Origin of the sequence: Streptococcus mitis (assembly GCF_000722765.2) — a bacterium.
GTDB lineage: Bacteria > Bacillota > Bacilli > Lactobacillales > Streptococcaceae > Streptococcus > Streptococcus mitis_AQ.
On sequence record NZ_CP028415.1, the window covers coordinates 1,513,104 to 1,743,789 of the forward strand.

At 40.1% G+C, this 230,686-nt stretch carries 193 protein-coding genes, 1 other RNA gene, 9 pseudogenes and 2 riboswitches (2 of these 205 only partly in view); of the genes and pseudogenes, 42 read left to right on the plus strand and 161 right to left on the minus strand.

Features of this window, described 5'->3' with window-relative positions; genetic code table 11:
- The 6 genes from SK637_RS07610 to SK637_RS07635 all read right to left on the minus strand — a co-directional run.
- Window positions 1-160, minus strand: partial view of a nicotinate-nucleotide adenylyltransferase gene (locus SK637_RS07610; protein WP_000963718.1) — the 5' portion only. The gene continues 470 nt to the left of window position 1, outside the view; 160 of the gene's 630 nt are visible here — the first part of the coding sequence; the start codon lies at window positions 158-160; the stop codon falls past the left edge of the window.
- A gap of 51 nt (window positions 161-211) precedes the next feature.
- Window positions 212-523, minus strand: coding sequence for a ribosome assembly RNA-binding protein YhbY (gene yhbY, locus SK637_RS07615; RefSeq protein WP_000060169.1), 312 nt, complete (start codon window positions 521-523; stop codon window positions 212-214).
- Window positions 524-737: 214 nt separating this feature from the next.
- On the minus strand, window positions 738-1,844 hold the full coding sequence (gene yqeH / locus SK637_RS07620; RefSeq protein ID WP_033689231.1) for a ribosome biogenesis GTPase YqeH: 1,107 nt from the start codon (window positions 1,842-1,844) through the stop codon (window positions 738-740).
- Between the two features lie 2 nt (window positions 1,845-1,846).
- Window positions 1,847-2,374: a YqeG family HAD IIIA-type phosphatase gene (locus SK637_RS07625; protein ID WP_033689233.1), complete on the minus strand. Its 528-nt coding sequence runs from the start codon at window positions 2,372-2,374 to the stop codon at window positions 1,847-1,849.
- Window positions 2,375-2,390: 16 nt separating this feature from the next.
- On the minus strand, window positions 2,391-3,296 hold the full coding sequence (locus SK637_RS07630; RefSeq protein ID WP_000242267.1) for a magnesium transporter CorA family protein: 906 nt from the start codon (window positions 3,294-3,296) through the stop codon (window positions 2,391-2,393).
- 57 nt (window positions 3,297-3,353) lie between these two features.
- Window positions 3,354-3,914, minus strand: a complete 561-nt coding sequence (locus SK637_RS07635; RefSeq protein WP_033689236.1) for a mechanosensitive ion channel family protein — start codon at window positions 3,912-3,914, stop codon at window positions 3,354-3,356.
- A 151-nt stretch (window positions 3,915-4,065) separates the two neighbouring features.
- Here SK637_RS07635 and sstT point away from each other — a divergent pair, with 151 nt between their 5' ends.
- Together sstT and SK637_RS07645 are read left to right on the plus strand one after the other, a co-directional pair.
- Entirely contained in the window at window positions 4,066-5,271 is a 1,206-nt protein-coding gene (gene sstT / locus SK637_RS07640) for a serine/threonine transporter SstT (protein WP_000733360.1), read from the plus strand.
- A gap of 66 nt (window positions 5,272-5,337) precedes the next feature.
- Window positions 5,338-6,291 carry an aromatic acid exporter family protein gene (locus SK637_RS07645; RefSeq protein WP_033689238.1) on the plus strand — a complete coding sequence of 318 codons (954 nt, stop codon included), beginning with the start codon at window positions 5,338-5,340 and terminating at the stop codon, window positions 6,289-6,291.
- 50 nt (window positions 6,292-6,341) lie between these two features.
- On the opposite strand, the gene asp5 is transcribed toward SK637_RS07645, so the two are convergent.
- From asp5 to SK637_RS10350, 19 genes and pseudogenes are all read right to left on the minus strand, one after another.
- Window positions 6,342-6,566: an accessory Sec system protein Asp5 gene (gene asp5 / locus SK637_RS07650; protein ID WP_033689239.1), complete on the minus strand. Its 225-nt coding sequence runs from the start codon at window positions 6,564-6,566 to the stop codon at window positions 6,342-6,344.
- Between the two features lie 4 nt (window positions 6,567-6,570).
- Entirely contained in the window at window positions 6,571-6,750 is a 180-nt protein-coding gene (asp4, locus tag SK637_RS07655) for an accessory Sec system protein Asp4 (protein WP_001278707.1), read from the minus strand.
- Between the two features lies 1 nt (window position 6,751).
- The gene (gtfB, locus tag SK637_RS07660; protein ID WP_033689241.1) at window positions 6,752-8,089 is read right to left on the minus strand and encodes an accessory Sec system glycosylation chaperone GtfB; all 1,338 of its coding nucleotides are present in this window, start codon (window positions 8,087-8,089) and stop codon (window positions 6,752-6,754) included.
- Window positions 8,082-9,593, minus strand: coding sequence for an accessory Sec system glycosyltransferase GtfA (gtfA, locus tag SK637_RS07665; protein WP_033689242.1), 1,512 nt, complete (start codon window positions 9,591-9,593; stop codon window positions 8,082-8,084). Before gtfA ends, gtfB begins: the two co-directional genes overlap by 8 nt.
- An 11-nt stretch (window positions 9,594-9,604) precedes the next feature.
- A complete protein-coding gene (gene secA2 / locus SK637_RS07670) occupies window positions 9,605-11,977 on the minus strand; it encodes an accessory Sec system translocase SecA2 (protein WP_033689243.1) in 2,373 nt (790 codons plus the stop codon).
- Window positions 11,970-12,410: an accessory Sec system protein Asp3 gene (gene asp3, locus SK637_RS07675; RefSeq protein WP_000587537.1), complete on the minus strand. Its 441-nt coding sequence runs from the start codon at window positions 12,408-12,410 to the stop codon at window positions 11,970-11,972. The genes secA2 and asp3 overlap by 8 nt, the downstream gene beginning before the upstream one ends.
- Window positions 12,407-13,942, minus strand: coding sequence for an accessory Sec system protein Asp2 (asp2, locus tag SK637_RS07680; protein WP_033689244.1), 1,536 nt, complete (start codon window positions 13,940-13,942; stop codon window positions 12,407-12,409). The genes asp3 and asp2 overlap by 4 nt, the downstream gene beginning before the upstream one ends.
- A complete protein-coding gene (gene asp1, locus SK637_RS07685) occupies window positions 13,926-15,506 on the minus strand; it encodes an accessory Sec system protein Asp1 (protein WP_033689246.1) in 1,581 nt (526 codons plus the stop codon). Before asp1 ends, asp2 begins: the two co-directional genes overlap by 17 nt.
- A 9-nt stretch (window positions 15,507-15,515) precedes the next feature.
- Complete coding sequence (gene secY2 / locus SK637_RS07690) at window positions 15,516-16,733, minus strand: accessory Sec system protein translocase subunit SecY2 (protein WP_033689248.1); 1,218 nt, start codon at window positions 16,731-16,733, stop codon at window positions 15,516-15,518.
- A gap of 56 nt (window positions 16,734-16,789) precedes the next feature.
- Window positions 16,790-17,692 carry a glycosyltransferase family 2 protein gene (locus SK637_RS07695; RefSeq protein ID WP_033689249.1) on the minus strand — a complete coding sequence of 301 codons (903 nt, stop codon included), beginning with the start codon at window positions 17,690-17,692 and terminating at the stop codon, window positions 16,790-16,792.
- Complete coding sequence (locus SK637_RS07700; RefSeq protein WP_033689251.1) at window positions 17,692-18,888, minus strand: glycosyltransferase family 8 protein; 1,197 nt, start codon at window positions 18,886-18,888, stop codon at window positions 17,692-17,694. The genes SK637_RS07695 and SK637_RS07700 overlap by 1 nt, the downstream gene beginning before the upstream one ends.
- An 8-nt stretch (window positions 18,889-18,896) precedes the next feature.
- Window positions 18,897-20,117, minus strand: coding sequence for a glycosyltransferase (locus tag SK637_RS07705; protein ID WP_033689253.1), 1,221 nt, complete (start codon window positions 20,115-20,117; stop codon window positions 18,897-18,899).
- Between the two features lie 96 nt (window positions 20,118-20,213).
- Window positions 20,214-21,086 carry a glycosyltransferase family 2 protein gene (locus SK637_RS07710; RefSeq protein ID WP_033689254.1) on the minus strand — a complete coding sequence of 291 codons (873 nt, stop codon included), beginning with the start codon at window positions 21,084-21,086 and terminating at the stop codon, window positions 20,214-20,216.
- Window positions 21,087-21,317: 231 nt separating this feature from the next.
- Window positions 21,318-23,762 carry an SP_1767 family glycosyltransferase gene (locus tag SK637_RS07715; RefSeq protein ID WP_033689256.1) on the minus strand — a complete coding sequence of 815 codons (2,445 nt, stop codon included), beginning with the start codon at window positions 23,760-23,762 and terminating at the stop codon, window positions 21,318-21,320.
- Window positions 23,763-23,771: 9 nt separating this feature from the next.
- Window positions 23,772-24,782: a sugar transferase gene (locus SK637_RS07720; protein WP_033689257.1), complete on the minus strand. Its 1,011-nt coding sequence runs from the start codon at window positions 24,780-24,782 to the stop codon at window positions 23,772-23,774.
- A 100-nt stretch (window positions 24,783-24,882) separates the two neighbouring features.
- The gene (locus SK637_RS07725; protein ID WP_033689259.1) at window positions 24,883-25,761 is read right to left on the minus strand and encodes an acyltransferase; all 879 of its coding nucleotides are present in this window, start codon (window positions 25,759-25,761) and stop codon (window positions 24,883-24,885) included.
- Window positions 25,758-27,841, minus strand: a pseudogene (locus tag SK637_RS07730) (glycosyltransferase). Before SK637_RS07730 ends, SK637_RS07725 begins: the two are co-directional and overlap by 4 nt.
- Before the next feature lie 149 nt (window positions 27,842-27,990).
- Entirely contained in the window at window positions 27,991-34,716 is a 6,726-nt protein-coding gene (locus SK637_RS07735; protein ID WP_414717224.1) for an LPXTG cell wall anchor domain-containing protein, read from the minus strand.
- A gap of 78 nt (window positions 34,717-34,794) precedes the next feature.
- Window positions 34,795-36,555 (minus strand): annotated as a pseudogene (locus SK637_RS10350) (MiiA motif-containing surface protein); the annotation flags it as partial.
- Here SK637_RS10350 and SK637_RS09790 point away from each other — a divergent pair.
- Both SK637_RS09790 and SK637_RS10295 read left to right on the plus strand, forming a co-directional pair.
- On the plus strand, window positions 36,554-36,892 hold the full coding sequence (locus SK637_RS09790; RefSeq protein WP_033689265.1) for a hypothetical protein: 339 nt from the start codon (window positions 36,554-36,556) through the stop codon (window positions 36,890-36,892). The pseudogene SK637_RS10350 and the gene SK637_RS09790 overlap by 2 nt on opposite strands.
- A gap of 195 nt (window positions 36,893-37,087) precedes the next feature.
- Window positions 37,088-37,357 carry a hypothetical protein gene (locus SK637_RS10295; RefSeq protein ID WP_033689267.1) on the plus strand — a complete coding sequence of 90 codons (270 nt, stop codon included), beginning with the start codon at window positions 37,088-37,090 and terminating at the stop codon, window positions 37,355-37,357.
- Window positions 37,358-37,419: 62 nt separating this feature from the next.
- Here SK637_RS10295 and SK637_RS10300 read toward each other — a convergent pair.
- Both SK637_RS10300 and SK637_RS07740 read right to left on the minus strand, forming a co-directional pair.
- Window positions 37,420-37,614: pseudogene (locus tag SK637_RS10300) on the minus strand (accessory Sec-dependent serine-rich glycoprotein adhesin); the annotation flags it as partial.
- A gap of 822 nt (window positions 37,615-38,436) precedes the next feature.
- Window positions 38,437-39,981 carry a peptide chain release factor 3 gene (locus SK637_RS07740; protein WP_033689269.1) on the minus strand — a complete coding sequence of 515 codons (1,545 nt, stop codon included), beginning with the start codon at window positions 39,979-39,981 and terminating at the stop codon, window positions 38,437-38,439.
- 223 nt (window positions 39,982-40,204) lie between these two features.
- Here SK637_RS07740 and SK637_RS07745 point away from each other — a divergent pair, with 223 nt between their 5' ends.
- From SK637_RS07745 to nusB, 10 genes and pseudogenes are all read left to right on the plus strand, one after another.
- Window positions 40,205-40,456: a DUF4160 domain-containing protein gene (locus SK637_RS07745; protein ID WP_033689270.1), complete on the plus strand. Its 252-nt coding sequence runs from the start codon at window positions 40,205-40,207 to the stop codon at window positions 40,454-40,456.
- Between the two features lie 110 nt (window positions 40,457-40,566).
- Entirely contained in the window at window positions 40,567-40,800 is a 234-nt protein-coding gene (locus SK637_RS07750) for a DUF4160 domain-containing protein (protein ID WP_033689272.1), read from the plus strand.
- 339 nt (window positions 40,801-41,139) lie between these two features.
- Entirely contained in the window at window positions 41,140-41,442 is a 303-nt protein-coding gene (gene gatC / locus SK637_RS07755) for an Asp-tRNA(Asn)/Glu-tRNA(Gln) amidotransferase subunit GatC (protein ID WP_033689273.1), read from the plus strand.
- On the plus strand, window positions 41,442-42,908 hold the full coding sequence (gene gatA / locus SK637_RS07760) for an Asp-tRNA(Asn)/Glu-tRNA(Gln) amidotransferase subunit GatA (RefSeq protein WP_033689274.1): 1,467 nt from the start codon (window positions 41,442-41,444) through the stop codon (window positions 42,906-42,908). Before gatC ends, gatA begins: the two co-directional genes overlap by 1 nt.
- Window positions 42,908-44,353, plus strand: a complete 1,446-nt coding sequence (gene gatB / locus SK637_RS07765; protein ID WP_033689276.1) for an Asp-tRNA(Asn)/Glu-tRNA(Gln) amidotransferase subunit GatB — start codon at window positions 42,908-42,910, stop codon at window positions 44,351-44,353. Before gatA ends, gatB begins: the two co-directional genes overlap by 1 nt.
- Window positions 44,354-44,396: 43 nt before the next feature.
- A complete protein-coding gene (locus SK637_RS07770) occupies window positions 44,397-44,792 on the plus strand; it encodes a hypothetical protein (RefSeq protein WP_033689277.1) in 396 nt (131 codons plus the stop codon).
- A gap of 108 nt (window positions 44,793-44,900) precedes the next feature.
- Window positions 44,901-45,167: pseudogene (locus tag SK637_RS07775) on the plus strand (glutamyl-tRNA amidotransferase); the annotation flags it as partial.
- A gap of 157 nt (window positions 45,168-45,324) precedes the next feature.
- Window positions 45,325-45,885, plus strand: coding sequence for an elongation factor P (efp, locus tag SK637_RS07780; protein ID WP_000568643.1), 561 nt, complete (start codon window positions 45,325-45,327; stop codon window positions 45,883-45,885).
- Window positions 45,886-45,906: 21 nt separating this feature from the next.
- A complete protein-coding gene (locus SK637_RS07785) occupies window positions 45,907-46,296 on the plus strand; it encodes an Asp23/Gls24 family envelope stress response protein (protein WP_000510575.1) in 390 nt (129 codons plus the stop codon).
- On the plus strand, window positions 46,289-46,714 hold the full coding sequence (gene nusB / locus SK637_RS07790; RefSeq protein ID WP_033689278.1) for a transcription antitermination factor NusB: 426 nt from the start codon (window positions 46,289-46,291) through the stop codon (window positions 46,712-46,714). Before SK637_RS07785 ends, nusB begins: the two co-directional genes overlap by 8 nt.
- A gap of 114 nt (window positions 46,715-46,828) precedes the next feature.
- On the opposite strand, the gene SK637_RS07795 is transcribed toward nusB, so the two are convergent.
- The 13 genes from SK637_RS07795 to SK637_RS07855 form a co-directional block, all read right to left on the minus strand.
- Window positions 46,829-47,596: an acetyl-CoA carboxylase carboxyl transferase subunit alpha gene (locus SK637_RS07795; protein ID WP_033689281.1), complete on the minus strand. Its 768-nt coding sequence runs from the start codon at window positions 47,594-47,596 to the stop codon at window positions 46,829-46,831.
- Window positions 47,593-48,459, minus strand: coding sequence for an acetyl-CoA carboxylase, carboxyltransferase subunit beta (gene accD / locus SK637_RS07800; RefSeq protein ID WP_033689282.1), 867 nt, complete (start codon window positions 48,457-48,459; stop codon window positions 47,593-47,595). The genes SK637_RS07795 and accD overlap by 4 nt, the downstream gene beginning before the upstream one ends.
- A 36-nt stretch (window positions 48,460-48,495) precedes the next feature.
- Window positions 48,496-49,863, minus strand: coding sequence for an acetyl-CoA carboxylase biotin carboxylase subunit (gene accC / locus SK637_RS07805; protein WP_033689284.1), 1,368 nt, complete (start codon window positions 49,861-49,863; stop codon window positions 48,496-48,498).
- An 11-nt stretch (window positions 49,864-49,874) separates the two neighbouring features.
- Entirely contained in the window at window positions 49,875-50,297 is a 423-nt protein-coding gene (gene fabZ, locus SK637_RS07810) for a 3-hydroxyacyl-ACP dehydratase FabZ (protein ID WP_033689286.1), read from the minus strand.
- Window positions 50,294-50,779, minus strand: coding sequence for an acetyl-CoA carboxylase biotin carboxyl carrier protein (gene accB, locus SK637_RS07815; RefSeq protein ID WP_033689287.1), 486 nt, complete (start codon window positions 50,777-50,779; stop codon window positions 50,294-50,296). The genes fabZ and accB overlap by 4 nt, the downstream gene beginning before the upstream one ends.
- Window positions 50,780-50,781: 2 nt before the next feature.
- The gene (gene fabF, locus SK637_RS07820) at window positions 50,782-52,017 is read right to left on the minus strand and encodes a beta-ketoacyl-ACP synthase II (RefSeq protein ID WP_000774070.1); all 1,236 of its coding nucleotides are present in this window, start codon (window positions 52,015-52,017) and stop codon (window positions 50,782-50,784) included.
- A 21-nt stretch (window positions 52,018-52,038) separates the two neighbouring features.
- The gene (gene fabG / locus SK637_RS07825) at window positions 52,039-52,770 is read right to left on the minus strand and encodes a 3-oxoacyl-[acyl-carrier-protein] reductase (RefSeq protein WP_033689290.1); all 732 of its coding nucleotides are present in this window, start codon (window positions 52,768-52,770) and stop codon (window positions 52,039-52,041) included.
- Between the two features lie 40 nt (window positions 52,771-52,810).
- On the minus strand, window positions 52,811-53,734 hold the full coding sequence (gene fabD, locus SK637_RS07830; protein ID WP_033689292.1) for an ACP S-malonyltransferase: 924 nt from the start codon (window positions 53,732-53,734) through the stop codon (window positions 52,811-52,813).
- Window positions 53,727-54,701 (minus strand): enoyl-[acyl-carrier-protein] reductase FabK, encoded by a 975-nt coding sequence (gene fabK / locus SK637_RS07835; protein WP_000857445.1) that lies wholly within the window; start codon window positions 54,699-54,701, stop codon window positions 53,727-53,729. The genes fabD and fabK overlap by 8 nt, the downstream gene beginning before the upstream one ends.
- Before the next feature lie 116 nt (window positions 54,702-54,817).
- Window positions 54,818-55,042 carry an acyl carrier protein gene (locus SK637_RS07840; RefSeq protein WP_000257838.1) on the minus strand — a complete coding sequence of 75 codons (225 nt, stop codon included), beginning with the start codon at window positions 55,040-55,042 and terminating at the stop codon, window positions 54,818-54,820.
- 58 nt (window positions 55,043-55,100) lie between these two features.
- Window positions 55,101-56,075: a beta-ketoacyl-ACP synthase III gene (locus tag SK637_RS07845; protein ID WP_033689294.1), complete on the minus strand. Its 975-nt coding sequence runs from the start codon at window positions 56,073-56,075 to the stop codon at window positions 55,101-55,103.
- The gene (gene fabT, locus SK637_RS07850; protein ID WP_000386352.1) at window positions 56,075-56,509 is read right to left on the minus strand and encodes a fatty acid biosynthesis transcriptional regulator FabT; all 435 of its coding nucleotides are present in this window, start codon (window positions 56,507-56,509) and stop codon (window positions 56,075-56,077) included. The genes SK637_RS07845 and fabT overlap by 1 nt, the downstream gene beginning before the upstream one ends.
- A gap of 93 nt (window positions 56,510-56,602) precedes the next feature.
- Window positions 56,603-57,388, minus strand: a complete 786-nt coding sequence (locus SK637_RS07855) for an enoyl-CoA hydratase (RefSeq protein WP_033689296.1) — start codon at window positions 57,386-57,388, stop codon at window positions 56,603-56,605.
- Between the two features lie 209 nt (window positions 57,389-57,597).
- Between SK637_RS07855 and SK637_RS07865 the strand changes: the two genes are divergently transcribed.
- The 4 genes from SK637_RS07865 (at window position 57,598) to SK637_RS07880 (ending at window position 62,248) form a co-directional block, all read left to right on the plus strand.
- Window positions 57,598-58,962, plus strand: coding sequence for an aspartate kinase (locus SK637_RS07865; protein ID WP_033689298.1), 1,365 nt, complete (start codon window positions 57,598-57,600; stop codon window positions 58,960-58,962).
- A 2-nt stretch (window positions 58,963-58,964) separates the two neighbouring features.
- Window positions 58,965-59,336, plus strand: a complete 372-nt coding sequence (locus SK637_RS07870) for a DUF956 family protein (RefSeq protein WP_033689300.1) — start codon at window positions 58,965-58,967, stop codon at window positions 59,334-59,336.
- Between the two features lie 213 nt (window positions 59,337-59,549).
- The gene (gene serS / locus SK637_RS07875; protein WP_033689301.1) at window positions 59,550-60,824 is read left to right on the plus strand and encodes a serine--tRNA ligase; all 1,275 of its coding nucleotides are present in this window, start codon (window positions 59,550-59,552) and stop codon (window positions 60,822-60,824) included.
- A gap of 75 nt (window positions 60,825-60,899) precedes the next feature.
- Window positions 60,900-62,248 (plus strand): IS3 family transposase gene (locus tag SK637_RS07880; RefSeq protein WP_135783529.1). Its coding sequence is split into 2 segments (ribosomal slippage): window positions 60,900-61,350 and window positions 61,350-62,248, totalling 1,350 coding nucleotides; the frame shifts between segments, so codons are not numbered across the junction.
- Window positions 62,249-62,286: 38 nt separating this feature from the next.
- Here the strand turns inward: SK637_RS07880 and SK637_RS07885 are convergent.
- The 12 genes from SK637_RS07885 to SK637_RS07940 form a co-directional block, all read right to left on the minus strand.
- Window positions 62,287-63,186 (minus strand): TDT family transporter, encoded by a 900-nt coding sequence (locus SK637_RS07885; RefSeq protein ID WP_033689302.1) that lies wholly within the window; start codon window positions 63,184-63,186, stop codon window positions 62,287-62,289.
- A gap of 108 nt (window positions 63,187-63,294) precedes the next feature.
- Window positions 63,295-63,843, minus strand: coding sequence for a carboxymuconolactone decarboxylase family protein (locus SK637_RS07890; RefSeq protein WP_000206768.1), 549 nt, complete (start codon window positions 63,841-63,843; stop codon window positions 63,295-63,297).
- A 131-nt stretch (window positions 63,844-63,974) separates the two neighbouring features.
- Window positions 63,975-65,297: an alanine/glycine:cation symporter family protein gene (locus tag SK637_RS07895; protein ID WP_033689303.1), complete on the minus strand. Its 1,323-nt coding sequence runs from the start codon at window positions 65,295-65,297 to the stop codon at window positions 63,975-63,977.
- 90 nt (window positions 65,298-65,387) lie between these two features.
- A riboswitch (glycine riboswitch) is annotated at window positions 65,388-65,476 on the minus strand.
- Between the two features lie 200 nt (window positions 65,477-65,676).
- Window positions 65,677-67,239 (minus strand): DUF6287 domain-containing protein, encoded by a 1,563-nt coding sequence (locus SK637_RS07900; RefSeq protein WP_033689304.1) that lies wholly within the window; start codon window positions 67,237-67,239, stop codon window positions 65,677-65,679.
- A gap of 140 nt (window positions 67,240-67,379) precedes the next feature.
- Window positions 67,380-68,378 (minus strand): PspC-like choline-binding domain-containing protein, encoded by a 999-nt coding sequence (locus SK637_RS07905; protein ID WP_033689305.1) that lies wholly within the window; start codon window positions 68,376-68,378, stop codon window positions 67,380-67,382.
- Between the two features lie 53 nt (window positions 68,379-68,431).
- The gene (locus SK637_RS07910; protein WP_033689306.1) at window positions 68,432-69,775 is read right to left on the minus strand and encodes a PspC-like choline-binding domain-containing protein; all 1,344 of its coding nucleotides are present in this window, start codon (window positions 69,773-69,775) and stop codon (window positions 68,432-68,434) included.
- A gap of 174 nt (window positions 69,776-69,949) precedes the next feature.
- Window positions 69,950-70,729 (minus strand): hypothetical protein, encoded by a 780-nt coding sequence (locus tag SK637_RS07915; protein WP_033689308.1) that lies wholly within the window; start codon window positions 70,727-70,729, stop codon window positions 69,950-69,952.
- A 268-nt stretch (window positions 70,730-70,997) separates the two neighbouring features.
- Window positions 70,998-71,819, minus strand: coding sequence for a nuclease-related domain-containing protein (locus tag SK637_RS07920; protein WP_080710556.1), 822 nt, complete (start codon window positions 71,817-71,819; stop codon window positions 70,998-71,000).
- 15 nt (window positions 71,820-71,834) lie between these two features.
- On the minus strand, window positions 71,835-72,293 hold the full coding sequence (locus SK637_RS07925; protein ID WP_001288306.1) for a nucleotide exchange factor GrpE: 459 nt from the start codon (window positions 72,291-72,293) through the stop codon (window positions 71,835-71,837).
- A gap of 7 nt (window positions 72,294-72,300) precedes the next feature.
- Window positions 72,301-73,668 (minus strand): tetratricopeptide repeat protein, encoded by a 1,368-nt coding sequence (locus SK637_RS07930; protein WP_033689311.1) that lies wholly within the window; start codon window positions 73,666-73,668, stop codon window positions 72,301-72,303.
- Between the two features lie 12 nt (window positions 73,669-73,680).
- Window positions 73,681-75,219 (minus strand): Hsp70 family protein, encoded by a 1,539-nt coding sequence (locus SK637_RS07935; protein WP_033689313.1) that lies wholly within the window; start codon window positions 75,217-75,219, stop codon window positions 73,681-73,683.
- A 9-nt stretch (window positions 75,220-75,228) separates the two neighbouring features.
- Complete coding sequence (locus SK637_RS07940) at window positions 75,229-75,756, minus strand: hypothetical protein (protein WP_033686457.1); 528 nt, start codon at window positions 75,754-75,756, stop codon at window positions 75,229-75,231.
- A gap of 209 nt (window positions 75,757-75,965) precedes the next feature.
- Here SK637_RS07940 and SK637_RS07945 point away from each other — a divergent pair, with 209 nt between their 5' ends.
- A complete protein-coding gene (locus tag SK637_RS07945) occupies window positions 75,966-76,895 on the plus strand; it encodes a helix-turn-helix domain-containing protein (protein WP_033689315.1) in 930 nt (309 codons plus the stop codon).
- 49 nt (window positions 76,896-76,944) lie between these two features.
- On the opposite strand, the gene SK637_RS07950 is transcribed toward SK637_RS07945, so the two are convergent.
- The 3 genes from SK637_RS07950 to zapA all read right to left on the minus strand — a co-directional run bounded on the left by SK637_RS07950 (window position 76,945) and on the right by zapA (window position 80,232).
- Entirely contained in the window at window positions 76,945-79,281 is a 2,337-nt protein-coding gene (locus SK637_RS07950; protein WP_033689317.1) for an endonuclease MutS2, read from the minus strand.
- Window positions 79,282-79,384: 103 nt separating this feature from the next.
- Window positions 79,385-79,933 carry a CvpA family protein gene (locus SK637_RS07955; RefSeq protein ID WP_033689318.1) on the minus strand — a complete coding sequence of 183 codons (549 nt, stop codon included), beginning with the start codon at window positions 79,931-79,933 and terminating at the stop codon, window positions 79,385-79,387.
- Window positions 79,930-80,232 carry a cell division protein ZapA gene (zapA, locus tag SK637_RS07960; RefSeq protein WP_033689320.1) on the minus strand — a complete coding sequence of 101 codons (303 nt, stop codon included), beginning with the start codon at window positions 80,230-80,232 and terminating at the stop codon, window positions 79,930-79,932. The genes SK637_RS07955 and zapA overlap by 4 nt, the downstream gene beginning before the upstream one ends.
- An 86-nt stretch (window positions 80,233-80,318) precedes the next feature.
- On the opposite strand from zapA, the gene rnhC reads away from it, so the two are divergent.
- From rnhC to recD2, 3 genes are all read left to right on the plus strand, one after another.
- Window positions 80,319-81,200, plus strand: a complete 882-nt coding sequence (gene rnhC, locus SK637_RS07965) for a ribonuclease HIII (protein ID WP_033689322.1) — start codon at window positions 80,319-80,321, stop codon at window positions 81,198-81,200.
- A 3-nt stretch (window positions 81,201-81,203) separates the two neighbouring features.
- Window positions 81,204-81,818, plus strand: a complete 615-nt coding sequence (gene lepB / locus SK637_RS07970; RefSeq protein WP_033689324.1) for a signal peptidase I — start codon at window positions 81,204-81,206, stop codon at window positions 81,816-81,818.
- A gap of 243 nt (window positions 81,819-82,061) precedes the next feature.
- Window positions 82,062-84,428 carry an SF1B family DNA helicase RecD2 gene (recD2, locus tag SK637_RS07975; protein WP_033689326.1) on the plus strand — a complete coding sequence of 789 codons (2,367 nt, stop codon included), beginning with the start codon at window positions 82,062-82,064 and terminating at the stop codon, window positions 84,426-84,428.
- Window positions 84,429-84,580: 152 nt separating this feature from the next.
- On the opposite strand, the gene tig is transcribed toward recD2, so the two are convergent.
- The 17 genes from tig to SK637_RS08065 all read right to left on the minus strand — a co-directional run bounded on the left by tig (window position 84,581) and on the right by SK637_RS08065 (window position 101,339).
- A complete protein-coding gene (gene tig, locus SK637_RS07980; protein WP_033689328.1) occupies window positions 84,581-85,864 on the minus strand; it encodes a trigger factor in 1,284 nt (427 codons plus the stop codon).
- 221 nt (window positions 85,865-86,085) lie between these two features.
- Window positions 86,086-87,279, minus strand: coding sequence for an N-acetylmuramoyl-L-alanine amidase family protein (locus tag SK637_RS07985; RefSeq protein WP_033689329.1), 1,194 nt, complete (start codon window positions 87,277-87,279; stop codon window positions 86,086-86,088).
- Between the two features lie 348 nt (window positions 87,280-87,627).
- Complete coding sequence (locus tag SK637_RS07990) at window positions 87,628-88,260, minus strand: response regulator transcription factor (RefSeq protein ID WP_033689331.1); 633 nt, start codon at window positions 88,258-88,260, stop codon at window positions 87,628-87,630.
- A 13-nt stretch (window positions 88,261-88,273) separates the two neighbouring features.
- A complete protein-coding gene (locus SK637_RS07995) occupies window positions 88,274-89,269 on the minus strand; it encodes an envelope stress sensor histidine kinase LiaS (RefSeq protein ID WP_033689333.1) in 996 nt (331 codons plus the stop codon).
- Complete coding sequence (gene liaF / locus SK637_RS08000; RefSeq protein ID WP_033689335.1) at window positions 89,266-89,964, minus strand: cell wall-active antibiotics response protein LiaF; 699 nt, start codon at window positions 89,962-89,964, stop codon at window positions 89,266-89,268. The genes SK637_RS07995 and liaF overlap by 4 nt, the downstream gene beginning before the upstream one ends.
- Window positions 89,965-90,040: 76 nt before the next feature.
- Window positions 90,041-91,051, minus strand: coding sequence for a type 2 isopentenyl-diphosphate Delta-isomerase (gene fni, locus SK637_RS08005; protein ID WP_033689336.1), 1,011 nt, complete (start codon window positions 91,049-91,051; stop codon window positions 90,041-90,043).
- Entirely contained in the window at window positions 91,035-92,042 is a 1,008-nt protein-coding gene (locus tag SK637_RS08010; RefSeq protein WP_033689338.1) for a phosphomevalonate kinase, read from the minus strand. Before SK637_RS08010 ends, fni begins: the two co-directional genes overlap by 17 nt.
- A complete protein-coding gene (gene mvaD / locus SK637_RS08015) occupies window positions 92,029-92,982 on the minus strand; it encodes a diphosphomevalonate decarboxylase (RefSeq protein ID WP_033689340.1) in 954 nt (317 codons plus the stop codon). Before mvaD ends, SK637_RS08010 begins: the two co-directional genes overlap by 14 nt.
- Window positions 92,964-93,842 (minus strand): mevalonate kinase, encoded by an 879-nt coding sequence (mvk, locus tag SK637_RS08020; protein ID WP_033689342.1) that lies wholly within the window; start codon window positions 93,840-93,842, stop codon window positions 92,964-92,966. Before mvk ends, mvaD begins: the two co-directional genes overlap by 19 nt.
- Before the next feature lie 275 nt (window positions 93,843-94,117).
- Window positions 94,118-95,059, minus strand: coding sequence for an N-acetylmuramoyl-L-alanine amidase family protein (locus SK637_RS08030; protein ID WP_033689344.1), 942 nt, complete (start codon window positions 95,057-95,059; stop codon window positions 94,118-94,120).
- A gap of 98 nt (window positions 95,060-95,157) precedes the next feature.
- Window positions 95,158-95,847: a response regulator transcription factor gene (locus SK637_RS08035; RefSeq protein ID WP_033689345.1), complete on the minus strand. Its 690-nt coding sequence runs from the start codon at window positions 95,845-95,847 to the stop codon at window positions 95,158-95,160.
- 11 nt (window positions 95,848-95,858) lie between these two features.
- Window positions 95,859-97,283: an NADP-dependent phosphogluconate dehydrogenase gene (gene gndA / locus SK637_RS08040; RefSeq protein ID WP_000158778.1), complete on the minus strand. Its 1,425-nt coding sequence runs from the start codon at window positions 97,281-97,283 to the stop codon at window positions 95,859-95,861.
- Window positions 97,284-97,358: 75 nt separating this feature from the next.
- Window positions 97,359-98,753, minus strand: coding sequence for a cell division site-positioning protein MapZ (mapZ, locus tag SK637_RS08045; protein ID WP_033689347.1), 1,395 nt, complete (start codon window positions 98,751-98,753; stop codon window positions 97,359-97,361).
- A 12-nt stretch (window positions 98,754-98,765) separates the two neighbouring features.
- Window positions 98,766-99,923 (minus strand): THUMP domain-containing class I SAM-dependent RNA methyltransferase, encoded by a 1,158-nt coding sequence (locus tag SK637_RS08050; protein ID WP_033689348.1) that lies wholly within the window; start codon window positions 99,921-99,923, stop codon window positions 98,766-98,768.
- A gap of 84 nt (window positions 99,924-100,007) precedes the next feature.
- Window positions 100,008-100,389: RNase P RNA component class B (rnpB, locus tag SK637_RS08055), an RNA gene on the minus strand.
- 20 nt (window positions 100,390-100,409) lie between these two features.
- Window positions 100,410-100,739 (minus strand): cell division regulator GpsB, encoded by a 330-nt coding sequence (gene gpsB, locus SK637_RS08060; protein WP_033689349.1) that lies wholly within the window; start codon window positions 100,737-100,739, stop codon window positions 100,410-100,412.
- A 72-nt stretch (window positions 100,740-100,811) separates the two neighbouring features.
- The gene (locus SK637_RS08065; RefSeq protein WP_033689350.1) at window positions 100,812-101,339 is read right to left on the minus strand and encodes an SLOG family protein; all 528 of its coding nucleotides are present in this window, start codon (window positions 101,337-101,339) and stop codon (window positions 100,812-100,814) included.
- A gap of 66 nt (window positions 101,340-101,405) precedes the next feature.
- On the opposite strand from SK637_RS08065, the gene recU reads away from it, so the two are divergent.
- The gene (gene recU / locus SK637_RS08070; RefSeq protein WP_033689351.1) at window positions 101,406-102,002 is read left to right on the plus strand and encodes a Holliday junction resolvase RecU; all 597 of its coding nucleotides are present in this window, start codon (window positions 101,406-101,408) and stop codon (window positions 102,000-102,002) included.
- Window positions 101,999-104,182, plus strand: a complete 2,184-nt coding sequence (gene pbp1a, locus SK637_RS08075) for a penicillin-binding protein PBP1A (protein WP_033689352.1) — start codon at window positions 101,999-102,001, stop codon at window positions 104,180-104,182. The genes recU and pbp1a overlap by 4 nt, the downstream gene beginning before the upstream one ends.
- 141 nt (window positions 104,183-104,323) lie before the next feature.
- Here the strand turns inward: pbp1a and SK637_RS08080 are convergent, their stop codons facing one another.
- From SK637_RS08080 to SK637_RS08160, 17 genes and pseudogenes are all read right to left on the minus strand, one after another.
- The gene (locus SK637_RS08080) at window positions 104,324-106,303 is read right to left on the minus strand and encodes a peptide ABC transporter substrate-binding protein (protein WP_033689353.1); all 1,980 of its coding nucleotides are present in this window, start codon (window positions 106,301-106,303) and stop codon (window positions 104,324-104,326) included.
- Window positions 106,304-106,504: 201 nt separating this feature from the next.
- Window positions 106,505-107,607 (minus strand): annotated as a pseudogene (gene glf / locus SK637_RS08085) (UDP-galactopyranose mutase).
- 1 nt (window position 107,608) lies between these two features.
- Window positions 107,609-109,033, minus strand: coding sequence for a flippase (locus SK637_RS08090; RefSeq protein WP_033689354.1), 1,425 nt, complete (start codon window positions 109,031-109,033; stop codon window positions 107,609-107,611).
- Between the two features lie 59 nt (window positions 109,034-109,092).
- A complete protein-coding gene (locus tag SK637_RS08095) occupies window positions 109,093-110,145 on the minus strand; it encodes an acyltransferase family protein (protein WP_033689355.1) in 1,053 nt (350 codons plus the stop codon).
- The gene (locus tag SK637_RS08100; RefSeq protein WP_080710558.1) at window positions 110,142-111,338 is read right to left on the minus strand and encodes an O-antigen ligase family protein; all 1,197 of its coding nucleotides are present in this window, start codon (window positions 111,336-111,338) and stop codon (window positions 110,142-110,144) included. Before SK637_RS08100 ends, SK637_RS08095 begins: the two co-directional genes overlap by 4 nt.
- Window positions 111,339-111,340: 2 nt before the next feature.
- The gene (locus SK637_RS08105; RefSeq protein WP_033689356.1) at window positions 111,341-112,306 is read right to left on the minus strand and encodes a glycosyltransferase family 2 protein; all 966 of its coding nucleotides are present in this window, start codon (window positions 112,304-112,306) and stop codon (window positions 111,341-111,343) included.
- Window positions 112,296-113,300, minus strand: coding sequence for a glycosyltransferase family 2 protein (locus SK637_RS08110; protein ID WP_033689357.1), 1,005 nt, complete (start codon window positions 113,298-113,300; stop codon window positions 112,296-112,298). Before SK637_RS08110 ends, SK637_RS08105 begins: the two co-directional genes overlap by 11 nt.
- 1 nt (window position 113,301) lies before the next feature.
- Entirely contained in the window at window positions 113,302-114,393 is a 1,092-nt protein-coding gene (locus SK637_RS08115; protein ID WP_033689358.1) for a glycosyltransferase family 4 protein, read from the minus strand.
- A complete protein-coding gene (locus SK637_RS08120) occupies window positions 114,394-115,188 on the minus strand; it encodes a LicD family protein (protein WP_033689359.1) in 795 nt (264 codons plus the stop codon). It abuts the gene before it with no gap.
- 14 nt (window positions 115,189-115,202) lie between these two features.
- Entirely contained in the window at window positions 115,203-116,174 is a 972-nt protein-coding gene (locus tag SK637_RS08125) for a glycosyltransferase family 8 protein (protein ID WP_237397627.1), read from the minus strand.
- Between the two features lie 72 nt (window positions 116,175-116,246).
- Window positions 116,247-117,596, minus strand: coding sequence for a sugar transferase (locus SK637_RS08130; RefSeq protein ID WP_033689361.1), 1,350 nt, complete (start codon window positions 117,594-117,596; stop codon window positions 116,247-116,249).
- Between the two features lie 23 nt (window positions 117,597-117,619).
- On the minus strand, window positions 117,620-118,324 hold the full coding sequence (locus SK637_RS08135) for a tyrosine-protein kinase (RefSeq protein ID WP_033689362.1): 705 nt from the start codon (window positions 118,322-118,324) through the stop codon (window positions 117,620-117,622).
- A 10-nt stretch (window positions 118,325-118,334) separates the two neighbouring features.
- Window positions 118,335-119,027 carry a CspC family polysaccharide chain length determinant protein gene (locus SK637_RS08140; protein ID WP_033689363.1) on the minus strand — a complete coding sequence of 231 codons (693 nt, stop codon included), beginning with the start codon at window positions 119,025-119,027 and terminating at the stop codon, window positions 118,335-118,337.
- Window positions 119,028-119,035: 8 nt separating this feature from the next.
- Window positions 119,036-119,767, minus strand: coding sequence for a capsular polysaccharide biosynthesis protein Cps4B (cps4B, locus tag SK637_RS08145; protein WP_033689364.1), 732 nt, complete (start codon window positions 119,765-119,767; stop codon window positions 119,036-119,038).
- A 6-nt stretch (window positions 119,768-119,773) separates the two neighbouring features.
- Window positions 119,774-121,219 carry an LCP family glycopolymer transferase CpsA gene (gene cpsA, locus SK637_RS08150; RefSeq protein ID WP_033689365.1) on the minus strand — a complete coding sequence of 482 codons (1,446 nt, stop codon included), beginning with the start codon at window positions 121,217-121,219 and terminating at the stop codon, window positions 119,774-119,776.
- Between the two features lie 191 nt (window positions 121,220-121,410).
- On the minus strand, window positions 121,411-123,369 hold the full coding sequence (locus tag SK637_RS08155) for a peptide ABC transporter substrate-binding protein (protein WP_033689366.1): 1,959 nt from the start codon (window positions 123,367-123,369) through the stop codon (window positions 121,411-121,413).
- A gap of 195 nt (window positions 123,370-123,564) precedes the next feature.
- Complete coding sequence (locus tag SK637_RS08160; RefSeq protein WP_033689367.1) at window positions 123,565-125,172, minus strand: glycoside hydrolase family 13 protein; 1,608 nt, start codon at window positions 125,170-125,172, stop codon at window positions 123,565-123,567.
- 152 nt (window positions 125,173-125,324) lie between these two features.
- On the opposite strand from SK637_RS08160, the gene SK637_RS08165 reads away from it, so the two are divergent.
- Entirely contained in the window at window positions 125,325-126,809 is a 1,485-nt protein-coding gene (locus SK637_RS08165; RefSeq protein ID WP_033689368.1) for a DUF1846 domain-containing protein, read from the plus strand.
- 94 nt (window positions 126,810-126,903) lie between these two features.
- Window positions 126,904-127,386: an S-ribosylhomocysteine lyase gene (locus tag SK637_RS08170; RefSeq protein WP_033689369.1), complete on the plus strand. Its 483-nt coding sequence runs from the start codon at window positions 126,904-126,906 to the stop codon at window positions 127,384-127,386.
- A gap of 167 nt (window positions 127,387-127,553) precedes the next feature.
- Here SK637_RS08170 and SK637_RS08180 read toward each other — a convergent pair whose 3' ends face one another.
- The 5 genes from SK637_RS08180 to rsmH form a co-directional block, all read right to left on the minus strand.
- On the minus strand, window positions 127,554-129,659 hold the full coding sequence (locus SK637_RS08180; RefSeq protein WP_033689370.1) for an ATP-dependent Clp protease ATP-binding subunit: 2,106 nt from the start codon (window positions 129,657-129,659) through the stop codon (window positions 127,554-127,556).
- 334 nt (window positions 129,660-129,993) lie between these two features.
- The gene (gene mraY / locus SK637_RS08185) at window positions 129,994-130,974 is read right to left on the minus strand and encodes a phospho-N-acetylmuramoyl-pentapeptide-transferase (protein WP_033689371.1); all 981 of its coding nucleotides are present in this window, start codon (window positions 130,972-130,974) and stop codon (window positions 129,994-129,996) included.
- A gap of 1 nt (window position 130,975) precedes the next feature.
- Complete coding sequence (gene pbp2x, locus SK637_RS08190; RefSeq protein WP_033689372.1) at window positions 130,976-133,228, minus strand: penicillin-binding protein PBP2X; 2,253 nt, start codon at window positions 133,226-133,228, stop codon at window positions 130,976-130,978.
- A gap of 3 nt (window positions 133,229-133,231) precedes the next feature.
- Window positions 133,232-133,549 carry a cell division protein FtsL gene (gene ftsL, locus SK637_RS08195; RefSeq protein WP_000227824.1) on the minus strand — a complete coding sequence of 106 codons (318 nt, stop codon included), beginning with the start codon at window positions 133,547-133,549 and terminating at the stop codon, window positions 133,232-133,234.
- A 9-nt stretch (window positions 133,550-133,558) separates the two neighbouring features.
- Window positions 133,559-134,509, minus strand: coding sequence for a 16S rRNA (cytosine(1402)-N(4))-methyltransferase RsmH (gene rsmH / locus SK637_RS08200; protein ID WP_000159429.1), 951 nt, complete (start codon window positions 134,507-134,509; stop codon window positions 133,559-133,561).
- 166 nt (window positions 134,510-134,675) lie between these two features.
- On the opposite strand from rsmH, the gene SK637_RS08205 reads away from it, so the two are divergent.
- Genes SK637_RS08205 through SK637_RS08230 form a run of 6 tightly spaced genes read left to right on the plus strand, consistent with a single transcriptional unit; the run spans window position 134,676 to window position 137,096 of the window.
- On the plus strand, window positions 134,676-134,870 hold the full coding sequence (locus SK637_RS08205) for a helix-turn-helix transcriptional regulator (RefSeq protein WP_001082469.1): 195 nt from the start codon (window positions 134,676-134,678) through the stop codon (window positions 134,868-134,870).
- Between the two features lie 15 nt (window positions 134,871-134,885).
- Complete coding sequence (locus tag SK637_RS08210) at window positions 134,886-135,428, plus strand: DUF3278 domain-containing protein (protein ID WP_000712365.1); 543 nt, start codon at window positions 134,886-134,888, stop codon at window positions 135,426-135,428.
- Between the two features lie 9 nt (window positions 135,429-135,437).
- Window positions 135,438-135,680: a hypothetical protein gene (locus SK637_RS08215; protein WP_000711741.1), complete on the plus strand. Its 243-nt coding sequence runs from the start codon at window positions 135,438-135,440 to the stop codon at window positions 135,678-135,680.
- 10 nt (window positions 135,681-135,690) lie between these two features.
- Window positions 135,691-136,032 (plus strand): hypothetical protein, encoded by a 342-nt coding sequence (locus SK637_RS10200; RefSeq protein ID WP_000838538.1) that lies wholly within the window; start codon window positions 135,691-135,693, stop codon window positions 136,030-136,032.
- A 12-nt stretch (window positions 136,033-136,044) separates the two neighbouring features.
- Window positions 136,045-136,623: a DUF3278 domain-containing protein gene (locus SK637_RS08225; RefSeq protein ID WP_033689373.1), complete on the plus strand. Its 579-nt coding sequence runs from the start codon at window positions 136,045-136,047 to the stop codon at window positions 136,621-136,623.
- On the plus strand, window positions 136,620-137,096 hold the full coding sequence (locus SK637_RS08230; protein ID WP_033689374.1) for a glutathione peroxidase: 477 nt from the start codon (window positions 136,620-136,622) through the stop codon (window positions 137,094-137,096). The genes SK637_RS08225 and SK637_RS08230 overlap by 4 nt, the downstream gene beginning before the upstream one ends.
- A 142-nt stretch (window positions 137,097-137,238) precedes the next feature.
- On the opposite strand, the gene SK637_RS08235 is transcribed toward SK637_RS08230, so the two are convergent.
- The 5 genes from SK637_RS08235 to SK637_RS08255 all read right to left on the minus strand — a co-directional run bounded on the left by SK637_RS08235 (window position 137,239) and on the right by SK637_RS08255 (window position 141,829).
- The gene (locus SK637_RS08235) at window positions 137,239-137,532 is read right to left on the minus strand and encodes a DUF5960 family protein (RefSeq protein WP_033689375.1); all 294 of its coding nucleotides are present in this window, start codon (window positions 137,530-137,532) and stop codon (window positions 137,239-137,241) included.
- On the minus strand, window positions 137,525-137,887 hold the full coding sequence (locus tag SK637_RS08240; RefSeq protein ID WP_033689376.1) for a hypothetical protein: 363 nt from the start codon (window positions 137,885-137,887) through the stop codon (window positions 137,525-137,527). Before SK637_RS08240 ends, SK637_RS08235 begins: the two co-directional genes overlap by 8 nt.
- Window positions 137,884-139,299 carry a Y-family DNA polymerase gene (locus SK637_RS08245; RefSeq protein WP_033689377.1) on the minus strand — a complete coding sequence of 472 codons (1,416 nt, stop codon included), beginning with the start codon at window positions 139,297-139,299 and terminating at the stop codon, window positions 137,884-137,886. The genes SK637_RS08240 and SK637_RS08245 overlap by 4 nt, the downstream gene beginning before the upstream one ends.
- 3 nt (window positions 139,300-139,302) lie before the next feature.
- Window positions 139,303-139,989: an XRE family transcriptional regulator gene (locus SK637_RS08250; protein WP_000284674.1), complete on the minus strand. Its 687-nt coding sequence runs from the start codon at window positions 139,987-139,989 to the stop codon at window positions 139,303-139,305.
- A gap of 367 nt (window positions 139,990-140,356) precedes the next feature.
- Complete coding sequence (locus tag SK637_RS08255) at window positions 140,357-141,829, minus strand: peptide MFS transporter (protein WP_033689378.1); 1,473 nt, start codon at window positions 141,827-141,829, stop codon at window positions 140,357-140,359.
- 639 nt (window positions 141,830-142,468) lie between these two features.
- On the opposite strand from SK637_RS08255, the gene SK637_RS08260 reads away from it, so the two are divergent.
- Window positions 142,469-143,677 (plus strand): ATP-binding protein, encoded by a 1,209-nt coding sequence (locus tag SK637_RS08260; RefSeq protein WP_033689379.1) that lies wholly within the window; start codon window positions 142,469-142,471, stop codon window positions 143,675-143,677.
- 348 nt (window positions 143,678-144,025) lie between these two features.
- Here the strand turns inward: SK637_RS08260 and SK637_RS08265 are convergent, their stop codons facing one another.
- Window positions 144,026-145,468 carry a HEPN domain-containing protein gene (locus SK637_RS08265; RefSeq protein ID WP_033689380.1) on the minus strand — a complete coding sequence of 481 codons (1,443 nt, stop codon included), beginning with the start codon at window positions 145,466-145,468 and terminating at the stop codon, window positions 144,026-144,028.
- An 82-nt stretch (window positions 145,469-145,550) separates the two neighbouring features.
- Complete coding sequence (locus SK637_RS08270; protein WP_033689381.1) at window positions 145,551-146,666, minus strand: hypothetical protein; 1,116 nt, start codon at window positions 146,664-146,666, stop codon at window positions 145,551-145,553.
- Window positions 146,667-146,910: 244 nt separating this feature from the next.
- On the opposite strand from SK637_RS08270, the pseudogene SK637_RS08275 reads away from it, so the two are divergent.
- Window positions 146,911-147,207 (plus strand): annotated as a pseudogene (locus SK637_RS08275) (tyrosine-type recombinase/integrase); the annotation flags it as partial.
- A 95-nt stretch (window positions 147,208-147,302) separates the two neighbouring features.
- Here SK637_RS08275 and rpsI read toward each other — a convergent pair.
- The 16 genes and pseudogenes from rpsI to SK637_RS08355 all read right to left on the minus strand — a co-directional run bounded on the left by rpsI (window position 147,303) and on the right by SK637_RS08355 (window position 162,243).
- Window positions 147,303-147,695, minus strand: a complete 393-nt coding sequence (gene rpsI, locus SK637_RS08280; RefSeq protein ID WP_000075964.1) for a 30S ribosomal protein S9 — start codon at window positions 147,693-147,695, stop codon at window positions 147,303-147,305.
- A gap of 18 nt (window positions 147,696-147,713) precedes the next feature.
- Complete coding sequence (rplM, locus tag SK637_RS08285; protein ID WP_001044624.1) at window positions 147,714-148,160, minus strand: 50S ribosomal protein L13; 447 nt, start codon at window positions 148,158-148,160, stop codon at window positions 147,714-147,716.
- 215 nt (window positions 148,161-148,375) lie between these two features.
- Window positions 148,376-149,575, minus strand: coding sequence for an ABC transporter permease (locus SK637_RS08290; protein ID WP_033689383.1), 1,200 nt, complete (start codon window positions 149,573-149,575; stop codon window positions 148,376-148,378).
- A complete protein-coding gene (locus tag SK637_RS08295; RefSeq protein WP_000895282.1) occupies window positions 149,572-150,465 on the minus strand; it encodes an ABC transporter ATP-binding protein in 894 nt (297 codons plus the stop codon). The genes SK637_RS08290 and SK637_RS08295 overlap by 4 nt, the downstream gene beginning before the upstream one ends.
- Before the next feature lie 235 nt (window positions 150,466-150,700).
- Window positions 150,701-153,105: pseudogene (gene pheT / locus SK637_RS08300) on the minus strand (phenylalanine--tRNA ligase subunit beta).
- Between the two features lie 76 nt (window positions 153,106-153,181).
- Entirely contained in the window at window positions 153,182-153,691 is a 510-nt protein-coding gene (locus SK637_RS08305) for a GNAT family N-acetyltransferase (protein WP_033689384.1), read from the minus strand.
- Window positions 153,691-154,737: a phenylalanine--tRNA ligase subunit alpha gene (gene pheS, locus SK637_RS08310; protein WP_000103743.1), complete on the minus strand. Its 1,047-nt coding sequence runs from the start codon at window positions 154,735-154,737 to the stop codon at window positions 153,691-153,693. Before pheS ends, SK637_RS08305 begins: the two co-directional genes overlap by 1 nt.
- Window positions 154,738-155,007: 270 nt before the next feature.
- On the minus strand, window positions 155,008-155,487 hold the full coding sequence (locus SK637_RS08315; RefSeq protein WP_050489882.1) for a GNAT family N-acetyltransferase: 480 nt from the start codon (window positions 155,485-155,487) through the stop codon (window positions 155,008-155,010).
- A complete protein-coding gene (locus SK637_RS08320) occupies window positions 155,462-155,881 on the minus strand; it encodes a chromosome partitioning protein ParB (protein WP_033689385.1) in 420 nt (139 codons plus the stop codon). Before SK637_RS08320 ends, SK637_RS08315 begins: the two co-directional genes overlap by 26 nt.
- Window positions 155,882-155,908: 27 nt before the next feature.
- Window positions 155,909-156,559, minus strand: a complete 651-nt coding sequence (locus SK637_RS08325; protein WP_033689386.1) for a phosphatase PAP2 family protein — start codon at window positions 156,557-156,559, stop codon at window positions 155,909-155,911.
- The gene (locus SK637_RS08330; protein ID WP_033689387.1) at window positions 156,549-157,112 is read right to left on the minus strand and encodes an ECF transporter S component; all 564 of its coding nucleotides are present in this window, start codon (window positions 157,110-157,112) and stop codon (window positions 156,549-156,551) included. The genes SK637_RS08325 and SK637_RS08330 overlap by 11 nt, the downstream gene beginning before the upstream one ends.
- A 163-nt stretch (window positions 157,113-157,275) precedes the next feature.
- Window positions 157,276-157,413, minus strand: a riboswitch (FMN riboswitch).
- A gap of 59 nt (window positions 157,414-157,472) precedes the next feature.
- A complete protein-coding gene (locus SK637_RS08335; protein WP_033689388.1) occupies window positions 157,473-157,976 on the minus strand; it encodes a tRNA (cytidine(34)-2'-O)-methyltransferase in 504 nt (167 codons plus the stop codon).
- A gap of 192 nt (window positions 157,977-158,168) precedes the next feature.
- Window positions 158,169-158,999: an energy-coupling factor transporter transmembrane component T family protein gene (locus SK637_RS08340; RefSeq protein WP_033689389.1), complete on the minus strand. Its 831-nt coding sequence runs from the start codon at window positions 158,997-158,999 to the stop codon at window positions 158,169-158,171.
- Window positions 158,984-160,666: an ABC transporter ATP-binding protein gene (locus tag SK637_RS08345; protein WP_033689390.1), complete on the minus strand. Its 1,683-nt coding sequence runs from the start codon at window positions 160,664-160,666 to the stop codon at window positions 158,984-158,986. The genes SK637_RS08340 and SK637_RS08345 overlap by 16 nt, the downstream gene beginning before the upstream one ends.
- 167 nt (window positions 160,667-160,833) lie before the next feature.
- Complete coding sequence (locus SK637_RS08350) at window positions 160,834-161,379, minus strand: ECF-type riboflavin transporter substrate-binding protein (protein WP_033689391.1); 546 nt, start codon at window positions 161,377-161,379, stop codon at window positions 160,834-160,836.
- Window positions 161,380-161,394: 15 nt separating this feature from the next.
- On the minus strand, window positions 161,395-162,243 hold the full coding sequence (locus SK637_RS08355) for an SAM hydrolase/SAM-dependent halogenase family protein (protein ID WP_033689392.1): 849 nt from the start codon (window positions 162,241-162,243) through the stop codon (window positions 161,395-161,397).
- Between the two features lie 187 nt (window positions 162,244-162,430).
- Here SK637_RS08355 and trkA point away from each other — a divergent pair, with 187 nt between their 5' ends.
- Together trkA and SK637_RS08365 are read left to right on the plus strand one after the other, a co-directional pair.
- Complete coding sequence (gene trkA, locus SK637_RS08360; RefSeq protein ID WP_033689393.1) at window positions 162,431-163,780, plus strand: Trk system potassium transporter TrkA; 1,350 nt, start codon at window positions 162,431-162,433, stop codon at window positions 163,778-163,780.
- Window positions 163,781-163,783: 3 nt separating this feature from the next.
- Entirely contained in the window at window positions 163,784-165,223 is a 1,440-nt protein-coding gene (locus SK637_RS08365; RefSeq protein WP_033689394.1) for a TrkH family potassium uptake protein, read from the plus strand.
- A gap of 303 nt (window positions 165,224-165,526) precedes the next feature.
- Here the strand turns inward: SK637_RS08365 and pflB are convergent, their stop codons facing one another.
- Entirely contained in the window at window positions 165,527-167,851 is a 2,325-nt protein-coding gene (gene pflB, locus SK637_RS08370) for a formate C-acetyltransferase (protein WP_000260630.1), read from the minus strand.
- A 238-nt stretch (window positions 167,852-168,089) separates the two neighbouring features.
- Between pflB and dinB the strand changes: the two genes are divergently transcribed.
- Entirely contained in the window at window positions 168,090-169,151 is a 1,062-nt protein-coding gene (gene dinB / locus SK637_RS08375) for a DNA polymerase IV (RefSeq protein WP_033689395.1), read from the plus strand.
- A 146-nt stretch (window positions 169,152-169,297) separates the two neighbouring features.
- On the opposite strand, the gene SK637_RS08380 is transcribed toward dinB, so the two are convergent.
- Window positions 169,298-170,143, minus strand: coding sequence for an undecaprenyl-diphosphate phosphatase (locus SK637_RS08380; protein ID WP_033689396.1), 846 nt, complete (start codon window positions 170,141-170,143; stop codon window positions 169,298-169,300).
- A 60-nt stretch (window positions 170,144-170,203) separates the two neighbouring features.
- Window positions 170,204-172,092: pseudogene (locus SK637_RS08385) on the minus strand (DUF2207 family protein).
- A 137-nt stretch (window positions 172,093-172,229) separates the two neighbouring features.
- Here SK637_RS08385 and SK637_RS08390 point away from each other — a divergent pair.
- Together SK637_RS08390 and SK637_RS08395 are read left to right on the plus strand one after the other, a co-directional pair.
- A complete protein-coding gene (locus SK637_RS08390) occupies window positions 172,230-173,795 on the plus strand; it encodes an ABC transporter substrate-binding protein/permease (RefSeq protein WP_033689397.1) in 1,566 nt (521 codons plus the stop codon).
- A complete protein-coding gene (locus tag SK637_RS08395; protein ID WP_000189492.1) occupies window positions 173,795-174,535 on the plus strand; it encodes an amino acid ABC transporter ATP-binding protein in 741 nt (246 codons plus the stop codon). Before SK637_RS08390 ends, SK637_RS08395 begins: the two co-directional genes overlap by 1 nt.
- A gap of 90 nt (window positions 174,536-174,625) precedes the next feature.
- Here the strand turns inward: SK637_RS08395 and SK637_RS08400 are convergent, their stop codons facing one another.
- The 25 genes from SK637_RS08400 to rpoB form a co-directional block, all read right to left on the minus strand.
- The gene (locus tag SK637_RS08400; protein WP_001130035.1) at window positions 174,626-174,841 is read right to left on the minus strand and encodes a capsule biosynthesis transcriptional regulator; all 216 of its coding nucleotides are present in this window, start codon (window positions 174,839-174,841) and stop codon (window positions 174,626-174,628) included.
- A gap of 796 nt (window positions 174,842-175,637) precedes the next feature.
- Entirely contained in the window at window positions 175,638-176,888 is a 1,251-nt protein-coding gene (gene ilvA, locus SK637_RS08405) for a threonine ammonia-lyase IlvA (RefSeq protein ID WP_033689399.1), read from the minus strand.
- A 126-nt stretch (window positions 176,889-177,014) separates the two neighbouring features.
- Window positions 177,015-178,037 carry a ketol-acid reductoisomerase gene (gene ilvC, locus SK637_RS08410; RefSeq protein WP_033689400.1) on the minus strand — a complete coding sequence of 341 codons (1,023 nt, stop codon included), beginning with the start codon at window positions 178,035-178,037 and terminating at the stop codon, window positions 177,015-177,017.
- 216 nt (window positions 178,038-178,253) lie between these two features.
- Window positions 178,254-178,730, minus strand: a complete 477-nt coding sequence (gene ilvN, locus SK637_RS08420) for an acetolactate synthase small subunit (protein WP_033689401.1) — start codon at window positions 178,728-178,730, stop codon at window positions 178,254-178,256.
- Window positions 178,723-180,423, minus strand: coding sequence for an acetolactate synthase large subunit (locus SK637_RS08425; RefSeq protein WP_033689402.1), 1,701 nt, complete (start codon window positions 180,421-180,423; stop codon window positions 178,723-178,725). Before SK637_RS08425 ends, ilvN begins: the two co-directional genes overlap by 8 nt.
- A gap of 200 nt (window positions 180,424-180,623) precedes the next feature.
- Window positions 180,624-182,291, minus strand: coding sequence for a DAK2 domain-containing protein (locus SK637_RS08430; RefSeq protein WP_033689403.1), 1,668 nt, complete (start codon window positions 182,289-182,291; stop codon window positions 180,624-180,626).
- Between the two features lie 2 nt (window positions 182,292-182,293).
- Entirely contained in the window at window positions 182,294-182,659 is a 366-nt protein-coding gene (locus tag SK637_RS08435) for an Asp23/Gls24 family envelope stress response protein (RefSeq protein WP_000216437.1), read from the minus strand.
- 155 nt (window positions 182,660-182,814) lie between these two features.
- Window positions 182,815-183,003, minus strand: a complete 189-nt coding sequence (gene rpmB / locus SK637_RS08440) for a 50S ribosomal protein L28 (protein WP_001140948.1) — start codon at window positions 183,001-183,003, stop codon at window positions 182,815-182,817.
- A gap of 105 nt (window positions 183,004-183,108) precedes the next feature.
- Window positions 183,109-183,783 carry a LiaF transmembrane domain-containing protein gene (locus SK637_RS08445; protein WP_033689404.1) on the minus strand — a complete coding sequence of 225 codons (675 nt, stop codon included), beginning with the start codon at window positions 183,781-183,783 and terminating at the stop codon, window positions 183,109-183,111.
- Window positions 183,784-183,787: 4 nt separating this feature from the next.
- A complete protein-coding gene (locus tag SK637_RS08450) occupies window positions 183,788-184,234 on the minus strand; it encodes a LytTR family DNA-binding domain-containing protein (protein ID WP_033684350.1) in 447 nt (148 codons plus the stop codon).
- Between the two features lie 113 nt (window positions 184,235-184,347).
- Complete coding sequence (locus tag SK637_RS08455) at window positions 184,348-184,851, minus strand: phosphatase PAP2 family protein (RefSeq protein WP_033689405.1); 504 nt, start codon at window positions 184,849-184,851, stop codon at window positions 184,348-184,350.
- A 95-nt stretch (window positions 184,852-184,946) separates the two neighbouring features.
- On the minus strand, window positions 184,947-186,707 hold the full coding sequence (locus SK637_RS08460; protein ID WP_033689406.1) for an ABC transporter ATP-binding protein: 1,761 nt from the start codon (window positions 186,705-186,707) through the stop codon (window positions 184,947-184,949).
- Window positions 186,697-188,466, minus strand: a complete 1,770-nt coding sequence (locus tag SK637_RS08465; protein ID WP_033689407.1) for an ABC transporter ATP-binding protein — start codon at window positions 188,464-188,466, stop codon at window positions 186,697-186,699. The genes SK637_RS08460 and SK637_RS08465 overlap by 11 nt, the downstream gene beginning before the upstream one ends.
- Window positions 188,450-188,911 (minus strand): MarR family winged helix-turn-helix transcriptional regulator, encoded by a 462-nt coding sequence (locus SK637_RS08470; protein ID WP_033689409.1) that lies wholly within the window; start codon window positions 188,909-188,911, stop codon window positions 188,450-188,452. The genes SK637_RS08465 and SK637_RS08470 overlap by 17 nt, the downstream gene beginning before the upstream one ends.
- A 172-nt stretch (window positions 188,912-189,083) precedes the next feature.
- On the minus strand, window positions 189,084-189,800 hold the full coding sequence (locus tag SK637_RS08480; RefSeq protein ID WP_000532882.1) for a YebC/PmpR family DNA-binding transcriptional regulator: 717 nt from the start codon (window positions 189,798-189,800) through the stop codon (window positions 189,084-189,086).
- 95 nt (window positions 189,801-189,895) lie between these two features.
- Window positions 189,896-191,266, minus strand: a complete 1,371-nt coding sequence (locus SK637_RS08485) for an MATE family efflux transporter (protein WP_033689410.1) — start codon at window positions 191,264-191,266, stop codon at window positions 189,896-189,898.
- A gap of 114 nt (window positions 191,267-191,380) precedes the next feature.
- Window positions 191,381-192,517, minus strand: a complete 1,137-nt coding sequence (gene recA, locus SK637_RS08490) for a recombinase RecA (RefSeq protein WP_033689411.1) — start codon at window positions 192,515-192,517, stop codon at window positions 191,381-191,383.
- A gap of 83 nt (window positions 192,518-192,600) precedes the next feature.
- Window positions 192,601-193,857 (minus strand): competence/damage-inducible protein A, encoded by a 1,257-nt coding sequence (locus SK637_RS08495; protein WP_033689412.1) that lies wholly within the window; start codon window positions 193,855-193,857, stop codon window positions 192,601-192,603.
- 77 nt (window positions 193,858-193,934) lie between these two features.
- Window positions 193,935-194,990, minus strand: a complete 1,056-nt coding sequence (gene lytR / locus SK637_RS08500; protein WP_033689413.1) for a glycopolymer--peptidoglycan transferase LytR — start codon at window positions 194,988-194,990, stop codon at window positions 193,935-193,937.
- A 7-nt stretch (window positions 194,991-194,997) separates the two neighbouring features.
- The gene (locus tag SK637_RS08505) at window positions 194,998-195,516 is read right to left on the minus strand and encodes a GNAT family N-acetyltransferase (RefSeq protein WP_033689414.1); all 519 of its coding nucleotides are present in this window, start codon (window positions 195,514-195,516) and stop codon (window positions 194,998-195,000) included.
- Window positions 195,506-195,949, minus strand: a complete 444-nt coding sequence (gene tsaE / locus SK637_RS08510) for a tRNA (adenosine(37)-N6)-threonylcarbamoyltransferase complex ATPase subunit type 1 TsaE (RefSeq protein ID WP_033689415.1) — start codon at window positions 195,947-195,949, stop codon at window positions 195,506-195,508. The genes SK637_RS08505 and tsaE overlap by 11 nt, the downstream gene beginning before the upstream one ends.
- 95 nt (window positions 195,950-196,044) lie before the next feature.
- Entirely contained in the window at window positions 196,045-196,677 is a 633-nt protein-coding gene (locus tag SK637_RS08515; RefSeq protein WP_237397628.1) for a competence protein, read from the minus strand.
- Window positions 196,678-196,807: 130 nt separating this feature from the next.
- Window positions 196,808-197,230, minus strand: coding sequence for a nucleoside-diphosphate kinase (ndk, locus tag SK637_RS08520; RefSeq protein ID WP_033689660.1), 423 nt, complete (start codon window positions 197,228-197,230; stop codon window positions 196,808-196,810).
- Between the two features lie 260 nt (window positions 197,231-197,490).
- Window positions 197,491-201,168: a DNA-directed RNA polymerase subunit beta' gene (gene rpoC, locus SK637_RS08525; protein WP_033686295.1), complete on the minus strand. Its 3,678-nt coding sequence runs from the start codon at window positions 201,166-201,168 to the stop codon at window positions 197,491-197,493.
- A 32-nt stretch (window positions 201,169-201,200) separates the two neighbouring features.
- Complete coding sequence (gene rpoB / locus SK637_RS08530) at window positions 201,201-204,809, minus strand: DNA-directed RNA polymerase subunit beta (RefSeq protein ID WP_033689417.1); 3,609 nt, start codon at window positions 204,807-204,809, stop codon at window positions 201,201-201,203.
- A gap of 476 nt (window positions 204,810-205,285) precedes the next feature.
- On the opposite strand from rpoB, the gene SK637_RS08535 reads away from it, so the two are divergent.
- Complete coding sequence (locus SK637_RS08535; RefSeq protein ID WP_033689418.1) at window positions 205,286-206,764, plus strand: AcpB/EbpR/MafR family transcriptional regulator; 1,479 nt, start codon at window positions 205,286-205,288, stop codon at window positions 206,762-206,764.
- A 112-nt stretch (window positions 206,765-206,876) separates the two neighbouring features.
- On the plus strand, window positions 206,877-210,773 hold the full coding sequence (locus SK637_RS08540) for a pullulanase (protein WP_033689420.1): 3,897 nt from the start codon (window positions 206,877-206,879) through the stop codon (window positions 210,771-210,773).
- A 100-nt stretch (window positions 210,774-210,873) separates the two neighbouring features.
- On the opposite strand, the gene SK637_RS08545 is transcribed toward SK637_RS08540, so the two are convergent.
- The 9 genes from SK637_RS08545 to ruvB form a co-directional block, all read right to left on the minus strand.
- Entirely contained in the window at window positions 210,874-211,923 is a 1,050-nt protein-coding gene (locus tag SK637_RS08545; RefSeq protein WP_033689421.1) for an LLM class flavin-dependent oxidoreductase, read from the minus strand.
- Window positions 211,924-212,147: 224 nt separating this feature from the next.
- Entirely contained in the window at window positions 212,148-213,956 is a 1,809-nt protein-coding gene (gene glmS, locus SK637_RS08555) for a glutamine--fructose-6-phosphate transaminase (isomerizing) (RefSeq protein WP_033689423.1), read from the minus strand.
- 191 nt (window positions 213,957-214,147) lie between these two features.
- A complete protein-coding gene (gene bglA / locus SK637_RS08560; RefSeq protein ID WP_033689424.1) occupies window positions 214,148-215,527 on the minus strand; it encodes a 6-phospho-beta-glucosidase in 1,380 nt (459 codons plus the stop codon).
- 98 nt (window positions 215,528-215,625) lie between these two features.
- Window positions 215,626-217,479: a proline--tRNA ligase gene (locus tag SK637_RS08565; RefSeq protein WP_033689425.1), complete on the minus strand. Its 1,854-nt coding sequence runs from the start codon at window positions 217,477-217,479 to the stop codon at window positions 215,626-215,628.
- A gap of 12 nt (window positions 217,480-217,491) precedes the next feature.
- The gene (rseP, locus tag SK637_RS08570) at window positions 217,492-218,751 is read right to left on the minus strand and encodes an RIP metalloprotease RseP (protein WP_033689426.1); all 1,260 of its coding nucleotides are present in this window, start codon (window positions 218,749-218,751) and stop codon (window positions 217,492-217,494) included.
- A gap of 21 nt (window positions 218,752-218,772) precedes the next feature.
- Window positions 218,773-219,576, minus strand: a complete 804-nt coding sequence (locus tag SK637_RS08575) for a phosphatidate cytidylyltransferase (RefSeq protein ID WP_033689427.1) — start codon at window positions 219,574-219,576, stop codon at window positions 218,773-218,775.
- A gap of 8 nt (window positions 219,577-219,584) precedes the next feature.
- Complete coding sequence (locus tag SK637_RS08580; RefSeq protein ID WP_000466722.1) at window positions 219,585-220,343, minus strand: isoprenyl transferase; 759 nt, start codon at window positions 220,341-220,343, stop codon at window positions 219,585-219,587.
- A 344-nt stretch (window positions 220,344-220,687) separates the two neighbouring features.
- A complete protein-coding gene (locus SK637_RS08590; protein ID WP_033689429.1) occupies window positions 220,688-221,260 on the minus strand; it encodes a nucleotidyltransferase family protein in 573 nt (190 codons plus the stop codon).
- A complete protein-coding gene (gene ruvB / locus SK637_RS08595) occupies window positions 221,241-222,239 on the minus strand; it encodes a Holliday junction branch migration DNA helicase RuvB (protein ID WP_080710563.1) in 999 nt (332 codons plus the stop codon). The genes SK637_RS08590 and ruvB overlap by 20 nt, the downstream gene beginning before the upstream one ends.
- A gap of 133 nt (window positions 222,240-222,372) precedes the next feature.
- Here ruvB and SK637_RS08600 point away from each other — a divergent pair, with 133 nt between their 5' ends.
- The gene (locus SK637_RS08600; RefSeq protein ID WP_000970296.1) at window positions 222,373-222,465 is read left to right on the plus strand and encodes a type I toxin-antitoxin system Fst family toxin; all 93 of its coding nucleotides are present in this window, start codon (window positions 222,373-222,375) and stop codon (window positions 222,463-222,465) included.
- A gap of 581 nt (window positions 222,466-223,046) precedes the next feature.
- Here the strand turns inward: SK637_RS08600 and SK637_RS08605 are convergent.
- The 7 genes and pseudogenes from SK637_RS08605 to SK637_RS08640 all read right to left on the minus strand — a co-directional run.
- The gene (locus SK637_RS08605; RefSeq protein WP_033689432.1) at window positions 223,047-223,463 is read right to left on the minus strand and encodes a GNAT family N-acetyltransferase; all 417 of its coding nucleotides are present in this window, start codon (window positions 223,461-223,463) and stop codon (window positions 223,047-223,049) included.
- Between the two features lie 11 nt (window positions 223,464-223,474).
- A complete protein-coding gene (locus SK637_RS08610; protein WP_033689434.1) occupies window positions 223,475-224,167 on the minus strand; it encodes a GNAT family N-acetyltransferase in 693 nt (230 codons plus the stop codon).
- A 251-nt stretch (window positions 224,168-224,418) separates the two neighbouring features.
- Window positions 224,419-225,652, minus strand: a pseudogene (locus SK637_RS08620) (acyl-CoA thioesterase/BAAT N-terminal domain-containing protein).
- A 56-nt stretch (window positions 225,653-225,708) separates the two neighbouring features.
- Window positions 225,709-226,164, minus strand: a complete 456-nt coding sequence (locus SK637_RS08625; RefSeq protein WP_033689435.1) for a MarR family transcriptional regulator — start codon at window positions 226,162-226,164, stop codon at window positions 225,709-225,711.
- 163 nt (window positions 226,165-226,327) lie between these two features.
- Window positions 226,328-228,829 (minus strand): leucine--tRNA ligase, encoded by a 2,502-nt coding sequence (gene leuS / locus SK637_RS08630; protein WP_033689436.1) that lies wholly within the window; start codon window positions 228,827-228,829, stop codon window positions 226,328-226,330.
- A 156-nt stretch (window positions 228,830-228,985) separates the two neighbouring features.
- The gene (locus tag SK637_RS08635; RefSeq protein WP_033689437.1) at window positions 228,986-229,681 is read right to left on the minus strand and encodes a histidine phosphatase family protein; all 696 of its coding nucleotides are present in this window, start codon (window positions 229,679-229,681) and stop codon (window positions 228,986-228,988) included.
- A 244-nt stretch (window positions 229,682-229,925) separates the two neighbouring features.
- Window positions 229,926-230,686: the 3' portion of a PFL family protein gene (locus SK637_RS08640; RefSeq protein ID WP_033689438.1), read on the minus strand. Its footprint extends 577 nt past the window's final position; 761 of the gene's 1,338 nt are visible here — the last part of the coding sequence; its start codon lies beyond the right edge, outside the window; its stop codon occupies window positions 229,926-229,928.

A 230,686-nucleotide genomic window follows, 5' to 3' on the forward strand; every position in this document is an offset into this window, starting at 1 on the left:
CCAGTCCTAACTGCTGGCGTACTTGGTCCGCAACAACCAGATGGGCATTGTGAACAGGGTTAAAATTCCCCCCTAAAATCCCGACTTGTTTGCGTTTTTTCTCCTTGATTTCTGGCTCCAACTCTACCTTGGTAAAGGGAGTCAATAGTTCGATTGCCATAGGCTAGTCTCCTTTATTTCTCTGTAAAAACAGTTGTTTGGAGTATGGGGGTTAAATTTCTTTGACTTTTTTAGAAATCTTGCGATTTTCTTTCTTGCTGGATTGTTTAAACAAAATCAAGATTCGTCCGATTTTTTGGACTGTGTCCACACCGATTTCTTCTTCCAAAATTTCAGCTACTTCGTGGATATTTTCATCAGTGTTTTGTAAGAGCGTTACTTTAATCAATTCGCGGGCATCAAGAGCTTGACGGACGCTGGTTTTGATTTGGTCGTTAAGGCCATTTTTCCCGATTTGGATGATGGGTTTGAGGGTGTGTGCCTGGCTGTTGAGGAAGGCACGTTGTTTTGATGTTAATGACATAATTTCTTTAAAAGAGTTTCTTTTTATACTTTTCTGAAGTGGTGACGGACGTCAGCAAAGTCCTTTGGACTTTCATGACTAAAATTTGAGCCTAAGGTCTCAAATTTTCCGCAGTTGGTACAATCACTTGTACCAACTAACACCACGACGAAAAGTATTCTCTATGGGGTTCGCCCTGCTCGTCCGAGTTCAGAAAACCCTTTCCTTTCTGTGTTTAAATAATTGCTTTTCGTGTGACGACGGCAACGCCTTCTGGTGCCCAGGCGGCGACTTTTGCGGTGCCTGTTACGCGGATCCAGCCGAGTCCAGAAATGACTAGGTCTGTCTTGTCCTTGATGGTAAATACATGCTCAACCAGTTTAGGAAAATCTTCTTTTTCCTTACTATTTGGTGGGGTCAGTAGGGTTCCGACGTGTTTATCGTAAAAGGTACTCGCTCCTTCGAGCTTGGTTCGGTGGAGTTTGAGTTCATTGTCAAAGAAGGCTGTGAAACCTTGCTTGTCACCTGCAATGAAGTCAAAGCGTCCCAAGCCACCTAAAAATAGGGTTTGCTCGGGATTAAGCTGATAGGTTTTTGGCTTGATTTCCTTTTTAGGGCTGACATACTTGAGATTTTTGGCCGTCAAGTAATGAGCCATTTGGTGACGGTGAATAATCCCCGGCGTATCGTAGATATAAGATCCGTCGTCAAGCGGAATCTCGATCTTATCCAAGGTTGTCCCTGGGAAGCGCGAAGTCGTAATGACATTCTGGTCACCCGTGATTTCTTGGATAATGGCATTGATTAGAGTTGATTTTCCAACGTTGGTCACACCGACCACATAGACATCGCGTCCCTTACGGTAGTGTTCAATTTTGTCAATGACTTCCTTGATGGCATGTTTGTTTTGGGCTGAAGTTAGGACGACATCGACTGGACGAAGACCTTCTTCATGGGCACGTTCCATGAGCCACTGGCTAATCTTGCTCGGCTTAACTGACTTAGGGAGGATATCTTTTTTATTTCCAACCAAGAGGACATCATTGCCTGATACAAAGCGTGGCAAGCCTGGAATGACAGAGCCATTAAAATCAAAGATATCAATGACATTGACCACTAAGGCATCACTGTCTCCCACCTCGTGCAAGAGCTTGAGGAAATCATCGTCCGTCAACTGGACATCCGTGATTTCATTGTAGTGGCGGAGACGGAAACAACGTTGGCAATAGATTTCACCTGTCTCCAAACCTTTTTCAAGTGCCGACTGGGGGGTAAAACCAAGACCAGCCTTATCTGTCGTCTGAATGGTTGCTCCACAACCAATACAGAGAATTTCTTCCATAGTTAAATTCCTTTTTTATATGTAATCGGTCCGTACTTTTCAGTGATTTTTCGCATCACACGACGCTCACGAGCTCGGTTAATCTGCGTTTTGATCGAGTCATGTTGGACCAAGGGTTTGACTAAAATCGAGCGAATGCCTGCACGGTGAGCCGCTCGAATATCTGTCATAAGTTGATCGCCAACCATGACTACTTCACTTTTCTCATAGTGGAATTCCTTCATGGCACGATCAATCCCAAATGTGAAGGGCTTCAAGGCCCAGTAAACGTAATCAATCCCAAACTTCTCAACTGCTCTTTGGACGCGTTTCTTAGTGTTATTTGAGACTACGATGATGCGAATGCCCGCGTCACGGAGATCATGTAGCCATTGCTTCATCTCTGGCGTCCCGTCAGGGTTGTTCCAAGCAATGAGGGTATTGTCCAAATCGACCAAAACAGCCTTGATTCCATGCGCCTGCAGGCTTGGGACTGTCAGATCATAGACTGCTTCCACAGCAAAGTCTGGCATGTAGTTTTCAATCACCATTTTGGCTCCTTTTCTTTTATTTTCTAGTAATTTTCTTCAGCCATTGAGATAAGGCCACCCATAAAATCAAGCTAGTCATTAAGATATAAATCCAAGCATTTGGCTCTTCTGTAAATGGTAGAGGAACATTCATTCCGAAGAAACCTGTAATAACCGCAAGTACTGCTAGTAAGACGGAGATAATAGTCAAAATTGACAAACTATCATTCAAGTTATTGTTTAGGATGTTGTTGTAAGAAGCTGAGAGTTGTTGCAAGACTTGAGAAATCAAGTCTGTCATAGACACCAACTGATGGGCTTCAATCATGGCATCATCAAACTGCTCTCGTTCGACATCATTAAATCTCCGATAAAGAGCATGGCCCTGGATATGTTCCAAGAGGAGTCGATTTTGTTTTGCTGCTGCTGTCAAGTAAACCATACCAGTCTCCAAGTCAGAGAGGGCGAAGAGATTTTTCTTTGTTGTAGTTTGACGTAGCAAGGCACTAATTTCGTCCTTACTTTTATCCATCTCTTCAATGACAGGATAATAAGCGTTACTGATAATCTCTAAACCAGCAAAGAGAAACTTGTAAATAGAAAGCGACTCATGGCTATCCAGATAAGCTGACATCTGATCAATGACATAAGCATTCTTATGGTTGCTGATGGTAATCATTCGTTGTCTTTCGACGATAAAGGTCATGGGAATCGCTTCATAATATTCTTTGTCTTTTTCTAAATCAAGAACATTATAAATAAAGGTTACCGTCTCCGTTTCACGGTTATAATCCATATGAGCTCGTTCATTTCTATCCAGAGCATACTCAATGGTTTCCTTGTCCAATCCATAGATGTCAGAAAGATCTTCCATATTTTTAATCTTATCCACATCAAGGTCTATCCAGGTACAACCATTGCCCAACTGCTTTTCTAAAACCATCTTTTCTCCTTTATTAAACTCTTTCTATTGTACCACAAATTACTTAAAATAACAGGTCTAGTCTGTGCGTGAGAAATTGCTGACAACGGTGATATTCCGATTGGGAACGAAGTGCAGAACCTGGTCTTCTCCTCTGAGTTGAGTTGTTCGAATGCCGACACTGACAACCTTGCCCGAGACAGTAATAGGACCATTTGTCAAAACGACCTCATCTCCCACATCCAGTTGACGTTCAAAGAGGATGAAAAAGCCATTGATGACATCAGACAGAAAACCTTGGGCTCCCATCCCAATAGCCACCCCAGCAATCCCAGCACCTGCCAGCAAACTAGAAACTGGCAAACCCAATATCGACAAAATACAGTAAAGCAAAAAGAAATAAAGGGTATAATTAAACACATTCTCTAATAAACGTGAAATGGTTTTCTGACGCCCGACATCATGACGAGACATTTTTAGAGAAGGTTTAACAATTCTCTGCACCATGGTATGGAGCAATTTCTTAGCTATATAAAAGATCAAAAATAAGAATAAAAGAGAAAGTAGCTTGGTTAAGATATTCTCGATAATCGCTGTAATATCAAGTTTATTGAGATAGGTTTGAATAAATTCTTGCATAGAAAACTCCTTTCATTTATTATACCATACTTTCACAAGTGATGAATCTCCATAAATATTCAAAAATAATAGCCAAAATAGACAGAAAATTCTTGATTTTAGCTCATATTTATACTATAATCATAAACATTACACAACTAAGGAGGTTATTATGAAAAAACTCATTCATACTTGGAATAAGGCAAGCCTAATCAAACGGATTTTGATTGGTATGCTTATTGGAGGAACCCTAGGACTGACACTTCCTAACATTTCAGGAATTGGTTTACTTGGAGATCTCTTTGTTGGTGGCCTCAAAGCCATCGCACCTATTCTAGTCTTTGCCCTCGTTGCTAACGCTCTTTCCCAACATCAAAAAGGACAAGATAGCAACATGAAAACGGTTATCTTCCTTTACTTGGTGGGAACCTTTGCCGCTGCCCTTATCGCTGTCCTAGCGAGCTTCATTGTCCCTGTTGAGATTACCTTGAATAGTGCCAATACAGAAATTACACCACCAGATGGAATTGGCCAGGTCCTCAGCAACCTCTTGCTTAAACTCGTAGACAACCCTGTCAATGCCCTCGTTACTGCTAACTACATTGGAATCCTATCTTGGGCAGTTGTTTTCGGAATTGCTATGAGAGAAGCCAGCAAAAATAGTAAAGAATTGTTGAACACCATAGCTGATGTGACTTCCAAGATTGTTGAATGGATCATCAACCTAGCACCATTTGGAATCCTAGGCCTTGTCTTTAAAACTATCTCTGATAAGGGAATCGGCAGTCTAGCCAACTATGGAATCTTACTTGCTCTCTTGGTGACAACCATGTTCTTTGTCGCTCTGGTTGTCAATCCATTGATTGCCTTTCTCTTTATGAAGAGAAATCCTTATCCACTCGTTTGGAAATGTTTGCGTGTCAGCGGTGTGACAGCCTTCTTCACTCGTAGTTCTGCGGCGAACATCCCTGTCAACATGAAACTTTGTCACGACCTTGGACTAGATCCAGATACCTATTCGGTTTCTATCCCACTCGGCTCTACTATCAACATGGCCGGGGCAGCGATTACCATTAACGTTCTAACCCTTGCTGCAGTAAATACTTTGGGAATCCCTGTTGACTTTGCGACAGCCTTTGTCCTTAGTGTGGTAGCAGCAATCTCAGCCTGTGGTGCTTCTGGTATTGCCGGAGGATCCCTCCTTCTTATCCCAGTTGCTTGTAGTCTTTTTGGTATTTCTAACGATATTGCCATGCAAGTTGTTGGGGTTGGATTTGTGATTGGGGTCATCCAAGATTCATGTGAAACAGCTCTCAACTCTTCTACTGACGTCCTCTTTACTGCTGTTGCAGAATACGCAGCAGCCCGTAAAAAATAACACATAAAGACAAGCCCACTCAGGTCTTGTCTTTTCAACTTTTATCTAACTTACTAGGAAATCCTTATGTCTATTAGCCAACGTACGACCAAGCTCATCTTAGCTACCTGTCTTGCCTGCTTTCTTGCTTATTTTCTCAATCTCTCCTCAGCTGTTTCAGCTGGAATCATCGCCCTCTTGAGCCTATCCGATACCCGTAGAAGTACCTTAAAACTGGCCCGCAATCGCCTCTTTTCCATGCTTCTAGCTTTGGTTATCGGAGTTCTTGCTTTTCACTTGAGCGGATTTCATATCTGGAGCCTTGGCCTCTATCTGGCCCTCTATGTGCCTCTAGCCTACAAGATGGGTTGGGAAATTGGCATCACACCAAGCACTGTTTTGGTTAGTCATCTCTTGGTACAAGAGTCAACCTCTCCAGATCTTCTAGTCAATGAATTCCTTCTCTTTGCTATCGGTACAGGATTTGCCTTACTGGTTAATCTCTACATGCCTTCACGAGAAGAGGAAATTCATCACTACCACACATTGGTAGAAGGAAAGTTAAAAGATATCCTCCTACGCTTCAAATATTATTTATCCAGAGGGGATGGACGCAACCGAGCACAGTTGGTTGAAGAATTGGACACCCTTTTGGAAGAAGCCCTCAGACTGGTCTATCTAGATCACTCTGACCACCTCTTTCACCAAACTGACTACCATATCCACTATTTTGAAATGAGACAGCAACAAAGTCGTATCCTGCGAAATATGGCCCAGCAAATCAACACCTGTCACCTAGCTGCCAGTGAGAGCCTGATTTTAGCCCAACTCTTTTCAAAAATTGCAGGCCAACTAAGCCAGACCAATCCTGCTTCTGATTTGCTAGATGAAATTGAACGTTATCTGGAAGTCTTCCGTAATCGCAGTCTGCCCAAGACAAGAGAAGAATTTGAAACCCGTGCCACACTTCTTCAACTCCTACGTGAAGCCAAAACCTTCATCCAAGTAAAAGTTGACTTTTACCAAAAATATGGACAGTAAAAAAGAAAACTTCAGACCAACCACAAAAGGTGAATATCTGAAGTTTTCTTTTATTTGTAAGTTATCACCATAAAGGTTAATAGTAAAACAAATAAGGCCAAACTCACCAATAAAGTAAGAACCTTAACCAAGGTATTGCTCTGCCAGTAGCTTGGTTTACCAATATTACTGGTCGCATCCATGGAAAATAGTTGATTTTGACGAGGTTGTATGGTCACCAATACAATTAAAGCAAGAGAGAGGACAATAGCTAAAACAATCAGTATGTCAGTCATAGGCCTACCTCAAAATTCCCAACAAAGTAAAGAGCAAACCAATCAAAATCATTAAACCCAAGATGAGTGAAAAAGTCTTACTAATCTTTTCCCCTCGGGTTTCTTTTTCCTTCTTGATCGGTTTTTGTTTCAACTCTTCCATGCGACCTTCAACGTCTTTGTAAAATAAATCTTCGTCTGACATATTAGCCTCCTAAAACAGTTTGCATAGTTTCCTGATATCGCACCAAGTCAACATAGTTTGCATGTTGGCCTTGCTTCCCAAGTGCCAGACTCATTTGGCTAACATCTGAAAGGGCCAGTTTTAGAGTCTCAACCAAGACAGGAACCTCACTACTTTCAAATAAATGATCTGGAGCGATATAGAGTCTATTGTGGACCGTTTGGTTAAATCCAAGAATCAAGAGATTGTGCTCAAAGGCTTGACGCACCGCCTGCAACAACTCATTGCTGTGATTGATATCCAAATAAATATCCGACAGTTGATAGAGCTCCTGAATCTTCTGTGGACTAGCGTTCTGATAAAGAACCACATTAGGATAGCGAAGCATATCTAATAACTTAGAAGACATCTCTGTCACCGCTGCGATACGGAAAGTGACATCAGGCAGGGCTTCTACGATTGCTTCTAGTTGCTCAATTTGATCTGAGTTGGTCAAGATTAAGGCGTCTCGTCTTAGGAAATTATCACGTTTGAACTGGTAATGGTAACCCAAGTGCACAAACTGATCATGGTATTTCTCGTCAGTCAACTCTAAAGCGCGCTCATAAGTTACCTTGTTTGGAATGATGATCTTCTTAGTACGCACATCCTCATTTTCCAAAATCAACTGCATATTACCTGGAATTGCATCATAGAGTGGTTCCTGCCAAACCAAAACATCTGAGCCAGATTTATCTGGATGATGGAAGGAAACCAAGAAGGGAGTCGCTAAGGTATTAAAGATAAGCTGACTTGTATCTATTTCCAAATCTTGCAAAAAGAAGGTGATAAATTCAACCTTATTGGCAAAGTAACGCATGGACTGACTAGGTAAGGTTAATAAGATATCACCTGTCACATGGTTTTCCAGCAAGACTTCCTGACCATTGACATCTTGGTAAACTGTCATAATCGGCTCACTATCAGCACTATAGGTTGTTGTAGCAAAGCAAGCTCCGAAGCGATTATAGTAGTCAACCTGACGTACTCGACCTTCTAGGTCTTTCCAGTCTACCTGTTTAACCAAGCGAGCCTGCATTCCATCAGCATAATGAATGACAGCCCTCTCCTGTGTCACATTCTCAATACGAGCAGACTGATTATTGCCTGAAATTTCCCAAAAAGCTGGAACAGGAACTTGGTTAAAATAAAGAGGTTTTCCCTTTTCATATCCTAGATAATAAGTAAAAGGAGATACCAAACCATCAGGCAGAAAACCATCTGCATCGATGACCACTCCAATTTGAGAAAGACCAGTAGCGACTAGACTTTCATGTAAATCTCGACTTTCCTGACTATAACGATCATAAAGTTCAATCATGGAGCACCTCCTCTACTGTTTTCTTCCACTTTTCTAAAATTTCTTCGGTCAAGAAGCCTTCTGCAATTTGATAAGAATGGGCACGCATAGCTTCCAAACGATTTTCATGGTACAATTGACAAATCTTAGCTGCATAAGCTTGCTTGATTTGGTCTTCTACATGATCAGATGAACTTGGAATCAAATAACCATTTTGGCCATCTTCTATAAAGGTCTGATTACCATAAGGCACATCAAAACCAATTAGAGGTAGGCCTGAACCAATAGCTTCCATCAAGGTCAAACCAAATCCTTCGCTGGTTGAAGCCGTCAAGTAGACCTCATACTGGCTATAAATCTGCGAAAGTTCCGCATGTCCCTTGAGCTGGATATAATCCTCAGCCTGATGAGTTGCAATAATGTCTCTAAGCAGAGAATCTTCTCCACCGCTACCATAAATATCAAAGGTTAATTCAGGAATTTCCTTACGCGCCTCAATGACCGCCTTGACCAACCAATCAATGTGTTTTTCTTTGGCAAGACGTGAAGCGGTAATCAATGAAAATGGCTTGCGCCCTTGACTTGACTCAGTTAATGCATCAATACTACCTACAGGAATGGTAATAACCTTTGGTTGATGGGGGGTGTATTTGGCAAATTGCTCTTGCAACACTTCATTCTGTCTGTCAGTTGATACGATAAAGAAATCAACCTTATCTGCATTGGTAAACTGGTAGTCATAATAGTTATTCCAAAGAATGTAATCCTCATTTGTAGCATTTTCACTATAATGCTCCGCGTGAACGACTACCGCTAAATGCGCCACTTGTGCTTCCTCAAAAACAACCTGTCCAATACCTGTCTCTCTATCCAGAATGACTAAATCAGACTTGTTCAAATTCAAGGATTTCATAAAAGCACGCATGAAGGCTGGCTTTCCATAGAAAATCTTATCCTTAAAACGGTAAACTTCTTCCTTGCCTTGATTCATCAAGATATCATAGGATGGAGTCCCGTCTTCATTGTAAAAAGTTCGTTGGTACAGTACTGCAACATTGTCCTTGGGGGCAAAGTACTCGCTACAATAACGCGTGTAAGAAAAGTAATCCTTACGAATCAGTTTTCCTTTAAAGACATACTCTGCGTGTTGAACCAAGTCCTTGTCCTCATCAACCAAATAACAGGTTACAAACTTATCTTGGTCAGAAAAGAAGACACGCAAGACCTTCCCATTCTTTTCTCTACGACTTTCAACACCGTCAAAGATAGCCAGGACATCATCCACTGTCACGCTAGTCGGTGCAATCTTAATGTCTGTAAAGTGGTTATAAAGCCAGATCACTTGATCATCATCAAAACCAATATTGGCTGTTAAGTGCTGAATATTATCGGCTAAAATCATATCTGTAAAGATAAATTGAGAGGGTAAATTCAAACTTCGAAAAATACCGGCACGATAGGCCTGAGCGTATTCTACACCGCTACTGGCCCAACCAATTCCTAAATTTATATTGTAAATTGTCATATTTTCTCCTCTTATGGAAAATGAGTCACGATTTCACCTTTGGGAGTAACCTCAACCAGCCCCATCAGGAGATTCCGTACCATATCCGCACGAATTTGCTCTTTCATCGTTTCAAAGCCTGCATAGGCTTCTTGATAATATTCTACAATTGGGTTTTTCTGTGCAGCAGATTGGCCACCGATAGCCATAGATAACTGTTGTAGATAGTCTACTTGTTCCACCCAGTTATCATCGATAGCCTTAAGTAGAGAGAGTCGTAAATACTGTTCATACAAGTCATGTTGTTCCAGTAATTCCTTCTTTTCAGAGAGTTCTCTATTCACAACTTGTCGAATAAAGGAGCGGACTTGTTTCTGATTAGATAAGTCTAGATTATCTGGAATTTCCTTTACATGGAAACTGATATTGGTAACAATAAAGTGAAACAACAATTCACGACTGGCATAGTGTTCAGCCGCTACCGCTTCTGTATATCTCTCAATGATATCCAAAACTACATTCTCTAAGTCACGAGAACCATCTATTAGACGATTGCGTTCCTTGTAAACCATATCACGTTGGATATTCATGCTCTCAGCATACTCTAAGGTCTGACGACGGGCAGTTCGACCAGCACTGTCACTGGCATGTTGCGCCCTTTCAACCAGGTTACGATACTTACGACCTTTGAGAATTTCTGGTTGCGTCATATCTTGAACTTGATAATCTTTATACTTCTTGTGAACCCAAGATGGACCAAATTTCTTAATAACATCATCTTCCAGAGACACAAAAAACTTACTCATACCAGGATCTCCCTGACGGCCAGAACGTCCACGGATTTGAAGGTCAATCCGCTGACTTTCCATCCGCTCTGTTCCAATGACAATCAAGCCACCAAGCTCTGCAACTCCTTTACCGAGTTTAATATCCGTCCCACGTCCTGCCATTGAGGTTGCAACTGTTACGGCCCCCATCTGACCTGATTCCGCGATGATTTGGGCCTCACGTGCAGCATTATTAGCATTGAGAACGTTATGTGCAATCCCTTCACGGAGCAAGAGAGATGAATAAAGTTGAGACATTTCAACCGATCCAACAAAAACGAGTAAGGGATTCCCCTTAGCATGATACTCTTTGATGTATTCCAAAGATGCATACACTTTCTCCGGTAAAGTCACATAGAGATTATCTGGATAGTCAATCCGTTGCTTAGGACGATTGGTTGGAATCCGAATAACAGCCATATTATAAGTCTCAAGAAATTCTTTTTCTGCTACCTTTCCTGTCCCTGTCATCCCAGATACTTTTTTAAACATCTTAAAGAGACTCTGATAGGTGATGGAAGCCATGGCCCTCGTTTCAGGAGACAACTTCACATGTTCCTTGGCTTCAATGGCCTGATGGAGACCTCCCTGCAGTTTGGTCATTTCCATTAAACGACCAGTCCCCTTGTCCACCAGTACCATCTCATTTCCACGAATGATATAGTCCTTATCTTTGGTAAAGAGCTTATGGGCTCGAATTGCATAGACTAAGTGACGAGCAAAGGATGCATGTTCTTCCTTATATAAATTACCAATCCCTAGGAAACTTTCAGCAGACTTGGCCCCCTTAGTAGTAAGCCAGACCTCCTCCTTCTCCTCTTTGAAAATATAATCTTCCCCTTCGACCAGCGTTGTCACTAGTGTATCAATGATCCCATAGTAATTAGACTGAACACGGGGAGAACCCGCAATAATCAAAGGTGTTTGTGCACTATCAAGCAAGATATCATCAATTTCATCAATAATGACATAGTTAAAAGGTCGCAAAAACTTACCTTCTTCATTAGAAGCCAGATTATCATTTAGGTAATCAAAACCTAAATTACTATTGGTTGTGTAAATGATATCCGAAGCATAGATCAGTTTCTTTTCTTCTGCTTTCATTTCCTTCTTTGGATCCCCTGTAAATGGGACCCCAATGGTCAAGCCTAGGAAACGATAAACTTGGCCCATTTCCTCTGCATCACGCTTTGCTAGATATTCATTAGGTGTGACGAGCATCACACCTTGACCTGAAAGAGCGTTCAAATAGACAGGCATGGTGGCTGTTAGGGTTTTTCCTTCCCCTGTGTTCATCTCAGCAACATTTCCATAGTGCATGACAATCGCTCCCATGACCTGAACATCATAGGGGAACATCCCTAAAATCCGTTTATCTGCCTCACGAACCACAGCAAAAGCTTCTACTAAAAGATCATCTAGACTTTCTCCCTTGGAAAGACGCTGACGAAACTCCACCGTTTTAGCTACCAATTCTTGATCCGAAAGAGAGGACATCTTGCCTTTTAAGCTATTGATCCTCTTTAAAATCTTTTTCACTTTCCTAAGCTGGAAATCTTGACCTAAACGTCTAAACACTTCTAATCTCCTTGATAGAAAAATGATAAAAAGTTAAGGATTCAAAACCAGCACTTAAAAGAGAAACTTGATAAGTATAACTATCCTCTGGATAAGTAAATATGAAATCTTTCACTTTTTCTACCTTTTCTTCTAAAATATCACCATAGCGGTCAAAAAAAGTTATCTTGGTATAAACCCCATTTTCAGGCTGACAATCAAAAACCAGTGATAGTTGATATTCCTGATTTCTTTTTAGTAGGGGAAGCTGGGGCTGAGTCCGTGCAGCCTGATAATTGACACTAGAAAACCAAGTCTTGAGAATTTCACCAGATGGCAATAGAGGATTATACAGACGGACACTTTTGTCAGGGTAATAAGATACAGTTGATCCGTACATATAAGTTCCACCCACTTCTCCCCAATGAATAGACTGTCTCTGTGTGATTATCATTCTTTCTCCCTTCCAAAACCACTTGCTAGTACCATCCGATAAAAGTGCAAAAACCAAGAAATATTGGTATCTGTATCATCATTGTGCCGTCCGGCAGTTCCTTTGGACAAAATCTTGGCACCTGTATTACACAGATAAGACACTAATTGTTCATAGGCTTGTGGATCCATATCTTCATCCTTCATATAGGATAAACCAAAGGTTGTCTTTGAAAAATCTGCTTGTTTAAATACCTTCCAAAAACGCTGGTCCAAGTCCAACATATGATTAAGGCTTACTCCTCCAGTTTGATGTTTTAAAATATCGAAACTCGTAGGAAAAACTCTAGGGCTCGCTAAACGTCCACGTTCGGCTATTGTTCCTAGATTAGCCAAGGGCTTACCAACTATGATTGCATGAGGTTCAAAAGAAGCACCATAATAGAGAGACGGAAAGGTTCCCATAGAAAGGCCTGATAAAATCAAATCCTTGCGTTCAAAGCCTAAATAATCAAGATAGTGAGCAATCGTCTCTTTGACCTTTCCCTCTAGCTCATCGGTTCCTAGATAAAAAGCTCCCCCCTCTAAACGTGGATCAGAAAATAAAATAAAGGGACATCCTAGGTTTTTCATTATAAAGTAACCCTCGAATCCTTCTGCAGGTCGATAACCTGCAAAATAGACAGCCAAAGGCGGTTTAAAATCACCTGGATGGAAGAAATAGTTTATTTCATCACGCTTACTATCATGTAGGATATTCCCACCTAAAACAAACTTCCCGAACTGTTTACGACTCCAGCGCTGGTGAAGACTACCAATCTTTACAATCCCTTGACCACGTGCTTCTACAGATATTGCGAGATAGCAATCTCCCTCTTTATTTTCCATAATGAGTGCCTTCTCTAGGTCATTTTCAGTCACTATTGTCTCTTCAAAAACATCATCAACAGAACCACTCCATATTTTACGAATGATCAATCGTAACTCACAATTACCTTGTTTTTCATACTCCAACCACAACTCAATAGGAAGATTTTTACTAACCATAATGTTATAGGACCAATAAGCTAATTGAGAAAAAGTATCACCAAATTTCCCTTCCAAAGTCACATGTTCAAATCCTTGATAGGAAATAGATCCTTCAAAGGAAGGATGAATTTGAATACTTGACGGAGTTAATTTATCCCCATATCCCCCACCAAAGAGAGAGGTTGATAAATCATTGATGAGTTGTTGGGGACTTGAAAAATCAATTGCTTGTGCACATCGTTTTTTTAGAAAATCCACAACCTCTCTATCATTTATTTGTAGATTCTGGTTATAAAACAAAGTATAAGGTTCAAAATATTTTACAAAGGAAAATAAGTCTTTGGCATACTGACCATCTTCTATTAAAACTGCATGAAAACGGCTCATATCCTCTTTTTCTATAATTTCACGAAGGGCTTTTGATGAGTTTGGGTAAAAATGATACCAACTCATATTTTCAGGTATGTCATAGTGATTTTCCCAATTGGCAAGTCCTATCTGTAAAATATTAAGTTCCTTTGACATTTTTAACCTCCTCTATCCATTTCTCTAATTTCCCAAGAAATTGTTGTCCAGTGTGCTCCTTAATCTTATCAATCGAATAAATCAAGGACTCATTCCATTCTTTCAACCTATCTGTGTAATAATGGGCAGCCTTAGAAAATTCTGTTACATCTGTCAGCAAATAACCATTTTTTAAATGTTCAACATAGACGGTTTCAACTAGGTTGATTTGAGGAATTCCTGCACTAATCCCAGCTATCTGTGTATAGAGATGAGGCTGTCTATTCAAATCCACAATCAAACGAACAAATTCTAGTGTTTTTATCAAATCTAACTCATCATTCAAGTTGACAAACTGCATGCGTAAGTCCTGGTGTTGATTTTCTGCCAGAGGATTTTCTGCATCACCATAGTCAATCGCCTTTCCCAGACTTTCGGATTGAATGTTTTCTTGGATTAAAGACTCAACAATCCCTTCCACCTCATTCATTTGCTCCTGACTAGCAGCAAAAGCTCCAAAAATCACCTCAGTATCTTTATTTTCAGCGACAAAGGACAAGACTTGAAGCAGGGCTTGGCTATCAATCCCCTGTTCAAAATCCAGTTGATAATAAATGATGGATTCTTTCTTAGTTTGGCTTCGTCCCAATCGTAAACGGGTGTCAAAAGATGATAGATGATAAAATTGATGCATTCGTTCAGGATACAACTCCTGCAACAATCGTAAACTATCCTCTCTATCCACCAAAATCAAATCCGATTTTTCAAAAGTTAAATCTAAATCCCTAAAGGTATCTTGAGGATTACGTCCAATGAAAAGACTCAACAGTTTAGGATTTTTTCTAGGTAAACGGCCTAAGACTAGCTGATCATGATGAGAATGAGAAGGAAGCATAAAAATATCCTGATCCTTCACATATTTTTGCAGATAATTCTCAAAAAATTCTGCCACCAAGTCTCCCATGTTCTGATAGAAAAGTGTTTTAAAGCGATAACCAAAAATGGGATTGATTTCTATCCGTCCGCCTTCTTTTAAATGCTCTCTAAATTGCCATACTCCCTTGGGATTCAGATATTCTTGATAAGCCACTTGCCCATCTTCAAAAAAGATAACACTCGATACAAATCCACGATCATCCATGATATAGTGCATATGTATTTGACCATTCGGTTCAAAATACTGTATATCACTGATGAAGCCTTCAACCCCATGTTCAACCTTAGCAAATTTCTTCCCATTTTTTTGAACGATAATCGTAAAGAGACTATAAATAAATTCACAGTCATTATCCCACTCAATATCTCGAATGCTTAAAACTTGGGTATGGGGATTATGAAAATCTTGCATAACATCAAAAACGGAATAAGTATCCGTTTCTAACACACCATGTCTATGTAGAAAATAACGTAAATGTGGCTGATAGGCTAATACTAATAGCCGGGATGGTATTCCTTGTCTTTGAAACAGCCTAATTTGATTAAACGTGTCATCAAATTCAAGTCTAAAAGAAGAACGATACCATGGATTCAAATCAACATGCCATGTTCTTTCCGAGCCATACCAAGCTGGAATAAAATAATACATAAAATTCTCCTAAATCAAGGGTTTATAGGTTTCATTTAACCTTAAAGCCTTGACCTCGTCTCTAATCGTAAAAATCATGCCCCCAAACATCATAAACAAACCTGGAATCATTGCTAATCTTAATAACTTTTCATCAAATAAAACAAAAAGCATGGGACCACCTGCCATGATCACATTAAAGAGACCACCTATGACTGAAAAACGAAGGACCAAGCCATTAATAAATCGACTAGTGTCCTCTCCTGGATAAATTCCATAAATGTATTCTCCAGATTTTTTCATGCGGTCTGCAATCTCTTCTCCATTCATAGTAACAAAAGCAAAAATGATACTAAATAAAAATAAGACCGAAATATAAACATAGACCCACAACGGCTTCCCAACCATAAATTCCTTTGATAAAGTTGCTAGCCCTGAATGATTAGGGAAGATAAATCCCAACAAGATGAACAGATAAGCTGGTACACTAAGAAAACTCATCACATACATATAAGGCATCCCACCTGCAGGATTCAACATGATTTCGAGATAAGAATAGCGTTTAAAACGATTGTGTAAGCCAATTTTATTAACAGGAACCAAATAGCGAGCTCGATACATAATGGCAAGTAAATAAGAAAAGACAAGGGTTAATAAAGCAAGTAACACAATAATCCCTGTTGGAATATGAACCGTTTGAAATGTTTCAATAACATCCTGAGGGATATTTAAAACAATGCTGGATAGGAGGATTACAATAGAACCCCCAATCCCCATACTAGCATTTAAATCTGACAACCAAACAAGGAAAAATGCCCCTGCTATCAGCAACAAGGTATTCATTAGAGCAACCAAAATTGCCGAATAGGAGGATTGCACTGGCAAGCTCAAGCTAACTGCCAAGGATTGAATAACAGCAATTAGCAAGGTCAGATACATTTTTCGACGATCTTGAATTTCAATCGCTGTAGAACTTAGCCCCAATTTTTTAGAATATGAAAACATCTGCCACAAAATCATAGCTGACATCCAAGGGGATAGTCCAACAGAAAAAATTGACAGACTTCTTAGATTTCCACCTGTTAGGGCAGCTGAGAAGGCTAGATAGGCTGTTGAACCTCCTAAAAAATCTTTACTATTTAGGTCAACAAAAGGGAGAGTAATACGACTTCCCAATACATAGATAAACAGTAGAAATAAGGTAAATAATCCTTTTTTTACTGCTATTGACGAATAAATCTTAGTCACAAAATACTCCCCTTACCTTCATTGTTTGTGATCTGGTAAACAACAAACTTTTTATTTCAACTTTTACTATTTCTTTGTTCCGCTTCAAAAAAGAGTTTCAATCTAAAACAAATATCTTTATATTCCTCAGTATCTGTTAATTGATGGTCTTCTAAAGTTTGCTTGTAATCTTTTAAAAGATTGACAAATCGAATACGCAAAACGGATACATCCAAACCAGCCAAGACACAATCTGATATTTTCTTAGAAAACACTTCAACAATATCTCTTGCCCAAGAAAGATCAAATTCCGTTCTCATGATACTTCCTGAACGTCTTCTATATAGATAGAGATTATCGTTTATAAAGACGATTTTAGACGCTAAAAGATAAAAGCGATGCATGGTTGCTTCATCATCGAAGCGGCGACCATTTGAAAAGTGAACTTCATTAAATAATTCTTTTTTAATCAACTTAAATGTCGGCAATATAAAGGCTGAGCTATTGAATTTCCAATCTCCTGCTTGACGGTTCATAATTTCTTGCCTAGATAGTTCTTCGACACAAAAATCTTGCCCCGTTACATAAAAATAAAAATTCCCATCACTTTCGTCATAATTATAGTAATTTCCTATAACAATATCTGCATTCTTTTCTTGAACTTGTTGATAAAGAGTTTCAATCATATTTTCTTTTACAATATCATCCGAATCAACAATCGTAATATATTGGCCTATAGCTTCACGCAGACCTAGATTTTTAGCTTGTGCTGCTCCCTGATTTTCTTGATGAAACACTCTGACACGCTCATCTTGCATCATAAAAGCATCACAAATTTCCCCAGAATTATCCGTCGAACCATCATCAACTAAAATAATTTCTATATTTTGATAGGTTTGCTTTAGAATATGCTCGACACACTCCACTAAATATTTCTCTGTATTGTAAATCGGAACTACAACACTAATTAATTCGCTCATTATTCTATCTCTATATTCTTCATTTTATTCACTAAATCATCCGGTCTCTCTACAGAAAAAATGCCTTCATAGATTCCATCTTCCATACTTTTACGTGTTATATCAAAAGCCAAGATTTTCTTACCTCTCTCTTTTGCTCGCATAACTACATCTAGGACTTCCCCACCCATATTAATATCCAAGTATATACTAGAATCATCTAGCAACCAATCGATTCTCTGATGAAGAATAGATTGGTACAAAGTCATATTAAAGTAGACAGATAATTTAGTTAAATCTTTATTACAATAAACAGGGGCTGCAACATGAAAATGCCAATCAGGCAACTGTTGTAATAAATACTCTAAATGTTTTACATCTGCACTCCATGTCACAAGCATCGCTTGTTTTTTAGATTGATTGCTTCTATCAAAAAAATTCAAACTGGAACGTTGAAAAGCAATCTCTGACCAATCCAAATCTCTATAAGTCCACCATAATTCACGCAGTCTAGATATACTATACGTATTCCAAGGTTTATCATGACTAGCAAAGTGAACAATGACAGGTGGATTATTATCTAGCCGTTCACATTCCTGATCCAGACGAAAAGTATCAGCACCAACCATATAATTATATGTTTTATCTAATGCTAGCCAATTATCCTCAAAGTAAATATTTAAAATACTCTGATCCCCAAGATGAACAGCTTGATTCTGCTCTGCCGCTAATTCCAATAAACTATTAACAATAGAATCTTCTTCCCATTTTGCAACATCCATTAGCAAAACACCAGCATTAAAACCAGATTTTCGTCCCTCGTAGGCATAAACATCATCAACAGCTCCAATAGAATATTCTTTAAGATCCATCTCAAACAGAGTAGATAGATCACCAGTTACAATAATATCAGAATCCAGATATAAGACCTTTTCAGATTCAACCACTGCTGTCGCAAAAAAGCGAAAATAAGTAGCATAATTAATATGAGGTCCCGTTTTATAACCTTCAAAAAGTTCTTTATCAATGTATACACTGCGAATTGTAGAATTCACAACTTCCATTTTTCTCCCCAATAATTTGAACCATTCAGGAGCTATGTCACTATTTAGAATATAAAAATCAACATCCCTATTGTGATACAATACAGACTTTATAGTCGTCTCTAAAGGAATAAGATAAGCATTATCAGCTACCAATACTATTGATTTTCTCATACTATTCTCTACCTCATGTAAGATCTGATTGCGTCTACCATTTTTTCCGGAATGGAACTTGGATAGATACCTTCATATGAAATCTCAGAAAGATTTTCAGAGCAAGTATTATCGAAAGCTATCATTGGTTTTTTGTGCTTAAGCACAAACTCATATGCATCTTCTAATTTTCTATCATGATTCAAATCCAAATACAAATCTGAAGCTATTAATATTTGTTCCAATAACATTGGTAAGGAATTTGGATATACGGTCACATTAGGAAAACGCGTTAAAGCTAATAGTTCATTTGCCATATTTGTGTAAGCAACAATATGAAAATGAACATCTGGCAATTGCTCCGCCAAGTAATCTATTTTCTCGACACACCAGGAATTCGTTAAATTCACACATTGCAACTTAAATTGTTGTGATTTACTAGGATACTTCACACCCTTTGAAGACCATTCATTTAAAATCACAGACCAATCCATTAAAGAGTATTCCCACCAAATTTCTCTTAGACGTCCAACAGAAAATTGATTCCATGGTTTATCCTGAGAAATATAGTGTAAAATTAGCGGTAATGGATTTAATGGAATATCAAAAATAAATTGATGTTTAAAGGCAGCTGCTCCATAATCAAAACCTATTTGAAAATTATATTTATCTTCAAGCAAGTTATATTGTTCTTTAAACAACATATTTAAAATTGATTGGTCCCCCTCCTTAACATTCTCATGTTCTTTTTCTGTTAATTCAATTAATTTTTGTCGAATAGTTTCAGAGCGCCATTTTTTGTTGTTAATCAACAAAACCCCAGCATTGAAGCCAACTCCAGCTCCAAAGCAAGAACGTGCTGCTGCCAGATAATTTTCACCTAAATCTAATTCAAACAAATCGGTCAAATCACCAGTCACAATCAAATCACTATCTAGATAGAGAACTTTATCTTCTGTTGCAAAATCTGGAATAAAATAGCGTGCAAAGGTCATATGATTGATATGAGGTAATTTATTAGACCAGTTCATTGTATACTGCGAGCCAATCAACTTGCAATCGATCAAGTCCCCACCCATTTCTTGTAAATATATTCTTATTTGACTAAACCATTCCTGGGGAATGTCCTGATTTAGCACATAAATTTTCAAATGACTATTGTGTCTACAGATTGATTTCAAAGCTGTTTCGATTTGGCGAATATAAGCGTAATCACCTGCAAATACTACTGCACGTTTGGTATTTCCCATTTTAAATCCTTATCATTTATTCTAACTAACACTATTTATTGTCCTACATAAATTAAAGCATATAGATTTTATTTGATCAACTTTAAAGCTGTTCACTTACTCATCAAGTAAATATAATGTTTCCTTAATCCATTTCATCGTATCTGTTTCTGATAGATTTTTTTCTTCAAGTTCTTTTTTTCTAAATTTTAACAGAGATACAAAACTGTCTACGTATCGACCAACATCTATATTTCGAGCTGAAAGAAGAGCTATAAAATTTTTACGCTGCTGTAAATCACACCTGATCTTGAGTAAACTAAAATGTCTCGTCGGGCCTTCAGCTATTCGATAAACATAACTATCTCTATTGATATAGACAGATTTGGGTGAAATAAGATAGATTTTAAACCAAAACTCCATATCCTCACCCAATATTGTCAAAGTATTAAAACGAATATCTCCTAGAATATCTCGTCTTACTAACTTTCCACTTACAAAACGATAAGAATGATCGAATGAATCTAAATCAATTAATTCATTTATTAACTCTAGGTAATTAAAAACTCGTTTTTCATAGCCTCTTTGAAAAGAATGAACATACCAAGTGTTATCTTCCATAGAAAATCTTTTATATGTTGAAATTGAAACTGACGCAGATTCGGATATTAGAGCAGAATAAAGAACTTCTAAAAAATCTTCCTCAACCCAGTCATCTGAATCAACAAACGTTAAATAATCACCTCTTGAGTATTCAATCCCCAAATTACGAGCAGAGGAAACTCCGCCATTTTCTTTCCTGTAGTAATGAAAACGGGAGTCACTTTCTGTATATTCCTGACAAATTCTTCCTGAATTATCTGTAGAACCATCATCAATCATAAGCACTTCAAAATTTGTATAAGTCTGTTTAACAAGACTTTCCAAGCAAACTCCAATATAACTTTCAGTATTATAAACTGGAATAATAACACTAATCAAAGATTCCATACATTTCACCTACAATCTTAAAATTATAGAATAAATCTTTATTTATCTAGCAATATAGTTGTCGGGCAGTCTCTATGTAAATCTTGAAAATTTTCCATCAAATTCCTGTTCATAATAGACTCATTTTTATTAAAAAATATCTATTCTTTTAGAGAAATACCCTCATTAATTTTCTTTATTTTTCTAAAAATGTTCCATCAAAATTGAGAACTTATTAATCATACTTATAAGTTATTCTAAAATCCTTGCAACAATCTGATTGTTATAGGTTTCATCCTCAATGAATTCAATATCTTGATCAAAATTATGTTCAGCAGTATGTTTATGAGAAAATTTAACCTTGGTTTTAGCACCCATTTTCATCCACTCATACTCTGAGTCAATATGGCCTACATCCAAAACTTGATAACCCATCTGACATAGATTATAACTCAGAACCTTTGCTGTTGGTCCCAACATACATAAAATGAGTCTTCCTTCAGCATGTTTAATAATTTCCTCTTGAATCTTATCGACAATAGAATAAGCATTATGAGATGGACAAATAATCCGCTTCACAGATTTGGCCTTATCAAATAAATCATTTCCAACACCAGAGCGAGATGTAATTCCTTCTACAATAAGAATGTCTCGATTCTCCCAAATACTCTTTAACTTTTCAAATTGACCTTTTGCTTGGCTTTTATCTTCATAATCAATGTATGGACGTGAGATAAAGGTAGAGCCGTACCATGAACCTTTACACAACTCTTTATAAAAATCCATATAAACATTCATATGTTCCTTCCAGAACGGTGTAGCCCACCAAGTAAAGACAAAACGATCTTCAAAAGCATCAGGTAAACAAACCACTAATTTCTCATCACTCTCAAGCCCCACAATATGTTTTAATTGATTAGCCAACTCAACATCATGATTTTGATAAGGTATAGGCCAGCCCCACATCAAATTGACTTCTCCATCTCCAAAGCGAACTAATGAGGACTTATTTTTGATAACATAATCCAGAGTTTGATCAATTCCTATAACTTTAATTGGCTTTTCTGGCTCTCCCAAAGTCTCACCTTTTATCAATGATTGAAGTGCCTGAAGGAGCCTTTCTGGATGCTCACTTGAATATAAATGCTGGCCATGATTCCCATTTTGTGAAGTATAAAATGCAAGCATTGGTTTATTTAATAATGATATCTCCTTGACAACCTCACTAGTAGAATTGTGGAGGTTAATATCCAAATAAACATCCATTTGAGATTTGAGTTGTTCAAATTGATCTCTTTTCACTTCAGGATATAGCTTAACATTTTTATATTTTTTCGCTAATTCATGTAAGAGTGGTCCCATTACCGTCCAAGCCGCTATATGGAAGGTTACCATAGGAAAATTCTCTACTAGATAATCTATTTTTTCCAATTCTTGAGAATTTGTTAAAGTTAAGCAATGGAAATCACTACCTTCATAACAACTTAGAAATTTTCCATCTCTACGATAATCTTTAATTGCTCGAACCATGACTGAAACTTCATTCTTTTTAAATACTAGCTGACCAGCATTCCCATGGTCAATAGTATCAAATGATAGAATTGGCTTTTCTAAGAGTTTCATATCCTCTAAGATAGTACCTGCTACATGACTATAGTTAATATCCAGATATAAATCTGCACTGCTCTTCAACTTATCTAATACAGGAGGAACAATCTGTGGATGCAATCTCACATTATCATATACCACCAATCTTTTTAGCTTATCTCCCATATCCGTCCAAGCAGCGATATGAAATACCACATCTGGAAGAGCTGTAACTAACTCCTCTATTCCTTCTAAATCTTGGGAATTCGTTAAGGTTAAACAAGAAAATTCCTTATCTAGAGGCGATATTAGCTCAAACTCTCCTACATGGTGTTGTAGAATCTGACTCCACTCCAAATCATGGTATTCCCACCATAAATCACGATAACGATTGGCTATCAAGGTGGTCCATGGCTTTCTGTAGGTCGTAAAATGAATCACAACTGGTTTATCATTAAAAGCCAGATGTTCCTGCCAATTATTATAGAGAGCCACCACATCATGCCCTACTTGTAGATTGTAAGCTCTATCTAGCTCTAACCAATTATCTTGCAAGACCTGATTGAAAATCGTTTGATCGCCGTTAAAATTTTCAAAACGGCCTTCTTCAACTTCCTTTGTTGTTAGGATATACTGTTCAATTAGACGATCTTTTAGCTTCTCTTGGCGCCATTTTTTATTGTTAATGAGTAAAACACCAGTATTAAAACCTTGACCATTTACGTTTCTAATCGCTGCGATAGAATGTTCTTGTACACCCTGCTCAAATAGACTGTCTAATTTATCATTAATAAGTAAATCACAATCCAAATACAACACAGTATCTTCTTGTATATAGTCTGGAATAAAGTACCTAGCATAGGCAATACTGCTAATATGAGCTTGCTTGATCCAATCCTGAAAAATAGCCTGTTCTGGCAACTTCACATCAATAATCTCACTCCCTAGCATGCGAGCTATTTTTCGTGGCTTACGGAACCAATCTGGCATGATATCTTGATTTAAAACGTAAATCTTAACATCTCGATTGTGATATAGGATAGATTTTATAGTTGTTTCTAACTGTGTAGTATAATTGCGATCCCCAGCTAATACAATTGTTTTGTTCATTTCATTTCCTTAATTAATTCCCAAGTGATAGATTGCATCTACCAGTAGCTTTTTAGTGAAATAACCCTCTTTTAACAAATAGCTAAAGGTTTTTATCCGATTCGTTATTTCTTGATATTCTTCGACATTCATTTTATCAACTATCTCATGAACTTCTTCTAGACTATCCGCCACAAAACCCAAGCCTTGATCGACTATAAATTTAGCAGTTGACAAGCTACTTGGCACAATGACTGGTATGCCAGCTGTCAGATAGGTACTTACCTTATGAGATATATTTAAAGTATAGTATTGGTTACTTTCTCCATCGTTTTGATGAGTTCCCCAGACAAGACCAAAGCCACCTTTTGATAATTCTAGTAACAGTTCCTCATCTTTTTTCCATCCTTCAATGCTGAGATTTCTAGCACTAGAACTAGCTTCCCCTTTATTTGAAAATACTCTCAAAAGCGTATCTTGGCACCAATTTTGCAAGTCTGGAAAACGCTCTAAACTTCCAGCAAAAAAAAGTTCTTTTTTTAAAGTCGGAGTGTATAGGGATAAATCATGAGGATGATCCCACATCCCTTGAATGAGAATCTTCTTAGTCGTCAAGCCTTCTTCAATCAGTCGTTCTTTCATCTGCTCAGATGGAACAATCAAAACATCCGATAGGTTATACATGTACATATACTCTTTCATGAGATAATAGTTACTATCAAACATGAGAGGAACAACATCATGGATAAAGCAAATAATTTTCACCTGCATATCCTTCAGCTTATCAAACAAGACTCGATCAAACTCAAAGCCATTCCAAGTTGGAGACTGAAAAACTAATATATCTCCAATTGAAATACTGGCCATAATCCCATCCAGACGCTTATTCATTTCAGAAGGACTGTCTGAAGCAATATTATAAAAATAGATACCGACTTCTCTAAATCCCAGTTGGCTGGCAATCTTTTGAACAGCATTTTGCGCTAAGATAACCGTACTATCACCAGCCATGCCGTATAAATTCGTTAAATGTAGTTTCATATTTCTTGTTTCTATAATAATTAATTCCAGTAAGTCGTTCTTTCGTTTTAATTTCATTTCATTATTGGGATTCTACTCCCTGCAACTGCTAAATTAAAATTTATCTTCGACTTTCTATTTTTACATGTCCATCATTATAAACCACACTGTTTGATGGAATATCATTTCGAATAAGACAACCTGCTCCGATAATGGTATTATCGCCAATTGTCACTCCTTTTAAAATCGTGACATTACTTCCTATCCAGCAATCTCTACCAACTTTGATTGGTGCTGTGGTCCACTGCCACTTTTCAATTTTTTCAGCGGTATAAATATGGTCGTGATCATAAAAACGGATGCCTTCCCCCATCATGGTACCTGCTCCAATTTCAATTCTTTCCATACAGTTAAAACTACAAGAGTTATTGATAAAAACACCATCATGCAGTATTAACTTACCCGAAGAAACATGGAAATTTTCAAAATTTCTGCAGATGACATTGGCTCCTACAACCAAGTTTGCCTTATCATTGATTTGAAATACATTCCAAGTCCCATCTTGGATGATTTTTTCTTGATGATTGGTGCCGAATCTGACTTCATTCTGATACTCTCTCACTCTAGAAACCAATTTATCTGGTGTACTTGACAGAAAAACTTCTTGTCCTTGATTTCCATGGACTGTATTGTCAAAAGCAAAGACAGGTTTTTCAGCCTGTACAAATCTTGATACAATAGTATCCACTTCTTGAAAGTGATTGATATCTAGTAGAAAGTCACACGTATCTAGTAGGAAATTTAGCTGTTCTTCATTTGTAGTCGTTAGGAGACGGACATTATAGTTCGTTTCTAAGCTACGAATTTTCTCGGAAAATTGGACAGGTGCTGCAATATGAAAACAGATGTTTGGCAAGTTTTCAAGGAGATAATATAATTGTTCAATTTGATCACTAACAGTTAAGATTAGTGCATCACCTACTAAATGATTTTTCTTCATTTGCTTATTTCTCTTAATTTTTCAATCATTGCTTGAACTTGGTCAACAGCATATACCTCCTGACCTACTTCGTAGGATTTGGTGTTTTCAAAAGATAAAATCGGTTTCCCAAGTCTTGCAAATTGGTTGAGAATTTCCTCTGTCTTTTCACCATGATTGATATCTAAAAGTACTTTACTGGTTTCTACCAATTCATGATCGACATCTACCAAATAGTGAATCCCGTTAAATATGGTCACGTTTGGATAAATCGTCATCTGAGCCAATCGATCGCTAACCATGACTCTAGCTGCGATTTTAAATTGAATCTCTGGTAAAGACTGAACAAATGTTTCAATTTGTTCAATATGGTCTGAAGCTGTATAGATGAGACAAGTGAACGGTTCCTTTATAGGATAAAGGTGAGATTTTTGTAATGGATGTAAATGATGATTTTGTCCCAATTCTGTCCATTCAAGTCCATGATAATACCACCAGACATCACGATAGGTTTGAGCTGCCAAATCTTTCCACGGTTTCCGATGAGAAAGATAATGAATAATAGCAGGATAATCCTGACCTACAGGCAACTGATAATCAGTGAACTGCTTATGAATGACAATATGATTATAATCAAAATCCAATTCCAGCCATTTATGTTCAAAAAGCATATTCAAGATGCTCTGATCTGCCTGATCCACCTTATCATGCCATTCATTGGTTAAATCAATCAACTTTTGTGTCATCTGTTCTTGTTTCCACAAAATATTATTGATCAAGAGAACCCCAGCATTAAAAATTTCCTGACCGAAATAGGCTCTTCCCCCGAAATCTCTAACAGCAGCCAAAGGATAATCTTGTAAATCAGTAGCAAACAAGTCGTCCAGATTTTTAGTTACAAGTAAATCACAGTCCAAGTAGAGGGCCTTGTCTTCTTGCACGAAATCAGCCACAAAATAACGCAAAAAAACAGTGTAACTAATATCTGTTTTATAACGTGAAATTTGCTCAGACGTTACCCGACAATTGATAATTTCTGAATCAAACTTTTCTAAACGCTTGTTTAATTGTTTGATCCATTCATTAGGAAAATCGCTATTAATCAGATAAAAACGCATGGAGCGATTGTGGTAACAAATAGATTTGATAGTAGTCAAAACTTGATCTACATAGGCGTAATTCGCCGCTAGTACAATCGCTTTCTTTTGTGTTTTTTTGTTTTTTCAAGTTGGTCTAGTAGATGTTTTTTTGTCTCAAATTCTTTGTAGGTGGGAGTTTCTTCTAAGCCACTGACCTTCCCATTAGAAAGACTTCCTTCTAACATCTGACGATAAATAGCTAAATGTTTTTCTAAAGGATATCCTAGACTGGCTAATAAAGTGATACGTTCAGACATGGCATCAACCAAGGCATGCATCCATTTTTCTGTCCAAGTCCTGGACAAACTATTATTTCTGATGCGATAAGAATAGATCCCTTTATGGATATAAACAATCTTTTCAGCCAATAAATAAATCTTTTGATTGAGGTAACCGTCTTCTCCTAATTTACCTACGTCGAAGCGTAACTGCTCGAACAATCTTGCCTTATAGAGTTTACCCCAAGCAGATATCAAAGCAAAATTCTTCATTTCTTGGGATTCATACAAGTTCTCAAAGATAGAAACATTGTCATATACTTTCTCATAATAGGAGTCTCCTAATATATGAAAGTAGAACATTCCTTCGCTTTCGTTGAAAGAATAATAATTCCCTACTGCAATATCAGCCTGATACTCTACTATTTTTTTGTATAGGGTTTCTACATAATCTTGCTCAATCCAATCATCCGAGTCAACAAAGGTCACATAATCTCCGGACATATTTTCCAGACCAGTATTTCGTGCAGCAGAAAGACCAGCATTTTCTTGTTCTATATAGATAATTCGATGATCTATTTCTACAAATTCTTTACAAATCTCACCTGAAGCATCAGTAGAACCATCATTAACAATAATAATCTCAATATTTTTATATGTTTGAGCAATAATACTATCTAGGCATTTTCTTAGATAGCTTTCCACATTGTATACCGGTACAACAACCGTTATTTTATCATCCACTAGCGATTTTCTCCTTATATTTATTATACAATTTTTTAGTCAAAATTTCAGCTACATAATAGTAAAAACCCCTTGAAAATTCTACTTTTCCAAGGGGTTTCTATGATTTACGTGCACGAGTTAGTTTAGCCTAAATCTATTGGATATCCTTACTCTTCTTCATCACGCTTACGGCGTTTCGCAACCAAACCAATACCTGTAACAGCTGCTAAAGCACCAAGCAACACAGATCCAGTTGACGACTCAGTACCTGTATTTGGCAATTCTTTTTGTGACTTACCTGATGATTCAGATGTATTTCCAACTTGTGAGTTCGAATGGTTTACTGAATTTGAAGAGTTGGTACTTGCTGAGGTCGATGTGCTTGTCGATGCTGGAGCACTTGTTGACGCTGATTCAGAGGCCGATGTGCTTGCTGAGGCTGATGCAGAAGCTGATGTGCTTGCTGAAGCTGAAGCACTTGTTGATGCTGACTCAGAAGCGCTTGTGCTTGCTGATTCTGATGCAGACGTTGATGCGGACTCAGAAGCTGATGTGCTTGCTGAAGCTGAAGCAGACGTTGAGGCCGATTCAGAGGCTGATGTGCTTGCTGATTGGCTCGCACTTGTTGACGCTGACTCAGAAGCCGATGTACTTGCTGAGGCTGACGCACTTGTTGACGCTGATTCAGAGGCACTTGTTGATGCTGATTCTGATGCGCTTGTTGACGCTGATTCTGAGGCACTTGTTGACGCTGATTCTGATGCCGATGTACTTGCTGAGGCTGACGCACTTGTTGATGCTGATTCAGATTCAGATGCAGACGTTGATGCTGACTCAGAAGCCGATGTACTTGCTGATTCGCTTGCACTTGTTGACGCTGATTCAGAGGCACTTGTTGATGCTGATTCTGATGCGCTTGTTGACGCTGATTCAGAGGCCGATGTGCTTGCTGAGGCTGACGCACTTGTTGACGCTGATTCAGAAGCGCTTGTGCTTGCTGAGGCTGATGCAGACGTTGATGCGGACTCAGAAGCTGATGTGCTTGCTGAAGCTGAAGCAGACGTTGAGGCCGATTCAGAGGCTGATGTGCTTGCTGATTGGCTCGCACTTGTTGACGCTGACTCAGAAGCCGATGTACTTGCTGAGGCTGATGCGCTTGTTGACGCTGATTCTGATGCCGATGTGCTTGCTGAGGCTGAGGCAGACGTTGATGCTGAGGCTGATGCGCTTGTTGACGCTGATTCTGATGCCGATGTGCTTGCTGAGGCTGACGCACTTGTTGACGCTGATTCAGAAGCCGATGTACTTGCTGAGGCTGACGCACTTGTTGACGCTGACTCAGAAGCCGATGTACTTGCTGAGGCTGATGCGCTTGTTGACGCTGATTCAGAAGCCGATGTACTTGCTGAGGCTGACGCACTTGTTGACGCTGATTCAGAGGCACTTGTTGACGCTGACTCAGAAGCCGATGTACTTGCTGAGGCTGATGCGCTTGTTGACGCTGATTCTGATGCCGATGTGCTTGCTGAGGCTGATGCGCTTGTTGACGCTGATTCTGATGCCGATGTGCTTGCTGAGGCTGACGCACTTGTTGACGCTGATTCAGAGGCACTTGTGCTTGCTGAAGCTGAAGCACTTGTTGACGCTGATTCAGATGCACTTGTGCTTGCTGATTGGCTCGCACTTGTTGACGCTGATTCTGATGCCGATGTGCTTGCTGAGGCTGATGCGCTTGTTGACGCTGATTCAGAAGCCGATGTACTTGCTGAGGCTGACGCACTTGTTGACGCTGACTCAGAAGCCGATGTACTTGCTGAGGCTGATGCGCTTGTTGACGCTGATTCAGAAGCCGATGTACTTGCTGAGGCTGACGCACTTGTTGACGCTGACTCAGAAGCCGATGTACTTGCTGAAGCTGAAGCACTTGTTGACGCTGACTCAGATGCTGATGTGCTTGCTGATGCTGAAGCACTTGTTGATGCTGACTCAGAAGCGCTTGTGCTTGCTGAGGCTGAAGCAGACGTTGAGGCCGATTCAGAAGCTGATGTGCTTGCTGAGGCTGATGCGCTTGTTGACGCTGATTCAGAAGCTGATGTACTTGCTGAAGCTGAAGCAGACGTTGAGGCCGATTCAGAGGCTGATGTGCTTGCTGATTGGCTCGCACTTGTTGACGCTGACTCAGAAGCCGATGTACTTGCTGAGGCTGATGCGCTTGTTGACGCTGATTCTGATGCCGATGTGCTTGCTGAGGCTGATGCGCTTGTTGACGCTGACTCAGAAGCCGATGTACTTGCTGAGGCTGATGCGCTTGTTGACGCTGATTCTGATGCCGATGTGCTTGCTGAGGCTGATGCGCTTGTTGACGCTGATTCTGATGCCGATGTGCTTGCTGAGGCTGAAGCACTTGTTGACGCTGATTCAGAGGCACTTGTGCTTGCTGAAGCTGAAGCACTTGTTGACGCTGATTCAGATGCACTTGTGCTTGCTGATTGGCTCGCACTTGTTGACGCTGATTCTGATGCCGATGTGCTTGCTGAGGCTGACGCACTTGTTGACGCTGATTCAGAGGCACTTGTGCTTGCTGAGGCTGATGCACTTGTTGACGCTGATTCTGATGCCGATGTACTTGCTGAGGCTGAGGCAGACGTTGATGCTGACTCAGAAGCCGATGTACTTGCTGATTCGCTTGCACTTGTTGACGCTGATTCAGAGGCACTTGTTGACGCTGATTCTGATGCCGATGTGCTTGCTGAGGCTGAAGCACTTGTTGACGCTGACTCAGAAGCCGATGTACTTGCTGAGGCTGACGCACTTGTTGACGCTGACTCAGAAGCCGATGTACTTGCTGAAGCTGAAGCACTTGTTGACGCTGATTCTGATGCCGATGTACTTGCTGAGGCTGAGGCAGACGTTGATGCTGATTCTGATGCGCTTGTTGACGCTGATTCTGATGCCGATGTGCTTGCTGATGCTGAAGCACTTGTTGACGCTGATTCTGAAGCTGATGTACTTGCTGACGCTGAGGCAGACGTTGATGCTGATTCTGATGCCGATGTGCTTGCTGATGCTGAAGCACTTGTTGACGCTGATTCTGAAGCTGATGTACTTGCTGACGCTGAGGCACTTGTTGATGCTGACTCAGATGCTGATGTACTTGCTGAGGCTGACGCACTTGTTGACGCTGACTCAGAAGCCGATGTGCTTGCTGAGGCTGACGCACTTGTCGACGCTGACTCTGATGCGCTTGTACTTGCTGATTGGCTCGCACTTGTTGACGCTGACTCAGAAGCCGATGTGCTTGCTGAAGCTGACGCAGACGTTGAGGCCGATTCAGAAGCTGATGTGCTTGCTGAGGCTGATGCACTTGTTGAGGCTGATTCAGAGGCCGATGTGCTTGCTGAGGCTGAGGCACTTGTTGATGCGGACTCAGAAGCCGATGTGCTTGCTGATTGGCTCGCACTTGTTGACGCTGACTCAGAAGCCGATGTACTTGCTGAGGCTGACGCACTTGTTGACGCTGATTCAGAGGCACTTGTTGATGCTGATTCTGATGCGCTTGTTGACGCTGATTCTGAGGCACTTGTTGACGCTGATTCTGATGCCGATGTACTTGCTGAGGCTGACGCACTTGTTGATGCTGATTCAGATGCAGACGTTGATGCTGACTCAGAAGCCGATGTACTTGCTGATTCTGATGCGCTTGTTGACGCTGATTCAGAGGCACTTGTTGACGCTGACTCAGAAGCCGATGTACTTGCTGAGGCTGATGCGCTTGTTGACGCTGATTCTGATGCCGATGTGCTTGCTGAGGCTGATGCGCTTGTTGACGCTGATTCTGATGCCGATGTGCTTGCTGAGGCTGAAGCACTTGTTGACGCTGATTCAGAGGCACTTGTGCTTGCTGAAGCTGAAGCACTTGTTGACGCTGATTCAGATGCACTTGTGCTTGCTGATTGGCTCGCACTTGTTGACGCTGATTCTGATGCCGATGTGCTTGCTGAGGCTGATGCGCTTGTTGACGCTGATTCAGAAGCCGATGTACTTGCTGAGGCTGATGCACTTGTTGATGCTGACTCAGAGGCCGATGTGCTTGCTGATTGGCTCGCACTTGTTGACGCTGATTCAGATGCACTTGTACTTGCTGAAGCTGACGCACTTGTTGACGCTGACTCTGATGCACTTGTGCTTGCTGAGGCTGAAGCAGACGTTGAGGCCGATTCAGAAGCTGATGTGCTTGCTGAGGCTGATGCGCTTGTTGACGCTGATTCTGAAGCTGATGTACTTGCTGCTGAAGCACTTGTTGACGCTGATTCAGAGGCACTTGTGCTTGCTGATTGGCTCGCACTTGTTGACGCTGATTCTGATGCCGATGTACTTGCTGAGGCTGAGGCAGACGTTGATGCTGAGGCTGATGCGCTTGTTGACGCTGATTCTGATGCCGATGTGCTTGCTGAGGCTGACGCACTTGTTGACGCTGATTCAGAAGCGCTTGTGCTTGCTGAGGCTGATGCAGACGTTGATGCGGACTCAGAAGCTGATGTGCTTGCTGAAGCTGAAGCAGACGTTGAGGCCGATTCAGAGGCTGATGTGCTTGCTGATTGGCTCGCACTTGTTGACGCTGACTCAGAAGCCGATGTACTTGCTGAGGCTGACGCACTTGTTGACGCTGATTCAGAGGCACTTGTTGATGCTGATTCTGATGCGCTTGTTGACGCTGATTCAGAGGCACTTGTTGACGCTGACTCAGAAGCCGATGTACTTGCTGAGGCTGATGCGCTTGTTGACGCTGATTCTGATGCCGATGTGCTTGCTGAGGCTGATGCGCTTGTTGACGCTGATTCTGATGCCGATGTGCTTGCTGAGGCTGAAGCACTTGTTGACGCTGATTCAGAGGCACTTGTGCTTGCTGAAGCTGAAGCACTTGTTGACGCTGATTCAGATGCACTTGTGCTTGCTGATTGGCTCGCACTTGTTGACGCTGATTCTGATGCCGATGTGCTTGCTGAGGCTGATGCGCTTGTTGACGCTGATTCTGAAGCTGATGTACTTGCTGAAGCACTTGTTGACGCTGATTCAGAGGCACTTGTGCTTGCTGATTGGCTCGCACTTGTTGACGCTGATTCTGATGCCGATGTACTTGCTGAGGCTGAGGCAGACGTTGATGCTGATTCTGATGCGCTTGTTGACGCTGATTCTGATGCCGATGTGCTTGCTGAGGCTGAAGCACTTGTTGACGCTGACTCAGATGCACTTGTACTTGCTGAAGCTGACGCACTTGTTGACGCTGACTCTGATGCACTTGTGCTTGCTGAGGCTGAAGCAGACGTTGAGGCCGATTCAGAAGCTGATGTGCTTGCTGAGGCTGATGCGCTTGTTGACGCTGATTCTGAAGCTGATGTACTTGCTGAAGCACTTGTTGACGCTGATTCAGAGGCACTTGTGCTTGCTGATTGGCTCGCACTTGTTGACGCTGATTCTGATGCCGATGTACTTGCTGAGGCTGAGGCAGACGTTGATGCTGATTCTGATGCGCTTGTTGACGCTGATTCTGATGCCGATGTGCTTGCTGATGCTGAAGCACTTGTTGACGCTGATTCTGAAGCTGATGTACTTGCTGACGCTGAGGCACTTGTTGACGCTGATTCTGATGCCGATGTGCTTGCTGAGGCTGACGCACTTGTTGACGCTGACTCTGATGCACTTGTGCTTGCTGATTGGCTCGCACTTGTTGATGCTGATTCAGAGGCCGATGTGCTTGCTGAGGCTGACGCACTTGTTGATGCTGAGGCAGATGCGCTTGTGCTGGCTGAAGCTGAAGCAGACGTTGACGCTGATTCAGATGCTGATGTGCTGGCTGAAGCTGAAGCAGACGTTGAGGCCGATTCAGATGCTGATGTACTTGCTGAGGCTGAAGCACTTGTTGAGGCTGACTCTGATGCGCTTGTGCTTGCTGAGGCTGAAGCACTTGTTGACGCTGATTCTGATGCCGATGTGCTTGCTGACTCAGAGGCGCTTGTGCTTGCTGATTCGCTTGCGCTTGTTGAGGCTGACTCAGAAGCCGATGTGCTTGCTGAGGCTGAAGCGCTTGTTGATGCACTTTGACTCGCACTTGTTGAAGCGGATTTAGACGCGCTCGTTGAGGCACTTTGGCTCGCACTTGTTGATGCGGATTTAGACGCACTCGTTGAAGCACTTTGGCTTGCACTTGTTGACGCGGACTTAGATGCGCTCGTTGAAGCACTTTGGCTTGCACTTGTTGAAGCGGACTTAGACGCGCTCGTTGAAGCACTTTGGCTGGCACTTGTTGAAGCGGACTTAGACGCGCTCGTTGAAGCACTTTGGCTGGCACTTGTTGACGCTGACTTAGACGCGCTCGTTGAAGCACTTTGGCTGGCACTTGTTGAAGCGGACTTAGACGCGCTCGTTGAGGCACTTTGGCTCGCACTTGTCGATGCGGACTTAGATGCGCTTGTTGATGCACTTTGGCTGGCACTTGTTGAAGCGGACTTAGACGCGCTCGTTGAGGCACTTTGGCTGGCACTTGTTGAAGCGGACTTAGACGCGCTTGTTGATGCACTTTGGCTGGCACTTGTTGAAGCGGACTTAGATGCACTTGTCGATGCGGACTTAGACGCGCTCGTTGAAGCGGACTTAGACGAACTTGTCGATGCGGACTTAGATGCGCTCGTTGAAGCGGACTTAGATGCGCTTGTTGATGCACTTTGACTCGCACTAGTCGACGCTGACTTAGATGCGCTCGTTGAAGCACTTTGACTTGCACTGGTTGACGCTGATTGACTTGCTTTAGTCGATGCGGACTTAGACGCGCTCGTTGAGACACTTTGGCTCGCTCTCGTTGACGCGGATTTAGACGCGCTCGTTGAGGCACTGATTGAAGAACTTTGACTTAGACTAGTAGAAGCACTTCTACTCTTATAATCACTATCAGACACTTTTATAGTTACCGTATCTGTAGTCCTATCTTTATACGTAATAGTGACTGTACCATTGTCGCTAACACTGAAGGAATCAATACGCTTTTCCGTCTTATTATTTAGTTTTTCAACAGCAGCCAATATACGGGCTTTTTCTTGAGAGTTCAATTGAGAGATATTTTCTACTTGGAAAGTTTCAGAAGGTCCTACACCATCCATAATATCTGACAATTTGCCTTGTTTAATAAAGAAGTTTCCTTTATTGGCATCCCCAGCCTGATTATAGTTACCAGCCTTATCTGTCGCAATAGCATTTCTGCGCCAATAATTCCCATCTTCAAATTTCAAATCATCCTTCATGTGTCCAGTAGCGGTAATACGAGCTGGACTAGATGTCGTCGCAACAATTTCGCCATTAGGGTCTGACAAGGAAGTAACTGTCCCCGTACCATATTTAGGATCTTTAAAGAAATTATTAGCCAAGTCCGAAGCCGGACGATTTCCATCAGATTCCGGAACAAGTTTAAATTCTCTTAATTTGCCCTTGTTATCAGTCGCAGTCATATCAACTTTGAAATCATCACCCGCATAAATGTAATAGTATTTATTTCCATCCTTCCCAATAACTGGTTGGATTTCTTTCCCATTCCGAGTTACGGATACATTAACATCAGGAATTTCCTTTTCCTTCTCTAGGGTTGCATTGATTGTACTTGATGTACCATCACGATAAGTAACTGTAATAGTACCATCAGTATCAACTTCAATTTTCGACTTGGTTCCAGGATATGATAAAGTCACCTTCCCATTTTCGGCATAAGATAAATTTGGCTGTGTACCATTTTTTACTACATCTTGATTAGACAGTAAATCACGTTTATTAGCATCATCGTTAATAAAGTTATTATAAACTTCCTTAATTTCTTCAGGAGTTAAATGACTCAAATCAGAGACTCTAACAATATCACCACTTTGAATATCATGGCGCTCATTGAAACCTTTGATAAGGAACTTAACAGAATCTCTAGCTATTTGGCCATTATACTGACCAGATGAAAAATTATAGGTGTACTCTTTTCCTATCTGTGCCGATAAATCGTTACCACCAACTGTACCTAGGAGATAACTAAATACATTAGGCCTGTTGATACCAGGTACACCCATCTGGTTTCCAACATAGTTAACACCTGGGACAGGGTCGCTTTGTTCTAAACCATAGATATATATATTGCTATCCGAACGCCTTTGAATACCAATCAAATCATTAATTGAATCGCCATTATATACTTCTTTGTAACGATTATCAATATTGTATTGTGGGCCAAGTTTTGAAGTTGTTTGATTATTTGTATTTTGCTGTCTATACCCTGTTGGAACACTTGCAGATTGAACTCCAGAAGCATTACCTTGAGTATTTTGATCGATAGGTGCCGAGCTAACCTGAACCTGCATATCTGCAGTTGCAGTCGGCACATTGTTGTCATATTTTACTTTAACTTCAATCCTACCGTTTAAGTTCTTATTTTGTCCATGTCTGTAATTATAAACAATCTCAGAACCCTGAGTAAAGGTTTTCTCCATAGAGTTGCCATTAAATGTCGCACTTTGGACATGGCCACCTTGGCCGACATTTATTTTAACACCTACATTGCTCAAAGCACTATTAGCCTGAACATTCATGGTATACGTCGCGATACCAGTAGCCTTATCAAAAGTAGCATCTGGACTACTTACTGTTATACGGCCGTCATTCTGATTAGGAGCCCAACTTGCTCGAAGAGAAGCATCGCGCAACATGGCTTTACCATTACGAGCATCACGCGCGCCTGAATTGGCTCTCAAAACGGCATTAACAATAGAATTACGAGCTAGAGTCGCTTTTTGCACCACTGCTGTCAAATCACTAGTTGGATCAGCTAAGGCTTTTTCAATCTCAGTTACCGCAGCATTGACCTTAGTGATGGCTGAATCAGTATTTGGTAAACCAACAGCTTTAGCTAGGTACTCACCCATCTCAGCTGAAAGTTTTGTCAACTTCTTACGATTGTCATCTTGCTGCTTAGCTGAAACTTCTGCTGTTGCGATAGCACCGGCAGTAACTCCTACGATACTAGTCGTGGTAGAAGTTGATTGAGCAGCGCTCGCACTAACCTTCCCGTCAATTTCAGTTGCCTTTAGTAAAGCAGAATCGATTTTAAGGCCAGTTGATTCTTTTGACACAGAAGAATCTTGCTCAGTTGCTGTAGCAGAAGTACTCTGTTCAACTGATAGACTTGACACTGTAGAAAAGCTACCCGGCTCACTTGTCGATTGACTGATACTAGTAGAGGTGCTGACAGAGGCGCTTGTCGAAGCACTATTAGAAGTACTTTCTGAGGCACTTAGAGAAGTACTCTTCGAAGCACTTGCTGACGAACTCTTAGATACAGATTCTGACATCGAAGTACTTTCGCTCAAAGAAGTAGACAAGCTAGCAGAATTCTCTGAATTATTTACAGATGTCGTACCCAAAACTACGGTATCATTTGTAACCAAAAGATCTGGATTTTCCAGTGTTTTTTCCACGGCTACTGTTTCATTTGCAAACACTTTTGTTTGAGTAGCAACAGTACCCCCTAAAACAGCCCCTGTTGCAGCAAGTCCCTTGATAATATCCAGACCTGTAATAGAAGGATTCACTTTATCCTCTACTACCTCTGTCATGACTTGAGTCGTATCTACACCACCCCGCAAGACCTTGAACAAACCAAAAAGAGAGGTTGAAGCTCGCAACCAATGTTTTCCTGATTTGATCAACTTATACCGCGTCACTCGGTCGGTTTCTCTATACTCACCTTTTTGACGTCTAAAAAACATGATTTATCCTTTCGTCACATTCTTAAAGTGGACAATCCACCCAATTTTAATCATACTTTTATAGTATACTCCAAGTGCAAACGACAGTCAAGGAATTTGATATATTTTTATATCACATTGCTATTCAAATATTTTGAAATATAAAAACTTGATTATTCCTGTTTCATTGATAATTCATAATGTAATGCAAAAATACTATCTAGGTAGGTCTTGTGACAATAGATTTTCATAAGAAATTGCTTCGAATCAACTCGATTCTCCTCTATAACTCCTGTCAAAAATGCCCACGATTAGGTTATAATCATGGACATTCTATTGATGTTTTTTTCTAGTTATCTAGTCTATTTTTCAATTTATTCAGTTAGTGAGGTAGTTAGCTAGACTACTCACTACCCGTTACGACAGAAAAATACACGAATCGATAATATTCGTAAAACTTTACTAGTGGAGCGCCTAGCCAAGTTCCATAGAAACTTGGCGTTAGTTACTTAGATTGTTACACAATCAAATACATTTACTAAACTACGACAAAGAGTTTGGGAAATCGATTCCATTTACCAAACGTAGTTAGTAAGGCAGTTAGCTAGTTCGCTTCCTTCCCATTACGACGGAAAAGTCCACGAATCGATACCATTCGTGGATTTTTCCTAGTGAAGCGTTTAGGTAAGCCGCCATAACAGTTACCGATTATTAGATTACGACACTGAGTTTTACAAATCGATTTCATTTGTAAAACTCAGTTAGTGAGGCAGTTAGCTAGTTCGCCAAATAGCGACTAGCGTCCAACAATTAGGAACTTTAGTTCCAATTGTTGGTACTGAGTCACATCTTCTCTTCCAACTCTACATCTGGATACTTGTCCGCAAACCAGCGGAGGGCAAAGTCATTCTCAAAGAGGAAGACTGGTTGGTCGAAACGGTCTTTGGCCAAGATATTTCGGCTTGATGACATCCGTTCATCCAAGTCCTCAGGCTTGATCCAACGAACGGTCTTTTTACCCATTGGGCTCATGACCACTTCCGCATTGTACTCACCTTCCATACGGTGCTTAAATACTTCAAATTGAAGTTGACCAACAGCACCTAGCATATACTCACCTGTTTGGTAATTCTTATAAAGCTGAATGGCTCCTTCTTGCACCAATTGCTCGATTCCCTTGTGGAAGGATTTCTGCTTCATGACATTCTTAGCAGAAACTTTCATGAAAATTTCAGGAGTAAAGGTTGGCAACGGTTCAAACTCAAACTTATTTTTTCCAACTGTCAAGGTATCCCCAACCTGATAAGTACCTGTATCGTAAACACCGATAATATCACCGGCCACGGCGTTGGTCACATTCTCACGACTTTCCGCCATAAACTGGGTAACATTAGACAGTTTGGCACCCTTACCAGTACGAGGCAGGTTGACACTCATACCACGTTCAAATTCACCCGATACGATACGGACAAAAGCAATACGGTCACGGTGACGAGGGTCCATATTGGCTTGGATTTTAAAGACAAATCCTGAGAAATCCTTGTCATAAGGGTCCACAATTTCACCGTCTGTTTTCTTGTGTCCATGTGGTTCTGGAGCAAACTTAAGAAAAGTCTCAAGGAAGGTCTGCACACCAAAGTTAGTAAGGGCTGAACCGAAGAAGACAGGTGTCAATTCTCCAGCAAGGATAGCTTCCTCTGAAAACTCATTCCCAGCTTCATTTAAAAGCTCAATATCATCCTTAACTTGCTCGTAGAAAGGATTGCTACCAAAAAGCTTGTCTCCATCTTCTAGACTAGCAAAACGCTCATCCCCTTTATAGAGCTCCAAGCGTTGGTTATAGAGGTCATACAAGCCTTCGAAGGCTTTCCCCATCCCGATTGGCCAGTTCATCGGATAGCTAGCAATGCCCAAGACTTCTTCCAATTCTTGCAAGAGTTCCAAAGGCTCACGACCGTCACGGTCCAGCTTGTTCATAAATGTAAAGACAGGAATGCCACGGTGTTTCACAACCTCAAACAATTTCTTGGTTTGGGCCTCGATCCCCTTGGCAGAGTCCACGACCATGACTGCAGCATCCACCGCCATCAAGGTACGATAGGTATCTTCTGAGAAATCCTCGTGCCCTGGGGTGTCGAGGATATTGACGCGCTTACCATCGTAGTCAAACTGCATCACAGATGAAGTAACGGAAATCCCACGTTGCTTCTCGATATCCATCCAGTCAGACTTGGCAAAAGTCCCTGTTTTCTTCCCTTTTACAGTACCAGCCTCACGAATCTCGCCCCCAAAGTAGAGCAGTTGCTCAGTGATGGTTGTTTTCCCCGCGTCAGGGTGGGAGATGATGGCAAAAGTACGACGTTTCTTAATTTCTTCTTGAATATTCATAAGTTCTCTTTCTTTGATTCTCTATTTTTCTTGTTTCAATAGCTAAGAATGATTTTTACATTGGATTTTACCATTCCTTTCAACACTCCATTATATCGGATTTTAGCATTTTTTTCAATTTCTATTTTATATTGAATAAAAGCTTTTCCTTGTAGTCAAATAGATAGAAAATCGTGACAATTCTAGCAAAAATGATATAATAAAACAAAGAGGAGATATAATCATGTTCAAAGAATTTGGTGTAACTAATTTAGAAGTGACAAAAGATGATATTTACAAGAATCCAAACAACCCTATTTTGTGCATGTATGATGACGATGAATTAATTGGAACCTTTAGTATTCTAACTGGAGAAGTATTGGAAAATTTGGACTTGGCAGACTATGATATTCGTTTTGCTCAAAAGCAAATTAAGTTAAATCGCGATAACTACCTTGAAACATGGAAGGACTACGTGGGATTATTACATGCCTAAATATTCTTTCCTAATACTCTTCAAAAATCAAATTCAAACCACGTCAGCGTCGGCTTGTCGTACTCAAGTACTGCCTGCGCCTAGCTTTCTAGTTTGCTCTTTGATTTTTATTGAGTATAAAGCATGGTATTGAAATTCGTCCTAACGAACATAACCATAAAGGTCAAAAAGCGCATATTCACTTTTATATCCACGGAGAAGAAGTGGGTTCAATGTTTCTGAACGGTGAACTGAGAGATGGTAAAGCAAAAGCAAAAGACCTAAAAATGATAAGGCAATATGTCTTAGAAAATGCAGTTGAACTTCAGGCTTTATGGAATGAATACCAAAAGAGTACATATTAAAATCAAAGAATCTTAGTTTGCTAATCAACAACAAACAAAAACTATCTAGCAATTTTAATGCCTACTATTCAACTATTGCCCCACTAATGTTACAATGAATATAGAAAAAGGTGTTGCGTCAACAACACCCCACAGAGCCGTTTAAGACGGTGGCTGTAGTTACATAACTAAAAAATAGCTCGTTAACTCGCCAAAGTTAGGACGGCTATTTTTTTGTCTCTTTAAAAATCTCTTTCTTGACTTGCCAGATGTCTTTTTTCAGCTTTCCCTCCCTTATTTATAGGAAAATATGGTAAAATAGAACAGACTAAAAATCATCATTTCACGAAAGGATGCAAGATGAAAATTACGCAAGAAGAGGTAACACACGTTGCCAATCTTTCAAAATTAAGATTCTCTGAAGAAGAAACTGCTGCCTTTGCGACTACCTTGTCTAAGATTGTTGACATGATTGAGTTGCTAGGCGAAGTTGACACAACTGGTGTCGCACCTACTACGACTATGGCCGACCGCAAGACTGTACTCCGCCCTGATGTGGCCGAAGAAGGAACAGACCGCGATCGCTTGTTTAAAAACGTACCTGAAAAAGACAACTACTATATCAAGGTACCAGCTATCCTAGACGATGGAGGAGATGCCTAATGAATTTCAACAATAAAACCATTGAAGACTTGCACAATCTCCTTGTCTCTAAGGAAATTTCTGCAACAGAATTAACCCAAGCAACGCTTGAAGATATCAAGTCTCGAGAGACAGCTATCAACGCTTTTGTTACCATCGCTGAGGAACAAGCCCTTGCGCAAGCTAAAGCTATTGATGAAGCAGGAATCGATGCTGATAATGTCCTCTCAGGAATTCCACTTGCAGTTAAGGATAACATCTCTACTGATGGTATTCTCACAACTGCTGCATCAAAAATGCTCTACAACTATGAGCCTATTTTTGATGCGACAGCCGTTTCCAATGCTAAAGCTAAGGGTATGATTGTTGTTGGGAAAACAAACATGGACGAATTTGCCATGGGTGGTTCAGGTGAGACTTCTCACTACGGTGCCACTACAAATGCTTGGGACCACAGCAAAGTTCCTGGTGGTTCATCAAGTGGTTCTGCCGCAGCCGTAGCCTCAGGACAAGTCCGCTTGTCTCTTGGATCTGATACAGGTGGTTCTATCCGCCAACCTGCTGCCTTCAACGGGATCGTCGGTCTCAAACCAACCTACGGAACGGTTTCTCGTTTCGGTCTCATTGCCTTTGGTAGCTCATTAGACCAGATTGGACCTTTCGCACCAACTGTTAAGGAAAACGCCCTCTTGCTCAACGCTATTGCCAGCGAAGATGCCAAAGACTCTACTTCTGCTCCTGTCCGCATTGCCGACTTTACTTCAAAAATCGGCCAAGACATCAAGGGTATGAAAATCGCTTTGCCTAAAGAATACCTCGGTGAAGGGATTGACCCAGAGGTTAAGGGAACCATTCTGAACGCAGCCAAACACTTTGAAAAACTTGGTGCTATTGTTGAAGAAGTGAGTCTACCTCACTCAAAATACGGTGTTGCCGTCTACTACATCATTGCTTCATCTGAAGCTTCATCAAACTTGCAACGTTTTGACGGTATCCGTTACGGCTACCGCGCAGAAGATGCAACCAACCTTGATGAAATCTATGTAAACAGCCGTAGCCAAGGTTTCGGTGAAGAGGTTAAACGCCGTATCATGCTTGGTACATTCAGTCTTTCATCAGGTTACTATGACGCCTACTATAAGAAGGCTGGCCAGGTCCGTACCCTCATCATCCAAGATTTCGAAAAAGTCTTCGCGGATTACGACTTGATTTTGGGCCCAACTGCTCCTAGTGTTGCCTATGACTTGGATTCACTCAACCACGACCCAGTTGCTATGTACTTGGCTGACCTCTTGACCATACCTGTAAACTTGGCAGGACTGCCTGGAATTTCTATTCCTGCTGGATTCTCTCAAGGTCTGCCTGTCGGTCTCCAATTGATCGGTCCTAAGTACTCTGAGGAAACCATTTACCAAGCTGCCGCTGCTTTTGAAGCAACAACAGACTACCACAAACAACAACCCGTGATTTTTGGAGGTGACAACTAATGAACTTTGAAACAGTCATTGGACTTGAAGTCCACGTAGAGCTCAACACCAATTCAAAAATCTTCTCACCTACATCTGCCCACTTCGGAAATGACCAAAATGCCAACACCAATGTGATTGACTGGTCTTTCCCAGGAGTTCTGCCAGTTCTCAATAAAGGTGTTGTCGATGCCGGTATCAAGGCTGCTCTTGCCCTCAATATGGACATCCACAAAAAGATGCACTTTGACCGCAAGAACTACTTCTACCCTGATAATCCCAAAGCCTACCAAATTTCTCAGTTTGATGAGCCAATCGGTTATAACGGTTGGATTGAAGTCGAGCTAGAAGACGGTACAACTAAGAAAATCGGTATTGAACGTGCCCACCTAGAAGAAGACGCTGGTAAAAACACCCACGGTACAGACGGCTACTCTTATGTTGACCTCAACCGCCAAGGGGTGCCATTGATTGAGATTGTATCTGAAGCTGACATGCGTTCTCCTGAAGAAGCCTATGCTTATCTAACAGCCCTCAAGGAAGTTATCCAGTACGCTGGTATTTCTGACGTTAAGATGGAAGAAGGTTCTATGCGTGTGGATGCCAATATCTCCCTTCGCCCTTATGGTCAAGAAAAATTCGGTACCAAGACTGAGTTGAAAAACCTCAATTCCTTCTCAAACGTTCGCAAAGGTCTTGAATACGAAGTCCAACGTCAAGCTGAAATCCTTCGCTCAGGTGGTCAAATCCGTCAGGAAACACGTCGTTACGATGAAGCTAACAAAGCAACTATCCTCATGCGTGTCAAGGAAGGTGCTGCAGACTACCGCTACTTCCCAGAACCAGACCTACCTCTCTTTGAAATCTCAGACGAGTGGATTGAGGAAATGCGTACTGAATTGCCAGAGTTTCCAAAAGAACGCCGTGCGCGCTACGTATCTGACCTTGGCTTGTCAGACTACGATGCTAGCCAGTTGACTGCTAACAAAGTCACATCTGACTTCTTTGAAAAAGCTGTTGCTCTTGGTGGTGATGCCAAGCAAGTCTCTAACTGGCTCCAAGGAGAAGTTGCTCAGTTCTTGAATGCCGAAGGCAAGACACTTGAACAAATAAAATTGACACCAGAAAACTTGGTAGAAATGATTGCCATCATCGAAGACGGTACTATCTCTTCTAAGATTGCTAAGAAAGTCTTTGTCCACCTGGCTAAAAATGGCGGTGGAGCGCGTGAATACGTTGAGAAAGCAGGCATGGTGCAAATCTCAGATCCAGCTGTCTTGATTCCAATTATCCACCAAGTCTTTGCCGATAACGAAGCCGCAGTTGCCGACTTCAAGTCAGGCAAACGCAACGCAGACAAGGCCTTTACAGGCTTCCTTATGAAAGCAACCAAAGGCCAAGCTAACCCACAAGTTGCCCTTAAACTCCTTGCCCAAGAATTAGCGAAGTTGAAAGAAGATGAATAACAGACTTTTTATATACCTTTTTCTATTTTAGAAAGAAGAAAAAATGAACAAATTTTTACGATTGCTATTTGTTTTAGTCATCATCGCTATACTAGGCGCTTCTATACTACAAATTTTCTTTCCATCATACATGGGAAGTCACTCCGGGTACGGAATCTCAGCTGGTTGGCAACGAGAAATTGGAATATGGAACCTAGCTGTATTGATTCTTATTCTCGGTGTCAATATTAAGTACGATTGGTTCTATCTACGAATCGTGCTTCTCGCTCTCATCTTCGGTGGGATTGGAATAGGAACAAATCACTTAGTCAATTTTATGGAGTATCATTCTCCTGTAAATGCTATCGGTGCTTTCGAAAATTACTTGCTAGCGACGGGGTGGATTGTAGGGTGGCTCATTGAACACCATTCCATAAAGAAGATAACTGCTATTAAATAACGACAAGTATATCTTAGATGATTTTTAAAGGTTATAATATAGTTTAATAATCATTCAAATTAAGTGGTCTACCTTTTCAATAGCCTCAATGCCATATCCTTCTTGAAGAGCTCAGCTACGACCAAGAAAGTCTTTGTCCACCTGGCTAAAAATGGCGGTGGCGCGCGTGAATACGTGGAAAAAGCAGGTATGGTCCAAATCTCAGATCCAGCTGTCTTGATTCCAATTATCCACCAAGTCTTTGCAGATAACGAAGCTGCCGTTGCCGACTTCAAGTCAGGCAAACGTAACGCAGACAAGGCCTTCACAGGATTCCTTATAAAAGCAACCAAGGGCCAAGCTAACCCACAAGTTGCCCTTAAACTCCTTGCCTAAGAATTGGCGAAGTTGAAAGAAGATTAATATATAAAAGAAACCAGCCCTAAGGTTGGTTTTTTCTCCCCTACCAAATCCCATTAACTATTTTGGCTTTATTTCCGGAAGATTTTATGGTAAAATGAAGAGTAATAATATTTATTAAAGAGGTAAAAACATGATTGAAGCAAGCAAATTGAAAGCTGGTATGACATTTGAAACTGCAGACGGAAAATTGATCCGCGTTTTGGAAGCTAGCCACCACAAACCAGGTAAAGGAAACACGATCATGCGTATGAAATTGCGTGATGTCCGTACTGGTTCTACTTTTGACACAAGCTACCGTCCAGAAGAAAAATTCGAACAAGCTATTATCGAAACTGTTCCAGCTCAATACTTGTACAAAATGGATGAAACTGCCTACTTCATGAACACTGAAACTTACGACCAATATGAAATTCCAGTCGTAAATGTTGAAAATGAATTGCTTTACATCCTTGAAAACTCTGATGTGAAAATCCAATTCTACGGAACTGAAGTAATCGGTGTAACTGTACCAACTACTGTTGAATTGACAGTCGCTGAAACACAACCATCTATCAAAGGTGCTACTGTTACAGGTTCTGGTAAACCAGCGACTATGGAAACTGGACTTGTTGTCAACGTTCCTGACTTCATCGAAGCTGGACAAAAATTGATCATCAACACTGCAGAAGGAACTTACGTTTCTCGTGCCTAATCTCTAGAAAGAGGTCATTCTATGGGAATTGAAGAACAATTTGGCGAAATCGTTATCGCTCCACGTGTACTTGAAAAAATCATTGCCATCGCAACTGCTAAAGTTGATGGTGTCCATTCATTTTCAAATAAATCCGTGTCTGATACCCTATCAAAACTCTCTCTTGGTCGTGGCGTCTACTTAAAAGAAAGCAACGAAGAACTAACTGCTGACATCTATCTCTACCTTGAGTACGGTGTGAAAGTACCAAAAGTGGCTCTTGCTATTCAAAAAGCAGTAAAAGATGCTGTCCGAGATATGGCTGATGTGGAACTTGCTGCTGTCAACATCCATGTTGCAGGAATCGTTCCAGATAAAACACCAAAACCTGAGTTGAAAGATCTATTTAACGAGGACTTCCTCAATGACTAGTCCATTATTAGAATCTAGACGTGAACTTCGTAAATGCGCTTTTCAAGCTCTTATGAGCCTTGAATTTGACACAGATGTGGAAACAGCTTGTCACTTTGCCTACACGCATGACCGTGAAGATGCAGATGTGCAAATCCCTGCCTTTCTTCTGAACTTGGTTTCTGGCGTTCAAGCTCAAAAAGACGAGTTGGATAAACAAATCAACCAGCACCTCAAGTCAGGCTGGACAGTTGAACGCTTGACCTTGGTCGAGAAAAACTTACTACGCTTGGGAATCTTTGAAATCACATCATTTGATACACCTCAGCTGGTAGCAGTCAATGAAGCCATTGAACTCGCTAAGAATTTTTCAGATCAAAAATCAGCCCGCTTTATCAATGGACTGCTTAGTCAATTTGTAACTGAAGAAAATGAATAATCGAAAAGGTGTTTGGTCTTCCAGGCACTTTTTTACTTTCCCCTCTGCACAGAGTAAGAACCACATAAAAACTAGAACTGACTGCCAGTTCTAGTTTTTATGTATTCTGAGGTATTAGTATTTTCTAAATCGTTGGTAACGCTCTTCCAACAACGCTTCTATCGATTTTTGCGAAAGTCTAGCTAGCTCATCTTGTAGTTCTTTTTTGACATTCTTAATTAATTCTTTGCTAGAAAGTCCTGCTTCAGAAATCACCTTGTCTACCACGTCCATTTCTAGCAGTTCATGTGATGTGATTTTCATCAACTCTGCTGCTTCCATGGCACGAGTTCCGTCCTTCCATAGAATGGAAGCAAAGCCTTCTGGGCTGAGAATGGCATAGATAGAATTTTCCAGCATCCAAACACGGTCTGCGACTGCTAGAGCCAGAGCCCCACCTGAACCACCTTCACCGATAATGATGGCGATAATCGGAACTTTTAGGTCACTCATTTCCATGAGATTGCGAGCAATAGCTTCTCCCTGTCCACGTTCTTCCGCTCCGACACCAGGATAAGCACCTGCAGTATTGATAAAGGTCACAACTGGACGACCAAACTTTTCAGCCTGTTTCATCAAACGTAGGGCCTTGCGATAGCCTTCTGGATGCGGTTGTCCAAAATTCCGTTTTAGATTGTCTTGTAAACTCTTGCCTTTTTGGATACCAACCACTGTTACAGCTTGGTCTCCAAGCCAGCCGATACCACCAACAACTGCACCATCATCACGAAAAGAACGGTCACCGTGTAATTGGATAAATTCATCAAAAATGCCTGTTGCAAAGTCCAAGGTTGTCAAGCGACTCTGCTCACGCGCTTCTCTGACTATTTTTGCAATATTCATCTAGGACACCCTCCATGCAATCTGACTAGGCTAGCAATCGTATCTGGTAAGTCTCTTCTTTTGACAATAGCATCCACAAAACCATGTTCCAATAGGAATTCTGCCTTTTGGAACCCCTCTGGCAAGCTTTCACGAACCGTATTTTCAATGACACGACGCCCAGCAAAACCGACTAAACTCTGTGGTTCTGCTAGAATGATATCGCCTTCCATAGCGAAAGAAGCTGTCACACCACCTGTCGTTGGATCTGTCAAAATGGTCAGGTAAAAGAGACCAGCATTTGAATGGCGTTTAACTGCTGCAGAAATCTTGGCCATCTGCATGAGACTCATGATTCCTTCCTGCATACGAGCTCCACCAGAGGCTGTGAAGAGAACAACTGGCAATTGTTCGACAGTCGCATACTCAAACAAACGAGTGATTTTCTCCCCTACAACTGTACCCATAGAAGCCATGATAAAGTTGGAATCCATAATCCCAAGAGCCACAGTCTGACCTTTAATAAGAGCAGTTCCTGTGACAACAGCTTCATCCAGACCTGTTTTTTCACGCATAGCTGCTAGTTTCTTTTGATAACCAGGGAAATGCAAAGGATCCTTGCTTTCAATCCCTGTAAACAATTCCTTGAAGGTCCCCATATCAATCGTCAAAGCCAAGCGTTCTTGGGCAGAAATACGAAAGGTATAGCTACAATGTGGACAGATGCGCTCACTTCCCAGATCCTTCTGATAGATGGTATGCTTACAGCCTGGACACTGGGAGAATAATTCATCTGGAACCTCTGGCTTGGCTTGAGGTTTTTCCCTAACCGAACGATTGGGATTGATTCGAATATACTTATCTTTTTTACTAAATAGAGCCATTGATTCCCCTTTTCGGTTTAAACTCTTAAAGTCATTTTATTCTTTTTCTTGATATTTAGGTAAGAAGGTTTCCATCAAGAAGGAAGTATCGTAATCTCCAGCAATGACATTGCGATCTGAAATGAGGTCAAGCTGGAAATCTGCATTGGTCTGCACCCCTTCAATCTCTAATTCATAGAGGGCACGTTGCATTTTCATCAAGGCATCAAAACGATTTTCACCGTGAACGATGATTTTAGCAATCATACTATCATAATATGGCGGAATGGTATAGCCTGGATAAACTGCTGAATCCACGCGCAAGCCAACTCCACCACTTGGCAGATGGAGATTAGTAATCTTACCTGGACTTGGAGCAAAGTTAAAGGCTGGATTTTCTGCATTGATACGACACTCGATGGCATGACCGCGTAGGACAATATCTTCTTGCTTAACAGACAGTGGCTGACCTGCCGCAATGCGAATTTGTTCCTTAACGATATCCACACCTGAAACAAATTCTGTTACTGGATGTTCTACTTGTACACGAGTATTCATCTCCATAAAATAGAATTTACCGCTGGCTTCATCAAGAAGAAACTCAATAGTCCCTGCATTTTCATAGCCCACAGACTCAGCCGCTCGAACAGCAGCAGCACCAATTTCATTACGCAGTGTTTTTCCTATTGCAATCGAAGGACTTTCTTCTAAAACCTTTTGATTATTCCGTTGAAGAGAACAATCCCGTTCCCCCAAGTGAATCACATTTCCGTGTTCATCTCCTAGGATTTGAACCTCGATGTGACGAGCTGGATAGATAACCCGTTCTATGTACATGGCACCATTGCCATAATTGGCCTTGGCCTCACTAGAGGCAGTTTCAAAGGCTGAAACGAGGTCTTCTGGTTTTTCAACCTTACGAATCCCTTTACCGCCTCCACCTGCTGAAGCCTTGAGCATAACAGGATAGCCAATTTCTTCAGCAACAATCAAAGCTTCTTCAGAGTTATGCACTTCTCCATCCGAACCTGGAATGACAGGCACACCAGCTTTAATCATCTGAGCACGCGCATTAATCTTATCCCCCATCATATCCATAACATGGCCAGATGGACCGATAAACTTGATCCCAACTTCTTCACACATGGTAGCAAATTTGGAATTTTCACTGAGAAATCCAAAACCGGGGTGAATGGCTTCTGCTTCAGTCAAGACTGCAGCTGATAGAACAGCATTAATATTGAGATAAGACTCTGTTGCCTTACCAGGGCCGATACAAACTGCTTCATCTGCTAAAAGCGTATGCAGGGCTTCCTTATCAGCAGTTGAATAAACCGCCACCGTTGCGATCCCCAATTCACGCGCCGCACGGATAATTCGAACCGCAATTTCACCACGATTGGCAATTAAAATTTTTCGAAACATGGAGAACCTCCTTAGTTCCCAATTGCAAAGGTAAGAGTACCACTAGCTGCAAGCTTGCCATCCACTTCAGCCTTTGCTTCAACCACGGCAATGGTGCCACGACGTTTTACAAAAGTCGCTGTCATAACCAATTGGTCACCTGGTACAACTTGCTTCTTAAACTTGACCTTATCCATACCAGCGTAAAAGACCAGTTTCCCCTTATTTTCAGGTTTTGACAACTCCAAGACACCAGCAGTTTGCGCCAAGGCTTCCATGATTAGAACACCTGGCATAACAGGGTATTGAGGAAAATGACCGTTGAAGAAGGGCTCATTAATGGTCACATTTTTGATGGCAACAATGGTATTCTCGCTCACTTCCAAGACACGGTCCACTAGGAGCATAGGATAACGATGGGGAAGGGCTTCTTTGATTCCTTGAATATCAATCATTTGATACGTACCAATCCTTTACCAAACTCAACCATTTCTTCGTTAGAAACAAGAATTTCCGTTACCACACCATCCTTAGGAGCTGGGATTTCATTCATGACTTTCATAGCTTCGATGATGACCAATGTTTGGCCTTTTTTGACACTATCACCAACTGTAACGAATGCAGGTTTATCAGGACCAGCAGCCAAGTAAGCCACCCCAACAAGTGGACTCTCTACAACATCTCCCTCAGCAGCCACACTTGCTTCGGCTGGTGCCGAAGTTTCTGCCACTACAGTTTCTGCAGGAGCAGATGAAGGAGCTACTGAACTTGGTGTTGCTAGAACGGGCGCTGGAGCAACTGGAGCTGCAACTTCAGATACAAGTCTCGCTTCATTCTTGCTAAACTGCAACTCATCCGTCCCATTTTTATAAGAAAATTCTCTCAAACTTGACTGGTCAAATTGGGCCATCAAGTCTTTAATATCGTTTAAATTCATAGTTATTTATTCTCCCAACGTTTGAAAGCAAGAACTGCATTGTGGCCACCAAAACCAAAGGTATTTGAAATAGCGTATGGAATTTCTTGCTCCAAGCCTTGTCCATAAACCACATTGGCTTCGATATAGTCTGATACTTCGCTTGTGCCAGCTGTCATTGGTACAAAGTTATGACGCATAGCCTCGATTGTGACGATAGCTTCTACTGCACCTGCAGCCCCCAGCAAATGTCCTGTGAATGATTTGGTTGATGATACAGGTACTTCCTTACCAAGAACAGCCACAATCGCACCACTTTCTCCTTTTTCATTAGCAGGAGTTGATGTTCCGTGAGCATTGACATAGGCTACTTGTTCTGGAGAAATCTCAGCTTCTTCCAAGGCTAGTTTGATTGCCTTGATAGCTCCTTGACCTTCTGGATGTGGTGAAGTCATGTGGTAGGCATCACAAGTATTTCCGTAACCAACCACTTCAGCCAGGATAGTAGCGCCACGTTTTTCGGCGTGTTCAAGACTTTCAAGAACCAACATCCCTGAACCTTCACCCATAACAAACCCATTACGGTCCTTATCAAATGGGATAGAAGCACGAGTTGGATCCTCTGTAGTTGAGAGAGCAGTTAGGGCTTGGAAACCAGCAATAGCAAAAGGTGTGATCGAAGCTTCTGAACCACCTACCAACATAACGTCTTGGAAACCAAACTTAATTGAGCGGAAGGCATCCCCAATCGCGTCATTTGATGAAGCGCAGGCAGTATTGATGGATTTACAAACACCGTTTGCTCCAAAACGCATAGCAACATTTCCTGAAGCCATATTTGGCAAGGCTTTTGGAAGGGTCAATGGTTTCACACGTTTTGGCCCTTTTTCGTTGAGTCGAAGCACTTGATCCTCAATTTCTTTGATTCCACCAATACCAGAGGCCACGATAACACCAAAACGATCTTTATCAAGAGCCTCTACATCTAAATTGGCATGATTAACGGCTTCTTGGGCTGCGTACAAGGCATACAAAGAGTAGTTATCGAAACGATTGGTATCTTTCTTAACAAAGTATTTATCAAAAGGAAAATCTTGGATTTCTGCTGCATTATGCACATCAAAGTCACTATGATCAAATTTTGTAATTGGACCAATTCCGATTTTTCCAGTTGTCAAACTATTCCAAAATTCTTCTGGTGTATTTCCGATTGGAGATGTTACTCCATAACCTGTTACTACTACGCGATTTAGTTTCATCTTTTTTACCTCTAGCTTCTGCTACATACTTAAGCCACCATCAATGGCAACTACTTGACCAGTTAGATAATCTTGGCCTGCTAAAAATACTGTCAAATCTGCAACCTGCTCTGCCTGTCCAAATTCTTTCATGGGAATTTGGGCCAGCATAGCATCTTTTACCTTGTCTGATAGAACAGCTGTCATATCGGACTCAATCATTCCAGGTGCAATAGCATTAACCCTGATATTGCGATTGGCCACTTCACGCGCCACAGACTTGGTAAAACCAATCAAACCAGCCTTAGAAGCTGCATAGTTAGCTTGACCGATATTTCCCATCAAACCAACAACACTAGACATATTAATGATAGCACCTTCTCTGGCTTTCATCATCGATTTCAAGACTGATTGTGTCATGTTAAAAGCACCAGTCAAGTTAACCTTGAGAACTTTTTCAAAATCCGCTTCTGTCATCTTGAGCATCAGGGTATCTTGGGTAATCCCTGCATTGTTGACCAAAACATCTACTGAACCTAGCTCTGCAATAGCTTGTTCAACCATACGCTTAGCGTCTGCAAAGTCTGACACGTCTCCTGATATAGGAACCACCTTAACACCATAGTTTGCAAACTCAGTGAGCAATTCTTCTGAGATTGCCCCACGACTGTTTAAAACAATATTGGCTCCTGCTTGAGCAAACTTGTGGGCAATGGCAAGACCAATTCCACGACTCGAACCTGTAATAAAGATATTTTTATTTTCTAGTTGCATTCTTTTCTCCTGTTTCCTCTTGTATTTATGGGAGAAGGGATTACTTGTTTTCTAGCAAAGTTTCCAAACTAGCCTGATCTTCAACATTGGCTAGTTTAGCTGTCTTATCAATTTTTTTCACAAAGCCTGACAAGACTTTCCCCGGTCCAATCTCGATAAAGTTGGTTACGCCTGCTTCTTGCATAACCGCAATACTTTCATAGAAACGAACTGGTTCCTTGACCTGACGCGTCAAAAGTCGAGCAATGTCTTCTTTTTTCATGACCGTAGCTTCTGTATTACCAACTAGGGGACAAGTGAAATCTGAAAAACTTACTTGAGCTAGAGTTTCAGCTAGTTTTTGGCTAGCAGGCTCAAGGAGAGCAGTATGAAAGGGACCTGATACCTTGAGAGGAATCAAGCGTTTGGCACCAGCTTCCTGCAAGAGTTCTACTGCGCGGTCAACCGCAACCACCTCACCACCAATCACGATTTGTGCAGGTGTATTATAGTTGGCTGGGGTAACCACTCCAAGTTCAGAAGCTTTTCGACAAGCTTCTTCAATAACCTCTACTGGTGTATTGAGAACTGCCACCATCTTACCAGAGCCAGCAGGAGCCGCTTCTTCCATATAGGCGCCACGCTTAGCAACCAAGGCTACCGCATCTTCAAAATCCAAGGCACCGCTGGCCACCAAGGCAGAGTATTCTCCAAGAGACAAACCAGCAACCATATCAGGCTGATAGCCCTTTTCTTGTAATAAACGGTAGATAGCAACTGAAGTCGCTAAAATAGCTGGTTGCGTATAGCGGGTTTGATTGAGTTTTTCTTCTTCCGTATCCATGAGATGACGCAAATCATAACCGAGTACCTGACTCGCTTGATCAATCATTTCTTTGACAATAGGGTAGTGATCATAGAGATCACGGCCCATACCTAGATACTGGGCACCTTGGCCAGCAAATAAAAAGGCTGTTTTAGTCATTTCTTACAACTCCTGCCCAACGAGAGGCTTCTTCTTGAATTTTCTTAGCTGCTCCGTAATACAAATCTTTTAGGATTTCTTCAACGGTTTCTTCTTTAGAAACAAGGCCTGCAATCTGACCTGCCATGACAGATCCGCCATCCACATCACCGTGAACAACTGCTTTGGCTAGGGCACCTGCTCCCATTTGTTCAAAAATTTCCAAATCTGGATTTTCTTGTTTAAAGGCATCTTTCTCAGCTTTTTCAAAATCACGAGTCAATTGGTTTTTAATAGCTCGAACAGCATGGCCAAAGTGTTGGGCTGAAATCGTGGTATCAATATCTCTAGCTTTTAAAATTTTCGCCTTGTAATTTGGATGGGCATTAGACTCTTTTGCAACGACAAAACGAGTTCCAACTTGAACAGCCTCTGCACCTAGCATAAAGCCAGCAGCAGCACCTTCACCATCCGCAATTCCTCCTGCAGCAATAACAGGAATAGATACAGCAGCAGCAACCTGGCGCACCAAAGTCATAGTTGTTAATTTACCGATATGCCCCCCAGCTTCCATTCCTTCTGCAATAACGGCGTCCGCACCGATTTTTTCCATGCGTTTAGCTAAAGCAACACTTGGTACAACAGGAATAACTGTAATCCCTGCTTCATGGAAACGTTCCATGTATTTACTTGGGTTTCCTGCGCCTGTTGTAACTACCTTAACCCCTTCCTCGATAACGAGGTCTACAATATCCTCCACAAAGGGAGACAAGAGCATGATGTTGACACCAAAGGGTTTATCTGTCAATGATTTGATTTTATCAATATTTGCCTTGACAACTTCTTTCGGGGCATTTCCCCCACCGATAATTCCCAGTCCTCCAGCCTTGGAAACAGCCCCTGCCAAATCACCATCAGCGACCCAGGCCATTCCTCCTTGGAAAATAGGATAATCAATGTTCAATAATTCTGTAATACGCGTTTTCATAGTGCCTCCATCGTTTCTTGCTTACGTAATAGTTCGATACCGCCATAATTTGACAATCAAACTATTGCCTAAACAAGAGGGAGCGGGTTTCCCTACTCCTTCTATCTATATTCGGTTTATTTTGTTTGCTCTTCAACGTAGGCAACCAAGTCACCAACTGTTTTCAAGTCATCTTCTGCTTCGATTTGGATATCAAAAGCATCTTCAATTTCTGAGATTACTTGGAACAAGTCCAATGAATCTGCGTCTAAATCATCAAAAGTTGATTCAAGTGTTACTTCTGATGCGTCTTTTCCAAGTTCTTCAACGATAATTTCTTGTACTTTTTCAAATACTGCCATGATAGGACTCCTTTAAAATAAATAGTTTTTTATAACAATGTGTTCACCACATGATTACCTAAATTGTAAGAATGAGCGTGCCCCAGGTCAAGCCTCCACCGAAGCCTGATAGCAGAACAGTCTGGCTACCATCTAAACGGATGAGGCCTTGTTCTACACACTCTGAAAGTAAAATCGGGATACTTGCTGCACTGGTATTGCCATATTCCATCATATTGGCTGGAAGTTTGGCCCGGTCGACACCGACTTTTCTAGCCATCTTATCCAAAATACGGTCATTAGCCTGATGAAGTAGCAAATAATCCAAGTCTGTCGCCTCTATAGGAGATTCTTCAATGGTCTGTTTGATAGACTTAGCTACATCCCGAATGGCAAAATCAAAGACTGCGCGTCCATCCATCTTCAAAAATGAATCTGCATTTTCTTGATCTGAAAATGGAGAATGTAAGCCTGAATGTCCGTACGTTAAACATTCACTGCGACTTCCATCACTATTGAGACTCTCAGCCAAGAAATGCTCTTGCTCGCTAGCTTCTAACAAAACACCACCAGCACCATCTCCAAACAAAACAGCTGTTGATCGGTCTGACCAATCGACTGCTTTAGAGAGGGTTTCACTACCAATCACCAAGCCTTTTTGAAAGCGACCAGAAGCGATAAACTTTTCAGCAGTTGAAAGAGCAAATACAAATCCACTGCAAGCTGCTGTTAGGTCAAAAGCAAAGGCCTTATTAGCACCAATATTAGCTTGAACACGAGTAGCTGTAGAGGGCATCATCGAATCTGGAGTAATGGTAGCTAGGATGATAAAATCCAACTCCTCTCCTGTGATTCCAGCTTTTGCCATCAGTTTCTTAGCAACCTCTGTAGCCAAATCACTAGTAGATTCTGTTCTTGAGATATGCCTTTGTCGTATTCCCGTCCGACTTGAAATCCACTCATCATTGGTATCCATAATCTGAGCCAAATCATGATTTGTAACCACTTGCTCTGGCACATAATGAGCAACCTGGCTTATTTTTGCAAAAGCCATTATCTCAAATCCTCCAAAAATTGATAAAGATTGGTCAACCCTTTGCTCATAACCTCCATTTCTTGCTTACTCATACCATCAATGATTTTTTCAACCATGGCCTTATGGAAGCGTTTATGTAGCCTATGAACCAAGCGACCTTTCTTTGTCAAATGCAGATGCACTACACGTCGATCATGTTCTGAACGAATGCGTTCAATGTAACCCTTGCGTTCGAGATTATTCAAACTAGTCGTAACTGTCCCAAGAGTCACCATCAACTCTTTTGACACTTGACTTGGCGTCACGTCTGGGAATTTCCCAATCACATCAATCGTATGCATTTCTTTGATGGAGATATCCTTGAAACGACTACCCCTCAAGCTAACTTCCTCAATAACGAGGACATTGTTAAATATAGACGTTAAATATTCATTAATCCGTTGGTAGTCCAATCTTTCCTTCCCTCCTTTTCAAAAAAACTTTTAGAATCAAAACATTTGACAAAAGAATTATATCAAAGTTCAAAGAATGGCGCAAGTATTTTTTTATTTTCCTGTAAATTTAGGTCTTCTTCTCTCCGAATGAGCCCGAACTCCCTCTTTGAAATCCTCTGTTTTCGCTAGTGATTCCTGTAGGTTCAGTTCTAAAGTAGCGTAATTCTGCCAATCTTTAAATTGGCTCTCCCACACCAACTTCTTAATGGCAGCATAGGAATTGCTTGAACCACGTCTTAATTTTTTAAGAAGCTGTTCTCTGGTTTTTTCTAACTTATCAGCTTCAGAAATACGGTAAACTAGGCCCCACTCTAGAGCTTTTTCTGCGTTCAAAGCCTCACCTGTCATGGCTAGTTGAGTAGCACGCGTCACACCAATACTTCGGCTCAAGAGATGAATTCCTCCTGCATCTGGAGCCAAGCCAACTCCAACAAAGGCTTGGATAAACTTAGCCTTATCCGTTGCCAGACAGAAATCTGCAGCAACAGCCATATTTGCTGCGGCACCTGCAACAGCCCCGTCAACTTCCATTAAAACAGGTTTTGCAATTTGCTTGATTTTATAAGAAATAGTATTGACCAATTCTGCGATTTTTGTCAATGATGGAATATCATCCTCATCGACTGCTCGCTTCATCTCAACCAAATCTCCCCCAACGGAGAAGACTTTGCCATTGGCATTGATCAAGATAAAATGCACAGCCGGATCCTCTTCCGCCAAAGTCAGAGCTTCTAAAATCTCCTCACACATAGGAATATGAAAGCCATTTGCAACCTCAGGACGGTTCAAGGTAAGGATTGCCAAATCCTCTTCAAGCTGATAAATAATGTGTTCCATCTGGACTCCTTTTTATTTTATAAGCGAGTTAAATTATTTTATTTCCAAAGTATACCTTTTTTGGGAATAGAAAGCAAGAAAAAATCGACTGAAAGTGTCTCAGCCGATTGGCAAGAATCGCTTTATACTAGAAGTCATCTTATTTTCTTCATTGAAAAAAGCCTTCCTTTCTGCTATAATCGTATAAAATACTTACTTTAGGAGTTCTTATGAAAGTTGTTAAATTTGGAGGTAGCTCTCTTGCCTCTGCTAGTCAATTAGAAAAAGTTTTAAACATCGTCAAAAGCGATTCAGAGCGTCGTTTTGTCGTCGTTTCTGCGCCTGGTAAACGCAATGCTGAAGATACTAAGGTTACGGATGCCTTAATTAAATACTACCGCGACTATGTTGCTGGTAACGATATTAGCAAGAGTCAAAACTGGATTATAGACCGCTATGCTGCCATGGTTAGTGAATTGGGACTGAAACCAGCTGTGCTAGAAAAAATTTCAAAAAGTATTCGCGCCTTGGCCACTCTTCCTATTGATGAAAATGAATTTCTCTACGATACTTTCCTAGCAGCTGGTGAAAATAACAATGCTAAGTTAATCGCTGCCTACTTTAACCAAAACGGGATCGATGCACGCTATGTGCACCCTAGAGAAGCTGGTATTGTGGTCACAAGTGAACCTGGTCACGCTCGCATCATTCCATCAAGTTATGACAAGATTGAGGAATTGACAAATACAAGTGAAGTTCTTGTCATTCCTGGTTTCTTTGGAGTTACCAAGGAAAATCAAATCTGTACCTTCTCACGTGGAGGATCAGACATTACAGGTTCTATCATTGCTGCCGGTGTTAAGGCCGATCTCTATGAAAACTTTACGGATGTTGATGGTATCTTTGCGGCTCACCCAGGAATCATTCACCAACCACACTCTATCCCAGAGTTAACCTACCGTGAAATGCGTGAGTTAGCCTATGCAGGATTCTCAGTCCTTCATGACGAAGCCCTTCTTCCTGCTTACCGTGGAAAAATTCCTCTGGTTATTAAGAATACCAACAACCCTGACCATCCAGGTACTCGTATCGTTCTAAAACACAGTAGTGATGAATTTCCAGTTGTGGGAATTGCTGGTGACTCAGGCTTTGTCAGCATTAATATGTCGAAATATCTCATGAACCGCGAGGTTGGATTTGGACGCAAGGTTCTGCAAATCCTTGAAGATCTTAACATCGGTTGGGAACATATGCCAACAGGTATCGACGATCTTTCAATCATCCTCCGTTCTCGCGAACTAACTCCTATCAAGGAAGAAGAAATCCTTCGTCAGTTGGTTCAAAAGGCTGAAGTAGACCATGCAGAAATCGAGCACGACCTTTCAATCATTATGATTGTTGGAGAAAAGATGAAGAGCCATATCGGAGTAACTGCTACTGCGACACGTGCTCTATCTGAAAATAAGATCAACATCCAGATGATGTCTCAAGGTTCTAGTGAAGTGTCTATTATGTTTGTTGTCCATAAGGATCAAGAGAAAGCAGCTATTAAAGCCCTCTACAATGCCTTTTTCGGTGAAAGTAAGGAAGACTAAGCATGGCTCAATCACTTAACAAAACAGTGCTCCTCAATACGACAGGCACCTCCTACCTCTCTATAGCTGGGAAAGTTGGGAAATTCCTTGTCGGAGATCAGGCTTTGGAATTTTACCCCGATGTCAATGTTGAACAATTTATCCAGATTCCTTGGAGCCATATCAATCAGATTGGAGCCAATGTCACTGGTCGCAAAATCAGCCGCCACTTCGAAGTCTTTACAGACAGAGGAAAATTCCTCTTTGCTTCAAAAGACTCAGGTGCCATTCTCAAAATTGCTCGTGAAAAACTGGGCAATGACAAGGTCGTGAAACTTCCGACTCTACTCCAGACCATTGGTCAAAAATTTAAAAATCTATTTGCAAAAAAGTAAAAACTTTAGTATAATCATAGCAACGGATAAGTAGGTTGTCTTCTTCTTTCAGAAAGTCTGCGGGTGCTGCGAGCAGATAGGAGGGATAGGTGAAATTCTACCGTTAGTAACAATTGCATACACAATCAAGTGCACACCTGTGAAGTTGGATGGAACCGTGGCCCTGCCACTCCAACGCTTTGTCAGGTGTGCTTTTTTCATAAAGGAGTTCTTATGTTAGATATCAAACGCATTCGTACAGACTTTGATGCTGTCGCAGAAAAATTGGCTACACGTGGTGTAGATGCTGCTGTCTTGAATGAGATGAAAGAAATCGATGCTAAACGTCGTGACATCTTGGTCAAGGTTGAAACTTTAAAAGCAGAACGTAACACAGTTTCTGCTGAGATTGCCCAAGCTAAGCGCAACAAGGAAAATGCAGATGACAAGATTGCTGCCATGCAAAATCTATCTGCTGAGGTCAAAGCTTTGGATGCTGAATTGGCAGAAATCGATGCTAAATTGACAGAATTTACAACGACTCTTCCAAATATCCCAGCTGATAGCGTTCCTGTTGGGGCTGACGAAGATGACAATGTGGAAGTTCGCCGTTGGGGTACTCCACGCGAGTTCGATTTCGAGCCAAAAGCTCACTGGGATCTGGGTGAAGACCTTGGCATCCTTGACTGGGAACGTGGTGGTAAGGTAACAGGAGCTCGCTTCCTCTTCTATAAAGGACTCGGTGCTCGTTTGGAACGTGCCATCTACAACTTTATGTTGGATGAACATGGAAAAGAAGGCTATACAGAAGTCATCACACCTTACATGGTTAACCACGACTCTATGTTTGGTACTGGTCAATATCCAAAATTCAAGGAAGATACTTTTGAATTGAGCGACAGCAATTATGTCCTTATTCCTACAGCTGAGGTTCCTCTAACAAACTACTACCGTGATGAAATTCTTGACGGTAAAGACCTGCCAATCTACTTCACTGCTATGAGTCCTTCATTCCGTTCTGAGGCTGGTTCAGCTGGTCGTGATACTCGTGGCTTGATTCGTTTGCACCAATTCCACAAGGTTGAAATGGTGAAATTTGCCAAACCAGAAGAGTCATACGAAGAATTGGAAAAAATGACAGCCAACGCTGAAAATATTCTTCAAAAACTCAACCTTCCATACCGTGTCGTTGCTCTCTCTACTGGAGATATGGGCTTCTCAGCTGCTAAGACTTACGACTTAGAAGTTTGGATTCCAGCACAAAATACCTACCGTGAAATCTCAAGCTGTTCAAACACAGAAGATTTCCAAGCCCGTCGTGCCCAAATCCGTTACCGTGATGAAGCTGATGGCAAGGTGAAACTCCTTCATACCTTGAACGGTTCTGGACTTGCAGTTGGACGTACGGTGGCTGCTATTCTTGAAAACTACCAAAATGAAGATGGTTCTGTAACTATTCCAGAAGCTCTTCGTCCATACATGGGTGGAGCTGAAGTTATCAAACCATAAAAAATAAGGTTTAGCTATTTTGAACTGCACCCCAAAAGTTAGACATAAAAATCTAACTTTTAGGGTGTTTTTATTATGAAATTAACTTATGAAGATAAAGTTCAAATATATGAATTAAGAAAGAAAGGAGAGAGCTTTAGACAACTTTCAAATCAATTTGGGATAAACATTTCTAATCTTCAGTACATGATTAAATTGATTGATCGTTATGGAATAGAAATCGTCAAAAAAGGAAAGAATTGTTACTATTCTCCTGAACTAAAACAAGAGATCATTGATAAAGTTCTTCTTGAGGGGCATTCACAAATTAGGGCGTCTCTGGATTATGCTCTTCCAAGTAGTGGATTACTTTCGAATTGGCTGGCACAATATAAGAAAAACGGGTATACTATTGTTGAGAAAACAAGAGGGAGACCACCTAAAATGGGACGTAAGCCAAAGAAGAGATTTGAAGATATGACAGAATTAGAACGTCTTCAAGCAGAAAATGAGTACTTGAGAGCGGAGAATGCCATTCTAAAAAAGTTGAGAGAACTCCGATTGAGGGACGAAAAGGAGCAAGAAGAAAAACGGAAATTGTTCAAGGACTGGTAACAGAGTTTTCTTTAGATATCCTTCTAAAGATTATTAAGCTTGCCCGTTCAACCTATTATTACCACTTAAAACAGCTGGATCAAAGCGATAAAGATTATGATATTAAAGCTGAAATTCAGTCAATTTATACTGAGCATAAAGGAAATTACGGCTATCGTCGCATGACTCTAGAATTACGAAATCGTGGCTTCGTAGTGAACCATAAGAAGGTGCAGCGTCTGATGAAAGTAATTGGTTTAACGGCTCGAATTCGCCGTAAACGGAAGTATTCTTCCTACCAAGGAGAGGTTGGCAAGAAAGCAGATAATCTTATTCAACGTCAATTTGAAGCAACCAAACCAATGCAAAAGTGCTACACAGATGTGACAGAATTTGCCATTCCAGCAAGTAGCCAAAAGCTTTATTTATCACCAGTTTTAGATGGCTTTAACAGCGAAATTATCTCCTACAATCTTTCTACTTCGCCGAACTTAGTACAAATAAAAGCTATGCTAGAACAAGCCTTTACAGAGAATCATTACGAAAATACAATTCTCCATAGTGACCAAGGATGGCAATATCAACACGATTTCTATCATCATTTTTTAAAGAATAAGGGAATCCAACCATCTATGTCACGTAAGGGAAATAGCCCAGATAACGGTATGATGGAATCTTTCTTTGGCATTCTTAAGTCTGAAATATTTTATGGTTATGAGAATACGTTTCAGTCACTTGAACACTTGGAACAAGCTATTGTAGACTATATTGATTACTACAACAATAAACGAATTAAGGTAAAACTAAAAGGACTTAGCCCTGTACAATACAGAACTAAATCCTTTGCTTAAATTAATTGTCTAACTTTTTGGGGTCAGTACATTTCTAGCTAGACCTTTTTTCGTAACCAAATCAGATAAGCGCCTAATACAAAGACTAAAATAATTAAGCAAATAGCGGTTTCAGCCAGTACCAAATAATCCAGAAATGGAAGTTTCAAGATTCCCTGAGCCATCTTAAGCGAGGTAGCTGTGATAATGGTTGGGAAGGTGAGGGCTGAGATGGCCGGTTGAAAACCTTGTTTTAAAATATTAGGCAGGCGAGTCAAAACAAAGAAAAAGAAGGATTGGGAAGATAAAATCATAACGATTAAGATCCAAGTCGGTAGGCTAGCTCCTCCAACCCGAACCAGAGAAGCCAAGAGTAGAGAGAAAGGAGCACAGTAAATCCCTTCTTGTCCAAGCATGGCTAGTGGGAGTGGATGTTTCTTTAAATCGCTATAAATAAGCGGATAGAGATAGAAGGTCAAGAGAAATCCAAAACTCAAGGTCGCATAGGCAATTTCGATGATACCTACAAGAGGATAGGTCAAGGCTGCCACTGCTATCCCCACATAGAGAACCGTCCAGCTTGGAGTAGCATGAACTCTCCGACCAGGACAGGCAAATTTGATGGTAAAACCAGCAATCAAGGCCAAATCCAAGAGAAATGAAAACCACCAGAGTCCTTGCGCTACCAAAGGAAGATGAGGTAAGACACGAAAAACATAGGTCGATAAAATCATCCCAGCCATAGGAAAGGTCGCCATTCCTGACAAAAGAGGGGGCTTGGTCAATTCTTGCTTGGCCTCTTTCCAATTAAAGAGATGCAGAAGCAGAAAGTAAATCCACAAACTCAAACCTGTCAGACTCAACAGATGGGACAGAACCGGCAACGTATCTAAAACGAGATTTCCAGCTCCTGCCAAACCTAGCAAACAACCAGAAAATACCAAAGGGAGTTTTTTCATCCTAACCTCCAATAATCATGTTAGTTTCAGTATAGCATAAAAGCGCTTAAATGAGGGGATAAAAAATGAAGTCCGATTATTTCAGACTTCATTTTACTCAGATAAGGATTAAGCATAAGGTTGCAATTCTGGGTTAATAGGTGTATTGGCTAGGTTGTTGGCATAGTTACAGAGGCTTGCTAGGCTGACACCAAGAACCACATCCAAAGCATTTTGTTGGGTGTAGCCAGCTTCTAAAAACTCAGCCAAGGCTTCATCTCCTACACGACCCTTGGTATTGATAACTGCCAAGGTAAATTTAGCTAGGGTGTCCAATTTAGGATCTGTTTCAATTGGAGTACGATTGCGAAGGGCTTGCAGAAGGTCATCATTCATCTGGATTTGTTTAATTGAAAAGGCTGTGTGACCTGCGACGCAGAAGGCACAACCATTTGTCACAGCTGCCGTGATTTGCACTACTTCGCGCTCAACAGGTGTCAGGCTGTTGCGACGGTTGATAGCTCCGACAGTACGGTAAGCCTCTAAAGCAGTTGGTGCATTGGCCAAGAGGCCGATTAGGTTAGGAATATAGCCATTGTTATCTTTTTCTACTGTTTCAAGAACTTCTTTCACTTCTGCTGGTGCTGATTCGACTGTATGGATAGTAAATGTTGTCATCATAAAACCTCTTTTCATGTTGTTGAAATCTAGTCTATCACAGATTCTATACCTTGTATAATATATATTTTAAATTGCACCGATAGAATTTTTTTATGAAAGCAAAAAATCACACGCGATGTGTGATTCCATTATTTATTAAAATACTTTTTAGTCTCAGCAATAACGACTGGCGACAAGACTAAGAGGGCAATCAAGTTTGGTAGAGCCATCAAGGCGTTGACAATATCTGCGATAATCCAAACCATATCCAACTCGATAAATCCTCCCAACAAGACCATGAGCACAAAAACTACACGGTAAAGCCAGATAAAGCGAACTCCAAAGAGGAACTCGAAACAGCGTTCTCCATAGTAGTTCCAACCTAGAATCGTTGTAAAGGCAAAGAGTACAAGGAAAATGGTCAAGAGGGCAGGCCCAAAGTGTGAAAAGACTGTTGAGAAGGCTGACTGAGTCAAAGCAACTCCATTCAAGTCACTATTCCATACTCCAGTTACCAAGATGGTCAAACCAGTTAGAGTACAAATGATGAGGGTATCAATAAAGGTTCCTGTCATGGAAATCAAGCCTTGCTCTACTGGTTCATTTGTCTTAGCTGCAGCAGCTGCAATGGGAGCAGAACCTAAACCAGATTCGTTTGAAAAGACACCACGCGCCACACCATTTTGGATAGCCATCCGAATGCTAGCACCAGCAAATCCACCTACCGCAGCAACAGGACTAAAAGCTGATGTTAAGATTAAAGTGATTGTGGCAGGGAGTTTTCCAATATTAAAGAAAATAACTGTAAGAGTTCCCAAAATATAGATGATGGCCATAAAAGGAACAATAGTAGTTGAAACCTTTGAAATAGACTTGAGTCCGCCAAAAACAGCAATCGCTACTAATACAGACAAAACGAGAGCTGTGATAGCTGGCGAAATAGTCGTCGTATTCTGGATAGATTCTGTAATCGAGTTAACTTGGGTAAAGGTTCCGATCCCCAATAAAGCCACTAAGACACCTGCGATAGCAAAAAAGATGGCAAGTGGTCGCCACTTTTCTCCCATACCCAAAAGTATATAGTGCATGGGACCTCCTGCAACAGCACCGTTATCGTCTTTAGTCCTGTATTTAATAGCTAATAAACCTTCCGCATACTTGGTTGCCATCCCAAAGAAAGCCGCCATCCACATCCAAAAGAGAGCTCCTGGTCCACCGACCTTGATAGCTGTCGCTACCCCGATAATATTTCCCGTACCAACTGTCGCTGCCAGGGCTGTACACAAGGCCGCAAAACTGGATACATCCCCATGCCCCTTATCCTTGATAAAAATAAGCTGAAAGGCCTTAGAGAGACGTAAAACCTGCAAAAGTCCTAAACGGACAGTTAGGTAAATCCCTGTTCCGACCAAGAGAATCAAGAGGGGTGGACCCCAAGCAAAAGCATCAATTGATTTAAGCAATTCTAACATTCTATTCTCCTATCTTTTCAACCCCAAAAGAAAGAGCACATGCAAGATACATGTACTCTGGAATGCTTAGATAAATGCTAAAAAGCGGTCTATCCTAGCTCTGTCCTTTTACCTGAGAGTTTGAGCAGTTGCCTGCCTTGCCCCTTCGGTGCCTTTACGGTCTCTCCAGAGTTCCGTCCATTTACAGTCATGGAAAATCAAACGATTCGCCACTTCTATTAAACTTCATTCGGTGTTGGTATTTAATCGATTCTTATTTTACAAAAAATGTTGGCTTTTGTCAATGGATTTTGGGAAAATCTTATTTGACTCTGTAGAAGAAAGATTGAGCATTGCCATGCGCATGGGGTGCTATTAATTAAATCAATATATTTCACTCTTATTCCACACGATATAAGAATTGTTCTGGATCGCCATGTAGCGGAAATGCAGCATGGAAGATGATTCGATCTTTACTAATATCCGAAGCATCCGTGACCACCTTACCCATAGATGTCCCATCCGGTATTCTAACTCCTGCTGGTACGAACTGAATAAAGACTCCAAAATCTTTGGCCGAATAGCGAGCTATCAACAAACCATTTACCAATTCTGATTCTGTAAGGTCAACTTTAAATCCCTCTGGTGCTATCAAGCCATCTTTACTAAAGACTAAGTCTTCTCCTCCGTGACCTTTACTCCATCTTCCTTCAATACTAGAAAAATCTCCATTTTTTATGGCGTTTATATCCATTTTCCCAGAAGTATTTTGATTTGATGAAGATGCTGTTGCAGCAAATTTTTCTGTTACAGATTTCCAAGTCAGATTAGATAGATTCATTCGAGCACCAGGACTGACTTCATCCTCTGTCTTAGCTTCTTTAACCTTCTCTAGTTTGTCCCCACTACTATTCAACTTCCAAATGGTATGAATGGTTTGTGGATCGCCTGCGAACGGATTCCACTGGGTATAAAGCTTCCCATCTTCTAGGAGATAGGCCTTAAAGCGTGTTCCAAGCATCTGCATTTTATTTTCAGCATTGGTGAGGCGAATAACTTTCTGATCTTTGAGTGTAAAAATATCTAAAATCTCACTACCATTTTTCGAAGAGACAATCAATTCATCAATACCATTTTTATCCATATCAACCATTGCATAGGTAAAGGCTTGACTGCGTTCTGCCATCCCTGCATAGATATTAGCGGTTAGATTGATAGTATCCTTAACTTCTGATTTATGGTCTAGAAGAAATTCATAATCCTTCAAAATGCTATTATAAGGACTGTAATCTACACTTGGTTTCCCCTTATCTGCACTGCTTCCTCCTGGAAGTTTATCAGAAACTGACTTCCAACTTAGAGTCTCTAGAGAAATGGGCGAACCGACCCCAAGATCTACTAGTTCTTGAGCCTCCTTAGCCTTTACCAAAGACTGCCCGTCTTCACTAAATTGGTAGTGAGCATAGATGTGACTCGTTGCTGTACCAGCCCCACGATAGAGCAGAGAATTGTCTGGCAAGATACCGATCGTCATTCTCTCACCAATCTGGTCTAAACGATTTTCTTGATTGGTCAGACGAATCACCTTTCCATCTTTTAAAGTGCGGATATCCAGCAAACTCTTTTCGCCACTCTTCATTTCAAGAGCAAGTAAAAGTTCATCGACTCCATCATTATTCAAATCCGTCTTGTGGTAAACCACATCTGTATAAAATCCTTGAGAAGACTTCACTTGACTAGCCAGAGGATTGACATCCATACCTGTTGGCAAGGTGCCTTTCGCTACTTTTTCATAGTCATCCAAAACTTTATTATAGGAACTGTAGTCTATCTCTGGAGTCGCTACAGATGTTTCTGATGTTGAATCAGATGGTGTTTCTACGCTTTTGTTCCAAGGTAGATACTGACAGCCTCCTAGAACTAGTGTCAGTAAAAGCGTTGTGGCTAATAAAAACTTTTTCATATTACTCCCTTATCTAAGAGAAAGGAACCAGCCTGTGCCAATTCCTTTCGCTATTTTTATTGTATCAAAATGTTGCCTATAAACAAATTATTTTCCGTTTCTATTTATTTGTTATAAGCCATTTCTCACAAGCTATCATTCTAGCGAACCCACTTACCTGAGCCATCTACTTTGTAGCCATCTGGGGTACGCTCATTGACTGCCATCTTACCATCTGATTTGAGATAGTAGTCACCTACCCAAGTGTTACGAGCATAGCTACCCTCAGATGTTAGGTAATAGTATGAACGATAGCTACTATCATAAACCCACTCGCTCTTAGCCATTTTACCATTTGATTTGAGGTAATAGCTACCTACCCAAGTGTTACGAGCATAGCTACCTTCTGATGTTAGGTAATAGTAAGCACCGTAGTTTTTATCGTAAATCCACTCGCTCTTAGCCATGTAACCACCTGATTTGAGGTAGTAGTTGCCTGACCAAGCATTTTGAACAAAGTTACCTGAAGCATTCAAGTAGAAGTATGAATTGTACTGAACATCAAACACCCATTGATTAACTACTTTAACACCTGCTTTGTAGTAAGATGAACCTGACCAACCAGTTTGACCTGACTTAGAGCTAGTAGCTGGTTTTGGTTTTTCTGTTTCTTTAGGAGTTGAAGAGTCTAGAGGATTGACATATTTTTCATCCTTAACAGTGAATATTGCTGATCTACCGCTAAACTTATGTAAGACACTTTGATAATCGTCTTCTCCATGAAATTGTAAATAATATTCGCCATCTGGAACATTTGCAAAATTAGTCCAACCTTGCTTTGTAATCGGAACAGATGATCTATCAAAGCTTTCATTGAAAGTATCTTTTCTAGGAATTTGCCCTGTCTTTGCATTCACAATATCTGCATATATAGATACAGAATAATGTACAGGTACATTTTCAACAGTCATATCCACATAGATACTGTTATTTTCTGATCCTGGTGTAATTTTATAGTCCACCTTATGATTTTCAATTTTGTTAATTTCCGCATGTACTGTTTGTGCTGAAAAAGGGAGAACTCCTGCTGTGTCGATTGTTGATACTACTCCGACTGTTGAAAGTGCCAAAGCACATACTAATAATTTCTTTTTGTTCATGTTATTCATTTCCTTTATTTTTAATATTTATTTGTTTAAAACCTATCATTCATTTATCCGACAAAACGATGATTCTTCACACGAAAGACAACTGATTGTCCATCGTATACCTTGCCATCTTGTCCTTTTCCTTTGATAACAAAGCGATAACTACCATCTGGAGTGTCACTAAAGAAGTGACGAGTTTGAAAAGCACGTAGACTTGGATTGTAGGTCACAGTAAACTGGGTTTGTGTAGAAACTGAACCTGTATTTGCATCAACTAAGGCAAAATCATAGGCTACTTGATAAGATGAAGATGGTGTGCTAGGTAGAGCAATATCGATATAGGTCATAGCATCATTGACATGGTAAAGGCCTATTCCTAATGATGTTGCTTGTGAACTACTACTTGTATGAGTTCCCTGAGAGCGGATCCACTTGCCTGATTCATCTACTTGGTAGCCATCTGGGGTACGCTCATTCACTGCCATCTTACCGTTTGACTTGAGATAGTAATCACCTACCCAAGTATTACGAGCATAACGCCCTTCTGAGGTTAAGTAATAGTAAGAACTGTCGTTACTGTCATAAATCCACTCACCTTTAGCCATCTTACCGTTTGACTTGAGGTAATAATCACCTACCCAAGTATTACGAGCATAACTACCTTCTGAGGTCAAATAGTAGTAGGATTTATAGTTGTTATCATAAATCCACTCATTTTTAGCCATTTTCCCGTTTGACTTGAGATAATAGTTACCCACCCAAGCGTTGCGGGCATAGTAGCCATCTGAGGTTAAGTAATAATAAGCACCATAGTTCTTATCATAAATCCACTCCTTCTTAGCCATGTAGCCACCTGACTTAAGATAGTAATCACCTTCCCATGCATTTTGAACATAATTACCTGAAGCATCTAGGTAGAAGTAGGAATTATAGTTCTTATCGAAAATCCACTTACTGGTAACTTTAGTACCATTTTGGTAGTAGGACGAACCCGACCAGCCATCTTTTTGACTTGTTGTTGATTGGTTAGAAGTCTTTGGAATTGAGGAAGCTGTTGTTTGACTACTTAGCTTCTTAATCGCCTCTTTAAACTCTTCTACACTTCCTTTCCACTCTATGTAATTGGCACCAGACTTATTCTCATAAGCGATATAGTTGCGATCGGATTCTTGGAAATAAGATAATTCCGGGGTAGTTTTTGTAGCCGAAATAATGGGACGATTGACAGTTCCCTTCCAATTTTTAAATACTTTTGAATCATTAGGGACAATGATATAATATTTTGCAGCTGTAGTCAGCGTTTGTTCATCCGCTCTAACAGTTGACACAAAGAAAGGATTTGTATCACTTGTTGTAGTAGCAAGACCCACTGCTAAAACAGCAGAAGCGAGTAAAATGTATTTTTTCATCAAAATTCTCCTTTAAAATTTTATTGTTTACGATTATAGCATGGTATGGACTTTACCATATTGACGAAAAGAGTATCTATGTTTACCTTTACTTGGTTTTCAAACTAACTTTTTATGAAAGGAAGCTATACTTAGGCTTTCTCATAGTTATTAAAGTAAAGACTTTCTATTTTATCATTTCCACCTACTTGTCAAATATGCCTTTTCTCCTATTGTCCAATTTTGATCATAAGGATCCACTGACCATTTTGTTGCTAGCAAAAAAAATGGAAACTTACTATAACCAATTTGAGCTTCAACTAGATCGGTGGTTGTATTGTACCTTCTATCTCGTTTCCACTTACCAATTTTTTGACTTCTTTGCCTATTCCAGATAAAAAGTTCCTCTGGAAGTGCATAAATTCTACCGTCATGAGAACTCCCTCTCATGACAGGATAAAGGTACTGATGCAACTGATATTCACATCGCTTATTTAATAGCCAATATCCTAGAATCATATAGAAGGGATTTATCTTTTCAAGAGGTAAGATAATTGGCAAAGGTAAAGCATTACTCAAATCCACTGGTTTTGTAAGATACATTAACCATAACAATACTGATGAAAAATAAACCATAAATGTATGTAGTGGTATTCTATTCAAAACAATCATATAGAATTTGTAATTCTTTATCTGTTTCAAACAGCGTCTTACATTAATACTGCCCACAATTATTTTATATAGAAAAATCACACAGAAGATTGGTAAAAAAATATATACAAAAACTAAGAAAGATGTTAAAACGATAAACTCAGCTATTCCAATAACAGCTGGATATTGAACTTTATATGTTTCAAAATCCTTTAATACAATGAACCATGGAGCGATAAAATATAAGCACGAGAATATTAGTAAAGCAATTTTTAAATAGAAAATATTCAAGAATTGACTTAATTTTAAAATGTTTGTCCTCATATAAATTCCAGCTCTCCTATCCATCCAATTTATCATTTCTTAAAAGCATGACAATCCTCAAGCAGCCCCCCTATATTTGTTTAATAATTTGTAGGTAAATATTAATCTGAACTGATTAAAATAATTTCTAATACTTCCTTCTACTTCCTTAGAAATATTTTACTGGATTGTATAAGTCCTAGTAAATTCAATTCGGCTCATATTATTCTTGAAATATAACTCATATAAAAAATCTATAACATCATATCCTTTATTGTTTTTACATGATTTAGCGTTTCAAAAGCAAATTAAATGTCTGCCGAATCATCTGTCCACCAATTGTATCCCTAAACTTATCCTCCCTAGATAACTCATCTAACATCTCTTCTAGACTAACAGCCTTAATATGACCTGGCCAAAAGACATTATCCAATCTACCTGCACCCTTATAGGTAGGCATCAAGACAACACGTGTTTCCAAGCGATAATATTTTAATAAATTTGCAAATTTATGGGAAAAGCTTTCTTCTGCATAAGACATGTTAGGGGACATTTTTTTAGGTCTGCCTATTTGAGCTCCTGTAGCACTGTCTATAGTGTACAATAAACCATCCGCTTCTCTATAAATCACATTTCCTGAAGCATAAAATTTTAAATCTACTAACCAAATTGTAGATCCAGAAACAATAACACAATCAATATCTGCATCTACCCTTTCATCTTCTAAATTGAGATTATGAACAGACCAAAAGGTAACTAATTTTTCTAAAAGCCCTTGTTTTTGTAATGCTTTCGCAAAATTAATTTCACCCTCTTGACCAAGATTAACTGCAGATTCATCGAATCCTGATTTATTCAATCCTTTTCCAGGTTCTCCAAACATCAATTCATGCTGATAAAGTGGATAATTTTTAAGCTTTTGTGGTTCAAATCCTGTCATTTTACCATTATGAGTTGCCTTTGAAATACTGGGAAGTTCACTGTGTTTGGGTGTAGAAAGAGTAGGTGGTTCTGGAGAAACCTTAGCATTCTGTCTTCTGCCCCAAAGAAATCCTAATATAAAATATAGTATATTTCTGTGATGCTTAAAAAAGCGCAACAATTTCTCCACCTCCTAAAAAATACCTTATTTAGCAATAGTCACTTTACTTGGTCTAAGAACCCTGTTATTTAACAAATATCCTTTTTGCAATACTTCAACAATATTATTTTCACTTTGTTCATCAGTAACTGCTACTGTATTAACAACCTCATGCATACTTGGGTCAATCATTCCACTGTTATCAATAACTTGTAATCCATTCAATGAAAGAATTTGCAGAAGCTCTTCAGCAATTGAAGTAAGCAAATCTGATTTTTCTTCAGATGATTCAATACGATCAATAACTTGAAGAATCTGTTTCATAAATGGAGCAAATTTCTCACCCTTATCTAAATCCTGTCTATAGATTAAATACTGCTTCAGTTCTTCAATCAGACTATTTTTTGCTTTATCTTCCAATAAACGGCGTGTAATTAAAGATTCTATATCTTCAACTTTATCTACGATATACGAAACTTTTTCGTGCAATACTTCTTCACTCATAAAAATTTTATCCTTTCTTTCTTCTATTTATTTGCCATCCTTTAGGGTAATTGTAATACAATACAATATTTGATAACAATGCCAAACTTAATGCGTTACTAATCCAAAAGCTATGTACAAACTTATCAAAGAAACCACTCAAAAACCAATTGGCTGCAAAAACTAAGATGAACATGAGACATCCCATACCTTGTGAATGGCGTGTTGTGGCATAATTGATATAATTTTTATTTTCAATAAATTCATTGTAAAAATCATTATCTCTAATTTTATTTTCAATCCCTAAACTTTGTGCCTTGGCCAAGTAAGCTTCTGCAATTCGAACACGCGCCTTATTATCTAGAACTGCTTCATTCTCATATTTTGTTCGATCAATATATTTTCTAAAGAAAGCCTCAACGTCTGTATCAGGTGCTTTTTTCATACGCTCTATCGTGATATCTAATAGTAACTTAAAATATACTTGCTGGAAATCGTGATTGTTACCATAGCGTTCGTTTAAGGTATCTAAATAATTTTCACACTCATCTTCAGATTTCAAAAATAGAATACCTGCATAATGTAGTTTATGCTCTAGTGAATCCGAAACATCTACTAATTTCCTTGCAAAATTATAGGCTTCCTCATTATCTCCAATTTCTCTATAAGAGCATGATAAAAGGTAATAAATATATTCTTCATTATTTTTATTTTCTTCTAAATAATGATCATACAGATATCGAACATCTTTTACTGCCTGTTTATACTGATCAAATAAAAATAGTGATCTCCCCTTTTTCAAAAGGTAAAAGGAATTATTAGATAGTTCAAAAGCTTCCTGATAATACTGAATTGCAAACTTTTGCTGATTCTGTTCACAATAAACATCACCTAGCAAAGATAAGATATCTGCGTTTTTAGGTCTCAATCTATTAGCTTCACTGATAGCTAATTCTGCATCCGATAACTTTCTATCTTCAAGGCTAATCATAGCCTTGAAATACCAAACATCCGCATCATTTCGATTTATTTTTAAGGCTTCTTCGATGTAGGAATAAGCTAATGATTTCTTTCCTGAATAGAAGGCCTGTCTAGCTGAATCAAGATAGCTTGAATTTGAATGATTAGTTGGAGTCGAATCAGGGACTCCTTCAGAACTTTGTTTAGAATTTTCTAATTCCCTATCATATTTTTGTCTGGTTTCTTCACTTTCAAATACTTTTTCTGCCTGTGCAATGACTTCCATCTTTCTCTCAGCCATTGATCTTTGATCAATATTTGGTGAACCTGTCAACTGGCGATAGCGTCTTCTATTTGACTTGATACTTTTCTTAATATCATCTAATGAACTTGTTTCTGAAATCCCTAACTCTTCATAATAGTTTATGACCGACATTGTGTTCCTCCCCTAATCAATAGTTAAATCTTTTATTTTACGACTGGCTACTTCTACAGCACTTTTATCGAGATTTGCTTGTCTCTCTACTTCAAAAGTCCCTAATAAGTGATTATCCGAATCATGTACCTCTACAAAAACTGTTTGATCGACATCATAATGATAAGTTACCTTCAAAACCGTTCCTGCAGGCCAGTCACCTGGTAATTTAATGGTACTCTCTCCTATAACCGTAACAAATTGTGGATCCTCGTCATCTCCTTGAGTAACCTCCACTAGCACATTTTGTTGATTATCTACAACTGTTGAAAAATACTCAGAGTACTTGTTCGGTACCTTGGAATTTTTAGGAATAATAATTGTATTTCTTTTCACACCATTCGAAAGAGCCAGAGTTCCCAAGGCTTGAGAAGTGACATCCGAAACAACTAACTTTTCTGCTAGTCCACGAACTGTTTCACTAACATCTGCATTTTCTGATTTATTAGCGATTTCCAATGCTGCCTGAATAGCTGCTCCTTGTGCTACAGCTTCATCTGGATTAATAGAATATACAATCTTCTTCCCAATTTTCTCTTCCAATTTTCTTTGAACCATTGGCATCCGAGTTGAACCACCTATTAATAGTACTTGGTCAATTTCATCCCATGACATTCCAGATTCTTCAACAACATCATCTAACAGCTCCTCTGTACGATTCATTAGACTTTTTGTTGCTTCTTCAAATTCTACACGTGTTATCGGAATTTTATAACTTTTTCCTTTGTAGTCGAGAAAGACATTTGTTTTTTCTACAGTTGTTAGTCCTCTCTTTGTATTCTCTGATTTTTCACGAAGTAAGGCAGTAAAATGTTCATCCGTATAAATATCCTCCGCCCCTTGTTCTTCCATCTTTTCAGCAATAATCATTGACAAGGCGTTATCAAAATCAAACCCTCCTAGATTACGATCTCCATCGGTGGCAATAACATCAAACTCGCCATCTTTTATTTTCATTAATGTGACGTCAAAAGTTCCACCACCTAAATCGTACACCAATACTGTCTCATTTTTTTCTGCTGATATACCGTATGCAAGTGCAGCGGCTGTCGGTTCATTTAAAACCCGTAAAACATTGAGTCCAGCAATTTCTCCAGCATGTTTTGTTGCTGTTCTACGAGCATCATCAAAATAAGCTGGAACAGTTATTACAACATCCTCTACCTTGTCACCAAGGGCATTTTCTGCTCCTTCTTTTAATCTTTTTAAAATGATTGCAGAAATTTCTTCTGCTGTATAAACAGTATCACTAGGAGAATCAAACTTCCAGTTTGGATTTCCCATTTGCCTTTTGACATACTGTACAACTGCTTCAGGACTACTTGCTGCCAAATTTTTAGCTTGAATACCAACAAGTGGTTCATCTTTCCCATCAAAATCCTGAAAGAATACAACAGATGGAGTTAAATTTTCACCATCTTGATTCAATAAAATTTGTGGTTGTCCAGTCTCTGATAATACAGATACTGCTGAATAAGTCGTTCCTAAATCAATTCCAATTGCTTTACTCATATTTCACTCCTAATCATTATTTGATTTAAACTGTGTTAGTATTTCTGTTAAAAACTCACAGTATTTTAATTCTGCATCAATCTTGCTCTGATTTTTCCCCAAAGTTCTAAGACTGCTAACTGTTAAATTACTAAGTTGAGCTCCTAATTTCTGACCCAATGACAAGTCCGATTCTCTAATTGCTTCCCTGAATCTTTTATTATCTTCTGATATGTAGTATTTTTTTAATTGTTTACTCTCACCTAAAGTATCTATAGTCAGAAGCTGTACTGATCCTTGGTTTTTTAAACGAAAACAAAACTTTACATAGTCTTTCTGGTGATTTGGGTGTGAAATAACTAGACATTCTTCAATCTCTTTATTAAACAAACCACCGAGTTTTATTTGTTCTTCATCAATTTTACAAGGAAGATCAAACTCTTTTGCTTTTTCAACAATTTTCGTCTTACAATATTCTAAATCCAATCTAGGATTATTCTCATCGGAATAATATCTCCATTCATCTATATAACTTTCCAATTCTTTGTATTTAATCATCAACAATCTCCTTTTAAATCTTATTGTTTACGGTTACAGTATAGCATGTGATTTACCTTATTTGCGAAAAGCGTATTTATATTTACCTTTATTGAACAATTACCCCCCCCCCCCGAAAAAGCGTAACTATAATTACTTTTTTCTTAAAAATACCTTAAAAACTGGTAGAATTATGATAGAATGGAAAAAAGGACTTGAGGAGATTTAGGATGCAAGATGAAAGTGTGTATGGATTAGTCTATAAAGCTATTCGTGAGGAAAGAGGGTTTACCCAGAAGGAAGCTGCTGGAACTACAGTGACTCCTCACTTTTTACGTCAGTTTGAGCAAGGGAAATCTCGGATAACCATTCAAAAATTTGAAGAGATTCTTTCTAATATTGGAATTGATAAAGAGACCTTTGATAGTCTCAAAACGCAGATGTTTCCAACTGAATTTCATAAATTACAGGCTCAAGTTGCTGATTTGGCCTATAAGCGTGAATTTAAAAAGATCATTAGTTTGATTAATCAACCCATGGAAAATCCTGGGATCGCTGAACACTATGTGATTGCCAATCGTGTAGTCAATAAATTTGCTATCGCAAACATCATCGGCGATTCTTTTCTGACTCCAAAAGATTATCAAGAACTAGAATATATCAAGAACTATCTCAGTGAATTGGACGACTGGAACAAAATTGAGGTCAATATCTTTTCATCTATCCTGCCTCACTTTTCAATCGAATTTTTAGATTACAGGCTCTACCACTTATTAGATACTCTAAAAAAACAGACAGAGTACCATTCAATCCGTACTGCTGACTACTATATTGCCTGCTTAAGAACTGCTATCAAGCATTACTCTGTTAATGGCTACTATGATAAAGCTGAAAATCTAGCGTTGAAGACCCTGGAAGTGATTAATACTTTCCCTCTACTGAGTACCAAGATGACAGAGATGATTAGTCTTTCAATGGAACGGGCTAATAATTTTCTCAGAAAAGACGATGTCAGAGGTCTAGAACTTGCGAAACATATCTTTGCTAGTCTTGATAACTTTGAAAAAATCTATCCAAATCAACTACTGACTCGAATGAGAGAGGATTTCTTTGTCTCTGTCACACAGCTCAATCACACTGGACAACCTCTAGACATCTAATCTAGAAAAAGAAAAAGCTTGAGGAACCACATATTTCCTCAGGCTTTTCTTATCCTTTAAAGGTCACAATAGTTGCGCCACTGCCTCCAGCATTTTGTGGGGCATAGCCGAAACTCTTGACATGTTTGTTTCTTTGTAAGTATTTGGTGACACCTTCACGGATGACACCTGTTCCGATACCATGGATGATATCGACTTGGGCCATATTATTAAGCAAGGCTTGGTCGATAAAGGCATCTAGCTCATTCATGGCCTCTTCATAACGTTTGCCTCGAAGGTCCAGTCTGGCTTGAGGTCCTCGACCAGAAGTTCGTTTCACAACATTGACCTGTTTCTTCTTGACTTGCTTTTCTTGCTGGGCTTGAACGAGGTCAAATTCTTTCTCTTCTAAGGTCATCTTAATCAAGCCAACTTGGGCTTCCCAGCGGCCGTCCTTGAGTTGACTGGTCAAGGTACCTCGCTGACCATAGCTGAGCACCACGATATCATCTCCCACCTTTGGAGCTCGTTTTTTCTTGGCCTTTTGAAGGACCTTGTTTTTAGACAAATCTACTTTTTCAGGAGCCAATTTTTTCAACTTGGCCTTGGCTTCAATAATTTCATGAGGTTTGAGCTGGGACTTACTATGGAGATTTTTGAGAATCTGGTCACTCTCACTGAGGGCCATATCCACAATCTCAGCAGCCTGTTCACGCGCCTTATTAAGCTCAGTTTCCTTTTCACGATTGAGCTCGTTGTAAAGTTTTTTGAGAGCACGGTTCATCTTGAGATTTTCTTGCTCCACCTCACGGATATTGTCCAAGCGTTTACGACTTTCCAGCGTCTGCTCTTCCAGTTGTTCAATAATCTGATTGACATCATTGTCCTGATCGACCTGCTGGCTAGCATCCCCTACGATAACTTCAGATAGGCCTAGACGTTTAGCAATTTCAAAGGCATTGCTTCGGCCAGGCACACCCTGCATAAAGCGATAGGTCGGGCGAAGAGTTGCAGTATCAAACTCCATGCTGGCGTTTTGCGCAAAGGCTGTCTCAATACCGTAGGCCTTGAGTTCTGGATAGTGGGTGGTCGCCATGGTCTTGACTTGACGCAGGCGAAGGTCCTCCAGAATAGCCATGGCAAGGGCGGCTCCCTCTTGAGGGTCTGTACCAGCCCCCAACTCATCCAAAAGTAAGAGTGAATGCTGGTTGACCTTGCCAAGAATATCCACGATATTGGTCATGTGGCTAGAGAAGGTAGATAAGCTCTGCTCAATAGACTGCTCATCGCCAATATCAGCAAAGATTTCTTCAAAAATACCCACACGACTTCCCTTGTCTGCTAAAATCGGCAAACCAGACTGGGCCATGACCTGCGTCAATCCCAGGGTTTTGAGCATGATGGTCTTCCCACCTGTATTGGGACCTGTAATGACAATAGCTGTTAAATCTTTACCAAAATGGACATCATTTGCGACCGCATTTTTGACCAAAGGATGGCAGACATGAAGCAGTTGAATCTCTTGATTTTCTGACAGCTGAGGTACGACTGCTTGCCTTTCTTGGATGAAGCGGACCTTGGCACGAATCAAGTCTAGATGGCCAATAATCCAAGCATCATTAGCAATCTCAGTAGCATGAGGGCGGACACGCTCAGAAATTTCTTGGAGAATTCGAAGCATTTCATAGCGCTCATCTGCTCGCAGACTGGCAATTTCTTCGCTCAGTTTGACCACCTCACGGGGTTCGATATAAACGGTATTCCCACTAGCAGAAATATCATGAACGACACCTGCAATCTTATTGCGGTAGGTATTTTTGACAGGTAAAACCTGACGGCCATTTCTGCTAGCAACGATCCCTTCCGTCAACATCTGCGCTTTTTGCTTAAGCAAGTCTTGCAAGACATCGCGGACCTGACTCTCGCTATCATGGATTTTTCTACGGATACGCGCCAATTCTTCACTGGCAAAATTTTCAATGAAACCTGCATCATTGAAGGCTTGTAGATTTCCTTGTAATTGAGGAAAATCATGTAATTTCTCAAACCAAAGGGCTAATTCTTCCAAGCTGACATTTTCCAGATTGGCATAAAAACTTTGCAATTCTCTGCTAGAAAGAAGCACGCGCTTCAAAAGTAGAAACTCCTCGATATTGAGATCCGCCCCCATCTCCAAACGCTTGCAGACTCCTGCGATTTCCTTAGTTGAGAGAATAGTAAAATGCGGTTGCTCGACAAAGAGATCCTGCATTTCCTTCATCTCAGCAAAAGCCTGTTTGATTTTATCTGCTTTGGCAGTCGGAGCCAGCTGTCTCAATTGCTCCAAGCCCTGCTCGGTCAACAAATGGGATTCAAACAAAGCCTTGACCTTATTGAACTCTAATGTTTCTAATATTTTCTTATTCATCTTTATTTCCTTGTCTTTGAATGTCTAGGTGTGATAGCTTTTTACATTCTGATAGATTCGAGTCAAATCTGTAAACAAAGGGCTAGGAAAACTCCTGCCCTTTTTATCCGATTAAATTTGTCACCCAGATTTGTTTGAGCCAACTGGTTGTCACTGGTATGCTCTGGATGATGTGTTTTGCGACGATACTCTTTTCAAGAGGATTTTGTATAGCTGCCATAGGGATGGTCGCCAAGATGGTCAAGGTCATTTGCAAGACAAATAAGGTCACCAACATGGACAAGATACCTGCTGAAACTTGGAACAACTTGCCACCCAGTTTTTTACTAGGAATCAAGTGTAAGAGGAGACCAAGCAAACGACCGATACTATAGACAATCCCAAATACAAGCAAGTAGCCGATCCCTGCGTAAAAAACCTTATCCAACTGAAAGAGTTGATCCGATGGGAAAAAGAAAGTCCCTTGACCTTCCTGCGGATTTGCATAAGGGACCAGCAAATGAAATTGCTCTCCCAGTCCCTTATAAAACTGGCCAGCCACAAAAGCCGATGCCATGGCTGAAATCAGGTAATAAACCTGTAAGAGCAGCCCTCTCCGATAGCCGATATAAAATCCCCAAGCCAAGACCAATAGAAGAAGGATTGAAATCATAAGGGATCCTCAATCTTGCTCTGTTCTTGCTTGCAAGTCACAAGCTTGTGACGGAGTTCTTCTAATTCTTGCTCCTTATCGTCAAATTCAATCTCACGGCTGAGCTGAGTTGATAAACAGTTGACTGCCAACAAAAGAGCGATTGTTTCATCGTCTGCACCAGGCATTTGTTCTTTAATTGCTTGGTATTTTTCTGTCGCAACCTTGGCGATTTCCTCCATAAAAAGATTATCATGCTCGGTTGTCAAAGTTAATGATTTTTTCCCGAATGTAAATTTGAATCGATTTAGATTTGCCATAAAATTCACCTCACGATATTATACCAAAATTCGCTAACTTTGTCAGTTTTTACAAATTTGCCTGCTTTTATGGTACAATAGAAACTATGGCAAGTATAACACTCACACCAAGTGAAAAGGAGATTCAGGCTTTTCTTGAACACTATCAAACCAGTCTGGCTCCCAGTAAGAATCCCTATATCCGCTACTTTTTGAGACTACCTCAAGCAACGGTTTCTATCTATACTTCTGGAAAGGTCTTGCTTCAGGGTGAAGGGGCTGAGAAATACGCCAGTTTCTTTGGCTATCAGGTTGTAGAGGAAACCAGCGGACAAAATTTCCCTTTGATTGGGACGGATGAGGTTGGAAATGGTTCCTACTTTGGTGGACTTGCAGTTGTGGCTTCCTTTGTCACACCTGAGCAGCATGCCTTCTTGCGAAAACTCGGTGTGGGGGATTCTAAGACTCTGACCGACCAAAAAATCCGTCAGATTGCCCCTATCCTCAAAGAAAAAATCCAGCACCAGGCACTGCTTCTCTCACCAAGCAAGTACAACGAGGTCATCGGAGACCGCTACAACGCTGTTTCGGTTAAGGTAGCCCTCCATAATCAGGCTATCTATCTCCTCCTTCAAAAAGGCATTCAGCCTGAAAAAATTGTGATTGATGCCTTTACCAGTGCTAAAAATTATGACAAGTACTTGGCACAAGAGGCCAATCGTTTCAGCAATCCTCTCAGCTTAGAAGAAAAGGCTGAGGGCAAATACTTGGCTGTCGCAGTTTCTTCTATCATTGCGCGTGACCTCTTTCTGGAAAATCTTGAAAATCTGGGACGAGAGCTGGGCTATCAACTTCCAAGTGGAGCTGGAACGGCTTCTGATAAGGTGGCTAGCCAGATTTTGCAGGCCTATGGAATGCAGGGACTCAACTTCTGCGCCAAACTGCACTTTAAAAATACTGAAAAAGCGAAAAAACGCTTAGAAAGGTAAGTTATGAATTCATTTAAACATTTCTTAAAAGAGTGGGGATTGTTCCTTCTGATTCTGTCATTACTAGCTTTAAGCCGTATCTTTTTTTGGAGTAATGTCCGCGTAGAAGGACATTCCATGGATCCAACTTTAGCGGATGGAGAAATCCTCTTTGTTGTCAAACACCTCCCTATTGACCGTTTTGATATCGTGGTTGCCCACGAGGAAGACGGTAATAAGGACATCGTCAAGCGCGTGATTGGAATGCCTGGTGATACCATCCGTTACGAAAATGATAAACTTTACATCAATGACAAAGAGACAGATGAACCTTACCTAGCTGACTATATCAAACGGTTCAAGGATGACAAACTCCAAAGCACCTACTCAGGTAAGGGTTTTGAAGGAAATAAAGGAACTTTCTTTAGAAGTATTGCTGAAAAAGCCCAAGCCTTCACAGTTGATGTCAACTATAATACCAACTTTAGCTTTACTGTCCCAGAAGGAGAATACCTTCTCCTCGGAGATGACCGCTTGGTTTCGAGCGACAGCCGCCATGTAGGTACCTTCAAAGCAAAAGATATCACAGGGGAAGCTAAATTCCGCTTCTGGCCAATCACCCGTATCGGAACATTTTAAAAAACCTAAGAGGCCGAGAATCAAGAATCTCAGCCTCTTCTTCTATCGTGAGAATATGATTATTCACTATCCAGTTTGATTAAGATAGAAACAAAGTTATACTCAATGAAAATCAAAGAGCAAACTAGGAAGCTAGCCGCAGGTTGCTCAAAACAGTGTTTTGAGGTTGCAGATGGAAGCTGACGTGGTTTGAAGAGATTTTCGAAGAGTATTAACTCTCACCTATTCATGCAAAGGAATTTTATGGAAGTTTATTTTTCAGGAACCATTGAACGGATTATTTTTGAAAATCCCAGCAATTTTTATCGCATCCTCCTCCTAGAAATCGACGATACAGACGCAGAGGATTTTGATGATTTTGAAATCATTGTCACGGGCACCATGGCTGACGTGATTGAGGGAGAAGACTATACTTTTTGGGGACAAATTGTCCAGCACTCCAAGTATGGGGAGCAACTGCAAATCAGCCGATATGAACGCGCAAAACCAACTAGCAAGGGCTTGGTCAAGTACTTTTCAAGTAGCCATTTCAAGGGAATTGGTCTCAAGACAGCTCAGAAAATCGTGGATACCTATGGCGAAAATACCATTGACGAAATTCTGCAACACCCAGAAAAGTTAGAAGGCATCGCAGGGGTATCTGCCAAAAATCGCGAGGCATTCGTCTCCACCCTCCGTCTCAACTACGGAACGGAGATGGTTTTGGCCAAACTAGCCAACTACGGCATTCCCAATAAATTAGCCTTTCAGATTCAAGACTTTTACAAGGAAGAAACCCTTGATGTAGTTGAAAATTATCCCTACCAACTGGTTGAGGATATCAAGGGTTTGGGCTTTACCATTGCTGACCAACTAGCGGAAGAACTAGGCATCGAAAGTCAGGCTCCTGAACGCTTCCGCGCCGGTCTAGTTCATAGTCTTTTTCAGGCCTGTATGGAAACAGGGGACACCTATGTTGAAGCACGGGATTTGCTAGAACAAACCCTTACTCTCCTTGAGTCTTCCCGCCCCGTGGAACTGGACCCCAGCCAAGTGGCCCAAGAGCTCTCCTACCTCATCGAAGAAGACAAGGTTCAGCAGATTGATACCAAAATCTTTGATAATAGTCTCTTTTTCGCTGAGGAAGGCATCCGCAGTCACTTGGTTCGTATCCTTGAAAAAGGAAAACAGAAGAGCCAGGATTTAGAAACCATTCAAAAACATATCACTACTGTCGAGGCAGAGCTGGGAATTGAGTATGATAGTATTCAAAAACAAGCTATCTGTGATGCTATCCAGAACAAGGTCTTTATTCTGACAGGTGGGCCTGGTACTGGTAAGACAACTGTTATCAATGGGATTATCGCTGTTTACGCCCTTTTAGAAGGACTTGACCTCAGGAAAAAAAGCAATCTGCCCATTCTTCTTGCTGCTCCAACTGGACGAGCAGCTCGCCGCATGAATGAATTGACAGGTTTACCTAGCGCGACCATACACCGTCATTTAGGAATGACAGGTGATGATGATACCAGTCATCTGGAAGATTATCTGGATGCCGACTTTATTATCGTGGATGAATTTTCTATGGTGGATACTTGGCTGGCCAACCAACTCTTCTCCAACATCTCTTCGAACAGTAAAATCCTCATCGTGGGAGATAGCGACCAGCTGCCTTCTGTCAGTCCTGGACAGGTTCTAGCGGATCTGCTTCATATTCCCTTGATTCCTCAGACTCGCTTGGAAAAAATTTACCGACAAAGCGAAGAATCAACCATCGTCACCCTAGCTAGTCAGATTCGACAGGGTATCTTGCCAGCTGATTTCACCCAGAAAAAAGCTGACCGTTCCTACTTTGAAATTGCTAGTGGTCATATTCCTGCTACGATTGAAAAGATCTTAGGCGCTGCCCTCAGAAGTGGCATCCCTGCTCGTGATATCCAAGTGCTGGCTCCCATGTACCGAGGAACTGCAGGGATTGATTCCATCAACCAACTCATGCAAGACCTCCTTAATCCACCACAAAAAGACCAAATCAGTTTTGAAGCTCCCCAGTGTCACTATCGTAAGGGCGACAAGGTCATTCATTTGGTCAACGATGCTGAAATCAATGTCTTTAATGGAGATTTAGGAGCCATCACAGACCTGATTCCTGGTAAATACACCGAGTCGAAACAAGATGAGATTGTCATTGATTTTGATGGCAATGAGGTCTCTTACCCACGTAACGAATGGTACAAGATTCGCTTGGCCTATGCCATGAGTATCCATAAATCACAGGGAAGTGAGTTCCCTGTTGTCATCCTACCTATCACTAGTGCTAGTAGGCGTATGCTGGAGCGCAATCTCATCTATACAGCCATTACACGCGCCAAAAGCAAACTTATCTTACTAGGTGAATTACAGGCCTTCGACTATGCTACCCAACATATCGGAACTGCCCGAAAAACCTATCTGGTTGAACGCTTCAGTGATTTAATTGAAAATATGGAAGAAAAGCAACCAGCTATCTCTGAAACAGTCACATCAAGTGCCTCTGAACCATCCTACATCCTAACCGAAGAAAACTGGGACAGCATCCCAGCCATGATTGGAATTACAGACGCAGACCTCAAAGAGATTTTTGGAAAATAGTGCACAAGAAAACCCACCAATTCAGGTGGGATTTTTGTTTATGAATACTCAATGAAAATCAAAGAGCAAACTAGGAAGCTAGCCGCAAGCTGTACTTGAGTACGGTAAGGCGACGCTGACGTGGTTTGAAGAGATTTTCGAAGAGTATAAGATTATTTAACTGTTGCTGTGCTTGTAATCAATTCAACAGCTTTTTTGATTGTGATGTCGTGTTTCAACATATCAGCTGAAAGCAAGCTTTGTACTTGTGCAACTTCCATGTTGTAGTCTGCCGCCAATTGCTCAACTTCTTTTTTGATTTCTTCTTCTGAAGCGTCAAATCCTTCAGCTTTGGCAACTGCTTCGATAACAAGGTTAGTCTTAGTACGTGACTCAGCTTCTCCCTCGTATTGTTTGTGAAGGTCTTCTTGAGTAGTTCCAGTGATTTGGAAGTACATGTCAGGATTGATACCTTGACGTTGCAAGTTTCCAAGGAATTCGTTTACTGAACGGTGAACTTCTTCGTGAATCATTTCTTCTGGAAGTTCTACGATTTCAGCGTTTTCTACAGCTTTATCGATTGCTGCACCTTCAACGGCATCTTTGTAAGCTTCTTCTTTAGCTGCAGCCAATTCCTTGCGGTATTTTTCTTTCAATTCAGCAAGTGTTTCAACTTCTTCGTCGATGTCTTTTGCAAGCTCATCGTCAAGAGCTGGAACTTCTTTAGCTTTTACTTCGTGGATAGTTGTCACGAATTTAGCTTCTTTACCTGCAAGGTCTTCTGCTTGGTAGTCTTCTGGGAATGTTACGATAACATCAACAGTTTCGCCAGCTGAGTGACCTACCAATTGGTCTTCGAAACCAGGGATGAATTGACCTGAACCAAGTCCAAGTGAGAAGTTTTCACCTTTTCCGCCATCAAATTCAACACCGTCGATAGAACCAACGAAGTCGATGACAACAGTGTCGCCGTTTTCAGCAGCAGCTTCTTTGATAACCAATTCAGCCAAGTTGTTGCGTTCGCGTTCGATACGCTCTTCAACGTCAGCATCAGTTACTTCTTTTTCTACATCTACTGATACTTCAAGGTTTTTGTAGTCACCCAATTTTACTTCAGGTTTTGTCACGACTTCAGCAGTGATAACCCAGTCTTGACCTTTTTCCATTGAAGTTACATCAATTTTTGGTTGAGCAACGACTTCAAGACCAGCTTCTTTTACAGCTGCTTCATAAGCATTTGGCAAAAGAGCGTTCATAACGTCTTGGTAAAGTGACTCTTCGCCAAATTTTTTGTCGAAGATAGGGCGTGGAAGGTGACCTTTACGGAAACCTGGAACATTAAGAGATTTCTTCACCGAGTTGAAGACACGGTCCAATTCTGGTTTGATTTGGTCTTGAGAGATAGTGAAAGTCAAGACACCACGGTTTGTTTCTTTGTTTTCAAATGATACAGACATTCTGTCATTTCTCCTTAAAATTTTTTAAATACAGTCTATTATAACATAAACGAGCGACTTTTTTCAAGTAATGACTGCGCTTTTCAATGATAGGGGGAGGTACGGTTTCTTCTTAGTTTTCTTTAGGATTCGAATATAATCTTATAAAAGATGTTTAATAATGGCTGATTACAGTAAAAAACGAATCGCCCACACATCCCTCATTAGGCGATTCGTTTTTCTTATTTCACAACATAAACATTGCCTGTTGAACCGTCGTATCGAACAGTTTCTCCATAAAAACCGGAAAATCCTTTTTCAATATGACCACGGAAATCATTAGGCAAAACTTTCATCTTCACGATTTCACCAGATTCATCTGCATAGCCTAAAATATGGTGATCTTTATATGATAATCCGTCCATAAACATTGTGAAATATCCAGTTACAAGTTTACCATTATGATCATTGACATCTCTTAGATAAAGTTTATTGTCATTAATTGTAAATCCAGATGATTCTAGACTAATAACTGGACTTGAGTTTTTAAGATAAAGTTCAGATCCAACTTTTTGAATAGGGAAGTGAGTAGTGAATTCTGGTAGATTCGCAACCTTACGTCCATCTGCTCCAAAGTAATACTTATTTGGTAAGTTTTGGAAATTCTTTATGACAGCTTTAGGATCAATTTCTTCCCCTGGTTTTTTATTATCAGTAATAGCATCTAAAGTATTTCGTTTTACATCGCCAATCTTTTGATAAGAAAAACGTTCAACAATAGGTTTGATATACCAGGCATTCTTTTCGATAACAACTCCATCTTTCTTATGATGAACAAGGTGATAGTCATAACCATCAGACAAAGTAACGATATCTGTAATAACTGTATCATCAAAAGGATCTTGTTCAACTTCACTTGGAAGTCTGGTTAACATATAACCATCCTTACCAATGACATAACTTTCCCCATCGCTTGCTGGAACAGCTCTATCTGCTACCATAGCACCTGATTTTTCAAAGTAAGACCATTGACCATTTGCAGTCGCCCATCCTGTTGCCATAGCGCCACTACCTTTGAGGTAATACCATGTAGATCCTTCTTTGTACCAACCTGTACGCATAGCTCCACTATCTGCTAGTGAGTACCAGGTGCTGCCTTCCTTGTACCAGCCAGTGCGCATAGCTCCACTATCTGCTAGTGAATACCAAGTATTGCCGTCTTTGAACCAGCCTGTCTGCATTTTACCAGAACCATCGAAGTGATACCAAGAACTAGCGTTTTGTACCCATTTATTTTTAGCGAGACTGCCATCTTGTGAAAGATTCCAATCAGCACCATTTTTAACCCAAGTATCTGCAGCCTGTGCTTGGTTGATAGATAAAAGTAGACCAGCACCTGCAAGCAAACCAAGTGTAAGTAGTTTAGACTTTCTCATAGCCATTTCCTCCACGAATTGAAACTGAGAGATAGAGTTAGTTTAACCATCTTTTTTATAACACTCTTAAAGAGATGAAATAAAGTCCTTAACGCTCTAGTGACCTTATTTTGATAATTTACGGAGACATACCTGTAACCTCCTTTTGGATTTTATATATCCTTTGATAAATGTTGTATTAACTATATTACTTTAGTTAATTTTGTCTTCATTTTACTCCTCTATAAAATAAATGTCAATAAAAAACATAAAAACATTGTGAAAAAAATATTTTATTGTGCTAGAGGTATTTACTCACTTCTTTGATACTAAATTAAGTCATTTCTCCAACATTATTTTATATAACTACTAAAACTCCTCATGCCCTACCAAGTGATGCTGAAAGGCATAGACTGCAGCCTGGGTACGATCGCTGACTTCAAGTTTGGCAAGAATGTTAGACACGTGGGTCTTGACCGTCTTGAGAGAGATAAAAAGTTCATCTGCGATGCGCTGATTTTCATAACCCTTAGCGATGAGTTGAAGTACATCTCGCTCACGCGCAGTCAAGTCCTCATGTAGTTCTATGTGATTGCGGTGATATTCGACCTTCTTGCTGACCTCTTGCTCAATGGCCAACTCCCCAGCAGCCACCTTACGGACAGCATGGAGCAATTCGTCTGCACTAGAAGTTTTAAGCATATAGCCACGAGCACCTGCATCTAAGACAGGCATGATTTTTTCATTGTCCAAGTAAGAAGTCACAATCAAAATCTTGGCTTCAGGCCATTCTTTGAGGATGGCTAAGGTCGCGTCAATTCCATTCATCTCAGGCATGACAATATCCATGACAATGACATCCGGACGCAATTCCAATGCCAACTCAATCCCTTGAGACCCGTTGGCAGCCTCACCCACAACTTCTACACCGTCTTGGAGGTCAAAGTAGCTTTTCAAGCCCAATCGGACCATTTCGTGGTCATCTACTAGTAAAATTTTCATCGTTACTCCTTTATCATTCCTTATCTAACAGGGGAATACGGATATCAACTGCCAGCCCTTGCTTGGGAGCTGTTAATAACTGAACCGTCCCTGCCATATCTTCAACCCGCTCCTTGATATTTCGCAGTCCATAACTCAGGTCATCTAAACTCCCCAACTGGAAACCAATCCCATTGTCCACCACCTTCAACTGCAATTCAAAATCTGTCTGATAGAGATAGACATCTAAACAAGAGGCCTGGGCATGGCGGAGGGTATTGCTGATCAATTCTTGCAGGATACGGAAGATATGCTCCTCGATTTTCTTAGGCAATTTCGTCACATTTTGCTTGAAACTAACCTTGAGATCACTCTTGTCCTCAAGCTCTTTTAAGAGGATTTGAATCCCTTCTATCAAGCTCTTCTGCTCTAGTTCAACTGGTCTCAAATGCAAGAGCAAGACCCGCAAATCCTTCTGGGCAGTTTCTAAAATAGCTGTGACACTCTGCAACTGGGTCTGCATCTTTTCTCTATCTAATTTCAAAGTCTGCTGACTGACACCTGACAAAATCATGTGAGCCGCAAACAACTCCTGACTGACTGTATCGTGCAAATCCCTAGCAATCCGCTTTCTTTCCTGCTCAATGATTTCCTCTTCCCGAGCAAGACTGTGATTTTCAGCCTTTTGAAGTGCTTCCGTCAAGAGGTTAAGTTTCCCTGACAAGGACTTGAAACTGGCGTCCAAATCTGAATCGGAAACCTGAACCACTTCTTTCCCTGCTAATAAACGCTTGAGATTAGTCTGCATTTTTCTTAGAGAAAGCTCTTCAACACCTCGCCAAAATAAGGCTAAGAGACAGGTCATAGACATGCTGAACACCAACAACAAAAAGACAAATTTTTCTGTTTTTTCGACATCATGCAAGAAAATAGTCCAGTCAAAGTCAAGGATTTCCAGCAAGCTGTGGGAGAAAAATAAGACAAAGAGGACAGAGGTGAGAGCAATCATTACATAGGCTTGTTTTTTCATCCTCTGACCACCTCAACATCTCCAATCATAGTAGTCAAGAAAATCTTGACACTCTTGTTACTCTTAAGGTAGTCTCTTGTTTCTTGATGATAGTGTTCATTGCGGAGGGCTCGCTTGGGCTGGTTGAAAAAAGTCAAATCACCATAGAGACAGTTAACGCTGAGACTGACTTCCACATCTACAGGCACAATGATTTTGGTCGTGCCTATCATCTTTCTGAGGATAATGACATTGTCATGATTGGTTAAGATGACCCTCTCCAGATGAATGGTATCCTTGCCCATGAGACGAAAGAGATTGATATCATCAAACTGGCAAGTCTGGTAGCTTGAAAAATGATGGAGATTCCCAAACCAACGATTTTTCTCCTTCTTAACCGTCACCACCTCTTCAAACACTAAATTTGTCTGCTCTTTTTCCTGATTCATCATCGGATAAAGAAGAAAGAGGCTGTATATAACCGCAACAAAAATAGCTAAAATCACAAAAGGATTGAGCATGACGATAAAAAAGAAGAGAATGGTTGCCACCACTAAAAGAAGATTATTTCCCTCTTTACCAGTGTAATAGCGAATCAAAAGCAAAAAGAGGAATAAAATCAGCAGAAAACGTGAAAAATGCTCTGACACCATCAAAATCAGAGCTCCTGTCAAAAGACAGGCTTCGATAAATAAAAAGATTTTAAATTTTCTCATAGGTTCATCCTCTCCCTTCTATTTTATCACAATTCAAAAAAGTCACCTCAGTCTGAAGATGGAAAAAAGGCGGTGGTTACGCCTTTTTCATCTGATCCTTTGCTTCTTTTAATTTTCCATAAAGAAGATAGTCTACTTTTTGCAGATCTGCTATGGTTGCACAATTAAGGGCACACATAATCAAACGCAGATCGTCTTTCCAGCCTTGGACAATGCCAATCACTTCTTCAACTGTGTAGCTTTCAATCAATTCCAGAATTGTTCGAGACAATCCCACAGCCTTGGCCCCAAAGACCAAACACTTAATCATATCCAGTGGATTGCGAACCCCTCCACTGACCAAGAGTTCGACCTTGTCTTTCCAGTCTTGGGCATTGAGAAGGGCCTGCATGGTGGACTGGCCCCATTGATTGAGGTAATCACGTTGGCCACTGCGGCGGTTTTCGATATAAGCAAAGCTGGTGCCACCACGACCTGACAGGTCAAAGGTTCGAACGCCCAGTTCATAGGCTCTCTCGATGGTCTTCACATCCATTCCAAAACCCACTTCCTTGAGGACAATCGGAACAGGGATTTGCTTGCTATAATCTGCTAGATGCGATTGCCAGCATCTGAACCTTCTTTCTCCCTCTGGCATGAGCAATTCTTGCATGACATTGACATGCACTTGCAGGAGAAGAGGACCCATCTCTTCTACAGTCCGAAATCCCAACTCGACAGACTTGTCCAATCCAATATTGGTTCCAAGAAGGAGATTTGGATGACTAGACTTAACAGAAAAAGAGTCATCTGCTGGATCTTTGAGGGCTGCGCTATAAGAACCCGTTACAAATAAAATACCACAGGCTTCCGCCACTTGAGCCAGCTTTTGATTGATTTCTCTTCCCTTATCGCTTCCACCTGTCATGGCATTGATATAAAAAGGAAAGCCCCACTTTCGACCAGCAAACTCTGTCGACAGATCGACTTCATCCAGGTCGTAAAGAGGCAAGGAAGAATGAATCAACTCCACCTCATCAAAGCTATTATAGGAACTTTTCTGCTCAAGGGCATAGCGGATGTGCTCATCCTTACGATTTGTCGTCATGTCCTATCCTTTCTTGGTATAAGAGCTCAATCCCCAGATCGGCCCAACGGTTTTTTAGGGTTTCAGTTGATTGCTCATCAAAACTCAAGGCAATACCACAGTCACCACCACCAGCACCGCTACTCTTAGCAACAGCCTGCAAATCTTGACTAGCTTCTTTCAACTGTCTAAGCGAAGGTGTGTAAATATCTGCGCTCAAGCCTTCTAAGAGCTTGCTGGCCACTTCTACTTGCTCGATAATTTTTTCTGATTTCCCCTGTTCCAAGGCTTCTACCAAAGCAGCTACCGTTTCTTTTGAGGAGCTTAAAAAATTCTGATTGATATTTTGCTTGATTTGCTGGACCATGTGACTCGATACAGCCACTTCCTTGGTCCATCCCACTAGGAAATCACATTCTAAAGTTGGTTTCACTTGTGAAATTGAAAAGCCCCAATCACGCTCTAAAACTGTCGCCAAGTTTTCTTCTTTTAGCCAAGTAGCCACCTTCTGGCGATCAAATGACTGGTAAAGAACCAATTCCTCTGCCACAATACAGGCAAGGTCCCCCATAGAACCATTATCTCCGCGCTTGAGCAAGACAGCACTGGCCAGCTTGAACAAGAGATCCTGATCAATCGAAAGATGATACAGAGCCAGCAAAGCCTTGATAACCAAGACAACGACGCTACCGCTAGAACCCAGACCAAACTTTTTCCCTTCCCTTTCCATTTTTCCTAGAATCTCCAAAGAAAATGGTCGCAAGGTCTGCCCACGATCGACGAGGAAATCTTCCACTAAAGCAATCGTTTCTTGAATCAAACTGTAGTCAGGATTTGGTGTCAAGTCCACTGCGAAATCAAACATATCTGAGTAGATACAGTATCTCTCAGAAAAGGCAATCTCAGCCTTCATATAGATGGGAATAGCCTTTATCAAGGCCAGCTGCCCGGGATCTAAAATAGCATATTCACCTGCCCAATAGAGTTTTCCGCAAGTTTTAACAGTAATCATCTTGGCTCAAATCCTTTGTTTTTGACACAATCAAGCGATAACGCTGACCGAAGATTTCTGATAAATACTCCAAGTCTTTCTCTTGACAGAGGACTTTGACATTGGGACCAGCATCCATAGTAAAGTAGCAGGATTCTCCTTGCTCACGAAGCTGGCGGACAAAGTCCATGGCTTCATAGCTTGCATCCGTCAGATAAGAAAAGGCTGGTGATGCTGTTTTGGTCGTGGCGTGCATAGCCAGGGCATTTTTCTCCGTTAACTCCCCAACCTTGGCAAAGTCATTTTCCTTGAGGTAAACCAGCATATCCTGATAATCCTTCTCAGACTGACGCACCCAGTCATCAAAGGTCGTCGAAGTTTCCACACAAAGTTTCATCCCGTCACGGCTAGAGATTGGTTTTTTCTTATCCTCTAGCACCAACATGATCATAGCTAGTTTCAAGTCTGTCTCTACAGGGTAAACTTCCCCGCTATCCTTGTCCCAAGCACCGAGTGGTCCATAAAAACTCCTAGAGGAAGATCCTGAGGCAAACTTCGCTTCCTGCGCTAACTGACTTCTATCCAAACCAAGCTTGAAATAAACATTGCAAGCTTTGACCAGGGCGGACAAACCACTAGAACTTGAGGACAAGCCCGCTGCGGTGGGCATATTGTTCTGTGTATCAATACGAACAAAGCCCTCACCATCTGGACGGTAACGGTCAATAATCTTACTCATCTTAGCATGCTCCGCCTCATTTTGTAGCTGACCATTGATATAGAAGGCATCAGCTGTCGCATCCGTCGGTAGAGATGACAAAGTCGTCTCCGTGTACATATTTTCCAAAGTCAGAGAGATACTGCTAGTAGCAGGAACCATCTCTTTTTCTTTTTTCTTTCCCCAATATTTGATAATAGCAATATTTGCGTAGGAACGTACTGTTACAGGCTCTCTATCCATGTCTGAACAGCTCCTTTCTCTTCTAATCTTTCTGCTAGTTTTTGAGCTTGAGTCAAATTGGTTGCCAAGGCTATGATACAGCCTCCTAGCCCACCACCGCTCATCTTGGCACCCAGAGCACCTTGGCTAAGAGCCGTTTCAACCAAAGAGTCTGCCTCAGGGCTACTGACACCAATTTCTTTTAGATGTAAATGCGCTTGACTGAGGATTTGTCCCAGTCCTTCAGCATCTTTTTGTGAAATCGCTTCTTCTGCTTGCTGGGTCAATTCTCCCAATGCATGCAAAAACGGTAGGGCATCCTTGCCCTTGCTTTGAACCACTTGGATGGCTTCACGAGTATGACCATAAACGCCCGTATCTGCAATGACCAAATAGGCGGATAAGTTCATCTCAAGCTCTGTAAATCCTACATTCTTAATAAAGCGAATAGGCTGGTCACTGAGACAGGTCTTGGCATCCAAACCACTTGGATTCATATGGGCAATCATCTCCGCCCGATTGACCAAGATTTCTAATACATCATGAGGCAGTTCTGCCTCATAGTAGTCAAAAACCGCACGAATAGCCGCTATGCTGATAGCAGCTGACGAACCCATTCCCCGCTTCTCAGGGATAGCCGAATCAATCTCACAACGAATGCAGGCTTCTTTGATATTCAAATACTCCAGAGAAGCATAAACTGCCATGGACAAGGTATCCTCCTCATAGAGGCGCCAAGGACTTTCTGCAGGAACTACTTTACAAGTCACCTCCACCTCCAAAAGAGGCAAGGAAATAGCAGGATAGCCGTAAACGACCGCATGCTCCCCTATTAAAATAATCTTACTATGTGCCTGACCGACACCAACCTTTTTTGTCATTTTTTCCTTTTGCTAGACGAAAAAGCCGTCTCATACTCAATGAAAATCAAAAAGCAAACTAGGAAGCTAGCCGCAGGTTGCTCAAAACACTGTTTTGAGGTTGTGGATAGAACTGACGAAGTCAGTAACCATAGCTACGGTAAGGCGACGCTGACGTGGTTTGAATTTGATTTTCGAAGAGTATTATTTTTTCCTACAAGTATTTATTCTCTCCTATCTATTTTATTATATTTTCACAAAAAAAGCGATTGTTTCCTTCACAATCGCCTCTTTCATTATTGAACCCATTCGCCATTATAGTTGACAGAATAGCCATCTACAGTGGTATTCACTGCCAAAGCACCTGAGCTATAAGCGTAGTACCATTTACTACCGACCTGGAACCAACCAGTGACCATAGCTCCTGATGAACGGAGATAGTACCACTTGTTACCGAGGTATTGCCAGCCTGTTTTCATATCGCCATTTTCAGCATCTAAATAGTACCAAGTTGAGCCTTCTTGATACCAGCCAGTTGCCATTGCACCTGATGAACGGAGGTAGTACCACTTATTGCCAAGTTGTTTCCAACCAGTTTGCATTGTAGCACTTGTTGGATCTAGATAGTACCAAGTTGAGTTATCATTGTTCCAGCCACGCACTGGCTCCCCAACCGTTAAACTGTCGATACGAGCATCGAAGCCACCACTCTTTTGTAAATAATACCAGTGTCCCTCATCAGAAATCCAACCCGTTTTTAAAGTATGATAGCTACGCTGATCTTCAAAATAATAGACTCGTTTCTCTGCTGGACTATCATATTGTTCCCCATGATGTTTGTTGGTATTTGTAGCAGTTTTTGCCTCTAAAACTTGCTTACCAACAAATTCTTGTAGTACCCCATCTTGATTAAAGTAATACCATTGTGGCATTGGCATAGATTCTAATCTTAAACCATTTGGGTAAGGACCAATTGTACTACCTTTAGATGGAAACGGGATATATTGCCAGCCGACAACCATTTCTCCTGATACATGATCAAAATAATAGGTCTTGCCATCAATCACTCGCCAGGCCTTTTCTTTGATGTCACCCTTCTTGTAGTAGGTTCTACCATTTTCTTGTACAAATTGCCAGCCTTCTGAATCAGCATCATCCGCCAATACTGCACTTGTTGCTAGCAAACCAAAGAAAAAGACTGCTAATGCAATTTGCATCAATTTTTTTATTATTTTCATTAGACCTATCCTCCATAACCGATTGTAGCAAAAATCCAACCATATGTCAACATATGGAACACTCTCAAAAAAGCAGTTACATAACTGCAACTGCTTTTCTATTCTTGCATGGTGTAACCAACACCACGCACGGTTTTAATGTAGCTTTTTTGACCTTTTACATCAAGCTTGCTACGTAGATAACGGATATAGACATCCACGATATTGGTTTCGGTCGCACTTTCATACTTCCAGACACTTTCCAACAACTGCTCACGAGTCAGGACTTTCTTGCTTCCCATAAGAGTAGCCAAAAGATCATACTCACGGCGCGTCAGAGCAATCATTTCCTCGCCACGATAAACTGTATGATGTTCTACATCCATACGCAGATTGCGGTAAGACGTTGGAACCTTCATCTGACTACAGTGTTGATCGATAAAGTCCCGACCTCGGAAAATCGCTGAAATACGAGCTACCAGATTCTCAATAATAACTGGCTTATAAATGTAAGAGACGGCAAAGCGTTGGATTGTTTCAATCTGATCTTGCAATTCTTCGCGATGGTCCAAGACCATGATGACTGAGGCTGGCTTAGTCCGACTCAGCTTGTCTGCAAAATCCTGGGCAGTCATATCCCCCAGACGAGCATTCAATAAAATCAAGTCATAGTCTGTCTGAAGAGCCATGGAGAGGGCTTTTTGCCCCTCCTCAACCTGATCAACTCGGTATTGCTCTTTTTGGAGTTCCAAACTTAAAAAATGAGCTAGATTTCGTTCTTTCTCAAGTAATAAAATCCGTTTCCCCATGGCAGACCTACTTATTTTTCGTCATACCAAGAGTAGTGGAATGTTCCTTCTTTGTCTTTACGTTGGTAAGTGTGGGCACCAAAGTAGTCACGTTGCGCTTGGATCAAGTTAGCTGGAAGGTCAGCTGAACGGTAGCTATCAAAGTAAGTAATAGCTGCTGAGAAAGTTGGCACTGGCACACCAGCTTGAACAGCAAGAGCTACGATATCACGCACTGCTTGTTGGTACTTAGCAGTAACATCCAAGAAGTACTCATCCAAAAGAAGATTCGCAAGGTCTGCATCACGGTTGTAAGCATCTGTAATCTTTTGCAAGAAACGAGAACGGATGATACAGCCATCACGCCAGATAGATGCGATATCTGCAAATGGCAAGTTCCAGTTATTTTCTTTAGAAGCTACACGCAATTGAGCAAAACCTTGTGCGTATGAAATGATTTTTGAGAAGTAAAGGGCTTGACGGATCTTTTCAATCAACTCAGCCTTGTCTCCTTCAAATTTGAAGGCAGCTGGTTTTGGAAGAACCTTGCTTGCATGTACACGTTCTTCTTTGTAAGTTGAAATGTAACGTGCAAATACTGACTCAGTGATGAGTGACAATGGCACACCAAGGTCAAGTGATGATTGGCTAGTCCATTTACCAGTTCCCTTGTTACCTGCGGCATCAAGGATGTAGTCTACGATTGGTCCATCTTGGCCTTCATCGTCTTTACGGCTCAAGATATCAGCTGTGATTTCAATCAAGTAGCTGTCCAATTCACCCTTGTTCCACTCAGTAAAGATTTCAGCCATGTCTTCTGCAGAAAGACCTAACAAGTGTTGCATCAAGTCATAGCTTTCTGCGATCAATTGCATATCACCGTACTCGATACCGTTGTGAACCATTTTCACATAGTGACCAGCTCCATCAGGACCGATGTAAGTCACACATGGTTTGCCATCTTCTGGTGCTTTAGCTGAGATTTCTTCAAGAACATCCGCAACCAATTCGTAGGCCTCTTTTTGTCCACCAGGCATGATAGAAGGACCTTCAAGGGCACCTTTTTCACCACCAGAAACCCCAGTACCGATAAAGTTGATACCTGAGTTTGCCAACTCTTCATTACGACGGATTGTATCTTTGTAGAAAGTGTTTCCGCCGTCGATCAAGATATCACCCTTGTCAAGGTGTGGAAGAAGGGCTTGAATTGTAGCATCTGTACCAGGTCCAGCTTGAACCATGAGCATGATACGACGAGGTTTTTCGATTGAGTTTACAAAACTTTCAACGTCATAGCTTGGTACAAAGTTCTTTTCAGGATGGCAAGCAATTACATCTTCAGTTTTTTCTTTACTACGGTTGTAAATAGCAACTGTGTAACCACGAGATTCAATATTAAGGGCAAGGTTACGACCCATTACGGCCATACCTACGACACCAAAGTTAGCTTTTGTCATTTGACACTCCTCTTGTTTAATTTGTTTTATTTTATCATTTTTACTTTTGAAAAGAAAGAATTTTGTAACGACTGCTTAGTAGTCCAAAGCATCCGCATGTCCAGAACCATTTCCAACAAAGTATCCTGTCTTACAGTTAAGGGTAAAGAGATAGGTTCCATCTGGCTTATAGAGGTTGTAATAACCATTGCCATTAACGATATTAACACGTTCAAGGATATATTGGTTACCAGTAATATAACCACGTGAGCGTGAAGTTGCTAAAATTTGTTCCAAAACACCATCCGCGAAATCCCAGGCAGAATTATTGCTATCATCAATAGCAGACTGGTTATAAGAAACACGACTCGCACTTCTTTGAACAGCAACTCCTGCACTTGATACACCCATATTGACTTCACTGCGGGTACTTCTAGTTTCAGTTGATGCAGCATTTGAACTACTTGGACTTGTTTCACTAGAAGTATTTTCACTTGCTTGACTAGAACTTAAGCTGCTAGTTTCACTTGAACTTGAGCTTGAAGCACTTGTTTGCTGGCTCTTACCAAGACTGATAGCCTTATCTAGAACTTTATCAAGCTCCGTATTTCCAGTTTTAATATCTGTAAATTTAGCATCTGATTTAGCTTTAGCGTTAGTATCCAAGACACCATCCACAATAGCTGGCTTCTCAAATTGAGCATTGACATCTTGAATGGCCTTGATTTGAGTTGCTAGGCTATCATACTTAGATTTGGCAAGCGTATATTCACGACTGCCTTCCAGCTTATCAAGTAAGGTTTTTAGTTGGCTCAGTTTGTCAAACTGGCTATTCTTCAAAGCAGTTTTATTACTGTCTGTATAGAAGGCATCATATAAATTATTGAATTCTTCTACATCTGACTGCGTGTTTGTAGTTGATTGAGAAGTCTGGATTTCCTTGGTCGAACGAGCCACTTGACGATAAACATAATAACCAGTTCCAAGGATAAGAACCACTAAGGCTGCTAGAATACCGTAAAGCACCCATTTCTTCTTACTTTTTCCATCTTCACTATCTGTGACTCGAGAACGTGTGAGAGCCTCTTCCGTCTCAAATTCTTCGACAAGAGGAGCTTCTGAAACTCGTGTTAATTCTAAATCATCAAACTGATTCAATTCATCTTCTGGAACTAGAGAAGTTACTCCTGTTTCCTCACGAAGCTCTTGAAGCAAATTATCCAGAGTCTGAGTCTCCTCTATCTCTTCTACCTCTTCTTTTTCAACTAAATCATCCTTGCTAAACTGACGTGTTTCAAACTTATCTGCCTCAATTTCATCTTTATGTTGTTTCACATACTTGTCCAAGATAGAATCTCCAGGCAACACACCTGCTTCCACCTCTTCATTTTTTCGCATAGCTTCTCCAACTGTTAGCTCTTTGGCATCATCAAAATCAAATTGCGCTTCTTTATGTTCTATATTATGACGATTCCGTCTTTTCTTACTCATGAGTTTTCCTTCCTACTTTACTTCCTGACGTTTAACACGCTGACCAAAATATTGATACAAATCAACTTTTAAGGTTCCATTGTACAACTTCCGTTTCTTATCCGCCTGACTACCGTACTTGGTCTCAAAGGCTTCATCACTAGTTAGGATAAACTTACTCCACGTTTTCAGCGGTGCAAATACTTGACCCATCTCAGCATAAAGCTTGGTAACCCCTACATCATCTGACAAGCGTTCACCATAAGGTGGGTTAGAGATAATCACTCCATTGATTTTATCAGAACGCAAATCCTGCACTCGCATCTGCTTAAAGATAATATCTCCTGCAACACCTGCTGATTGAGCATTGGCCTTAGCAATTTCCACCATACGTGCATCAATATCACAGCCCATGATATCTAGCTCAAGCTCACGATCCACTTTCTTAGCTGCTTCTGTGCGAACTTCTTGAATCAAGCGATCGCTAATCCAGTTCCATTCCTCAAAGGCAAAGGAGCGACGAAGACCAGGAGCCATCTGTCTAGCAATCATAACTGCCTCGATACAGAAAGTTCCTGAACCACAGGTTGGATCAATCAAGGGCTTGTCTGGATACCAGTTAGAAAGCTGCAAAATAGCTGCTGCCATGTTTTCCTTGATAGGAGCCCCACCTTTTTCGGTACGATAGCCACGTTTAAAGAGGCTAGTCCCTGTCGTATCAATCATGACAGTTGCTATGTCTTTCAGAATAGAAACCTCAATCTTAAACTCAGGACCATTCTCCATCAGAGGAACACCTTCTGGACGAGCATAGTGTTTTTGCAACTTCTTAACAACAGCCTTCTTTGAAATAGCCTGAACACTGGGTTCATTGTGTAGTTTAGATTTAACACATTTGGCTTTCGAAATCGGGAATCGAGCTCCAAGTGGTAAATAATTTTCCCAATCTAGAGCGAAAACTCCCTGAAAGAGCTCTTCAAAAGTCTTAGCTGGGAACGTTCCTACGATAATCTTGATACGGTCTGCCGCCCGAAGCCAGAGGTTGGTTTCGATAATGGCTCTCACATCTCCTTGAAAACGAACACGGCCGTTTTCAACCTGACAATCGTAGCCCAACTCTCGCACTTCACGTCCCACAACAGCCTCAAGACCCGCTGCAGCAGTAGCGATTAAATTAAATTCTTTTTTCATTTTCAGTCTTATAAGACCTTTCTATATGTCCACTTTAAAAAATGAGGTTGAGAAAGTTTTCTCAGCCCCAACCTATATGCAATTTTCTATAAGCCATGTTTTGTTCCAGAAGTGACTAGGACCACTTCCTTCGATAACCATCTGTCTACTACTAACAGCCTAGAGCTGGTAGCAGTCAGAGTACTACGTTCGTTTCCGTGTACTCCATGCCCCGACCGAAATTTGGGTTGCTAGCTTGAGGGGTTTACCGCGTTCCACTCTCTCTGTTTCCAGAAAGACTCCGTCACTGTGGCACTTTCAAGCCTACTCTGACCTATCCAAGGACTTAGCCATTTCAACTGCCGTAACGATTTCTCGTCCCTAGGCTTATGGTTTCGCCTAGCACAAACACTACAGGCATCACAGCCTGTGCTAGCATGGACTTTCCTCATGAAAAGAAATTCTCCTCACGCGATTATCCAAAAATTGCACTTTTCAAATAAGCTCTTATAAATCAGAGTTATCCAAAATTTGTTTACCAAATACTTCTTTCTCAAGACGATTTAGACGTTTCAAAATATCAAAATTCGTCATAGAAGTTGTAGCAGTCACTTCAAGTGGTTCTGCTTGAACCGGTGCAGATTCAGGTTTGCGAGACAATTCTTCCTTCAACTCTGCAATTTCTTGACGGAGAGACTTGACTAAGGCAGCATAAGTTTCGTAGTCCTTGATGACATCGTCCAAAAATTCATCAACTTCAACCTTACTATATCCACGGACTTCACGTCCAAACTCTTGCTCAAAAATATCTTTTGCTGAAAAAATAATACTTGCCATCTCTCTCTCCATTCTCGGTTTCTAATAGTATTATTATATAAAAAAAGGCAAACAAAAATCAAGGTCAAAGCCCTACTTTTCAGAAAAATTTTCTACTAGCTCATTTAAGTCTTCAAAGGTCAGTCTTTTTATACGATAACCTTCCTGATTTTTCATCAAATTGTCTATAAATTTTAATTTGGTTTCATTTTCTGGATCATAGAAAAAATAAGCTAAATCAGTATTTTCCAGTAAAAATCGTTGGTAATCTCGTAGTTGCCCCATATGTTCATATTTAGGATAGGCATATTTGACAAAATCGACCTGCTTAAATTGGCTAAGTTTAAGCTGATTCGCTTCATTCCAATTTTCCCCGTGTGTTTCAAAATCAAAAATGGTCGCTAGGCTGAAATCATATTCTTCTTTCATTTCATTTGCGACATCAAGCACCCAAGATTCAAATCCCAAGTTCCCTGTAAAGACCAGCCATTTAATCCCTTCTTCTGCTATACTTTCTAAATCACGGCGAATGGCTTTCTTTATAATTTTTAACCTGATATCTTTTTCATTAAACAAACCCAAGTCAAAATTAGAATATCCCATAATTAAAGCTGTAGTCATTTTTACACCTTTCTTTCTATTTTTATGGTATAATAGAGTGATGTTATTGTACCAATAAGGAGAAATATGGTCAACTATCCTCATAAAATTTCATCAAAAAAAAGCCAAACATCCATTTCTCAACCCAAAAATTTCGCAAATCGAGGAATGACTTTTGAAAAGATGATCAACGCTACCAACGACTACTATCTGAGGCATGGCATGGCAGTTATCCATAAAAAGCCAACGCCTGTTCAGATTGTTCGAGTAGACTATCCTCAACGTAGTCGAGCCAAAATTGTAGAAGCCTATTTTAGACAAGCTTCCACAACAGATTACTCTGGCGTGTATAGAGGACATTACATTGACTTTGAAGCCAAGGAAACGCGACAAAAGAATGCTATTCCAATGAAGAACTTCCATCTTCACCAGATTCAACATATGGAACAAGTTCTAGAACAGCAGGGCATTTGCTTCGTACTGCTTCATTTTTCTTCTCGACAAGAAACTTACTTGTTGCCGGCACTTGATTTGATTCGCTTTTATCATCAAGATAAGGGCCAAAAATCAATGCCACTTGGATATATTCAAGAATACGGATATTTAGTAAAGCAAGGAGCTTTCCCTCAAATTCCCTATCTCGATATTATCAAAGAACATTTACTAGGTGGTAAAACAAGATGAATAAACAAACTATTCTGCGATTCTTAAAGTATACTGGAATTACATTTCTTACCTTATTTATCGCATTATTTCTATTAGGTGGAGGTGTCTTCCTCTACTTTGTTAGCAAGGCTCCAGCCTTATCTGAAAGTAAATTAGTTGCGACAACCTCTAGCAAGATTTATGATAATAAGAACGAACTGATTGCTGACCTTGGTTCTGAACGTCGCGTAAATACTCAAGCAAATGAAATCCCTACTGATTTGGTCAAAGCCATCGTGTCTATCGAAGATCACCGTTTCTTTGACCATAGAGGTGTTGATACTATTCGTATCATGGGTGCAGCATTGAGAAACCTCCAAGGTGGAGGAGGCCTTCAAGGGGCATCAACCTTGACTCAGCAATTGATTAAATTAACTTATTTCTCTACCTCAACTGCCGATCAAACCTTATCACGTAAAGCCCAAGAAGCTTGGCTAGCCGTTCAATTAGAGCAAAAAGCAACCAAACAAGAAATCCTGACCTACTACATCAACAAAGTCTACATGTCTAACGGTAACTATGGAATGCAAACCGCAGCCGAAAATTACTATGGAAAAGACTTGAAGGATTTAAGCTTGCCACAGTTAGCACTCCTAGCTGGAATGCCTCAAGCACCAAACCAATATGATCCATATTCCCATCCAGAAGCTGCTCTAGAGCGTCGTAACTTGGTACTTTCAGAAATGAAGGGGCAGAAATACATAAGCGCAGAAGATTACGAAAAAGCTATTAATACGCCTATCACTGACGGTCTTCAAAGCTTGAAGTCAGCCAATAGTTACCCAGCCTATATGGACAACTACCTCAAAGAAGTAATCGACCAAGTCGAACAAGAAACGGGCTACAACCTTCTTACCACAGGTATGGAAGTCTATACTAATGTCGACAAAAATGTTCAACAGAGACTTTGGGATGTTTACAATACAGATGAGTACGTTGCTTATCCAGATGATGAACTCCAAGTAGCTTCCACTATCGTGGATGTAACAAATGGTAAAGTCATTGCTCAGTTAGGTGCCCGTCACCAATCAAGTAATGTATCTTTCGGAATCAACCAAGCCGTTGAAACCAATCGTGACTGGGGTTCTACTATGAAACCAATCACTGACTATGCTCCCGCTTTAGAATATGGAGTCTATGACTCTACTGCGTCTATTGTACATGATGTTCCTTATAACTATCCTGGCACTGATACTCCAGTCTACAACTGGGATCATGGCTACTTTGGAAACATTACAATCCAGTATGCTCTTCAACAATCACGAAATGTCACAGCCGTTGAGACTTTGAATAAGGTCGGTCTAGATAGAGCTAAAACCTTCCTTAATGGTCTTGGTATCGACTATCCAAGCATGCATTATGCAAACGCCATTTCAAGTAACACAACTGAATCCAACAAACAGTACGGTGCAAGTAGTGAAAAAATGGCAGTTGCCTACGCAGCTTTTGCTAATGGTGGTATTTACCACAAACCAATGTATATCAATAAAATCGTCTTCAGTGATGGTAGTGAAAAAGAATTTTCTGATGCCGGTACTCGGGCTATGAAAGAAACTACTTCCTATATGATGACCGAAATGATGAAAACTGTCTTAGTATACGGAACCGGACGTGGAGCCTACCTACCTTGGCTTCCACAAGCAGGTAAAACAGGTACTTCTAACTATACTGACGAAGAAATTGAAAAGTATATCAAGAACACTGGTTACGTAGCTCCAGATGAAATGTTTGTAGGGTATACCCGCAAATATGCAATGGCTGTTTGGACAGGATACTCAAATCGTCTAACTCCAATCATCGGAGATGGTTTCCTTGTTGCTGGTAAGGTCTATCGTTCAATGATAACTTACCTTTCTGAAGATGACCAACCTGGAGATTGGACAATGCCAGATGGCTTGTATAGAAATGGAGAATTCGTCTTCCAGAACAACGCAAAGAACACATGGAATAATTCAGTAACACAACAAACACAAACAGTTGAAACTCCAAGCACAACAGCTGAAAGTTCAACTACACAGGCAAGTACGACGGTTGGTCAACAACCCAATAATGCTCCAGCAACTGATCCTAACCAAGTACAAGCTGGTCAAGCTGTTCAACCGACACAACCAGTACAACCAACGCCACAAAATCCACAAGTTCAACAACCACAACAGTGAGATGAAAGAAAATCCTGAGAATAAAAACTCAGGATTTTTTCTACAAAAAAATTAGCTTCATAATCTTTGAAAGTGAAGAGAGGTTTCAACTCATTTTCGATAAACCAAAAGAAGTTAGTAAATAACTAACTTCTTTTTATCTTATTTCACATGTTTTGCGAGTTCTTCTTGCGCTTTTTTATTGGATTCTTCTTTTTCTTTCATCCATTTATCTTGAGCTTTTTGGTATTCATCTACAGTGACTGCCTTGTCTTGAAGTTCCAAGTATTTGTATAGGAGCGGATCGCTTGTCCCCTTGTTACCAGAGAAGGCAAATGGCATCGTAAATGGTACCATCTTAGACAAGATTGGGCGACCAGTGAGTGATGTTGTTGGGATAATCAAGGCACTATCTGTCAACCAAGCTTGGGCAGCAGCGTATTTATCATATCGTTTAGCAACATCTGTAGTCTCATCATCAGCTTCAGTAACCAATTTTTCGTAGTCATATAGACCTACTTTTTTAGCAGCTACATTATCTTTCCCTGAGTCAAATCCTAAATATGTTTTAGTGCTTTCACCAACTGATGGTTTGATGATATCAAGGTAGGTTGATGGATCGGCAAAGTCTGGACCCCAACCGACATTATCTGAAATATCCCAATCTTCCCCAGCTGCTGTTTCAGCAAAGTAGGTAATATTGTTTACTTCATCCTTTTGTAGCTGTTGAATATCAATGACAACATTATCTGTACCCAAGGTTTCTTCAACCGATTGTTTGAAAGATTGGACACGTTGAACTTTTGTAGTTGCTGTCTGATCAACTGGCATATCCAAATGAATTGGGAAGGTCACTCCTTCTGCCTGAAGAGCAGTCTTAGCCTTCGCAAATTCAGCCTTCGCCTTGTTTGGATTGTAGAGACCATCTTGAGCATCTGCGAAGTTGACATCCTTCCATTCATCCCCATAAGTTACCAATTTTTCTTTGACCATATCGCCAAAGTTTTTCCCATCTGCTTGAACAAATGTTGGTGGTACAAAGAGATTACGCAAGATTTTGCTTGCACCACTGGCACCGTTCACTTGTGAAGCATAGGCCGTACGGTCAAAACCAAAGGCAATAGCCTGACGGAAATCCTTGTTTAAGAGAGCCTTTTTAGTAGAAGTCTTTTGTTCGTCGCTGGTCTTAGAAGTATATTTATAAGACTGACGATCAATATTTGTACCAACTAGATAAGTCGTAGAGTCTTGTTGGGTATAGACAATATTGTCTTTCATATCTTTTTCAAGCTCTGCGAAACTTGCACTTGTTGGATAGAGACGAGCTGCTGTAAGGCTACCATCTTTAAAGTTTTCTGCAGGTTTGCTGGTATCTTGCCCATCCCAGAATGACAATTTGACCTTGTCAATATGCACATTGTCCTTATCCCAGTAATTAGGATTTTTCGCAAACTCTACAGATGATTTCGCTACTAGAGATTTCAAAACGAAAGGTCCATTGTAGAGAATACTGTTTGGATCTCCAGCCTTGGCAAAATCATCCCCTTTTGAGTTTAAAAACTCTTCATTGACTGGCGCAAGCACACCCATGGTTGTTTTAGAATTCCAAAAACTTTCAGGTTTGTTCAATGTGTATTGGACTGTTTGATCATCAAGAGCTTTAATCCCAACTTGAGAGAAATCTTTATTTTCCCCTTTAGCGTATGCATCCAAACCTTTGATTGAATCCTGTACCAAGTAAAGAGCTTCAGATTTCTTATCTGTCGCATATTTAAGTCCTGTCACAAAGTCCTGAGCCTTAACAGGAGCATACTCTTCTCCCTCAGACGTGTACCACTTGGCGTCTTTACGAATTTTATAGGTATAAGTCAAACCATCCTTAGAAACAGACCAGTCCTCTGCCATAGAGGGAATCAAATTCCCATAGCGGTCATTTTCAAGCAATCCATCAATCACATTACTAGTAATATTGGCAGTCGCTGCCTTACCAGTTGTCAAATAGTTGAGATTATCTGGTTCAGTCTCATAAGTAAAGGCAAAGGTCTGCTCACCTTTAGCACCTGACCCCCCTGAACAAGCAGCTAAAACACCCACTGCTAATAAAGTCACTCCCGCAAGAGCCAATACTTTTCTTGTTTTCATCGTATTCTCCTTTGTTTTTTTATTCATTATAGACTCTTTTTCAAGTCCTGTCAATAAAATTTTCTGAATTTTTGAAAATTATTTTTTAAACATTGCATCTGCAAAAATATGAGTAATATCAAAAAATCCCTCAACTACATTAGGTAGTCAAGGAATTATCAATCACATTTCTAAAAAGCAACTGGTAACAGTTCTAGGTGTTTAATCTAACTCATTTCTTACGCACTGCAAAGCTGCTCCAATTACTTGGTGCATATCGTAATAACGATAGTGTCCTAAACGACCACCAAAGATAACATTCCCTTGCTCATCAGCTAATTTTTTATATGATTTATACAAATGATTATTTCGATCATTATTTACTGGATAATAAGGCTCATCACCTTTTTCCCATGTTTTAGAATGTTCTTTAGTAATGATAGTCTTTGCTTGATTCCCAAACTCAAAATGTTTGTGTTCAATAATACGAGTATATGGAGTTTCTGCATCCGTATAGTTCACAACTGCATTTCCTTGGTAATTCTCCATATCCCAGGTCTCATTTTCAAAACGAAGACTACGGTACTCTAGTTCACCTAATTTATAATCAAAGAATTCATCAATCATACCAGTAAAGACAATCTTAGGGAAGTCCTTCATATATTGTTCTTTATTCGCAAAGAAATCAACATTTATTTCTACATCAATATTTTCATGATCCAACATTTTTTCAACTATTTGAGTGTAACCACCAATTGGAATCCCTTGATAGGTATCATTAAAATAGTTGTTATCGTAGGTCAGGCGTACTGGCAAACGGCGAATGATAAAGGCTGGCAGTTCTGTAGTTGACTTGCCCCACTGTTTCTCTGTATAATCTTTGATTAATTTTTCGTAGATGTCTGTACCCACAAGAGAGATAGCCTGTTCTTCCAAATTTTCAGGAGTTTTGCCATTTAAAACAGCACGTTGCTCATCAATCTTAGCCTGTGCTTCTGCTGGGGTTACAACTCCCCAAAGTTTATTGAAGGTATTCATATTGAAAGGAAGGTTATAAATCTCACCCTTATAATTAGCAACAGGGGAGTTTGTGTAACGGTTAAACTCTGCAAACTGATTTACATAGTCCCAAATTTCCTTATCAGAAGTATGGAAGATATGGGCACCATATTGATGAACTTGAATTCCTTCCTCTTCACGAGTATAGATATTACCCGCGATATGATTTCGTTTTTCAATGACTTTTACTTTTTTCCTTTTAAGGCTGCTTCATGGGCAAAGACTGCACCAAAAAGACCAGCACCAACAACAAGATAATCGTACATCTTAAGCTCCTTTATTTTTTAATAATTGTTGCTTTAACTCACTTAGATTTATTACTTTAAAACTCAAAATCATACTAGCATAAATTATTGCTCCTAGAACAGCGTATAGTCCCACATTAATCATCGGTGATATATTTAGGAATTGTTTTATAAATAGCAAAATACCATACATAACTCCAGATGAGATTATAATTTTTATTAGTGAACCTAGAATGGGCACCTCTCTCAAATAAGAACGAGTATAGAATAACTGTATCAACCATACTAGCACCTCTGTTAAGACAGATACAATTGCAGCACCTATATAGCCCAACTTTGGAAGCAAGAGAAGATTTAATCCCACACTAACAATGGCAGGAATTGTTGTTGACAGCATAAATTCTTTATTCTTATTATGTGGGATTAGCATTTGAAATCCCATAATATTGGTCCAACCAATAAAGAACATTCTAAAAATCATAATTGCAATCGCATAACGTGCGTCTTGGAAATCTTTCCCTAGGAAAAAGGTAACAAAATCATCATTTACAATTAGCATTCCTGCCATAATAGGGAAAATAATCAAATTATAAATCAGAAATGACATCTCATGCATTTTGTTGACTGCTTTATGATCTCCTGAAGATAAAAGATTTGAAACTCGGGGCAACATGACACTCCCTAATGAAGTTACCAATGTTAGTAGAATATTAATCAATTTTAATGCTTGATCATAGATCCCGACATCATTTGTAGATGACATCATTCCTAACATCGTACGGTCTAAAGTTGCATATAGTGAAATAGCAATCTGAGGGAGGAATAATAAAAGAATTGGCTTTAAATGATATTTAGTATAATCTATATCAAAATGTGGTTTTCCGATAAACTTTCGAGCAGGTAACCACATACTTAATTGTCCCAATAACTCAAATATCGTTAAGAGAAAGACATAAAGATAAAGATCTTTCGCTGATTTTATCAATAAAAATATTGAAATTACACCAACAAGCTTCACTAATATGTTTCTGACTGTAATCTTACGAAAATCTTCTAAGCCCTGAAAAAGCCAGGATATATCTAATCCTTTAGAAATCAAACTCATTCCTAATATATATGCAACAGGATTTCTCATTTCGTCAACCCCAAAACATAAGAAAGTGTATAAGATAATTGATAATAATGTTGCACCAAATTGAAGAGTATATATCCCCCAGAAATTCTTTGGAATATTTTTTCTATTTCTCGAAATTTCCTTAGTTCCATAGCTGGCAAGCCCCAAAGTAGCTAACAAAATAAAATAGGTAACAATAGAATTAAAGTAGCCATATGTTCCTAAATCAGTTGCAGAAAATACCCGTGTCACATACGGAGTCGTAATAATCGGAAGTATAATTACTAACAATTGATAGGAAAGGTTGTAGGCATAATTTTTTAATACTTTCACTATTCCTCATCTCCATTATATCTATATTTTACATAATTAAAACAACTTTTTAATGCTAGCTAATTAACTAGCCAAGTATATTTCTTAAAACATTTTTTAAATATTACTGTTACTATTAAAGATACAAATAACGTAATGAAGAATCGTAGTACAACCATAAAAATTATTCCAAAAGGTGAAAACATAAACTGAGAATTCAATGAATAACTTATATATAATATTAAATAATTTAATGGATCCGAAAAAATATATATACCTAATCCATTCATTAAAATCAGCTTAAAAAAGTAACTACTACCACTGCGCTCTTTCCGAGAAATCAGGTATGAAATACTATATGTTAATAAAGAACCTAAAATAGCTAATAACTCAACTAATATTTTACTAACTAGTGTGTAAGTATATTTAAGATTAAAATTCAACAAAGTAATCAAAACAAATACTATAGACAATATCAAAACATAATTTCTTTTTTTACTTATAAATTGATTGTATTTTTCTCTCTTTGATTCAAATACAAATCCCATACTAAAATAAAATAGAAATTGTAACGGGGCTTTAAATAAAAGTGGATCAACTTTATAACTTAAAATATGTAATACATAAAAAACAATAATTGTAGCAAATTTTATTTCTCTTTTTAAGGTAAAAAATGAAATAATAAAAATAATAAATAAAGTAAATAAATACCATAAATGATTATTCCCAATTAAAAACAATTGTCCCAATACTGCTCTAGAAAAAGTTGTATACTCAAAATAATTAGAGAAATATTTTATTGGAAAAACATATAATAAAGTAAAAATAACAAATGGAATAACCAATCGCTTAATCTTCTGTTTTAGAATTAACATAAAATTAATCCATTTATCTCGTTTAACCTGCAGGTAATAGAAAGCTCCAGATAAAGCCATAAACATTGGCATATGAAAATAATATAGAATTTCTCTCACTTTATCAAAAGTTTTATACAAAACTAATGACATATTTTGTTCTAAATATTGTTGATAATCAATCCCTCCATATTTAGTTGAAATTATATAATATGTACTATGGCTTACAAGTACCATTAAGATTGCTACTACTTTTAAAATATCGTATTCCTTTTTCATGTACTCTCTCTATTCAAAATTAAAGCGTAAAATATTCCTATAAAAAGAATAAATAATGGTGTATCTATAAAAATTGCAGTAAATAATAAAATTATAAATAAGAGAGCAAACATTTTTGTACCTATAGCCCCCCCCTTCTTAATTAGTACACTAATTACCGGATATAAATAGAATATCCCTAGTATTACTCCACCCTGAGCTAAAATAACAAATAGACTATTGCTATATCCTAAGTTCGTACGAATAAGAGTATTCATATTTGATTCAATTGCTTTCAACCCTAACGTCAATCCTGAACCAAAAAAGAAATTAGCTCTCCAGGCTAAAAATCCAGCTATATAATCATCAAACCTAATACTAGCTGAAATTGAGTCAGATTTTTCTTCCCAAACCTGTAAAAAAGCATATATAACTATTGGAATTGCAATCAAGCTCACATGTTTAAATAAGGATTTTTTCAGCATTAGAACTCTATAAATTAATAATAATCCTATTACAAATATCCCTGTTGTAGAAACTGTTGTCAAAAGAGTCAGAGTTAATAAAGATAATCGTTTAATACTATTTTCTAAAAATAATTCCTGAATTATAAGTGCTGAACTTAACATTAAACTCCACATTGGAGCCTCCGCAAACATACCACTATTTCTAATAAGAGTAGTTCCAAAAAAATGAATTCCTTGAGTTTCAAAATATAGATTAAAATAACTTGGTGTTGGAAGTCCACCGTTCCAATTATTTATGACGACATTTGTTGGATGAACAACCTTTAAAATACTTCCAAAAGTCCAAAATATTAAAGAAACTATAGCAAAAATCAAAATAATTTTCACAAAGGTATCTAAAAAATCAAATAATTGGCCATTAAAATTCTTAAACATTAACAAGATAAGCATAAGAGGTGCTATCACAAAATAAAACAATATTTCATTTATTGATAAAGAATTAAATGTTATGAAAATGTTAGTAATACATACAACTAAATAAATTAGTACTATCGTTAAGATTATTTTAAAGTAATTATAATTTATTTTGCTTGATATTAGTTCTAAAACTGTTGCTATTATAACTACTAATGCTAATATTGGAATTAACTTATTTGAATCACCTGTGTTTACATATATAGAATTTGTCGTTATAACAATTAATAACGACATTAATACGTCTTGGATACTTTTCAGATTAATTTTCAATTTTATATCCCCTTATTCCGAACAATATTTTTAAATTTAAAATATAAACTTGGAAACAATAAGAATAAGCTATATTTCAATTTTAATTTTGAAGAAGCTTTAGAATCAAAGATTATACTCCAGTAAAATGAACGTACTTTTTTAACAATATTTTTTAAAGCTTTTTTGTCCGTAGAAGCTGCGGCTTCAGATATATGAAAAGAACCTTGAACAATTTTAAAATTTAACGCCTTTTCTACACTATTACCATCATAAAATTGTTTTATTTGGATTCTATTATTCTCGCCTGCATCAAAAAAATCAAATCGCTTTTCGGTAAATTGAGATTGTACGATACTTCCAGGACGACGATAGTAATGATAAGTAACAACAGGTGAAATAACTATTTGTTCAGCTAATCTTAAATGTTCAGCTACAACAAAAAAATCTTCATAAATTTTTCCTACAGGAAATGGTCTCATTGCTAAAATTTGTTTTTTATAAAGTTTTGCACATGCAGATACCGTTGCAACTTTATCTTCCAACATTAATTCTAGTGCTTCTTCTTTCGTAACTCTTTTACTAGATTCTAAATTAAATTGTTCCTTGCTAAATTTTTCATATTCATTTGTCGTTTGAACTTTTGTTGAAATCAAATCAGCTTGATATTTCTCTTGAATAAGAGTCAATAATTCAAATGTAAAAGGCTCTATATAATCATCCGGATCCAAAAAGAATATCCACTCATTAGTTGCTTTTAACACTCCATAATTACGTGCATCTGATAAGCCACCATTCTCTTTATGAAATACCCTAATCCAATCATATTCTTGAGCATATTTATCACATAATTTTCCTGAATTATCAGTAGAGCCATCATTGATTAATAAAACCTCAAAATTTTTATGAGTTTGATTTACTAAACTGTCTATAGCATAATGAAGGTAATCCTCAACATTATATACAGGAATAACTACACTAATATTCATCCATCTCGCTCCATTCTTTTTGTTGCTTATTGATTAACGGTTTTAAGATGAGATTAAATATATTTTTAAATCGAGAATTTATATAAATTAGTGAGACCGTTTTTTTCGAATGATCATATTTCCATCTATAATGGCACTTATGAGCGTAACTAAATAATCGGCTCGCTTCCTCGATATTTTTATTCATTATAAACAACTGACATTGCTTGTTGATTAAGTATGTCAATACGTCTCTGACTACTGGTTCTATGTTCTTATCAAATCGAATTACTTCATAATAATCGAGAATTTTTTTGGTTACTCTATTGTGATGATCTGCTTTTTGTTTCATCACATTTAAATTCATACTCTGATCTTTTCTACCTAAGAAATACTGGTAAATATTCAAATCAAGATAAACATAACTTTTTACATATTGCAAAGGTAACAAAGTATATTCCATATCTACATAAAAGGTTTTTTCACTTATATTAATTCTAGATTCATTCAATACAGATGTTTTGTAAGTCAAAGCATGCATGGGAATTCGTTTGAAAGGTATTCCATCATATATTTTATTACAGTCTAATATATCAGAAAAGCCAATCTCTATTTCAGTCTGATTATAGGTATGTTGTTCAGTATAATTTGTAATAATCATATCGACATCTATACCTTTGAGTTCTTCTAATAATTTTTCAAAACTTGGTACATCAATCCAATCATCCCCATCAATAACTTTAAAAAATTTTCCTTTAGATTCTTTTATACCAACATTAATCGTTGACCCATGTCCACCATTCTCTTTATTAACAACTCTAATATTTAGACAACTATTAATAATTAATTCTTCTACAACATGAAGTGAGTTATCCGTACTGCCGTCATTAACAACAATCACTTCAAAATCCGCATAATATTTTTTATCTACTTGTTTAAATGATTCTATGCACTTAGTAATATATTGTTCAATATTATACATTGGTACTATGATTGTTACTAATTTATCGTACATTTCATTCTCCTGTCATCTTTTCAATCAAGTCAATCCATTGTTTAGTAATTTTCTTTTTATTGAATTTATCAGTATCTAACATCGCATTTTTCGAAAAGCCTAATCTCAATTCATTATTTTCAATTAATTCTATTATTTTTTGACTCATTTGATTTATATCAAAATTCTCAATTAGATAACCATTTTCTCCATCCAATACGATTTCAGCTGGTCCAGTAGGACAATTAAAACTGACAATAGGTAGTCCATATTGTTTTGCTTCTAAAAGAACTAAGGGAAGTCCTTCATAACGGGAAGTCATTACATAGATAGCATGGTATGGATAAATATTATCTGTACCTTTCACATTCCCCTTAAAATGAACTCTTGACAAAACGCCACCTTTATCCAATTCCGTTATCAAATCTTGTTTAATTTGATCATTGCCTGAGCCGTATATATCCCACTGCCAATCAGGATATCTTGATAAAACGTTTATAGCTACTTTAGATAGATAATCATATCCTTTTTGGCTATCAAACCTACCTACAGTAATTAGTTTTTTAGAATCAAAATCTGATTCTTTTTTGATTTCAATAGGATTTATCCAGTTATAGATAAAGTCTATATTGTGCGAGCTCAAATTATATTTTCTAATATAATGTTCCCTATCATTAGAGGTCAGTGTTATTATTTTATCTGCAAATTTCGCAGCAATATATCTCTGAATCTTTTTTACAGTTGTGTCTATATCTACTATAGAATTAGTATGATCACAAGATATAAATTTAGTACTTAAACCAATAGTACTTGTTATACCCACAATATTCATACTCACACCTATTCCGAATAATACCTCAATACTGTTTTCTTTAATATATGTTCTTAGTAACTTTACAGCTTTAAGAAAGTTCTTACTCATTGATATTTTTTTCGGAGATAGATTCTTATAACAAACTGTATTGCTTAGTGGAAAAAATATTTCTTCAGTACTTATAACTGAAATTAAATGTACTTCGTACACTTCTGACAATTCATTAGCAAGATCTGTAGCTACTTTTAACCCTCCATCTGTGCCATTTATACTCCACTTAACTAAAGCTATTTTCTTCATTTATTTTGTTAACTCCTCAAAGTGGGGAATCCTATCTTCCACAGGTGGCAACTGCATATAATTGCCATAAATGTTTTTTAAATAACTATCATAATTTACTGGACAATTAATATATGTATCTTCAAAAGGTAATAAGATTCCATCTCCAAAAAAATCTTGTTCTACAATTTCTTTGTCTCGATAACGACCTAAAATATTACCTACATATCTTGAACTATCATAATCATAAGATTTTATTAATTTCTTAAGTTTTTCATTCATTATTGAAGTTGAGATAACTTTATTAAATTTCAACAACTTAGCAATTTTGACTAGTAAATTTTCTAAAGTTCCTCTATTTTTATCAACCAATTGATCTATGACTGAGAACTTATAAAGCATCCTATAAAAGAGAATTTTTTTTTCAAAATAATATTTTTTTAGGCTGTTTACTGGCATCCCATCTAACGGAAATATATCCAAACACACCTCATATTTTTCTCCTAAAATTAAAATACCAGATTTTAATTTATATTGAAAAACACCTAAATTCACTTCCGAACTTTCTAAAATATATTTTTTATTATATTTTTCAAAATCTATTCCATTTATAAACTTTTCAAAGTCCTTTCTTGGTAAACCTAAATCCATATCATCATCCCAAGGAATGAACCCTTTGTGTCTTACAGCTCCTAACAGACTACCTCCCAGAGCAAAATATTTAATATTATTTTTAGAACATATTTTTATAAACTCTTTTAATAATTTCAATTCTTCTTCTTGAATTTTCAATAAAATTCTTTCTTTTTTTGTCATTACTACTATCCACCTTATTTCAAAATTCTATACAATTTAGGTCTAAATTTTGATTGAATAATTCCTAATAAAAAAACTGAATATTTTTTGGGTAATTTTTGAATCACTTTTAGTAAAATAGATTCTTTAACATTTTTATAACTACCTTCATAATATTTTTTAAATTGATCTATGTGTGCAACATTACTACCTTCTTGCCAAGGTCTTTTTGATAAAAAACTTGTTGTGAAATGTCGCAAGACTATATGTTCTCTGGCATTTTTGATTTCCTCTTCTGAATAATAATTAATTGGTTTTTTAAAAACTATCATTTCTTCATAAGTCAAATCTTCAAATATAGTCATATAATTATATTCTGGAGGAAGTACCCCAAATGAGTTATATAAAACTGCATTTAAAACACCTAAATCACCTTGTAATATAGTCCCATTAAACTTTTGAATTACTTTCAAAAATCTTTCTTCGACCTTATTATTTCTCCATAACTCTAAATTAATAAGCATAACTCCAGCATTAAACATTGGTTTATCAATTGGTATACCCAACACCTGCTTATATTCTTTATTAAAAGTATCATTTACTCCATAGAGAATTTTATCTTTAAAATCAATATCAAAAATACTTTTTAAAGAATCCATTACAATAATATCACTATCAAGGTAGAGAACTTTACTAATCGAAGAAGGAAGAACACTCCCAATAAACAATCTGCTAAATGAACTAATTGAACCCCTATCTAAATGTAATTTAAATGGAATCTCAATGTTCTCTATCCAATTTATTTCTCTCTGAGCAAATTGTTTTGATAATCTATTTATCTTTTCTTTATTTCTATCTGAAACTTTATCAGCAATGATCCATAGATTTAAATCTAAATCTGAATTAGTAGTATAAAGTGACTTGATAGAAGCACTCAATACATCTACAAAATTATTATCTGTGGCATAAACTATATTCATAAAATCCCTACTTTTAAATTTTCCCATTTCACTTATAAAAAAGATTGAGTGAGATATATTCGAGACTTTTACCTCTACAAATATCCTACACAATCTAAACTATTTAGCTCCATGTCTATTAAATACAACTTTTATTGTCTTCAATAAAATTTCAATATCTTTCCATATTGTCCAGCTATCTAAATAAGTAATGTCTAATTTTACCACGTCATCAAAGTTTTTAATATTACTTCTACCACTAATCTGCCAAAGTCCTGTAATTCCAGGTTTAAAACTTAGCCGACGTTTTTGTTCAGGTGTATACTTCATATACTCATCCAAGGTTGGTGGTCTAGTACCAACTAAACTCATATCACCCTTTAGAACATTCCAAAATTGTGGCAATTCATCTAGACTCGTTTTTCTAATAAAGTGTCCAATCTTTGTCACGCGTGGATCGTTTTCAATCTTAAACATTCCACCTTGCATCTGATTCTGACTCATCAAATCTTTTTTAATTTCCTCAGCATCCACTCTCATAGAACGGAATTTGTAGAATTTAAATATACGTCCATTCCTACCAACTCTATCCTGAGCAAAAATAGCAGGACCTCCGTCTCTTTTTATCAGAGGAACAAGAAAAATAGACGCTATACCACAAATTACTAGACCAAACAAGGAACCGATGATATCCATCATTCGTTTTAAAGCAATATCACTCGAACGATAAAAGGTTGTCGAAAAATTAACAACACTAGAATTTCCAAAGCGTTGAATCGCTTTTTCGCTATTGGTCACAAAATCTAAAGCTGCTATATTGACAGCTACTGATATGCCCATCGTTTCAAATTGAGAAACACAGTCTGCAATTAAAAAGCTTCCGCTTGGAAGATTTATCACCACTTGATCTACGACTGATCTCGTAGCATATGTTACCAGATTATCCAGCTTAACTATTTCTACATCATAAAACTGAAATTGCTCATCATCTACAATACAAATAGCCGAAACATAACCGTAATCATAGGTAGATAACTGCTTTAAAACTCGATCAACTCGTGCTCGTGTGGTTACAAGCAAGATTTGCTGAGTATATTTTTTCTTGTGAGATAAGAACTTCCAAGCCTTACGAATGAAGAGATTAAGCACTAGGATGAGAAGTGTATTTACCCCTACAATCCACAATAAATTGTAGATGCCTAAATAAGGTAAGTCCGGCGCTAACAATGGAAAAACAACAACAGCTAATAAAAGATAGACCAATTCGTACTTTATAGTCTGTATCAGTTCCTGTGCTAAACCCCGATATTTGAAATTCTTACTATAGTCACTGGCATAGTAAGAAATAACATGAACAACCATTAAGAATGTTAGAGGTCCATGAATATCCAATACAATAGATAACACATAAATTGGAAACAGTTGTATTATGAGAATCTCTAATTTTCGAATATTTGATACTTCTCTCAAAACTACCTCCTAGATAACTCTATCTACTTCTTTTTCCCATAATTTCCATAGGAACCATAGGCTCCATAACCACCATAAGCTCCGTATTTTTCAACTTCGGTGTTAAATTTATTTAGAACCAGACCTAAAAATGGAGTTCCGGTTTGTTCTAACTGTTCCTTGGCCTTTAAGACATCACGGCGTTTTGTCTCTCCAGCGGCTGTCACCAAGATAGAAGCATCACATTTTTGTGTAATGATAGCAGCGTCAATAACCATCCCAATTGGTGCAGTATCCACAATGACATAGTCAAAATACTTACGCAAGGTATCAATCATAGTATGGAAATTTTCACTCTGCAAGAGAGCTGTTGGGTTAGGTGATACTGGACCTGCCTGAATAACAAATAAATTTTCAACATTTGTATCACAAAGTCCATGTGAAAGATCTGTGGTTCCTGCTAAAAAGTCAGTCAATCCAGTAATTTTTTCTCTTGACTTGAAGACACCAGACATAACTGAATTACGGATATCCGCATCTACTAGTAATGTTTTATAGCCTGCACGCGCGAAAGCCCAGGCGATATTAGTTGAAGTTGTAGATTTCCCTTCACCAGGTTTGACAGATGAAATAGCAAGAACTTTCAAATTATCACCACTCAATTGAATATTGGTACGCAAAGCATTATAGTGTTCTTCAGCTTTTTTCGCAAAATCTAAACGCTTTTTTGAGATTTCTAATGTTGGCATGTTTTCTCCCTTACTTTAACTTATCCAAATCTGGAACAATTCCTAAAAGTGCAACCTGCATGACTTCTTCGACATCTTCTGGTCGTTTGACACGATCATCCAATAGTTCAAGCAATAAGATCGAAACAACCATCACCACTCCACCTGCTAAGAAAGCAATCGCGGTATTACGACGAATATTAGGTGATGAAGGAGTTAGAGCTGGTCTCGCTTCCTCTAGTGTTGTCACATCAGACACACGAGTTACAGAAATAATTTTTTCCGCAGCCACTTCACGAAGAGCATTGGCGATACGGCTTGCTTCTTCAGGTTGGGCATCTTTTACAGCAATTGACACGATACGAGTATCAACAGGTACTGTGACCTGGATTTTCTTACTTAATCCCTTAACTGTTTTCTCTAGTTTAAGATTTGAAATCACCTTCTCCAGTACATCTTGCGAAAGGATAATTTCCTTATAGTCTTTTACCAAGTAGGTGCCCGCCTGCAAATCCTGGTTCGTCAAGCCTGCTTTATCAGATTGATTTCGATTGACCACATAAATACGTGTCGTGCTAGAATACTCTGGCGTCAGTACAAAACTACTTACGCCGAAAGCTAGAACAGCTGCCACTATCGCAGTCAAGATGATAGCGATTTTCTTTTTCCAAAGGATTTTAAATAATTGGACAATGTCAATTGCGATTTCTTTATTTTCTTTCATGTCAACTCCTAAATAATTTGATCAGCTAAGATGAAGCGAGAATTTTCAATAAATAATTCTTTCGCCTTACTTTCACCATATTGTTTTGAGACGATCTCATATGCTTCTTTCATGTAAGGTGGTCTTTGGTCTAGATTGTGCATATCACTAGCAACAAAATGTACCAAATCACGCTCTAAGAAATAGCGAGCTCGTTTCTTCATGAATTTGTATTTATCTCCAAATAGCTTTGGTTTTAAGATACTTGAACTGTTGATTTGAGTGTAGCAGCCCATATCAATCAACTCTTTTACCCTTTTTTCATTATTTTCTAACTCATGGTAGCGTTCGATGTGAGCAACTACAGGGGTTATACCAAGCATGAGAACATTGCTCAAAGCAGTATGGATCTCCCTGTAAGGGGTAGCCATACTAAACTCAATAAGGGCATATCGTGTTCCATTGAGACTTGGAATCACCTGCTTCTCTAACTTTTCAAGCACATCATGGGTATAATAAATTTCTGCTCCATAGAGGATCGTCAAGTCTGGAGCTACTTCCTTGGCTAGCTCCTTCACTTCTTGGAAATTTGTTGCTATTGTTTCCTCAGGAGTTTCAAACATTCCTTTACGTCTATGCGATGTCGATACAATAGTCCGTACACCTTGTCTATAGGCTTCTGTCAAAAGCGCCTTACTTTCTTGCTTAGTTTTCGGACCATCATCCACACCAAATACGATATGCGAATGAATATCAATCATTTTGTCTTATTTTCCTTCCATCACATCATTGATTGCTGCCTTGACTGACTCTAAACTGCTATCACTTATTTCCATCATGTAGAGGTTGCTCTCAGGCATAGCATAGGATGGTAAATCCATCCGCCCTGTTCCTTTAAGATCTTGTGAATTGATCTTATACGTTCCACCACTCTCAAGTTGGGCATTGATCAAGTTCATCATGGTTTCAAGTGGCATATTGGTTTGAATCGAATCTTGCAACCCTTTTATAATACCATCATAATTTTTCAAAGCTTCTGTCGAGGTTAGCTTTTGGATAATAGCGACGATTACCTTTTGCTGGTTACGGCCACGATCTCGGTCACCATCAGCCAAGGAATATCTTTCCCGAACAAAAGCAAGAGCTTCTTGTGAATCTAAATGAACATTGCCTATTGAATAATGTTTCTTATTGGCAAGTGCTGTAAAATCTTGGTCATTATAGACATCAACACCACCAAGAAGGTCAATCAACTTCAAGAAAGAAGTGAAATTCAAACGAGCATAATAGTTCAAGTCGATACCATAGAGATTTTCCAGTGTGTGAATTGAAGCATCTACTCCATAAATCCCCGCATGGGTCAACTTATCTTTTTGATTATTCCCTCCGTCTGCAATTGAAACATAAGAATCACGAGGTGTTGTTGTCAAGAGAATCTTTTTCGTTTCACGATTCACTGTCATAATGATATTGACATCCGAACGAGAAACTGAACTGATAGGACCGTAGGTGTCGATTCCACTGATATAAACGTTGAAACTGTCGCCTTTGACATCCTTTGGAGTTTCGACCTTCTTAGTCAATTCTTTGGTATAGATTTTCTTAATCTTTGAAGCATAGTCTGGATATTCTGATTCGATAATATTTTCAAAGACACTGTTCAGGAGGATTGCCTTTGTATCTCCAGCTAACAAGCTCTTATAAGCCGCAAGATAAGAACTGCTTTCTTCGACTGTCAATTCCTTGTTTTGACTACCCTTCAGATCATTCAGCAACTGTTGGATATTATCCTTATCTGTTCCAGTAGGTCCCATTACACTTGTTACCTGACTGATATTATCAATTGGACTATCTGCTAACACCGCAATACTCATCGAATAATTTGAGTAGTTCGATGTTGCATTCAAGCGACTAGTAAAGCCAATGAACTGACTTACAGCAAAGAGAGAAGTTCCATTAATTAACACACCAAGTAGTAATAAAATCAGCGTTAGATTTTGAACTTTCTTGGACCGAATCAAAAAGAAGCACAAGATGGCTAAGGCTACAATTAAGACAGCAACCACTATATTGAGATATCGGAAGGCTAGCATATTGTACTTGAAAATCAAAAACAATAAAAAGACTGCTAGTAATGCATAGATAGCTAGCAACCCCCAACTAATCACTATTTTTGTTTTACCCTGACGAGCTCGTTTCGAAGATCTACTCACGATATACCTCTATTATCAATTTTTATTTCATTTTATTATATCATAAAAAAATACACTTGTGGGCTAAATCCGCTTAGGTAAGGCGTTTTCATCTTCTTTCCGAAACATTCTTTTTGATTTGCAAACAATTACATCAATACATTTACTATATAAACATCAAAACAAGGTCCCTTACGGAACCTCGCTCATCTTTATTTAACATGATTTTCTGCTTCTTTTTGAGCTTTTTCGATTGCTTTTTTGCTTTCTTGCTCCCATTTGGCCTTGGCTTCTTCATACTGTTTGATTGTCACAGTATCTTTTTGCAGTTTCATGTACTTGTAGTTATTGCCGTCACCCTTGATGCCGACCAGTGAATACCCTCTTGTAAATGGCGTTACTTTGGTTACAGATGCAGTACCACCACTTGACATGGCTGACATAATCAGAGAATTGTCAATCATCCAAGCCTGTGCTTCAGCATATTTTTCATAGCGTTTGGCTACATCTTTATTTTCACTATCTGCATCTTTGAGCATCTTGGTGTAGGTATCAAGCCCCAGGCTAGCAATCTTAGCTTTATCTTCTCGAGCATCTAGACCAAAGATCTTGAGGTAGAATCCATCCTCTGCATTGAAAGGATTGAGATAAGTTGATGGATCTTGGTAGTCACCTACCCAACCATCAAAGTTCAAATCGTAGTCTCGATCAGCTGCTGTTGGCGCTAAGAAGGCTACGTTATTGTACTCATCTGTAGAGAGTTGCTGAACGTCAATAACAAGATTATCAGCACCTAAAACAGACTCAAGAGTCTGTTTTACAGAATTCATACCAGTCACAGCATTTTTACTTGTCTGATCAACAGCTACATCCAAGTGAATTGGGAAGGTCACACCTTGACTTGCCAAGTCTTTTTTGGCTTCCGCAAATTTTGCTTGGGCTTTTTCTTTGTTGAAATAGGCATCCTGAGCATCTGCCAAGTTAATATCTGACCATTCTGTGCCATAGTTGACCAATTTAGAAGCAACTACTTCTCCAAAAGTCTTGTCTCCAACTTGGACAAATGTAGGAGGCACTAGGGTGTTACGAAGGGTCTTGCTAGCTGCTTCTTCCCCATTTGACTGAGCAGAATAGGCTGTGCGGTCCAAGGCAAAGTTCACCGCTTGGCGGAAGTTTTTGTTCAAGACAGCTGTCTCAGTTGACTTCTTCTGCTCATCTGTCGTTTTAGCAGTGTGATTGTAGGCCTTACGATTGACGTTGAAATTAAAATACCAAGAAGTCTTGTCCTGCAAGCTATAGACGATATTATCCTTATATTTCTCCTTGGTCTTAGCAAAGTTAGAACTATTTGGATAAACCCCAGCGATTGAATAGGCTCCACTTTCAAAGTTACGGATAGTCAATTCTTGGTCTGAGCCGTCAAAGTAAGCCAATTTTACGTGTTCAATCGATACTTTGTCATGATCATAGTAATGCGGATTCTTCACATACTCAATAGATGATTTTGATGTGAAATCTTTTAACAAATAAGGTCCGCTGTAGAGAATGCTATCTGGAGATAAGGTACCAAAATCTTTGCCTTTTGAATTTAGAAACTCTTCGTTGACTGGGAAAAGAATACTGTTGGTTGTTTTTGAGTTCCAGTACGGTTCTGGGCGTGCCAAAGTATACTCAACAGTCTGGTCGTCAATGGCTTTCACTCCAACCTTAGAAAAGTCAGAATCCGCTCCTGTAATATAATCATTCAAGCCCTTGATCGAGTTTTGAATCAAGTCAATGGCCTGGGATTTATTATCCACTGCGTACTTGATACCTGTCACAAAATCTTGTGCCTTGACTGGAGCGTACTCTTCACCGTCCGCCGTGAACCATTTGGCATCTTTTCTCAGTTTATAGGTATAAGTCAGACCGTCGCTTGAAACAGACCAGTCTTCTGCCAAAGATGGAACTAGATTTCCATGATTGTCATTTTCAAGCAAACCATCAACTAGGTTGGTAATGATGGCTGTATTATCAGCGTAGTAGTCTAATAAATAGTTAAATGTAGTTGGATTTCCACTAAAGGTTGATGAGTAAGTTTTTGTATCTGAACCAGATTGTCCGCAAGCAGCTAAAAGCAAAGCAGCCGCAAAAGTCAGGCCTGCACTAAGGACACGCTTTTTTGTAGTCATCTTCTTTCTCCTTTATGTTAGTTTTTATAACATATGTTTATTTTACCAAAATAGTGGAAATTTGTAAAGTTAATTGAATTTTAAGAATGAAAGTTTATAAATTTTAGCCATAAAAAAACAAAAGATTTATGCCTTTCATACAGTTCTCCCTTGTTTTTATACGATTTCGATTTTAGATTTTTCTGCAAAAAATATTTATAGTATTTCCACACAGAAAGCATCCCATGGAGCCAAGATTTGTTTTTCAAAAACTTCTTGAGCCGCGGTGTTTTCAATCAGGACAGATTTGACGCTTCCTTCTACGGTCAAGTCTTGTTCTTCATTGGACAAGTTAGCTACGACTAGGAATCGACGGTCACCATCTTTACGGATATAAGCAAAGACCTTGTCAGCTGTTTCCCATAGTTCAAAGTCAGCTCGAATCAGCCAGCTGTTCTCCTTACGGATTTGAACCAGTTTCTGATAGGTATAGAAAATAGAATCTGGATTTCCTAGCGCTTCTTGAACGTTGATTGCTTGATAGTTTGGATTCACTGCCAACCAAGGTTGACCTGTTGAGAAACCAGCGTTTTTGCTCTCGTCCCATTGCATAGGGGTACGGGCATTGTCACGTCCAATGACACAGATACTGTCCATGATTTCTTCCATCGGAACACCTTTTTCAAGAGCCTCACGCGCATAGTTGAGGGATTCAATATCTTCTACTTGATCCAACGTTTCAAAGGGATAGTTGGTCATCCCAATCTCCTCACCTTGGTAGATATAAGATGTTCCTCTCATAAGATGAAGTAAGATTGCAAAGGCTTTGGCAGATTTTTCGCGGTATTCTTGGTCATTTCCCCAGATTGAGACGATACGAGGAAGGTCATGATTATTCCAGAAGAGCGAATTCCAGCCATCTTCAACTCCTAACTCTGTCTGCCATTTGTTGAAAATCTCTTTTAACTTAGCAATATTCAGCTCTTTTTGATAGTGCCATTTAGGCTGACCTTCCTGATACTGAAGACAGATATGCTCAAACTGGAAGACCATAGACAACTCTTGCCCCTTTGGATCCGAGTAGAGCTTGGCAATCTCTGGCGTTGCTCCCCATGTCTCTCCCACTGTCAAAAGATTCTTATCTCCAAAGGTCGCCTGATTCATTTCCTTGAGATAGGGATGGAGCATAGGACCATTATTGACTACCTTCTCGTCAGGAATTTTCCCAATCATGTCAATGACATCCATACGGAAACCGCCAATGCCTTTATCAATCCAAAAGTTCATCATCTCATAAATTTTCTGGCGAAGTTTTTCATTTTCCCAGTTAAGATCAGGCTGTTTCTTGCTGAAAAAGTGGAGATAGTACTGACCTGACTTTTCATCGTATTCCCAAGCAGACCCACTAAAGATAGAATCTAGATCGTTGGGTTCGTCCCGCCAGATATAGTAGTCTCGCTCAGGGCTATCAGGATTTTCACAGGCCTCGATAAACCAAGCATGCTCATCTGAGGTATGATTGACCACCAAGTCCATGATGATACGAATATCACGTTTCTTAGCTTCCGCGATCAGTTGGTCCATATCCTCCATAGTCCCAAAAATAGCCGCAATCGCTTGATAATCAGCAATATCATAGCCATTATCATCCATAGGACTATCATAAACAGGAGAAAGCCAAATCGCTGTAATTCCTAACTTAGCTAGATAGTCCAACTTACTGGTAATTCCTGGCAAATCACCAATCCCATCTCCATTACTATCCATAAAGCTCTTAGGGTAAATTTGATAGACTACGGCATTGTGCCACCATTTTTCTTGCATTTTCTTACCTCATTATTTTCATAATCTACAGTCTATGATAGCGCTTTTTAAAACCTTGTACAAGCGTTTGCCTAATCTTTTTGATTCCTTTTTTAACTCCATAGTTTCCTAACTGCCAATTTTTTATTATAATAGAGGTCAGAGGTAAAAAAATGAAAAAACAAGCTTTTAGTTCTGAACAATATTTGAATCTACAACGCAACCACATTTTGGAGCGTATTAACCAATTTGACGGCAAGCTCTACTTGGAGTTTGGTGGCAAAATGTTAGAAGATTTCCACGCTGCTCGTGTTCTTCCTGGTTATGAGCCTGACAACAAAATCAAGCTCTTACAAGAGTTGAAAGAGCAGGTTGAGGTCGTGATTGCTATTAATGCAAGTAATATCGAGCACTCCAAAGCACGTGGTGACTTGGGCATTTCTTATGACCAAGAAGTTCTTCGCTTGATTGACAAATTCAATGAACTGGGAATTTTTGTTGGCTCCGTTGTCATCACACAGTACGCTGGTCAACCAGCTGCAGATGCCTTCCGCAACCAACTAGAGAAAAACGGAATTGATTCTTATCTTCACTATCCAATCAAAGGATATCCGACGGATATGGATCACATCATTTCTCCAGAAGGCATGGGAAAAAATGACTACATCAAAACCAATCGTAACTTGATCGTCGTAACCGCTCCTGGACCTGGTTCTGGAAAATTGGCAACCTGTATGTCCAATATGTACCACGACCAAATCAATGGTATCAAGTCTGGCTACGCTAAATTTGAAACCTTCCCAGTTTGGAATCTTCCCCTTCATCACCCAGTCAATTTGGCCTACGAGGCTGCCACAGCTGACCTTGATGATGTCAACATGATTGACCCCTTCCATCTCCAAACCTACGGAGAAACCACTGTCAACTATAACCGTGATATCGAAATTTTCCCAGTGCTCAAGCGCATGTTGGAACGTATCCTAAGAGAGTCTCCATACGCTTCACCGACAGATATGGGGGTCAACATGGTTGGTTTCGCTATTACAGATGATGAAGCTGCTGTCGAAGCTTCTAAACAAGAAATCATCCGCCGTTACTATCAAACTGTTCTTGATTTTAAAGCCGAAAAAGTTGGCGAAGCTGCTGTCAAGAAAATTGAGTTGCTCATGAACGACCTCGGCATCACACCTGCAGACCGTAAGGTTGCTGTTGTTGCCCGTCAAAAAGCAGAAGAAACTGGCGGACCAGCCCTAGCCCTTGAATTGCCAAGTGGGGAAATTGTCACTGGTAAGAACTCAGAACTCTTTGGTCCTACAGCCGCTGCCTTGATCAACGCCATCAAGAAATCAGCTAACATTGCGAAAGAAGTAAAACTAATCGAGCCTGAAGTTGTTAAGCCAATCCAAGGTCTTAAAATCGATCATCTCGGCAGCCGCAATCCACGCCTTCATTCAAATGAAATCCTGATTGCACTTGCTATCACAGCTACAGAAAATCCTGATGCTGCTCGTGCTATGGAAGAACTTGGCAATCTCAAAGGAAGCGAAGCCCACTCAACCATCATCTTAACCGATGAAGACAAGAATGTCCTTCGCAAACTGGGTATCAACGTAACCTTTGACCCCTACTACCAATACGACCGCTTGTATCGTAAATAAAGATTTGAACCTCTCCACTCTCGGAGAGGTTTTCTCTCTGCCTCAGGAGCCAGCTTTATGTTATAATGAAAGGAGAAAACTGAAAGGATTTACCATGTCAAAAGAAGTTATTGTCGAAAGTTTTGAACTTGACCACACCATTGTTAAAGCACCCTATGTTCGCTTAATCGGGGAAGAAACAGGGCCAAAGGGAGATGTCATCTCCAATTATGATATTCGTTTAGTGCAACCCAATGAAGACTCTATCCCTACTGCTGGCCTTCACACTATCGAGCACCTCTTAGCCAAACTCATCCGTACCCGCATCGACGGCATGATTGACTGTTCACCATTTGGTTGCCGCACAGGCTTCCACATGATTATGTGGGGGCGCCACACCAGCGCTGAAATCGCGACTGTTATCAAGGATTCGCTCAAAGAAATCGCTGAGACTACTACTTGGGAAGATGTCCCTGGAACAACCATCGAATCTTGCGGAAACTACAAAGATCACAGCCTCTTCTCTGCTAAAGAATGGGCAAAACTCATCCTAGAACAAGGGATTTCAGATGATGCCTTTGAGCGTCATGTGATTTAAACATAAAAAAGGAACCAGTTTTTTCAGCCGGTTCCTTCTTTTTTATTCTCAAAATTTTGTCTTATACTCAATGAAAATCAAAGAGCAAACTAGGAAACTAGCCGCAGGCTGTACTTGAGTACGGCAAGGCGACGTTGACGTGGTTTGAATTTGATTTTCGAAGAGTATTAGGCTTTTTCACGAATAACCAAAACACCATCTTCCATATCTGCTTCTAGGTGTTTGGCATCTAGGTGATCCAAATGGAAGTCCGTTACCTTATCACGAATTTCTTGTTCAACCACGCGACGAAGCGGACGAACACCCATGACTTCGTCATAACCTTCTTCTGTGATATAGTCCTTAGCTGCTTGACTGACTACCAAATCAATGTCTTTCTTAGCCAAGGTTTGGTTAACTTCAGCCAACATCAAGTCCACAATCTTAGAAAGATCTTCCTTAGTCAAGTGTGAGAACTCGATAACTGCATTAAAGCGGTTGAGGAATTCTGGACGGAAGAATGGCTTCAAACGGTCCATCAATTCTGGCTTATCCGCATCCTCTGTCAAGTTAGCTTCATAGCCAAATCCAGCATTTGAGGTCGCGATAATGACAGTGTTCTTGAAGTTTACTGTGTTTCCTTGACCATCTGTCAAACGACCATCATCTAGAACTTGGAGGAGAAGGGTAATGACTTGAGGATCAGCCTTTTCAATTTCATCCAAGAGAATGATAGAGTATGGATTGCGACGAACACGTTCTGTTAAGGTATTGCTATTGTCATCATAACCCACATATCCTGCTGTTGTACCAATTAGCTTAGAAACGGCTGTTCGATCACTGTATTCAGACATATCCAAACGGATGATTGCGTCCTTAGTTCCAAACATATCTAGCGCCAATTGTTTAGCAAGTTCAGTCTTACCAACTCCAGTTGGACCTACAAAGAGGAAGCTACCAATTGGGCGATTACCTTCATCAAAACCAGCACGGTTACGACGGATAGCACGGGCTACAGCTTCAACTGCCTTATCTTGACCGATTACCTTATCTTGCAGACGATGAGCCATATCTTTCAGACGTTCGATGTCTGATGCTCCCATTTGTGACACTGGAATACCGGTCATTCGTTCTACAGACTCAGCCACATCGTTGACACTTGCAGTCACCTTCATATCTTCTGTGTGGTTTTCGATTTTCTTTTCCAATTCTGCGATGCGTGTTTTATAGTTTAGAGCTGCTTCAAAATCTTCTGCCTCAACTGCTTTTTCTTGTTTGTCTTTTTCTGCCTCAATTTCACGTTCAACAGCATGCACATCTGTTACTGGATGTTGAGCTGCCAAGTGAGCTGCCGTTACATCCACAAGGTCGATAGCCTTATCTGGCAAGCTACGTTGAGGAATATACTGAACAGAATAATCCACCGCTGCTTTCAAAACTTCGTCTGGCAAGATGACATTGTGATGTTGCTGATAGAGGTCACGAATTCCTTGAAGGATTTTATATGTATCCTCTGCTGAAGGAGCATTGACCTTGACTTCGTTGAAACGACGAGCAAGAGCTGCATTCTTCAAAATAGTGTTACGATATTCGTCTTGAGTCGTTGCCCCAATCACTGTCAATTCCCCACGAGAGAGGGCTGGCTTGAGAATATCCGCAAGCCCCTTAGATCCACTATCTCCACCAGTGCTACCAGCACCGAGAATTTGATGAATTTCATCAAAGAAGAGAATGATATTTCCCGCTTCTTTTACTTCATTGACTAAGTTTTGAACGTTTTCTTCAAAACTACCACGGTATTGGGTACCAGCCTCAAGACCTGAGATATCAATGGAAATAATTTCTTTATTCTTAATGGCAGCTGGAACGTCACCGTTCACGATAGCTTGGGCCAATCCTTCTACTACTGCAGTTTTACCAACACCTGCGTCTCCAACTAAAACAGGATTGTTCTTGGTGCGACGAGAAAGAATTTCAGATGTTTCTTGAATTTCCTTGTTTCGTCCGATAACAGGATCCAGCTTGCCCTCACGCGCTTCTGCAGTCAAGTTTCGACCTAGTTTTGCAAGGACACCGTCTTGTTTCATGCCTGACGTATGTTGTGGCATTTGTCCATCAGATTCTGCATTTCCTGGCAATTGGCCAGTTGCACGATAGTGAGCAAATTCCTCAGGTGTGACTTCACGTCCATTAATCAAGTAACGGCGATTTTCAGAACTATATCCTCGCATACCACCCATCAATTGGTTAAATAAATCATCCATGTTGTTAAAATTATTAAAGTTGTTGTTCATATTCTTTACCTCTTTTTGTTATTCATTATCACTGATATTGACTATCTTTGACCTTTGTTTTAAAAAATTTAGACTAGCTAGATTGCTACTCTACGTACTATTTCTGGTTTTTCTTTTTCAAGCAGGAGTAGACTATCTTTACTTCTAAAGATTTCTAGATTAAACATAGACCCCACCTCTTTCTATTTTACTTTAAATAAGTGTTCTAGTAAGGCTTTCATTTACCTTACGTTCATAATATACTACATTAGTCAGAAAAGGTCAAGTATTTTGACTTTAATTGACCAATATTTTTTAAAAAGCAAAAACACCCTGAAACATCAGGGTGCCATTCTTACATCAAATATAAAATTGCTAACGTTAAGAGACTTGCTAGAAGCCCCACTCCCCAAAATAAGAAGTCAACCTTCCACTCGCTCCAAGGATTTCCTTTACCAGACAATCCTCCAAGTTCAAAATGGTGATGCACAGGCGTCATACGGAAAATACGTTTGCCACCAGTCATTTTGAAATAGCCGACTTGCATCATGACCGAAGTTGTTTCAAAGACATAAACAATTCCGATAATCAAGAGAGTCCATTCTTGGTGAAGGGCCATAGAGATAGCTGCCAGCATTCCACCGAGCGCCAAACTTCCCACATCTCCCATGAAGACTTTAGCAGGCTTATGGTTAAAGACAAAGAAACCAAGCAAACCACCAATCATGGCAAGAATCACTAGAAGGATATCCATCTGACCTTGCATATAGGCAATAACTCCATAGGCAGACAAACTAATCACAACGGAAATACTAGCTAAACCGTCAATGCCGTCTGTCAAGTTTACTGCGTTTGAAAAACCGACTAGCCAGAAAAGAGCGAAGACAATATAGAAAATCCCTAGATGCACTTGGTAGCCAAAGACAGAAAGCATATCTCCACCACGCTCATAGAAAAGGTAGAAGATAACTCCACCTAGAAGCTGAAGAGCCAATTTCTGCTTGGGATTAAGCCCCTCATTGATCTTGCGGAAAACCTTGAGGAAGTCATCTAAAAAACCAACCAAGCCATACAAGACCAAAATAAACAAAATCATACCAACATTATTGGTCAATTGTTTTGAAAAAAGAGCAACGAGGAAACTCACCACTACTGCAGCAATTAAGAAAACCAAACCTCCCATTGTAGGAGTCCCAGCTTTTGCCTGGTGCTGTTTGACATCCTCATGCATCTGCTGGCCTGTAATTTGCGCCTTTCTATAAAATTGGATAAAGGCCGGAATTCCTACTAAAGTTAGTAAAAATGTCACAATTCCAGCACTGATAGAAATAAACATATTAGTCTCCTAAAGTTAATTTAATTTTTTTAATGTTTTTGATAGCTGTATTAGTCCGAACATCTTGCTTCTGAACGATGGAACCTGACCCTTCAAATTCCAGCTCAATATCCAACCATTTAGCAAAGGTTTCAGCAGTCTCTTTTTTCCAGCCATACATGTCTGGAATTTCTTCTACCTTATCCGATAAAAGGAGAACTTGTTGGTTTGGTGCAAGATTGGTCCCTTCTTCTACAGAAGTCTCTTTAATCTTTGTTCCAGTACCTACAACGATTGGTTGCACAATATTTCGGCGTAAGGCTTCCGCCAACTCACCAGGTGAAATATCCTTGATGCTAGGCATTGCATAAGAAGATTCTGTCGTAACTTTATCTAAATTCTTGGCTGGAGATTGAAGATTGAGAGATTCTTTCATAGCTGAAGCCCGCTCCAAGATTGGGTTGGCAAATTCTCCCAATTGGATACCTGAATAATGTTCAGGCTGTTGAACCGTTACATACAAGATAAAATCAGGATTCTCAGCAGGGTTCATAGCCACAACCGAGAAAATGTAGTTGGTAGAACCAACCAAGTAGCCTCCATTTTTCTCGTCAGCAATTTGGGCTGTACCAGACTTGAGGGCTACATTTTGACCTGGAACATTGACAGTTGCTTTTCCTGTACTATGATTATACATAGTTCCATATCTAGGATCCGTTCCTACCAAGACCATGTGAGTCCGAGTTTGGCTAGCCGCATCTTTCGAAACTGGATTCCCTACAATTTCTTTTTGAGATTTACGAGCGGTTTGATCATTTGGATCATACAAAGCTGTAATAAATTTCGGCTCTAACATGACGCCATCATTGGCAATGGCTGTAAAAGCACGTAGCATCTGGGTCTGCGTTACAGAAATCCCCTGACCAAATGCACTCATGGCAATATTGACAATATTATCAGCTGGAAGTTGACCAGCGTATTCATCTGTCAAGCCAAAGCGAGTTGGGACCCCAAATTTAAAGCGGTTTAGATAATCCAACCAAGTAGTATCTCCCATTTTTTGTTCAAGTAGACTCATTCCAACATTACTGGAGTGAGCGAAACCTTGTAAGAAAGTCATCATCCCACCAGTAGTCAAACCATCATTAACATCCCAATCTCGAATCGTCACATCCGCTATTTTTAATTCACTGCTATTGAAGTATTCTCCACTTGGGAAGGTATTATTATCAATAGAAGAAGCTAACGTCATAACCTTCATGGCTGATCCTGGTTCATAGTTACTTTGATAAAGGATATCACGCCAAACAAAGTCCTTAGTGATTCCTTCTTTAGTATCTGCATTAAAGGTCGGTCGTTGAGTGGTAGCAAGGATTTCACCAGTCTTGGCACTGACCAAGGTCGCGGTCATGTACTTACCTTTTACTTTTTCTAAAAAGGCATCCATCTGGGTTTCCATGAAAGATTGGAGCGGGCTAGACAATGTTGTATAAACATCCTTGCCATCTACAGTCTGCTGCGCTACCTGTTCTGTACCGGGTACGATATTTCCTACACGGTCTTTTTCATAGGTAATAATTCCGTCTGTACCAGCAAGAATGGTATTCAAAGAACTCTCCAAACCAGAAGTTCCTAACAAACTCTTGCTGCCATCTTCATTTTCATGAAGTTGGGCTAAACCAATAAAACTAGAAGCAAATTGGCCATTTGGATAGCTTCTGTTAGGGCTCGTTGTAAAGTCAATTCCTTCCACACTAGCATCTTTTAAATCTTTTTTAATGGCCATCATATTGGCATAGGTAATCCCATTTCCTTTGGCACCAAAGGAAACCTGGGTCAGATTTGGTTGAGCCAGTTGCTCTTTCACATAAGCTTCATCCATATCCAAATACTTATGGAAAACTTCAGCTACCTTATTAAACTGCGAATCCTCTACATAAAGAATTTTACCCGTTGCTGACTTGTATTTTTTATCAATAACAGCATAGACATTATAAGAGGTCGCATCTTCTGCGATAGGCACTCCATTTCGGTCATAGATCGTCCCGCGTTTGGCAGGTACTGTTCGAGTTGTCTGGTGAACTTTTCTAGCCTCTTTTACCAAGTCAGTACCAAATATATTACCTTTTGCAATAATATAAGCAAAATTGGCCAAAAAGAGACCAAAAAGGGCAACCGCTACAAAGCTGAGGTACTTGCCAACTATCCTGCGGTTTTTTGCTGGAGATTTACGATTTTTTATCGCAAATCGGGTTATTTTTTCTGTCCATTTCATATCTTACTCCGCTGTTCGGATATTTTCATTATTCAATTTCAAATCTTTTTTATCTGCAATCTCTTTCAAGCGCTCTGAACGAATCAATTCATTCACTTCCTGCTTAGCATCATCGAGCTCTGTCTTCTTTTCCTCTATCTGCGCATTGATTTTTGTTAAATCACTTTGCACTTGCAAGAGTCGTGTCTGCATAAAGATAATGCTCACTGCTAAAACGAGAGCCGTAAAAGCGATGGAAAGATAAAAAGCCTTCTCCACACGTGAGAATTTTTTTATACGATTCTGCAAGAATTGACTGGTTGTTTCTTTCTTATCTACCATTTTTTCCTCTTACTTGTGAATTTTTCTGGCCACGCGCAACTTGGCTGAGTGCGAGCGGTTATTGGCTTCTAATTCTTCTGCACTTGGCAAGATTGGCTTACGGGATACTAATTCCATCTTGGGCTTGAGATCATCTGGGATGAAAGGCAAACCTTTGGGAACTTCAACTGTTGAAGCCTCCTTGAACAATTGCTTAGTCAAGCGGTCTTCCAAGGAATGAAAGGTAATCACTGAAATTCTACCATCTAGAGCCAACATCTCCATAGCCTGCTGGATAGATTCATCTGCTGCTCCCAGTTCATCATTGACTTCAATCCGAATAGCCTGGAAAATCTGCTTGGCAGGATGGCCCTTCTTCTTGAGCTCCTTGGCAGGTTTAGCCGACTTGATAATCTCTGCCAACTCCGTCGTTGTCTCGATTGGCTTGACTTCACGTGCTTGTTCAATCTTACGGGCAATCTGTTTAGAGAATTTATCCTCACCATACTTGAAGAAAATACGAACCAAGTCATGATAGTCATAGTGGTTCACCACTTCATAGGCTGTCAGACTAGCATCCTGATTCATGCGCATGTCCAGTGGCGCATCCTTTTTATAAGAAAAACCACGCTCACGCTGGTCCAATTGAGGACTAGACACTCCCAAGTCATAACAAATTCCATCAATTTCCTGAACACCAGCTTCGCGCAAACGTGCCTGTAAATGACGGAAGTTATCCTTTATAAAAGTCACCATCCCCTTCTCAATGTAGGAAGCCAAGCGTTTTTGCGCATTGTTAATGGCATTCTGGTCCTGGTCAAAGGCATAGAGATGGCCTTTTTCACTTAATTTACTTAATAAATATTCGCTATGGCCCGCTCCACCCAAAGTCGCATCAACGTAGATACCGTCAGGCTTTACGTCGAGCATATCAATCGTTTCGTGGAGTAAGACCGTTACATGATGAAATTCTTTTGTCATATCCTATCTATTTTACCACAAATCCGACTAGCTTGCACTTGTCAGACAAATAGGACAAAAACAAGTAAGATTTCTTTAAGAAATATGTCAAATATGCTTGACATCTATTTCATAGAAGAATATAATGTAGTCAAATATATACGACATAAATCAGAAAGGAGAACAGATGAATCGTGTGAAAGAATTTCGCAAGGAACTAGGCATTTCCCAGCTCGAACTCGCCAAGGATATCGGTGTCTCGAGACAAACCATCAATATGATTGAAAACGACAAATACAATCCAACCCTGGAACTCTGTCTCAATCTCGCCCGTAGCCTCCAAACTGACCTCAACAATCTCTTTTGGGAGGAAGATTTTTAAAAAAGGAGCAAACTCATGAAAAAAGAAACCTTCACTGAAAAACTCATCAAACGCACATACGGTATTTCTGGTCCCCTTGACGAATACAAACGGCGTGAGGCCGATCGTATTGGGAACCAAGTCTTTATCGTCCTCTTTTATCTGATGATTTTCGGAAATCTTATTCCACTCCTTCTGGCCTATAAATACCCTCAAGAAGTGGCTCTAATCTATCCTCCTCTGATTTTAGTGATTGCCCTCATCGCTGCTGGCTATGTCACCTACCAAATGAAAAAAACAGGGATTACAGCTATTGATCCAGATTTGCTGAGCGAGAAAGAAAGTAAGCAACTATACTACCCAGGTCTAAAAGCAGGTTTGTTCTTTGGTCTATGGATGTTTTTTATAACTCCTCTTCTCAGTATACTCATAGGTGAAGGTCAGGACTATTTTCATTCTCTCCTCACTATAAGAAATGGTGTATCAAGCATTCTCGGTTCTATCTTCTTCGGAGCGAGTATACAGTTCCTCATCTCCCGTCGCATTGCAAAAGCTAAGAAAGATCAAGATGAGGATTAGGAGGAAACTATGAAAAAAGAAAAGAAACAGTTACGTTATCCTGGTCTAAAAGCAGGTTCGATTTATGGAACAGTGATATTTTTTATAATTCCACTCATTGATACCCTAACAAGTGAAAATCCAAATTTTATTAGTTCTCTTCTAAATACAAAACATATTTTCAAAACTATACTGGGAGCTTTCTTTTTCGGAGTGATGATGCATATTGTCGACTCACTTCGTATTGCAAGAGCTAAAAAAGACCAGGATTAGGAGGTACCTTATGAAATCACTAATAACTTTACTATTCAGTCACATTTTTGTCAGCATCTTTATTACCTTCGTCCTGGTTTCTGGACATATTACGCGTCCTTTCTTGATCATTTTCCTTTTATTTCTTCCTTTGCTGAACAAGGGACAAATACTTCAGAAAATCCAATCCAAAAAAATACGACTTCTAAACGTATCTCTCTGTTTTATCCTCGTATCCTTCCCACAACTTTTAAGGAGTCCTGCAGATTGGAGATACCTAGTATTTCTAACAACCTGTATCATTTTTAGCTTGATTTACTTCTATACTTTCTATCAACTCGTTAAAGAAGTCAATCAAAAACCGCTCATTTAGGAGGTTACTAGCATGAAAAAAGAAGACTTCACCACTCGCCTACTTCGAAATTTCTTTCACATCCAAGGGCCTTTTGATGAATGCCGTCAAGAGGTTATCTACAAGGCTTGCGCCCGTTCTATGGTCCAAATCTTTTACTCTTCCTTCATTCTCTTCCTATTCTATATTTTGTTCGGACGCTTTATAGAAATTGTTCGAAATGTTATGCCCTACATCTATTTTGGACTCATTTGGTTCATGAGTATAAAAGCTCAAAGAGCCGTCCAAGAGCTTCATCTTGAAAAGGATGACAAGTCAGAAATCATCCTCAAAACCTACAGCAAAGCCCAAATCAAATTTAGGAGTTGGATTGTGTTTATCGGTATTCAGATTGGTCTCTTTACCTTACTCATCTTTCATAAGGTCTTCGTTCAACAGATGTCCCTTTCAGATTTTGGGAAGTTGCTCATGCAATTCGATAAAAGTGTTCCTTTCCTGATGTATGGCCTGATTATCGGTAGCATTTTTGGAACCCTGACCTACGGATTTCTATCCCTACAGGAGGAGAAAACTCCTAAACATACCAAACAGAAGGAGAAAAGCAAGCAATGACTTCACTATACGATTTTTCAGTCTTGAACCAAGACAATCAAACGATTCCCCTAGATTCCTATCGTGGTAAGGTTCTCTTGGTTGTCAACACTGCTACTGGATGCGGTTTAACGCCCCAGTACCAAGGACTTCAAGAACTCTATGATCGCTATCAAGACCAAGGTTTTGAGATTTTAGACTTCCCTTGCAATCAGTTTATGGGACAAGCACCGGGCAGCGCAGAGGAAATCAACACCTTCTGTAGCCTACATTATCAAACCACCTTCCCACGTTTTGCCAAGATCAAGGTCAACGGTAAGGAAGCAGATCCTCTCTATGTTTGGTTGAAAGACCAGAAATCTGGCCCACTAGGAAAACGAATCGAATGGAATTTCGCTAAGTTTCTCATCGGTCGTGATGGGCAGGTCTTTGAACGCTTCTCTTCCAAAACAGACCCAAAACAAATTGAAGAGGCCATACAAAAATTACTATAATTCACAATCTCACTATGATTAGGTTTCTTTTAGCCTGATGAATAGTGAGATTTTTTGATGGGCTTTGACTTAAATAGAAAAACACCCCATGATATGAACCATGAAGTGTTGTAAAAATGATACATTCATAGCGGACAAGGCACTACTGACTGCTATTCTTGACTCCTGAGTATGTATAGGTCCTATTTCTGGGACACGCTTTTTCCGTTACCACCCTAAAATAAAAGCTATGCTCCCGACCATCCTTGGCATTTTCCTTGTTTAAGACAAAGTGGTTTTTCTGATTCATCGCCATGGTTCGTAGGATGTCATCAATCAAGAAAGTCAAGGGTACGTTCATGGCAGAGTATTTTTGAAAATCCTCTTCAAAACGAATATAGTCATCTGAAAAATAATCCATCTGAAGTTTGTTTTCATACAGCTCTTTTCTAGTCATAAACTCCCTCCTCCCACAGCCGAATTTCTAGAATATCAGCAATCTCTATCATCCTATAACCCTCGTTTGTCCTAATAGATAGGGATTTAGAAGATAATTCTCTTACCTTACCAATGATAGTGGCTTTCTGCTTCTTTTCCTTTACCACAAAACTTCCCTTAAGTTGGCTAACATAAAGCTGAGAAAGTAAATGTAGTTTCTCAACTGGGTCCAAATCCGTAGAAAAATCAACCCGATTTTTTTCTTCCCTAAGCGAACTGGTGTGTTCTGAGAGGTAAAATCCCATCCACTTCTGCATACCTGGATCTTGATAATCTCGCGCAGATTGAAAAGGTAAATAAGAACGATCAATCATTGTAATCCATCTAATCCTCCAGCAGAATGTCCTCCAATCAGCTTGCTTCTAGCAAGACTCCTAGAGGCCTCTTCCAGTGCATTGGCCTTTAAGAGAGAAGTGAAACCAAATTGTTCCCGAATGGAGTCAATGGCCGTCTGGAGCCTTTCTTCTTTTTCTAACTTGTCAACATCATCAAAGAGAGATATCAAACCAAAGGACTCGTCTACAAAGCCTGAATAGTTTACACCGACACTTCTGACTGCTCCAGAAGTGTATTTGCTATGAAATAACTTCAAAACATAATTCGTTAAGACAGCTATATTATTGGTCGGTTCGACCTTCATTTGTGTGTGAATAGACGGTCTGACCTCTTCTTTAGAGAAACCGATATAGATGGAGACAAGGGTTGTTTTCTTGCCCGCTCTTCTCAATCTAATAGCCACCTGCTCCGCCATTTCTCGAAAAATAATTTCAATATCCCGTAGCTTCACGTAGTCTCTCGGCAAGATTTGAGAATTCCCCAAGCCCTTGGATTTGGCTTTATAGGGCTTATGAACATTGCTCTCATCAATCCCGTTAGCATGAAACCACAAACGCAGACCAGCCTGACCCAGAGCTTTCTTTAACTGGTCTGGATTGCTGGTTGCCAATTCCTTGATAGAAAAAATCCCCAGAGCATGCAAGCGTTTCTCCATCCGCCTGCCAATTCCCCAAAAGTCGGTCATCTTGGGAATGGACCAGACCTTCTCTTCCACATCCTGGTAAGACCAGTTGGCCCTCATGGTCGGAGTGTGCTTGGCCTCATTATCCAGAGCCAACTTGGCCAGTAAAGGATTGGCATTTGACATGCCTACTGTAGAGTAGATCCCTGTCTGCCTCCAAATATCCCTCTGAATACGAGCAGAAAGCAGATTCAGCTTGTTTTTGCGAGAGAGACTCTTATCTGGTATGAAATAGTTGAGCGAACTAGTCAGATCAATAAAGCCCTCATCGATAGAGTAGGGATAAATATCATCTGGACTGCCATAGTTTTGAAAGATTCGCTGGATTTCCATATTGACTGCAATGTACTCGTCCATCCTGGGTGGCACAATCAAGGTCACTTGGGCCCAATCTTCGATGTAGCGAACATAGTCCGAGTCAGTCGGTAGTCCCTGCTTTCTAGCATTATAGTAGGAAAATTTGCGGGTCTTGATATCAAAGGGCAGATCATAGGCCCGACCAACATTTGATTTGCCAAAAATCTTCTTAAACATTGGAGAGGAGGCTAGAATAAGACCAGTGGAATTATCCGCGCGACTCATGACACAAAGCGAGGTTTTCAGCGGATGTAAGCCCCTTTTCACGCACTCAACACTGGCATAAAAGGATTTCATATCGACAAAGGCAATGTCACTTTTGGGCTCTCTGGAATAATCAAAGTAGCCCATTGGCTATCCCTCCATCGGCACAAAGTTCCCAACGATAATCCCCACAATCCGAGGATCTTCCTCATAGGAGATGAAAATATCCTTGTATTTAGGATTGATAGAGACCAGACGCAATCCATTCTCCTCTCGATAGACCCGTTTGATATAGGTCTGGTTGTTGCAAACCACTGCATAGACCGCCCCATCATAGTCAAATCCTGTCTCTCGAATCAGAGCCACTGAACCATTTTGGTATTTAGGTTCCATGGAGTCCCCAGACACCCATGACGCAAAATCATGAGCTAGTTCCTCATTAAAGTAAACCGTATCAAAATTCTGATCATCGTAGACCGAAGCTCCGATTCCCGCAGACATGCGTTCGTAGACACGGTACTCGTAAAGTCTCTCTGGTATAGCTATCACTTTCTGGACTTGTTCCTCTTGAGCCAGGTCGCGAGCATAGAGAACAACCTTCTCCTTCCCTTGCTTGGAGAGGCTATGGTAGAGACGGACAATCTCAATCTGAGTGAAATAGCCTTTTGCGACTTTTAAAATGTTTTCTAGCTGGGACACCTTCTCCTTGGACGGTTCCTTGATTCCACGTTCCCAAGCCGAGTAAGCCTGGAAGCTAACCCCAAGTTGCTCTGCAATTTCCTTCTGTGTTAATTTTAACTCTTTCCTACGAGCCTTGAGTTTTTCTGGCTGATACATACTTCATCTCCTAGTATAGAACCTTGTCTTAAATAATTTTCCTTAGAAAAACTAATCTTTAGTTGAGTCACTTTTACAACTCAACCAATTTGGTTTAGTTTTATTATATAAAAAAAGTAGACAAATGTCCACTAGGAAAATCAGAAACATCGTGAGTTTTATACTCAATGAAAATCAAAGAGCAAACTAGGAAACTAGCCGCAGGCTGTACTTGAGTACGGCAAGGCGACATTGACGCGGTTTGAAGAGATTTTCGAAGAGTATTAATCAAACTAAAAGGACCTAGCCCTATACAATACAGAACTAAATCCTTTGAATAAATAATTGATCTAAGTTTTAGAATCCCTACAGAAATTCCAGTTTTTCTCTATTTGATACCAGACATTAGTTTTTCAATACGCGGAACGTAGAAGAGTAAGATAATACTGAATACAATCGTAATTCCTCCAACAATTCCATAGTAAGCAACTTCAGTTTCGCTTGTATAAAATTTTACAATTTGAGCATTGATAGCTTGGGCAGCTGCATTACTCAAGAACCAGATAGACATCATTTGTGCTTGGAAGGATTTTGGTGCTAACTTAGTTGTGACTGATAGACCAATCGGCGAAATCAGCATTTCCCCTACAATCACAATAGCCCAACTCATAATCAACCAGAGAGGGCTGACCTTAACATCTGTCCCAAAGAGCATCCCTGGTAACATCATCCACAAGAAGGATAAACCTGCAGCAAATAAACCGTAAGCAAATTTCTTAGCAGAAGATGGTTGCTTTTTACCCATTTTCCCCCACAACCACGCAAAAATCGGCACATAAATCATAATGAAAAGGGGATTGATACTTTGGAAAAAGCTAGATGGAAAATGAATCTGATTCCCAAATACATTAAAGTAAAGTTGAGTTTGATCATCCGCAAATAGAGCGAGAACAACAGAACCCTGTTCCTCAATAGACCAGAAGAGTACTCCAGCGATAAATAGAGGAATGTAGGCAAATACTCGAGATCTCTCAGTGGCAGTTATTTTCTGACTAGATAAAATCTTAAAGAAATAGTAGATTGGAATAATTACCGCAATCACTGTAAAGATATTAACAATCATATCCACGTTAAACTGGTGAGTAAAGACTAAGCCTATAACCACGAGAATAACTATGACAAGTGTAATCAGCAAGCGTTTAATCAAGGTCTGCTGGTCCTTCTGTGAAAGTGGATCAGTAGGGTAAAGACTTGATTCAGGCAGGTATTTCTTCCCATCTAAAACATACTTCACCAGACCAAAGAACATCCCAACGGCAGCTAATGAGAAACCTAGATGGAAATTGACTTCCTGACCTAGATAACCCACTAGATAAGGGGCAACGAAGGCACCTAAGTTAATACCAAAGACAAAGATACTAAAACCTGCATCCCGTCTATCATCCTCTTTCTCATAAATTCCCCCAACCATATCTGAGATATTGGGTTTTAAAAATCCAGTACCAAAGATAATCAAGGCAATAGAAAGATAGAGAGCCACTTGTCCAAAAGGTGTTGCCAAAGCAATATGCCCTAGCATAATCAGAATCCCACCATAAAAGACAGTCTTACGGCTTCCTAAAATACGGTCACTGACAAAACCACCGATAACCGAGGACAAAAATACCAGCGAGCCATAAATCGCCATAACCGATGCAGCCGTGGTCTTATCCATTCCCAATCCACCATCTTGCACACTATAGTACATATAGTAAAGTAGGATAGCTCGCATCCCATAGTAAGAAAAGCGCTCCCACATCTCTGTGAAGAAGAGGGTGGACAAACCAATAGGATGTCCAAAAAATGTTTTCTGTTTTTCCATATATATTCTCCTTTAACGATATAATAATTCATTTTACAGAATTTTCAAATAAATGTCAAACAAATCCTGTTTGTTTTAGAAAATTTCTGAAAAAATCTATTTAGATAAGTTTCTACTTTATCCTCATTTGAAAATATCAGATAGAAATCCAATTAAGTCAGAAAGTATAAAAAAGAACACCCCGAAAGGTGCTCTTTGTAAGTATAATAATTCTTTCGAATTAACGTTTACTAAATTGTGATGCTTTACGAGCTTTCTTACGACCTGGTTTTTTCTACATCATGATATTTATGATGAATTATGACTAAAATCAAGTAATTTAAAGAGATAAATCCTCAATTTTTACATATATAATCCTTTTAAAAATCGAGAGGTTATCAAAGGGTTATCACTTTTTTAGTTTTCGGAGCTTATGTAGTTGAGAAATACGATCTAATGTATCACAAAGATGATGTACAGTTTAACAACAAATATACAGTTTCTTCGTTCCTGGACAATTTCTTTTTCTATCCTGAAGATATTTAAACAGTGCCAGATGTTATTTCTAAACACTTAGAAATAATCAAATAAATTAAATATTATTTCTAAATATTTGAAAATAATATTTGTTTGTATTATACTATCTGTGAGGTAACTATTATGAACTATATTAAAAGACCACATTATTTAGACTTTTTAAGAAGACATCGTGACCGCCAAATCATTAAAGTTGTGAGTGGAGTTAGACGAGCTGGTAAATCTGTTCTCTTTCAACTCTATAAAGAAGAGTTACTAGCAACTGGGGTAGACGAGGATCAGATTATATCCATCAATTTCGAAGATTTGAGTTACTATGAACTGCGACATTTTCAAACATTATTTGCTTATATAAAAGAGCGGTTAGTTGAGGAGAAAACATACTATATCTTTTTAGATGAAATTCAACATGTTGAAAAATTTGAACTAGTAGCAGATAGTCTATTCATCTTGCCAAATGTAGACCTCTATTTGACTGGATCAAATGCCTACTTTATGAGCAGCCAATTAGCAACAAATTTGACTGGGCGTTATGTTGAGATAGAGGTTCTTCCTTTATCATTTGAAGAATACCTATCAGGTCAATCTCTCTCAGAGAATCTGAATACAACAGAAATTTTTAACAATTATCTCTTTAGTGCTTTCCCTTACTTATTGCAAACATCATCTTACGCTGAAAAAATTGACTATCTCAGAGGAATATACAACTCCATACTGTTAAATGATATTGTCACTAGATTGGGAAATCCAAATCCTACGATTATTGAGCGCATTGTCCGAACCCTTCTCAGTAGTACAGGTAGCTTAATATCAACAAATAAGATTCGCAATACCCTAGTCAGCCAAAATGTTTCAATATCCCATAATACTTTGGAAAATTATTTGACAACTTTGACAGATAGTTTACTTTTTTATTCCGTTCCACGTTTTGATGTAAAAGGTAGAGCATTATTGCAACGTTTAGAAAAATATTATCCCGTCGATTTAGGTTTACGGCATCTCTTATTACCAGACCACAAAGAAGACATTGGGCATATCTTGGAAAATATTGTATATTTAGAATTGAGACGTAGATATTCACAAGTATATGTTGGTAATTTAGATAAATATGAGGTTGATTTTGTTGTTGTAACTGATCTTGGCCACTACGCTTATTATCAGGTCAGTGAAACAACACTTGCTCCAGAAACACTAGAAAGAGAACTTAGACCACTAGAAGCCATTAAAGATCAATTCCCCAAGTATCTATTAACAATGGATACGATTCAGCCAACAGCCAATTACAATGGAATTGAGAAGAAAAATATCATAGATTGGTTACTAGAAAAGTAGATAAGTACTGAACCTATAAATTGAGACACAAGAAAAACACTCCTGTCAAAATCTAGTGAAACTATGAACAGGAGTGTTTTGTTATGGCCGAAAAAGCTTATTCAGTAGAAACTAATACTAGACTAAAAATCAATGATGGAAACTCTTGATTTCTATACAAAAAAGACATCCAAGAGAAAATTCTTGAATGTCTGTAAACGTTAATATACTCATATTGATTAACGTTTTGAGACAACTGACCTTGTCAGGTTGCAGCCACATTTATAAGCGACTAAAGTCTCAACAACTGTGTCAATTGTTCCAATTTCCATGAAAACATCCTAAATCATTGAGCTAATGGCTTGAGGTTTAGAATTTTTTATATTTATATTTCATATCCAATTCTTGATAAATATAATATCTCAGCACTTCTTGAAGAAGCAATTTTGTTTCATACATCTCACTGATATCTGTTATCATTTCCGGATAATTATCTTTCGAATCACCATGAGTATAGTAATTACGTGTTTGAATTAATTTTTTTATTAGTAATTCTCTCTTACTATTCGAAAAAATTTTAGACAGATTAAGCTCATCAATTGAATCGAATAAATTTTTTAAACGTTCGGCAAGGTTAGGCTCTTTTTGATTAAATTTCAATTTATTTCTAAATTTTCTTCTTACCTCTTCTAAAAGATGTGTGTTTATAAAGTCAAACAAAGATTGTCTAGCTTTTTCTTCAACATCAGATAAACATTTCGGATTTTTAAAATTCTTAAAATTTCTAGAGTAAACTTCCAAATTCCTAATAGCATCAACCAACTGATCTTCCAAATATAAATCACCATGAAGATTTTTTGAAAATTGTCTCACTATAAATTCAAGTTCCTCAGATTTATCAAACCAATGATTTAAAATATGTTCAAAATTATCTTCTAATGTCCTCAAAGAAATATCTTGCTGAGAATACGATTTCCATTTTTGGGATTTTCTAGAATGCTGAACAAAGAATTTGCCTTTTATAAGTGGCATACGCTTACCATCTATCATTTTATAAAGAACAAGAAATTCAATATTAGTAAAAGACAATGGTATATTTGATAAAATCTCAATAAACTCCTTAAACTTATGTGAAGCTTGATAAAATTCATCAAAATATCTTATATTTAAATCAGCTGAAATAAGTTTAATAAAATAATCACTGGTAAATGACGTAGTTGTATATGAAGAATGGAGTATTGCCACATCTTCAAAGTTCATTCCTAGTGATCTTATTAACACTTTTGTTGGTTGATATTCACTTACTGCACTTTCAAAAATAGTTTGATTGTCTCTATATTTAACAGTTACCAATGATTTTTCAATCCATTCCTCAATATGTTCAAAGCTAAATTTATATTCCTTGATTTTTTCAGAATCTAATTCATTAATTAAATCTTTAAAGTCCTCAGAACTATAATCAAAATTTCCAAGCTCATTATAAAATACACTGTAAATTTTAAAATTTTTTACTCTATATCTAGTTATCGGAAATCCAGGAGATGAGGAATGTACCATTGGTTCACCATAAGTATTTAAAATTAAAATATTACCATTACTGGAGAAACCATATATCTTTTCCAAACACTTACCAAAACCGAATGAAATGCCTGATTCCTCTTCAAATCCACCAAATAATTCTAATACAATTTCACTAGGAGAATAATGTAAAATACCGCTCAAGTTATCCTTACTAACTATATCGTCGGAACGTTCTGAAAAATACCCTTTTATTTCAAACTCTTTATTCCAAGTGTAATCTTTAAATTTCATATTATCCTTTCTGATTGCTTTTCAAAAATCTTCAAAACTTTCTAAACTATGATTTTTATGTCGGTACTACCTTTTAATTGTATTAGACCAGCTTCCAATTCTCATCATTCGAGTTATCAATCAGAATATTTCTTTTATTACTCAGTAATTCATCACTCACAAAATATTGCCCTAGTCTCTCTACAAAACCACAATTCTGACAAGTATATAGATAATCTTCTTTTATTTCCCTCACTAAATTGATATTGAACTTATATATCCTCCCGCATTCTTCACATGTCATGCTAAGATTATCACCATTAAATATGAAATCAAAAATACTTTCTAATTCTTTATTTTCTTCTCCAGATAAAGCTAAAATTATCTTTAAATTTCTAATATACCGGTTAAGGGTAACTATTTCTAAATCAATATCAAAATATTTCTCAAATATAGCAATAGCTACTTCTACTAAATAAATTAGAATGTAGGGTGTTTTCTCATAGAACAAATGCCAAAAATCATCCCAAATCTTATCATCAGAAAATATAAAATTAAGATTTCGCTTTTCCGTAGGATAATTTTTATTCTTTGTCACCAAATGAATAGATTGATCAAATACACTTGTTAAACTATTTTCTGCCTTTCGATTATATATAATGTCATATAGTAATTCAGGATCAAGTAATTCTCTACTAAAATCCAAAAAACCATTTTCATACTGAATCGATTCTTTTGCTTTTAAAAGTAGGTCAATAACAAATTCTTTTTTACCCTTCAAATCACTTACGTCATATTCCCTAAGCTCTCCATATTGTATTTTTTCTAAGAAATCATGTGGTTGAACCAATATCCAAATTAAATAAAATAAATTATCTTGAAAAGGTTTCCTAGCAAGAGAAAATGCAACAGTAACTTTTCCCCTCTCTATACAACTCAGAGATTCAAATAGATAGTAATTTAAATCACGTAAAATTGAAAAAAAGATGTGAGGTATATATACATATTCAGAAATATCTAAATCTTTTTGTCTATCTAGTTCATCAAACAGGTCAATTTCATCATTTATCTCATTAGTAAATCTAAAAGATAGACTGGATAATTGATATTTATCAGCTTTAACCAAAATATCAACTAGTATATCATACAAATATAGCATTAATTGATGACGTTTTCTATACTTAGTTGGTAATAATTCTGATATGTGAGATTTAGCCAATATTACTTTCCTCAATTCTTTTTAACTCTACATAACTATATTATACTCTAAAAGTACTCAGTCTTTATCTAGAAGGTTCCTATATAACTTAACAATTATTTTAAGTGTAAACCTAGAAAAGCACTTTGCAAATAGCTTTGAAATATTGATATAATCGTATCAATTAACGTTTTAAAGCAACTGACTTTGCCAGCTCCCAGTCATATTATAGTGTCGATATAGCAAAAAAACAATGGAATTTCCATTGTTTTTTTGCTATATCGACACAAGAGGAAACATCAACAAGCCTCTACATGCTGACTATCTAAACAATAAAATGAAAAGTATCAGAAAGCGACATAAAGAGCTGGCACACGCCACACCGCATAAATTACGATATACAGGAGCGGCACTTGCTAAACAAGCAGGAATGAGCTTAGAAGCCATTTCTGAAGCATTAACTCATAGCGATACCGTTACAACTAAGACTTATGTTAATACTTCAAACATAGTTCCGTTATCTGCTGGACAAGTTGCCTACCAACATCTTAAAAATAAGTAGGGTAATTTTAGGGCAAACTTTTTTAGAAAGTATAGAAAAAAGCACCCATAGGGTAAACCCTTGAGTGCTTTGAAACGTTGATATAATCGTATTGATTAACGTTTTGAGAATTGTGATGCTTTACGAGCTTTCTTAAGACCTGGTTTCTTACGTTCAACTTTACGTGAGTCACGTGTAAGAAGTCCTGCGCGTTTCAATGAATCGCGGAAGTCTGGGTCTACTTGAAGAAGGGCACGAGCGATACCGTGACGGATAGCTCCTGATTGACCAGCGTATCCACCACCTACAACGTTAACGAAAACGTCGTATGAACCTGCAGTTGAAGTAACTGCGAATGGTTGGTTGATTACAAGACGAAGGTCAGCGTGTGGGATGTACTCTTCAACATCTTTTTTGTTAACAGTGATTTTACCAGTTCCTGGAACAAGGCGAACGCGTGCAACAGCGTTTTTACGACGTCCAGTACCTGCATATTGTGCTTGTGACATACTTTATTGTTCCTTTCCTTAGATAAGTCCTGAAATGTCAAGAACTTCTGGTTGTTGTGCAGCGTGAGTGTGCTCAGCTCCAACAAATACTTTCAACTTCATACCTTGAGCGCGTCCAAGAGTATTGTGTGGAAGCATACCTTTAACTGATTTCTCGATCAAACGCACTGCATTTTTAGAACGAAGTTCACCAGCAGAGATTTGTTTCAATCCACCTGGGTGGTTTGAGTGAGTGTAGTAGATTTTATCAGTTGCTTTTTTACCAGTCAATTTAACTTTTTCAGCATTGATAACAATCACAAAATCACCTGTATCAGTGTGTGGTGTAAATGTTGGTTTGTTTTTTCCGCGAAGTACGCTAGCAACTACTGCAGAAAGACGTCCAAGTGGTACATCAGTTGCGTCAACTACGTACCATTTACGTTCAACTTGGCCTGGTTTAGCCATAAATGTTGTTTTGTTCATGATTTCTCCTATATATAGTTCGATTTTTGTTTACGGTGATGGGTGTTCCTTCCCATCGAAAAGTATTTGGAAGGTTCCGGGGCCTTTCAAATGGGGTAAACAATACCGCCTACTATCATACCAAATTTTACCCCTAAAAGTCAATAGATATGAAAAATATTTTTCTAAATTCCACTCTTTTTGTCTCTCGAAAACCTCGCTTTCGCGAGGCTCTTCTATTTATAAGATAAGGCACGTTTAAAGGTTTTCCAAGGACCTAAATCATCTGTTTGCAGAACGAGACTAGCATACATGCGTCCGATAAAGACTGTTGCCGTTACTGCAAAAGCAATCGTAATAGCAAGCGAAATCCAAGCTTCTAACCCATTTGCATAACCATTAATAGCTCTAAACGGCATGAAGAAAGTCGAAATAAAGGGAATATATGAACCAATCTTCAAGATGAGATTGTCACCAGCTGCACCTAGAGCTGTCACTCCAAAAAAACCACCTATAATCAAAATCATCAAAGGTGACAAGGCTTTTCCTGAGTCCTCAGGACGAGAAACCATAGAACCTAGGAAGGCTGCTAAAACAACGTACATAAAGAGGCTAACCAAGACAAACAATAAGGTGTTGAGCGAGAAAGCCTCTCCTATATGGTTTAAAATACCAGATTGTGCCAAGATTGGTAGGTCTTTAAAGAGAAGAATGGCAGCAAGTCCACCCACGACGTAAATGCCAATATGGGTCAAAATCACAAGAAGCAGAGCCAGCATGCGAGCGTAGAAATAATGACTAGCTCGGATACTAGAGAAGACCACCTCCATAATTTTGGTTCCTTTCTCGCTAGCCACTTCCTGAGCAGTGACACTAGCATAAGTAATCAAAATCATATAAAGGAATAAACCAAGCCCTGCGGCCGCAAAGGTTTGAATCATTTTTTTATTTTCCTTGGACTCATCAATTTTCTCCGTAAAGTTAACTGTTTGTTCCAAGCGTTTTTCCTGTTCTTGTGACAAATTGGCTGCCGAACGATTGAGTTGATCTTGAAGCTCATTTAACTTGCTCGTTACTCCTAGCTTAATAGCAATCTCAAGGGAAGTTTCACCGTGATAAACTGCCTTCAAGACACTATCCTCTTGCTCAATGGTCAGATAGCCTTTTAATTTTTCATCCTTGATAGCAGCTTGAGCACTTGCTTCATCCTGATAATCAAAATTGAGACCATTGGTAGATTTAAGACTGTCTGTCACAGCTGGAACAGTGCTGACTACTGCTATCTTGCCACTCTGAGCCATAGAAGAGCCTTGGAGATAGCCAATTCCTCCAGAGAGACCGATAAACAAGAATGGTGAAATCACCATAAAGAAGAAACTCCACGATTTGACATGTCGAAGATAGGTTTCCTTCATTACAACCCACATATTTCTCATACTTCCACCCCTGATTCTAGTTTAAAGATTTCATCGATTGTTGGCGCTTGCTGGTCAAAGGTTGCGATATATTGCCCTTGAGTCAAGATTGGGAAAAGTTCCCTTCCAGCGCTCTCATCCTCCAAGATCAATTTCCAACTACCTTGTTTGGTCAAGCTCACCTGTTTGACATGAGGAAGGTTTTCCAATTCTTCCTTGCTTCGTTCACTTGAAACAAAGAGACGCGTTTTCCCGTATTGATTGCGGACATCCTGAACTGGTCCATGCAAGACCACACGACCATCTCGAATCATGAGAATATCGTCACAAAGCTCCTCGACGTTGGTCATGACATGGTCAGAAAAGATAATGGTTGCCCCACGTTCTTTTTCTTGAAAAATGACTTGCTTGAGCAATTCTGTATTGACAGGGTCCAAGCCACTGAAAGGCTCATCCAAGATAATCAAGTCTGGCTCATGAATCAAAGTAATGATGAGCTGAATCTTCTGCTGATTTCCTTTTGACAGACTCTTAATTTTATCTGTCAGCTTCCCTTTCACTTCCAACCTCTTCATCCATTGAGGGAGTTTTTCCTTGACCTCCTTGGCATCCATACCTTTTAGAGTCGCCAAGTAACGAACTTGTTCAAGGACTGTCAATTTAGGCATGAGACTGCGTTCTTCAGGCAAATAGCCAATCCGAGCATAGGTCTCTTGACGAATATCCTGCCCATCCAGACTGATTTCTCCTTGATATTCTAAAAACTTCAAAATACTGTGGAAAATCGTTGTCTTCCCAGCACCGTTTTTCCCGACTAGTCCCAAAATACGACCTGGTCGCGCTTGAAAGTCAATACCAAACAAAACTTGCTTAGGTCCAAAACTTTTCTCTAGACTTCTTACTTCTAGCATCTTTCACCTCCGAAATGTCTTGCACTCATTATACTCCTTTTTGATAGCCTTTACAATAATTTCTGTCCATTTTTATCATCCTCATTTTAGTAAAAAATCTTAGTGTACTTTGAGTTATGAGTACATTATACACTGGTAAACTCCAATTTATCTTCTCTGTTCCTCAACTGTCTATTTTTGATCCTGAATTGTTATTTGAAAAGTAAAAATCCACCCCGAAGGATGGATTGATGAGTTAACGTACTTCTGCATTCACTTTTTCTTCGAGTGATGCTTGGATTTTTTCCATATAGCGTGCGACTTCTTCGTCCGTTAAGCTGTCTTCTGGATTTTGGAAGGTCAAGCTATAGGCCATTGACTTCATACCAAGTCCCAATTTTTCACCTGAGAAGACGTCAAAGAGTTTGATATCTGTCAAACGTTTCACTCCTGCAGCTTGGATCGCGTCCACAACCTCTTGATGAGTGACTTCTGCCTTGAGGAGTAGAGCCACGTCACGGCTGACTGCTGGGAATTTCGTGATTTCCACAAATGGAGCAGCAGGTTGAAGGGCTACTTCGATGGCTGAAAGGTTGAGCTCAGCTACATACGTTTCTGGAATATCGTAGGCCTTAGCAGTAACTGGATGCACTTGGCCAAGAAAACCAAGAGCTTGGTCACCGAGTGAAATCATAGCTGTACGACCTGGATGAAGGCTAGCGATTTCAGATGTTGCTGTATAGGTTACTTGGAGTCCCAAACGAGTAAAGAGGGCTTCAAGGATTCCCTTAGCATAGAAGAAATCAACTGGAACTGCTGCTGTTTGGAAATCTTTTTCAGCAACCAAGCCTGTCAAGGCAAAGGCAAAGCTGTTGATCTCATTTGGAAGTTCTTCTTTTGGATTTCCTGTTTGTTCAAAGACTTTTCCAATCTCGTAAAGGGCCAAGTTTTTATTCTTACGAGCTACGTTATAAGCCACCGTATCAAGGATACCAGAAATCATATTTTGACGGAGGACAGAACGGTCCACTGTCATTGGCCACATGAGTTCAGTAAGGTTACTTGGTTGAGCCGTAAACTCAACTGCTTTTTCAGGAGTTGTTAGAGCATAGGTGATGATTTCTGTCAAACCTGCTCCTTCAGCAATCGTACGAACCTGACGGCGGAGTTTTTGTGTGGCTGTCAATTCGCCAGCTGTCCCATCGTCTTTTGGAAGGCTGGTTGGCAAGCGGTCATATCCATAGATACGAGCGATTTCTTCAAAGAGGTCTGCCTCGATTGTGATATCCCAACGACGACGTGGGACGCTGACTGTAAAGCTATCTGCATTTCCAGAAAGGCCAAAGCCAAGACGACGGAAAACATCTTCGACATCAGCGTATGAAAGCTCAGTTCCGAGGACACGGTTAACGTCTGCAAGAGTTGAAGAAACTTCCACATCAGAAGAATCAAGTTCACCCGCTGAAACGATACCTTTACGCACCGTCGCACCTGCAAGCTCTGCAATCATGCTAGCTGCCGCATCAAGGGCTTCGTTAACAGTTGCCACATTGATACCTTTTTCAAAGCGAGAAGATGACTCAGAACGAAGGTTGAGGCGACCACTGGTCTTGCGGATAGATTTTCCATTGAAGACTGCAGCTTCAAGGACAACACGACTAGATTTTTCAGAGATTTCTGTTGCTTGACCACCCATAACACCGGCAAGGGCTACTGGCTTGTCAGCGACAGTAATGATTAGGTCATTCACGTCCAAGTCACGTTCTTCACCATCTAAAGTCACCAATTTTTCACCAGCACGCGCTACACGTACACGGATGTCACTCCCTTCAAAGGTATCCAAGTCAAAGGCATGCATTGGTTGACCAAAGTAGAGCAGAATGTAGTTGGTCACGTCCACTACGTTATTGATTGGACGGATTCCTTCGTTCATGAGAAGGTTTTGCAACCATTGTGGACTTGGTGCGATGGTCACATTGTCCAAGATACGAGCTGCATAGTAAGGCGAATTGTCTGTTTCAATGCCTACAGAAAGTGCATCTGTAGCGGCTTCGTTTGTTTCTGTTAAATCAAATTCTTTAAAATTGACTGCCTTGTCATAGATAGCTGCTACTTCGTGAGCCACCCCACGCATAGAAAGGGCATCCGCACGGTTAGGGGTGATTGAAAGTTCGATGATTTCATCATCCAAGTCTAGATATGAGAAGACTTCCTCACCTGGAACTGCGTTTTCAGGCAAGATTTGGATGCCATCTGCGAATTCCTTAGGCACAACTGAATCAGAAATTCCCAATTCGCCAAGAGAACAGATCATTCCAAGTGACTCTAAACCACGGATTTTTCCTTTTTAATTTTGTAGTTGTCAGCGATACGAGCTCCCGGAAGTGCCACCATAACCTTGATACCAGCACGCACATTCGGTGCACCACAAACGATTTGGCGGGCTTCTTCTTCGCCAACGTTAACCTGACAAACATGAAGGTGAGTTTCTGGAACATCTTCGCAAGACAAGACCTCACCGACGACAATTTTTGAGAGACCAGCAGCAGGTGATTCCACACCTTCTACCTCGATCCCTGTAGTTGACATTTTTTCAGCCAACTCTTGTGATGGAACATCAATGTCCACCAATTCTTTTAACCATTTATAAGATACAAGCATAATTTAGTTCTCCAGAATGACAGTTGCCTCTCTGGTTCTTTTCCTTTCCTATCATTTCAATAGAAGAATCATCTTCTTACCTTAATTTCTTTTTCAGTAACCAATCCGTATCTACTTTTTGACCAACCATAAAATGATGTTGGCTAAATTTTTCAAAACCATATCGATTATAAAATGCTTGAGCTTTTGTATTATGCTCCCAAACACCTAGCCAAGCCCAAGAAAAACTATTTTTTGTAGCAAGTTCCAGAGCAAATTCAAAAAGCTGCTTACCAAGTCCAAATCCTTGGAATTTTTGTAGCACATAGAGGCGTTGAATTTCAAAAGCGTCCTCTAATTCTCTCTCAGTTTGAGCACTTCCCCAGTTGACTTTGAGAAAACCAGCTATCTCCTCTTCATGCATAATGAAATAGGTTTCAGAGTCAGGATTTCCCAACTCAGTTGACAAAGTTTTCAGACTATAAGACTCTTCAAAGTATTCCTGTAACTGCTCTTCCGTATTATCATGCGCAAATGTTTCACGAAAGGTTTGTTTGGCAATTTTAGCCAACACCTCAACATCTGCCATTTCTACTTTTCTAATCATTATTTAAACTGTTCTGAGAAGCGGACATCTCCTTGGTAGAATCCACGGATATCGTTGATTCCGTAACGGAGCATGGCTACACGCTCTTGTCCAAGACCAAAGGCAAATCCAGAGTAAACAGTAGCATCGATACCACTCATCTCAAGGACTCGTGGGTGAACCATACCGGCACCCATAATCTCAATCCAACCAGTTTTCTTACATACGTTACAGCCTTCTCCACCACACTTGAAGCAAGAAACATCCACCTCAACAGATGGCTCTGTGAATGGGAAGTAAGATGGGCGCAGACGGATCTGACGCTCTTCACCAAACATTTTTTGAACAATCAATTGAAGCGTCCCCTGAAGGTCAGCCATAGAGATATTTTTCCCAACTACCAATCCTTCGATTTGGTGGAACTGGTGACTATGGGTCGCATCGTCCGTATCACGACGGAAGACACGCCCTGGTGAGATCATCTTCAAAGGCCCTTTTGAAAAATCATGGGCGTCCATAGCACGCGCCTGAACTGGAGACGTGTGAGTACGAAGCAAGATTTCTTCTGTGATATAGAAAGTGTCCTGCATATCACGAGCTGGGTGATCTTTTGGAAGGTTCATACGTTCAAAGTTATAATAGTCTTGCTCCACTTCAAAACCATCCACGACTTGGTAACCCATCCCAATGAAAATATCTTCGATTTCCTCACTGGTTTGTGTCAAAACGTGGCGGTGACCAGTCGCAACTGGACGACCTGGAAGCGTCACATCGATGCTCTCGCTAGCTAATTGTGCAGCTACTTTCTTTTCTTCCAAAAGCTTAGCTGTCTCTTCGAAAGCAGCTGTCAAGACATCACGAGCTTCATTGACGTGTTTCCCGATAATTGGACGCATCTCAGCAGAGACATCTTTCATCCCTTTGAGGATTTCAGTAAGCGATCCTTTTTTACCAAGGACAGAAACACGCAAATCTTGCATCTCTTTTTCATTCTCAGCAGTAATCTGCTTTAAGCTAGCCAGCGTTTCTTCGCGAAGCGCTTTTAATTGTTCTTCAATAGTTGACATAATTCCTCCATCAGTCGCTCGTAGATAAAAAGAAAACCGCATGCCAAAAACTCCACTCGGAGCGTTGACACGCGGTACCATCCGTTTTCATCTGACAAGCCAGACCTTCATTTCTAAATCCATGCGCAAGTGAATTCACCCAGCTTTCATATAGAGAGCTTGCAGTCACGGCTCTCCTCCCTGATATACTTCCCTTGGGATACTAGTCTTGCAGATTTCTATTCAATTACTACTTAGTTTATCAGATTTTTAGTTAAAAAACAAGTTAGATTAGACTAATTTCAATACAAAACTCATTCCTTTTTCTGTTGCTCCATTTTCCACAAATCCAAGCGACTTGAAACATCTCCTAGAAGCATGATTGTAGGTGTAGATTTCCTTGACTTTCAATTCTTTCCAGCCTTTTACTCGAGCCAATTCAATCAAAGTACTTAGAATCTTTTTTCCAAGTCCTCGATGTTGGTAAGCGGGATTCCCAATCACAATGGGGAGACTATCCTGAGATAGTGTAACATCCCCAATTGGAAACCATTCTCCCTTCTTCTTGACTTCAATCCAAAAAAGCTCCCCATGCTGATCCAAATAGGAATACATGGCTTCCAAAGTTTCTTGACTGTAAGGAAGCTTCACCCCATCTACGAGGTAAACCAAGTCCACATTCTGATACCAAGCAAAAGCTTCCTCACAATGATTGACCTTACAATAAGGAACGAGACGTAGTGAATTATCTATTTGTAAAATCTGTTTCATCAGCTTTCCTTTTCAATAAGAGAGTTGCTGCTTGATTAAAACCATCACACCAGTTATACCATTTTGCTTCATACTCATCTTGAGCTAAGATATGATTTTTTAAATCCAGAACAGAGTAAATCTTTCTTTCCTCACAAGCTTGCACATAGAGGTGATATAGTTCATCACCACCATCTCTATCCCACTCAGCAGAAATCGTATCCCAACCTGCCAATAAAGCCTGATAAGCCCTGTGATGCCCATCTGTAATCAACAAGCAATTTCCAAATGCAAGAATACTAATTGGATCAACATTGTTTAGTTCTACCGACTGATAAAGCATCTGAATATCTTGCAACTTCTTTTCTGATAAGTATAGTTGAGTCGGATGAAGATCTGCTATATTGACTTTCATTTCTTTCTCCTCAAAGGAATTTGATACTCACTTCTGCTTGCCTTTAAATCGCCATTGGAAGCGGAGCTTATCGTAGAAAGGAAACTCGATAAACAGGACTCCCAAGCCTACACAGAGACTGGCAAGGACATCTGATGGATAGTGAACTCCTAGATAGACCCTTGATACCAGCACACTGACTAGGTAGAGTCCAAGGACGATTTGCACGATTTTTCTCCAGACTGGATTTTTCATCCGTTGACTGAGAATGACAATCAGAGATCCGACCATCAAGGTTACAGCCAGAGAATGCCCACTTGGGAAGGAAAACCCCTTCTCCTCAACCAAGTGTAAAATAGCTGGTCGTGGACGCTGGTAGACATTTTTAAAGGTCACAATTAAAAGACCTGCAAAAGCCAGATTTCCCAGCATGAAGAAACTTTCTATCTTCCACCGCTTACGATAAAAGATAAAAGCTATAATGACAACCCAAGTGATAATCACTGGGATATCAATCAGGCGTGTGATGGCTCGGAAAAGGACAGTCAAATAATCTGGAAAATCCCCACGAATAGCAGTCTGAATGGGTTGGTCAAAATTGACCAACATTTCAGGATAAAATTTGACCATATAGCCAAGAATAACGAAAAGTAAAAGGGCAAAACTGCCCTTCATTAAAAATGTTTGTTTATCTTTCATAATGTTTTAAGGTTGGTTTCAAAAGGACGTACAACAACCAGAATGAAACGGAAAAGATTACACCCTCAATCAAGTTAAAAGGTAATACCATGGTCATTAGGTAGTTGGAAAGTCCCAAAATTTTTCCAATATCAAAGTTAGCAAACTTAGCGTACAAAGGAACAGCGTAAACATAGTTGAGAACCAACATAGCCACAGTTAAACCAATAGTTCCAGCTAGAGATCCTAGTAGGAAACGAAGAGCTGTCCGTTCCTTTTTCCAAATCAAAGCAAATACGATGACAAAAACTCCCAAAGCTACGATATTCATCGGCAAACCAATGTAAGTATTCACTCCTTGACTATTAAGAAGCAATTTCAAGAGTGAGCGAAGCAAGAGAATTCCTAGAGCAGCAGGCAAATCCATGACCACCAGACCCACAAGGACTGGCAAGATACTAAATTCGATCTTGAGGAAGGACGCCGCTGGTAAAAGCGGAAAGTCAAAGTACATCAGCACAAACGAAATGGCTGATAGAATCGCAATGGTCGAAAGTCGACGTGTGTTTGTCATAACAGGTTCCTCCAATTTTCTATAAAATCAGAAGAAGTTAGAAAGGATCCCTCTATCTATTCTCACTTTTTATATCCCAAAAGTTCCCTCTCACTCTATTAAGGAAATTCAAGCAAGCGGTTACAGTTTAGCTATAAATCTATCAGAACAGACAAAGCTATTCTTTCGTCTTCTCCCATCCAGACTATACTGTCGGTTGTGGAATCTCACCACATCAGCTTGCGCTCGCGGACTTATTTGGCTAAAATAGGTAGTCAAATTTACCGCCGGTCGGGAATTTCACCCTGCCCTGAAGACTCTTTTATCATAACAAAAAACGCTTGCAAGCGCAAGCATTTTGTTCATTTTCATTTTCATTTTTTATTTCAATTTATCCACTTCATAGGTATGAACAAGCTCAAGACCTGAAAAGTTCTGCTGGCGGAGAGCTTCATAGACAATCATGCAGACGGTATTAGACACATTGAGACTGCGGACATGTTCATCATTCATAGGAATACGGAGAGCCTTCTCAGGATGTTCTCGCATAAAGTCCTCAGGCAAGCCCTTGTCTTCACGTCCAAAGAGAAAATAATGGTCCTCGTCAGTCGATAAATCCACCTCAGAATACACTTTCTCAGCAAATTTTGATATCAGATAGAGTTTTCCCTTCATCTGAGACATAAAATCTTCCAAACTGTCGTAAAAATAAATCTCTAGCTTATCCCAATAATCCAATCCAGCCCGCTTCATCTTGCGATCATCAATAGGAAAGCCCATAGGCTTGATGATGTGGAGGGGAGAATTGGTCGCAGCGCAAGTACGCGCGATATTACCTGTATTTTGTGGAATTTGAGGTTCAAATAATACAATGTGATTTGTCATGACTTGCTTCCTTTCACCATTGCAAAAAAATAGCCACACTGCTCGGAGTCAAGCTCAGCAAACAGCGTGGTTAAGGCATCGTTAACTTACCTCACAACAGGTTTGAAGTAAATCAGCGAAACTACTTTCTTAGTATAACACTTTCAGAATCATTGTCAATAGAAACGACTTGATTTTTTCAATTTTTTCAAGCTATTTCCAAGGGTTGTAAAATCGTCCCTGATTCTGCAAGATAAGTAGTAAACTAGCTACTAAAAAAGCGGCTGCCAAAAGCAAGGTAAGATAGTCTCCTTTTTTCAAGACCTGATAACTATACCAAGTGCGTTTTTTCTCTTTCCCAAAGCGCCGAAGTTCCATGGCTGTTGCAATGGTATCAATGCGTTCTAGCGAGCTAAAAATCAAGGGCGTAATAATGCGCAGATTGCCTTTGATTCGTTGCATAAGAGAAGCTTTCTTGGATAATTCCATCCCACGCGCCTCCTGAGACATCTTGATAGTAAAGAATTCTTCCTGCAAATCTGGAATATAGCGCAAGGTCAGGCTGACTGAATAGGCAATCTTATAGGGCACACCAATTTGATTTAAACTGGAAGCAAACTGACTAGGGTGGGTTGTCATCAAAAAGATAATAGCCAGAGGAATAGTGCAAAGGTACTTAATAGCCAAATTTAGCAGATAAAAGAGCTCTTGACTGGTCAGAGTGTAGGCACCGATTCCCTGCCAAATCACACTTCTCTCTCCGTAAAGTCCAACCCCATACTCGGGAGAAAAGAGATAGACCATCAAAACGTTTAAAACGGCAAATACCGTCGCAAAAACGGCTACAAAGGAAACATCTTTAAAACGGATTTCTGACAAATAGAGGAGAAAGACCGAAAAGATGGCAATCAGAACAAGCAGTCTGGTATCATAGCTAATCATGGCCGCCAATGATACGAGAATGAAAAAGAGGAGTTTCCCAGCGCCTGACAAGCGATGAATCACAGTATCTCTATGCTGGTAACCGATTAATTTAGCTTGCATCCTTCTCTCCTTTCTTTGTAAAACGCCGTTAAAGCAAGTGGATCCACATCTAGTTTCTTGGCCAAGTTAAAGATTGAAGTTTCTTTTAGATTGGCTTTTACTAACAGCTCAGGATTGCTCAACAGACTAGCTGGATCAGTATCGGCAATCAGCTCCCCATCCACCATGACAAGAGCACGATCAGAATAATCCAGCATCAATTGCATATCATGAGTAATCATGACAATCGTATGCCCTTTTTGATGTAACTCTTCGAGAAATTCCATAATCTCAGTATAGTTCTTCTGGTCTTGACCTGCTGTCGGTTCATCTAAGAGGATAATTTCAGCTCCTAAAACCAAAATCGAGGCAATAGTGACACGTTTTTTCTGTCCAAACGAAAGGGCAGAAATGGGCCAATTACGGAATTCATAGAGACCACAGATTTTCAAGGTTTCATAGACTCTCGTTTCAATTTCCTGCTCGTCCACACCTCGCAAACGAAGTCCCAGAGCCACCTCATCAAAAATCATATTGGTTGAAATCATTTGATTAGGATTTTGCAGCACATAGCCTACTCGTTCCGCCCGCTCTGCAACAGAATCTCCTTTGATATCCTGTCCTGCCCAAAGATAGTAGCCTTCCGTCTGAATAAAGCTACTTAAGGCCTTGGCTAGGGTTGACTTCCCTGCCCCATTTTTTCCGACAATAGCAATCTTTTCACCCTTTTTAATATCCAAATGTAGGGACTTTAAAATCGGTCTATCATCATAAGAAAAAGACACGTCCTCTAATTTAAAGAGTGACTGCAATTCTGGGGTTTCTTTTGCCAGTTCATTCTTCAACTGAACCTGACCTTTTGAGATAGACAAGTTATCCAGATCTGCTAATTGTTCTTCCTTGACTAAATCCACACCCAATTGACGGAGAGTGGTTAGATAAAGGGGTTCTCGGATTCCATTTTGAGTCAATAAATCAGTCGCCAGTAGTTGGTCAGGGCTCCCATTAAAGAGAATACGACCGTCGTTTATCAAGACAATCCGATCCACAGGGCAATGCAGAACATCCTCCAAACGATGCTCGATAATAAGAGTCGTCGTCCCCTCTTCCTTATGAATCTGGTCAATCAATTCGATAATATCCTGACCTGACTTGGGATCCAGATTAGCGAGTGGCTCATCAAACAAAAGAATCGGACTCTCATCAATCAAGACACCAGCCAGACTGACTCGCTGCTTTTGTCCTCCTGATAAATCCTGGGGACGCTGAGACAGTAAAGAAAGAAGGTCCAGCTTTTCAGCCCATTTATGAACACGGCTTTTCATCTCTTCTAGATTTGTTACATCATTTTCTAGAGCAAAAGCCAAGTCCTCTGCCACGGACAAGCCGATAAACTGCCCATCTGTATCCTGCAAAACTGTACTGACCAGATGAGATTTATCGTAGATGCTCATATCAAAGGCTGCTTGCCCCTTGATCAAAAATTCTCCAGAAGTCAGACCCTTATAAATATTGGGAATAATCCCATTCAAACACTGACCCAAGGTAGACTTGCCTGATCCAGATGGACCAACAATTAAGACTTTCTCTCCCTTGTAAATGGTCAAGTCTACCCCTTGCAAGGTCGGTTCTTGTTGCGTTTCATACTGGAAAGAGAAATCCTTCCACTCAATTATAGCTTCTTTCATCTTACTCTCTTCATTCGCTTCTTAGACTTCTATTTTATCATAAATCAATCCCTTCTTGCAGTCTCTTCTCTTAAAAACTTAGCTCCAAAAAGAGTCCTAGCCTAGCTTGCTTACCCGACTAGCCTATAAACAGCAAAAAGACTGGTTCCCCAGCCTTTTCCTTTATGTTAATCCTTTTTCAAACTTCCTGAACGAGTCTGCGTACGTGAATAAGCTAGCAAGAGAAGGGTACCTGCGATAGCTACAGTTACAGCATTAGCAATTCCCGCAACAATCCCTTGGGCAAATACTTTTTCTGCCGCTTCTTGATAAATCACAACATCTCCAAGTGGTGCCAAGACACCCCAAACAAGAGCATTTGCAACAATCTGAATGAGGTTAAAGAAGACAATATCCTTCAACTCAAAAACACCCTGTGTTACTCGAATGTATTTTCTAAATAGTCCGACGGCTAAACCAAAGAGACCACTAGCAATAATCCAAGTCCACCAAAGACCGTAGCCAGCAAGAGAGTCCTTCACTGCATGACCAATTAAACCAACAAGTAATCCCACTAGAGGGCCAAAAATGATAGACAAGAGGCTCTGTACCGCATACTGAAGCTGGATGCTTGTATTTGGAACAGGTGTCGGAATGCTGATCATCCCGATGACAACAAAGAGCGCAGCTCCAACACCGATAGCAACAACTTGTTTAATTGATTGATTTTTCATCTATATTCTCCTATTTTATGATTCTATTTTCTTTATTTCAATGGTCCAAGATGAACCGACACCTACATTATAGGCCTTGGCAAAGGAACCTTGGTTGATAGCCAGACCTAAACGATAGAGGGAGTTGATGTAAAGGATGGGTTGCCCAATTCTCACATCTGCAAATGATTTGCCATAAACAACCTGATTTTGATAGACCAGCATATCAGCGTGATAGATAGTCACTTCAAAACGGTCACCGAATGCTGGTTCCAGTTTGTAAAACTCTTCTCGCGTGATAGAGGTCCAAAGCGAACCAAAACGCACATCCAGAATATCAATAGCTCCCTTCACCAGATGATCTTCTATGATAGTCTCTACGACTGGAAGCTCTACAATCTGATCCACACTGAGCTCTGGCCCCACTTCCTCAAAAGAAATGTGACCACTGGCCAATTTAGCACCAGTATAGGCATAGACATCACGACCGTGGAAGGTATAAGAATGCTCTGTATTTTGACGTCTATTGGCCACCTCAGAAATCTCACGGATGGCTAGAATGCCAACGTGTTTCTTGATAAAAGAAAGAGTTCCATTGTCTGGCGTGACAATGTATTGATTTTTTGCAGTCTTGGCAACCACACTCTTACGTTTCGAGCCGACACCTGGATCGACCACCGATACAAATGTCGTTCCCTCAGGCCAGTAATCCACTGTCTGAAAGAGACGATAGCTCCCCTCAAAAATATTATAAGGCGTGATATCGTGCGTCAAATGATGAATTTTTAAGGTTGGAGATTCTTCTAAAGCCACTCCAATCATAGCCGATACCGCACCATCAACCAGACCAAAGTCTGATTGTAATACCAGTAAATTATTATTCATTTTATCTCCTTATATATCCTTTATCATACCATATTTCAGAGAAAGTCGCTAATAGCTATTTCAATTGCTTAGGGTATAGTTTTACCTTATAGCAAAATTTCACTAAAAGCTCTTGTTATTAGCTAGTAGGTGCATTTTTTCTTGAAAAAAGGTATGATAGTTACATCATGAAAAAGTAGGTTTTATTATGAAAATTATCCTTGTCGGAGGGGGAAAAGTTGGTTTTGCCCTCTGTCGCTCCTTGGTTGCAGAAAAGCATGATGTTTTGCTGATTGAGCAAGACGAAGCTGTCCTCAATCATATTGTTAATCGCTTTGATATCATGGGTATCCTTGGTAACGGAGCCGATTTTACAATCCTTGAGCAAGCCAGTGTCCAGGATTGTGATATCTTTATCGCCCTGACTGAGTACGATGAAGTGAACATGATTGCAGCCGTTCTAGCCAAAAAAATGGGAGCTAAAGAGACCATCGTTCGGGTGCGGAACCCTGAATATTCTAACTCTTATTTCAAGGAAAAGAATATTCTCGGTTTTTCTCTTATCGTTAACCCTGAGCTCTTGGCTGCCCGCGCTATCGCGAATATCATTGACTTCCCCAACGCCCTATCTGTCGAACGTTTCTTTGGTGGACGCGTTAGCCTCATGGAATTTGTCGTCAAATCCACTAGCTGTCTTTGCCAAATGCCCATTTCTGATTTTCGGAAAAAATTTGGCAATGTCATTGTTTGTGCGATAGAAAGGGATCATCAAATTATCATTCCAAGCGGTGATATGACTGTACAGGATAAAGATAGAATCTTTGTCACTGGTAACCGTGTTGACATGATGCTCTTCCATAATTATTTCAAGTCTCGTGCCGTGAAGAGTCTTCTTATTGTTGGAGCTGGTAGAATTGCCTATTATCTACTAGGTATCCTCAAAGACAGTCGTATCGATACTAAGGTTATTGAAATCAATCCTGAAATCGCTAGCTTCTTTAGCGAGAAATTCCCAAATCTCTACATCGTTCAAGGAGATGGTACCGCAAAAGATATCCTGCTGGAAGAAAGTGCTCAAAACTATGATGCCGTTGCGACTCTAACAGGAGTCGATGAGGAAAATCTGATTACCTCTATGTTCCTTGACAGGGTAGGTGTACAAAAAAATATTACTAAGGTCAATCGTACCAGTCTCCTCGAGATTATCAATGCGCCTGATTTTTCAAGTATCATCACACCTAAAAGTATTGCTGTAGATACAATCATGCACTTTATTCGTGGTCGGGTTAATGCCCAGTATTCAGACCTTCAAGCCATGCACCATCTAGCCAATGGCCAAATCGAAACCCTGCAATTCCATATCAAGGAAGCCAATAAAATGACTGCCAAACCTCTTTCTCAACTCAAACTGAAAAAAGGGGTTCTTATAGCAGCCATCATTCGAAAGGGCAAAACTATTTTCCCTACTGGGGAGGATATGCTGGAAGTTGGAGACAAGCTCCTAGTAACAACTTTGTTGCCAAACATCACCAAGATTTATGACTTGATTGCGAGGTAAGAAATGAATAAAAGTATGATTCGTTACCTCCTTTCAAAATTACTTTTGATTGAAGCTGCTCTTCTCTTGGTTCCTGTAGCTGTTGCTATCTATTACCGTGAATCGATCCAAGTCTTTACAGCCCTCTTTACAACGATTGGGATTCTCGTATTACTAGGCGGTTCAGGAATTTTACAAAAGCCAAAAAATCAACGGATTTATGCCAAGGAGGGAGTCTTGATTGTGGCCCTCTGTTGGATCCTTTGGTCCTTCTTTGGTGGTCTCCCCTTTGTCTTTGCTAGACAAATTCCCAGCGTTATAGATGCCTTTTTTGAGATCAGTTCTGGCTTTACAACTACTGGAGCAACTATTCTGAATGACGTTTCAGTTCTCAGCCGTTCCCTCCTCTTCTGGCGAAGTTTTACCCACTTGATTGGAGGGATGGGAGTGCTTGTTTTTGCACTTGCTATTATGGATAATGCCAAGAATAGTCACCTAGAAGTGATGAAGGCTGAGGTACCTGGCCCTGTTTTTGGTAAAGTAGTATCCAAACTAAAAAACACTGCCCAGATTCTCTATCTCCTTTATCTAGCTCTCTTCTCCCTCTTTGTCATCATCTATTATCTGGCTGGCATGCCCCTATTTGATAGTTTTGTCATTGCTATGGGGACAGCAGGTACAGGAGGTTTTACCGTCTATAACGACGGGATTGCCCACTATGGTAGCTCACTGATTACCTATCTGGTTAGTATCGGAGTTTTGGTTTTTGGGGTAAATTTCAATCTCTACTACTACCTTATGCTCCGTCGCGTCAAGGCCTTCTTTGGAGATGAAGAACTTCGAGCTTACTTGGTCATTGTACTGCTTTCTACAGGCTTGATTAGCCTCAATACCCTCTATCTCTATCCAGGATTTTCAAAGAGTTTTGAAATGGCCTTCTTCCAGGTTTCCAATATCATTACAACGACTGGTTTTGGTTACGGAGATATTACCAACTGGCCCCTCTTCTCCCAGTTTATCCTTCTCTTCCTCATGGGAATCGGTGGTTCTGCTGGTTCAACCGCAGGTGGACTCAAGGTTATTCGAGGCCTTATCCTTTCAAAAATTGCTAAAAATCAGATTTTGTCAATCCTATCGCCCCACCGTGTTTTGACCCTCCATGTTAATAAAACGGTGATTGACAAAGATACCCAGCATAAGATTCTCAAGTACTTTGTCATCTATTCTATGATTTTACTAGCACTTATCTTTATTGTCAGCCTAGATAGCAATGATTTTCTGGTTGTGACCAGTGCTGTCTTTAGCTGTTTCAATAATATCGGGCCTATTCTAGGAACCACTTCTAGTTTCTCAATCTTTAGTCCTATCTCAAAAATTCTCCTCTCCTTTGCAATGATTGCAGGGCGCTTGGAGATATACCCAATCCTACTTCTCTTTATGAAGAGGACTTGGTCTAAGAGATAAAATACGACCACACCTTGTGTCTTACAAAGTGTGGTGTTTTTATTTTCAAATACTTCCCGAAACTCAACAAGTATCTTTGAATCCTGGTCAGACATTTTAGTGCCTAACTTATACTCAATGAAAATCAAAAAGCAAACTAGGAAGCTAGCCATAGGTTGCTCAAAGCACCGCTTTGAGGTTGCAGATAAAGCTGACGTGGTTTAAAGAGATTTTCGAAGAGTATTAAGGAATTTAAGAACCCAAAAAACAACCCTCAGTCGACTGACCGAGGGTTCCTTATTTCATTATTATTCAATAACTTGATTAGCTCAACGCATCCAAGGCATCATCCATTGAAAGAACTTCGTGGAAGACACGTTGTGTCAATTCAGTTTTTTGTTCTGGTGTGAGGTATTTAGTGTTTACACAATATCCAGAGATACGTACGATAACGTCTTCACCTGACATGATCTTTTCGTAAACATCGTTCAAGTCCATAACGTTCAAGTTAACGTGTTGTCCACCGTTTTCGAAGTAACCATCAAGGATTGTTACCAAGTTATCAACTTGTTCGTCACGAGTCTTACCAAGAGCGCGAGGTGATACTTGTGTAGTCAATGAGATACCATCAGCTGCATAACTAAAGTCAAGGCTAGAAAGTGAGTTCAAGTTTTGCAACCATCCACCTTTAGCTTTGTTAGATGGGTTAGCACCTGGTGAGAAGAATTCAAGTTTAGACAAGTTCACAGAACCATCTTCGTTGAGGTATACACCTTTGTGAACTGGTGAGTTACCAGTTTGTTTAGAGTAAGCAACGTTAGATGTGATTGTCAAAAGTGATACTGTAGCTTCAGCGTCTTTGTAAAGTTTGTGGCTACGTAGACGAGTTGTGTAAGCTTCGATCAACCATTCTGCCAATTCGTTTGAACGTGGGTCATCTTCACCCCAACGTGGGTATTCTCCGATTGTTTCGTAATCGTAGATGTAGCCATTTTCATCACGGATTGGTTTAACTGTAGCGTATTTGATAGCTGCCAATGTATCAACAGTGTTGGCAAATCCACAGATACCGAATCCCATGTTCGCACGTTGTTTAGTTGGCAAGAAGGCCATTTGAACAGCTTCGTAGTTGTACTTATCAGTCATGTAGTGAATGATGTTCAAAGCATCTACGTAAGTATCAGTCAACCAGTCAAGAGATTTTTCAAAGTTAGCTTTAACTGATTCAAATTCAAGAACTTCGTCACGGATTGGTTCGATGTCAAATACTTTGTAGTCTTTGTGAACATCGTCGTAACCACCGTTCAAACCAGTAAGAAGGGCTTTCAATACGTTTACACGAGCACCGAAGTACTGGATGTTATGGCGTTGTTCTTCATTTTCTGGGTCAAGTGGAGACACACAGCATGAGATACAGCTCATTTCACCATATCCGTCTTTAGCCATTGTTGTTACACCTTCGTATTGGATAGAAGAGTGTTTGTGGCTCATGTGCATACAGTAGCGACGGAAGTTGTATGGCAATTTATCAGTCCAAAGAACTGTCAAGTTTGGTTCTGGAGAGTTACCGATGTTGTCAAGTGTGTTCAAGAAACGGTAGTCCATCTTAGTAACACGGTGACGACCGTCGTTACCCATACCAGCCATAGAAGTTGTGATGAATGTTGGGTCACCTGAGTACAATTGATCATAAGCTTTTGTACGAGCAAATTTAACTGTACGAAGTTTCATAACGAAATCATCAACGAATTCTTGGATTTCTGATTCAGTAAATGTACCACGAGCAAGGTCACGTTCTGCAAAGATGTCCAATACGATTGGCACACGTCCTAGGGATGTAGCAGCACCGTTGATAACACGGCAGACAGACATGAAGGCGATGTTAACCCATTGGATAGCTTCTTTAACGTTCATAGCTGGTTTGCGAACATCAACTCCGTAAAGATCACCCAAGCGAACAACTTGTTGCAATGCTTGGTATTGAAGGTTGATTTCTTCACGAAGACGGATTGTTTCTTCATCGATTTCTTCGATTGCATTCCAGTCGTTTACTTTTTCTTGCATCAAGTAGTCTGCACCGTAAAGAGCAAGACGTGCGTAAACACCGATGATACGTCCGCGTGAGTATGCATCTGGAAGACCAGTTACAGTGTGTGCGTGACGAGCGCGACGGATGTTTGAAGTGTAGGCACGGAAAATACCGTCGTTAACTGTTGTTACGTATTTAGTAAAGATTTCGTGAACAGCTGGATCTGGTTCGTATCCATTTTCTTTCAAAGTAGTTTCAGCCATACGGATACCACCTTTTGGCATGAAGTTCAATTTGAAGAGTTCATCGTTTTGGATACCGAAGATAACTTCGTTTTCTTTATCGATAAATCCTGCTGGGATATCAGCGATAGATGTTGGACGAGTGTCCATTGGGAAACGAGTTTCTTCGTAGTGAGCCTTAGTTTCTTCTACAATTTTTTTGATGTGAAGTGAACGTTCTGTTGGTCCTGCAAGGAAGCTTTCGTCTCCATCATAAGGTGTGTAGTTAGCTTGTACGAAGCGTGATACACTTGCTTTTTCTTTCCAATCTACGCCTTTGAAGCCTTCCCAAGCTTTGTCAAAAATATCTTGTGCTTCAACAACTGTCTTAACAACCATGTTAATGTCCTCTTTTTTCTTTCTAGTAACAACCATCTGTTACATTCATGAGACAAGTATACCATACAGTAATCGTTTTCAACAAGTAGAAAATCCCTTTTTTTACACTTTCTTTTCTAAAACAGTCTATATTTTGTTCCAAACTGTATTATATTTTTGAAAAAATTATACCCTTTTTTCTTTTTTTCAGAAAAAAGGGTATAATAAAAGAAAATAAGCAGTAAAAAGGGGGCTAGGCATGTTGATTTTTCCTTTATTAAATGATTTGTCAAGAAAAATCATCCATATTGACATGGATGCCTTTTTTGCTGCGGTGGAAATCAGAGATAATCCTAAACTCAGAGGAAAACCTGTCATTATCGGCAGTGACCCTCGGCAAACAGGTGGGCGTGGTGTCGTTTCCACTTGTAGCTATGAGGCGCGAGCTTTTGGTGTCCATTCAGCCATGAGCTCTAAGGAAGCCTATGAGCGTTGTCCCCAGGCCGTCTTCATCTCAGGAAATTATGAAAAATACAAGGCTGTGGGACTCCAGATTCGAACTATCTTTAAGCGCTATACAGATTTGATTGAACCCATGAGCATTGACGAAGCCTATTTGGATGTAACAGAAAATAAACTCGGCATCAAGTCAGCGGTCAAAATTGCTCGCCTCATTCAAAAAGACATCTGGCAAGAACTCCATCTAACTGCTTCCGCAGGCGTTTCTTATAACAAATTCTTGGCTAAAATGGCCAGCGATTATCAAAAGCCACATGGTTTGACAGTGATTCTACCTAACCAGGCTGAGGACTTTCTCAAACAAATGGATATTGCTAAATTTCATGGAGTAGGAAAAAAGACAGTCGAACGTCTTCATCAAATGGGTGTTTTTACCGGCGCTGATTTGCTTGAAGTCCCTGAGGTAACCCTAATAGACCGCTTTGGCAGACTGGGCTACGACCTTTATCGAAAGGCTCGTGGTATCCACAATTCCCCCGTCAAATCCAATCGCATCCGTAAATCAATCGGCAAGGAAAAAACCTATGGGAAAATTCTCCGTGCCGAGGAAGACATCAAAAAAGAGCTGACTCTCCTATCAGAACGAGTCGCTCTCAATCTCAATCAACAAGAGAAAACTGGAAAAATTGTCATTCTGAAAATCCGCTACGAGGACTTTTCAACTCTTACTAAACGAAAAAGTCTTTCTCAAAAAACACAGGATGCTAGTCAGATAAGCCAAATAGCCCTGCAACTCTATGAAGAATTAAGCGTGAAAGAAAGAGGTGTCCGCCTGCTGGGGATTACCGTGACTGGATTTTAATACTTTTCGAAAATCTCTTCAAACTACGTCAGCTCTATCTGCAACCTCAAAACAGTGTTTTGAGCAACCTTTGGCTAGCTTCCTAGTTTGCTCTTTGATTTTCATTGAGTATAAAACCTTGAAGAGGTTCCCCTTCAAGGTTTTTCTTATACAAATAAACGAACAAAGCTATACAGTAGCAAGACACTACCAAGGACAATACGATATTTACCAAACATCGTAAAGTCGTGTTTTTTAACATAGCTGGTCAAGAAGCGAATGGCAACCATGCTGACTGCAAAAGCGACGCCCATCGCAACCAAGAGCAAGAACAATTGCCCAAAGTTCAAGAGTTGTCCTGCTTTTACAAATTTGAAAATCTTTAAGGCACTAGCTCCAAACATAACAGGAATCCCTAGATAGAAGGTAAATTCTGTCACAACAGAACGACTGGTTCCATTTAACAAACCACCGACAATCGTTGCTCCAGAACGGCTTGTCCCTGGTAAAAGGGCAAGAACTTGGAAGAGGCCGATATAGAAGGCTGTCGTATAAGGAAGCTTGTCCAACTCTGTTACACTCGGCTCGATAGCACGAGCTTTATTGCGCTTTTCCAAATAGATAAAGGCAATCCCATAGATAATCAACATGAGAGCAACTGAAACCATGTTATGGAAGTGGGTATCAAACCAATCATCAAACTTAAATACTGCAAGCAAAGGTAAAGTGGCAACCAAGACCTTCAACCACAGTCTCCAAGTCTTACGAACTTCCTGCTTGTCCTTAGTCGGTTTGAAAGGATTGAGCTTGTTAAAGTAAATGACCATAACCGCTAAAATAGCACCAAGCTGAATCACGACATTAAACATGGACATAAAGGCTTCATTTTGATTTTGGTATTGGATAAATTCCTCTGCTAAAATCAAGTGACCTGTACTGGAAATCGGCAACCATTCCGTAATTCCTTCAACAATACCGAAGAAGATAGATTTTAAAATTTCAATAAGATACATAGATTACTCCTTTTTCTATCTTCCATTATAGCATATTTTTTCAGTCTGTGATAGCTCTCTTTAAAAGGCGCCGATACTGCCACCGCCTCCCCCTCCAGAGAAGCCACCGCCAGAACTTCCACTTCCAGAAGATACGGAATAGGTACTTGCTGTATTTGCGACACTAGCATAATGGCTCATTTGCGCGCTTGAATGATAAAACATACTATGCCAGCCATAAGCTACATAGAGGTTGATATCTGGATTTTCCACTTGAATATGATGAACCTTCATCAAATGACTAACCTTATCCGCATAGCCAAATAGGGTTGCATAGACCAAGAGGCGATTCCAGACTACAATACTTTCCAACTCTGCCTGATCCAATCGCGCAATCTCACGTAACATATTTTCAAAACTGGTCCAGAGGTAGTATACTTCTGCTCCTGCTTCATTTAGGACACCATCACGATTATCTAGCCGAAGCTTCCAATAATAGAAAACAGCCAAAACCAAACCTAGAAAACCAAGTATTGGCAAGGGGAAGTAAAGATAGCCATAAACATCCAAACTGTACAAGAACAAACCAAATCCGATAAATAGGGGCAAGATAGTCAAGACACCCATACCTACTTGCAAGGCCTTTTCCCCACCAGTTAAAGGACGATAATAATCTGGGAGCCCCCAGAAGGAAACTCGACTTCTCACTCCTTCTTGCATCTGGTTCAATACTTCTTCAAAAGAAGATTTGAGCTGACGCCCCTTTGCTTGAATCCGTTTTTCATCAGAGACTTTTGCTCTACGATAAAGACTATCAGATACCTTGTAATCCGCAAACAAATTGGAAAGAGTTTCTTCTTTTTTGCCTGAAAAAGCCAGATTTAGACAGTCTTTCTCAAAGCTTGACAAACCATCTTCTTTTACTAGCCTCAAACCAACTGCATCTCCTTCTGAAATGATAGAGACATTCCCACGGTCTATCACATCTAGCAAGGTAGCTTGAATAAGTTGGTCAAAGGTAAATTTTCCAGCTCCTTTTGTTAGAGGACTCACTTCCTCCAAGGAGGTCGAGTAGACAGCCTCTGATAATACCATAGGCTCTAATTCCATTGGTGGCTCATAGAGACGATGATTTTTAGCATATTTGACCGAAGGAGTAGTCTTTCTTCTATAAATAAAATAGAAGCAGACGCTCAGTAACAAGGAGATAGAAAGTATCGAAGGAAATACCCAAGTAAGGAGTTGTTTACTTTGATTTTTTTCTTTAACAATCGAGTCTTCTATCTTATTAAACTCTTCTAAATGATTCCCTTTCAAGCCCTGATCCCTAGCGCTAGCAAAATCAGTTCGAGGCCAATAGGCATGCAATTCAACTCCACGCTTAGACGGAAGATTGTCTAAACGAATAGTATAATCAATGTTACTCTTTTCAATCGTTCCTTCTTTAAAAAGTTTTCCTGTGTGGAAAAAGAGTTTTTCAGCCCCCTTATCACCCCTTACATGAAATTCAAACTTTCCAATAGCCCCTGAACTATCTGTTAAAGGTTGCCAATTTAATTCAGCGATATCATCATATAAAAAAGCAAATTCTTTAAGTTCCAGACAAGGTCAACTTCAACTGTGTCACCTTCCTGACCTGGATTATAAACTTTAACAGTATAACCATCTGCTCCCTCTATCACTTCGCTAGTAACGTCTGCTGGTTCAGCACCATTTTTCGCAGCCTGAACCTTTGGATGAGGATCAATGTCAAATCCACTAGGCATCTTGCCAGCACGTCCAAGTCCCACGATTTGTCCCTTAAAGTCTTCATCAAACCGATAAACTATCTTCTGTCTAAATTCTGCTGTATTGTCTGTATGAATATACAAATCCCCTTGATAGGAGTTTATCTTGAAATCAATGGCCAAAACAGAGAATGGCAGAAGGCAAAATAAGCCTAAGACCAGTAAGAAAAAAATTTTTTTCATCAACTAAGCCCCCTTTTTATCTTTGCTATCATTATATCATTTTTTCTCAAGTAAGGGCTTACCTGTATTGAAAAATAGAGTTTTTTTCGATAAAATAGGAGACGGTTATTTTTTAATAGATTGGAATAGGAGAAATCATGAAAAAAATATACTTATCTATTTTCACAAGTCTCTTGCTGATGCTGGGACTTGTCAATGTTGCTCAAGCCGATGAATATTTACGCATCGGGATGGAAGCAGCATATGCTCCCTTTAACTGGACCCAGGATGATGATAGCAATGGAGCTGTCAAAATCGATGGAACCAACCAGTACGCCAATGGATACGATGTCCAGATTGCCAAGAAAATCGCTAAGGACTTAGGTAAAGAACCTTTGGTTGTTAAAACTAAGTGGGAAGGATTGATTCCCGCCCTCACTTCTGGTAAAATCGACATGATCATTGCTGGTATGAGCCCAACCGCTGAACGCAAACAAGAAATTGCCTTTTCAAGCAGTTATTACACCAGTGAGCCCGTATTAGTAGTTAAAAAAGATTCTACCTATGCTAAAGCTAAAAATTTAAATGACTTCGACGGAGCTAAAATCACTTCACAGCAAGGTGTTTACCTTTATGACTTGATTGAACAAATACCAGGAGCCAAGAAAGAGACGGCAATGGGCGATTTTGCTCAGATGCGTCAAGCTCTTGAGGCTGGCGTTATCGATGCCTATGTTTCTGAACGTCCGGAGGCTTTAACTGCTGAAGTGGCTAATTCAAAATTTAAAATGATTAAACCAGAAACAGAATTCAAGACTGGAGAAGAAGATACAGCTATCGCCATTGGTCTTCGTAAAGATGATAATCGTATCAGTCAAATTAACGCCAGCATCGAAACCATTTCAAAAGATGACCAAGTTGCCTTGATGGATCGTATGATCAAGGAGCAACCTGCCGAAGCTACAACAACTGAAGAGACTAGCAGTAGTTTCTTTAGCCAAGTTGCCAAAATTCTTTCTGAAAACTGGCAACAGCTCTTGCGTGGTGCTGGTATCACTCTTTTAATCTCTATTGTCGGAACCATCATAGGTCTCATTATTGGACTTGCCATCGGTGTCTTCCGTACTGCCCCTCTCTCTGAGAATAAAGCTATTTATGGTCTACAAAAACTAGTTAGTTGGATTCTCAATGTCTACATTGAAATTTTTCGTGGTACACCAATGATTGTTCAATCGATGGTTATCTACTATGGAACTGCTCAAGCTTTTGGGATTAACCTTGACCGCACACTGGCTGCTATCTTCATCGTTTCAATCAACACCGGTGCCTACATGACTGAAATCGTCCGTGGCGGTATCCTAGCAGTTGACAAGGGACAATTCGAAGCTGCCACAGCTCTTGGCATGAGCCACAACCAAACCATGCGTAAGATTGTGCTACCTCAGGTTGTTCGCAATATCCTACCCGCAACTGGTAATGAATTTGTCATCAATATCAAAGATACATCTGTATTGAACGTTATCTCTGTTGTCGAACTGTATTTCTCAGGAAATACCGTGGCAACTCAAACCTATCAATACTTCCAGACATTTACAATCATCGCCGTGATTTACTTTGTCCTCACCTTCACTGTTACTCGCATCTTGCGCTTCATTGAACGAAGAATGGATATGGATACCTATACTACAGGTGGTAACCAATTGCAAACGGAGGAATTGAAATAATGACACAAGCAATCCTTGAAATTAAACACCTCAAAAAATCTTATGGACAAAACGAAGTATTAAAAGACATTTCTCTCACCGTCCACAAGGGAGAAGTTATTTCGATTATCGGAAGTTCAGGAAGTGGTAAATCAACCTTACTACGTTCCATTAACCTTCTTGAAACGCCAACCGATGGACAAATCCTTTATCATGGACAAAACGTCCTCGAAAAAGGATATGACCTCACGCAATACCGTGAAAAGTTGGGAATGGTTTTCCAATCCTTTAACCTTTTTGAAAATCTCAACGTTCTTGAAAATACAATCGTCGCTCAGACAACTGTCCTTAAACGCGAACGTGCAGAAGCTGAAAAGATTGCCAAAGAAAACTTGGAAAAAGTCGGCATGGGAGCACGCTACTGGCAAGCCAAACCAAAACAACTCTCAGGGGGTCAAAAACAACGTGTGGCCATCGCTCGTGCCCTCTCCATGAATCCTGACGCTATTCTCTTTGATGAACCAACATCAGCTCTCGATCCAGAAATGGTTGGAGAAGTCCTCAAAATCATGCAAGATTTGGCTCAGGAAGGCTTGACTATGATTGTAGTGACTCACGAGATGGAATTCGCCCGTGATGTCTCTCACCGTGTGATCTTTATGGATAAGGGTGTGATTGCTGAAGAAGGTAAACCAGAAGACCTCTTCACTAATCCTAAAGAAGACCGTACAAAAGAGTTTCTTCAACGTTATCTCAAATAAAAAGAAAAGGCTGCATCAACCGTGCAGTCTTTTTGTTATACTATAAATGAAAAGGCAGACTCTATTCAAGAATCCGCCATCATCCAAAGATTAATCTTCAAATTTTTCATGATTTTTATCATAGAAATCAATTAAACCTAGAGCCGTTTCAAACGAAATATTTTTTACTTTTGCACGCCCCTGCGCTAGAGCAATGATAGACATTTCACGCGCATTCGTTTCTTTAGAGATACGGTAGCCTGTGATCTTCTTATCACGAACCCAGCCAACAACTGATTCTACTTTTTCAAAGTTTGACTTAGCCATGTCCTTCTCCTATTTTCTTCTTTACGATATTTAATTGTATACGTTTTTATGTCTTTTGTCAATAAAAAAACATATATTCAATAAAATTAATGATTTATTTTTCTATTACTATCTTATTAAAGCTGATAATATATAGGTTTTTGCTTGCTATAAACCATTAGTAATTACCTTTAAAATAATTGCATTATTAACTCTTTTATTTGTAATAATATTCATATTTGCAAATACCAGTTTTTGATAAGTTAGACAGGTTTTATCTTCAACTTTATTCTACTTATCCAACTTTAAAAGGACATTTCTAATAGTGGAAGACTTTATCTCCACACTATTTCTAACTATTCTTTTTCTTCTCCTTCTTCGACTTTCTTCCTGTCTGTATAAGCACTTTTTCACTTGCTCAACTGGTACTATTTATTTACTTTATCAAGATTCCTTTTGTTTCTCCTACCTCATTAAAAGATGAGTAGTCAGTAAACTATTGTATTCTATCTTTCGACATTTTCTACTGCTTTTATCTTCTTAGTATTGATTATTTTTTCTATTTCCTATTATATTTAGCCAAATTTCATATTAGCTATATATAAAATAGTGGATTCTAAAAATACTCCTTATATATAATAAGTAATTTTACTCCCCTACTATAAACTGAATCAAAAAATAATAGGTACTATAATGACTTGTGATAGAAATAACGTAATCGATTTCCTAAGTCCATAGGAATCGCCCCCTTTCTTCACCCTCATTATAGCACCTATACATCAGTTGTGCAAATAATATGATATTTTTTTATTAGTCCTCAGACAAGCATATTATAGAGCGTTTCATTACCATTTAAGTTAATATAAGATGGATCAAAACCTTCCATTCGACGAATCAAGCCTGCATAATCATGCTTATCTGCCAAGGCAATCCCAATCAATACTGGGCCTGTCCCCTTGCTAGCTCGCTTGATATACTCAAAACGTGTGATATCATCATTTGGCCCCAAGATATCATTTACAAACTCACGCAAAGCCCCCGGACGCTGTGGGAAATTAACCACAAAGTAATGCTTGATCCCATCATAAATCAAGGCACGCTCTTCCATTTCCGGCATACGGTTGATATCATTATTTCCTCCAGAAATGATACAACAAATGGTTTTCCCCTTGATATATTCAGCTAAAACCTCTAAAGAGGCGATACTAGCCGCTCCAGCAGGTTCTGCGACAATACCTTGCTTAGAGTAAAGGTCAATCAAGGTTTCAGAAATCAATCCCTCATCGACACCTACTAAGGTTTGAACATGTTGACGAGTTGCTTCATAGGTCAATTGACCTACCTTTTGTACAGCAATCCCATCCGCAAATTTGTCAATTTCTTTGAGTTTAACAGGTCCACCAGCTTCAAAGGCAGCTTTCATGGAACGTGCCCCATTAGCCTCTACTCCGATAACTTCAATTTCTGGACTTGTTTCCTTGATATAAGTAGAAACCCCAGCAATGAGACCTCCGCCACCAACAGGAACCAAGACAGCATCAAAATCAATCGATTCTTTTCGAGCTTCTTCTAAAATCTCATAAGCAACTGTCCCTTGACCTGCCTGAACATGGGCATCATCAAAAGGATCAATAAAGGTACGATTTTCAGAAACTGTAAATTCTTGAGCTGCCTTGGCTGAGGCATCAAAGGTATCGCCAACTAATTTAATGGTCACGAAGTTCCCACCAAAAAAGCGAACTTGCCCAATTTTTTGTTGCGGAGTTGTAATTGGCATAAAAATAGTAGCAGGAATTTTCATCTCATTACAAGTATAGGCAACTCCCTGCGCATGATTTCCCGCAGAAGCACAGACTACCCCACGCTCACGTTCTTCCTTGCTGAGCTGGGAAATGGCATAATAGGCACCACGGATCTTAAAAGAACGAACACGTTGGGCATTTTCTTTTTTCAAATAAATCTTAGCACCATACTTTTCCGATAAATAATGGTCATAATCCAGTGGGGTATTCACAACCACACCGTTCAAGACCTTATGAGCCTTGATGATATCTTTCGAACTTAACATCTTTTTCTCCTAGACTATTTCATACTTATCATAATCCATCTTTTAAAAAGAGATGAATTGATTGATGAATTGATTATAAAAGCGAGTTAGGTCCCCCCAACTCGCCTTCAACTTGATTTCTATCAATTAGTTATAGATTTTGAATGCATCATCGTCGTTTTTACCAACGAAAGGCATTGCTTTACGCAATTCTGCACCAACTTTTTCAATTTCAAGGTTAGCTGCTTGTTCACGGTAAGCAGTCAATTTTGGACGTCCAGATTTATAGTCATTTACAAAGTCATTTGCAAATTTACCATTTTGGATGTCTGCTAAAACAGCTTTCATGTTTTCTTTAACTTGCTCAGTGATTACACGTGGACCTGATACATAGTCACCGTACTCAGCAGTATTTGAAATTGATTGACGCATTTTCTTGAATCCACCTTCGTAGATCAAGTCAACGATCAATTTCATTTCGTGAAGAACTTCAAAGTAAGCCAATTCTGGGGCGTAGCCTGCTTCTGTCAAGACTTCGAAACCTGCTTCGATAAGGGCAGTCAAACCACCACAAAGTACAGCTTGTTCACCAAACAAATCTTCTTCAGTTTCTTCTTTATATGTTGTTTCAAGAAGACCTACACGAGCTGCTCCAACACCTTTACACCAGTCCATAGCAATGTTTTTAGCATTTCCTGTTGCATCTTGATAAACTGCGTAAAGAGCTGGCACACCAAATCCTTCTTCGTAAGTACGACGTACCAAGTGTCCTGGTCCTTTAGGAGCACACATGAAGACATCTACATCTGCAGGAACTTTGATAAATTCAAAGTGGATGTTGAAACCATGGGCAAATCCAACTGCATTTCCAGCTTCCAAGTTTGGAGCGATTTCTGCTTCGTACAATTCTTGTTGGATTTCGTCTGGTGCCAAAATCATGATAACATCAGCCAATTTAGTAGCTTCTGCTACTGTGTAAGTGTCAAATCCATCTTCTTTTGCTTTGTCAAAAGATTTACCTGGACGTACACCGATGATGACATCGCGACCTGAATCACGCAAGTTTTGAGCATGCGCATGTCCTTGTGAACCATAACCAATAACGGCGATTTTTTTACCGTCAAGTGCTGCTACTTTAACATCTTTTTCGTATTCCATTTGAACTGCCATAGTTTTTCTCTCTTTTCTATTATTCATTGCCTTTTAGGCTGGTTTAACAAATTTAAAATATTTTTATACTCAACGAAAATCAAAGAGCAAATTAGAAAGCTAGCCGCAGACTGCTCAAAGCACTGCTTTGAGGTTGTAGATAAGACTGACGGAGTCAGTAACATATACCTACGGCAAGGCAAAGCTAACGTGATTTGAAGAGATTTTAGAAGAGTATTAATCGCGGGTAAATCCAGTTGCGCCAGTTCGAGCAATATTGCGAATACCGTATGGTCGAATGACTCGCAATAGAGCTTCACTCTTTTCAGCATTTCCTGTCATCTGAATGGTAATCGAGCTTGGTGCTACGTCCACCACTGTTGCACGGAAAGGTTGAATAATCGCTAGAATCTCAGCGCGCTTCTCAGCTGGCGCTGACACCTTAACCAAAATTACCTCGCGCTCCAAATGAGGCTTGTCTGTAATATCTCGAATGCGAATCACATCAATCTGACGATTGAGTTGCTTAATGATTTGCTCCACTTCATCATGAGAAGCTACATCAATAATAATGGTGATACGCGATACATTCGGATCTTCTGTTGCTCCAACAGAGATGCTTTCAATATTAACCTGACGACGAGATAGGACACCTGTAAAGCGATTGAGGACTCCTGAACGATTTTGTAGTTTTGCTGTTAACATTCTACGCATGGAACTTCACCCCCAACATCTCATGATTACTCTTACCAGCTGGTACCATCGGTAACACCTGTTCCTTACGAGAAATATCTACCTCAATTAGCATAGGAACATCCTCAGTGATGACTTCAAGTTCTTGAGCCAAGGTCTCGGGATTGTCAAACTTATAGTTTTTAATTCCATAAGCTTGCGCCATCAATTGGAAATCAGGAAGAGTATCAAAGACCGACTCAGATGTTCTACCTTCATAGAAGGATTCCTGCCACTGGCGAACCATTCCAAGCGAGTGGTTGTTCAGCATAACCACCTTGATTGGCACCTTGTAGATGTTCAGAATAGCCAATTCTTGGTTGGTCATTTGGAAACCACCATCCCCAACAAACAAGACTACTTCCTTATCTGGGTTAGCAATTTTAGCTCCAATTGCTGCTGGAATTCCGAATCCCATCGTTCCCAAACCACCTGAAGTCACTAACTGACGTTCATTTTGGTAGGGATAATACTGGGCTGTCCACATTTGGTGTTGACCAACGTCTGTTACCACAATGGCATCTCCGTTAGTTAATTCACCAATTCGTTCAATAACAGCTTGCGGCTGAACCACACGCTCTTTCTTATCATAAGAACGAACACGGTTCTTGTCTTTAGTAACTTTTTCAATCCATTTTTCAGTATTGTTATGAACTGTCGGTTCTGCTAGTAACATTTGCAAGGCTTTCTTAGCATCTCCAACTACTGGAATATCTGCACTGATAATCTTACCAATCTCAGCTGGGTCAATATCAATGTGAGCAACCTTTGCATTCTTAGCAAAAGTCTTAGGATTCCCCGTCAAGCGGTCATCAAAACGGCAACCAATACTAATCATAAAATCAGCTTCTGTCATGGCAATATTAGCTGCGAAAGATCCGTGCATGCCTCCCATTCCAAGAAAGAGTGGATGAGTCGTTGCAATCGTACCTTGCCCTAAAAGACTGGTGACCACCGGAATTTGATAGCGCTCTGCAAATTCATTTAATTCTGCAGCGGCTTCAGCATAACTAATTCCACCACCAGCTAGCAAGACTGGCTTTTTAGCCTTGGATAATTGCTTCAAGATTTTCTTGATTTGCATATCATTTGGCTCAAGAGTTGGCTGATAGCTTGGTAGGTTCACTTCTGGTGAATAGATGAAGTCGGTTTCTAAAGCAGATACGTCTTTAGGTAGGTCAATGACGACCGGCCCTGGACGGCCTGTAGTTGCGATATGGACAGCTTCCGTAATGATACGCGGAATATCAGCTGTCTCACGAACTTGGTAATTGTATTTAGTGATTGGCATGGTAATTCCCACGATGTCTGCCTCCTGAAAGGCATCCTTCCCAATCCCTGCTCGCGCCACTTGACCTGTAAAGACCAAAAGGGGAACGCTATCGCTCATGGCATCTGCAATCCCTGTAATGGCATTTGTTGCTCCTGGTCCACTAGTGACGACGGCAACACCCAACTTTCCAGTTGATTTGGCATAACCTTCAGCTTCATGCAAACAACCTTGCTCATGGCGTCCTAGAATGTGGCGAATGCCTTTAAAATTATATATCGCATCATACAAAGGCAAGACTGCACCACCAGGATAACCAAAGATGGTATCAATTCCTAAATCACGAAGTGTTTCCAAAACTAGGTCCGACCCCGTCTTAGGAGATTCTAAACTGATTTTCTCCATTGTTCCCCTTTCTCTTCTCTTAAAAATAACTTGTTACTATCATACCATTTTTTCAAAATTTTTCAAGAGAAAAGAAGAAATTTTCTGAATTTTCTATTTTAACGTTTATTTATGAATGTTATTTTTGTTTTTATAAAAAAGATATCGGTTTCATTTACTAAAAAAGAAAAAAGAACTGATTTCTCAGTCCTTCATTAATCTTATTCCACACTAAATAGGTATGGGTAAACTGGTTGTTGGCCTTGGTGAATCTCGACTTCAACATCTTCGAATTCTTCTGCGATTTCTTGGGCAATTTCATTGGCAAGTTCTTCGCTTCCGTCTTCACCGACATAGAAGGTTACGATTTCACTATATTCATCCAACATATGTTTCAAGGTTTCTGTCAAAGTTTGGTGCATATCAGGGTTTGACACGAGGATTTTCCCATCCACCATACCAAGATTATCATTTTCATGGATTTCTAAGCCATCAATGGTTGTATCACGCACAGCTGTTGTGACGCTTCCACTAACGACATCGCTAAGAGCAGCAGTCATACGCTCTTGATTTTCTTCGATGGACTTGCTTGGATCAAAGGCGAGAAGACTTGTCAAACCTTGTGGCAAAGTACGAGATTCCACCACTACTGCTGGTTGCTCCAAAACTTCTGCTGCAGATTGAGCTGCCATGAAGATATTTTTGTTGTTTGGCAGGAAGATAATGTTACGAGCGTTGACCTGTTCAACAGCCTTGATAAAGTCTTCTGTTGAAGGGTTCATAGTTTGACCGCCTTCGATAACATAATCTACACCTTGAGAACGGAAGATATCTGCTAGACCTTTACCAGCCACTACAGCAATCAAAGCATACTCTTTTTCTTCAGCTGGTTTGCTAACTTGGGCAGCTTCTTTTTCAACCTGCGCTTCGTGTTGATTCCGCATATTGTCAACTTTTACCTTGACCAAGCTACCATATTTAAGACCTTCTTGCATAACAAGTCCTGGATCTTCTGTATGGACATGGACTTTGACAATTTCATCATCATTGACAACAAGGAGAGAATCCCCAAGTTCATTCAAGTAGTTACGGAACTCGTCATAGTCAAAATCTTTGGCATAGGTTGGACCTTGCTTAAGAGCAACCATGATTTCAGTACAATAACCAAAGGTAATGTCCTCAGTCGCTACGTGACCAGCCACAGACTTATGATGCTCTGCATTGATCATCTCACTCATGTTGGCAGGAGTCGCTACAAAGTCCTCAGATGCAATATATTCACCAGTAAGAGCTGAAAGGAAACCTTCATAGATGAAGACTAGTCCTTGACCACCTGAATCCACAACGCCAACTTCTTTCAATACTGGAAGCATATCTGGCGTTTTAGCTAGAGCTGTTTTAGCACCTTCCAAGGCTGCGCGCATGACTTCAACAGCATCATCTGTCTGCTCAGCCTTTTTCTTAGCACCGATAGCAGCCCCACGAGAAACTGTCAAAATCGTTCCTTCAACTGGCTTCATCACTGCCTTATAAGCAACTTCTACACCTGATTGGAAGGCAAGGGCCAAGTCTTGACCTGTTAACTCGTCTTTATCCTTGATAGCTTGTGAAAATCCACGGAAAAGCTGAGACGTAATAACTCCTGAGTTCCCACGCGCACCCATCAAAAGACCTTTGGCAAGAATGCTCGCTACCTCTCCAACAGTAGAAGCTGGCTTGTCTGCAACTTCTTTAGCTCCATTTTCAATGGTCATTCCCATGTTTGTTCCAGTATCTCCATCTGGAACTGGAAAGACGTTTAATGAATTGACATATTCAGCTTGCTTATTCAAGCGAGTTGATGCAGCCTGCACCATTTCTTGAAATAAGCTAGTAGTAATTTTTGACACAGTTATTCTCCTACAACTTTGATATTTTGAATGTAGACATTTACAGTCTGAGCAGTAATTCCAAGCTGGTTTTCCAAGCTAAAACGAACACGCTCTTGAATGTTTTTTGACACTTCGCTAATCTTTGTTCCGTAGCTCAACACGGTATATACATCAACTGCAATACTGCCATCTTCGGCCGCCTTTACGACGACACCTTTGGAATAATTTTCCTTACCTAGAAGGGCTTGAAAATTATCTTTGAGGGCATTTTTACTAGCCATACCGACCACACCAAAAATCTCAGTTGCTGCTCCACCTACGACGGTTGCAATCACTTCATCTGTTAGTTCGATTTGACCATCTTTTGTATTAATTTTTACAGTCATCCTTTTTACCTCAACTAGTTGATACTCTATTTTATCATATTTCAGCCCAAGTGTAAAAGCAGAATACTGTATCAGCGGATATTTACTCTATTTTTCAGATGATTTTATACCTACAGTAAAAGAAAAAAGACCCTGAGGTCTCCTTACTTTTATTATTAAACGCGTTCAACTTTACCTGATTTCAAAGCACGAGCTGAAGCCCAAACTTTTTTAGGTTTACCATCGATAAGAACAGTAACTTTTTGAAGGTTTGGTTTTACGGCACGTTTTGTTTGGTTCATCGCGTGTGAACGGTTGTTTCCTGATACAGTCTTACGACCTGTAAAGTAACATACTTTAGCCATTGTGTTTTCCTCCTATTAGATCTAATATAGCGGATGTGCTAGCACCACATACCGTACTATGTTATCACACTTTCTTCATTTTTGCAAGAGAATTGGAAGATTTTTTTATTTAACGTAGACAATCCCCAACTTCCCAAAAGCCACATCTCCACGGATAATCAAGGTTTTGCTGGTTGGCGCTAGAGGAGTATCTGCCTTGGCTACACCACAGAAAGTTTCTACCTTTAAATCAACTCCCCAATGTTGAGGAACATAGATAACTGCATTCCCAAAACCGACTTCCACTTTCAGGGTTGCGGTATCTCCTAAAATCTCTGCATTGTCATAATATATCTTGGCATTGCCAAAACCAACTTCTACTTGATCTTCTACCAATTCTTGCTCTTGCTTGTAGAAAGTCCCACTTCCAAAAGCAACTTCCTTATCTGTTAGAATGGTCTTTTTACCATCATACCACCATTTTTTCCCATTCCAAGTTCTGTTAGAATGAGTGATTGCGCTGACACCCATTACGATTAAAATACTTGCCCAGAACAATGACTGATTGGGAATTGGTAAAATGCCATAAAAGTGGTTAGCAATCATTAAGGCTACTAGAGCTGTAAAAGAGGCTGAAGTTAAGTGACGACGCAACAAAGCTCCAACTGATTGATAGGCAAAAAATGCAATACCAAGCAAGGGCCAAATTTGCCCACCGAATGAAGGGATTCCAAAATTCCCTTGTAATAATATTAAAGCCGCAAAAATAATCAACACAATACCAAATGCTTTCTTTTTCATGTTCTTACCTCATGTTTCTTAGATTTTCTTTTAGGAGGGATTGGTAATGTCGTGAGACATGAACCTCCTTGTGGGTCTGATAAAAGGAAATGGTGCCCGTTCCTGAAAAGGACTTGTCCACCGAGTAAACCTGACGGATATTTGCAATAGTCGACTTGGATACCCGACTAAAATAGCGAGGAAGGATAGCCTCTAACTCATAGAGTTTAAGCCGAACCTCGTAGGCATCTTTCTGGGTATGGGCGTAAATCTTGCTCCCTTCTGTCTCAAAGAAGAGAATTTCCGATAAGTCCAGATAATATTCACCTGTTCCCTTGTAAAAAATCAACCTCGGAGACTTGGACTCTTGCAAGAGGCGCTGTAAATCCGCAATCTCATCTGTCAAAGTCGCTGCCTTGATGATAATTTCAGTTTCCTCTAAATTGCTGTCAATTTCGATTCGTAACTTCATTCCATCTCCTTTCTGACTCTACTATATCAAAGCTAAAATAAGAAAACAAGAGCAAAAAAGCAAGTGGTTACTTTAGACTCGTAAGTGGTTGTGGAACTCCCTTAACTTACAGGTCAACATAGAAAGAAAATCACACCCCACACAAGGGCACAAATATAACCAACTAGAACATCCTTAGGAAAATGCACTCCACCTAAGACTCTCACTAGACCGAGGAGGGCTGATAAGGTCAAACAAATCATCCCCATAGTTAGACTAGCATGCAAGCAAGCCATGGAGATAATGGTTGCTGAAAAGACATGACGACTGGGCATAGACTGACCAGGACTATCTCTGTCAAGTAGCGGGATAATTTCCCAAACTTCATAAGGCCTAGGAGCATTGATTTTCTTACGAAGAAAGGACAAAATCACAAAACCTGATGCAGGGATAAACACATACATCAAGACCTGTTTCCCAAATCCTTCTCGGAAATAGATAGTGGTTAACAAGGTCAGATATACTATAGGCATAACTACTACCATGAATCGATTGAAAGTTCTTAACAAGCTCAGAAGAAAGGGCCTATTTTCAATGTTAGCAGCAATGTAGTCATACCATTCTTGATAATTTTTCATATATTTTCTCATCACTTACTCAAATTTTGCTTACAGGGAAGCACTTGTCTTCTAGTATAGTGCAGAAAAAGAAGGCCGTCAAGCCTTCTTTGGGTTTATTCTTCTGCTTCGTCTTCTGTAAACTGACTGTTGTAGAGGTCAGCGTAGAAACCAGCTTGCGCCATCAGCTCATCATGATTTCCTTGCTCAATGATATTTCCATCTTTCATAACCAGAATAAGATCAGCATTACGGATGGTTGACAAGCGGTGGGCGATGACAAAGGAAGTTCTGCCCTCCATCAAACGATCCATGGCTTTCTGAATCAATTCCTCTGTACGGGTATCAACAGAAGAAGTCGCCTCATCCAAAATCAAGAGTGGTGCATCTTTCAGCAAAGCACGAGCAATGGTCAAGAGTTGTTTTTGCCCGACAGACAAGGTCACTATATCGTCCAAGATGGTATCATAACCATCTGGTAGGGTCATGATAAAGTGGTGAATCCCCACAGCCTTGCTGGCTTCAATCACATGCTCATCACTAATACCCTTTTGGTTATAGATGAGATTATCTCGGATAGTGCCTTCAAAGAGCCAAGTGTCCTGCAAGACCATTGAAAAGGCATCGTGTACTTCCGAACGCTTCATCTCCTTGGTATCTACACCATCAATGCGGATACTTCCCTTATCAAACTCATAGAACTTCATCAAAAGATTGACAATGGTTGTCTTACCAGCTCCGGTCGGTCCGACAATGGCAACCTTTTGACCTGCATGAGCTGTCGCAGAAAAGTCATGGATAATAGTTCGCTCTGGTGTGTAACCAAAGGAAACTCGTTCAAAGACTACTTGACCTTTCATATCGCTCAATTGTCTTTCTTTATGGGATTCATCTTCCATCTCCTCTTCAACTAAGAATTCGAAGACACGCCCCATGGCTGCGCTAGCCTGCTGAAGACTGCTAATCCCTTGAGCGATTTGTGAAAGAGGCTGAGAAAAGATACGAACGTAGGCCATAAAGGCAACGATAATCCCAATACTAATCTGCCCATTCAAGGCCAAGGCTGCACCAACGATAATCACTAGGGCATAGCTAAAGTTCCCAATAAACATCATAATCGGCATCATAATCCCTGAAATAAACTGAGATTTCCAGATACTATCATATAGACGATGGTTTAATGTTGCAAATTCTTCTTTCGTGCTCTCGATAGCATTGTAACTGGTCACCACATTATGGCCAGAGTACATTTCCTCTACATAGCCATTGACAGCTGCCAAATCCTGTTGCTGACTCTTAAAGAAGCTCTGAGATTTGCCCATAAAGACAGACACGAAAGCAAAACCGATAAGAGTTGACACAACCGTCACCAAGGCTAAAATCCAGTTCATCCCAAACATGGTCACCAAGACTGCCACGACCAGTAAAGTGGATGAAAGAACTGTTCCCAGACTTTGATTGAGAGACTGGGCTGCCGTGTCAACGTCATTGGTCACACGAGATAAGGTATCCCCTTGAGAATGTCCATCAAAATACCCCAATGGAAGACGATTAATTTTCTCTGCAATCGCTCTTCTCAAACGTTCTGAAAAACGTTGAATGGCTGTTGTAAACAGAAAGGCCTGCAAATAATTTGATAGAAGCCCGATTACATATATAACGGCCAAAAAACCACCAATAGCTGCAACCGCAGCGACATCCACACTTGTTCCCAGACCACTAGCAATAATATTGGTCATTTCCTTGATACGAGTTGGACCATATACAGTAATGATATTGGATAAGATTGTTGCTAGAAAGGCGATCAGAAGGGCAAACTGGAGACCTGCAAGATAGGGTTTACTCTGTTTCCATAGAGACATTTTTTTATTTTCCATGTTCCAATTCCTCCTTCGATAGTTGTGAATAGGCAATTTCTTGATAAACTTCGTTATTAGCTAGAAGTTCCTTGTGGGTGCCTTGTCCCACGACTTTACCTTGATCCAAGACCAAAATCAAATCTGCATCCATAATCGTTGAAATACGCTGTGCGACGATAAGCTTGGTCATAGATTTTGTTTTCTCTGCTAGCTCTTGGCGTAGGACACGGTCTGTCTTGTAGTCCAAGGCTGAGAAGGAGTCATCAAAGATGAGAATTTCTGGCTTCCGAGCCAAGGCACGCGCAATGGCCAGACGCTGTCTTTGTCCACCTGAGAAGTTAGTTCCTCCTTGGGCTACTTCTGACGCCAAGCCCGCTTCCTTGTCTTCGATAAAGTTCTTAGACTGGGCCAATTCTAAGGCTTGCCACATAGCTTGTTCACTAAGTGGTGTTTCTTGACTTTGTCCAAAGTCTAGATTGTCTTTGACATCACCTGAAAAGAGAACAGCTTTTTGTGGAATATAACCAACCTTGTTGCGCAAATCTTCTAGAGCATAGTCTTGAACATTGACACCGTCCACCAGAATTTCTCCTGCTGATACGTCATAGAAACGTGGAATCAGATTGACCAGAGTTGATTTACCTGAACCCGTTGACCCAATAAAGGCCACTGTTTGACCCGCTTCTGCTCTAAAGCTAACATGCTCGATAACTGCCTCCGAATTTGCCGCATAGCGGAAGGTCACATCCTTAAACTCGACCTGACCTTTGAGGTTTTCATCAGCCAGCTGCACTTGAGCAGGTTTTTGGATAGAAGAATGCAAATCTAAAACTTGATTAATCCGCTTAGCAGAGATCATGGTGCGAGGAAGAACGATGAAGAGCGCCCCCATAAGAAGGAAGCCCATGACAACCTGCATAGCATAAGACATGAAAACAATCATGTCACTAAAGAGAGGCAGACGCGCTATCGGAGCAGCGTCGTTAATCACATAGGCCCCAATCCAGTAAATCGCCACACTCAAACCACTTGAAATCCCCATCATGATAGGGTTCAAAATAGCCATAAGACGGTTGACAAACAAGTTCAAGCGTGTCAATTCATCATTTGCTGCTGCAAATTTTTCATTTTGGTATTCTTCAGCATTGTAGGCGCGAACAACACGAATACCTGTTAAACTCTCACGAGTGATACTGTTCAGTTTATCAGTCAGACTTTGAATCAAGGACTGTTTTGGAAAGGCTAGCGTCATCAAGACTGTCGTCATCAAAACATTGACAATCACTGCTACAAGAACGGCCCAGAGCCAGTATTCTGAATGGCCTAAAATCTTCCCGATAGCCCAGATAGCCATAATCGGACCACGCGTTACCACTTGCAAGCCCATGGTAATCAACATTTGAACTTGAGTAATGTCATTGGTAGTACGCGTCAAGAGACTGGGAATAGAGAATTTCTTAATCTCTGTCTGCGAGTAATCCAAAACTCGATTAAAAATATCACTTCTCAGCCTACTAGTATAGGAAGCAGCCACTCTGGATGCAAAAAATCCAACTGCAACTGCGGACAAGAAGGCAAAAAAGGACATTCCGACCATCATACCTGCTGGTTGCCATAACTCATCCAAGTTGGTTCCTTGACTTCCTAGCAAATCCGTAATTTTCGAGATATAGGTCGGAACTTCCAACTCTAGGTAGACTGAAAAGCAGGTAAAGAGAATGGCTAGTAAAATCATCCCCCATTCTTTGCTACTAATTCGTTTAGCTAATTTCTTCATTATCTCCTCCTATTCTCTTGATATTTTCCTGTAGTTGATTAAGGACTTTCTCAAAAATCAGTAATTCATCTTCATCAATGTCTGCCATCAACTGGTTGTCAATGCGTTCAAAGAAGGCTTTAACCTGCTTCATTTGAGAACGCGATTTGTCCGTCAGACGAACAAACTTAGCCCGCTTATCGACAGGACTCGCCTCCAATTCCACCAAACCATTTTGCACCATGCGTTTGACCAGGTTACTCGCCACAGACTTGGTAATATTGAGTTCCTGCTCGATATCTTTAATCAAGACCAAGTTTTGGTTTTTCTCACGGCTATCCAAAAAACGTACAACCTGACCCTGTGGTCCACCCATAAATTCAATACCACAACGTTTGGCTTCCTTTTGCACCATAAGGTGAACCTGATGACCAAAACGTTTAAAAGCTAACATTGGCTTATCCATGATTGCTCCTTTTTACACATAAATAGTTCTCTAGAGAACCAATAAGTTTTCATGAGAACTATTTTACCACTTTGAAAAAAGATGTCAAGAAAAAGTTTCCTAGAGAACTATTTTCTTTATTCAAAAAATCCCAAGTGAGCTTATCACTTAGGATCATGTTCTCTAGGTTAAATCAGAACCCGTCTACGTTCGTATAAATCTTTTGTACATCTTCATCGTCTTCAAGAACGCTGTAAAGTTTTTCAAAGGTTTCAAGGTCATCGCCTGACAATTCCACTTCTGACTGAGGAATCATTTCCAATTCAGTCACTTGGAATTCTTCAATACCTGACTCACGAAGGGCAACGATAGCCTTGTGAAGGTCAGTTGGAGCTGTGTAAACTGTGATTGTTCCTTCTTCTGCTTCTACATCGTCCACATCCACATCTGCTTCAAGCAATTGCTCAAAGACTGCGTCCGCATCTTCACCTGCAAATACAATAACACCCTTGTTATCAAAGAGGTATGAAACCGAACCTGAAGCACCCATATTTCCGCCATTTTTACCAAAAGCTGCACGGACATTAGCCGCTGTACGGTTAACGTTTGAAGTCAAAGTATCCACGATCAACATAGAACCATTTGGTCCAAAACCTTCGTAACGTCCTTCTGTAAAGGTTTCGTCTGTATTTCCTTTAGCCTTATCCAAAGCTTTATCGATAACGTGTTTTGGTACTTGAGCTTGTTTAGCACGGTCGATAACGAATTTCAAGGCTGAGTTTGATTCTGGATCCGGATCACCTTTTTTAGCTGCTACATAGATTTCTACACCAAATTTTGCATATACTTTAGAGTTAGCTCCATCTTTAGCCGTTTTCTTGGCTACGATATTGGCCCATTTACGTCCCATTAGAATCTCCTTTTTTCACATTTTAATCTTTCTTATTATAACACAAGTTTTTTCGATTTTCACTAAAGGAAATGGATTTTATTCAGCAAATCGAGCTATGATGGTACCTTAGTTGCCAAGATTTCCTTGCCTTCTTTTATCAAGGGATGACGAAACAGTGAGAAATACAGTTGAATGGTCATGGCAACCCAGATTAAGGGTTCGCAAAGGATAACTCCCTTATATCCTGCCCAAGGGATAATCAAAACCACAAAAGCGATTTTCCCGATTAGTTCGATAAAGCTAGAAACCAGAGGAAGGATTTTTTGCCCCAAGCCCTGCAAACAATTGCGATAAATCAACAAGAGGCTCAAAATGGGATAAAAGGCTGAGCTGATTTGCAGGTAGAGACTACCGTTTTCTACCAGGTATCCATCCGTCGAACTGGCCAAGAAGGAAACTAAGCTAGGACTGGCAAAAAAGAGGAAGACACAAACAAAAACTGCCCAAGACATACTCAAACGACTGCCAATTCGAAGTCCTTGAACAATGCGGTCTGGTCGCTTGGCACCAAGATTCTGCGAAGCAAAGGTCGTCATAGAAGCAGAAATAGCAGTCATTGGAAGAAGGGCAAAGGCCATGATGCGTCGAGCTGCCGTCTGGGCGCTAATGATCACAGCTCCAAAGGTATTAACAGAAGATTGTAAAATCACACTACCGATAGACACAATCGAACTCATCAAGCCCATAGCCAAACCTTGCTCTAAGAGATCCGCGTACAGGGCCTTATCCCATTTGAAATGTTTGAGCTGAGGGAGCAGTTCTGGAACGCTCTTACGAATATAATAAAAGCAAAGAACCGCTGATAAGCCCTGCGAAATGATGGTGGCAAGTCCCGCGGATTGAACTCCAAGATGCAATTGCGTAATAAAATAGAGATCCAGAACCACATTAACCAAGGCAGAGAAAATCAAAAAACCAAGGGCAGCAAGACTGTCCCCAATAGACCGCAACAAGCCTGCAAAAAGATTATAGGCAAAGCTGACACCGACACAGGTCACAATCATAGAAATATATTGATAAGATTGAGGAAGAATTTCTGCAGGAGTATCTAGGTATTGCAAGAGAGGATACAAACCAAGAAAGCCAAGCAGCATCACTACAATACTCAAAAGGGCACCTAGTATCCAAGTGGCTGCTACTGCCTCCTTGATTTTAGTGAAATTTCGAGCCCCATAATGGCGAGCAATGACAATCCCCATCCCATTGCCAACACCAAGTGTAAAGCCTATTATCAGATCAAAAATGGCCGTTGTCGCCCCTACTGCAGCCAAGGATTCTTGACCAAGAAAACGCCCAACAATCAAGACATCAGCAGTATTATAGAGCTGTTGAAAAATATTTGATAGCAAGATTGGGAAGGCGAAGCTTAAGAGCGAGGGAAGAATAGGACCATGTATCAGGTCCACTGTTCGTTTTTTATTCATAAGGCTATTATATCAGCTTTCTAGATGAGCGACAAGAAACAGCAAACTATAGGCAATCTGAAATCTTGAACAAAGAATCGAAAAAGCAGTGGATTTCTCCACTACTTTGACAGCTTATTCTTCAATTTCGATTTCAAGCTCATCGCCTAGGTCAAGAGTTACTTCTTCATTCACAGAGTCTACTTGAGTTGCTTCTTCTTTTTTAGTTTCAACACCTTCTGCAGAAGCTTCTTCTCCATCAATCAAACCAAATTGAACACGGACTTGATGGTCAATCTCATCAAAGACTTCTGGGTTATCTGCCAAGTATTTCTTAGCATTTTCAGAACCTTGCCCGATTTTCTCATCCTTGTAAGAGTACCAAGCTCCTGCTTTTTTGATGATGTCCAAATCGCTTGCGATCTTCAAAAGCTCACCAGTCTTAGAAATCCCTTCTCCATACATGATTTCAACGAAGGCTTCCTTAAATGGTGGAGCCACCTTATTTTTCACGACCTTAATCTTGGTTTCCTTACCAACATTGGTATCTTTTTGGTCACCAGTTCCCTTGATTTGTGTGCTTCCACGAACATCCAAACGGACTGATGCGTAGAATTTCAGAGCACGTCCACCAGGAGTTGTTTCTGGATTTCCAAACATGACCCCAACTTTTTCACGCAATTGGTTGATAAAGATGGCAATTGTTTTGGTTTTATTGATAGAAGCACCAAGTTTACGCATAGCCTGGCTCATCATACGAGCCTGCAAGCCAACGTGACTATCACCGATATCTCCATCAATTTCCGCACGAGGTACAAGGGCCGCAACTGAGTCGACTACGACAAGATCTACAGCACCTGAGTCAATCAATTTTCCTGCAATCTCAAGACCTTGCTCTCCTGAGTCTGGTTGAGACAAGAGCAACTCATCAATGTTGACCCCAAGGGCCGCAGCATAAGCTGGATCGAGGGCATGTTCCGCATCGATAAAGGCTGCAATACCACCTTCTTTTTGTGCTTGCGCAACTGCATGAAGGGCAACCGTTGTCTTACCAGATGACTCTGGCCCATAGATTTCAATGATACGTCCCTTAGGATAACCACCTGAACCAAGGGCAATGTCAAGAGCCAAAGAACCTGAACTCATCACTTGCACCTTTTGCTCCGCACGTTCACCCAAACGCATGATTGATCCTTTACCAAAGTCTTTCTCAATCAATTTAAGAGCGTCATTCAAGGCTTTTTCACGTTCTGCCCCAAATTTTTTTGAAATTTCATCTAATTTTTTGGTTTTTTCGCCATTCTATTCTCCTACATTCTAATGGTCCTCAGACCTATCTACTATTATATCAAAAGTTAGTCACTTAATAAAGCCTTGCGAACTAGGTTAAAGGCATGCATAACAGCAATGTGACGTACATCTGCTCGACTTCTGCCTCCAATATTAACCTTTATGACTTCAGTTTCATTCTCTTGAGCCAAGCCTATGAAGACTGTCCCAGCTGGATGTCCTTCTAGGCTATCTGGTCCTGCCACTCCAGTCAAACTAAGGCCAAAATCAGACTGGGTCTTGCTTCGTGCCTGCTCAGCCATCTTCTGTGCTGTAAATTCAGACACCACACCCTGTTCTTCCAAATCCTTGACAGGAATATCCAACATCTTTGATTTTTCCTCCAAGCTATAGGTTACAAAACCACCCTTGAATATACTTGAAGCACCCGAAAAATCAGCTACGCTGGCTTGGAAAAGCCCTGCCGTCAAACTCTCTGCAGCCGTGATGGTTTTCCCTTGCCTTTTTAGTTCTTCTACAACAATGCTGGCTAAACTAGTTTCTTCCCCATAGCCATAACAAAGGTCTCGTAAAGAAAGTCCTTCAAAGGTTTGATAATCCAAGATTTGGTTTTCTAAGATATCCAGCGCTTGATTCGCCTCTTCTTGACTGCTAGCCTTTGTTGATAGACGCAAGGTTACCTCTCCTGTCTTGGCATAAGGTGCTAAGGTTGGATCTGTTTGATTATCAATCAAATCAGCCAAAATCGTAACCAGCTGACTTTCTCCAATTCCAAAGAAACGAAGAACTCGGGAATACAGCTTGCTCCCTGTCATCAACTTGGGTAGAAGTTGGTTTAAGACCATGGGTTTTAATTCACTTGGTGGACCTGGAAGGACAACGTAGGTCACTCCATCGACTTCCAATATTCCTCCCACAGCCAGTCCTGTTTCATTCGGCAGTGGAGTTGCTCCATCTACAATTTGAGCTTGTCTTTCGTTATTCGGTGTTCGGGCATAGTCTGGTCTCTGAGCAAAAAAGACATCCAACTTCTCCTGCGCCTGAGGATCGAAGACTAATTCTTTCCCTAAAAATTTAGCCAGAGTTTGTTTGGTCAAATCGTCCTCAGTCGGTCCCAAACCACCTGTCAAAATCACCAGACTACTACGTTGACTGGCAATCTCAAGCAAAGACAAGAGACGAACTTCATTATCTCCTACAGCCGTCTGAAAATATACGTCTACCCCAATCTCAGCTAGTTTTTCTGATAAAAACTGGGCATTGGTATTGACAATCTGTCCTGTCAAAATCTCTGTTCCAACAGCAATGATTTCTGCTTTCATGTTTCCTCCTACCTATCTATTCGTATTTTTTTGAAAAAATCGCAGGAAATGTCCCACGATTTTAACTATAAAATAGATTATTCTACATCTTCTTGATTTGTTGTATTATTAATCGTACCTGTTCCCAAACCGATACCATTTTGGTTTCCAAAAATATCTTCATATAAGACTGCATTTGTCTCTAACTCTGTCACCTTCGGTTTATCAAGTGAGGTTCTCAAAAGATTCTGGATTTCTAACAAGTGGTTAGCAGTTACGATTTGATAAGATGTCCCTTGCAAGTCGGCATCTTCTCCTCGTAATTGTTGAGTTTCAATCGTTTTAAACGAGTCCTTGTAACCTAATAAGCTTGGAATACTTTTCGCAGATAGATCAATATTAGTCTGCATATTGGTACTTAGGGCTTTTAGGATAGATTGATAGTGACTAACACTATTCAAGCTAAGAACTTTTTCAACAACCTTTTGAATAACTTCACGCTGACGTTTCTGACGTCCGTAGTCCCCTTCTGGGTCCTGGTAGCGCATGCGAGAATAAACAAGAGCTTCATCTCCATTTAGAGTTTGTTGCCCAACACCAATAGAAATGGTATTAAATTCCTCTTGGTCACTAATAGAAATCGGGAAACCTAGCGTGTTATTGACAGTTATACCACCCACTGCATCGACTAATTGTTGCAATCCGTGCATATTGACCATAATATAGCGGTCAATATGGATGTTCATCATCTTCTGAATAGTTGAAATAGCCAACTCTGCACCACCATTGGCATAAGCAGCATTTAGTTTTTCTTCCTCAATCCGCCCATCTTTTTGCTGAATTTTTGTCAAAATATCTCGCTCTAAACTCAACATCGTTGTTTTTTTCGTATGCGGATTAACCGTTAAGAGAATCATAGAGTCACTATTCCCCTCCCAAGGGTCAGTTCGTTCCACGTTTCCAGTATCAACCCCCATCAAAAGAATCGTTAAGGGTTCAGTCGCCTCAATAACATTGGTTTCTTCCCCAATCTTTTTATAGGTCCGTGATAAAGTTTCTGTTCCTTGTTGATAAATAGTATAAGCAAAAACACCCACACCCAAAACTGTCACTGCTAGAAAAACTAGCACCATTCCAATAATTTTTTTAACCATATTTCTATTAATCTATCAGCCTACCCATCAGGTAAACATCGATAAATTCCCCTTCTTCTATGTACGCACCGCGCTCTTGTATACCTTCAATTACAAAGCCATGCTTTTGATATAAATGAACTGCAGCCTGATTACGAGTTTGGACAGTGAGTTGAAGTCGACGAAGAATGCCACTAGCCTGCGCCCATTCTACTACTTCTTCAAGTAACAAACTTCCCAGCCCATTATTCCAATACTTCTTACCAATCACAATGAAGAGATCACCGATATGACGAACTCTCTTACGTTGATCAGCTGTGATATTTACAAGACCAGCAATTTCATCATTCAGCAAGGCCAGTAAAGTGATTTGATTTTCCGAGTGAGACTGTTTATCCAAAAACAACTCCATCTCAGTATCTGTCATCAAAATGCCATTACTGTCCAGACTGGTAAAATCTGTTTCTACACTGACACGATTTAAAAATGATACTAATTCAGCCGCATCTTCAACTTCTGCTTCCCTAATGAGCAACTCATACTCCATGTTGAAGCTCCTTTAAGAGTTTTTCTGCACGCAAACCCTTGGCTTCGAAGTTTAATCTGCGACCGTCTTCCTCTTTTCGAATTTCCAATTCTAAATAGGTATCTGGTAAAGCATCACCTAAAAGATTCCCCCACTCGATGACGGTCACCCCACCACCAAAGAGAAACTCATCCAAATCAATAGAATCAGCATCACCCTCAATACGATAAACATCTAAATGATAAAGAGGAAGACGACCTTCATACTCTCTTACGATAGTGTAGGTTGGACTCTTAATCATCTGAGTAATCTGTAATCCTTTAGCAAGACCTTTTGTAAAGGTCGTTTTGCCTGCTCCAAGTTCTCCAGTTAGAATTAAGACGTCATTTTTTTCTAATAAATAGCCCAAACGTTCACCTAAGGACTGTAACTCTTCTTCATTTTTAGTGTACATATTTCTATTATACCAAAAAGTTATTCTTTGTCGAGATATTATCTGTGAATTCCATATTATAAATTGTAAAACTTGAACTATCTCTTCTTTTGTTCTTAAAATAGAAACAGCAAGAAGACAACTAACAAGATATCTCTCATCAAATGGCTGTAAAATGAAACTTCCCAGCGAATGACTTTTGGCACCAACAGTCCTAGAAATAGCATTCCTAAGGTAATATAAAATGTCATAGATAATAGCATCCAAGGATTTCTGAGAAAGACTAGAATAGCTAGTCCACTAATAAAACACATCTCCTTCTTTCCCAAAATCTTTTTCAATCCATTTACATACTTCTGAATCGGTAAAAAGACTAGCAAATCAATACCAAATAAGAAAAAGAAACTCGGTAGAAAGGCTTCCACAAACCCTTCTACAGATGTATTTCCTGCAAGGATATGTTCTATGACAATTAAAGCTAAACCCAAAATATTTACTAAGAGCAACAGACTATACAAGAATTGTTGCTTGTCTTCCTTAAAAACTGAATAAGATTGATTTCGCTGTCCACTATAGTAGTTTATCCCTGCCCCAATACTGGCAAGGAGCAACATGCCAACTAAATAATAGAAGCAGTTTTGATTTAACATCAAGGCCCAAGTCGATAAACTTAAACAAGAACAGCTACTAATACCAAAAACTGTCAGCAATAACAAAATACGAATTTGCTTTTTCATTTTTTCCATCATTCTTCCTCCCTTACTTGCTCTTATTATAGGCTAGAAATCCTCCCCATTGCTAGAATATTTCTCAACTGTCAGTTTTCTACTCTAAAATGCAAAAAAGTTTGATGCAAGTAACCCTTACATCAAACCTTTACTACTTTCCGTCAAACCAAAAAGCAATTTCTCGCTTAGCTGACTCTTCTGAATCTGAACCATGTACAACATTTTGGATAGCTTGGTTTTCACTAGCAGCTTTTGCGAAATCACCTCGAATCGTTCCTGGTAAAGCTTCTTCTGGACGAGTCGCACCCATCATAGTCCGCCAAGTTTCAATTACTTTGGGACCAGAAATGATACCTACAAGAACCGGTCCTGAAGTCATAAATTCACGAATCGGTGGGTAAAAACTTTGACCAACCAAGTCCTGATAGTGCTGGTCAATCAACTCTTCTGAAACCTTTGTACGCAACTCCAATTTTTCGATTGTAAATCCACGTTGTTCGATGCGTTTCAACACCTCCCCCACTAATCCTCTTTTTACACCGTCTGGTTTAATGATAAAAAATGTTTGTTCCATACCTGTCTCCTTTGTCAGCTTCTTTCTTTTATACTCTTCGAAAATCTCTTCAAACCACGTCAACGTCGCCTTGCCGTAGGTATGGTTACTGACTTCGTCAGTTCTATCCACAACCTCAAAGCAGTGCTTTGAGCAACCTGCGGCTAGTTTCCTAGTTTGCTCTTTGATTTTCATTGAGTATTATTTTACCACATTTCATGAAAAAATGGAGAAAGTTTTCAGAAAAGAGAAAGAGAACCCGAAGGCTCTCTCATTCTCTTTTATTCTACTGTTTCTTCCACAGTTTCAACGGCAGTATCCACAACTACTTCTGTTGTTTCTTCGTTTCCTTCTTCCTCTACTGGAGGATTAAGGTATTCTTCTTCGTTGACAGCATGTGGTTCAAGGTTACGGTAACGGGCCATACCAGTACCAGCTGGGATGATCTTACCGATGATAACATTTTCTTTAAGTCCAAGGAGATGGTCTTTCTTACCACGGATAGCCGCGTCAGTAAGGACACGAGTTGTTTCCTGGAAGGAAGCCGCTGACAAGAAACTGTTGGTTTCAAGTGAGGCTTTGGTAATTCCCATGAGGACTGGTCGACCAGTCGCTGGAACTCCACCTGCGATAAGGACATCTTTGTTAGCATCTGTAAAGTCATTGATATCCATGAGGGTACCCATGAGAAGATCTGTGTCACCTGGATCCATGACACGGACTTTACGGATCATCTGACGAACCATTACCTCGATGTGTTTGTCACCGATTTCTACCCCTTGGCTACGGTAAACTTTTTGTACTTCACCGAGAAGGTAAGTTTCAACTGACAAGACATCACGAACTGCAAGGAGGCGTTTTGGTTGGATAGAACCTTCTGTAAGAGCAGCACCACGCGCTACTTGGTCTCCAACTTCTACACGCATACGAGCTGTAAATGGAACGACATATTCACCTTCGCCAGTTTCACCCTTAACAAAGACTTTCTTAGTACGAGTTGAAGCATCTTCTTCGATAGCAGTAACTTGTCCTTTAACCTCTGTGATAACCGCTTCCCCTTTAGGATTGCGGGCTTCAAAGATTTCTTGGACACGAGGAAGACCCTGAGTGATATCGGTATTTGAGGCAACCCCACCCGTGTGGAAGGTACGCATTGTAAGCTGTGTACCAGGTTCCCCGATAGATTGGGCAGCAATTGTACCAACTGCTTCACCAACTTCAACCGCATCACCAGTCGCCAAGTTGATACCGTAACAGTGACGGCAGACACCATGACGAGTGTTACATGTAAATACAGAGCGGATAGTCACTTCTTCCACACCAGCATTGACAATTTCACGCGCCTTGTCTTCTGTAATCAACTCATTTGGACCAATGATAACTGCACCAGTTTCTGGATGTTTAACAGTTTTCTTAGTGTAACGACCGTTGAGACGTTCTTCGAGTGACTCGATCATCTCTTTTCCTTCTGCGATAGAACGGATCAAGAGACCACGGTCTGTTCCACAGTCGTCCTCACGGATGATAACGTCTTGGGCAACGTCAACCAAACGACGAGTCAAGTAACCTGAGTCGGCTGTCTTAAGGGCCGTATCGGTCATACCTTTACGCGCACCGTGAGTTGAGAAGAACATTTCGAGTACTGACAAACCTTCGCGGAAATTTGAAAGGATTGGCAATTCCATGATACGTCCGTTCGGAGCAGCCATCAGACCACGCATTCCGGCAAGCTGTGAGAAGTTTGAGATGTTACCACGGGCTCCAGAGTCCATCATCATAACGATTGGGTTCTTAGGATCTTGGTTAGCAATCAAACGTTTCTCTAGTTTTTCACGAGCAGCACGCCATTCAGCTGTAACAGCATTGTAACGCTCGTCGTCTGTGATCATACCACGACGGAATTGTTTTGTGATTTGTTCTACACGTTTGTGTGATTCTTCAATGATTTCAGCCTTGTCATCAACAACTGGGATATCGGCAATACCCACTGTCAATCCTGCAAGAGTTGAGTGGTGGTAACCGAGGTTCTTCATGCGGTCAAGTAGGGCAGAAGTTTCTGTCGTACGGAAACGTTTGAAGATTTCAGCGATGATATTTCCAAGGTTTTTCTTCTTGAATGGAGGGTTAAGCTCAAGATTGCTGATAGCTTCCTTGATATCTCCACCAAGTGGCAAGAAATATTTAGCTGGAACGCCTTCTGTCAAGTTGGCATTGTTTGGTTCTTGCAAGTATGGTAGACCCTCTGGCATGATGTCGTTGAAGAGGATTTTACCAACTGTTGTAAGCAAGACCTTATGTTTTTGCTCTTCTGTCCAAGGCTTGTTGAGGCTGTCTGTTGCGATACCAACACGTGAGTGGAGGTGAACATAACCATTACGGTAAGCCATAACCGCCTCGTCACGGTCTTTGAAGACCATTCCTTCACCTTCACGACCAGCTTCTTCCATGGTCAAGTAGTAGTTACCCAAAACCATGTCCTGAGATGGAGTAACAACTGGTTTACCATCTTTCGGGTTCAAGATATGCTCAGCAGCGAGCATCAAGATACGAGCTTCTGCTTGGGCTTCTTCTGAAAGCGGTACGTGGATGGCCATTTGGTCCCCGTCAAAGTCGGCATTGTAGGCTTCACAGACAAGTGGGTGCAAGCGAAGGGCCTTACCATCAATCAAGACTGGCTCGAAGGCTTGGATACCCAAACGGTGAAGGGTCGGTGCGCGGTTCAAAAGTACTGGGTGTTCTTTGATTACTTCTTCAAGGATATCCCAGATACGCTCATCTCCGCGTTCCACCAAGCGTTTAGCAGCTTTGACGTTTTGCACGATATCACGTGCAACGATTTCACGCATCACAAATGGTTTAAAGAGCTCGATCGCCATTTCACGTGGCACACCACATTGGTACATCTTAAGCGTTGGACCAACGGCGATAACGGAACGTCCTGAGAAGTCAACACGTTTACCGAGCAAGTTTTGACGGAAGCGCCCTTGTTTACCTTTAAGCATGTGGCTCAATGATTTCAGTGGACGGCTACCTGGTCCTGTGATTGGACGACCACGACGACCATTGTCAATCAAAGCATCAACCGCTTCTTGAAGCATACGCTTCTCATTTTGAACGATGATACCTGGTGCATTCAACTCAAGCAAACGAGCCAAACGGTTGTTACGGTTGATAACACGGCGGTAAAGATCGTTCAAGTCAGATGAGGCAAAACGGCCACCATCCAACTGCAACATTGGACGAAGATCTGGTGGAATAACTGGAAGGATGTTGAGAATCATCCATTCAGGTTTGTTTCCAGATTTGTAAAAGGCATCCAAAACATCCAAACGACGGATGGCTTTAACACGTTTTTGTCCAGTAGCTGTTTTCAACTCTTCTTTGAGTTCAGCAATTTCTTTTTCAAGATCTACTTGTTTTAGAAGGTCTTGGATAGCTTCGGCACCCATCTTGGCAACGAATGATCCATAACCATACTCACGCAAGCGCTCACGGTATTCGCGCTCTGTCATGATAGACTTGTGCTCAAGTGGTGTATCCTTGGGATCAATCACCACATAAGCCGCAAAGTAGATAACTTCCTCGAGGGCACGAGGGCTCATATCAAGGGTCAAGCCCATACGGCTTGGAATCCCCTTGAAGTACCAGATGTGAGATACAGGAGCTTTCAATTCGATATGCCCCATACGCTCACGACGAACTTTTGTACGCGTTACTTCAACCCCACAACGGTCACAAACAATCCCTCTGTAACGAATGCGTTTGTACTTACCACAAGCACATTCCCAGTCTTTTGTAGGACCAAAGATAACTTCATCAAAGAGTCCTTCACGTTCTGGTTTCAAGGTACGGTAATTGATTGTTTCAGGTTTTTTGACTTCTCCATAAGACCATGAACGGACTTTACTTGGAGAAGCTAGGGTGATTTGCATACTTTTAAAACGATTTACATCAACCACTATTTCTTCCCTTTCTATTCTAAGTGAACTGCTTATTCTTCAGCAGCTTCTTCTGTTTCTTCCGCTTTTGTTGCTTTCTCAGCTTCTTCAGCTTCAAAAGCTGCTTTAGCCTCTTGAGCTGCTTTTTCGCGGGCTTTTTCAAGGTCATCTACGTGGATGACATCTTCGTCCATTCCTTCATCCAAGTCGCGAAGTTCCACTTCTTGGTCATCTTCGTCTAGGACACGCATATCAAGACCAAGTGATTGCAATTCTTTGACAAGAACTCGGAAGGATTCTGGAACACCTGGTTTTGGAATTGGTTTTCCTTTTGTAATGGCTTCATAAGCTTTCAAACGTCCGTTGATATCGTCAGACTTGTAAGTCAAGATTTCTTGAAGGACATTTGACGCACCGTAGGCTTCAAGAGCCCAAACCTCCATCTCACCGAAACGTTGTCCACCAAACTGAGCTTTACCCCCGAGTGGTTGTTGGGTAACAGTTGAGTATGGTCCGACTGAACGCGCGTGCAATTTATCATCAACCATGTGGTGGAGTTTGATCATGTACATGACTCCGACAGAAACACGGTTATCAAATGGTTCACCTGTACGTCCATCGTAAAGGATTGTTTTGGCATCGCTATCCATACCAGCTTCTTTAACAGTTGACCAAAGGTCTTCAGAACTTGCTCCGTCAAAGACTGGTGTTGCGATATGAATACCAAGAGTACGAGCAGCCATACCAAGGTGAAGCTCCATAACCTGACCGATATTCATACGTGATGGCACCCCAAGTGGGTTCAACATGATATCGACTGGAGTTCCATCTGGAAGGTAAGGCATGTCTTCTACAGGAACGATACGAGAGACAACCCCTTTATTTCCGTGACGTCCGGCCATCTTATCTCCGACCTTGATCTTACGTTTTTGAGCGATGTAGACGCGAACCAGCATATTAACACCTGATTGCAATTCATCTCCATTTGCACGGGTAAAAATCTTAACATCACGAACGACACCATCGGCACCGTGTGGTACACGAAGAGAAGTGTCACGTACTTCACGAGATTTGTCTCCGAAGATAGCGTGCAAGAGACGTTCTTCAGCTGAAAGGTCCTTCTCACCCTTAGGTGTTACTTTACCTACAAGGATATCACCTTCTTTAACCTCAGCACCGATACGGATAATACCCATTTCGTCAAGGTCTTTAAGGGCATCTTCACCAACGTTTGGAATTTCACGAGTAATTTCTTCAGGCCCAAGCTTTGTATCGCGCGTTTCTGATTCGTATTCTTCAAGGTGAACAGATGTGTAGACATCGTCTTTGACCAAGCGTTCGCTCATGATAACGGCATCCTCGAAGTTGTAACCTTCCCAAGTCATGTAGGCAACGATTGGGTTTTGTCCAAGCGCCATTTCTCCATTTTCCATAGAAGGTCCGTCAGCAATGAAATCGCCTTTTTCAACGACATCGCCAACTTTTACGAGAGTGCGTTGGTTGTATGCAGTACCTGAGTTTGAACGACGGAATTTTTGGATGTGGTAAACGTCCAATGAACCATCTTCACGACGAACTTCTACCTTGTCAGCATCTGCATAGGTAACTTTGCCGTCATACTGAGCAATCACAGCAGCTCCTGAATCGTGGGCTGCTTGGTATTCCATACCAGTACCAACGTAAGGTGCTTTTGGATTAATCAATGGCACAGCCTGACGTTGCATGTTGGCTCCCATGAGGGCACGGTTGGAGTCATCGTTTTCCAAGAAAGGAATACATGCTGTCGCAACGGCAACTACCTGTTTTGGTGATACGTCCATGTAGTCAACAACATTAGCTGGATACTCTTGGTTGACCCCTTGGTGACGACCCATGACAACTTTCTCAGCAAATGTTCCATCTTCATTCAGACGAGAATTAGCCTGTGCTACAGTAAATTCATCTTCTTCATCGGCTGTCAACCAAACGATTTCGTTCGTAACAACACCTGTTTCACGGTCAACTTTACGGTATGGTGTTTGAACAAAACCATACTTGTTCAAATGTCCGTAAGATGACAAGTTATTAATCAAACCGATGTTAGGGCCTTCAGGTGTCTCGATTGGACACATGCGACCATAGTGAGTGTAGTGCACGTCACGTACTTCATATCCAGCACGGTCACGTGTCAAACCACCAGGTCCTAAGGCTGACAAACGGCGTTTGTGAGACAACTCAGAAAGTGGGTTGTGTTGGTCCATGAACTGTGACAACTGTGATGAACCAAAGAATTCTTTAACCGCAGCTGTTACAGGACGGATATTGATAATTTGTTGCGGTGTCAAGACTTCGTTGTCCTGAACAGACATACGTTCACGGACATTACGTTCCATACGAGAAAGTCCAAGACGTACTTGGTTGGCAAGCAATTCACCAACCGCACGGATACGACGGTTCCCAAGGTGGTCGATATCATCTACACGGCCAAGTCCTTCAGCCAAGTTGAGGAAGTAACTCATCTCAGCAAGGATATCTGCAGGAGTGACGATACGAACCTTGTCATCTGGATTAGCATTACCGATGATTGTTACAACACGGTCTGGATCAGTTGGTGCAACAACCTTGAATTTTTGAAGAACAACTGGCTCAGTCACAACGGCTGCATCATTTGGAATGTAGACAATCTTGTTCAAGTCGCCATCCAAATGGCTTTCAATACTTTCAATCACGCTACGAGTCATGATTGTACCAGCTTCTACCAAGATTTCTCCAGTTTCAGGATCTACCAATGGCTCTGCAATAGTTTGGTTAAGCAAGCGTGTTTTAACATTGAGTTTTTTATTGATTTTGTAACGACCGACAGCTGCCAAGTCATAACGACGTGGGTCAAAGAAACGAGCCACAAGCAAGCTACGTGAGCTTTCAGCAGTCTTAGGCTCACCTGGACGAAGACGTTCGTAAATTTCTTTCAAAGCTTCGTCGGTACGAGAGTCCATTGGGTTCTTATGGATATCTTTTTCAACAGTGTTGCGAACCAATTCGCTGTCACCAAAGATATCAAAGATTTCATCATCACCTGAGAAACCAAGCGCACGAACCAAGGTAGTGAATGGAATCTTACGAGTACGGTCGATACGAGTATAGGCGATATCTTTTGAGTCACTTTCAAGTTCCAACCAAGCTCCACGGTTAGGGATAACCGTTGAACCGTAGCCCACTTTACCGTTTTTATCAACTTTATCGTTAAAGTAAACACCTGGCGAGCGGACCAACTGAGATACGATGATACGTTCACCACCATTGATGATGAAAGTACCCATTTCTGTCATGATTGGGAAATCACCAAAGAAAACTTCTTGAGTTTTGATTTCGCCTGTTTCTTTATTGATCAAGCGGAAGGTTACAAAAATTGGTGCTGAGTAGCTAGCATCGTGGATACGAGCCTCTTCTAGCGTGTATTTTGGTTCCTTGATTTCATATCCAACAAATTCCAACTCCATTGTGTCTGTGAAGTTTGAAATCGGCAATACATCTTCAAACACTTCCTTAAGACCATGGTCTAGGAAATCTTTGAATGAGTCAGTTTGAATTTCAATCAAATTTGGTAAGTCAAGAACTTCTTTGATTCTTGAAAAACTACGACGGGTACGATGTTTCCCGTATTGAACGTCATGTCCTGCCAAGATGATTCTCCTTTGTAAATAAGTTCCAAGCCTTGTCAATCAGGCTTTTCTAATCGTCATATGGTTTTAAAAACCCCTATCACCGTGTCCTCTTGATAAATTTTCAGAATCTTTAAGTCTTTGTTACAAGTACTCAAAATCCTGAAAAAAAGCACAAAAAGAGCAGCTAAATCTGACTTTTTCAGAAGATTTAACTGCTGTGAGCCTTGTCTGGACAATATTTCAGACAAAACCTACGACAAATGATTACTCACATTATACCCTATTTAGCTAGATTTTTCAAGGGGATTAACGATTTTTTGACAAAATCTTTTCCTATAAAAAAATTAAATTCAATGATCACTTTGCAAATTTCATTTTCGGTTCAATAAAAATATAGTAAATTACGATTGTACTATTTTATCCTAGGTTGTTTTTCTTGACTTTACTAGGCTTTTATTTTAATATATATGTATAAATATATAGGGAGGTTTATGATGAATATCTTGCTGTCTAAAACTGAACAAGACTTGCTATTCTTACTGGAAGAATTAACCAAACACCATGATTGGATAGAAATTCCAGTCTTGGCCGAGAAGCTGAATTTTTCAATCGAAGAATTGCAAGAACACCTTTTTAAGCTTGAGCAATTGTTTCCTAACCTCCTGATTCAATCAAGAAAAAAAGGCATTCAATTGCAGTTTGAAATGCGGAACTCCTTAGACCCTAGAATTACTATCTTTGAACAATCTGAAACCTACTCTTTTTTGAACCATCTATTTTTCAAAGAGGGACAATCACTTGAGCAAATTTGTCAGGAACTTGTGATTAGCTGCGAACAAGTTCAGAAAACCATCCAGCATCTAAATACTAAACTCCCACAACACTATGGAATCAAGGTCCAACTTTCTCCTTTAGTCATGGAGGGAGAAGAAGAGGATATCCGTGCCTTTTATCTGGACTACTTTAGCCAAAGTTACAGCTTTCTTGATTGGCCCTTTCCCTCTATTTCTGAAGAGGCACTCACTCAGCTGATTCAGCTATTTTTAAAGGCCCAACAAGTTTCACCCAATCTCAGCAGTCTACGACAAATCAAATATACCTTGGCTATCAATCTAGAGCGGCTAAAAAAGGGACATTTCATTAAAAATCCTACTCCCCTTTTAACCAGCCACTACAGCTCTCTCATGCAGATTCCCCAGTTTGAACAAGATATCAAAAAGCTGGCTAAAAAGCTACATTTTGAAGCTACAAAGGAAACACTAGAACAGCTATTTTCAAATCCAGTAAAGTCTCCTCAAATCACAAACAATCCTAGCAATGGAGCACTGGGTAATATTCATCATATCCAAAAATCTTACCGTTTATTGAGCCAAATCCTAGAAGAACTAGCTAAAGAATTTCACCTACAGATTGAAAATCGCGAGGAATTGATTTGGCTCCTCCACTACACTGCCCAACCTGATTTCTTCCATTTACTCAGTAACCAGTCTATCGACAGACAGAAATCTCAAATTTTAAGCAGTTATCAAGTAGAATTTCCAAAACTATTTGAAGTAAGTCAACACAAATTCCATTCTTACCTGACTGAAATGAGGCTAGAAAATCACCCAAGTAAGCTGCAAGAACTTGTCTACACCTTTTCTATCCAAGGGCAACGAATTTTAGTCCAATTACTTCAAAAACTTCCCAAAATACGTGTTTTAGTCATTAGTCATTTGGATAGCCATCACGCACAAAACCTTATCGACACCCTTGCTCACTACGGCAATAATCTCTATCTCTTTGATTCTTGGGAAGAATCTACGATTTCTTTCTCAGTTCTCAATCAAATTCCTCATGATATTGTTATCACTACCTTTCCTGTCACCAACTCTCCTAAACCACTTATCTACAATCGTAACTTCTCTACTTCAGAATTATTTCATCACCTTCACCTGCTGGCTTCTCAAATTCATAAAGAAAGACTGGCTTAATCGTAACAAAATTTGTTGCGATTTTTCTTTTAGTTTAACTTTAGGAAAACGCTTGCATCTTATTTTACTAAGTGCTATACTGATATAGAAATTTATCGATTGGAGAATCATTATGAGAAAAACACCATCTCACACTGAGAAAAAAATGATTTACAGCATCCGTTCCCTCAAAAATGGAACTGGTTCTGTCCTTATCGGAGCAAGCCTTGTTCTGCTTGCCATGGCTACACCAACTATCTCAGCTAATGAAAATACTACAAGCAATAAGGGAACTGATAATGAAGCTACTACTGCCCTTGCTCAACCTCTTACTGATGCAACAAACATCGCTGGTAAGAACGAAAGCGTTTTTTCTTCACCCGATAGTGCAAACGCTTCCCTAGAGAAAAAAGAAGAAAAACCTGCAACAGAGGCAACCACTCCTGCTGCAACTCCAGCCGATTCAGCACCACAAACTGGACAAGATCGTTCAAGTGAACCAACTACTTCTACGAGCCCAGTAACGACTGAAACTAAGGCAGAAGAGCCAATCGAAGACAACTACTTCCGTATCCATGTCAAAAAACTTCCTGAAGAAAACAAGGATTCTCAAGGACTATGGACTTGGGACGATGTTGAAAAACCATCTGAAAACTGGCCTAACGGAGCCTTGTCCTTTAAGGATGCCAAAAAAGATGACTATGGCTATTACCTAGATGTCAAATTAAAGGGAGAACAAGCCAAGAAAATTAGCTTCCTCATCAATAATACAGCTGGAAAAAATCTAACCGGCGATAAATCGGCCGAAAAACTAGTTCCAAAAATGAACGAGGCTTGGTTAGACCAAGATTACAAGGTCTTCCCTTACGAGCCACAACCTGCAGGAACTATTCGTGTCAACTACTACCGCACCGATGGCAACTATGACAAGAAGTCTCTCTGGTACTGGGGAGATGTGAAAGAGCCAAGTAGTGGTGAATGGCCTAATGGAACAGACTTTACGGCTACAGGCAAATATGGTCGCTATATCGATATTCCACTCAAAGATGCAGCTAAAGACCTTGGATTTTTATTACTAGACAGAAACAAACAAGGAGACGATGTGAAAATCCGTAAAGAAGATTATAAGTTTACAGATTTGAAAAATCATAGCCAAATTTTTCTAAAAGACGATGACGAATCGATTTACACAAATCCATACTATGTTCATGATATCCGTATGACAGGTGCCCAACACGTAGGAACTTCTAGCATTGAAAGTAGTTTTTCAACACTAGTCGGTGCTAAAAAAGAAGATATCCTCAAACACTCCAACATCACTAATCACCTAGGAAACAAGGTAACTATCACCGATGTTGCAATAGATGAAGCTGGTAAGAAAGTGACCTACAGCGGAGATTTCTCTGACACAAAACATCCTTATACCGTTAGCTACAACTCTGACAAATTCACTACCAAAACAAGCTGGCGCCTGAAAGATGAGACTTACAGCTATGATGGTAAACTTGGAGCTGACCTCAAAGAAGAAGGAAAACAGGTTGATTTAACTCTCTGGTCACCAAGTGCTGATAAGGTTTCTGTCGTTGTCTACGACAAGAATAACCCTGAAAAAGTGGTTGGAACTGTCGCTCTTGAAAAAGGGGAAAGAGGAACTTGGAAACAAACTCTAGATAGTACAAACAAACTAGGCATCACCGATTTCACTGGATACTATTATCAATACCAAATCGAACGTCAAGGTAAAACTGTTCTTGCACTCGATCCTTACGCTAAGTCCCTCGCTGCTTGGAATAGTGACGATGCCAAGATTGACGATGCCCATAAAGTGGCTAAAGCCGCCTTTGTAGATCCAGCCAAACTAGGACCTCAAGACTTAACTTATGGTAAGATTCACAACTTCAAGACTCGTGAAGATGCCGTTATCTACGAAGCTCATGTGCGTGACTTCACTTCAGATCCTGCCATTGCAAAAGACTTGACCAAACCATTTGGGACCTTTGAAGCCTTTATTGAAAAACTAGACTATCTCAAAGACTTAGGTGTGACCCACATCCAGCTCCTTCCAGTCTTGTCTTACTACTTTGTCAATGAATTGAAAAACCATGAACGCTTGTCTGACTATTCTTCAAGCAACAGCAACTACAACTGGGGATATGACCCTCAAAACTACTTCTCATTGACTGGTATGTACTCAAGCGATCCTAAGAATCCAGAAAAACGAATCGCAGAATTTAAAAACCTCATCAACGAAATTCACAAACGTGGTATGGGAGCCATCCTGGATGTCGTTTATAACCACACAGCTAAAGTCGATATCTTTGAAGACTTAGAACCAAACTACTACCACTTTATGGATGCTGATGGGACACCTCGCACTAGCTTTGGTGGTGGACGCTTGGGGACAACCCACCATATGACCAAACGACTCCTAGTTGACTCTATCAAATATCTAGTTGATACCTACAAAGTGGATGGATTCCGTTTCGATATGATGGGAGACCATGATGCCGCTTCTATCGAAGAAGCCTACAAGGCTGCACGCGCCCTCAATCCACACTTAATCATGCTTGGTGAAGGTTGGAGAACCTATGCCGGTGATGAGAACATGCCTACTAAAGCTGCTGACCAAGATTGGATGAAGCATACCGATACTGTCGCTGTCTTTTCAGATGACATCCGTAACAACCTCAAGTCTGGTTATCCAAACGAAGGTCAACCTGCCTTTATCACAGGTGGCAAACGTGATATCAATACCATCTTCAAAAATCTCATTGCTCAGCCAACCAACTTTGAAGCTGACAGCCCTGGAGATGTTATCCAGTATATCGCAGCCCATGATAACTTGACCCTCTTTGACATCATTGCCCAATCTATCAAAAAAGACCCAAGCAAGGCTGAGAACTATGCTGAAATCCACCGTCGTTTGCGACTTGGAAACCTCATGGTCTTGACAGCTCAAGGAACTCCATTTATCCACTCTGGTCAGGAATATGGTCGCACTAAACAATTCCGTGACCCAGCCTACAAGACTCCAGTCGCAGAGGATAAGGTTCCAAACAAATCTCACTTGTTGCGTGATAAGGATGGCAATCCATTTGACTATCCTTACTTCATCCATGACTCTTACGATTCGAGTGATGCTATTAACAAGTTTGACTGGACTAAGGCTACAGATGGTAAAGCTTATCCTGAAAATGTCAAGAGCCGTGACTATATGAAAGGGTTGATTGCCCTTCGTCAATCTACAGATGCCTTCCGACTTAAGAGTCTCCAAGATATCAAAGACCGTGTTCATCTCATCACTGTCCCAGGCCAAAATGGCGTGGAAAAAGAGGACGTAGTAATTGGATACCAAATCACTGCTCCAAACGGTGATATCTACGCAGTCTTTGTCAATGCGGATGAAAAAGCTCGCGAATTTAATTTGGGAACTGCCTTTGCCCACCTCAGAAATGCTGAAGTTTTGGCAGATGAAAACCAAGCAGGACCAGTAGGAATTGCCAACCCGAAAGGACTCGAATGGACTGAAAAAGGCTTGAAATTAAACGCCCTTACTGCCACTGTTCTTCGAGTCTCTCAAGGCGGTGCAATTGTCGCCCCAGCTGTGGAAGAAAAACCTGAATTTGACCTTTCTAGCTTAAAACAAGAACACGGTCAAAATAACAGCCAAGACAATATGTCAAACCGAATAGTCAAACCGGAACAGCAAACTCCAGCTCCACAAACTAAACCTGATTCTGCAAAACCAGATGCCAAAGTAGCTGATGCGGAAAATAAACCTAGCCAATCTACAGCTGATTCACAAGCTCAACAACCAGCACAAGAAGCACAAGCATCATCTGTAAAAGAGGAAGTTCAAAACGAATCGGTAGAAAACTCTAGCAAGGATAATAGACCTGCACCCCTAGCTAAACAAGCTGAACTTCCAAATACAGGAACCAAAAACGATCACAAACTCCTGTTTGCAGGAATCAGCATTCTTTCCCTTCTAGGTCTCGGGTTCTTGTTAAAAAACAAAAGAGAGAACTAAACTAGCCCTCCTATAGAACAATCCCCCAAGCCTTAACGCTCCGGGGGATTGATTTTTGTACAATATTTATTTTCCTAATAAGCTTGATTAGGATTTTTTATTAAGCATCTTTCATGGCAAAATAAGCCCGTACTTTTGGAGCCACTTGCGTGCCGAAGAGTTCAATAGCTCTTAGAACTTGATCATGAGGCATGGAGCCAAGAGGTAGGTGCAACATAAAGCGGTCCAAACCTAAATTCTCAATCATGCGAATCAATTTTTCGACCACCTGATCTGGATTGCCCACAAACATAGCACCATTTGGCCCAACTTGCTCCAAATATTGCTCATAACGCAATTCCTGCCAGTGCGGACGGTCTTTGGAAATAGCATCCACCACTTGCTTAGTCGGATGGAAATAATCTTTTACAGCCTGCTCACCATCTTCAGCAATCCAACCCCAAGAATGAGCTCCAACCTTTGGTTCCTGACTGGCATAACCCGCTTCGCTCCCAATCTCACGATAAGCCTGAATCAACTTTTTAAAATAACGAGGGTTACCACCAATAATGGCATAGACAATCGGTAGGCCTGCCTGAGCAATCTTCACTGTTGATTCGACATGACCACCTGTCGCTATCCACAAGGGTAATTTATCCTGAACTGGACGAGGATAGACTTCTTTGCCAGAGATTGTTTGGCTCAATCGACCTTGCCAGTCTAACTTGGTCTTTTCATTGACTAACTGAAGCAAGTCTAACTTCTCATCAAAAAGGGCTTCGTAGTCTTTCAAATCATATCCAAACAAGGGAAAAGATTCCGTGAAAGACCCCCTTCCAGCCATAATCTCCGCACGTCCATTTGACAAAGCATCGATAGTGGCATACTGTTGGAACAAGCGAATCGGATCCATACTTGAGAGAATGCTGACTGCACTGGTCAAACGGATTTTCTTGGTATTGACTGCCCCAGCTGCCAGGACAATCTCTGGCGCAGATACTGCAAAATCCGCTCGATGGTGCTCACCAATCCCATATACATCCAAACCAACCTTGTCAGCTAGTTCAATCTCTGCCAGCAACTGACGAATGCGTTCGGCATGACTGTAAATTTGCCCAGTCCCTTCAAGCTCCGTTGTTTCCCCAAATGTTGAAATTCCCAATTCTACCACAGTGACTCTCCTTGTCTACCTCTGTCCTTCATTTTGAAAAATTATTCTAACACTCAATGAAAATCAAAGAGCAAACTAGGAAGCTAGCCGCAGGCTGTACTTAAGTACGGCAAGGTAAAGCTGACGTGGTTTGAATTTGATTTTCGAAGAGTATAACACGAATCTTGAGTACAAGCAACCCATTTGCTCACAAGAAAAAGCCTAGATAACTAGACTTTTTTAGCTTATTCTACCGTTACTGACTTAGCAAGGTTACGTGGTTTATCCACATCAAGGCCACGGTGGAGTGTTGCAAAGTAAGCGACTAATTGCGTTGGTACGACCATTGAAATTGGTGAGAGGTATGGATGTACAGTCGTAAGCACGATGTCGTCTGTCTCTTTAGCAACATTCTCTTCTGCGATAGTGAGAACTTTGGCACCACGGGCTGCCACCTCTTGGATATTTCCACGAGTGTGGTTAGCAAGAACTGGGTCTGACAAAAGAGCCAAGACAGGCGTTCCTTCTTCAATCAAGGCAATGGTTCCGTGCTTGAGTTCTCCTGCCGCAAAGCCTTCACACTGGATGTAAGAAATCTCTTTGAGTTTGAGACTTGCTTCCATGGCTACATAATAATCTTGACCACGTCCGATGTAAAAGGCGTTGCGAGTTGTTTCAAGAAGCTCACGAACCTTGCTATCAATCAATTCTTTTTCTGAAAGAGTTGATTCGATAGATTGAGCTACGATTGACAACTCATGAACCAGATCAAAGGCTTGCGCTTTGGCATTGCCGTTCGCTTCGCCGACTGCCTTTGCCAGGAAGGCAAGGGCTGCAATTTGTGCTGTATAAGCCTTTGTTGATGCCACGGCAATTTCAGGACCCGCGTGAAGGAGCATGGTATGGTTGGCTTCACGAGAAAGAGTTGAGCCTGGGACGTTTGTCACGGTCAAGCTTGGGATTCCCATTTCATTAGCCTTAACCAAAACCTGACGGCTATCCGCTGTTTCACCAGACTGGCTGATAAAGATGAAGAGTGGTTTCTTGCTGAGAAGTGGCATACCGTAGCCCCACTCAGATGAGATTCCAAGTTCAACTGGTGTATCTGTCAATTCTTCCAACATTTTCTTAGAAGCAAATCCTGCGTGGTAAGATGTTCCAGCTGCAAGGATGTAGATACGGTCTGCGTCTTGAACAGCCTTGATGATAGCTGGGTCTACGACAACTTGACCAGCCTCATCTGTGTAGGCTTGGATGAGTTTACGCATAACCGTTGGTTGCTCATCGATTTCCTTGAGCATGTAGTAAGGGTAAGTTCCCTTACCGATATCTGACAAGTCAAGTTCAGCAGTGTAGCTAGCACGCTCACGACGATTTCCATCATAGTCTTGAACTTCCACACTATCAGCCTTGACGATTACCAACTCTTGGTCATGAATTTCCATGTATTGGTTGGTTTCACGAATCATAGCCATAGCATCTGAGCAGACCATGTTATAACCTTCACCAAGACCAATCAAGAGTGGTGATTTATTCTTAGCCACATATATGACTTCAGGAGCTTGTGAGTCAACCAAGGCAAAGGCATAAGAACCACGGATGATGTGAAGAGCTTTTTTGAAGGCTTCAAGAACTGACAAGCCATCTTCTTCTGCAAATTTTCCAATCAAGTGAACGGCGATTTCAGTATCTGTTTGCCCCTTAAAGTGGTGACCTGCAAGGTATTCTTCCTTGATTTCAAGGTAGTTCTCAATCACCCCATTGTGCACCAAAACAAAACGTTCTGTCTCAGAGCGATGTGGGTGAGCATTGTCTTCCGTTGGTTTTCCGTGAGTAGCCCAACGAGTATGTCCGATCCCAGTTGTTCCCTTAACACCAGCTGTCTTAGCAGACAATTCTGCAATACGACCTACAGCCTTGACTAGATGGCTTTCAGCACCACCTAGGACAAAAATCCCCGCAGAATCATAACCACGGTATTCGAGCTTTTCAAGTCCTTGAATCAAAATATCAGTTGCATTTGTGTTTCCAACAACACCAACAATTCCACACATAGTATATACGACACAGGCAAGCTGTGCTTTCTCCTTAAAATTGGTATAGTCTAATTCCTCTTTTATAGAATCAGCAAAAACAGTATATACTTGTTTCTTTCACTTGTCAAGAGTAAAAATTGGTATAGTTCAAATTACGCTCCTGTAAGCAAAAAACTCTGACCAATTAGGACAATCAGTCAGAGTCTTTTTTAAAATCCATTATTATCACTTAGTTCCTTGAACCAGTGCCCTGATTTCTTCAGACGACGTTCTTGCGTCTCCAAGTCTAATTCGACCAAGCCATAGCGATTTTTATAGCTGTTGAGCCATGACCAGCAATCGATAAAGGTCCAAATTAAGTAGCCCTTACAATTGGCTCCATCTTCAATGGCACGGTGCAGTTCATGAAGATGACCTTTTACAAAGTCAATACGGTAATCATCTTGAATCATTCCATTCTCACGGAATTTTTCTTCCCCTTCAACACCCATTCCATTCTCAGTCAATATCCACTCGATATTGCCATAATTTTCCTTGATATTTTGGGCGATATCATAAATCCCTTGCTCATAAATCTCCCAGCCACGGTGAGGATTGATTTTACGTCCAGGCATCACATAAGGCTCGTAAAAATGTTCTGGTAAGAGTGGACTCTCTGGATGCTTCGCAAATCGAGGTGCCATAACACGCAAAGGTTGATAGTAGTTGACACCAAGAAAATCTACCGTATTGTCACGAATGAGCTCCAACTCCTCCTCTGTAGCATCAGGCAAGAGCCCGTGTTCATGCAAGATTTCTACTAACTCCTGTGGGTAAGTACCCAAAACAGACGGATCTAAGAAAGATTGAGCCTGAAAAAGATCCGCAATGCGAGCAGCCTTGACATCAGCAGGATGCTGGCTACGTGGATAAGCCGGTGTCAAGTTGAGGACAATCCCAATCTTGGAATCAGGCAAGAGTTCATGACAAGCCTTAACCGCCAGACTGCTAGCCAATTGTGTATGATAAGCTACTTTAACCGCCGCTTCTGCATCCACCTTGTGTGGATAATGAGCATCGTAAAAATAGCCAAATTCTACTGGAACGATGGGCTCGTTAAAGGTAATCCATTGATCCACTAAATCTCCATAAGTCTCAAAACAAAAACGAGCATAGTCTTCATAGGCTGAGACAGTCGCCTTATTTTCCCAACCATCACCATCCTCTTGAAGGGCAAAAGGCAAATCAAAATGATAAAGATTGACTAAAAGACGAATCCCTTTGGCCTTAATAGCCTCAAAAACCTTACGGTAAAAATCTACACCCTGAGAATTGACTTTTCCACGCCCTTGTGGAAAAATCCGTGACCATTGAATAGAAGTTCGAAAGGCCGTGTGACCAGTTTCTAACAAGAGCTCGATATCCTGTTCCCAGTTTTCATAAAAGGTCGATGTCTTATCTGGACCAATCCCATTATAGTAACGATTTGGCTCCACTTGGTACCAATAATCCCAGAGATTATCTCCCTTGCCGTCACCAGCTACACGTCCTTCTGTTTGTGGTCCAGAAGTAGAGGATCCCCAGACAAAATCCTTTGGAAATCTTAGCATACATTTACCTCTTTATCTACTCATTTTTCCCATTATACAGAAAAAACAAGGTAAAAACTAGTTACATTTTTTCCTTGTTTTTCTTCTGATTATAGTTTTTATTTCTTGCTGAGGATTTCAAGCGTTTCAAGTAAGTTATCTGCATGAACTTCGATAGTGTCACCAGTCGCTTTAATCTTAACTTCTACGATGCCATCGGCCGCTTTTTTACCAACAGTAATACGGATTGGCAATCCAATCAAGTCACTATCGCTAAATTTAACACCGACACGTTCATTACGGTCATCTGTCAAGACTTCGTAACCAGCTCCCATCAAGCTTGCTTCAAGTTTTTCTGTCAAGGCTTGCGCTTCTTCGTCCTTGACATTGACAGTGATCAAGTGAACATCAAATGGCGCCAATTCTTTAGGGAAGTTGATTCCCCAAGCATAACGGTATTCACCTTTTGGCGTTTTATTAACAAAGAGGCGAGCGTGTTGCTCCATCACTGCTGAAAGGAGACGGCTGACACCGATACCATAACATCCCATGATGATTGGCACAGCACGGCCATTTTCATCCAAAACATCTGCTCCCATGCTTGCTGAATAGCGAGTGCCAAGTTTGAAGATGTGACCAATTTCGATACCACGCGCAAAGTTAAGGACACCTTGTCCGTCGGGAGAAATTTCACCCTCACGAACTTCACGGATATCCACATATTCTGCAGTAAAATCACGACCTGGATTCACACCAGTCAAGTGGTAGCCATCTTCGTTAGCACCCACAACTGCATTATGGACATCTTGCACCTTACGGTCTGCAATGATTTTAACATTCTCTGGCAAACCAACTGGTCCAAGTGAACCAAAACCTGCTTGAACAATACTTGCTACTTCTTCTTCGCTAGCAACGTCAAAGAAATCTGCTCCCAAGTGGTTTTTCAACTTGACTTCGTTGAGTTGGTCATTTCCAACTAGAAGGGCTGCAACAAGCTCACCATCTGCCATGTAGAAGAGGGTTTTAATCGTTTGTTCTTCTGGAACATTAAGGAAGGCTGCAACCTCATCAATTGATTTAACATCTGGAGTTGCAACACGAGTCACTTCTTCTTCGGCGACAACACGGTTGCTTGGTTTGTACTCGTTTGTTGCCATTTCTAAGTTAGCCGCATAGCTAGACTCACTTGAGTAAGCAATGGTATCTTCACCAGAAACCATCCATTTGAGCAATTCTGCCTTGATTTCTTCTTGCACTTCTGCAGGAATTTCGTCAAATGAGGCAACTGACTTGTCCAAAACAACCCAGCGGTCAAGGTCTGTACGAGCAGGTGTAATGGCCATAAATTCTTGGCTGTCCTTACCACCCATGGCTCCACCGTCACCAATGATAGCCTTGAAGTCTAAGCCACTACGAGTGAAAATACGCTCATAAGCAGCCTTGTACTCATCGTAAACACTGTCCAAGCTATCATAGTTAGCGTGGAAACTGTAAGCATCCTTCATGATAAACTCACGTGTACGGAGAAGTCCATTACGTGGGCGTTTTTCATCACGATACTTAGGTTGGATTTGGTAAAGGTTAAGTGGCAATTGCTTGTAAGACTTAACAGAATCACGGACAATAGCTGTAAAGGTTTCTTCGTGAGTTGGACCTAGGATAAAGTCTGATTTTTCACGGTTTTTTAGTTTGTAAAGGTCCTCACCATAAGTTTCGTAACGACCTGATTCGCGCCACAATTCTGCACTGAGAAGGGCAGGAGCCAACATCTCAACGGCACCAATCTTGTCAAATTCTTGGCGCATGATATTTTTAGCTTTTTCAATCACACGGTTGGCAAGTGGTAGATAAGAATAAACACCTGCTGAGACTTGACGAACATAACCAGCTCGCAACATAAGAGCATGGCTGATAACTTGAGCATCGCTTGGCATTTCGCGAAGCGTTGGGATAGGCATTTTACTTTGTTTCATAATATTCCTCGATTATCTAAAAAAGAGTCGCATGATGTCATTCCAAGTCACAGCAATCATCAAGACAACCATGATGACCACTCCGGCCAAGGTGACATAGGTTTCAATTTCTTGTTTCAATGGTTTGCGGCGGATGGCTTCTAGGATATTGAGCACAATCTTACCACCATCCAGGGCTGGAATCGGAATAAGATTAAAAATCCCAATATTGATGGAAATCACTGCCAAGAAGTACAAGACATTCTCAATTCCATTTTTAGCAGCATCACTACTTGCCTTAAAGATAGCAACAGGTCCACCTAGCTTGTTCAAATCCGGTTGGAAAATCAGATTTTTCAGCTCTGAGAGAATTCGGAGAGCCGAGTCGGCTGCAGTTGTAAATCCACCTACAAACATGGATAGAAAGTCCGACTTAATCCCCGGTTGAACACCTAGAAGATATCGACCTTGACTTTCTTCCGGAGTAACAGTGACTTGTTTGTCACTACCATTTTCAGAAATAGTCACATCCAAGGTCGGGGCTGTCTTATCTTTGGTTTCTGATTCCACAGCCTGAATCAAACTTTCCCAGTTGCTAATCTCATGTGAGCCAATCTTAGTAATCTGGGCCGTTTCTGACACTCCTACCTTAGCCAAAGCACCTTGAGGCATGACATGAAACTGATTGGTATCAACATCTCTAACACCACCCTGCATGAAGATTAAAATCCAGAAAACAACAACCCCTAAGATAAAGTTGTTCATAGGGCCTGCAAAGTTGGTAATCAGTTTGCCCCAGATAGTCGCATTTTGATATTGAACATCTAAAGGTGCAATCCGAACCTCAGTACCATCTGCTTCCACAACCGTTGCATCGTGATCCACTGCAAATGTTTTTTCTTCTTCCAGAACCAATCCCTTGATGAAAAGCTTGTCTTCAAAATCAAACTGAGTCACCTGCATAGGAAGAGCTGTTTGATCCAATTTTTTACCTGAGAGATTGATGCGTTTAACCTTACCATCATCAGTAAGCGTCAAACTAACAGGAGTCCCTGTCTTGATTTCAGTTGTATCATCACCCCAACCGGCCATGCGAACATAACCACCCAGAGGCAAGATGCGAATGGTATAGGCCGTTCCATCCTTGCCAATATGAGCAAAGATTTTGGGTCCCATACCAATGGCAAATTCACGCACTAGAATCCCTGATTTCTTGGCAAAGTAGAAGTGGCCAAACTCGTGCACCACCACAATAATCCCGAAAACCAGAATAAAGGTTAAAATTCCGAGCATAGTATTTCCTCCGTCTTTTGATTAAAAGAGTCCAAACAAGTGCATGATTGGAAATACAAGCAACATACTATCGAAACGATCCAAAACACCACCATGTCCAGGGATAAATTTCCCAGAATCCTTGACACCAAAGTGACGCTTGATCGAACTTTCTAGTAAATCACCAAATTGTCCAGCAATGCTAAAGAAAATAGCAAAGACTGACATCTTGTAAATTCCATACGGAAGAGCAACTGTATTGTCAAACATCATAAAGATGATGGTTACTAAAATAGCACCTAAAATACCACCCAAGGCCCCCTCAAAGGTTTTATTTGGAGAAACTGTCGGAGCTAATTTTCGTTTACCGTAGTTCATCCCAACAAGATAGGCACCGCTGTCAGTCGCCCAGACGATACACAAGGCCAAGAGTGCCTTATCTAAACCTGCAACGCGAGCATCTAGTAAAGCATTAAATCCAAAGCCAACATAGAAACTCATAGCAAGAGGGAAAACAGCATCCTCAATCGTATAAGACTTGCTAAATACAGTCGTTCCTAACATGATTGAAATCAGAACACTATAAGCAACCACATTCCCATCAACTGGTAAAAAAGTCAGATAATTCTCCAAGGGAATGGTCAAAGCAAAGGTTGCAAAGAGGGTTAAGAGGCCCTCCATCGTCATGGTCTCTAGACCTCTCATCTTCAAAAGTTCATGCATGGCTAGCATGGCTATGATTCCAATTGCTATCTGAAGCAAGAGGCCCCCAATCATTAAAATTGGTAGGAAAATAGCCAGGGCAATCCCTGCAAACAAGGTTCTTTTCTGTAAATCCTGTGTCATATTTCCTCCTAAACTCCTCCAAATCGGCGATGACGACGATTGTAGGCAAGAATGGCTTCCTGCAAGGCCGCCTCGTCAAAATCAGGCCACAAGGTGTCTGTAAAATAGAGCTCACTATAGGCTCCCTGCCATGGAAGGAAATTGCTCAAACGCAATTCTCCACTAGTACGGATAATCAAGTCTGGGTCTCGTAACTCCTTAGGCAAATGCTGGGTGAAGAGATAGTTGCCAATCAATTCCTCTGTGATGTCACCTGGGTTGATTTTGGCATCTAACACATCCTGGGAAATCAACTTAAGAGCCTGTGTAATCTCAGCACGTCCACCATAGTTGAGGGCAAAATTAAGAATCAAACCTGTGTTGTTCTTAGTCAATTCCTCAGCCTTGGTCAGTGCTTCAAAAGTTTGCTTAGGCAGGCGGTCTGTCTCCCCAATCATTTGAATCTTAACATTATTCGCATGCAATTCCGGGACATAATTATCATAAAACTCTACTGGCAAGTTCATGATAAACTTGACTTCCTGATCTGGACGGGTCCAGTTTTCTGTAGAAAAAGCATAGACCGTAATCACCTTGACACCTAGTTTGTTGGCTGCCTTAGTCACAGTTTGCAATGCTTCCATGCCCGCCTTATGTCCAAAAACTCGCGGTTGCATACGTTTTTTAGCCCAACGGCCATTGCCATCCATGATGATGCCGATATGAGCAGGAACCTGTGTCGGAACCTCTACTTCTACAGCCTTATCTTTCTTAAAAAATCCAAACATGATCTTATTCCTATTCAAAAATCTATCGTTTCATTATACCATATTTCCCTATTTTCTTCTATCACTAAGCTATTTATACTCTTCGAAAATCTCTTCAAACCACGTCAGCTCTATCTGCAACCTCAAAACAGTGTTTTGAGCAACCTGCGGCTAGCTTCCTAGTTTGCTCTTTGATTTTCATTGAGTATTATTCTCAGGCACAAAGCCCATTTCCAAAAAAATAAGCCGCCTGATTTGGCGACTTTATTTTTTATAGGGAGATTATTATAAAAAAGTTTTAGGAGTTTAAGTTAAGGTCTTCTTAACTTATGAGCTTAGTATACACTTCCTAGCTTAAAGTTTCCTTAAGTATTTTTAAAAATCAATTTTTTCCATTTTTCCTGCCAATTTTTCTTGGATAGACGTGTTCGATAAAGTTCCATTCGGTCTTCATTCTCTAAAAAATGAGGAGTTGGACGAACTTGAAAATTCAAAATATCCTCCAAACTATAAGGTGCATAGAGTTCAAAATCTGATTCTTCATTCAAGCGCAGTCCAACTGCCGTACATCGTTCTGGATACTTACTCATAGCATCACAAGAGCTGCTATAGGGAGCAGTATGAGGACTGTGCTGGTGCATATAGACCTGATTTTTCAATTCCCACTGGTACTGAGGAAAATCCTCTCGCAGTTTTTTCTCTAGGGACAAGGTTTCCTCATAAGAAATATCTGGATCAAAGAAAATCACATCTACATCTGTTTCACAGTCAAAAGGGGATTTGTCTGACAAGAGATTCCAGATAAAATTTCTGACTGAACCTGCTGACAACCACGAGTCTTTCAGACCAAGGTTTCGGATAGTTTCTAGAATAGCCATCATATCCGGATTTTCTCTAAAAACCTCTAGAATTTCTTGCTTATTTTTCATTGTACTCATAACCTAAATGCTCATATGCCTTAGCAGTCGCCACCCGTCCAGACCGTGTCCGCATGATAAAACCTTTTTGAATCAAGTAAGGCTCATACATATCTTCAACTGTCTCACGTTCTTCTGCTATGTTAACAGAAAGAGTTCCTAAGCCGACAGGACCACCACCGTATATCTCAATCATGGTGCGAAGGATTTTTTGATCCACATAGTCCAAACCTTCATGGTCAACATCCAGTATAGTCAAAGCCTTATCGGTAATAAGATCATCGATAACCCCATTCCCCATAATCTGGGCAAAATCGCGCACGCGCTTGAGGAGACGATTGGCAATACGAGGGGTCCCACGACTACGTAGGGCCAACTCAGATGCTGCCTCATGAGTGATTTCCATCTCAAAAATATCTGCCGTCCGCTCGACAATTTCTGTCAAGTCAGCATGAGCATAATACTCCATATGCCCCGTAATCCCAAAACGTGCCCGTAGCGGATTTGAGAGCATACCTGCCCGAGTCGTCGCACCAATCAAGGTAAAAGGTGGCAACTCCAAATGAACACTGCGACTGCCTTCACCAGCACCAATCATGATATCAATGTAAAAGTCCTCCATGGCACTATAAAGTACCTCTTCCACCGACATAGGCAAGCGATGAATCTCATCAATAAAAAGGACATCCCCAGGCTCTAAGTCATTCAAAATCGCTACCAGATCTCCGGCTTTTTCAATGACTGGACCCGAAGTCTGCTTGAGATTGACACCCAGTTCATTGGCAATAACAAAAGCCATGGTCGTTTTCCCGAGGCCTGGAGGGCCAAACAAAAGCACATGATCCAGCGCCTCATCCCGCATTTTGGCGGCCTCGATAAAGATTTGGAGCTGGTCCTTGACCTTGTCCTGCCCAATATATTCACGTAAGTACTGAGGACGGAGCGTGCGTTCTACTAACTCCTCGTCCCCCATTATCTCATTGTCTAAAATTCTACTCATGGCTCTATTATATCAAAAATCCAAGCCACAAACAAAAAAGCCACCCGATTGGGTGACTCCTGAGTTTAGCACTTATGTGGTATAATATCATACGGCACTACTACACCGCCTACGAAAGGAGGTGAGATAGCCCATGATGGAACTAATCCTTAAAACTATCATCGGACCAATTGTGGTCGGTGTCGTTCTTCGCTTAGTCGATAAATGGCTAAACAAAGATAGATAGTGTCAAAAAGACCCCAAGCTTAATGTGGAAGTTAGCTTGGGGTCTTTTCTAGTCCATGATATAGAACTAATCCTCAATTCCTCTCCATTATCCCACAGTTCACGAATTTTGTCAAAGGTTTATATTCTCATCCATTCAACTTCTCCAACTTTAGAATCTGTCCAATAAAGTTTATAAGATTGAGAGAAAGTTATCAAAAATTATTTTTAGGATAGTCCCAAAAATCCTGAAATAGAGCCAAAAAACTCCACCTGATTGGGTGGAGTTAAGGGAGATTATTATGAAAAAGAAAAGTTTAGGTTTTTATTAAATAAAGTTAGGAGGTCTTTATTTAATAACTATATGATATAAGACGAAGCTTAAAACTAGCTTAACTTTTTCTCAAATTTTACTATTTTGCAAAAAAAATTCTATCACCATCACCTACCCACGAAAAAAGCCACCTGATTTGGTGGCTTCAGTAGGAGATTATGATGAAAAAAAGTTTTAGGATTTCATTAAATAAAGTTAGGAGGTCTTTATTTAATGACTATATGATACTAGACCAGCCTTAAACTTTGCTTAAGAAAAAACAATTTTTGTTAATTTTTACGATTCACCCAAGTCATCCCTATACAATTATAGGTGGATAAGATTTCAAAGCCCATAGAACGATAGAAGCCCAAGGTTCTTTCTGTCTGTTCTGTTACCAGCTGGACTTGATAGGCATCTTTGTAATCTTCTAAAGCCTCTTTCATCAAGGCACTACCAATCCCTTGGCGCTGATAGCTAGGCAAAACAATCAAATCCTGTACAAAAACTGATGAAAGACCATCTCCAACCAAACGAATCAAGCCCACCACAGCATCGCCATCAAGCGCCAGATAAATCACTAATGAATGAGATAAGGCCTGCTCCAGCATCTCTGGTTGATGGGTATAATTTGTCCAACCGACAGCCTGATAGAGATGCAAAACATCCTCTAGCTTGACAATTTCTTGCTTTTTAATAGTAATCATCTCAACACCTCTTAGAGTTCTCTCAAACTCTTGTACTGTCGTCCATTTTGGTCAAAATTTTCAGGAGACAACCACGTTTCCAAACGATCTTTGACTTTGGGCCAGTCCTTATCGATCATAGACATCCAATCCGTATCTCTGGTGCGACCTTTATAGATAACAGCTTGGCGGAAGGTTCCCTCGTAGATAAAGCCCAAACGTTCTGCTGCTTTTCTAGAAGGTAAATTTAGTGCATCACATTTCCACTCATAACGGCGATAGTTGAGCTCTTCAAAGACATAACGGGCTAATAAAAACTGGGCTTCTGTCCCCATTCTTGTGTGCTTGAGAGTCGGAGAAAAGGTCACTGCTCCAACTTCAATGACGCGATTGGCTTGGTCAATGCGCATAAGCGAAAAAGTACCCAGAGCTTTACCAGTTGATTTATCGATAATCGCGTAGTAAAAGCGATCCTTTCGCTCAATCATCTGCTTCAAAGCTACCATTAACTCTTCTAGATTAGCCACAGGTGGTTGAAAAAGGTAGGTCCACATCTCACGAGGACTATCTGGGCCATAAACAGCTAATAAATCCTCTGCATGCTTTTCCACCGATAGAGCTTCTATAATCGTATATCGCCCTTCTATCCGTACAAGTGAAGGCAAAACTCCAGGTGTATCATCTACAGGTTCACCAATCATCTGACCGTATTCATTTACTGGCATCGTTTTCTCCTTGTCTCACTCTTATAAGTTTCAAGATGTGAATAGTATACCACATCTCACACATAATATTCAAAAAAGGAGTTTTTTGAATATGGAAACGAGTGAGTTAATGCCCCTTGTTCTTCTCTCTACGTTTTTGCTGTTTGCGTTCAAATTTCTCTTGTTTTAGTGTTTGCTTTTGTAGACTGGACTACCAACCAGAACTGTGTTTTTATCTTAGTTGGAACTATTATAGTACGGTTCAGCACTATCTACAAATTCTTCAGATGTGTATCAAAAAAATTTATCGTAGCAAACCAAGAGTCTACACTTTCTTTCATTAATAAGCGCCAATCTTTTCGATAACGATAATTCGGTTGATAAGCAATCGTCAACATATGCCCTGTTTCATGATATTTTTTAAACAAAATGGATTCCCCTTTATAATGTGAAATGATATCATCTATCGCGGATGATGCATTCCATATTTCATCAACATCGCTTCCTAGTAATAATAAAGGAGAGGTAATTTTACTCACATCAATCTGAGCACTTCTATCTTCAGGAATGTGTTTTCCAAAAAAACTTGTTTAACAAATAATTTCCTAACTGAAATTTTTGATAAGGAAGTTCCTTTTGTAAATATGTCCAAGAAGATGAATGAGAGTTGAGTTTTCCCTTTATTCCCTCAAATATTACATTTGAGGGGGAATTGAGTACCAAACATTGCACATCTTCCAAAATACTTTGTCCAGCCAGAACAAGCTCTGCTCCTTTAGAGCGACCATATATTCCTATTTTTGTATTATCAACTTGAGGATGATGATATAGAAAATCTTTCGCCTCCTCCAGACATTCTATTGGAATTCGTTCTAAATTTTGAGGTAATCCCTCTAAACCAAAATAAGCTATTGCAAGACAAATATAGCCTCTAGAAGATAAAAGTTGGGCAATATTCTGAGCTTTTTCAATTCTTCCCTCACTACCGCTGACAATAATCACGGCTGGCGCCCTTCTTAACTTTTCATCATAAAATAATCGACCTTGAAAATGCTTGTCATAGATATCTTGATATCTTACTCCCAGATTCATATAACGCCTTACAAAACTTTGCTCCGCGACCACATCTTTCCCCAGCCTGATTTTAATTTCAACACCAAAACAATCTCGTAATGGAATTCTATCAAGAGAACTCGGTAATCTCCTTTTCCTATTCTTCAACGGTTTCGCATTAAAGAATAATCCCATTTCTGAAACCCCTTTATAAGATCCCGAAACAGATGCTGTCTGAGAGGTATCAATCATACCGTCCTGATTAGATAAAAAAATTGCGGTTGATTTCCATATAACATCATGATCTAAAAGCAAGGGAGCATTTATACAGTAATAATCAAACAGGTACATTTCTACACAATACATTGCCCTTGGTTCTAAACCATTGATAGCAATATAAAAAGATTCATCCGCTAAATCTGTTTGTGAAATCAGTTCTATGTTTACAGTCATATCTTCTCCTTTTTGTTAATTCACTTAACAATTATATTTGAAATTTACCGTGACTTTTACCACGGTAATTCTCCCCACACCTTTTCAATATCATCCATCAATTTCACAACTGTTTGAAGTTCCCTCTTGCTATAGTTGTTTAAAACTGAAAAGATTGATTTTTCAATATATGCTTGTTGCTCCTTATGGATTTTAAAAATTTCGATGCCTTTTTCAGATAATTTCAAATATTTATTTTTCCCATTATTCGGATCAAAATCAAAAACAACTAAATTTTTTTGAATCAATCTCCTAACACTTTGAGTTATTGCACTTCTTGAAACTTCTAATAATTCAGATAATTTTACTAGATTTAAGGGCTGATTTTCCCCAATCACAACAATCAAATGTACCTCATTCAACGTGATGGATTTGTCAACACCACTTTTATGTTGATTTTTTTTTAACTGGTCAAACGCTAAAATAAATCTATTGAAACGATTATTAAATGCAATAAATTCTTTTTTATCCATAATCTCTCTTTCATTTGTTAATCATATTAACAAAACAGAAACTTCCTGTCAAATAAAAAATCCTCCAGATTCTACTCTGAAGGATTCCTATCTTATTTCACAACGATATTTACGAGTTTAGTTAGCTCAGACAATCTGAGTTTGAAACCAACAAATAAATTGGTTACTTCGTTACAATATTAACGAGTTTATTCGGTACCGCAATGACTTTCACGATTTCCTTACCGTCAATTTCTGCTTTGACTTTTTCATCCGCTAGAGCAATTTCTTGCAATTCTTCGCGTGATAGGTCTTTAGCAACCATGAGTTTGGCACGAACTTTTCCTTTGATTTGAACGACGATTTCGATTTCGTCTTCAACCAATTTGCTTTCATCCCAAGTTGGCCAAGCTACATAAGAGATAGATTCTCCTGTTACTGCAAGAGTTTGCCAGAGTTCTTCTGCCAAGTGAGGTGCAAATGGTGCGATCATTTGGATAAAGCCTTTGGCGTAGTCCACATAGAGCTTGTCTTCCTTATTAGCAGCGTTGACAAAGACCATAAGTTGAGCAATGGCTGTGTTGAATTTCATAGACTCAATTTGCTCAGTAACAGATTTAACGGTTTCGTTATAAACCTTATCAAGAGCGCCATTGTTTTCCGAAGTGATTTCTTTACTTGTAATCAAACGGTAAACACGGTCCAAGAATTTACGGCTTCCTTCCAGACCTTCTTCTGACCAAGCAATCGAAGCATCGAGTGGTCCCATAAACATTTCATAAACACGAAGGGTATCGGCACCGTATTGTTCCACCACATCGTCAGGGTTAATCACGTTCTTGAGCGATTTAGACATCTTGGCTGGCGCTTGCTCCAACTCCTCTCCTGTTTCCACATGGAAGAAAGAACCGTCACGTTTTTCAACCTTGTCGGTTGCCACAAGAGCCCCACGGTGGTCACGGTAGCTGGTTCCCAAAATCATCCCTTGATTAAAGAGTTTTTGGAATGGTTCCTTAGTTGGAACAACACCGAGGTCATAGAGGAATTTATGCCAGAAACGAGCGTAGAGCAAGTGAAGTACAGCATGCTCTGCACCACCCACATAGATATCTACTGGTAACCATTGTTTGAGAAGGTCCTCATCAGCCAATTTCTCAGTATTGTGTGGGTCGATATAGCGGAGGTAGTACCAGCTTGAACCAGCCCACTGTGGCATAGTGTTGGTTTCACGACGACCTTTAACACCATCTTCACGAGTCACTTCAAGCCAGTCTGTCAAGTTAGCTAGTGGACTTTCACCAGTACCTGAAGGACGGATGTCCTTGGTTACAGGCAAGACAAGTGGCAATTCACTTTCAGGGACAGCTGTTGATGTCCCATCTTCCCAATGAATGATAGGAATTGGCTCACCCCAGTAACGTTGACGGCTAAAGAGCCAGTCGCGGAGACGGTAGGTCACCTTCTCCTGACCACAGTCGTTTTCTTCCAACCAAGCCACAATCTTGGCAATAGCATCTTCTTTGTTCAGTCCATCTAGGAAGTCTGAATTGACATGAAGGACATCTTCTGTGTAGGCAGCTTCTTCAACGTTTCCACCTTCAAGTACTTCGACGATTGGAAGGGCAAATTGTTTGGCAAATTCCCAGTCACGTTGGTCATGGGCAGGAACAGCCATTACCGCACCTGTTCCATAACTAGCAAGAACATAGTCCGCAATCCAGATTGGAATTTCCTTGCCATTGACAGGGTTGATGGCATAAGCACCTGTCCAGACACCAGTTTTTTCTTTGGCAAGGTCTGTACGAGCCAAGTCAGATTTGAGGCTAGCTTGATGTTTATAGTCTTCTACTGCCTCTGCTTGCTCTGTGCTTGTGATGGCATCTACTAGTTCATGCTCAGGAGCCAAAACGGTGAAAGTAGCACCGAAAAGGGTGTCCGGACGAGTGGTAAAGACTGTGAATTCCTTGTCTGTTCCCTTTACTTTGAAGGTTACATTAGCACCAGTTGATTTCCCAATCCAGTTGCGTTGCATGTCCTTGATAGACTCTGGCCAATCTAGTTCATCTAAGTCATTGAGCAAACGCTCCGCATAGGCCGTGATTTTGAGCATCCATTGGCGCATTGGTTTGCGGACAACTGGATAGCCTCCACGCTCAGAAGTTCCATCAGGAAGGACCTCTTCGTTGGCGATGGCTGTTCCCAATTCCTCAACCCAGTTTACTGGCACTTCCGCTTCATAGGCCAAGCCTTTTTCGTAAAGCTTGATGAAAATCCACTGCGTCCACTTATAGTAGTTTGGATCTGTTGTATTGACTTCACGATCCCAGTCATAAGAAAATCCAAGCGCATTGATTTGGCGTTTGAAGTTGGCAATATTTTCCGCTGTAAATTCTGCTGGGTCATTACCTGTATCCATAGCATATTGCTCTGCAGGCAAACCAAAAGCATCCCAACCCATTGGGTGAAGGACATTGTAGCCTTGCGCACGTTTGTAACGACTGAGGATATCTGTCGCTGTATAGCCTTCTGGGTGTCCTACGTGCAGACCCGCTCCAGACGGATATGGGAACATGTCAAGTGCATAAAACTTCGGTTTTGATGCATCTGTACCTGTCTTAAATGTATGATGTTCTGCCCAGTAGCCCTGCCACTTAGGCTCAATTTCTTTATGGTTGTAAAAACTCATGGTCTCTCTCCAATTTTGTGATGTTACTATTATACCATTTTTGAGGGAATTTGAAAGACGAGAAATGTTCTTTTAGGCTTGGATAGCAAGAAAGACTGAATCGCAAATCCATCTTATTTAGCAGAACAAAAATTAGCTCACACTTGGAGCTAACTTCTATCGACTATTTTTATCCTCCATCTTCTCCCGTCCTAGTTCTCGGTAACTACGGTCGCCGACAACTTCTACGCTAAACTGGCCGTCCTCATATTCAAGAATCGTCACGCTACCATTATCTAAACCATGCGGATGCATACCATTAATCAGATAAACAATGGTTCCAATGGTCATTCCGTGGCTCACGACAAGAGCAGTGCCCCCGCCTTGTTCTTCCATTTCTTTAGCAATCGCTTCAAAACCTTCCTTGATGCGGCCACTGAGTTTTTCCCATCCTTCAGCCCAACCAGCTGTATCGACCTCTACCAAACCTTCAGCCAGTTCAGCATAAGATAATTGGTGAACGTGGTCCACATTAAAGATACGAGGAATAATGCCCATGAAAAGATCACCATCATAAGCTCCGTCAAAGCTACCAAAACACCATTCTCTGATACGCTTGTCCATGCGATAAGGGATTTTTCCCTGCAAGCCAAGTTCATCAAGGATGATACCCATTGTCTGAATGGTGCGACCAGAATCACTGGAATAAGCGCGCTCAAACTGTAGACCAGATTCTCGCAAACCGATTCCTAACTCTTGAATCCCTCGTTCACCTTCGGCTGTTAAGGGAGTATCGCTCCAACCTTGCGCGCGACCAATCGCATTAAACATAGTCCTACCATGACGTACCAAATACAATCGTACTTTTACCATTTTCCGTCCTCCGTTTGCTTCTATTATATCATGGATGATAAGACAAAAGCCACCCATACAGGCGACTTTTGCAGGAGATTATTATGAAAAAGTTTAGGAGTTCTATTAAATAAAGATATTAGATGAAAATCAAATTCAAACTAAATCAGTGTTATCTGTTTCAAATAATATTAGGAGGTCTTTATTTAATGATTATAGTATACACAGCTAACCTTAAATAGAACTTAAAATTTCTCCTATTTTCTTAATTTTTAAAACTATGAATTGGTGCTGGGATTTGTCCACCGCGAGAGATGAAATCAACAGACGAAGCTCCATTGACTTTCATTACTGGAGCTGTACCAAGAAGACCACCAAACTCAATCATATCGCCTTCTTTTCCTTTGGGAATGATACGTACAGCTGTTGTTTTCATGTTAATGACACCAATTGCAGCCTCATCCGCAATCATAGCCGCAATGGTTTCAGAAGGTGTATCTTCTGGGATGGCAATCATATCTAAACCAACGGAACAGATAGCCGTCATGGCTTCCAATTTTTCCAAATTCAGAGAGCCACTTTGCACTGCAGCAATCATTCCCTCATCCTCAGAAACAGGGATAAAGGCACCAGACAAACCACCGACTTGGTTGCAGGCCATCACTCCGCCCTTCTTAACTTGGTCGTTCAAGAGAGCCAAGGCAGCCGTCGTTCCATGCGTTCCAACTGTTTCTAGTCCCATTTCTTCAAGGACACGTGCAACAGAATCTCCAACCGCAGGAGTTGGCGCCAAACTCAAGTCCACAATACCAAATTCCACACCCAGTCTTTCACTAGCCATCTGACCAACCAATTGACCGATACGAGTAATTTTAAAAGCAGTTTTCTTAACTGTTTCTGCTACTACATCAAAGCTCTGTCCACGAACTTTTTCCAAGGCACGTTTCACCACACCAGGACCGGAAACTCCGACATTGATGATAACATCTGCCTCACCAACACCATGGAAGGCACCCGCCATAAATG

Coding starts and splice junctions, on each gene's coding strand:
- yhbY (WP_000060169.1), bottom strand. CDS start 523: ATGTCATTAACATCAAAACAACGTGCCTTCCTCAACAGCCAGGCACAC.
- yqeH (WP_033689231.1), bottom strand. CDS start 1,844: ATGGAAGAAATTCTCTGTATTGGTTGTGGAGCAACCATTCAGACGACA.
- SK637_RS07625 (WP_033689233.1), bottom strand. CDS start 2,374: ATGGTGATTGAAAACTACATGCCAGACTTTGCTGTGGAAGCAGTCTAT.
- SK637_RS07630 (WP_000242267.1), bottom strand. CDS start 3,296: ATGGTTTTAGAAAAGCAGTTGGGCAATGGTTGTACCTGGATAGACCTT.
- SK637_RS07635 (WP_033689236.1), bottom strand. CDS start 3,914: ATGCAAGAATTTATTCAAACCTATCTCAATAAACTTGATATTACAGCG.
- sstT (WP_000733360.1), top strand. CDS start 4,066: ATGAAAAAACTCATTCATACTTGGAATAAGGCAAGCCTAATCAAACGG.
- SK637_RS07645 (WP_033689238.1), top strand. CDS start 5,338: ATGTCTATTAGCCAACGTACGACCAAGCTCATCTTAGCTACCTGTCTT.
- asp5 (WP_033689239.1), bottom strand. CDS start 6,566: ATGACTGACATACTGATTGTTTTAGCTATTGTCCTCTCTCTTGCTTTA.
- asp4 (WP_001278707.1), bottom strand. CDS start 6,750: ATGTCAGACGAAGATTTATTTTACAAAGACGTTGAAGGTCGCATGGAA.
- gtfB (WP_033689241.1), bottom strand. CDS start 8,089: ATGATTGAACTTTATGATCGTTATAGTCAGGAAAGTCGAGATTTACAT.
- gtfA (WP_033689242.1), bottom strand. CDS start 9,593: ATGACAATTTACAATATAAATTTAGGAATTGGTTGGGCCAGTAGCGGT.
- asp3 (WP_000587537.1), bottom strand. CDS start 12,410: ATGATAATCACACAGAGACAGTCTATTCATTGGGGAGAAGTGGGTGGA.
- asp2 (WP_033689244.1), bottom strand. CDS start 13,942: ATGTCAAAGGAACTTAATATTTTACAGATAGGACTTGCCAATTGGGAA.
- asp1 (WP_033689246.1), bottom strand. CDS start 15,506: ATGTATTATTTTATTCCAGCTTGGTATGGCTCGGAAAGAACATGGCAT.
- SK637_RS07695 (WP_033689249.1), bottom strand. CDS start 17,692: ATGAGCGAATTAATTAGTGTTGTAGTTCCGATTTACAATACAGAGAAA.
- SK637_RS07700 (WP_033689251.1), bottom strand. CDS start 18,888: ATGAGAAAATCAATAGTATTGGTAGCTGATAATGCTTATCTTATTCCT.
- SK637_RS07705 (WP_033689253.1), bottom strand. CDS start 20,117: ATGGGAAATACCAAACGTGCAGTAGTATTTGCAGGTGATTACGCTTAT.
- SK637_RS07710 (WP_033689254.1), bottom strand. CDS start 21,086: ATGGAATCTTTGATTAGTGTTATTATTCCAGTTTATAATACTGAAAGT.
- SK637_RS07715 (WP_033689256.1), bottom strand. CDS start 23,762: ATGAACAAAACAATTGTATTAGCTGGGGATCGCAATTATACTACACAG.
- SK637_RS07720 (WP_033689257.1), bottom strand. CDS start 24,782: ATGAAACTACATTTAACGAATTTATACGGCATGGCTGGTGATAGTACG.
- SK637_RS07725 (WP_033689259.1), bottom strand. CDS start 25,761: ATGAAGAAAAATCATTTAGTAGGTGATGCACTAATCTTAACTGTTAGT.
- SK637_RS09790 (WP_033689265.1), top strand. CDS start 36,554: ATGGCTTTACCATTACGAGCATCACGCGCGCCTGAATTGGCTCTCAAA.
- SK637_RS07740 (WP_033689269.1), bottom strand. CDS start 39,981: ATGAATATTCAAGAAGAAATTAAGAAACGTCGTACTTTTGCCATCATC.
- SK637_RS07745 (WP_033689270.1), top strand. CDS start 40,205: ATGTTCAAAGAATTTGGTGTAACTAATTTAGAAGTGACAAAAGATGAT.
- gatC (WP_033689273.1), top strand. CDS start 41,140: ATGAAAATTACGCAAGAAGAGGTAACACACGTTGCCAATCTTTCAAAA.
- gatA (WP_033689274.1), top strand. CDS start 41,442: ATGAATTTCAACAATAAAACCATTGAAGACTTGCACAATCTCCTTGTC.
- gatB (WP_033689276.1), top strand. CDS start 42,908: ATGAACTTTGAAACAGTCATTGGACTTGAAGTCCACGTAGAGCTCAAC.
- SK637_RS07770 (WP_033689277.1), top strand. CDS start 44,397: ATGAACAAATTTTTACGATTGCTATTTGTTTTAGTCATCATCGCTATA.
- efp (WP_000568643.1), top strand. CDS start 45,325: ATGATTGAAGCAAGCAAATTGAAAGCTGGTATGACATTTGAAACTGCA.
- SK637_RS07785 (WP_000510575.1), top strand. CDS start 45,907: ATGGGAATTGAAGAACAATTTGGCGAAATCGTTATCGCTCCACGTGTA.
- nusB (WP_033689278.1), top strand. CDS start 46,289: ATGACTAGTCCATTATTAGAATCTAGACGTGAACTTCGTAAATGCGCT.
- SK637_RS07795 (WP_033689281.1), bottom strand. CDS start 47,596: ATGAATATTGCAAAAATAGTCAGAGAAGCGCGTGAGCAGAGTCGCTTG.
- accD (WP_033689282.1), bottom strand. CDS start 48,459: ATGGCTCTATTTAGTAAAAAAGATAAGTATATTCGAATCAATCCCAAT.
- accC (WP_033689284.1), bottom strand. CDS start 49,863: ATGTTTCGAAAAATTTTAATTGCCAATCGTGGTGAAATTGCGGTTCGA.
- fabZ (WP_033689286.1), bottom strand. CDS start 50,297: ATGATTGATATTCAAGGAATCAAAGAAGCCCTTCCCCATCGTTATCCT.
- accB (WP_033689287.1), bottom strand. CDS start 50,779: ATGAATTTAAACGATATTAAAGACTTGATGGCCCAATTTGACCAGTCA.
- fabF (WP_000774070.1), bottom strand. CDS start 52,017: ATGAAACTAAATCGCGTAGTAGTAACAGGTTATGGAGTAACATCTCCA.
- fabG (WP_033689290.1), bottom strand. CDS start 52,770: ATGCAACTAGAAAATAAAAATATCTTTATTACAGGTTCGAGTCGTGGA.
- fabD (WP_033689292.1), bottom strand. CDS start 53,734: ATGACTAAAACAGCCTTTTTATTTGCTGGCCAAGGTGCCCAGTATCTA.
- fabK (WP_000857445.1), bottom strand. CDS start 54,701: ATGAAAACGCGTATTACAGAATTATTGAACATTGATTATCCTATTTTC.
- SK637_RS07840 (WP_000257838.1), bottom strand. CDS start 55,042: ATGGCAGTATTTGAAAAAGTACAAGAAATTATCGTTGAAGAACTTGGA.
- SK637_RS07845 (WP_033689294.1), bottom strand. CDS start 56,075: ATGGCTTTTGCAAAAATAAGCCAGGTTGCTCATTATGTGCCAGAGCAA.
- SK637_RS07855 (WP_033689296.1), bottom strand. CDS start 57,388: ATGGAACACATTATTTATCAGCTTGAAGAGGATTTGGCAATCCTTACC.
- SK637_RS07865 (WP_033689298.1), top strand. CDS start 57,598: ATGAAAGTTGTTAAATTTGGAGGTAGCTCTCTTGCCTCTGCTAGTCAA.
- SK637_RS07870 (WP_033689300.1), top strand. CDS start 58,965: ATGGCTCAATCACTTAACAAAACAGTGCTCCTCAATACGACAGGCACC.
- serS (WP_033689301.1), top strand. CDS start 59,550: ATGTTAGATATCAAACGCATTCGTACAGACTTTGATGCTGTCGCAGAA.
- SK637_RS07885 (WP_033689302.1), bottom strand. CDS start 63,186: ATGAAAAAACTCCCTTTGGTATTTTCTGGTTGTTTGCTAGGTTTGGCA.
- SK637_RS07890 (WP_000206768.1), bottom strand. CDS start 63,843: ATGACAACATTTACTATCCATACAGTCGAATCAGCACCAGCAGAAGTG.
- SK637_RS07895 (WP_033689303.1), bottom strand. CDS start 65,297: ATGTTAGAATTGCTTAAATCAATTGATGCTTTTGCTTGGGGTCCACCC.
- SK637_RS07900 (WP_033689304.1), bottom strand. CDS start 67,239: ATGAAAAAGTTTTTATTAGCCACAACGCTTTTACTGACACTAGTTCTA.
- SK637_RS07905 (WP_033689305.1), bottom strand. CDS start 68,378: ATGAACAAAAAGAAATTATTAGTATGTGCTTTGGCACTTTCAACAGTC.
- SK637_RS07910 (WP_033689306.1), bottom strand. CDS start 69,775: ATGAAAAAATACATTTTACTCGCTTCTGCTGTTTTAGCAGTGGGTCTT.
- SK637_RS07915 (WP_033689308.1), bottom strand. CDS start 70,729: ATGAGGACAAACATTTTAAAATTAAGTCAATTCTTGAATATTTTCTAT.
- SK637_RS07925 (WP_001288306.1), bottom strand. CDS start 72,293: ATGAGTGAAGAAGTATTGCACGAAAAAGTTTCGTATATCGTAGATAAA.
- SK637_RS07930 (WP_033689311.1), bottom strand. CDS start 73,668: ATGTCGGTCATAAACTATTATGAAGAGTTAGGGATTTCAGAAACAAGT.
- SK637_RS07935 (WP_033689313.1), bottom strand. CDS start 75,219: ATGAGTAAAGCAATTGGAATTGATTTAGGAACGACTTATTCAGCAGTA.
- SK637_RS07940 (WP_033686457.1), bottom strand. CDS start 75,756: ATGATTAAATACAAAGAATTGGAAAGTTATATAGATGAATGGAGATAT.
- SK637_RS07945 (WP_033689315.1), top strand. CDS start 75,966: ATGCAAGATGAAAGTGTGTATGGATTAGTCTATAAAGCTATTCGTGAG.
- SK637_RS07950 (WP_033689317.1), bottom strand. CDS start 79,281: ATGAATAAGAAAATATTAGAAACATTAGAGTTCAATAAGGTCAAGGCT.
- SK637_RS07955 (WP_033689318.1), bottom strand. CDS start 79,933: ATGATTTCAATCCTTCTTCTATTGGTCTTGGCTTGGGGATTTTATATC.
- zapA (WP_033689320.1), bottom strand. CDS start 80,232: ATGGCAAATCTAAATCGATTCAAATTTACATTCGGGAAAAAATCATTA.
- rnhC (WP_033689322.1), top strand. CDS start 80,319: ATGGCAAGTATAACACTCACACCAAGTGAAAAGGAGATTCAGGCTTTT.
- lepB (WP_033689324.1), top strand. CDS start 81,204: ATGAATTCATTTAAACATTTCTTAAAAGAGTGGGGATTGTTCCTTCTG.
- recD2 (WP_033689326.1), top strand. CDS start 82,062: ATGGAAGTTTATTTTTCAGGAACCATTGAACGGATTATTTTTGAAAAT.
- tig (WP_033689328.1), bottom strand. CDS start 85,864: ATGTCTGTATCATTTGAAAACAAAGAAACAAACCGTGGTGTCTTGACT.
- SK637_RS07985 (WP_033689329.1), bottom strand. CDS start 87,279: ATGAGAAAGTCTAAACTACTTACACTTGGTTTGCTTGCAGGTGCTGGT.
- SK637_RS07990 (WP_033689331.1), bottom strand. CDS start 88,260: ATGAAAATTTTACTAGTAGATGACCACGAAATGGTCCGATTGGGCTTG.
- SK637_RS07995 (WP_033689333.1), bottom strand. CDS start 89,269: ATGAAAAAACAAGCCTATGTAATGATTGCTCTCACCTCTGTCCTCTTT.
- liaF (WP_033689335.1), bottom strand. CDS start 89,964: ATGAGAAAATTTAAAATCTTTTTATTTATCGAAGCCTGTCTTTTGACA.
- fni (WP_033689336.1), bottom strand. CDS start 91,051: ATGACGACAAATCGTAAGGATGAGCACATCCGCTATGCCCTTGAGCAG.
- SK637_RS08010 (WP_033689338.1), bottom strand. CDS start 92,042: ATGATTACTGTTAAAACTTGCGGAAAACTCTATTGGGCAGGTGAATAT.
- mvaD (WP_033689340.1), bottom strand. CDS start 92,982: ATGGATAGAGAGCCTGTAACAGTACGTTCCTACGCAAATATTGCTATT.
- mvk (WP_033689342.1), bottom strand. CDS start 93,842: ATGACAAAAAAGGTTGGTGTCGGTCAGGCACATAGTAAGATTATTTTA.
- SK637_RS08030 (WP_033689344.1), bottom strand. CDS start 95,059: ATGAAAATAATAAAAAAATTGATGCAAATTGCATTAGCAGTCTTTTTC.
- SK637_RS08035 (WP_033689345.1), bottom strand. CDS start 95,847: ATGGGGAAACGGATTTTATTACTTGAGAAAGAACGAAATCTAGCTCAT.
- gndA (WP_000158778.1), bottom strand. CDS start 97,283: ATGACAAAAGCTAACTTTGGTGTCGTAGGTATGGCCGTAATGGGTCGT.
- mapZ (WP_033689347.1), bottom strand. CDS start 98,753: ATGAGTAAGAAAAGACGGAATCGTCATAATATAGAACATAAAGAAGCG.
- SK637_RS08050 (WP_033689348.1), bottom strand. CDS start 99,923: ATGAAAAAAGAATTTAATTTAATCGCTACTGCTGCAGCGGGTCTTGAG.
- gpsB (WP_033689349.1), bottom strand. CDS start 100,739: ATGGCAAGTATTATTTTTTCAGCAAAAGATATTTTTGAGCAAGAGTTT.
- SK637_RS08065 (WP_033689350.1), bottom strand. CDS start 101,339: ATGACTACAGCTTTAATTATGGGATATTCTAATTTTGACTTGGGTTTG.
- recU (WP_033689351.1), top strand. CDS start 101,406: ATGGTCAACTATCCTCATAAAATTTCATCAAAAAAAAGCCAAACATCC.
- pbp1a (WP_033689352.1), top strand. CDS start 101,999: ATGAATAAACAAACTATTCTGCGATTCTTAAAGTATACTGGAATTACA.
- SK637_RS08080 (WP_033689353.1), bottom strand. CDS start 106,303: ATGAAAACAAGAAAAGTATTGGCTCTTGCGGGAGTGACTTTATTAGCA.
- SK637_RS08095 (WP_033689355.1), bottom strand. CDS start 110,145: ATGAAAAAGGAATACGATATTTTAAAAGTAGTAGCAATCTTAATGGTA.
- SK637_RS08105 (WP_033689356.1), bottom strand. CDS start 112,306: ATGAATATTAGTGTAGTTATTCCTGTATATAATGTTGAGGATTACCTT.
- SK637_RS08110 (WP_033689357.1), bottom strand. CDS start 113,300: ATGTACGATAAATTAGTAACAATCATAGTACCAATGTATAATATTGAA.
- SK637_RS08115 (WP_033689358.1), bottom strand. CDS start 114,393: ATGAAGAAAATAGCTTTAGTTAAGTGGAGTATAAATGGCACAGATGGA.
- SK637_RS08120 (WP_033689359.1), bottom strand. CDS start 115,188: ATGACAAAAAAAGAAAGAATTTTATTGAAAATTCAAGAAGAAGAATTG.
- SK637_RS08125 (WP_237397627.1), bottom strand. CDS start 116,174: ATGGGAAAATTTAAAAGTAGGGATTTTATGAATATAGTTTATGCCACA.
- SK637_RS08135 (WP_033689362.1), bottom strand. CDS start 118,324: ATGCCAACATTAGAAATCTCAAAAAAGCGTTTAGATTTTGCGAAAAAA.
- SK637_RS08140 (WP_033689363.1), bottom strand. CDS start 119,027: ATGAAAGAAAATAAAGAAATCGCAATTGACATTGTCCAATTATTTAAA.
- cps4B (WP_033689364.1), bottom strand. CDS start 119,767: ATGATTGATATTCATTCGCATATCGTATTTGGTGTGGATGATGGTCCG.
- SK637_RS08155 (WP_033689366.1), bottom strand. CDS start 123,369: ATGACTACAAAAAAGCGTGTCCTTAGTGCAGGCCTGACTTTTGCGGCT.
- SK637_RS08160 (WP_033689367.1), bottom strand. CDS start 125,172: ATGCAAGAAAAATGGTGGCACAATGCCGTAGTCTATCAAATTTACCCT.
- SK637_RS08165 (WP_033689368.1), top strand. CDS start 125,325: ATGAAAAAACAAGCTTTTAGTTCTGAACAATATTTGAATCTACAACGC.
- SK637_RS08170 (WP_033689369.1), top strand. CDS start 126,904: ATGTCAAAAGAAGTTATTGTCGAAAGTTTTGAACTTGACCACACCATT.
- SK637_RS08180 (WP_033689370.1), bottom strand. CDS start 129,659: ATGAACAACAACTTTAATAATTTTAACAACATGGATGATTTATTTAAC.
- mraY (WP_033689371.1), bottom strand. CDS start 130,974: ATGTTTATTTCTATCAGTGCTGGAATTGTGACATTTTTACTAACTTTA.
- pbp2x (WP_033689372.1), bottom strand. CDS start 133,228: ATGAAATGGACAGAAAAAATAACCCGATTTGCGATAAAAAATCGTAAA.
- ftsL (WP_000227824.1), bottom strand. CDS start 133,549: ATGGTAGATAAGAAAGAAACAACCAGTCAATTCTTGCAGAATCGTATA.
- rsmH (WP_000159429.1), bottom strand. CDS start 134,509: ATGACAAAAGAATTTCATCATGTAACGGTCTTACTCCACGAAACGATT.
- SK637_RS08205 (WP_001082469.1), top strand. CDS start 134,676: ATGAATCGTGTGAAAGAATTTCGCAAGGAACTAGGCATTTCCCAGCTC.
- SK637_RS08210 (WP_000712365.1), top strand. CDS start 134,886: ATGAAAAAAGAAACCTTCACTGAAAAACTCATCAAACGCACATACGGT.
- SK637_RS08215 (WP_000711741.1), top strand. CDS start 135,438: ATGAAAAAAGAAAAGAAACAGTTACGTTATCCTGGTCTAAAAGCAGGT.
- SK637_RS10200 (WP_000838538.1), top strand. CDS start 135,691: ATGAAATCACTAATAACTTTACTATTCAGTCACATTTTTGTCAGCATC.
- SK637_RS08225 (WP_033689373.1), top strand. CDS start 136,045: ATGAAAAAAGAAGACTTCACCACTCGCCTACTTCGAAATTTCTTTCAC.
- SK637_RS08230 (WP_033689374.1), top strand. CDS start 136,620: ATGACTTCACTATACGATTTTTCAGTCTTGAACCAAGACAATCAAACG.
- SK637_RS08235 (WP_033689375.1), bottom strand. CDS start 137,532: ATGACTAGAAAAGAGCTGTATGAAAACAAACTTCAGATGGATTATTTT.
- SK637_RS08240 (WP_033689376.1), bottom strand. CDS start 137,887: ATGATTGATCGTTCTTATTTACCTTTTCAATCTGCGCGAGATTATCAA.
- SK637_RS08245 (WP_033689377.1), bottom strand. CDS start 139,299: ATGGGCTACTTTGATTATTCCAGAGAGCCCAAAAGTGACATTGCCTTT.
- SK637_RS08250 (WP_000284674.1), bottom strand. CDS start 139,989: ATGTATCAGCCAGAAAAACTCAAGGCTCGTAGGAAAGAGTTAAAATTA.
- SK637_RS08255 (WP_033689378.1), bottom strand. CDS start 141,829: ATGGAAAAACAGAAAACATTTTTTGGACATCCTATTGGTTTGTCCACC.
- SK637_RS08260 (WP_033689379.1), top strand. CDS start 142,469: ATGAACTATATTAAAAGACCACATTATTTAGACTTTTTAAGAAGACAT.
- SK637_RS08265 (WP_033689380.1), bottom strand. CDS start 145,468: ATGAAATTTAAAGATTACACTTGGAATAAAGAGTTTGAAATAAAAGGG.
- rpsI (WP_000075964.1), bottom strand. CDS start 147,695: ATGTCACAAGCACAATATGCAGGTACTGGACGTCGTAAAAACGCTGTT.
- rplM (WP_001044624.1), bottom strand. CDS start 148,160: ATGAACAAAACAACATTTATGGCTAAACCAGGCCAAGTTGAACGTAAA.
- SK637_RS08290 (WP_033689383.1), bottom strand. CDS start 149,575: ATGAGAAATATGTGGGTTGTAATGAAGGAAACCTATCTTCGACATGTC.
- SK637_RS08295 (WP_000895282.1), bottom strand. CDS start 150,465: ATGCTAGAAGTAAGAAGTCTAGAGAAAAGTTTTGGACCTAAGCAAGTT.
- SK637_RS08305 (WP_033689384.1), bottom strand. CDS start 153,691: ATGATTAGAAAAGTAGAAATGGCAGATGTTGAGGTGTTGGCTAAAATT.
- pheS (WP_000103743.1), bottom strand. CDS start 154,737: ATGTCAACTATTGAAGAACAATTAAAAGCGCTTCGCGAAGAAACGCTG.
- SK637_RS08315 (WP_050489882.1), bottom strand. CDS start 155,487: ATGAAACAGATTTTACAAATAGATAATTCACTACGTCTCGTTCCTTAT.
- SK637_RS08320 (WP_033689385.1), bottom strand. CDS start 155,881: ATGAAAGTCAATATAGCAGATCTTCATCCGACTCAACTATACTTATCA.
- SK637_RS08325 (WP_033689386.1), bottom strand. CDS start 156,559: ATGAAAGATAAACAAACATTTTTAATGAAGGGCAGTTTTGCCCTTTTA.
- SK637_RS08330 (WP_033689387.1), bottom strand. CDS start 157,112: ATGACAAACACACGTCGACTTTCGACCATTGCGATTCTATCAGCCATT.
- SK637_RS08335 (WP_033689388.1), bottom strand. CDS start 157,976: ATGACAAATCACATTGTATTATTTGAACCTCAAATTCCACAAAATACA.
- SK637_RS08340 (WP_033689389.1), bottom strand. CDS start 158,999: ATGCAAGCTAAATTAATCGGTTACCAGCATAGAGATACTGTGATTCAT.
- SK637_RS08345 (WP_033689390.1), bottom strand. CDS start 160,666: ATGAAAGAAGCTATAATTGAGTGGAAGGATTTCTCTTTCCAGTATGAA.
- SK637_RS08350 (WP_033689391.1), bottom strand. CDS start 161,379: ATGAAAAATCAATCAATTAAACAAGTTGTTGCTATCGGTGTTGGAGCT.
- SK637_RS08355 (WP_033689392.1), bottom strand. CDS start 162,243: ATGAATAATAATTTACTGGTATTACAATCAGACTTTGGTCTGGTTGAT.
- trkA (WP_033689393.1), top strand. CDS start 162,431: ATGAAAATTATCCTTGTCGGAGGGGGAAAAGTTGGTTTTGCCCTCTGT.
- SK637_RS08365 (WP_033689394.1), top strand. CDS start 163,784: ATGAATAAAAGTATGATTCGTTACCTCCTTTCAAAATTACTTTTGATT.
- pflB (WP_000260630.1), bottom strand. CDS start 167,851: ATGGTTGTTAAGACAGTTGTTGAAGCACAAGATATTTTTGACAAAGCT.
- dinB (WP_033689395.1), top strand. CDS start 168,090: ATGTTGATTTTTCCTTTATTAAATGATTTGTCAAGAAAAATCATCCAT.
- SK637_RS08380 (WP_033689396.1), bottom strand. CDS start 170,143: ATGTATCTTATTGAAATTTTAAAATCTATCTTCTTCGGTATTGTTGAA.
- SK637_RS08390 (WP_033689397.1), top strand. CDS start 172,230: ATGAAAAAAATATACTTATCTATTTTCACAAGTCTCTTGCTGATGCTG.
- SK637_RS08395 (WP_000189492.1), top strand. CDS start 173,795: ATGACACAAGCAATCCTTGAAATTAAACACCTCAAAAAATCTTATGGA.
- SK637_RS08400 (WP_001130035.1), bottom strand. CDS start 174,841: ATGGCTAAGTCAAACTTTGAAAAAGTAGAATCAGTTGTTGGCTGGGTT.
- ilvA (WP_033689399.1), bottom strand. CDS start 176,888: ATGTTAAGTTCGAAAGATATCATCAAGGCTCATAAGGTCTTGAACGGT.
- ilvC (WP_033689400.1), bottom strand. CDS start 178,037: ATGGCAGTTCAAATGGAATACGAAAAAGATGTTAAAGTAGCAGCACTT.
- ilvN (WP_033689401.1), bottom strand. CDS start 178,730: ATGCGTAGAATGTTAACAGCAAAACTACAAAATCGTTCAGGAGTCCTC.
- SK637_RS08425 (WP_033689402.1), bottom strand. CDS start 180,423: ATGGAGAAAATCAGTTTAGAATCTCCTAAGACGGGGTCGGACCTAGTT.
- SK637_RS08435 (WP_000216437.1), bottom strand. CDS start 182,659: ATGACTGTAAAAATTAATACAAAAGATGGTCAAATCGAACTAACAGAT.
- rpmB (WP_001140948.1), bottom strand. CDS start 183,003: ATGGCTAAAGTATGTTACTTTACAGGTCGTAAGACTGTATCAGGAAAC.
- SK637_RS08445 (WP_033689404.1), bottom strand. CDS start 183,783: ATGAAAAAGAAAGCATTTGGTATTGTGTTGATTATTTTTGCGGCTTTA.
- SK637_RS08450 (WP_033684350.1), bottom strand. CDS start 184,234: ATGAAGTTACGAATCGAAATTGACAGCAATTTAGAGGAAACTGAAATT.
- SK637_RS08455 (WP_033689405.1), bottom strand. CDS start 184,851: ATGAAAAATTATCAAGAATGGTATGACTACATTGCTGCTAACATTGAA.
- SK637_RS08460 (WP_033689406.1), bottom strand. CDS start 186,707: ATGGAAAATAAAAAAATGTCTCTATGGAAACAGAGTAAACCCTATCTT.
- SK637_RS08465 (WP_033689407.1), bottom strand. CDS start 188,466: ATGAAGAAATTAGCTAAACGAATTAGTAGCAAAGAATGGGGGATGATT.
- SK637_RS08470 (WP_033689409.1), bottom strand. CDS start 188,911: ATGGATAAGCCAATGTTAGCTTTTAAACGTTTTGGTCATCAGGTTCAC.
- SK637_RS08480 (WP_000532882.1), bottom strand. CDS start 189,800: ATGGGACGTAAATGGGCCAATATCGTAGCCAAGAAAACGGCTAAAGAT.
- SK637_RS08485 (WP_033689410.1), bottom strand. CDS start 191,266: ATGAATAAAAAACGAACAGTGGACCTGATACATGGTCCTATTCTTCCC.
- SK637_RS08495 (WP_033689412.1), bottom strand. CDS start 193,857: ATGAAAGCAGAAATCATTGCTGTTGGAACAGAGATTTTGACAGGACAG.
- lytR (WP_033689413.1), bottom strand. CDS start 194,990: ATGGTTAAAAAAATTATTGGAATGGTGCTAGTTTTTCTAGCAGTGACA.
- SK637_RS08505 (WP_033689414.1), bottom strand. CDS start 195,516: ATGGAGTATGAGTTGCTCATTAGGGAAGCAGAAGTTGAAGATGCGGCT.
- tsaE (WP_033689415.1), bottom strand. CDS start 195,949: ATGTACACTAAAAATGAAGAAGAGTTACAGTCCTTAGGTGAACGTTTG.
- SK637_RS08515 (WP_237397628.1), bottom strand. CDS start 196,677: ATGATGGAAAAAATGAAAAAGCAAATTCGTATTTTGTTATTGCTGACA.
- ndk (WP_033689660.1), bottom strand. CDS start 197,230: ATGGAACAAACATTTTTTATCATTAAACCAGACGGTGTAAAAAGAGGA.
- SK637_RS08535 (WP_033689418.1), top strand. CDS start 205,286: ATGAATATCTTGCTGTCTAAAACTGAACAAGACTTGCTATTCTTACTG.
- SK637_RS08540 (WP_033689420.1), top strand. CDS start 206,877: ATGAGAAAAACACCATCTCACACTGAGAAAAAAATGATTTACAGCATC.
- glmS (WP_033689423.1), bottom strand. CDS start 213,956: ATGTGTGGAATTGTTGGTGTTGTTGGAAACACAAATGCAACTGATATT.
- bglA (WP_033689424.1), bottom strand. CDS start 215,527: ATGCTAAGATTTCCAAAGGATTTTGTCTGGGGATCCTCTACTTCTGGA.
- SK637_RS08565 (WP_033689425.1), bottom strand. CDS start 217,479: ATGAAACAAAGTAAAATGCCTATCCCAACGCTTCGCGAAATGCCAAGC.
- rseP (WP_033689426.1), bottom strand. CDS start 218,751: ATGCTCGGAATTTTAACCTTTATTCTGGTTTTCGGGATTATTGTGGTG.
- SK637_RS08575 (WP_033689427.1), bottom strand. CDS start 219,576: ATGACACAGGATTTACAGAAAAGAACCTTGTTTGCAGGGATTGCCCTG.
- SK637_RS08580 (WP_000466722.1), bottom strand. CDS start 220,343: ATGTTTGGATTTTTTAAGAAAGATAAGGCTGTAGAAGTAGAGGTTCCG.
- SK637_RS08590 (WP_033689429.1), bottom strand. CDS start 221,260: ATGAGTACAATGAAAAATAAGCAAGAAATTCTAGAGGTTTTTAGAGAA.
- ruvB (WP_080710563.1), bottom strand. CDS start 222,239: ATGAGTAGAATTTTAGACAATGAGATAATGGGGGACGAGGAGTTAGTA.
- SK637_RS08600 (WP_000970296.1), top strand. CDS start 222,373: ATGATGGAACTAATCCTTAAAACTATCATCGGACCAATTGTGGTCGGT.
- SK637_RS08605 (WP_033689432.1), bottom strand. CDS start 223,463: ATGATTACTATTAAAAAGCAAGAAATTGTCAAGCTAGAGGATGTTTTG.
- SK637_RS08610 (WP_033689434.1), bottom strand. CDS start 224,167: ATGCCAGTAAATGAATACGGTCAGATGATTGGTGAACCTGTAGATGAT.
- SK637_RS08625 (WP_033689435.1), bottom strand. CDS start 226,164: ATGGATAAAAAAGAATTTATTGCATTTAATAATCGTTTCAATAGATTT.
- leuS (WP_033689436.1), bottom strand. CDS start 228,829: ATGAGTTTTTACAACCATAAAGAAATTGAGCCTAAGTGGCAGGGCTAC.
- SK637_RS08635 (WP_033689437.1), bottom strand. CDS start 229,681: ATGGTAAAAGTACGATTGTATTTGGTACGTCATGGTAGGACTATGTTT.